Origin of the sequence: Chryseobacterium sp. D764 (assembly GCF_019317325.1) — a bacterium.
GTDB lineage: Bacteria > Bacteroidota > Bacteroidia > Flavobacteriales > Weeksellaceae > Chryseobacterium.
On sequence record NZ_CP079219.1, the window covers coordinates 1,556,519 to 1,787,204 of the forward strand.

Genomic DNA, 230,686 nt, shown 5'->3' on the forward strand with positions numbered 1-230,686 from the left:
AACAGTACTATTTATGTTGTGATGTACAGTTCAAAATTAATCACTTTTTTGTTCTTATAAAAGTTTTTTGCCCTATCTGTACTGTAGTTGCAGTAACTGTGTCTTTAGATCATTTCACAGGTGACATTTCTGTTTATTTCATCAGAAAACAGCTCATGAACAGCTCAACTGGTTTTCTTTTTATTTTAAAAAATAGTCTGCTTTATTTTTTCTGATCAGAACATTTTCTTTATGTCTTAATTATGCTCTTAACATCAATGATCTGATAGTTAAAAGTCAGTACCTAGTCCCTTTTTTATTCCTGTAACTCTTTTTCAGCCTGGTTATTATTTTCAACAACAGAATAATTACATTCGATCCTAACATTTCTGACTTTTTCTACCTGGCCACCCCACCAACTCTCTTGACTTTGCCCGGCATACAAATACCCTGTCGCTACAAGAGTGTTAGTATCTGCATCATACAAATCACACCGTATGTTCTGGCTGCTTGTTTGAAGGTCCGCATTATAAGAAATGTACAGAAAGTCCCATGCATCATAATGATCGGTAACAGTATCTTCAGATCTTTCTTCATTACCCCAATATTGCGAGTATGCTTTATATTGAATAGGCACTTCAGTTTTGTTAAGAAACTTAATACTTGTATTTACAATATTTATTCTTGCTTTATTATCCATTTTGGAAATTTCGATGGGTAGTCTGGTATTCTTCAATTTTCCAAAGTCAAAACCATCAGGAAGTGTATGCAGATTGTTTCCAAATAATCTACGAATATAATAGCTTTCACTTAACTGATAACCAAAACTATAATACTCAGTTTCCCCTAAATTACCTTCTGATATATTTTTTATTTTAATCGTATAAGGAGCACTTCCAAATAAGTATTGTCTCACTACACCTACTTTTGTAGAATCTTTTATTGTGATCACCTGATCTTCTTCATCCGGTGAGGCCACAACAATCTGGATTTCCAAATTTCCCACGTTATTTGCAAAATAGTAAATAAACGCACTATCAATAGATGCCAAACTGTTAGCAAAGAGTAACATTTCTTTTTTGTTTAGAACATCTTCCCTGTGTCTTAAAGAATCAATCAGATCCGAAAATTGGTTTTGTGTAGGATGTTTACCTGTTTCAAAATAGGTTTTTAACTGGTCTCTTGTAGTTGGTTTATTTTCTTCCATAATACTTTACAATTCTTAGCGGCTTATGCTTAGAGCATAATTACCTTTGGTTTTCAATGATTATTAATGTTATGTTTTTAAAGTTTGGGACTCATCCTTTTCTTTATTCCTGTAATTTTTTTTGGACTGTTCTGCTCTGTAGTGGCAGTAAACTTAGTTTTTAAAGTCGAATGATGGGTACATGATTTCAAAACTCACACCCTTATTCTTAGATCCTTTTTGGCGAATTTGATTATGCCAATATAAATATTTCGTAATATTGATTACTCCTCAGATATTCCTGTCTGATTATTTTTCATTGATAGAATAATTACATTCGATTCTTACATTTCTGATTCCACTTATGTCACCACCATACCAGGCGTCCTGATTTTGTCCGGCATATAAGTAGCCTGTAGCTAGAAGACTATTTGTATCTTCATCAACAATAGTGCATTGTATAGATTGATTCAATTCTGTAAGGTCTGCCTTATAATTAAAGCTTAAATTATCAGCTATATCATAATGATCAGTAACAGAGTCTTCAGCTCTGAATCTCGAACTCCAGTTACTTCCACTTACCCTGTATTGTATAGGTACTTCAGTTTTATTAACAAACTTAATATTTGTATTTATAACATTTACCTTTCTTCCATAATCTTGTTTATAAATTTGTATGGGTAACCTTTTGCCCTCCAGCAACCCTAAATCAAAACCTTCAGGAATTGTATTCAGGCCATTTCCAAACATTCTAAAAATTGTATAGCTTGGGCTTATTTCATATCTCAAAAGATAATATTCAGTTCCTTTTAATGTTTCTTCTGATATTTCCTTTACTTTAAAGGTATAAGGTGCGCTGCCTAATAAGAATTGCTTTTCCACAATGTTGTCAGTTTGTCTTACGGTTACCACCTGATCTTCTTCATCCTGCGAGCTAATAGCAATCCGGAATTTTAAATTTCCAACAATGTTTGTAGAATAGTAAATGAATGCATTATCAATAAGTGCCAGACTATTGGCAAGGATCGCCTTTTCTTTATTGGTCAGGGCATCTTCTCTGTGTCTTAAAGAATCTATCAGTTCCGAAAATTGGCCCTGCGTTGGATGTTTACCGGTTTCAAAATAGGTTTTTAATTCTTTCCTTGGAGTTAATTCATTTTTTTCCATAATTTCACTATTCTTTGCTATTTATATTATTTATATGATTGTTTTTGAGATACTAGTTCGTATCATTGATTTTAAGTCCAAAATTCATCTTTTTTTGATTCCTGTAAAAGTTTTGGGACCTTCCGATTCTGTAGTTGCAGTACCTGTTATTTTGTAAAACTGAATGGCTTGCTTCTTAAATTTCAAAGCTCAAAATTCATTCTTTTTTTATTCCTGTGAAAGTTTTTTGGCCTTCCGGTTCTGTAGTTGCAGTATCCTTTTTTCCGAATAATTAAATAACAGTTTCTGCATTTCTGTTTAGTAAACCTGTTCTGTATCTATAATAAAAAAGGCTCGGATCTTATGATCCGAGCTTTTTTTCAACTTATATGGTAACGCTAGTTTCTTTTTCGCAGAGCTGATAATTAATCCAGCCTAAAGAAGAAATACACTACAGCTGCCCACTCTTTTTTGACTCCTTTTGCATATCCTATAGTGCCGTGGCTGCTGTTTTCTACCGTTCCATCATCTTTGATGTAACCAATAGTGGAATGACTGCTGTTTTCTACAGTACCGTTACTTTTTACATAGCCAACGGTAGAATGACTTTTGTTTTCAATAGTTCCATCACTTTTGATATAACCAATTGTGCCGTGGCTTTTATTTTCAATCGTACCATCATTTTTAATATATCCCACAGTGGAATGACTGCTGTTTTCTATGGTTCCATCGCTTTTGATATATCCAGTGGTACTGTGGCTTCCGGATTCTATAGTCTGGGCACTTACAGCGAAAAGACTGAACAGAAGGGAGCAAAAGAATAGTATTTTTTTCATATTCAATATTTTAATGAGTTATTAACTTTGGTTTATTTGATGTATTCAAAAGTATTGATTATTCTTTTATGTTGGATGTTATCCCATTAAATCTGAACTTATTTTTTGAGAATATCCAGTTTTATTGAAAGAAAAAACGAAGCTTTTAAATTTTGTCTTTAAAAAGATTATAAAATTGTAATTAATCAATTAATCCTCAATAATTTATGTCCCTCTTGCTGCCACATACAATCACACGAAAAGACTCATGCAGCAGCAAGAGAAATATCTTATTTTCACTATAACAAGAAAGCCGTTTTATTAGATCATAAAACGGCTTTCTTTAAAATTTATGTCAAATTGTATAATATGTATATTAAATGCTTTTTTCTGCTTCTTCTATATTATATACAATTCTATTATCCTCGCTTATTAAAGGACTAAAAATATCTTTGTATTTATTAAAAGTATTTTTGTCATAATATACCATAACCGGAAACAGCTGACTTGCCTGATAATATCTTTTATTTTCTAATGCAGCATGTATTGCCTGTTCTATTTCTTTTAAAAGTGGTCTGCAATTCCTCTTTAAAAGAAAATCTTTTAGATTGGATTCAAAAAATTTATCCCCATAAATGCTCAAAAAATGTTTAATATATGGATAAAGCTCCTGCTCGGTCTTTCCATTTAATGCAGCAATATATAAGGCATTTGTAATTACATCATATACATTGTCTTCATTGTGGAGTCTATGAGGTTCAAAATTTTCCTTTTCATCCCATTTTTCGGAAATGAACTGATCAAGTTGTTTAAACCCTTCCGGTATTGCCCACGCAAGTAAAATAAGCATGGCTTGATAAGCAATATATTGATTGTCATTATGAAGAAGCAATTTTAATTGTTCAACTCTGTCCGGATCTATTTTTTCAAGGAGTTGTACTTCGTTTAAATCATATCCTTCGTTTCCTTCTTCGTTATAGTGATAAAGGAGTTCGTTTATTTGGTTATTCATTTTATTATTAATTATTTTTAAATACTAACGTGGGAACTGTTGACTCATTAATTATTTTTTTGATTGATGATAGTTTAATGTTATCTATAGTTATAGCAAAATTATTTATGTCGCTCACGAGAATAATTTTTAGCTTCCTGTTGATAAATTTCATATTCTTCTTCAGTAATAAAAAAGACAATACTTTTATCCGTAAATTCTGATTCTGAATCAGATTGAACTATTACATTTTTAACTTCTGGTTCTATTATTCTCACTGTTCCCGCCCATTCATTATAAGGCAACACAATATATGATTCTCCATAAAGTAATCCTATGCATATATCTTTTGCTGATTGCATTGAGCGATAATCAAAATGAGGAGGCCATGATTCATATATATTTTCAATTTTTGGTAAAAATAAAATTTCTGGAAAATGAAGGCCTAAAGTTAGCTTGAAAATACCTTGCATTTTTTCTTGCCCAAGATCTTCTGCATAGAAGTCTAAATCATCTTGTTCATTTGTACTATCTGAATAATATAAGATATAATTAAACTCTTTTTTATAATTTTTCATATTGCAAAAAATTTAGTTCACCATAAAAAACATTACCATTCATTATCAACTACTAAATATTCGGGGCATCATTCATCATTCATCATTCATTCCTCTAAGAAATTAATGTTAAAATTACACTTTGGCATTAAATGTATTAAAATCTAGCAAAGATAATGTCATCTTTTTCATCTCTTATTCTTTCTATAGAATGAAGATCATGCTTATCAAAATAAGGAATAATCTTCTCTTTTATGAATACAGGAATTTTCATACGTTTTTCTAGATCTTCAGTTCGAGTATGGCTTATAATTAAATACTCTTTTTCTTCTTCTAAAGTATTTAGTTCTTGTATTTCTTTTGCTTCTTGTTTATAAATTTCATATTCCTGTTCACTAATAAAAAAGATAAAACTTTTATATTTAAATATCATTTCTTCTTTAGACTGAATTAAAGAATTCTTAATATCAGGTTCTAAAATTTTCACCTGCCCCGCCCACTCATTAGAAGGTATAACAATGTAAGATTCTCCATACAGTATTGCTTTATATATATCTTCTGCTTGTTGATTAAGATCATGATTTGATATAGGGGGCAAAAAATTTTCTATATTTTCTATTTTCGGTAAAAAGACTATTTCTACTCCTCCCCACCCTAAGCTTATTCCAAAAGCATCTTTTATTTTCTCATAACCAAAATCTTTTGCATAATTGAATAGAATACCTGAATCTTCATATGTAGAATCAAAGTAGCACATAGAGTAATTAAATTCTCTTTTTATATTCATAATGTTATTATTTTAATTTATTTTCTAATTGTTTAATTTCATCGTAAATAGAACCTATATATTCTTTAATAGTTGACATTCCACTAGTGCTATAGTTACTCTTTTGCAATATTTTGTCAAATTCAGCTCTATATTCATTTACTCCATGTTGGGCTTGTTTTAAAGAAGTATCAGAAACTTTTATTCCTGCTCTTTTCATCTCTTTTAATCGTGATAAATCTTTTAATCGATTATGATATTCTAAGACTTTAATAGCATTACTGTTTCCCTTAAATGTTGTTGCAAAATTTCCATTTTCTCTCAAAAACCCTTTTGGTGTAGGTAAATTAAGTCCTTCTTTAATTATTTTTTCAATCTGAATTACATGTCCATGTTCATGTAGAATTGTATTATAATCCATTTCTTTTATCAATATAACTTCTTTTTCGTATCGAATAATTTCATCTCCTTGAGTGATGGTTCTAATCTTTACTTCAGGATCAATTTTTATATTGCCAAAGTCCTGTTCTATAATAGTTACTTTGTATCCCAACTCTTCCATTTCACCTACTAAATTCTTAAAGTTAGGATGTAACTCCATTTGGACCGTACCGGTAGCTATGGTTTGTTCTGTTGCAGCTAATCCTGGTTTTGGCCCATAATTAGTATCTCTCCAATGACCACTTTCATTTATCCATTGTGCTTCTTGATTAGCTAGTGGTCCTAAACTCTCATCAAATGTACGGTTTTGTGTTGAGCTAATTTTATTATTTTGTTCCTTACTTTTTAGTCCATATGTTTTTTTATTCCCTAATGTGTGAGGATCTTCTTTTGGCAAAATATTTTTAGAGATATTATTTTTAGTCGATTTCACATTAAAATACTCAGCAGGAATTTCACCTTTAATTAAAATCTCTTTGTCTCTGACACTATTGTTAAGATCTCTTACCGCATCATCTACTCTTTTTTGATTTTTAGGCGTTGGACTTTCTTCAAATCTTTTCACCGCCTGATCTATTTTAGCCTGTAGTTCCGCTTGTACCTTTTCAGGTCTCAATACCTCTACCTCACTTATTTTACCTGCGGCGATATCAGCTTCCAGCCTTTTGATATCAACTTCAATCACATTGTCTCCGTAGGTTTTGCCTATACCAGGACCTTCATCTGAGAAAGAAGTATAAGGACTCTTACTTTTCATAGGTTCGCTTCCTCTTACGTGATCAGAAACAGTAGCACTTCCGTTTTTGTCTGCAGGAGTTAAGTTTCCTTCTTCATTAATGTGAGATTTTATCCTTCCTTCTTTTGAACCTGCAGGAGAATAAGGTCTGTTATCTTGTCTGAATATGCTTTCTTCATATACATTTTCCTGCACTGGAGCAGGTTTTACATCTTCTTCCTTAATATTGGATTTTGCATTACTTCTTTCATTTCTTACAGGCTGTTCATGCATTCTGTCAGGAACAGTCTGTTCTTCAAAAGGAAGTTGATTCAGGTTACGGTTTGGCGTTGTCGTAGTCTTTTTCTTGAAAGGTTCAGTAACCCAATCTTTTGCTTTTTTATACGCTGCTTTAAAATTTTGGCCCGCTTTAATCCATGTATCTTTTTTGAAAACAGAGGTTATTCTTCTAGGTATAGAAACAATACTTGCTTTTATTCCATTTCTTGCGGTAATGAACATTCGTTTACCAAAAGTTTTCGGGTTTCTTTTTGCCAGATCTTTTATGGAAGCTCCTCCTTTTTTCGAGGCTTTCCCACCTATCATCGCCAAAATGGCCATACCAGAATTAGCAATGTCGCTTTTTAACTCGCCAGAGTTTTTAAATAAAACTTCAGCCGTTTTTGCCGTATGTACGTCATAAATATTTTTAATTCCGTTGAGTATATTCAACCCTAATGCTATGGCACCAATCCAGAATGTGATGGTTCCCATTGTTATTGTAGCTCCTCCCAACCAGGCAGCTAATGGTGCTAAACCGCCCAGAGTGAAAATTGATCCTACGGCAGCAGCAAGTGTTAATATACCCAATATCCCTGTAATTACACCGGCTATGACAAGTACTTTATTGGCTATTCCGGTTGCTTTTTGAAGAATCATTCCTACCGGGTCTTCTGAGAATCCTTTCCAACTTGTCAAATCGTCCCAGATACCTCTTATAGATCCTGAAATAGCCTCCACCCATGCTTTTGGACTAAAGATCGATTCAATAAATTTACCTACATCAGTCCAGGTAATGGAGGTGACGTCATTCCAAATATCTGAAAAGGCAATAGAGATAGACATCCATAATCTTTTTAAACCGGTAATTCTATTCAGATTTTTGGTTACTAAGTTTAATGGTTTCTGTAAAGCATCTTTACGTTTGTTATTAAAGACCTCTATTTGAGAATTTCTGATGCTTTCAACATTTTGGTCGATTAAGCTTTGATGCTCAGACTGATCACTGTCATAATTAGCATTTACTTCTTCAAATTTATCTCTTAGTAAATTTTGTTTATCCGGGCTTAGTTGTCTTAGGAAAGCTACTTGTTCATCTTGTGTTTTCAATTGTGTAAAATCAACTAATAAACGCTCTGCCTCATTAAGTTCTTTTGGTGTTTGTTGAATTTTATCTTTTTCTTTTTGTATCAAACTATTTCGTCCCTCAACTTTAGACATATTGGCATAATAAGCATTTTGAGTTTTAATCACTTCATGCTCAATAATGTAAGAATCCAATAACAATGCATTTGCTTCCTGATTTAATTTCTTACTTTGCGATTCTACCTGTTTTAGTCTTGGGTTAAGTTGTCCTAACTCTCTTTTTGCTTCTTTATTCTTTTTAGTATCTGCTGCAAGTTTAGCTTTTGACTTTAGTATCGACGCTCTGGAAGACATTATTTCGCTCTGTATCCTTGTATTCTTACCTTTGGCTTGCTGAGCTTCCTGAGATAATTTCTGAGTTGTATTTCCTGCCTGAGATACTGCTTGATTGATCGTACCAGCGTTAGTACTTAATTCATTTAATTTTCTGGTAAGGTTTCCGGAATCAGCATTTTTAGGATCTTGATGTTTTTGAGATCCACCGAGTAAACTTTTTGCTTCGTTATTGAAATCACTTGCTTTGGTCTTATTTTTATTATATTCCTGCTGATATATTCCTACCTCCTGTTCTACCTTTTGTTGTCTTTTTACTGAGGTCTCTAATCCTTTCTCTAATTTATGGATGAGAGCTTCTTTACTTTCTATGCTATCTTCTGATTTTTGTAAATCATCGTCTGATTTCTGAATTTCTTTTTCAACCTCTTTAATTTTATTTTTTAGTGTTTTAGCTGCTTCATTTTGAGATTTTACCTGATCCCTAGCTTCTACTCCCTGATCCCTAAACTCCTGTGCAGCCGCAACAAGCCCCACAATGTTGATTGTCGCCTGTGCATCTGGAGCTATTTCAGCTTGCTCACTATCAAAAGCTTTATCCATTCTTGGAGTAACAACGGATTGAATATCATCAGGAATGACGACTTTTGTTTCTTTTTCTCCTTTAGTTTTTGAATTTAATTTTTTATTATTAGATTTTTTGTCATCTATAGCCTTTTCTGGGCGAGGCACTTCACTTTTATCAGCACCCTTTTTTGAGCTATTGCTATTAACTTCGGATGAGGTTGGTTTAATTGGAGGTATTTTAATCTCAACCGATTTCTCTTTTGGTTTCTGATCTATAACAGGTTTTGAGGCTTCAGATTGGCTGCTAATGTTTTTTAATGCTTCTTTTTCTCCTTCTTTTGGCGTTTTTACAGAAGTTTCCGGATTTTTAACTATCTGACGAACTGCTGTCTGCTCCCCTGACGTCTTTGGTACATAATTTTCCGATTTAATATTATTATAATCTTGTACTTGATTGACATTCAAGGTTGCCATATATCCTTTCTTCATCTTTTGAGTATCAGGATGGTTGATATCGCCGGTTTTGATTAAACTCTCCTGAAATCTTTTATGCATTATTTCTGCACCTTGGTCGTAAACAGTTTGTGAGCCGGGAACGGCTGCAATAGTACCATCTAAACCGAGTCTGTTACTATCAGGATTTGCTGATCCAATTTTAGTGGATGAGTCTCCAGATTTTTGTGTCTGTATATTTGCCACTTGCACCTCAGACAGAGGTACAGCCACCCGATCTTTCTGCTTTTGCTTTTTGCTCTGGTTTTTATTGGCCTTATTGTCTTTTTCTACAGGTTTTGCTGCTTTCATTGACTTAGTTTTTTTAATTTCATATTGTTTTAAAAGACCTATAGGCACAACCAAAATATTGTGCCTTATAGGGTGCCTGCCGGGTTAGAAAAATCATACCGGATGAGGTAGATTCTTTAAGAATTTAAGTAAATAGAAATGGTATTTGACTTTGAGAAACAGGCAACACTGAACCATTTCCTGGTTTGTTCTCTTGTTTTTGAATTTTCAGGTTTTTTAAAATTTAAATACACTCTTTTTAGGATAACACCTTCTTTTGAGTGACTGATTCTATCATTACGGTAAAGACTGTTTCAGAATCTTTTTTTATTTCATATCATCTTTTTTTTCTTCTTCATCAGATGATCTGTCTGTATTCGCACCATATCGGTTTTCAATAAGAAGATTCACTGCTTTATCAATCCAGTTAGGCAGATTATTAGTGATCATTTTCAGGAATTTATCATAACCGTATCCCAGTACAAATAATACTCCTGTTGAATACCATTTGTCATGCAATTCAGCTCTGTTCATTAAATAACTCATTGTAAAACCCACAATCACCACGATTACCAATGTGATAAAGTGTTCCCATGGCTGTTTTTTCTCTTTATTTTGTATGGAGACCAGTACCCTTAATAATCCTCCAGAAAATGCTATTGCAGTTCCGATCAAAAGGGCTTTTATACTATCCAAATTCATTCGTTTCCTATTATATTATTTATTATTTTTTTTATTTTCCAACAACTTTCAGATGCTTATTCATTCCTGAGACAGGATATACATATCATCTAAAAATTTTCTGATTTTCCGGATATTATCACTCTCATCTGCATACGCTAGCTCGTCAATAAGATCACTGATATCTCTGCTTGGTTTCTTCAGTTTTTCATTGTCTTTTTCCTTATCTTTTTTCTTTTTTTTCTTTTCTTTTTTTTTCATGGCTTCCAGAATTTATTAAATGAATAATTTCTTTTTAGTTTTTTAAGTTGATTTCTCTTCCAATACACTAAGGTCAAACGGTTTCTTTTTAAAATTCATGTTTCATTTAAAACAATAGAACTAAAGGCAAAACCGTTTTTCACCCTAATATTTTACTTATAATTTAAATTTGAGAAAGATGTCAGGACAGCCCTTCAATCTGATGCACGGATCTATTGAGGGTACAGCAATAATTTTGAATCCTTTTTACCTTTTTAGAATGAATAATTTCAAGATATGAATCATGAGTACACACTATCCACAAACATTATCTTACTGATATCCAAATAATAACATTATATTAAATGCTAAGAACTGAGCTTTCTTTCACAAACCATAACTATGGCTGAAGAATGATATTATATATTGTTCTCTCGGACAAAAACAACATTTCCATCAGCTCGTTGACAATCACTTTCATCTGTTTATCCTGATTACGTTTTACATAATCAATGACAAAATCTTTTCTTTTTTCGACTAATTCTTTACTACGTTTCATATTCTATGGTTAAAAGTTTTTTTGGTTAAAAAGTTTTTTTCGAATCAGACAGGCTTTCCTTTTCTTACCTATTGACCGTTTCATTGAGTCATAAGAAACCCTAAAGACGAATATTCCGTCTTTTAAAAGATGTCTAATTCAATTATTTAATTTTGTTTTTTTAGAAGCCGGTACCAGGTATTTCCCAATAAAAATTTTACCCTGACTTCTTTATTTAAATTTCATTTGCCCTTTTGTATGTATTAGCAATTTTACTGACAACTATAATTAATCGATATTTTATATGTTGAACAGTAATGATATTCTACATTTTGGGCCTGCTTTTTATTTTCAGGAAAAACAAAGAGCAAAATGATTGCTTTATTCAGATATCAATCAAAAAATAAACGCATTTTTATCATCAATAAAACGACATACAAACGAACAAAAATCAAATTATCTAATATTCAAAACGCACTTTTTACATTTTATAGATTGTTTAAAATTTTCCCTGTTTCTATTAGCACCGGATAAAATAAAAAAGGAAAATATCTGTATTTTAAATACACTATACATAAAATTATTTTTTAACTTTTTTAATTACAGATAATTACAAACAAAAAACAACATTTTAAAATATTAAAAAAACATTAAATTTCAAATATAATTTTGTACATTTGTACCGTTCCATCTTAATGACGAAACAAATATACGAACATTGTTCGTTTTTCAAAATAAAAACGAACATTTTGTTCATTTTTTTTTGCAAATAACTATAAACATATCAAAATGAACTATTTAGAATTCAAAGAAATCAGAAAGAAACTAAACATGAAGCAGGCTGATATAGCAAAATCCATAGGAGTGGGCACAAGAGCCGTACAATATTGGGAAAAAGGCGAACGAAAGATACCGGAAACAACTGCTTATTTTGTAACCAATTTACTCTTAAAGCAACAGGAACTCAATGATGACAGCGCGTCTCCGGTTGTTTTTTCAGATTTAAAGATTATGCACGTTCCGCTGGCGAATCAATATGCACAAGCCGGTTATCTGAGTAATTTTGCTGATGAAGAATACATAGAAAGCTTACCCACTATTCCTTTTACGGACGATGTAGAGCACCGGGGTGAATACATGTGTTTTGAAGTGAAAGGAGACAGCATGGATAACGGATCATATGAAAGCTACCTGGAAGGTGACATTATCTTATGCCGAAATATCAGACAGGATTACTGGATGAGTAAACTGCATTATGATAAGTGGGATTTTGTAATCGTTCACAAAGAGAAAGGGATTTTAGTAAAGCGAATCGTCAACCACGATGTTGAGAAAGGTCTTATCACTCTTCATTCTCTGAATGAGTATTATGAGGATTTCGAAATCCATCTGAAGGATGTTGCGAAACTTTTCAATATTATAAGTACAAGACGTAAAAACAACAGAAGATAATTGCCTGAGTGAATAAAATCCTCAATTTCTTGAGGATTTTATTGGGGCATTTTGGATCATCATCGTGTGAGATATTCTAATAACACTTCACGTCGCCTTCAAGAACCTCTATTTCACCTGTTTCTGGCTTTACCCGATAAATTAAACTTGGGTTAAAATCTGAATTGGATCTTAGGAATCTTATCCATCTTATTCCACTTTTTTTGAGGTTTTCGGGTGCATTTTGCTCAAAATCTCTTATATTTTCCGGTATTGCAGGCTTACCATTAGTAAGACAAATCAAGCTCCCTACATCTGGCCGAAAAGGCTGTAAAGTTACTTTCATCTTCCAGGCAGGATCTGTTCCATAACAAAGAGCATCTTTGTTCCGATCATCTACACCAGACAAGCAGTAAGCTTCTACTCCCCATATTCCAGAGTCAAATTCAACGAAATCCGACCAATCCGAAACTCCATCTCTCCCGCAATATTTTCTTATTCTTATGTATAAACGAGTTTTATCAGGAATATTTCCATTTCTCATGTCAATATTTTCAAATTGGGTATAATTTACATCACTAAAGCCCACCTTTGAATAAATAATATCTTCATCTTTAAAGCCGGGATCTTTTGCGATCTGATATTCCAATGCTGCAAGATTGGTGGTAGTATCCACCCAGTAGTTCATTACAATCTGCCCATCATCCAACACTTTTATTTCATAGATCTTCGGTACATAACAAGAAGATGAGGTACATCTCCCAACGTTCAAAGAAAACCTCTTCGTAGTAACAACATCATCTACAGCCAGTTTCACTTCCAGGTCGTATGTGTCTGGAGCCTGAATATCATTCTGAATATCATTAAGCTTTATTGTATTATTAATTGTAAGCAATTGCTTTATATCATGTGTGGGGCCTGGCGGATTCAGATAAGTTACAGTCGCCTCCGTTATTGGTGAAGAAGATTCATATTCTATTTTGAATGAAGCATCACATTTTGCTGCTGCCATTGTATTATGTTTTTATTGTTATTATTTATTTTTCCTAGTACAAGGGGTGTTATCATTATTCTAAAGACAAAAAAACACCCCTTTATATTAGATTTAGCATCAAGAATGCGTTCTTTACTCCACTATTATCTCTGCTACATCTATTTCAAATGCATCACTATTAGCATCTTTAACCAAAAGCTGGAATTTATATTTTCCAACGACTAACTCTTTGATTGTCAAAGTTGCTTCGTTAACATTCTCAAGTATTACATCCGGACCTTCTAGTTTGCTCCAAAAATACAGAAGCTCATTCGCTCCGCTCCCCCATCCTTTTAATCCCAATTGCCTAATAGGTAAATTAGATAAACGAATGTTTTGATTTCCACCGGCACCAGCTGTAATCGTAGGTAACTCAACATTACAGCAATTTTTATCAGGAAAGCTAATGTTATCTATCACAACCGTTGGACGGTATTCATTTTTATAGGAAAGAATATTTGAAGTTACTGTATTGTTTTCCCCATCTACTACAACTGCTTTATATAAATTTGTACCCACCGCATTTATAGAGTCTGTAAATGTCGTCCCTGTAAAATTGCCAATAAATAAATTCCATACAGCCCCATTGTCAGTACTTTTATGAATATGAACGTTGGCAATATCACCATCAGGATCGCTAGCCAAAACGTTAACTGTATAATTACAAACAGGCTGTGTACATACCCTATCCTCAATTCCGAAGGTATCATTCCATCTGATTGATACCGCTGGTGGATGGTTTTCTTTTTTATAAGACAGAGTATTTGAAGTTGTTTTATTGTTTTTCTGATCAGTAACAATCGCTCTATACAACTGTGTACCAGCTCCATTTATAGCATCTGTAAATGTTGTCCCCGTAAGATTGCCAATAAACAAACTCCATGTTGTCCCATTATCCGTACTTTTAAAAATCTGAATAGTTGCAATATCTCCATCCGGATCAGTTGCATAAACATCAATTGTAAAATTACAAACCAACTGTCTACACAGCCTGTCCTCAATTCCTGAATTATCCTTCCATCTGATCAATGCTGTGGGTGGGTGATTATTCTGATCTTTTATAATTCCAATATCATCAAATCCCGGAAGATTCAGCGTATTTTCTGCTTCCCTACATGAACCCACTAAACCGAATCTAATAGAGTATTTGCCTAAAGGCAGTGTGATTGATCTTCGCGGACGGAATGATCCGGGTTCATAATGCCATCCATTTCCGAGGTCATTTGAATCATAAATATTCAAGCCTGTTATTCCGGAAAGATCTGAAGGCAAATCCCAATCAAATGTGAATGTCTGGGTATCATCACCATTATCAACAACTGTATATTTAACATTTGAAATCACCGGACACTCTTTATCCAGAGGTAAATTTACAGTCACCGTGTCAGTACAGCCATTGCCGATCACTTTTACTTTTACTACCGGAATCATTGATGGATCCAGATTGTAATACTTATAACTTAAATATCCATTTTCATCAGGATTCATAGGAAGCCAGACATCAGTACCCAGGAAATCCCAGTTGTACGTATAGTCGGCAAAGTTTGCTCCGGAAACTCTAAAGTTTACTACTGTTGCCTTTGAATCTCCTCCAGGATAAATGATAGGTTGAACGACTTCTACTTTTATATCCGGTTCTGAAATCACCTTAATGCTGCAATCAGTAGGTTTCCCATTTACAGTAAAGGTAATTACCTGGCCATGGAACTGATCTTCCACAGACTTCGGATCGAAGAAATATTGTCCTTTGATAAATTTCACACCGTCACCAACACTTGCTTTTACCACTCCACTCATAGGGGATACTGTAAAAGGTATAGGACTGGCCTCAGCACAGATAACAGAAGTTGGCAAGCTTAATTTAATGATCGATTTCGGAGTACAGCATATGTATGGAAGTGAAAAGTCTGCAATAACTTTCGGGTCTTTTATGGAACCATACACCATGATAAAAGTTCCTCCCGTTTTAACTCCCCGCTTATGTTCCAATCCGGAATTTTTTTCTACATATTCATTGAAATATGCTTTCGACAGATCTTTATTTCCTTTTAATTCTTCTAAAGACAAAAGCATAATATCAAATCCCAGCTGCTGCTTATCCTTGATTTCCTTTATCTGTTCAAAAGCGATTCGGTGATCCATCCCCTGATGGCCTTCTATATTATAAAACGAATTGTTATCTATATTGAGATTTAAAGGACTTACCTGTTCGGATTCCCCTATTAACACCCACTCGGTATCAAAGGTTAAATTACTGCCAGATGACCGGTTGCTTGTCTTGTCAAAATTCCATGTTTTTAAAAATTCTTCTGTAGCCCGGTAGTAAAAAGGAACCGCCTTATTGCCCAAAGGATTTAATATTTGTGATGGAGTAATTTTAACGCGTTCCTTACCTTTAATAATACTATCAGGATCAAAACGTCCCACTTGCTGATTAAATCGATTGATTAAGGTTTTAACTTTTTGGGTTGCTTTTTCACTGTCTAAGACAGGCGAATTATAAAACTGATGTCTTGAGGAATCCAATTGGGTATCCGAGATTAATTTTCCAAGCATGATGTGTTTGGGAAAAGAAACAAAATCCGGAAGACATTTGGTAAATGCTTTAGGAAGTAACTCTATAATTTCAGCATAGGTATCCATCAAATCCTTTACTACATCATAAGCATACTGAAAACCAAAATCCTGGTTAAAAATCTTTGTAAATGATGCTTTGAATACTTCATGGCTAGAACCTGAAACCTTTAATATTTTAGCGATCGCCTGGATTTTATCAAAGACGATTTTACCGTAATCATCCTTGTCCAGAGCCTTAATATACTGTCTTTTTAAATCGGAAGTACTTACAATTTCGTCTGCAACAAACTTCTCTAAAATAATCCGGTTTTGTTTTACAGGCTCCATAATCCCTTCTATAAACAAAGGATGAGGCTGAAGATTATCTTTTCTTTTGGGTTTAACCTCACCTGTTATGGGATCAGGCAGAGAAAAACCATCTTCTCCAAGAATATGAGTGATACCACTTGCTGTAGTAACTAATACTTTGAGGTTTCTAATCTGCTGTATACCATGATTATCACAGTCAACTCCTCTACAGGGTTTAACCTCTTTTTCATAATCCTCCAGATACAGCAGCAGGTATTTGTCTTCTAAATTCGATAGGGTATTAATGGGTTGAAAATCCGATCTTGCTTCCTGAGCTGTTGCCAGTTCCCAGAGTTCAATCTGCTCGGTTCCCTCATAAAATGCCGGATATTTTACTTTAAAATTATCGTATGCTTTACAATGCGTATAGTCTTTATATTCTAAGTTGATGGTTTTTAAATCACTCACATACAAATCCTTACTTACCTCACTTGTATTACTTAAGGTGAGCAAATCTCCGTCAGTTGTCACAGCCGCCCCCTGAGAGAGCTGTATCTTGTCTAAAAGTCTGTTTTTATAAATAAGTTTGGGTTTGAAACCACATACAACACCAACCCCCTGAAGCAGCACTCTGGACAAACGGTCCTGATCTTCGAAAGAGTCCAGAAACTCATTGAACTGATCGGGATCTTCCAGATACTGTCCTTTACTGAACTTTCGATATTGAACGGTTATATTACTTAATTGATTATTCATTATTGTTCATTTTTAATGATTTATTAAGGTCTTTTAATAAACTTCATAGACAATTCAGACTGTCTATGAAGTTATTATTTGACTATTATTTTGTCACTCCTGTACAAGGGTTTATTTTTAGGAAATTCCCATTTGGATACCCTTTATAAATAGGAATAGTAGCGTTTGCTAAGAAGATTTCTGTATAAGCAACATCCTGGTGACAACCTGTTGGTGGTCTGTTACTAGGAGGTAATGCACATTCAAGTGAAAACTCTACAAAGCCATCCAATGATTGTGATGCCATTTGTTTCGCTTCAGCCTGAGTGATCGTAATTTCATTATATCTGCTCAACGCAGGAGTACCAGGTTTATGATTACCTCTATCCTGATTACCTCCTGTATTACTTAAATGTATATTTCCAACAAAACCAGGGTATGGATTGATCCCTCCTATTACAATATCATTTCCTTTTAAGTTGAAAGTAGCATCATTACAAACGTGACCTTGGTCTACATCATCTCTGTACTGAATAACCACTCTCATACCACTTAAACATGCAATAGTGGATTGACCTTTTAATTTAAGCGGAGCTAATTTGTACACCGTACTACAACCATTAGTATTGGTTACTGTAAGTATTGGATTGAAAGTTTTTTCTTGTCCTGCAACCAGTTTGTACACGTGGATCTTTTTGTTAGCAGGCGCCTCATTATGCTGTATTGGAGTACCATCATCAAAATTCCAGGTAAATGTAAGACCTGTAAAGTCCCCGGCAACATTAAATTCAACTGTAGCATCCGGATTGTTGGCATTCTCGTCCATCGTAGGAGCATCATAGCTCACGGTACCTGTAGTAACAGATACATTCGGTTGTGCATATACGACCATCTGTGCTTCTACCGGATCATCATCCACAGTAAATGTAATGGTTTGTCCAAAGTAAATTGCATTCACCAACCCTGGATCGAAGAAGCTCTGACCTCCGGATTGTGTAACCGCAGGAACCTGAGTACCATTTACAAATGCTTTTACCTGTCCGTCTGTCGGAACAATTGTCATAGCAATCGGAGCATCTTTCTGACATAGCTTGCTGCTCGGTAATGACAGGAATGCAGGATCTTTTTTAGAACAACATAAGTAAGGTAACGAAAAGTCTGCAAGCACCTGATTATCAGCCTCAGAATAATAAACCAAAGCAATAGTTCCGCCCGGTTCTACTCCGCCCTTGTGCTCCAGTCCTGATTTTCGCTCCAGAAACTCACTTAAAAGCTCACTTACAACATCATCTTTTTTAGGATCTTGTTTTACAACGGTAATTCCTTCAGGTGATCCTTCTTTTGAGAATTCGGCCTGGTTCAGCAGTCTTAACTGTTCATCCAGTTTAGAGATATTCAGTAAAGTATTTTGTGAATTGAATGTTCTGTTGCTAACATCACTGGAAATGGACACCAGCTGCTTTCTGAGCTCGTCTATCGATACTGTTTTTTCTCTGACTGGCGGCTCGCCGCCAGGTTTTTCGCCTTTATCCAGAACCAATGCAATGACATCAAAAGCTAATCCGTATTGTGTTTTAAGGTCATTGATGTTTTGCAATGCTGTTTTATAAGGCATTCCTAGGTGACCTTCAATTCTATAGAAATCATTATTGTCAATGTTATAATTCAGCGGATTCTGAATAAAATCTTCTCCTGCCAGATTGGTTGTATGATAACTTAGATTGTAAGCGGCTCTATCGGTTTTTGCTTTTTCAAAGTTCCACTGAGCCAATAAAGGCTGATCCACATTATAGTAATATGGTATTGCCTTATTACCCAGCCTTACATTAAGATTGGAAGGTGTAATTTTAATGCGTCCGATATAGGTTTGAAATCCATTGATTTTCTGCACAAAACGGTTGGCAAGCATTACAACTCTTTCATAATTCTCATCATCATTTGTTGTTACAGGGGAATTGTAAAATCCATGACGTAAAGGGGTGTACTGCCCTAATTCTTGTTTTGCTCCCACAGGACCTAACATCAGGTGTTTTGGGAATGAAGTAATATCCGGGCAACACTCAGCGTTCAGATGCAGGATCAGATCTTTTATTTCATTGTAGGTATCAATCAAATCCTTCAGTAAATCATATCGGTATTGATAATCCTCCAAACCTGTTGTCGTCATAGACAATAAGGAATTCAATTTATCGATAAGCGTTTGCCCTCCCAGGTTGACACTCACGTTAAAAGTATCTGCAATAGAGTCAAAGCCCTGGCTTAAATCTGCAACAGCAGTGATTGATTCTTTGAATTTTGTTTTTAATTGTAAAGCTGTTTTAACTTCGATATCCAAAATAACTCTTTTAGCCTGTATGTTCGGTAAACTGTCAAAAAGCTTTTCATAAGTATTGTGTTGTTTATAGATAGCATCTTTTGCATCACCTTTCGAAATAAGCTCTGAAACAGATGCTGAATCTGCCAGAAGTACTTTAAGATTAGAAACCTGCTCAGCCCCGTTATTGTCACAATCTGCATCCTGACATGGATTTTCATCATTAGAATAACTTTCTAAATACAGAATTACAATTTTATCATTTAACGAACTACGAATATCTATTACCTGTTTAAAATCCCCGGCGTTAGCTCCTTCGTTCACTAACTTTGTATACTCTTGTGTTGTAAACAATTCTAAAAGAGGGATTTGCTGCCCTCCGATACGAAAATGCTCATATCCTACGACATCAATATAATTTCTATAGTATCTATAATTTTTAGCCTGGAAATCAATGGTAATCTCTGAGTTTTTGCTTCCTGCCTTACGCAGTGTTATTAAGTCTCCATCCGTAGTCACCCCAGCTCCTTGTGTAATAGCAATCGTATCAAAAGGAATCTCCTCAAGATCTCTATCTCCGGGTCTGGATGTTTTTTCTGCTAAAGAAGGTGAGATTTCAAGCTCTACATATTCCGATTGAAAACCACACACTATCCCCACGCCGCTCAGACGGGTTCTTGATAGTCTGTCCTGATCTTCAAAATAATCTATAAATTCGTTTAATTGCCCTTCAGTTAACGCCTGATTGTCGTTGAACTTTCTATATTGGGTTGTTACATTGTCTAATTTGGTATTCATTATTTTTCAATTTTTTTTGATAAGTTCGATTGTCCTAATATGATTTTTCCATCCAGAATGTCACTATCACTGGCGTCGCAGTCCAACAGTCTTCCCGGTCTATAGATATTATTCAAATGGCTAAGAGCAGTCAATAAATCTGTAATGCTGTTTCCGAGATTCGCAATATTGTTTCTTGACTTATCTGAAAGGTATTTTTTAAAGGCTACTTCAAATTCAGCCAAATCATTCTGAGCAGTTTGTTTTTCACTCAAACGATCTCCCACCCAGCAAATTTTTGCTAAAACATGAGCCGGAATTTCCTGTCTGATCACTGTTTCTGCATAACGTCTGAAATCAGGATCCTGAAAACGATAGGCAAAGCCAGGAAGAACAACACTCACCCTGTAAGAATAAGGGTCAAAAACGTCTGTTTCGCAGTCTTCTTCGCAAGAAGACATAAAGGCTTCCGAATATTCTATCGGATCTGTTGCAGGATTTTCTTCTTCCAGGTCATACATGATTCTGAAAGTACCTCCGACAGACATGCAGCCAATACCGCCCATGAGCTTATAATCTTTAGTGGTTGGCTTTAATAATAAATGCTCAACAAGGAAAATACCCTCTTCTGTAAATTCATATTTGAAATAATTAATCGTCTCTTCAATTCCTTTTTTCAGGTCTTTCAATTCTGAATAAGGATTGGTCTTTTTGTGAACAGCAATAACATTTTGTTGACCACTGTCATCCAGAATTTCAAAATAATAGTTCCCTCCCAATGAAACACGGATTTTTATATTTCCAATTAAACAGTAATCCTTTTCACAGTTTTTCAGTTTTTCTAATGTATCTGCAGGATTCTTCTCATCCAGTGTAGCTAATGCATTTTCAAGATCTTCCTGATCGATCTGAATGGTCTGATAAATGGCTTCATTCAGGTTTTTGATTGCAATATGCTCAGTCGTATAACTATTTACAGATGATAAGATAATATTGTTACCAGCATCTTTTATTTTCCATGTATACGTTTTTTTACCGGCATTATCTATTGTTTCAATAATGGAAACCGGCGACTGCGATAAGTTTCTATGGGTATAATCTTTAATTCCCAACAAACGGGCGATTCTTTTCTGAACACCGGAAATATTACTGGTATTCCAAAGATCTGAATCTCCGATTAAGGTGTAATTATAACCTAACCCTCTGTCTTTACTTAATGATGAATATTCTTTTAAGAAATTTTCTTTATTACCTAAGACAATTTCATCGGTAGATTTCCCATACAGGGATTTCATTAAGAAAGTATAGTCACTGAATGTTTCGGCAAAACGGGAGATCAAATGATCCAAAACTTCATTTTTACGTTCCACACTGTTATCCAACTCTTTATACAATGAATCTGTAAGCTGATCATCATTTTCGGTATCGTATTCAGAAACCAGTTCATCAAACCCTTTAATATTCTTAAGAGCCTGTGTAAAAAAGGTTCTTTTTAGCTTACCATTGATGCTTAGTACTTCTTTTACTTTTTCAAGATGTTTGAAATAGCCGGCAAGGATCTGATCAAAAAATAACAAATACCCTTTCATCTGTTTGGCCAAAGCTTCTCTCTCCGGGGATTGATTCCCTATAATTCCTGATTCTCCTACTCCATAGGTATCCGGAAATTCATTCAGAATAGTAGCATAGTTTGCAATATCATATGAAGTTCCTTGCGGCAAAGCCAATTCTTTATTTTGTCTTGCATCCTCTCTGAGCACTTCTTCTTCCCTTTTAAGAGTTTCTAAGTATTCCTGAACTTTTTTGTCGTTGATATTTAACGGAAGAGATCCTTTACTGTAGCTGAATGAGCTCAGTTCACACAGTTCCGGTTTTCTGCCTTTTTCAATACAGATCAGCCAGTCGTTATTTTGTTTGATCACACTGTCACAACCTGCAATAGAAACGTCATGAATTTCTTTAACCCCTTCAATCTTCATGATTTCACTGATGATATCGGAAAGACGAACTTCTGTTCTTAACTGGCTGTTTCTAAGCTCTTCAGTATCGATAAAACCGTTATCCAAAAGAGGTCCTTCAAAGATCTGATCTGTAGTCAGGCCTTTGTCCAGCATTTGCTTCAATGAATAAAAATGAACCTCAGGAGAAAGATAATTATTGATCGTTCTGATTACTTTAGCATGCACCAGTTCCTCATCTGCTTTGTTGACAAGTCCGATACGGGCACATACTGCAACTTTCTGGATTTCAACTTCTTTAATCTCCGCCAGATCTTCGCAAAGTCCTCTGTTGGCATGGTAACTGTCTAAAATTTTGATATTGACATTAGATTTTTCACATCCGATACCATCCGTATCAATCTCTTCAGCATAGTCTACATACAGGTCATACAGTCCTTTTACGTCAAAGCTTTGTGTTTTTTCTCCAATGGGTTTAAAGTCTAAATCTCCTGTTTTGCAATCAACGTATAATTTTTCATTTTTAGGGACTAACCAACAGTTACGGATCGGTCTTGTAAGACTTCCTGCCATGTTAATATCTATAAACAACTTTCTGTAGTCCAGTTCGTTTAAAGGTCTTGAAGGCAAAATCTCTGCAGCCTTTAAAAACTGGGTATGAATGTCTTTTTTTACATCATCAGATGCTAAGATATCTTCCATGTTCAGGTTCATCCTCATCCCAAGATCCGTTATGGCATAGCTTAAAACTTCCAACGTGGTGATACCGGGGTCATGAGAGTTATAATCGGTCCATAGTTTTCCTCCTAACTTCTCTATGTATTCAACCCCGGTTTTGCGTAGAAAATGAAAATCTGTCTGATCCCCGGTTTCTATATTTTTTGATATACTAATATGTTTATTTTCTGACATGATTATGTTTCTTCTTATTTATTATTAAATACATACCTGCTCTGTAATAGTGACATTGTGCTGTTTGGCAGATACCAGAATTGATTTTGGATCTACTTCGATTAAAGACTGCCTTTGCGGAACATTGTTCACCAATATTTTAATATCATCAATGTAGTCTACATAATACAGCTGCTCCAGATAGTTAACCAACTGATTAACATTCAACTCTACATTAAAATCAATATTTTCAGAGTCTGTAAAAGCCCAGGGCGATATGTATTTTTTAATATCTTCGTCCAGCTGTTTGGTGTAAAATGTTTCATCGTACTGCTCAAAGAACTTGACCTTTGTTTCTACTTTCGCTTCTTTGTAATTGGGATTGATCACCTGAGCTTTCACATGCATTGTATTTAATTCATTTACATAATTCTGAATCTTATTTAGCGAAGCTCGGCTTACTCTCGGCTGATAGACATCAAAAGCATTTTTATTTTTAATATTCGGAACCACCATCAGGGTTACATGGCCCGGAGCCATATAGGAAGTTTCGGAAGTATGATTTAAACATTTTACCTTAAAGACTTCCGGGAACTCCTGTAATACCAAATGTTCGTAATCCCATTGGGTAATAGCTCTGTGCTTATGTCTCAATCGTTCACTTACCCGTCTGTAAAACTCAGTATCGGTTTCTTTGTATTTACCGTCAAACGAGTTATAAGGCTGGCTAACCGATTTTACCTGAGGAACTCTTGTGATAAGTTTAGCAATAGTTTTTGCTTCCAGTCCGTTATTAAGGTGAGACAGGTCATTGTCCTGATTCTGGAATGTCGCTAAAACAGCCTGCGTATAGATTCCCTGAATTTTACATACTGCATCATAACTTCTTTGTGATTTGGCTCTGATCCAGACTAATCCGTCGGTAAATCTTGTGTGGCTTTTATCAACGTCCTTAGGCACTTTAAACTTGACAATCCCTGATTCCAGGAACTTTCTGGTCTCGTTCTGCAGCATATAATTCGACAGACTCATCCATGTATTGTTTAAAAGGATATGCCATTCTATATATTCTTTTTCCAGGAAGGTCTCTACCAAAGGATTTTCACTTCCTTCCAGCATTTGAATCAATAGAGAAACTGTCGTCTGAGGCATTGCTTCCAAGCCGATGTATAATTCGCCTCCATTTTGATGTACAGGTACAATGCTGTTGGTTTCGACTTCTTTTTCATACTGTCCGAATACATCCTCATGATACAGCTGTACTTCTTTATTTTTTGAAGCTTCTCCGGCAGATTTTCTTTCTAAGTACGAATATGCATTTTCTTTTGCGCTGTAATTCAACTCTATATCTTCAGCAAAAGGAATATACGGTTCGTTGGGAATAAGTTTTTTTAAACTCGGATTACTTGATAATGCCAATGTATACAGTTTAGGATATACATCCTGTAATGATGACTGATTAAGTGTCAACCTGATCGTCTCACTTGTCCCGGCCTCATTGCTTGTATTATTTACAGAAAATTGGACTTTATAAGCGTCTCTTACTTTACTGAATACATCAATATCATTGGCTTTTTCATACCAGATTTCCTTATCCAGCAAGGCGACATCTGCTTTAAAGTAACCATCAGAACCTACAATTGAGGAGTTTTTTAAAGATTCAAAATCGTTTAAACTGATGTTTTGATTAGGCTGAATGACGTATCCGCTGTATAAATCTTTTATAGAATCCGGAGCATTTTTCCAGTTGATCGTAATGTCCGCGTTCTGCCATTTTTTGGAAAACATTTCAGGACATTTGATATAAAAATTAGATCCTTTAACAGGTTGTGCGGTAAAAGGATAATAAGGCTTTTCTGAATTTAATGTTCCGTTGTCATTTTCTATCTGAATTGATTTTACTCCTTTTACATCAACTGCTATTTCAATATTTTTTATTAATTTTTCTGAAAGAGCTTCGTACATATCGTAATATTTTTCTCCTTCAATCATCAATCTTATAACAGGAAAGCTGGTTTGAAATGTTTCTGCCAGCACTTCTTTATTATATTTTACAACTGCCGGGAAATCTTTAGATAATGTAAAAGAAAGTTCTAATCTTGCTTCTTCGTTTTTAATACATTTTAAAACAACACCTGATAACCATTCTTTTTCCCCGCTGCAAAGCACTTTGATATTATTTTCAATATCTGTTTTTGAAAGATTTTGTAATTTCTGGGTTGAATTTTTATTAAAATCGATCTTAAGAGTGACCGTACGTTCCCCTTCTTTTAAATCTAATAATGAAGAGGCTATTGAAAAACCCAGTTTAGCTTTTGGAAGTTCTTTATAAATAGATTTATTTGAAACGGTTTCATCAGAATTATATCCAAACGGCCACCAGTAGTTGCTGTCTTCCGGTAATTTATCTCCCATACCATCAGCAGAGTTCGCTACCGGAGCCATTTTCAGTTCTCTTTTTTCAACATCATTTAAGAAACTTTTAATCTCTACTACTTTTGCCTGATTGGCAATAAGTTCATCACCTGTAGTGTAGATTCGTTTTTTTCCATCAGCGTCTTTACCTCCATCCAGCAATGTACCGGCTGGAATTTTTTCCTGAATCGCTTTTTTGGCGAGTTCAAAAATCACATAGACCTTGTCTGATTTGGCGTCGTTTTTCTCAATTTGAAGAATTTCGTTATAATAGAAATCCAGGTGCCTTTTAGTCAGATTATTGAAGGCATTTTTTGAGAAATCTAATAATTTTAAAAAGCAGACAAATAATGTCAGGTGAGGGGTCAGGCTGCTATCCTGTTCAAACTGGGACATAAGATCTGTAACCTGTTTTTTCATACTTTTATACTCAACGCTCTCTCTGCGTGGGATCGCATTGGCATCATCACCCAGGAAGAAGTTTCCCCAGTTTCCTTTTGGTGTTGTATTATTACCTTTGTCAAAATAGTTTACACGTTGAGCAAAATTGTTGGCGAATAATAGCCAGTCAAACAAATCGAAATCGTGTAACTCAAGATTCCCAGGATCTAATTCTGCTAAAAAGCGCTGCATTTGTGATTTTCCTTCACGATAATGTGAAAATGTATCTGTTTTTTTCATTTGTTTATATTTATCTTTCTATGGTCAGATGCAATACTTATTGTAGTGTTTGGTAGTATTCAAAATGGCTACAGACATCCCGTAATTCATTATATTTCGGTAGCTTCTCCTTTGTAAAAAGGGAAAACCATATTGCTTCTTGTATTAGTATTTCTTACTTCGTAGTCAACCTGTATCAAAACTTCTCCCTGAAGCTCTTCCTGAGCATCTATTTCAATACTTAGAATGTTTATTCTGGGTTCATGATATAAAATAGCACGCTCAACGATTCCTTTCATTTGGGTAATCAGCGTTAAGTCCAGCGGTTTAAAGAGCATTTCCTGCAAGTCACACCCGTAGTTTGGGAACATTACACGTTCACCTGGGCGTGTTGACAATAAAATCTTAAGGCTGTTATTGATGTCTTCTACATCTGTGGTCATGGCCAGTTTTCCTTCAGTTTCGTTAAACTCAGGCGGAAAACTCCAGCCTGTTCCTAAAAAATCTGTATTTATTTTCATACGTTATTTGTTATATTTAATGTTCACATCTTACATCTGTAGCATAGAGTTTTTTGGTTATTCTAACCGTTTTGTTATTGATGTTTTACATTTTTATTTTAGTTCAGATGTTATTTCTAAGAGAGCTTATGATTGTATTAAAAGCTGCCTTCCATATTATCCGCCTATTAAAACAGTAGCATCACCCGCGGTTATTACCCCTCCATGAGCGGTAGAATCTCCCATTCTTGCGGCAGGTTTCCCGCCTATTAAAACACTTGAAGATCCTGAAGCAATGGTGTCCGGTGGCCCGGTACATAATGCTTTGTCTCCTTGTCTTGCTGCGGGCATTCCGCCGATAAGTACTGTGGGTTCTCCTGCCGGAATTATAGGACCTCCTACATGGGGAACAGTTCCCGTTACCATAGGGCAGGTATGCATATCTGTAATTCTTGCTGCCGGTTTCATGATTATTAATTAATTTTAACTTGAGATCCTTTTACTACTGTTACTGCTCCTGATTTAAGCTCTGAACCGGAACTTCCTTCTGCTTTGAATTGAGCACTTGCTTTTACATTGATATTGGTTCCTTCCATATTAATGTCGCCTTTTGCTTTGATCTTAATGTCTTTTCCGCTTTCCATACTGATACCGTCTTTATTAAGGGTAAGAGTATTAGAATGCTCATCTTTTATTGTAATGACATCGGCATCTTCATCTACAATCACTTTTTTACCTTTTGGGGTTTCCAGTGTGTACGAAATTTTGTCGTCATTAAAGATCATTTTCATTTCGCTTCGGGTAACAAATCCTTTTTCATGGTTATCATCAGAGGCTACAATGGGAGCTGGTTTTGCACTGCTGTTTAGCATTCCGAGTACCACGGCATCATTGGGATCATCATTAATAAATCCGATGATGACTTCGTCTCCGATTTCCGGTCTGAAGAATGATCCTCTGTTTTCTCCGGCATCAAGAGTAGCAATACGTGCCCAAATTCCTTCTTCTTCGTTATTGATGATGGGGATCTGCACTAAAATTCTGTCTTCTCCGTCCGGATCTGATTCCAATTGAGACACTACTCCTACATGTAATCCGCTTATGGCAGGGATAATTCCTGAACCCGGCATTTCACTTACATCATAGGTTTCTGAAAACCATGTTGGAGAAAGTCCGAATTGAGCATCCACCAGCCAATTTCCTTCAGCAATTTCATGGCGGACACCGGTTACGTATATTTTCCCGTTGAAACGGTTCCCTACTCCCTGCAGTGTTAATGAAGCTCCTGGTATCACAGATGGGATTCCCTGGAGTTTTACTCTTCCTCTTGTTTTGGCTAATTGCTGGAAAGTTGCTTTGGCATCACCCCATTCCTGCAGTTCTCCCTGAGTAAGATTTCCACCATGCTTAAGCTGCAGGTCTTCAATTCCGAAAACATCTGCCAAATCACCTGATGAAAGATTTCCGTTGAGATTAATCGCCGGATCCTGAGCTTCAACTTCTGTAAGTTCCTGATCAGTATAGCTCCATGTTTTGGCTGTAATTTTACTGAATTGGTCTCTGGCATCAATTTCTCCATCAAATTCATGTATGGATGATCCGTAAACCACCGTTTCTACGGCTTCAGCACTAAAATCAGGCTTAGCAATTTTGATGGTTCCATCTTCAACGAAACAAAGTTTACCGTTTGCCTGCGCTCTGGTAAGCATGAAATCCCAATCGGAAGCCTGGTACTGAACCAATTCCTTATGTGAATTTGAAGTAGCTTCAACATCGGCAGTAAGCCCGTTATTACTAATGAGTTCTTCCATGACATCACTGTCTGTGCTTTCGTAGAAGTACTTGCTTTTTCTTCCTAAGGTCATTTTTACGGCCTTATCTCTGCATTCTACAATCAGGTAAGAAGAACCGTTTCTGATTTTTATGTTGTGTTTTACAACAACTCCTTTAAAAATGGTTTCTTCTTCAGAATGGTATCCAGCGGTAATCTCAATTTCTTTTCCGGGAATCAACAGCTCTTCATTACTGAGCTTGAAATCCTGCTCCGGTACACTTCCGTCTAAAATAACAATGCGGGCATAAGGAATTCTGTTGACTTCTTTTTCCACGACAATGCTTTTCACCCCGTACTTCCCCGGCAGTTCTGTGCCTCCAGACATGACCTTATGGGTGACTAAATCTGGATTTTTTGCTGTTTGTATGTATCCGCTATTATTCATATCATGAAACTTTTTCTAATGGCGGAAAGAATAATTCCTGCCCTGGTTTTAGCTGTCTGAAATTGACAAGATTGTTTACTTTAGCGACCTCCAGATAATATTTGGAATCTCCGTAAATTCTTTCAGTCATTAATGGCAGTGTATCGCCAGCTTGTACTGTTCTTTTGTGGGTAAGATCCGGAGATTGTTTATCTTCAATTTTACCGGCAAGTTTAGGACTTGTTGATTCACTGAATGTTGCCTTTCCTATAGCTCTCAGAGGCTGGCCTTCGTTATCAAATAATTTATATTCTATCGTTAATTCAGAAAGCACTCCTTTAAATTCAAAACTTCCCCAATTAAGGATAACATTATAAGGTTTATGGATAGAACCTTCCAGCTCGCTTGTTGCCTTATAAAAATCTTCAATCTGTTTTGTTACAGCTGTTTTTGCAAACGATTTCCCTTTAATTTTATTGATCAGTTTAAGCCCTGAATTCGCTTCTGTAACTCCTGTCCCATCAAATAGAAATTCTAATTGTAAATCAGGTGATGCTGATGAGGTGTATCCTAAATTAGGTTTAGAATTACCATCTGCCTGATCTTTATTATATTTCGTTTTATAGGTCATAGAAAAACCTGTCGGATTGATAAAAGCTTTAAAAGCACCGCTCTGAACTCTTTTTTCATAATCAGAGTTTTCGTATGTTCCGATTGTCAGTTTTTGAATTGCTCCTCTCATTATCTTTCTTTTTTACGGTTTTCTATCTTTGCTGCCTGTTCTACACTTTCGCTGATTGCGAGCATGAGCTGTGCTTCATCTACCGATGTGCCAGTCGTCGTTGCTTCTGCTTTTTCGTCCACATTTATTTTAATGTGAAGCTCTTTTATTTCTATTGGCATTTTGTTTGTTTTTTAATCGATCATTAATATTCAAAACACTAATAACCAATGATTTAACATGTTTATTTTTAAAAATCTAAGCACATGAAGGGTGTGTTCAGTCTCTGTTATAGACCAATCTGTTGTTTTTTATGAAAAAAGATTTGGGTAAATATTATCTTTAAACTAACACACGTTCGGGTGCTTAGATTTGATTTAGAAATTACAAGCCTAAGCTTGCTAACGATGAGGGTATTGTGAAATATCTATATTTCAGTTCTATTGTTTCAATAGCAAGTTTGCTTTCTTCTGCGTTGAATTCTGATACTTCCCATCTTACAGGATATGCTCCAACTACATTCCAAACCATTAGGGGTGCTGTAGACTGAATCCCGCCTGAAAGAGTAATGATCAGGTCTCTGGGTTCAAACTGGAAGTTTTCCATCGCATTTCTACACCAGCTTATCAATCCGGAACTTACGATTAACCCACGCTTAAGAACCAGATTAGGATATTTGGGTCTCAAAGGAAGCTGGTGCGTAAACCTGTTTTCGCCTCCTTCGGCATATTCTTCAGTTCCAATTTCTGTTGATAAACCAGATATAGATTGAAATCTGGAGTCAATACCCTCTGTTGTTGAAATCCCATTAACAATAAAAGAGAAACTGGTTGGAGGATATAAAACTGCCATGATTAGTTATTTTCAATAGTTAATCCTTCGTGTGCAATTTCCAGCGTTTCAATAGCAACCTCGTTACCTTCAGCTTTCAGATCTGTTGATTGTAACTTAAGTGGGAATGCATTTTTCACTTTCCATGTAACTGCAGGCGCTCCTGTCTCATCTAAAAGAGAAATCGTAATAGATCTGCGCTCTACGGTGCTTAGCTGAATACTTTGGAACCAGTCGAAATATTCGTTATCAGTTTTGAAAGTTCCTCTCTTTAAAGTGATATTACTGAAACTTTTCATTCCAGGCATTTTAATCTTACTGAAATCAGGACTTGCGCCATGTCTGTATTCAATTAAAGCTGCTTCAACATTTAAACCGCTGACTTCCTGAAAACCTACTTTTGTTCCGCCCCAATCTACTTCAAAGGCAAACTTTACTAATGGATATGTACTCATAATGTATTTATTTTTATTTGTTATTTAATTTAGCTTATGCTTCCTGTAATTTGTGTGAAAAACGTAACACAATAAATTCAGCCGGACGTACTGCTGCCATTCCGATTTCAATGATCATTCTTCCTTCTAAAATATCCTGCGCAGACATTGTTTTGTGTAAACCAACGCTTACGTAAAAAGCTTCTTCCGGCTTGCTTCCTGCCAATGCACCGTCTCTCCACTGCTGGTCAAGGAAATTTTCGATCATAGCCTGTACACGAACCCATGTATTGGCCGTATTCGGTTCAAAAACGAAACGTTCTGTAGCTTTCTTCACAGACTCTTCTACCATGTTGAAGAAACGACGTACAGGTACATACCTCCATTCGTTACTGTTACCGTCTAATGTTCTTGCTCCCCAAACCATCGTTCCTTTTCCTGTAAAAGTTCTGATCGCGTTGATTGATTTTCCTGCTACCGCATCTACGTTAAGACCGTCCTGCGTTTCATTAGAAATTTTTACAACAGGTGCCAGTACATTGCTGATTGCTAAGTTGGCTGGTGCTTTCCATACTCCGGAAGTACTGTCTACTTTAGCATAAATTCCGGCAATTGATGAAGATGGAGTCAATACCAATCTTTTAGATTCAATTTCTTTTTTAGCCTGGTTATACAATGCTGAACTTCTTGATTTCAACCATGCTAAGGTATTTCCATTTTGAGGCATTGTAACGTCCACAAGAACTCCAGCAGCATTTACTTCTTTATAGCTATCGATTTTAACGTCTTTATCATCAAAGCTATAGCTTAAAACAGTCTCCAATTTTGGATAATAGGCAGCTCCATATTTTAATCCTGCAGCATCTACTCCAGCTCTAAAAGCAGCAGCATCTTCAAAAACATCCATAATAACGAACCTGTCTTTCAAGTCTTCTGCCTGATCTAAAGCTTTATTGTATAATTTATAAGCATCTGCTCCTAAAACTTCAGCATCCGGGAAAACAATAAGCGTTGGCTCATCTTCTTTTTCCAGTGATTTCAATCCGAACCACAGACCTCCAGCAACTGTTTCCGTTCCTAATGCAGGAGTTTTTTCATAGTCAGCTACTGAAACAATATAACATGGTCCACCACCATTAGCAAAATACATTTGCATAGCATAATGCATTTTGTAAGGGCTTACCTTGGTATTATCTATATTTGCAGTAACAACTGTATCTTCAATCTTAATAGAGATTGCTGTTTTTTCATTTTTTGCTCCTCCAAAAATCGTTTCGTATTCCAACATAGAAGAAATTCTTGTCGGTTCATTTCTTGGTCCTTTATCCGTATGTCCGATAAAAGCCGGGATAGCTGTTTCTACTTGTGCTACAGATGGTGGGAATTTCGCAATTTCTTCTACGTAAACTCCAGGTGTTTTGTAATTCATTTGTTAAAAATTTAAAGTTAATATTAGTTGTTTTCAATAGTTAATCCTTCGTGTGCAATTTCCAGCGTTTCAATAGCAACCTCGTTACCTTCAGCTTTCAGATCTGTTGACTGTAACTTAAGCGGGAATGCATTTTTCACTTTCCATGTAACTGCAGGCGCTCCTGTCTCATCTAAAAGGGAGATCGTAATAGATCTGCGCTCTACGGTGCTTAGCTGAATACTTTGGAACCAGTCGAAATATTCATTATCGGTTTTGAAAGTTCCTCTCTTTAAAGTGATGTTACTGAAACTTTTCATTCCAGGCATTTTAATCTTACTGAAATCAGGACTTGCGCCATGTCTGTATTCAATTAAAGCTGCTTCAACATTTAAACCGCTGACTTCCTGAAAACCTACTTTTGTTCCACCCCAATCTACTTCAAAGGCAAACTTTACTAATGGATATGTACTCATAATTTATTTTTAATTTTGATTGTTATTTAATTGATTTTATGCTTCCTGTAATTTGTGTGAAAAACGTAACACAATAAATTCAGCCGGACGTACTGCTGCCATTCCGATTTCAATGTTCATTCTTCCTTCCAGAATATCCTGAGCAGACATTGTTTTGTGTAAACCAACGCTTACGTAAAAAGCTTCTTCCGGCTTGCTTCCTGCTAATGCACCGTCTCTCCACTGCTGGTCAAGGAAATTTTCGATCATAGCCTGTACACGAGCCCATGTATTGGCAGTATTCGGTTCAAAGACGAAACGTTCTGTAGCTTTCTTCACAGATTCTTCTACCATGTTGAAGAAACGACGCACAGAAATGTATCTCCATTCGTTGCTGTTTCCATCCAGCGTTCTTGCCCCCCAAACCAAGTTTCCTTTTCCTGTAAAAGTTCTGATCGCGTTAATTGATTTTCCTGATTCAGCATCTACATTAAGCAGATCTTGTTCTTTATTGGAGATTTTTACTGCTGGTGCTTCTACTAAACTAAGCCCTAAATTGGCAGGCGATTTCCATACTCCGGAAGTACTGTCTACTTTTGCATAAACTCCGGCCATTGCTGATGACGGTGCCAATACTACTGATGTAGACTCGATTGCTTTTTTAGCCTGGTTATACATTTCAGAATTAACAGTCTTCAAATCCGCTAAAGTTGTGATACCAGATGCACCGGTAACTAAGATATCAGCATCTTTGAAATCATAGCTTAGAACAGTCTTCAATTTTGGATAATAAGCTGCTCCGTATTTCAGACCTGTAGAAGATACTTTATCTCTAAAATCAGCAGCATCTTCAAGAACATCCATAATGACGAATCTGTCTTTTAACAATTCTGCCTGATCTAAAGCCTTGCTGTACAAAGCATAGATTTTGCCAATCGCAACAGAATTACCTGCTCTGGCAGTAACAATGCTGCTGGCAGCAAGAGCATCAGTCTCCATAGCCGAAGCCGTAGTAAAATCTGTCTCAAAATCAGCCGCAACCTCATCAGCTGCTGCCTTAACAGTAGCAACAGTAGCATTATCTACAGCAGCAGCAATCTTAACCGCCACTACAACAGCCTGACCAGCCTTAGCTCCCACAATCTGTAAATCGTTAGGATTAGGAACATTAAATTCCGCCGCCTTAGCAACTGCAGCATCAACAGCCGCTTCTACATTAGCACCTGCAACAGCACCTGCAACAACACCTGCAATACCTTTAGCTGCGGAAGCAACATTTTTAGCATTTAAAGCTGTAGTAACAACAGCCTGAGCAGCAGCAACATCAGCATCAGAAGGCACTAAACTTTGAAGATCCGGAAAAACAATCAGTGTAGGTTCATCTTCTTTTTTTAATAATTCAAGACCTGATAAAAAAGCTTCTGCAGGTGTAGGAGCATCTACAGCCTCCGGACTTTTATAATCTCCTACAGAAACAATATAGCAAGGGCCACCACCATTGGCAAAATACATCTGCATGGCATAATACATTTTAAAGTCGCTTACCTTGGTTGGCATTGCTGTTGCAACACCATCTTTGAAAGCTACAGCGAAGATTTCAGAGTTTGCTTTTCCAAAAAGTTCTTCATACTCCAACATCGAAACAATTCTCGTTGGTTTATTTTTCGGTCCATCCGCTGTATATCCAATAAAAGCAGGGATAGCCGTTTCAACTTGCGCTACGGAAGGGGGAAATTTTCCTTGCTCCTCCACGTAAACTCCAGGGGTTTTGTAATTCATTTTTAAAAATTTTACGTTAATATTAATTATTCCTCGAAGTAAAACTTCGAATATTTATTCGTGATTGATTTATTGTTTTTATTTTTTAGAACTGTTGTAATTTGTGCGAGAAACTGAGTACAATAAACTCTGCCGGACGTACTAATGCTATTTTAAGGTCAACATTCATAATAGTAGTGCCTTCTACTCCCTTAACTGTTACTTCGTAGGCTTCTTTCGGAGTGCTGCCTGCTAATGCACCCTCCATCCATTGCTGGTTAAGAAAATTTTCCAGCATTGTTTTTGCCCGTAACCATGTATGAGGGATATTAGGCTCATTAATAAACTTATTGAGTGCTTCGTTGATCGCTTGTCTGATCATATTATAATAACGGCGTACATGTACATATTTCCATTCGTTATCTTTCCCTTCATTATTTTTATCTTTCCCTTCAAGTGTTCTTGCTCCCCAGATTAATGTACCTTTTCCTGTAAAAGTTCTGATTGCATTGATTGATTTTCCGAAATCATCTATGTTTAAAGTAGATTGTTCCTGATCTGAAATTTTTTCTGTCGGAGTAATGACATGGCTAATATTGATATTTGCCGGAGCTTTCCACACTCCTCTTGTGCTGTCTATTCTGCCGTATGCTCCTGCAATTGCTGATGATGGTGGTAAAACAACTTTTAACGACAGTATTTCTTTTTTCACCTGATTGTAAAGTGCCGAATTGGATAATTCTAAATTTTTAAGCGTTATCCCGTTTGCATCTCCTTTTTCGTCTTTTACCTCAAGAATTGCAGTTTTTAAGGCATCAAACTCTCCACTGAACACAGGTGCATCTTCGTCAAAACCATCAGGGATCACAAAATCATCTATTATTCCGTCATATATGGCTTCTAAAACAACTTTTGCTTCATCAATTGCTTCTGTTAAAGCATTTTTTTTATCACCTGCATCCGCTGCTTCATTCACTTCTTCTGCTATCGCAATAGCCTGATCTAATAAATCAGCAAGCACGTAAGCATCGGCAGATCCCGTTGAGATTTCGGCACTTGCCAACCTTTTCAATTCATCTAAAGCAGAGATCTCACCCGCATAAAAAAGAGCACTTCCTTGCCCTGTTTTTTGTAAACCGGCATGGGTGATAGGGGTTTGAGTTTCATCAAAAGTATAATTCAAAATGGTTTTTAAGTGAGGGAAGTAAGCCGCCGCATGATTAGTTGGGTTTATATTACTTCTAAAAGATTCAATCGTGGTAAGATTGTTTGATTTGATGATAGAATTTCCGTAATAGGTATCCAGGATAACAAACCTGTTCTTACTCTCATCCTTAGCTTTATCAATTGCCTGATTATAGATACTATAAAACTCAGATTCATTGGCTAACGAAATAGCATCAGGGAAAATAATAAGAATCGGTTCTTTAATATTTTTATGATCTATCTTACCCAATCCTGTTTCCAATGAGGATAATTGTACTTCTGCTGATGTATAATCCCCTACAGAAATGATATAACACGGTCCGCCGCCATTAGCAAAATACATTTGCAGCGAATAGTACATTAAAAACTGTACCTGAGGGGCTACAATAGTTGCTCCCTGGCCTTCTACATCTTTTAGCTGGATATTTTCTTTTTTTGCTTTTCCAAAATATTGTTCATATTCTAAAAGAGAATTGATTCTGAAGGGTTCATTATACCCGGCAGGGAGTAGGTCGGTATACCCAATAAACGCTGGCATAGCTGTTTCTATATAGGCAACTGAGTATGGAAGTTTTGTAATTTCTTCAACAGAAACACCTGGTGTTGCTGAATTTAACATGTTTAAAAATTTAAAGGGTTATTAGTTTTAGTTTTTGCTTTTATGATTAATCAATTTTAATACTTTGGATATTAACGTCATTAATTAATTTAACAGGGATTACATCCTTAGCCGCAATTTTTATCACACTTATTTTATATAAGGCAGATGGCATTATTTTTCCGCCTAATAGTCCCCAGACGTAACTTAGCTGTTCAAAGGGAATTGAATGCAGTTCAATTCTGAAACTGAAGTTGTTTTCGGGCTCAAGATCCACATACTCCAGAACATTTTTTGCCTGAAATACCTCAATCACTTTTGAAATACTTAGTAATGATTTGCTATAGGTACTTCTGTTGGCAGCAATCATTACATATAGGTTTAAGTAAGCTGGTGTACTTTCTTTATCGTATCGAATTGGATTGTTCTCAACAACAACCTGCTGATACCTTGACCTGTTTTTCAATGTTGATTCTTCCTCAATGTTGAGCAGACTGATTACTACTTTGTTATTAAGTCCCTCAGTATTGTCATCATGTTTTGCAATGTCATCAACAACAGCGATTTCAATTTCGTTAGGAACGTTAGGATCCCATAAACCATCCGGAGCATTTAGCTGATTTTTTAAAACTGTTAATACTTTATTAATCATAATTTCTGTTCTTAATTATTATGGTGCAAACATACAATCACCCCCCCTCAAAAGACAAATATTTTGAGGCCTCAATACAGTCTTTGCAGTAAATAGGATTTTAACACTTTAAAAAAAAAACGAAAAAACACACAATTAAAACACTGAAAATAAACATATTAAAATCAATATTGAAAAATTAAATCTAAGACCAGAGATTTTATTTGACTAATTATACTAAATTTTCAGCCTGGTGATTGAGGCTCATTCTGCTTTTAAAAAGCATCATTTTTCAACATAAGATTATCCATTAACTAAATGGTCATTTTTAGTGGTCCCGCATTTCTGAATTTTGATTACAAGAAGTATTAATTCTACAAAAAAACACATGCATTCCTGATTAGGAGTACCACATTTTTTACCCAACAAGTTCTAAAAATTGTAAACCCGCATCACCACGAAATGATTTTTGTGTTTTACTGCAAAGACAGAATAGAGCGGTCTTATAATTCGCAAAATGGCTTTTCTTCTTTCTAATTTTGACCCAATAATTTTAAAAACTTTAATCATATGAATATTAAAAATCTTTTCAGCAAGCGCAATGAAATCATTGAAGGCCACTTTAACGAACTACGCTCAAAACTGGGGGCAGCAAATCAAAATGAAGAAGCTATTTTCTCTTTAAGGGAAGAAATTTGTAATGCATGTCCTTTAAAAAACGGCAACAATTGCAACGCAATGAAATGGCTCAATCCAGAGACACTGGAAGTGGTAGATGGTCCAAAAGATGGGTTTATCAGAGGCTGTGGATGCAGATTGAGTGCTAAACAGAGATCAAGATTCAGTCTTTGTCCTGCAGGTTTTTGGGGTGGAGAGTTCAACCAAAAGTAAAACCATTTGACTACTCCCGATATTTTATAATGTAAACCTATTAATGTGAAGCAAAATCATATCATTCAGAAAGTTTTTCTTGAAATTACCGTCAACAATAAAGAAAAAGCATTGCATATAAAAGATGATATTAACAGCTTTTTGTCTATTGATGTTTTTCCGGAAATAGAAAAGCATATCAAAGCTTTAGAATATAAATTAGCTGGTCAGACCCTGCAGATTCCCCGTTTAGAATTAAATGTGGATGTAAAAAGCAGCGCATTAAATACAGAGTTAAAAGATCAGATAGTTGAACTTTTTAAAGAAGAACTGTCAGAAATTACCAGTCCCATTGAAACTTCCCATCAGGAAACAGAAAGGGACACTAAGGCATACCTGATAGACAATCAGGAAAAGATGCTCAGGGCTTTTATCTATTTTTTAGAAAAAGGAGCTATGCCCTGGTGGAATTCGGAGAGCAATAATATGGCTATCTTGGAATCAACGGCTTTTGACCGTCTTATTTCGTCCGATAGCTTTCAAAAGAACATTCTATCTGTTTTGTCAAAAGAAAATGTTAAAAATCGGATTATTAATCAGCTTTCCAATGAACAAATTGCACAATTATGTTTGGCAATTCTGAAAAATAAGGAATTGAAGATCAACCTGGGAACCGATACAATACATTATATATCAAAACTGAATCATACGGATAGAATTGCAATATGGCGTTTGATCTTCAATGTAATATCGGAGTATTTGAATACATCCAATACCCATCCACGGGAGTATCTTTTACAGGAAATTTCAACAATAGAACAGATTGGCTTATCACAAACAAAAAGCAATCATCAGAACAGGAAAGCAGTAGTTAAGATATTCCCTTTTATTACAGAAAATGAAATTTCTGAAAGCATCAAAACGAATGCTGCAGAGCTACCTGAGAATGTAACAGTTTTAATAGAAACTATTCAGGAAAAAGATACAGAAACTCAGGCAGAGGTAAACCAGAACGAGGGACAATACATTCAAAATGCAGGGCTTATTTTGATCCACCCATTCATCAAAACCCTGTTTGAACATTGTGAGCTCATTGATCCAAAAACCCAGCAACTCACTGATCCGGAATTGTGTGCCCATCTATTGCATTATATCGCTGCCGGAAAAACAAATGCTCCGGAATACGACATGATTTTTGAAAAATTTCTGTGTAATATTCCGATGCACCAAACAATTAACAGGCATATTAAACTTTCACGTAAGCATAAAACACAGGCCAACAATGTAATAGAAAGTGTACAGCACAACTGGGCTCCTATGAAAAAATCATCTGCTGCACTATTACAAAACGAGTTTTTCCAGCGACCGGGGAAATTAACCATTACCGACTCTGATTACACCCTTATCGTAGAACGAAAAACACAGGATATTCTTCTTGAAAAGCTTTCCTGGGGAATTGGTCTCGTAAAACTCCCCTGGCAGAAAAAATTCATATTTGTAAACTGGTAACAGGTTACATTTTCTAAATACTCTGAAACTTTCCAAATACTCTAAAGTTGCTGATTTTACATCAGCAATACCTCACTGCAACACTATTAATTCAAAATAAGATTATGAAATCTCCTATTAACCATGAAGACCCGTCATTAATAAAAACAAAAATTAATGAAAAAACGGAAACAATCAATCCCCTATTCCAAGCTAATACTGTAAATCATAACTCTTTAAATGAAGAAATGAAATGGCTGCAATTCCTTATTGAAAAGCGATGCAAAGAGTTGTTTCTGGAAGATGAGACAGAATTGAATGTTGGTTATGAAATACCTGAACCTCCAAAATCAGACGATAAATCTCCTTATTCGGTTACGGTAAACACCCATCAGCTTACCGTTGTGGACAGAATAATCTTAGCGCTGGGCATTGCTTCAGCTCATTATCCGTCCGTTCTGAAAACATTTGTACAGATAGAAGAAAGCAGTAATGCATTTGCTATTGAAGCAGGTGGTGAGTATGATAAAATCAGCCGCAGCTTTAAGCCAACTTTTCAAACCGCACTTTTTTTGCTGGCAGGTAAGGATTTATCACTGTGGTCGCAGTATGGTGCACAACTCATCAATGGCAGTGTGTTGTTAAAAAATGATATTATTTACAATCGTTCTTCAGCAGAATTTATTCATGGAAAGATTGAACTGGATACCGCTTATCTCAATTATTTTTTATCAGGTCAGAAACCACAGCTGGACCATGGTTCTTACTTTCCCGGCAGGCTTTACAAATCTGATCTCACCATGGAAGATATTATTTTGGAAGATAATGTACAAGATCAGATAAAACCCATTGGCCACTATATAAAAGCATTGGAAAACGGCTTTTTCAAAACCAATGAGCATAGCTTTAAACCAGGCTTTATTACTTTATTCTACGGTGCACCGGGAACGGGAAAAACGATGCTGGCCGGTATTCTTGCTACTACATTTGGTATTGATATGTATCATGTAGATCTCTCACAGGTAGTGAGCAAATACATTGGTGAAACTGAGAAAAATCTTGAAGTATTATTCAACAGGCTGCAGGGTAAAAACTGTATGCTGTTTTTTGATGAAGCCGACGCTTTGTTTGGGAAACGTTCTGATGTAAAAGATGCTCATGACCGCTACGCCAACCAGGAAGTTTCGTATTTGTTGCAGCGAATAGAAAAATTTGACGGATTAACAATTCTGGCTTCCAATTTTGAAAACAATATGGATGATGCTTTCAAACGCCGTATCGATGTTTCTATCAATGTAATACGACCGACAGAAATTACCAGAAAAGCCCTTTGGGAGCATTATTTGCCTAAAAATATAACTTTTGAAAGTGAAGACCTTTTAAAACATTTAACCAAAGAGTATACTTATACAGGTGCTAATATCCGAAACATTATGAAAAATGTTGCTATGGCATTACATGACCGTAATGAAACCATTATTACTTATTCTCTAATCAGTACTTATTTAATGATAGAAAACGAAAAAGCTTTCGGAAAAAATCAATCCCGTCTCAGCCCATTTGTACAAAACCCTTAGCACAGCATAATAAACACTCATCTAATAACCAATACCATGAGCAGACACAAAAAAACATTTGCGCCCAGGGCCGGCAGGGCCGATAAGCAAAAAACCAATAATAAAGAGGATAAAGAAAAGTCTGAGCAGATCACCGATCAGGACAGCAAAATATCTCTCGCAAAAACAGAAGTTACCCAAATAACGTATGTCCCTTTCAGGAACAGGGCATTTAAAAAAATCGAAAAAGGTTCATCCAGCATACAGTTTTCCAACAGCGGATTACATGTATTGGCTCTGAATAACGCACTCAACGCATTAGGCCACAATGTACCCGAAAACGAAGTTTCTTTTGGAGATAAGACTAAAATTGCACTGATCAATTTCCAACAACAAAATGGGATTACAGGCTCTGGAATCTTTGATAAGGAAACTTTGTTGAAAATGAATGAGGTAACAAAAAATTTAGATGAAGGGGAAACTATCAGAAAAGCCACATTACCAAATAAAAAAGCAGAATCGGACAAAAGAAATAAAGGTACATCTGAACCTGCATCTCTTTTAGAATCTAAGCTTGAAAGTCATGAACTTTTTCAATCATCTTTCCAAACAGGCAAAGATCCTATAAAATTAAAAAAATGTAACCCTGAACATGCACTTGATTATTGTTTAATTGTTAGCTTCATTCCCACTACAAACATCCCAAAAGGAAATACAATTGAAGGATACGTTATTTATTATCAGGCAGTATATGGTGGCAGTAAAGAGAATGCGATAAAAGTAGCTGAACGCTGGGGCGAAGACGGTAGAATAAACTTTGCAGGAGAGATCAAAGCAGGCGCACCAACAAATGTAAATGTACCTCTTGAGAAATATCTGGATAATCTTTTCTTTGGAGCACCGAAAAACGAATCTGCCAGAGAAGCTTTAAAGCAAAAATTATTAGGAATTGTAGACAATGATAAAGATAAAAAAAATGAAAAGGAAATTAACAGAGAAGAACTTAACAAATTTTTAACCAACGAATACAGTAAAATTACAGAGGATAGTGAATATATAGCACTAAAAAACAAATTAAAATCATTAAAAGCACCCGAACTATCTCCAAAGGGTAAAAAAGCTGCTGCGCTTTTAGAGAAAACCCCTAAAAATAGCGAAGCACAAGACATATTAATTGAAGAGTTTGAAAAATTCGGAAAAGAAATGGCTCTTTATATGCTTCAAATTAACAGGAAATTAATTCTTACTGAGGCAGAGAGACATGGTATTTGGTTGCCATATGGAGAACATAAAAATAAATTACAGGAACTTAAAACCGGTATAGAAGCTTATAAAAAACAAATGACTGCCATACAAGCTAGTCTGCCTAGTTTTAAAGAGCAGCAAAAGCTATATCAAGAAGCATACGATGCTGTTGGCAGGGATCCTTATGCAACAGACATTCATGATCAAAAAATAAATAAAGCATCAGGAATTGAAAGAAAATACTCTGCCAGAAATGAAATCTACAGATCTATTCCTATTTTATCAATAGGTGATGATTTCAACAATAAAGGACTGAAAGCCGAAAAGCAAGAATGGGCCCCTGATTGGGAAAATTTTGATTTCAAAACCGACGAACAAATTATAACTGATTTAAAAAACAGTATTATAACACAGTTGGAAAAAATAAATGAAGCTGAAGAAAATATAATAGATGAGGATTTAGATTTCATTTGGGATTTAGGAGAACTTATTCCTATTTCTATACAACAAGCGGGTATTTCCAGCAATAAAAATGCTGTAAAAGTTATACAAGATAAAGTCCGGCAGGAAGCTAAATATGAACTTATAAAAAATATTATTCTTATAGCCGGAGGTATCATTCTTTCCATTGTATCTTTAGGACAGGCCACTCCATTTTTATTAGCTATTTTAGCCAGCGGAGGTACTTTAGCGATTAGTACATATTATGTAAAACAGGAGATTCATGACTATAACTTAAACCAAAGTCTATATGATGCCTCAATACAAGTCGGACAGGTACTGCAAGGTGACGATCCAAGTCTGGCTTGGCTGGTGCTCGCCATTGCGGGTGCTGCGTTAGATGCAGGATCATTAGCAAAAATACTAAGATCAGCTAAACCTATTTCTGTGGCAGCCAAAGCATTTAATGATGCCGACGATGCTACTAAAGCATTAGCCACATTAGAAAGTGATCTACTTAAAATCGAGGGTCTTGAAATAAAAGTAAGGGAAAATATTATTAAACAGGCTAAAATACAAGCCCAACAGCAAAAAATACTGGCTGGCTTTGTAAAAGCAAGGCAACTTACTTACGTAACAATACCAGGTTTAGCACAAACAGGCGAATTATTAGCCAGAGCAGTATTTGCTATTCGGAAAGGAATTGTTACATTTGATAGTTTTGTAGCCGAACTCAAACTAGCCAAACTCATAAGTGATACAGGATTAACCCCTGAACAATTGCTTTTGGTTAAAAATACCTTTGAAAAAGCAAAAACTTTAGCTAAAGATGACAAGCTGGCTATTGAACTTGAAAAAGCAATAGCAGATAATGACCTTGTAAAGGTGAAAAGTTTGCTAGAAGAAACTGAGAAAATTAAAGGTGAAAAACCGGTCAAAAATACTAATTTAGATGAATCAAAATCACCTAAAGAAAAGGAAACAAATTCCAGAGAGAGCAAGATTGAAGAAGAAGATATTTCTATTCCCTCTTCAATTAAAACAACAGAACAAATAATTACTGAAGCATCAGATAAATTATCTCAAATAATACCTGGTCTCTCAAAAGATCAAGCAACATTTATCTTAAAACAGGCATTTTCTAGAAACTCTTCTGTTATATTTGGTGGTAGTAGAATAAGAGGTAATTATACTCTAACAAGTGATTTAGATGTTGGATTTGGTCAATTGACAAGCTCTCAAGCAGGAAAAATAATAAAATCAAATAATGCTATTTTTGATGCCGGAAAAATTGAAGGATGGTTAAAAATGGAAACGACTAAAATAATTCCAGGTAATGAAACAAAAAGTATTGAAAGAATTACAACTCCTGAAGATTTTTTTCAGAGATCTGGTGTCAGATCAGCAGAAGATGCAAAAGCAGGTGAAGCATATGGTCCATCAGGATCTATTACAGTTGAACCAGACGGAAATATTTTTAAAATAGATATAAATGGAAACCAAACAAATATTAAATTAAATTAAAGATAAATAAGATGCAAGTATACATTAATAATCAAGAAACGAATTCTCAACATTTATTCTATGATGAACATTACTATGAAAAATATATTGAAAACAAAGAAATATATCAATTTGATATAAATATTGAGCTAGATATTTTCAATAAAATAATGCAACCCAAGTATGAAGAATTGTTGAATGAATTAATAGAAGATGATAAACAAACCGGTGAAAACTATGCCTTAGAATTATTTGAAAATCTTACTGAATATCCTTCTTATGAAGATATTTTGAATGACTCAAAAATTGGAATGAAAGAAAAAATGAGCTATCTTAATACTTTTTTTATATCACAAATTTTGAATGTGTATTTTAGTCAGAAAAGTAACTTTGATAATAAACGTTGGGTAATAAGGGAAGTTTTGTATCTAAATCAAAAAGAAAATAATGTTATAATCAAGGGTAATGCCCAAAAAATAGATTAATTATAGTAGTACAAACAAATTATTCTATTCTTAATATTATCAATAAATTGTATCAAGGTTAGCTCAAAAATGAGCTAACCAGCTCTCCGAAGTCTCCCGACTTCGGAGAGTTTTATTTCAAACAAATCGCTAAACAGGCTGCAGAATATAAAAAAATAAAAACACCAAAAAAATATAAATTTACTTGAAAATGAATAAAAAAGATACAATAGAAAAAATTTTATATTATCACTTTGAAATAGAAAAGATCAATAATAAGGAACACTATTCACTACTAAGAGCGGTAATGTATAAAGACACAGGATTGCAGGGAGAAGAATACTATAATGGAGAATGGCATAGCGAAAAAGCAGCATTAAGTTATTATCCGGATCCAACACCGGGAGAATTTGTAGATGAAATCAGAGCAAAAGAGATCATGAAAATAATAGATAAAGAAGTAAGATGAATTATAAAGACCAGCTGTATAATGCTAGAAAATTTGCAATAGAAAAACACAATCGTCAGCACTATGGAATATACCCCTATGAAATTCATTTAGGCAATGTAGTAAGTGTATTAATGAGATTTTCTATTCTCCCGACAAATCAAGAAAACACTGATATCCTGATAAGTGCATGGCTTCACGATATATTGGAAGATACTACAGTTTCAATTGAAGAATTAGAAAAAAGATTTGGAAAAAAAATTACTGAAATTGTGTATTCTTTAACTGATGGAGATGGTAAAAACAGAGAAGAAAGAAAAGACAATATGTATAATAAACTTATTCATAATCAAATTAGTATCATTGTAAAATTAGCTGACAGAATAGCTAATGTAGAGTTTTGTTTGATACAAAATAATAAGAAACTATATGATATGTATCAAAAAGAACAACCCAAACTTCAACAAATAGTATCGTCTAAAATGAATACAGAAATAGCAAATTCTCTATTAATCTACTTAAAAACATTACTGTAAAAAATCTCTATCCGAAATTGACTGCCTGATATATTTTTTTGTTACTGCTGCTAGTCAAAGCCACTATACTTTAGCTAAGAGGTATTATAAAGAGTTAAAAGCAAAGTATAAAATTATATTGGGTTAATGAATCAGAGCAGAAATCATCTGCTCTGATTGATATTTAGTTAGCAACTATTTAATTTTTTCAGAACTTATTATTATTTGCCTGAAAAAATCATGTCTTTTTCGGTCTCTGTCTTTCTATTCTGATCATAGGTATATACACATATACCGCCTACCCAGGTTTCCAATACCGGAATATCCCTCATTTTCATATATTGCAATGAAGGGGTATTTAACGAAAGCGGGTTCTGTTCCAATATAACAAAATCAGCAAAATACCCATTATCTAACGATCCCACCCATTTGTCTGCATAACATTGCCATGCAGCATCATAAGTAACCGCAATCAAAGCCTGTTCAGGAGTAAGACGTTCCGCACCATTTAAAACTTCAATATCCTTTGGATTCTTTTCCATGATTCTGGTAATTGATTGTTCCATCATTCTCAAAGGACCTAACGGACTCACCTCATTATCACTGTGAAGGGTAATTCTCATTCCGGCAGCAAGCGTTGAACCGCAAAGATCGAGCATTTGTGCCTTTGCACCGAATATTACTTCCTTAAAAGCATATCCCCAGTACCCTACGTGTCCGATTAGGAAACTTGGTGAAACTCCCATCTGGAGCATATTGGTAATCTGATCTGCAGTAAGAAGTGAACAATGTTCTATACGGTTACGAAGCTCCGGACCTTTATATTGAGCCAGAGTACGCTGATACGCATTGATGGCAAATGTTACTGCCTGATCACCATTGGCATGAACCATTAATGGCCAGCCTTTTACCGCTACCACAGAATTGATCAATGTATTATAGCTTGGCGGAATTGTATGGGCAGGAATACCAGTCTGCGGGAAATTAAATACCCCTGTATTATTGGCAGGATCACACAGGTATGGAGCACTCTGATATCCGGTTAATCCCTGGTTTGAGCCATCTGAAACCACTTTAATATGTCCATAATATACAGGTTTATAGTGTTCCGGCTCTTTATAAGGTTCCAGTTTATCTACATCCTCCTGATTGGAACAAAGATGTGCCCCACCCGTTCTTACCACCTCAGGATGCGTCTCAAAATATTTGGTTAAAAGTGTTACCGAGCCCTTATTAAGCCCGGCATCATACATAAAAGTAACTCCTCTTGAATTGGCCGTGTTAAAAAGCTCCGTAAGATAACGGTTGATCTCTATGCTCATTGCAATGATCTGCAGCTTTATGGTCTTCAATGCCGGAGTCATCTGTAAACCTTCCTGCAGCTGGCCTTTCGTTTCGCTGATATATTTGTCAACAGTTTTATACTCACTTTTTATATCAGGATTATGATCAAACACATACTCTAATGCCTTCGTATTCAGATAAAGGGTATGCATTGAGGCGCTTAACAGCATCATAGGAGTATCATGATTAATCGTATCAAGGATGACATTATCAATCGTTATTAACTCTTTTTTGCCTTCTTTTTCCGTAAATGGCATTAAAGAAGGATCCAATCCTCTTCCTAAAATAACCGCTCCAGGAATTTTTGGAATGTGCCCGTTGATAATGGCCCCAACAGAAGTCAAATCGTATATTGCTTTTAAATTCTGTCCGTCAAAAGGACTCAGATCCAGCCAGCCGGTCATCATTGCCGTAGGAATCATATGAACATGGGGTTCTATCAGTCCGGGAAGTAAAGTTTGAGTGCCTGTCAATTCTTTTCTTTGAAATCCTGAATGTTTGTCATTCATATAGGTTTCTACCTGATCTGCTGTACCGGTGACAACAACTTTTCCATCAGCAAATCCAATGGCTTCAATGGTATCCGTTGATCCACCGATCATAGGCAGAATAGTACCTCCACTTACCATCAGTGTTTGTGGTTTTTCGTGGGTTGCTTTTCCGGAACCGGGATTAATTTTCGTCAGATTTTCTGCACTGAAAAGTTCTTCTTTAAGAACATCTAAAACAGGATTGTGGCATGAGCAATGGGTGCAGCCATGCGTGTGATTGTGTTGTTTTTCCATAAGAATAATTTGGTTTTAAGTGTATGGTTTAAGCTTATTTTCTGCGTATCTATTTTTAATAAAACATTGTCTTTAGCACACAGAAAGACAACCTTGTATCGGACAAGATTTATTATATTATTAAAATTAAAAAGGATTATTTTTAAGATATTATATTTAAATAAATACTTATGTATGAATAATTTTCATCTATTTACATGTATTAGTTTATTTTATAAAAATAACAAAAATATTCTTTCAACACACTTTCTTCACTCAATATTGATTATTTTTTTCTGTCTAAATTTTTAATTTACAGTACATTTTTATTTAATTCACACTTACAGCATGTAATTTTCAACATATCACAATGCATTGCCACTCAAAACCGTCATGTTCTAACAACTTGTAAACACAATTAAACCAATAGTCAGGTTGTCTAAATAAAGTAAGCGCCAATTTGTGAAAATTGGCGCTTACTTTTTATCTCATTAATTCCGGTTACCATTTTTCCTGGTTTCCCGCTTTATTCCTTCAAAGATTTTTTTAACCGCTCCAGACCTTCCGTCAGGAGCTGCCTTGGACAACCGATATTGATTCTCAGGAAACCTTCTCCATTTTTCCCGTACATTGTTCCGGAATTAAGCCAGACTTTACCCTCCATCAGAAGAATTTTTGACAATTCATCAGAAGTTTTACCAAATGAGCGGCAATCCAGCCAAACCAGATAGGTTGCTTCCAAAGAAATTACTTTGATGGCAGGCAGATGTTCACCGCAAAAATCTCTAAGAAATATAAAATTCTGATATAGATAGTCTTTAAGCTCACCCATCCATTCATTTCCTTTTGTATAGGCTGAAATCAAGGCTTCTATTGCAATTGGGTTTGGATAGCTGTTTTCCTGAAGCTCTAAAGTCTTACGGGTCTGTTCCAATATATTTTTGTCCCGGGAAATCAGGTACGATATTGGTAAACCTGAAAAATTAAAAGTCTTACATGGTGAACCGCAAGTCACCGATTGCAGCTCATCATTCTGAGCTACCGAAACAAACGGAATATGCCGCAGATTATTAAAAATCAAATCAGAATGAATTTCATCAGAAACCACCATCACATTATTCCGTGAACAAATCTCCGCTATTTTTTCCAAATCTTCTCTTGTCCAGACTTTTCCCACCGGATTATGCGGATTGCAGAACAACAAAAGTTTAGTTTTCGGATCAGAAGCTTTTTTTTCCAGATCATCAAAATCAATGGTGTAATCTCCTCCTTCATATTTCAAATCATTGCAGACTATATGACATCCATAATTTTCTAAAATGGTGAAAAAGTGATTGTAAACAGGAGTCTGCAAAATAATATTTTCATCAGGCTTCACAAACGTACGAACGATGGCTGAAAGCGATGGAAGAATCCCCGTTGCAGGCAAAAGCCAGTCTTTTTCTATGGTAAAATGATGATTTGTTTCCCACCAATCAATCACTGACTGATGAAAGTCTTTAGGAATTGTACCATATCCGAAAATACCATGAGAAACCTTCTCAGCGATAGCCTCAATCACTTCCGGAGCGGTTTTAAAGTCCATATCAGCAACCCACATCGGTAAAATATCTTCTCTTGCCCAATCCCATTTTACAGAATCGGTTCCTCTTCTTTCTATAATTTCGTCGAAATTGTATTTCATGTTTAGGGTCATTATTTTGGATCCAGATAATTTTTCAGGTCTGAAATATTTTTAATTTTAAGTTCATCAGCCTGTTTTTTCCGCATCATCAAAGCATAAGAATTATTAAAACCAAGTGGCTGCAGCCATTCAATCCCGTACTGTTTCTGGAATTCCAGATTGACATAGTCGAACGTTTTTTCCGGGCTTTTAGAAACTTCTTCTATCGTTTTTGCCGAAGGTTTCAGCAAAACCAAAAGTCCGGTTCCTGTATATTCGGGATAAAAATCAATCGCATCATTCACCAGAGCATCAAAGCAGATTTTCGTTCCGCCAAGCCCTGTTTTCGTTTCCACTTTATAATCCGTGTAGCCTTCAATGAGCATTTTGTAAATTTCGGTAAGAATATATTGCTCACCAAAAATTTTTGAACCGATTTTTATGGTTTGAGAATTTCCTTTGCGTGGATTTTTATACAAATGTGTTTTTAATAAAAAATCTTTGGCGATTTTCTCAGGAGTCTGTTTGAGATAATCCGCTTTATAATTCAGATCTGTCATGATTGAATCATTGAATTTCCCAGCTAAAAGATTCAATGTTTTTTCCAGTTCAGGAAACTTTTTCAGAGTTTTTGTTTTGATTACCGGAGCAGCAAAATAAGGAGGGAAAATCTTCTTGTCATCCTCCAGAACATACAAATCAAAAGCTTTGATTCTGCCATCTGTGGAATATCCGCTGATGAGGTCCAGTTCTTTTTCGTAGGCTGCTTTGTACATAATGGCATCACTTACAACCAGCGGATGTGCATCAAGCCCATACACCGAACGAAGTCCCAGATCCCCATCCTGCCGTCCCATAAACTCAGGCGTAAAGCCTGCTTTAAGCTTATGATCCGACACGGAAGTCAAAAGATAAATAATGCCGATAATCACCAATACTACAGGAACAATATATTTTAATTTCTTTACGGACTGATAGCTTAATTTCTGCAAAACCGCAATGGTCTGATCTAAAAGAACAGCCAGTAACGCTGCAGGAATTGCTCCGGCCAGAATCATATTGGTATTATTGAGGGAAATTCCGCCAAAAATAAATTCACCCAAACCTCCCGCCGCCACAAATGAAGCTAAAGTTGCCACCCCAACATTGATGACTGCCGCAGTTCTGATGCCCGCAATAATGACAGGCATTGCCAAAGGAAGCTGAACTTTGAAAAGCAATTGTTTTCTATTCATCCCCATTGCTTTTGCGGCTTCAGTGACCGCCGGATCTACTTCCATGATTCCGGTATACGTATTTCTGATAATGGGTAAAAGCGCGTAGATCAGCAGAGCAACAATAGCCGGAGTTGCCCCGATCCCGAAAGCAGGAATCATAAATCCCAGCAAAGCAATGCTCGGAATAGTCTGTAAAATTCCTGCAATTCCCAAAACAGAACCTGATAATTTTCTTTTTCTAGCAATTAAGATTCCTAAAGGCACACCAATAATAATGGCCAGAAACAGAGACAAAAAAGTGAGTCCCAGGTGCTGTACAATCTGAGTAAGCAGTTTTTCATGCTGCTCTGTGACAAACTGCCAAAAACTTTGTTCACTCATACAGTCTGGAATTGTCGGTATTCATTAAAAGCTTTAATCAGATTTTCATAATCTCCGGAAAGCGAAGTATCTGCACTCAACTGCTGTAATGCATCCCATAAACCTATATTGTCTGAAAACTGAAGCTCTTCATAGAAACGATGACCATCAATCAGAGAAGTCATATCCTTCAATGTAGCCACTTTGTATTCCAGTAAAAGCCGGTTTTTGGCAAAGAAGTTTTTAACAAAATCATTTTGGGGCTGGTACAGCATTTCTTTTGGAGTTCCAGTCTGAATAATCTTTCCTTTATCCATCAGACAAATTTTATGACCTAAATCGAATGCCTCCTGAACATCGTGAGTAACCAGAATAATTGTTTTATTTTTAAGCTCTTCCAGTGATTTGAATTCTGTATGAATATCGCTTTTGGTAATATTATCCAATGCTCCGAACGGTTCATCCATCAACAAAACAGGCGAATCGGCAATCAAAACACGGGCAATTCCCACTCTTTGCTGCTGGCCGCCGCTTAATTCGTTAGGAAAACGTGTAAGGATCTCTTCTGAAAGATGAAGCTTATGCAATAATTCACGGATTTTACCATCCGTCTTTTTTTTGTCCCATTTCAGTAAATCGGGAATGACTGCTATATTCTGTTGTATAGTATAATGGGGAAATAACCCGGAATGCTGCATGACAAAGCCAATTCCCATCCGTATCTCTTCCACTTTTTGGGACTGAATATTTTTACCGTCAATCAGAATAGTTCCGGAATCCACTTCGATAAGACGATTTATCATTTTCAGCATGGTTGTTTTTCCGCAGCCGCTTGTTCCTAAAAGCACCAAAATTTCCTTATCATTGGCCTGAAAAGAAATAGCATCCACTGCTTTTTTTCCGTTAAAACTTTTTGAAACCGATTCAACTGTAATCATAGGTAAAATTATTGTGCAAGTCTGATTCCGGTAAACTGCCACTGTAAATGAGTCTGGAAAAAGTTCCGATAGGTATTTCTGCTGTGCCCGTGCGGAGTTGCTGCTGAAGCACCACGAAGCACCATTTGATTCACCATAAATTTCCCGTTATATTCTCCTACAGCTCCTGCTTCTTTTTTATATCTCGGATACGGAAGATAAGCAGAATTGGTCCACTCCCAGCGTTTTCCCCATTCCAAATGCGCTGATGCCACTTCCCATTCAGCTTCAGTTGGCAAGCGTTTTCCTTTCCATGAAGCGAAAGCAGAAGCTTCGAAAAAACTGATATGGCAGACGGCTTCCTTCAGGTCGATTTCCTGTAAGCCGTTTAACGTATAATTCATCCATTTTCCATCAATACAATGCCAGTATAAAGGGGATTTTGCATTATTCTGTTTTACCCAATCCCAGCCTTCGGCATGCCAGTGTCTGAAATCTTCGTAACCGCCAGCTTCAATAAATTCTAAATATTCTTTATTAGTCACTAATTGGCTGCAAATCTTAAAATCATTCAGATATACTTTGTGTCTTCCGAGCTCATTATCAAAACAAAAACCTTCACCCTTAAACCCAATTTCATAAATTCCTTCTGGAAAACTTATCATTTCAAAATTTCCAGCAGTTTCTTTTTTTGAAGTATTTTCCTTTTTGTAAGCAGGAAATAAAGGATTGTGACCTAAAATATATTTGATGTCTGTCAGTAACAGTTCCTGGTGCTGCTGTTCGTGGTTTAAGCCCAATTCCAGTAAAGATTCCAGTGATTCAGTAAGATATCCGTTCTGAAGAAATTCATCCATCTTCTGATCTACATATTCACGGTATTTAAAAACATCTGAAACAGAAGGACGGCTCAGATTTCCCCTGTCGGTACGGATTACACGGGCACCGATGGTTTCGTAATAACTGTTGAACACAAAATTATACTGAGGATCAAAAACCTCATATCCCGGAAAATTGGGCTGCAAAATAAAGGTTTCAAAAAACCAGGTTGTGTGGCCTAAATGCCATTTCGGAGGACTCACATCCACGATAGGCTGAACTACGTAATCTTCAATTTCCAGAGGACTGCAGATCTCAACGGAATGATTCCGGATTTCGGAATATTTTTTTATCCAGTTTTTATGAGGATTTGCCTGTACAAGTAATGCATCTTTTTTCATAAAAAATCATTTTAAATTATACCATCCAGATAGAATCTACAAACCAGTTTTTAGTATCTCTAATTTCAACAAGAATATGAAAACCTGACTCTACAGCCAGTTTTTTGATATCCTGTTCCGAAAATTTCTGAGAAACCTCCATATCAATCAGCTCATCTTTTTTAAAATGAAACAAATGATTTCCCACATGTACTTCCTGATCATAAAGGCTCACCAAAAAACTTCTGCAGGCTCCTGAAATGGGGTCATAGTTTTGATAGTGCTGAAAATTTTCCACCTTGAAATCAGCTTTCAGTTCCCGGTTGATTCTGGTAAGAAGATTAAGATTGAACGAAGCGGTAATTCCCGCAGGATCGTTATAAGCGGCAAGAATGGTGTTTGGATTTTTCTTGAGGTCAAAACCTACGAGAAACAAATCTCCGGCATTCAGTTTTCTTTTCACTTCATTGCAGAAATGTCCGGCTTCCTCACTTTCCATGTTTCCGATATTCCCGCCTAAGAAAAGGACCACTTTTTTCCTTTTCGAAATACCGGTGGCTTTATCAAGCATATCAAAATACTCTCCTTCCAATGGTAAGATTTCCAGTTCAGGAAGTTTTTTCTTCAGGTTTTCCTGCAAAACAGAAAGAATATTTCCCGAAATATCAATAGGCATATAGGTGAAATCTGTTCCTTTTTCTACTAAATTTTTGAGAAGGTAAGATGATTTCATCGCATCGCCTGCTCCCAATTCTATCAGATCAAAAGATTCATTGATATTGGAAATCGCTTTTGCTAGTTCTTCTGTTTTATTTTGAAATATGTCCAGCTCACAATTGGTAAGATAATATTCAGGCATGACCATAATCTGCTGGAAGAGGTGGTCTCCTGTTTTGTCATAAAAATATTTTGAAGATAATTTTTTCGGATGAGCAGACAGACCTTTTAAGACATCCGCGCCGAAGTTATCGGAATAATCATTCTTAAGACGATAATTCTGTTTTACCCGCATATTCATAGTTTATATTTTGGTTTGGTTCTTCATTGAATACAACTATCTTGCCGACACCGGAATTACTTCCCGTCCTCTATAAGCTTCTCCAATTCATGTAATTAAAGATAGGTTTTATTTGCGGTTTTTATCCTACCACATCTTATGTTATTGATAAAATACTGAACAGTTGTAAAAGGGTTGTTATCATCAAACCGCTTTATCAGTACCGTTTTTCCGAAAAAATTCTTCTACAGATTTTACTGTTAAAAACCTATCCATTAAAATCTGAAAGAAATACGCCTGAAATTGGGTCAATATCAATTTCCGAATCCTTTAAATGATTACTTTAGCATAGAATTAAAATGCGCTGAGATTTTTATGAAAAATATATTCTGTGTATTGCTTATCTCAATGGTAACGCCTGTACTGGCACAAACCAAATTAGAAAAAGCAATTACCAATCTTGAGAATAATTACGAGCAGGAGAAAGTATACTTACTTACCGACAAATCCCAATATGCCGCTGGTGACAAAATCTGGTTCAAAAGTTTCGTATTTGATGGCTATAACCGTTCTGCATTATCTACTACCCTGTTTGTAGAATTGTACAATTCTGATAAAAAATTAATAGACTGGAAAACGGTACTTCTTACTAATGGGGAAGGCAGCGGAGATTTTCAACTAAAAGAAGACCTTCCTGAACAGGTTTATTTTGTAAGAGCTTATACGCCTTACATGACTAATTTTAACGAAGATTTTCAGATTGTTAAAACACTTCCGGTTTACAACCCAAATTCCACAGAATCATTAGTGATTGCTAAAAATTCTGATTGGTCTGCAAAAATGTTTCCGGAAGGAGGAACTTTCATTAACGGGATGCCTACCAAATTTGCAGTAAGATTATCTGCCAGTTCTTTACCGGAAAACTGGACCGGAAAAATAATTGATGTACAAAATCCAAAAACTCCCGTCACTACATTTAAATCTTTTGATAAAAATGTGGCTTCCTTTACAATAACTCCGGCATCCGGAAAAAAATACCAGGCTGTTATCCAGGATAATGCAGGGAAAAGCCAGACCATAGATCTGCCACAAGCTGCAGACAGCGGCCTGAATGTAGAAGTTCACAGCTCTAAAGAAGGGATTAAATATACTTTAAAAGGCGTTAATCTGAAACAACAGCTGCAGGGTTATAAAATTGTAGGACTTATCAATAACCATCTTGCTTACAGAGCAAATATCAACCATTTAACCAACGAGGCATCAAGTCTTATTCCCACAAAAATCAGCAACGGAGCCAACGGTGTTTTGCAATTGGCCATTTTTGATGAGCAGGACAATCTTGTGGCCCAAAGACTTTGCTTTATAAAACCTGGTGATTTAAAGATTGAAAAAGCAGAAATCATAGCTCAGAGCTTAAAACAAACCCCAAGATCTTTCAACAGCATTGATCTTTCTCCGGAGTCTTATTTTAAAAATTATACGGTTGTAGTGAGTGAAGATGACGGCAGCACCTCCACTCCGGAAGAAGAAAATATCCTTAGCGGACTTTGGCTAACGGGAGATTTTACTTCAAAAATAGACAGCCCGGCACAATATTTTTCCAAAAATGCCAATAGTGAAGCTTTGGACGCACTGCTTATTTCCGAAAACTGGAAGAGATTCGACTGGAATTCCGTACTCAGCGGAACTGCCCCTGTCATGAAAACCCAATCTCAGCAATATCTTTCTTACAGAGTAAAGCCTATTAAAAACAATGCTCTACTCATCAACTCTGATGTAAATTTAGTATTGCAGTTAGGGAAAAATCAACCGGCCTTTAATCAATTTAAAACAGATCAAAACGGGTATGTTTATTTAAATAATCTTAACAATGATGAACCTGTGAATGTTTCATTATTCGTCAATTCAGAAAATAAAGAATCAGATACTGATAATTTATTCGTCACTGTAGAACCTCTGGTAAATCCTTCAGAATTTAAAGGTAATTTCCCGGGCACAAAATATACATTGATAAAAGCTGCTAAAAACAAAACCCTTCCTCCGGCAATTTCCAGAGCCATTAATACTCAAAAAAATTATAAAAAAACAGAGGGTAATGATATCCAGATTCAGGAAGTAGCATTGGTAGGAAAAAAGAAAGACCCAAAAGAAGAATTAGATAAGCAGCTCTCCACCGGAATGTTCAGTTCTGTAAATTCTACGGTCTTCGATTTCGTGAATGAAGACCAGCATGCTTCAGGATCTACCAATATATTAGACTGGCTGCAGGGAAGAGCTGCCGGATTAACGTTTCAAAGAAATAATTCAGGAGTAAACGTACCGTACATCCGGGGCCAGCAGGCTAAGCTGTATTTAGATGAGGTACTTACTGACCCTACCATGATTTCAAACATGCCTGTTAATAATATTGCGATGGTAAAAATTATTAAAGGCTCAGGGTTAATAGGTGATGCCGTAGCCATCTACACCATGAAAGGAAATATGAAGTCCAAAAGTAATGAAAAGGAAGCACCAAAGAACAACTCAGCCATCATCAAAGGATATGACAAACCTTCAGAGTTTCCTATTGAAATGATAAATGATGACGCTCCGGAAAAAATTGAAAATGACACCAGAGAAACCCTTTACTGGAATCCGAATTTATTTGACAGCGATTATGTTCCACCGAGAATTAAATTCTTTAATAATGATAGTGCAAAACAATATAAAGTACTGATCATAAGTTTTGATGAAGATGACCATCTTCTTTATGATCAACAGATTTTGAAATGAGAAAAAGAGGCTTTTTCAGCCTCTTTTTAATTTTGAAGCGGGAAGCTGAAGGAAGGAAGTTATGATAGTTATAGAAGTAGCTGTCTGTATTTTTTAAAGAATGATAACTTTCGTCTTTGTCATTACTACGTGAAGTGGATTCCGTTTTTGCTCCCTTAAAATATGATATTGAAATTATAAAATATTGCGTTACATTATTTCATTCTTTCTTATATTTTACAGATTCCTTTTTTTTATCTGTATGTGCTGTCTGTTGCTGGAAATCCTATATAAAGTAGTTTTCAATTCAAAATCTTCTTTCAATACTGCTTTTAAAAAGCATACAGCAAACACACTTATACAATATCGTAACCTACTACAAAACAACACCTTGTAATTACTCGTACTTGCATCTTACATTACCCGAACGCATTTTTTCAGGCCAATGAGGCCGAATACTTTTATTCGGTCGCGTAGAGGTAAGCACTTCCACATCTTTGTATCGAAATCATTTTTAACCATTAAAATAACGATACAATGAAAACTTCATTTACCTTTTTAGCAGTACTATTACTGATGAGTACTTTTACTTTTGGACAGAACATTTCCAAAAAAATAGATTCAATCATCAAAGACAATTATCAGAAGAATCCGGACGTGGCCATCAGTGTTGGATTTATCAGCAATGATGAAGAATATTATACGGCTTATGGAAAACTTAGCAAAGAAAGTCCTGTTGACGTTAATAAGAATTCCATATTTGAAATTGCGTCTATTACTAAAATTCTGACGTCCAATTTAATTGCCCAGGCCGTTATTGAGAACAAGCTAAAACCAGAGGATTATATTGACAATTATCTGCCTAAAGGTTATATTTTACAGAAAAACCTCAAAAACAAAATCAAAATTTCAGATCTGGCTTCTCATCAATCCGGCCTGCCAGATATAGATTTTGCTAAATTAATAGAATTAAATCCGCAGCAGCCTGTAAGCAATGTCACAGAAAAAACCCTGACTTCCATTGTCAACAACTGCAATGAACTTATTGATTATGGCAAATACCGCTATTCTACGATTGGTTATACACTGCTGGGACAGATACTGGAAAAGGTGTACGGTAAAAGCTATGATGAAGTAATTCGTGAAAAAATAATCATTCCTCTGCAGATGACCAACACCTTGACAAAAGATTTCAATGTTAGGAATATCACAGCGGGTTATAATCCCAATGGCGGTATTCAGGAATTTTTCAAGTGGAACATTACCGCATCGGCAGGATTGGTAAAATCAAATGCTTCGGATATGCTCACGTATCTGAAAGCGGTTCTCACCAACGGAAATCCAATATCTGAAGCCGCAATGCTCACCGAAAAGCTCTACTATAAGGATGAAAAAAGAGAAATGGGACTCGGCCTTACCATTAATACTGATGACCAGAATACCATTTACCTGAAGTCCGGCGATTCTATGGGCCAATCTTCCATCATCTGCTACAACAGAGCAAAAAAATGGGGCATAATTATCCTTTTAAATCAAAGAAATTCTAAAATGAGACAAAACCTGCTGAATGAGATCTACGAGAAAGTCCTGAAATAAACCTCCTAAGCCATCATACAAAAATCCAGAAAACACTTTTCTGGATTTTTTCATTGTACTATTCTGCTTCAGTTTGCTTTTATTCTTTTTGCCCAGCTCTGATAAACAGGATACCAAACCCGATCTCCGTTGGAACCATTACAGAGAATCACAATACTGCTCTTTGTGGGCAAATGCATAAACAAGCCAGCACTCCAGCCTTCATTCTCTCCGGTATGTCCTACTGTTTCAAGCTCCTCATAATACATAAAACGATATCCAAGGCCACTCTTTCCTTTATCGGAAAATGGCAAAACAGATTTTTCCATCAATTGTACGGTTGACGGTTTTAACACTTTGTGCAGTTGGTTGGGCTCATAGTTTAATGACAATTCTGCAAAATGTGCCAGGTCCAACACTGTTGTCTGCAGTCCTGCGGCAGCCTGTTCTGTAAATATTCTGTTCTTTATAGGCTTACCCGAAGCATCATAAGCTGTTGCAGAATTTTTCATCATTTCTTCCGTCCATTCATAGGTAGTATGATTCAATCCTAAAGGTTTGAATACGTTCTTCTTCATATAATCTGCAAATTTCTCCTTCGTTCTTTCTTCGAGCATCAGCTGTGCCAATGTATAGCCGCCACCCGAGTACTCCCATTTTGTTCCCGGCTCACTGATCAAACGCACGCTTTCCCCATTTCTTTTGGTCTTTCCGGAAAGGGATTCTTCCAGACTCAACAATTTTGTTCCTTGTTCAGAACCTCCATACCCATGTACCGAAAGTCCTGCCGTATGGCTGAGAATACGCCTTAAGGTCACTTTTGATATATCATATTGGGAAGCAGGCAGTTTCCAGCGGGTCAGATAGTCATTTACAGGATCATCCAGGTTTACAAGCCCTTTTTCTGTGAGCTGCATGAATCCCCATGCAGATACCATTTTGGAAACAGAACCCACATTAAAAATAGTTTCTGTGGTTACCGGCTTCTGATTTTCTTTATCAGCAAACCCAATACATTGTGTCCACACTATTTTTCCATTCTGAATCACAGCTATGGCTACCCCGGGAACATTGTTATTTCTGGCTGCTTCCAAACCAATCTGCTGAATTTCTGTATAGAGTGAATCCCTTTTTACCTTTTCAACCTCAACAACATTCTTTGTTCCCGAACAGGAAAGAAGAAATAAAGTAAAAGAAAACCCCAAGATGGATTGTATTATTTTGCCGTTCATTTTCTATTTGTTTACCATATTGACAACTTCAGGAATAATAACATTTGATTTTTACAAAGCCAGTTTTGATGTTTCCTTAACCTTTGTTGCGGTACTAAAAATACAAAGAATATCATCAGTATTATGCTCTGCTTCAGGAGTTTTCTCTTTTTCAGTTAAAAAACATCATTGTATGCTGGTGACCAATACCTGCAAACATAGCAGCTTCCCTCTTCCAGCCTCTACCTCCCTCTCATTTGAAGAATAAGGTGTGCAGCATCCAGCATTTTCAGCAAGTGGATATATGGGTTAACGAGATTCGTTTCCGGAAGCTTATCGTAGGCTCCCATTGAGAAATAAACAATCCCGGACATAAAATAATCAAACTCTTTGATGCTGTATTCTTTGAAAGCTTTTTTAAAAACCAGCAGAGGATTATGGTATTCTTTCTCCGAAAGCAGACCGAGAAATAGTGGAGAAGGATTTTCTACCGTGGTATCAACCACCCATTTCTTCCCCTCCAGATGGATGAGGTAGCACGCACGGACAAACGACCGCACTGCCTGATGAAACTGAAAGACTACCGACGGATCTTCATTGATCCAGCTATTTCGCTTTACGGCGTAATTCATAATGCTGTTTAACTTCTCTTTAGAGACAGCCAGCTCATTGAACCGGAAAAAGTTCTCCATCAGCTGTAGCCCGGAACGCTTCTTACCGCCTTTCCAAAGCTGAGGTTCAAAATGTGTGCTTGTATTTTTCATGCATTGTATTTCTTAAATGTTACAATATAAATCTGTATTCACGTGGAAGCTTGAAGCCGCAATGGATTGTACACTCCATTGTAATGGATCATGATACTTTACAAGATGAAGCAACTTAGAAAAAGATGATTGTAGAAAAGAAAAACAACATATAATAAAAACGGCATGGAACTCTACAATATCCGATCTGAGGTACTGGTATACCCTGCAACAGATAAGAGAGCCCACGCCTAGGTCGTGAGCTTCTAGCTTATCGTCTCGTTGCTTTAAAGTACCAGTTTTCAGATCGAGATTCTAAGCAATAGCTTCTATTTTTCGTTGAAGTATCGCAAAGCTACTTTATTGTAGCTTATTCGACAAATGTAAAAATATTTTTTAAATTATGTACTATAGTACATAATATTTTTTATTGTTTTTCATTCACTTTGAATTATGAATGAATCACTAGACGAAATTGAAAGATTTGTTATAAAGCGTATAAAAGAATTACGCGAAGTACAAGGAATTACTCAAGAAGAACTATCTCTTTCGATTGGAAAAAACATTGGATTTATTTCACAGATCGAAGCGCCTTCTAAAAAAGCTAAATATAATTTAATTCACTTGAATTTAATTGCTATAGCATTAGGCTGTTCTATTAAGGATTTCTTTCCTAATGAACCAATTAAAGAAAAAAAATACGACATTAGAGAAATTAAAGAAAAAAAATCCTGACAATGTCAAGATTTTTTTAAAAAAATATGCTTCATTATATATAAATACAAAATATTTATCAAAATAATTATAAAAGCAATCATTTTTTCCCAAACAATGCTTTATGCGCACCTGGACCTTTTCTTTTGAGCCCCATACCGATTAAATATAAATCTGGAATATGGTATCTTTTTTCCTTGTTTTTAGGAGTAAACTTATATTCATACAATACTCCTATATCTTCTAATCTTTTTTTTATTTCTGGAATTGGTAAAATTTTAAGTTCAGGTGTAGCATCAACGAGTTTACTTAAAGCATTTTCAAGAGTTGATTCTTCTATAGGAAATTGTTGATGATAATTACTCAAATTATCAAAAATACCTTTTAATATTGGATATTCTTCTTTTATATCTTGTACTCTATGCGTAGATACCTTAGACATAGCCATTTCCATACTTGCAGGTCTTAATGGATAATCACCCGTAAATTGTTTATTCTGAATTTGTACATTAGCGGTTTCACCAAATAAATTCAATAAACTTCTTGGTTGTATTTGTTTTTTAGTATCACTAACGTGATATAATATCCAATTATAAGGAAAAGCTTTATTATTTCCTCCCATATACTGACCTAATAACCGTTCTAACAATTTCCTATTATCTTGTTCAGCCAATTCTGGGATAATTCCTAAACTATTAATTGATTCCGACCTATCGCTAATCATATCCTTCATCCAAAGTGGCAATTTATTAGTTTGCCATACCCTTTTCCAGACAATATTTAATAATTGATCATAATCCCAACTAATTGTAGATATATGATTATTAAGCTTTACTTTATCAGTTAAATTCACTTCGCGCTCAAAAATGTCGTTTCTCATAAATATTTTTGTGCTAAGTCTACTTTGATATGTTTGTATACTCCTCCATACTTCTACTAAAGCACTTAAAATTCTTCCTCGAGAATCGCTTTCCTCACGTATTAATACATCAAGATAATCATAAATAACAGTTATATAGGTCTTTTCTATTTCTAAATCAGAACATATTTTTTTTATTTCATCATCAATATCTAATGGATCAAAAGTCCTGGCATTTTTAATAAATTCTTTCCAATCTTCTTGATAAACATTATTGTCCTTGCTTTTTTTAATGGATTTTAATAGTAAAAGTTTCCAAAAGTTTCTTAAAGTTTTATGGTCTTCACCCATAATACTTTCAAAAACAGATTCTGATGGATAGTCTGAAGTTCTATCTAACCCCTTTATCCAAGTTGAAGATTGCATTTCACCATCATTTATTTCACAATATGCAGCCAGGTCAATTGCAAATTCTTTATTTGAAAGAACAGCATACAAAGCTGTTTTACCAGCTCCTTTTTCACCTAGAATTAAATATTTATTTCTATCAAAAATAAATTTATAATCCTTTCGAGGGTAAAATTTATTTAATAAGTCTTCAGAAGTATGAAATTCATACTCAGCAGCTGACGAGCCTTCAGGAGAAATTGATGCAAGACCTTCTAGAAGCTCTTTTCCAATTTCAGCTGTTATTTCTTCTTGTGGCACTATCTCTTGTTTTTCCTCATATATAAGAGATGACATAGTCTTATACACATTATTTCCAGAATTTTCTTCAACCAAAGATTTTAATTTCTCTGAATTATTTAGAAGTACTGCTAAATTATTATATGGTACTTCTATTGGATAATGTGGAGCCGTTTCATCATTTATATATGGAGAGTCATCTTCATAGTATAAATCACTAAATAAATTATAAGAGTGTTGTAGAAAATAGTTTCTTTCATCTTCAGCGAGAGGAGATGCAGGTACTGGAGAATTTACTAAATAAAATTTCAGATTCTGTTGTTTAATTTTTGGAAGAATAGACTCTAAACCAAACATATTCTGGCGATTTCCATAAAAAAACAAAAAAGATTTGCTTGCATACCTTGTTAAAAATAAACCTCCTAAATCATTTAATCCTGTACGTGTATCAATAAGGATGAAATCTGGTTTTAGGTCTTTTTCAATACTTTCTAATAATATATCTATTGGAGAAGCTTGATTATTTTGAAAAGTTGCATTTACTTTGGAGAATTTACTCAAATATGAATTCTCATTTTCACTCATTAATGCAGCAGGAAATATCATAAGTTCCCCTCCTAAATTACCTACGATTTCTTGTCTATTAATATTATAGTAATAATTGCCAATTTCTAACTTATCTGACTCAAATTTAGTAGCCATTATATCAACAATAAAGTCTGTAACACCTTTAAATTGTTCTATATCAGGAAAATCGTTAGAAAATAAGGTTGCTAACCCAGGCGCTTCCAAGTCAAAGTCTAATAAAGCTACTTTTTTACCTTGTCTTGCTAGTTGAATAGCTGTTAAAACGAGACTAGTTGTCCTTCCCAATCCTCCCTTAAATGAATAAAAAGCAATAATAGGAATTTCACTAGAATATTTGTTCATTAAATCCCAATTCTGTAGACCAACGTGTCTATCTACGTACCAAACACAATCATTTAATTTAAAGGGTGGCAAGTAATTAGGATGATTGATATCATTATAAATAAAACCATCTTTGTCGATCTCAACAATTCTTTCAATAATTTCATTAAGCCTATCTTTCAAAATAATAGGGTAAGTTGGATCAGGATTTAGTAAGTATATTGAGAATCTTGCATGAATATCGCACACAATATATGCGCTACCTTGCTTTACAATTTCACAAGTTTCCAATTCAACTTTTTTCTTTATATCATCAAAACTATTCATTATTATTTAAATTACATTATCAATTGTCATTTTAGTAAGCATATCAAAACATTTTTCCTTTTCCTGATGAAAGTTAATAGACATCATTTCATCCCAAGCATTCGGATTATCTTCATATCTTTTTATAGGATTCCATGTATTAATAATATTGCTACATTCAGTATGTACATCAATAATATAACTACGATAGGCAGAAGCTGACGCTGCACTTGTAGCAGCATAGTAAAGATCTGCGCTTAATTGATTTATATTATGACCATAGAATCGAGGATTAGAACTAGGAATAGATAATGAAAAATTCATAAAAATTTTCAGATAGCATTCTACAACATAACCAGCCATATAGCAAGAGTTATGAAAGTCTTTATTAAGGTGTAAAATATTACTACTATCTCGCATTCTCTCTGCGCTATGTATAAAATTATCTGCCATTACTCCAAATTAATTATTCAACTTCCAATTTAAAAATTTTTATCTTATTATTTTAATTTTTTAAGAGAAAACTTTTTAAAATTCAAGGGAATTAGTAAATATCAAATACTTTTTAAAAGCCTCACCCACCTTGGAGATTCTATTTCAAACAAAAGCCTGTTCTATTTTTCATTATTAAAGAGAGTTGCCTATATTTGAAACTTAGCGAAAATTATGGAACTCCCTAACACTTACCATATGAAAACAAAACTCAGCTATCTGTTTATTCTGTTGTATGCTCTTGTAAGTGGTCAGGAAAAATCTATCATTAATGATCTGAAGTTTTCTAACTATTTCGGGTATCCCAAAACCATCACAGAGATCATCACTTATTCACCGGAGAACATTTATAAAAATATTTCCTATTATGACAAAGAGGGTTTTCTGACAAAAATAGAATATTACAATGCTATCGGAAGCGGATCTTCTCATGAAAGGTCTATCAATAAAATCATTACCTACCATTCAAAGGATAAAGCCAAACGCTATTTTGAAGCCTTTAATCCTGGAAATAAGAAGATAGAAACTACAGGCTATTTTGAAAAAGTTTCGGATTCTCTATACAAAAGAGTTTCAAAAGATTCTGTTCACAATATATCACTTAGCAAGTTGTTTTATTTCGACAAAAATAATCGTCTTATAAAAACAGAAGAAACCGGAAATTTCTTTGAAACCCCAGTTAACAGCACTATTTTCTACACGTACATCAATGAAATGAGAAGTGAAACCCTTCTTGAAGATGCCACTAAGCAAAAAAAATCTAAGCTCATTTATACGAATGTAAAGCTTGATCCGCAAGCCAACTCCATTTATGAAGAATTAGTAGATGATCAGGGAGCAATACAACAAAAAATAGAAAGAGTATTTGAATATTATTAACCAGATTGGTTCAGCGTTTTCATAAACCTCTTATACCCCCTTAAAAATTAATCGGCAACACTTACTCAAGTGTCTGGAACCACTTACAGAAATAGCTTCAGCTTCTTCCCTAGTCGTTCTGACACTTAAAGAACTGTCTACTGACACTTAGATAAGTGTATATTGACAATGATATAAGTATGTCCTGAAACCTACAAACTACCTCCAGACCGTTATCTAAGGGGCTCTACCCACTTATCATACCCTCTCCAGGGACTTCCGAACTGCCTCTACCCCCTTGAGTAAGGGGATCTACCCTGTTAAGTAAGGGGATCTACCCCCTTGGGTAAGGGGGTATAGGGGGTTGTATAAGGGGGTAAAGGGTGTTACATAAGGGGCTCGAGACCGTTATTAGAAGGGGTCTAGCCCTTATCATACTGCCTCGAGGGACTTCCTGAAGGGGGTAGAGGACATAAAGCTTATCTGCCCACAAATTCTTGATAGATTTTAAAATCCACATTTAATTTTAAATAACAATTAGTTTTTTTTATAAATTAAAACACCAAACACCTAGAATACAACTTATTAATTTTAGAACCGAGTGACCAAGCTATGATAACAAATATACCAGAATATGAAGATTTTGAAAAAGTGGCAAAAGAGTGCTTAATTCAAGCTCTGGAATCATTTTTTAAGATTTATTGTGAATACAAAAAATATGATAATGAAAATATAAATGAAGAGGTACCATTAAATGAAGTTTGGAATCATAACGAACCAACTTTTAGAACATCTATTATCTTATTACATCAAGGAGTTGAAGCTTACATGAAAAGTGTAATTGTAAAAAATTCTCCTTATTTACTTCTTGAACAAAAAAGATCGGATTGGCCTAGCCTACCAGAAAGTAAAGATGTAGAGTACTCTTCTATGTATACATATGCTGGTGAAAACCTTCTTCATACTTTTTGTACTGTTACTAATCTCGAGCTTAGTTCAGAAAAAATAAAATTCATTGAAGATATTAGACAGAATAGAAACAATGCAATTCATGGAGTCGGAAATATCTTAAATACTCCAAATATTATTATAATTGACATCTTAAAAGCTTATACTTATTTCTTTGGAAAAGATCAATGGTTTAATGACATAAAAAAATGGAATCAATCGAATCCTCTTTTTGGTTATTATGATTGGGATTTTGAGAGTATACAATCTTATAAATTTTTAGATTTTCTGGAGGTTACAATTGGTATAAAACAAATAAATAAATTTTTAAATTTTGAATTGAGTGGAAGAAAATACCTTTGTCCTACCTGTTTCTATGAAACAAATTCAAAAGGCCAACAATTAATGAGTAAGTGGGCATTTCTCACACCTAATAAACCTTTTTCGACAATGCTATATTGTATCAATTGCAATTTTGAAAATGAAGTAGAAAGAATAGATTGCAATATTAAAAACTGCATGGGTAACGTAATTGATATGGATGGTATTTGTCTTACATGTGGCGGAAAACAATAATTCTCTCCAGAGTTGAAATTATTATTGATCCCAATATTTAATTATATTTGAAAATCAACCAAAACACCATTCCAAATGAAAAACAATGCCAATGAAATACAACTCAGGCCGACTGTAGTGGCTGATCTGGATGTTCTTTTTGAATTTCAGCTTGATCATGAAGGAAGGCATCTGGCAGCCTTTACTTCAAAAGATTCCACCGATAAAGAAGCTTATCTGGCCAAATACACCAGATTGCTGGCTGATCCTACCATCAACAACCAGACGATTATCGTTGGTAATGAGATCGCCGGAAGCATTGCCAGGTTCATCATGGAAGGTGATGCAGAAATCACCTATTGGATTGACAAGCCTTTCTGGGGAAAAGGGGTTGCCACCACAGCACTGAAAGATTTTCTTACCCTTGAAACCACCAGACCTATTTTCGGACGTGTTGCCTTTGACAATCTGGGTTCACAGAAAGTACTGGAAAACTGTGGTTTTGTAAAAACCGGTACAGATAAAGGCTTTGCCAATGAGAGACAAACCGAGATTGAGGAGTTTATTTACAGACTTGACCGTTAATGCAGCCTATGTACCGCAAAGGTTAATTGAAAGACTTCCTGAATTCTAATGGAGAAAGTTTGGTTTTGGTTTTAAATAAACTACTGAATGACTGGGAATGCTCAAACCCCAGTGCATACGCCACTTCACTTACAGACAGATTGGTGGTGGAAAGCATTTCTTTGGCTTGGCTGATTAGTTTATCATGAATATGCTGCTGGGTACTCTGCCCCGTTAAGGAACGCAGCATATCACTTAAATAGCTGGGTGAAAGATGGAGGTTTTCTGCAAAATAACTCACCGTAGGTATTCCTTTATTAAGAGACATTTCATCTTTAAAATATCCATCCAGCAAATCTTCAAATTTTTGCAGAAGAGTGCTGCTGGTTGCTTTACGGGTGATAAACTGGCGCTTATAAAAACGGTTGGCATAGTTCAGAAGCAATTCTATCTGAGAGATCATCACATCATGGCTGAAGTCATCAATACGGCTGTTGAGTTCAGATTCAATAAAATTGAAAATAGAAAGTACCGTATTTTTTTCTTCTTCAGAAAGATGCAGGGTTTCTTTTGTGGAATAGGAGAAAAAACCATATTGCCTGATCTTCCTGGCGATGGGATATCCTAAAAAGAAATCAGGATGAATAAGCAGAGAATATTGTGAGCACACCGTATCACTGTTCCCGTTCCCTCCTATCACCTGGCCGGGTGCTGCAAAGAGTAGTCCGCCTTCATTAAAATCGTAGTAGCCCTGTCCGTATTCTATTCTGCCTTCCAGTTTGGGTTTATAGGAGATCTTATAGAAACTCAGAACATGTTTTTGAGACAATTTATCAGTAGCGACCAGATTATGTGCCCCATTCATTAAGCTAATGAGAGGATGCTTCGGTTTTGGCAGTCCGAAAAACTGGCTGGCATCTGATAACGATTCAAATTTGAATGGAGTTTGATCTGTCTTTTTCATAAATGGTATTTTAAAGGTACGAAAAACCGGCTATAATTTTATAACCGGTTGTTACAGTTTATTATGATCCCTGCGCGGCACTGGAAACTTCATCCCAGGCTTCCCAAAGATTGATTCTTTCTGCATATACAGACTTCACCAAAGGAAGGTTATGGCTTCCCAGATGAAAACGCAACGGTGGATTTTCAGCATCTATCACTTTGAAGAGCGCTTCCGGTGTTGCTCTAGGATCTCCTTTCTCATAAGACTGAATGGTCTTCATAAATTCTGTCTTAAAGTCATTGTACACCTCCATGTTCTGGGAAAACTTCAGGGAATCCTGACTTCCGAATTCTGTAGCATAGGCCCCAGGTTCTATAATAGTCACTTTGATCCCGAATTGTTTGATCTCTTCTGCAAGGCTCTCATGGATGGCTTCAAAAGCCCATTTGGAAGAACTGTAATACCCAATGACTGGCAATGTAACGTGTCCGAGATTACTGGATGTCCCTAGAATATGCCCGTATCCCTGCTCTCTCATGATCGGCAACGCTGCCTGAATGACACTTACAGGACCCAAAATATTGGTTTCATATAAAGCACGGATTTCATCTGCACCCGCCTCTTCTATGGTTCCTACCAGCGAATATCCGGCATTATTCAGTACAATATCCAGTTTTCCGAAATGCTGATGAGCTTTATGTACAGCTTCTTTTACCTGTTCAGGATGTGTAACATCCAGTGCTAAAGTAAGTACGTTATCCCCATATTTCTCCTTCAAATCGGCTATGCTCTCCAGTTTTCTTGCGGTGGCCACTACTTTATCACCACGTTCCAACGCTGCTTCAGTCCAGATACGTCCGAACCCTCTTGATGCTCCGGTTATAAACCAGATTCTATTTTGTTGTATCATAATTTTAAATGTTTTATTGACAAAGCAAAATTATAAAGCCTGTTTCCTGAAATTGTAGTCTAATCGCAGAGCTTTGTAGGCGAATTGAGGATCTTTAATTTTTAAACCAAAACATAAGAGCTTTAAACACTTAAGTAAGTTTTGGGGGACAGAAGCATCATACTATGTAATATTCTTACCCTTAAGGTTGTTTTATGAATGACTAACCCACAAAAACTCATCATGAATATTAAAATTACATTACTACTTCTTCTTATTTCCAATTATTTTTTTTCACAAACCATCAACCCGGAAAAATTAGATCATTATTTCAGTTATATTGAAAAGAATAATCTGGGAGTGGGCAGTTTATCTATTTTTAAAAATGGTAAAGAGGTTTATTCTAAAAATTTCGGACAAAAAAATATCCCGGAATTAACTTATAATAAGAATACTAAATATCAGGTAGGCTCTGTTACGAAAATGATTACAGCCGTTTTAGTTTTCAGGTTAATTGAAAAAAACAAACTGAATCTCAATACTCAACTTTCAGAGTTTTATCCGGAGATTCCCAATTCTGATAAAATGACCATTAAAAATTTATTGGAACATACCAGCGGGCTGGGAAGCTATGTGGTGAAAGATGGAGAAGTATGGGTTACCGGAAAAGTAAAGGACAAAGAGATAATGGATTTGATCATCAAACAGGGAAAGAGTTTTGAGCCCGGTGAAAAAGTGGCATATTCTAACTCTGCGTATTATCTTTTAACAAAAATTCTCGAAAGAAAATATGAAAAATCGTTTTACAAGATCGTTCAATCAGAAATTATAAAGCCTCTCCGATTAAAGAATTTAATACCTTTCAAAGCCAATCAAAAAAACATATTCCTGCCTTATCGTTATGAAAACAATTCCTGGAGTATGTTGAAAGAGGAAATAGACTTTCTCAATGTAACCGGCGTGGGTGATATCTCTTCAACCCCTTATGATCTGAATATTTTCATCAACAGTTTATTCCATAATGTCATTCTGAAAAAAGAAACACTGAAACTGATGGAACCTGTATTGGGAAAGGAAAATTGGGGAAGAGGAATGGCAATCTGGGACTTTAATGGCATTACATTTTACGGCCATGGCGGCGATACCTTAGGATCACACGCTATTCTCATCTATAATAAAGAGGCAGATCTCTCCATCGCTTATAATACCAATGGAGAACGGATTAAAAAGGAGGATTTCATAAAAAATGTAGTTAATCTGCTCTATAACAAAGAAATTACGCTTCCTGAAATCAAAAACAAATTGTAATAGATCATAATAATTGCGCATGCATATCAATAAAGCACTGCAAAGCTTTGGACTGCGGTCCGTCTTTTCTGAAAACAAGAATGGTGTTCATGGTTCCCAGCTGCTTATTGAGGCCATAGGTCTTAATGTTTCTTCCTGCGTAATATTTGGAGACAATTTCTTCCGGCAGTATGCTGATTCCCAAACCTGCTTCTACGAAATTAATCACACCCTCAATAGAATTCAGGGTGGTACTTTTATAATTCAGAATTCCTTTATGGCTAAGCCACGATTCTAATCTTTCTCTGAAAATACAGCCCTCATCAAATACGACGATCTTCAGGGGTTCGTTCGCAATCAGGGTTTGCAGGTTCGGGCCTTTTGATGAGGTAAGAATGACAAGCTGCTCTTCTTTAATACAGATCTTTTCCAGTCCTTTGGCATTTACGGGAGCGGAAACGAAAGCAGCATCAAGCCTGTAATCCAGAACTCCGGAAAGTACGGCATCTCTTGTATCAGATTTAAACTCCAGCTCGATACCGGGATATTTTTCGTCAAAAGTATTGAGGATCTCGGGTACTTTCAAAGCCATTGTTGTTTCTATACAGCCTATTTTCAGACATCCTCTTATATTTTCACCGCTCAGAATATTGTTCTTTGCTTCTTCCACCAAATGCTGAATCTGTTTAGAATACTGCATCAGGATCATCCCTTCAGAAGTAAGCTCTACTTTCCTGGATGTACGTGAAAAAAGCTTAGTATCAAACTCATCTTCAAGACTTTTTATTCTTGCCGTAACATTGGACTGAACCGTAAACATCGTGGAAGCGGCTTTGGTAAAACTTCCACTTTCTGCAACGGCTTCAAATATTTTCAAATCGTTTATATTCATTTCAACTAATCATTAAAAGTGATTGTATTGATTATAATTAATCGTTTCCAGTAATCAAATATCCGTATTAATTTTGAACTGTCAAAAAAATCAATGAAAACAATTTCAAGACAATTAATTGCAAGCCTGTCGCTTGGCTTAGTGATGAGCAATATGACCATGGCTCAATCCAAACAAAAATTAACTTTAAACAATCACATTATGGAAAACCATCCTATCCACTACAGAAACATTAAAGTAAATGATCTAAACCTATTTTACAGAGAATCAGGCCCAACTGATGCTCCTGCAATACTTTTACTGCACGGATACCCTACTTCATCCCATATGTTCAGAAACCTGATCCCGATTTTGAGTAAAAAATACCATGTCATCGCTCCAGATCTGCCTGGTTTTGGTTATTCTGATGCTCCGGATCACCAGCAGTTCTCATATACCTTTGACCATCTTGCAGAAACGGTACAGGCATTTATTGATAAACTGGGAATGAAACGTTTTGCGGTTTATATCTTTGATTATGGAGCTCCGGTAGGCTTACGCCTGGCTATGAACAATCCTGAAAAGATCACTGGTATCGTCTCCCAAAACGGAAACGCCTATGAAGAAGGATTAAGCAAGGAATGGAATCCTATACAGAAATACTGGAAAGATCCCTCACAGGAAAACCGCCTTGCATTGAAAGACTTTGTTTCTAAAGAAGCGACCCAATTTCAATATTATCATGGTGTTTCTGATCCTTCTCTCATTGCACCGGAATCGTATACCCTTGATCAGAAATTCCTTGACAGACCGGGTAATATAGAGATCCAGCTGGACTTAATGAAAGATTACAGAACCAATGTAGCTTTATATCCCAAATTCCATGAATATTTCAGAAAACACCAGCCAAAGATGTTATTGGTATGGGGAAACAAAGATCCATACTTTTTGCCTGCAGGAGCTGAAGCTTATAAAAAAGATCTTCCCAATGCAAAATTAAAATTTTATGATACCGGGCACTTTGCGCTGGAAACCAACGCTGAAGAAATAGGTGCCGAAATATTTGAATTTACGGGAACACTGCCTCAATAGTAAATGCAGGTCTTAAACTAATAAAAAGTAAGCGAAATATTTAATTATGAAAACAATTGTCATAAAAAACTACGGAGGACCGGAAGTTCTGGAGGTAACGGAAAGTCCCGCTCCTTTTATAACAAATTCTTCTCAGGTATTAGTAAAAGTAAGGGCAACTTCGGTAAATCCTCTGGATTATCAGGTAAGACGTGGAGACTACGCATCTCAATTTGAATTACCTATCACAACCGGCCATGATATTGCGGGTAATGTTGTTGCCGTGGGTGAAGCTGTAACAAAATGGCAACCTGGTGATAAGGTCTATTATTCGCCACGTTTTGGCGGACCGGGCAGTTATGCAGAATATCACATTACCGACGAATCCTCATTATCCGGAATGCCAGATAACATCAGCTATGAGGAAGCCGCTGCGATTCCGCTTATTGGAGGAACGGTATGGGAAATGCTCGTGGTAAGGGCTCAGATAAAAAAAGGAGACCGTATTCTCATTCTCGGAGGTGCAGGTGGTGTTGGCTCACTCGCTATACAGGTGGCTAAATCGCTAGGTGCTTATGTGTACACAACAGGGCAGAGCATTTTACACGAAAAGCTTCAGCATCTCGGAGCGGATGTGGTCATTGATCATCAAAAAGAAAACTGGGTTGAAGAAATACAGTCTTACACCCAGGGAAAAGGTGTTGATGTCATTATCGATACGGTTGGAGGAACTACGCTCTCAGACAGCCCTCTGGCTTTAGCTGATTATGGTACTGTAGTAACGCTGGTTGATATTGCACAGCCACAAAACCTTATCCATGCCTGGGAAAAAAATGCAACGTATCATTTTGTTTTTACCAGACAAAGCAGAGACGAGCTTCATCATATTACCCAATTGATAGAAACCGGACAGGTAAAACCCGTTATAGACAGTATCTACCCTATTGAAGAGGTTCAAAAAGCCCATCAGAGGATGGAGGATTCAAAACGCAACAGACCTTTATTGGGTAAAATAGTGCTTTCATTGTAAAACACAGGGGCAGCCGTTTTTAACAACCCATAGAACAGGTGGCAAAAACTTAAAAGTATCATTGAATTCAATGATACTTTTTTATTGCATGGAGCATTCAGTTAAAAATTATCAGTGTAAATTTTGTATCAGGAAAAATGATAAAGAAAAACCACATCTCCTGTATAAGCAGGTTTTATATGATCTTTAATGAGCAGTTTGGCTTCAACAACTGCTTTTACTGTTCCCTTGAGGTTGATTACTGATTTTACCGTTGCCTGCAGCTTTACCTCACTGTTTACCGGCACAGCGTCTCCGAATTTAAGATTCTCGATCCCGTAATTGATCTCCATTTTTACATTGCGAACATCGGCAATCTGTTTCCAGAGATAAGGAATCAATGATAAGGTCAGATAACCATGAGCAATGGTTGATTTAAAAGGGCCTTCTTTTTCTGCCCTTTCTTTATCTGTATGGATCCACTGATCGTCTAAAGTAGCATCTGCAAATCTGTTGATCTGCTCCTGATCTATCATATGCCAGGCAGAATCTCCAATCATCTGTCCTTCACAAGCCTTGTACTCATCAAAATTATTGATAACAATCATATTATTTCCTGGACCTTTTAAGGGATTAAAATATGTACAGCATTTATAATGAATGCGGTAACGATTGCATATCAAGTCTCATATTTTATTTTTCAGATATCAATCTTCTTGAATCCCCGAAAAACCTCTCACATAAAGTAAGAGGCTAATGAACATAATGAAAATAAAAAAAATCTACTTACATCAATGTCTTTTCAAACAATATATCCGGATACTAAAGTGTATGGATGTTGAATTGTAAAAAATATAAAAATATGAGACTTGACATGTCAAAAGATGTTAATTTAACATCTATGCAATTAAGATTTCAATTATGCTAACTTAACGTTAACAGCATTTAAACCTTTATCACTTTTTTGTACATCAAAAACGACTTTATCATTTTCCTGGATCGATCTTGTGTTTAATCCTGAAGAATGTACAAATATATCTTTACTTCCATCTGCTGGAGTAATAAAACCGAAGCCTTTTGCTTCATTGAAAAATTTTACGGTGCCTTCTTGCATTGTAATTATTATTAAAAATTATATATTATAGTCTGTAAACGTTACAGATTCTATTTGTAAAAATGAAATAGCTGTTCATTCTATTCCGGTTCTTGTTCTGATCCTGTAGACATAGATTCAGTGGTGTATACTGAAATTCTACGGCTGCTGGACCAATTTGCTGGTTACATGTTTGGTACGTGTAAGAAGCATTGTTCTTATGTTTTTTTTCTGCAGAGTATCAGTCTGCACATCATTTTTCTTTTCTTTTTCTGCAAAACCATCCGCCTGCTTAGCGGTCTGCGCTGCAGAAGAAACCGGACTGACAATAACCTCCACAGGATTGTTCAGAATTGTTCCGGCAAAATGCCTTACACTTCCCGGGATTGTTGTAGAAAAAAACAGATTTTGTCTTTTCTGGGGAAGCAGTTTTACTACTTTTTTTATATCATTAATGAGGCCTATTTCAAGCATTTTATCTGCTTTATCCAAAACAAATACCTCAATTTTCGAAAGATCAATATGTCTTTGATTTTCCAAATCGAGCAGCCTTCCCGGTGTTGCCACAAGAATGTCCACTCTTTTTCTCAGTGCTGCAAGCTGGCTTCCGACAGGAATACCTTCGTACACAGAAAGCTGAGACAATGGCAAATATTTACTGTAAATTCCAAGATTTTCTTCCAGCTGTCTGGCTAATTCTGGTGTGGGCGTAAGTATTAAAATCCGTATTTCTTTATGTTCCGTAGTATGCCTTTTCAACAGTTGCAGAATAGGCATAATAAATGCTGCTGTTTTTCCTGTACCTGACTGGGAACATCCTACAACATCCCTGCCCGTTAAAATAAGTGGAATTGCGTTACACTGTATTTCAGTAGGTCTGGAATATCCTGCTTCTGTCATGGCACGGATAATGGGATTGATTAGGTTTAAATTTTTAAAATTCATTATAAATTCCGGCTTCCCGGTATTTCGTAAGCAAGTCTGTTTATCAGAATTGAGTTGGTATATCATTAAGGATAAACAAATAAAGAAAACTCTTTTCTGCTCATCATTTTTCTTGTTTTAGCTACAATATTATCCTTACTACAGTATGGATTATCCAGCTATGACGCATCGCTTCTCTACAATAGAACTTTATACTCTTTGATTTCTGCCCAAGAAATGAAGACTATAAATTGGTAGCTGAAAAAGCAAAACTGAAAGAAAAAAATGTGATTTTAAACTATGACAGAATAGCAAAGGCAGTGACCTGTTTTATAAATGTTTTGCAAACCTACAATAAAAAAAGGCAAATACAATTTTATTTAAATGATTGATTATCAAAAAATTATTCTTATCTTCTACCAATCAATCAAATTGTTTGCTATCGCGGATGATTTTAAACTCCGAATCATGCAAATTTCCGATCCCATAGCCAAACCTCATCCCAAAACTCTGGAATCACCTACAGGCCCGCATGTAAGGATTGCCTATTTTATTATGGTACATCATAAACCTGAGGTATTTAAAGAGATGTTTCAGAAGATTTATACAAGGGATCAGTTTTATCTTATCCATATCGACAGGAAAGCTAAGCCCGAATTCATTGAAGAAATACAGCTGTACATCGTTCAATTTCCGAATGTCTATATTCTGGACAGCCTGAATATTGTGTCAGGAGGCTTCAATATGGTTCAGGCAGAGCTGAATGCTATGGAATTTCTATTAAATGTAAGTAAAGAATGGGATTATTTTATCAACCTAAGCGGGGAAGATCATCCTCTGAAATCACAAAATATCATCCGCCAGTTTCTTTCCACCAATAAAGACCGGAATTATCTTTTTTATTATGACCAGAAATTTTACAGACCGGATACTCTGCAGAGAATACAGAATCATTTTACGGAATTAGCCTATATGATCTCATCCTTCATCTATAAAAGAACATTTATGAAGGGAGTGGTCCCCTATATTGGCGGAAAATGGTTTATTTTCACCAGAGAAACCTGTACATTTTTAACCAGTAACAAAATAGTAATGGACTTTGAAGATTATTATCTTCATACTTTTCTGCCGGCAGAATCATTTTTTCAGACCGTTCTTATGAATACTTCATTTAGTGATATCATCATCAATGATGATAAAAGAGCGGTAGTTGAGAAATCAATTTTTCAAAACACACAGGACACATCCACTTATATTGAATCCTTACAATCCGGAAATCAGCTTTTTATCAGAAAAATAAATGGCAAAACTGATGAATATATAAGAAAATACATTGAAGAAAGTTTTCATCTCCCGTTGCCCTATGTAAATGAGATTGAAAGAGAATTAAAAAGGGATAACGACCATAACAACTGATGCTTCACCTGTATTCTGTCACCAGCCATCCCATGCGAGTATTTAAATGACATCTTACTCAAAGCTTTCGGTGGAATCATTATATTTGAAAAAATATCACAAACAAATCTGTTTTCTTCGGATATGGAAAAGAAGTTGACTTTGGAGCATTTAAAGCTTGCAACATTAAATAGTCAGGGATTAACCCAAAATACACCATTCGGAACCGGAAAAGATGCGGTTCTTCATGCATTGGAGCATCTCGGATATATACAGATTGATACTTTGTCTATGGTGGAGCGCGCCCATCATCATACGCTCTGGACCAGAATCCCGGACTTTAAAGCAGATGATCTGGAGGAACTGGTAGGAGAACGTAAAGTATTCGAATATTGGTTTCATGCCGCTTCTTATCTTCCAATGCAGGATTTTCGGTATGTTTTACCTCAAATGCTGACCATCAAACGAGGGGAGTCCCGTTACTACAATGCAGACCCAAAAGTAATGCAGTACGTTACAGATACCATCCGCCACGAAGGCCCTAAACGGGCAAGAGATTTCGAAAACGAAAGTCATAAAACAGGAACCTGGTGGAACTGGAAACCTGCCAAACTGGCTCTTGAAAGACTTTTTATGCAGGGAGACCTGATGATCAGCGGACGTTCCGGTATGCAGAAAACATATGACCTGGCCGAAAGAGTTCTACCCACTTCCATGAATACCACAGAACCTACTCCACTTGAGCTGGCGGAATATCTGGTAACAACCAATCTCCGTGCTTATGGATTTACTACGGTAAAGCAGATTACCCATCTTAGGAGTGGAAATGACCTGAAGAAGAATGTCAATATAGTGTTACAAACTATGCTGGAAGAAAACAGAATATCGAAAGTCAGGGTTGATGGAGGAAACTCCGTTTTTGTTCAAAATGATCTGCTGGAAAAAACATTTGCTCTGACAGAATCCAGTGTACGGCTGCTGTCACCGTTTGATAATTCTATTATTCACCGTGACCGGATCAAACAGATTTTTGATTTTGATTTCAGGCTGGAATGTTATACTCCAAAGGAAAAAAGACAATATGGTTATTTCTGTCTGCCGATACTGTTTGGAAATCAGTTTATAGGAAGAGTTGATTGTAAAGCCCACAGAAAAGAAAAAAAATTTGAGCTTATTCATTTACATATTGAAAACAATACAATAGCTCCTGAAGTATGGCTTACCCCTTTTGTAGAAACCGTAAAACGTTTTGCAGTCTTCAACGGTTGTGAATCGTTAGTATTGACAAAGGTAAGTCCATCAAAATTAGGTACTGCTGTAAAAAAGGAGTTATCCAGATCAAGGCTTACAAAATAATCTTCATCAATCTATAAAAGGCAAAAGACCATCTCAAAAGTGTCATTCTGAATGAAATGCAATGTAATGAAGAATCTCATATGTTTGATCGTTAATGAGATTCTTCCTTCGTCAGAATGACAAAAGTCAAATTGTTCGACGTTTGAGACAGGCTCTTTATTTTTTCCGGGAAACCCCTGATTAGTTTAATTTCTGATTTGTTTTCTGGACAAAATCATTCCATTGCTGGTTCAGATAGGTTAATGATTTCTTTTTCTCATTTTCATTCAAAGAAGAATAATTAATGGAATTGAAAACCAGTTTTTTCAATGCTTTTACATCCAGTTCCCAATACACCAGCGCTACCCAGAAATCATAACTAAGCCCTGCGTATCCATAAACTGAAGGATCATCACTGCTGATGGAACACTGTATTCCATTGCTTAACAATACTCTGGCAGGGTGATTTCTCATATCACTCACATATCCCAGAACCTGGTTACTGATGGGGCTTACTTCAACCAGTTTATTCTGTTTTCTGATCTGCTCCATGGTTTTGGGGAAGTAGATAAGATTCAGTCCGTGTCCAATTCTTTTGTTGTTTAATAAAGCTACATCCAGAACATTTTTATTCAAGGCGGAGTTACTTTCTCCGGCGTGAAGGAAAAGAGGTATTTCTACACCATACTTCTTGTTAAGTTCATTCAGTTTTGCCCAGTTCTTCTCGAAAAAACTGATGTTATGTCCCGCAGCTTCATCTGCTACAAGATCAAAACCTGAGATCATATCCGGAAATTCTTTCTTCATCTCAAACGCTGTTTCAAGCTGTTTTCCGATACTTTCATTATCCAGGAATTTAAAGCTTGAATAGATCAGTTTCAGGGTGAATTGCGGATCAGACTTATGTATTTCTTTAAGAATGTCCTGCAGATCTGTGATGGAAGTTTTTAGAGGATATTTCCCATGCTGGAAATCGTAAAGCTCATCAAAAATATATCTGATTTCTACGTGCTGTACTTTATCTTTGATCAAATCCTGGAATCCTTTCAAATAATATTCTTTAAAGAAAGGACGATAAGGAAGCAGCAGATTGATACGCTTAAAACGTTTTTCAAATTCAATCCAATAATCTGTGTAAGAGCATAAGCTATCACGTTTCAGAGTGAGAAGTTCCTGTAATTGTTTTTCAAAATCCGGGGTTGAGTTCAGTTTTTTATCAAGGCTGACAAATCCATTCGGAACTTTTCCTTTTTCAAAAAAAGCCAGCTGTCCAAAAATGAACTGATCATTATCTTTCTGATCGTAAACATAGCATTCCTGATATTTTCTGGCAGCCGAAATAATCCATTGCACCTCCGTTATTCCTCCGCTGTGGGTGTGCAGTAAACCTCCTTTCGGCATGGTCTGTAGGAGTTCATACAACTTACTGCTTTCTATTAATGGTCTTAATTCATAAAAAGAGTTGTTGTATAAAGATATTTTTTTGGATTCTGTATCGCTCAGAAATTGCTTACGTATTTGGAATATCTTTTTATCCAAAGCTGTTTCAGCATCAGACAGTTTTATATCAGCGTCAAATGCTATATCCTCATTTTCCTTCTCTAACGATTTCCAGTTTTGCTGGTAAGCAGATGTTTCAGTCCCTTTATTTTGTCCCCAAAAGAAAGGTGCTCCCAAAAGTGCTATATAAGTAAGGTATTTTTTCATCATAATATTGGCGTGGTTTTCTACAATTGTTATGCTTTATCGCTCCTGATAAAGAATTGTGCAGATAAAATAATTATCAAAAATATAATTAATTTTTCTGTAAAAGAACACCAATTCCATTAAGAATGATGAGAGATATCAATTTTTTAAATTTCAGAAACAGTTTTTCAAGGATGGCAGCAGGTACAATTCACTGAATTACAAAACAATCTTAAGAAAAAGGCTGTCTTCTCTGTGAAACAGCCTTATTTTTTTATTTTTTTATCAAAACTATAAGAGTTATCTATTTTTAGATATTCTGACAATCAGGATCGGATAATTATGGAGTACAGCATTAATTTATTTTATCAAATTCCGGATATGGAAAACCTTTTCCTGTTTCACAAAGAGATTTCAGACTTCTGAAAAATAAGGCCCAGTCAAAACTGCAGGATGCAAATTCTGAATTGTATGATTTCCAGCCATCATGATGGAATAATAAAACACATCCTTTTTTATGAGGTTCCAGCTCAAAAGTGAGTGTAGTACCAACCCAGTCCACAAATCCCTTGATACAACGCCACTTCACCAGACTATAAGGTTTCAGATCCACCACTTCCATCTTTTTAAAATAATCAGGTCCAAAACCAAATCTCAGCATACTGCCTATCTCAGCTTTTGCTTCCGTATCCGGAGTCCACCATCCGGCTAATCCTTCCTGGGTAGTGATGGCTTCATATACTTTTTCAACAGGTACAGTAATGAGCAATCTATGATAAATGCTTTTCGTATCTGTATTTTCCTCCGGATGATCAGAGACCGTAAAATCTTCTTTTGGAGTTGCTTTCCCCTGACCTGTCGTAATAAGGGATTTCAGACTGTCCTGAATATAATGAGTCCAGGCGTCATGGCAGACCTCGTAGCATTCACCTTCAGGAATCAGCCCCTGATGGGTAAATGTAAGTTCTGTTTTTCCTTCTTTTTCATGGATATCAAATACGATATGAGTGTCTACCCATTCTGTTTTATCTTCAATGAAATTAAAATCATTATCCAGAACATGCCACATCACTCTGGTATTGGGCTGCATTTCTGTAATTTTTATCCTGCACCGGTGGACATCACGATAATGATAGGCAAATTCGCTGTTCAGTACAGATGTAGATCCTTCAATGTTTTCAGACCACCAGCCCCGGACATTATTAATGGCATCAAATACCTGCTGTGGCGCAGCATCAACGGTAATACTTGTTGTAAAATCCTGTGATTTCATAATTTTATTTGTTATTAGTGTTAGTTTTTTCTTTTCTGCCATCCTTTCGGACTGTATTCTCTTATTTACTTATTCAAAGGTAAGAACATAGAAAGACCTGTAAGGGGTGTAAAATAGACATTATAAGAGGTTGATCCGGACATCTTATTTTTTTATATTTGTATGATACAGATGAGGTTACAATCGGCACAATTTATTCACCTTTACATTCTGCGATATGAAACATTTAACCATATTAGTTCCCGATGCACAGACAGCACCCAATACATTATCCTGTATTATAGGGACCTATCATATTTTTACGGAAGCAAACAGGTATTACAGCCACAACAATAAAGATATGGTATTCACCATCGAGCTGGCAGGAGTTTCTGAGCATTCTGATTTTGTAAATGGTTTGCTTACCGTGATTCCACAGAAAAATATTGCAGCAGTCCAGAAAACCGATCTGATTGTCATTCCTGCCATTGCCCCGAATTTCACAAAAATAGATGACCAAAATACGGCACTTGTCCATTGGATATCGGAACAGTATAAAAAGGGAGCGGATGTAGCCAGCATGTGCACTGGAGCTTATATATTGGCTTCTACAGGACTCCTGGATTCAAAAAGCTGTTCTATCCACTGGAATACGGTTGCCAATTTTAAAAAACTGTTTCCCAAAGTGAATGTAAGGGCAGAAAAAATCATTACGGATGAACACGGTATTTATACAAATGGCGGAGGGTATTCTTTCTTAAACCTTCTTCTTTATCTGGTTGAAAAATATTACGACAGACAAACGGCTATTTATTGTTCCAAAATATTTCAAATTGACATCGACAGGGAAACACAATCGGATTTCATCATCTTTAACGGGCAAAAATCGCATGGTGATGACATGATTATTCAGGCCCAGGAATACATTGAAAAGAATTTTTCTGAGAAAATATCCATGGAAGCACTTTCCCAGAAATTCACAGTTGGAAGACGAAGTTTTGACCGCAGGTTTATAAAAGCAACCGGCAATACTCCTCTTGAATACCAACAAAGAGTAAAGGTGGAATCTGCAAAAAAAGAACTGGAAATCTCCCGAAAAACCATCAATGAAGTGATGTATGAAGCAGGCTATTCTGATGTGAAAGCCTTTCGGGAAATATTCCGCAGAATTACGGGCTTATCTCCTATCGAATACCGGAATAAATACAATAAAACAGGGATTAAATCCAAACAGCACCATTCATAATAAAGCTGTTTGTATCTTATCTTTATCTTCTACTGAAAAGAGGTTCTGAACTCCAGCGGAGAAAGCCGGGTTTTATTTTTAAATAGTTTTGTAAAGGACTGTGGATGCTCAAAGCCCAGTTCATAAGCAATTTCACTTACTGAGAGATCTGTCGTAGAGAGTTTTTCTTTCGCTTTTTCAATCAACTTATCATGGATAAACTGCTGGGTACTTTGCCCGGTAAGGGTTGTTAATAGCCGGCTAAGATAATTGGGTGAAATTCCAAGTTCTTTTGCTGTAAACTGTACCGTAGGCAACCCTTTTGACACCAGATCATTATCATTGAAATAATCAACCAATAAAGTTTCTAAACGGGTAAGAATGTTATGATTGGTTATTTTTCTGGTAATAAACTGCCTTTCATAAAACCTTTCGGAATAATTGAGCAGTGTTTCCATATGGGAGATGATAATATTCTGGCTAAATTTATCAATTACCCCATGATATTCCTGTTCAATATGTTCTATAATTCCATTGATGGTAAGCTCTTCTTTTTTTGAAAGAAACAAAGCTTCATTCACTGAATAGTCAAAAAAATCATATTGTTTTATGGTCTTTGCCATTGAGGTGTTCCACAGAAAATCAGGATGAATTAACAGCATCCAGCCGGATTGTTTATCCTTCATACCGGAATCTGCTTCAATTCTGAAAACCTGATTCGGGGAAATAAAAAACAGAGTTCCTTCATCAAAATCATATTCCTGCTGGCCATACTTCAGCTTTCCATTCATTCCTGTTTTCAAAGAAATCTGGTAAAAATCCAGCATCCAGTTAACTTCTCCGATATCAGCAGGCCGCTTAACATTTTTGTAATCAATCACACTGATCAGCGGATGCTCAGGAGGCGGTAATCCTCTTGAGCGGTGAAATTCTGTAATGGTTTTTATTCTTTTTGTAACCCGTCTTTCCATATCTATAAAATTACAAATTGTTTTACCACAGAGAACATCGATTTTCACAGATGCTGTGGTTATTATTGTACACTTTTAAAAATCAAAGATTCTAAAAACTTATGTGTTCTTCTTTTGCGTAACAATATCCTCTAAAGTTTATTTAAGTGTTTAAAGCTTTTGTGACTTTTGTTGTTCAATATTTTACACTTCCTCATTTTGGTAAGCAGCGGCAAATTCTATTGCAAAATCTGCCAGTTTCACCTTTCCCAGGACAGGTGGATGCTGATAATAATCTTCGTACAGAATTCCACTTGCCTGACTTGCCTGAGTTTCTACAAAACCTTTAGCTACCTGTTCATTGAAACCGATGTCAAGCCAGCTTTTCAGTAATTCCTGATCTGAAATCACTTTCCATGACAGCTCTGCCTTCCCGATTGATTCTCCCAAAGCTTTTGCAATTTCATTGGGAGAAACCTCATCACTGGCTACATAACGTACTGTCTTCCCATCAAATGGTTTTTCAATTTCCTCAGCTACAACATCTGCAATATCTAACGGAGAAACCCACGGTTCTTTCTGATCACCTCCCCAATTGGAAACAATGGCTCCTTTGTTTTTTATCGTACTGATGAATGAAAACATATTGAAATAAATACCGACAGGACGAATGAATTTAATTGCAATATCATCCGGCAGCTGCTTCAGGATCTGCTCTACATGATAATGAAAGACAATAATGCCTGTCCCCTTATCTGTATGGGCACCAATGCTGCTGAGATGGATAATCTTCTTCACTCCTGAACGTTCTACAGCAGTTTTGTAATGACGACCGATTTCACCGATCTTTCCGATAAAATCAATGTTTTTATCAAACATATCTCCTGCGGCTTCCATTGTTTCCATTAAATAAACAATGTCTGCTCCTGTAAACGTTTCTGTAAGAAATTCTGCATCAAACATACTGCCTATGGCAGCTTTTGCTCCCAAAGCTTCTATAGCAGCTATTCTTTCTTCCTTACTGCTGATTACTGTAACTGAGTGTCCTTTTTGTACAAGTTCTTTTGTAAGTGGTTTTCCGATGTTCCCAATGGAACCTGTTAAAACAATATTCATTTATTTAATTTTTTGTTGGTGTAAAATTCCGAAATGCATCTAAAGAATATTTCACCAGATCTATCCTCTTCTTAGCCAAAACCAAACCTCTTACAAAAATTTCACTTGCTCAATTCCCAGTTCAGGCAGCAGCTTGTGTTATAAAATAAATAAAAAGTCTACAAAAACAATAGACTTATTATATTAACGTTAATTCACAGTTTCAAATCTTATTTTTTTATAATTTTTTTAACATTTCAGATGATTAATTAAATTAATGGCTATCAGACACATACAATAAAAAAATTCTATAATTTTCAATTAGTCTACTAATTCAGTAGGTTAATATGATTTATCTCATACGTTCTTTTTACTGGGGTTCATCAATTATTAAATAATTTTGACACAGTTAAAAAAAAATAAACTCTATTCTCATGAATAAGAACTACTTTGATTCTTACCTATGCACTATTATGGTGGCAGCTCCGGCACAGCAAAAGTGTTGTAGAATGTCTGCTTTTTCACAGCACACCTGTATTTCTCAAGACATGTGCTTTGATATGATGTGCAACATGATGATGTCATAACTTTTTAAGAGATACATTCATTACTGTAGGAATGAAAGCCATAAGTTCAAGGCTTCTTTAATCCGGGTACATCTCCTGTACATTTTATTATTCTATTTCTTATATCTCCCTGAAAAAGGAGGAGGAAAGTTATTATTGAGTACAGACAGATCAGCAGTAATACACAATTCAATTTAAACCTTGATTAATATAATGAAAAAGAAACAATGTAAACTTGGTGTATTAGCTTTGCTCCTATTCGCGGAATATGGCTATGCCCAAACTAAAGACAGCCTTTCCAAAGAAACTTCAATAAAGGAAGTGGTTGTGGTAGCCTTCGGGAAGCAGAAAAAAGAGGAGATCACAGGATCTGTACAGTCATTGAAGGCAAAAGACCTGTCTAATCTTCAGAATGGAAATATTCTTCAGGGAATTGGAGGAAAAGTAGCAGGTGTACAGGTGATCTCTTCCGGTCAGCCTGGTTCTCAGCCAACCATCAGAATGAGAGGAATAGGTTCTATCAATGCTTCAAGCGACCCACTGATTGTACTGGATGGTATTCCTTACAGCGGAAACCTGAACAGTATTGCCGCATCGGATATTGAAAGTATTTCTTTTCTTGAAGATGCTTCTTCTAATGCTCTATACGGATCCCGAGGGGCCAATGGAGTGATTATTGTGAATACGAAAAGGGGGAAGAGTAAAGGAGTAAGTATTGAAGCTGATGTAAGAACTGGTGTCAATTTCAGATCTATTGAGGATTACTCCGTTTATACTTCTCCACAGGATTATTATACTGCTTATTATAACAGAGCCAGAATTGGTGAAATTGCAAGACTGAAGCAGCCCGGTGCAGTTCCTTCCGGACCAAGCCCGCATGACGTGGGACTTGCAGCGCTTACCAAACTGGGGTATAATGCTTATAGCGTTCCTTTTAATCAATTGATTTCAAAGGATGGATCTTTCAATCCTGATGCGAAGCTATTGTATCAGGACAACTGGAAAAAACTGCTATTCAGACCTGCATTGAGAAGAGAAGCCACGGTAGGAATCAATGCCAATGGAGATCAGGTAAAGTCTTATACTTCTCTTAATTATCTGGATGACAAAGGGTATTTAATATCTTCCGGTTTTGAAAGATTCGGGATCAGATCGAATGTAGATTACTCCATCACATCAAAACTGAAGTTGACCAGTGCTTTGTCTTATACCTACAGTAAGCAGGATTTTGGGGAAACAGGAGGCTTTTCCAACCCTTTCCAGTTTGCCAGAAATATTGCACCATTTTATCCTGTTTTCCTCAGGGATAACAATTATCAGCAATTGTATGACAGCAACGGAAATGCTCTGTATGACTATGGAGACGGACAGGGACCCAATGGGGCAACAAGGTCTTACGCCGTTTTTGAAAACCCTGTGGGCAACCTCCAGAAAGATAAATCTCAGATCATAAGTAATATCACCAATCTTAACCTTGGTTTAAATTATGAAATCATCAAAGGACTGGATTTCACCTATAACTTTGGAGCTTATCTTGAAAATACAAGAAATCTTCAGTTCGGAAATACGGAAGGCGGAACTTCATCTTCTGTAGGAGGTACTATTTCGCAAAGTTCAAATTTTAAATATACTCTGAACCATCAGCAATTGCTTACTTATCAGAAAAAACTGGGAAATCACAGTTTCAATCTTCTTGTAGGTCATGAATTAAACAAAATAAAGGATGATGGTTTTTCAGGTTCAAAACAACAGCTTTTATTACCTGATTCTCAAGCCTTCGATAATGCCGTAAAAATTACCGGGCTATCAGGAAATGGCTATGAATATGCTGTAGAAGGGTATTTCACAAGGCTATTGTATAATTATGATGGAAAATATTTCTTTAATGCCAATATCCGTAGGGATGGTTCTTCTGTCTTTTCTCCGGAAAGCAGATGGGGAAACTTCTATGGATTGGGCCTGGCCTGGAATATTGCAAAAGAAGATTTTCTTAAGGACAACAGCGTAATTAATTCTTTAAAATTGAAAGCTTCTTATGGGCAGCAGGGAAATGACAACATTCTTTTAGGAGGTTCCAACAGAGATTATTATGCTTACCAGGATATCTACGGAATTAATAATTTCGGTGATGACAAACCCGTTCTTTCGCTTAAAAAACAAGGAAATAAGGATTTAAAATGGGAAACTTCCAAAAATCTGAATGCCGGTTTTGAGCTGTCACTGTTAAAAAACAGAATCACCCTGAATGCAGATTATTTTGAAAGAAAAGTATCGGATATGATCTACACGCTTCCTCTTCCTCCATCCAATGCAGGTTCTTATGTGAAATACGGAAATATAGGAGATATGACCAACAGAGGTGTTCAGGCTAATATAAGTGTGGATATTCTCCGTGGTGGTGAGTTCCAATGGAGCGCTTATGCCAATGCCACTCATTATAAAAATAAGATTACAAGATTACCGGCTGAGCAGAGAAATACAGGTCTGGTTTCCGGATTATTTATTCTGACAGAAGGTGGAGACCGCTATACGTATTTCCTTAAAGAATTTGCCGGAGTGAATCCTGAAAACGGAGATGCTTTATGGTACCGTACATCCATCAATCCTGCCACTCAGAAAGAAGAGAGAACTATCACCAACAATTATAAGGAAGCTACAGATTATAACACTGGTAAATCAGCAATTCCAAAGGTATATGGTGGATTCGGAACAGATTTCAGCTATAAAAGATTCAATCTGGCAGTGAATTTTGCCTATCAGTTCGGAGGATATGGATATGATGATATTTACAGAAGCTTATTCCATTCGGACAGCTACGGATCTAACTATTCAACGGATCTGGATAAAACATGGACTCCTGAAAATCCAACTGCTGAATTACCAAGAGTAGATCTTAATGCTACCAATCAGAATGGAAATTCAACGCTTTATCTGATTAAATCGGATTATATCAGTCTTCAGGATGTAACGCTCTCCTATCAGCTTCCTGATGGTTTCGCACAACAGGCAGGCTTATCAGGTCTGAAAGTCTATGTGACAGGTAACAACCTGTATTTGTGGTCTAAGAGAAAAGGATATGACCCAAGAGCTTCATTAACAGGAGTTTCTGACGCCTACCGATATTCTCTTTTATCAAGTGTCTCTTTAGGTTTTAAACTTAATTTTTAAAAGAACAGGAATGAAAAAAATAAAATACTTTTTAGCAGCGGTAACCATAGGTTTTATGATCACCAGCTGTGCCAATGATCTCAACACTTTACCGGAAGGTGATATTTCAGGTGAACAACTGAATAACGACTCTTCCAGTCCCGAAAAAATTCTTGGCGGAATCTATCTTGATCTTCGCAGTAATGGCTCCGGCGGTACTACCGTTCACTCCGATTTTGGAATCATGGGAATTAAAGCAGGTGCCGACCTGATGTCCAATGATATCATCCAGTCTACGAACCAGCATTTGGGAATGTTTTATAATTACGAAGCTACCAATGCCAGCAACATTGCTTCTGAAATTGTATGGACTACTTTTTATGCAAGAATATTTGTGATCAATAAGCTTCTTGATGGTTTAGATAAAAATGCGAGTGCAAAGAACAGAGCCATTGCAGGACAGTTATTAGCTTTAAGAGCCTACTCTTATTTTTATTTAGTCCGTTTTTATGCCAACGATTATGGCGGTCATCAGTCTGAACCGGGACTTCCATTGGTGCTTACCGCAAGCAATCCCAGCCAGGGACTTCCCAGATCAACTGTTGCTGAGGTGTATGGACAAATCAAAAATGATATTGAGGAATCTATTACACTCTTAGATACTTATGCACGTCCGTCCAGAGCCCAGATCGATAGAAGAACCGCCAAGGCCATTGCAGCTGAAGTATTTCTGGAAACGGGAGATTACATCAAAGCGGCTCAATATGCTGAGGAAAGCAAACAGGGCGTTGGCCTTATGACAGAAGATGATTATACCACCACCGGATTTTCCAATATCAATAATCCTGAGGTAATATGGGGTTTTCATAATACGATTTCTACCATGAGCATTGGAAATTATTATGCCTCATTCTTCTCAATGTTTGATAATACCAACGAAGGATATGCCGGTGCTGCTCAGATCCGTAAACTGATAGACAAACGGCTTTATGAAGCAATTCCGGAAACGGATTACCGTAAAAAAGTGTTCAATGGCAGTCAGGCTGCGGCTTATACCTTTAACGGAAAAACAAAAAACTACCCACCTTATGTAAGCTGGAAATTTAAAGATCCTACTCTTTTTGAAGGAGATTATATTTATATCCGGGCTTCCTCATTATATTATGTACAAGCTGAGGCCCTTGCCAGACAGGGAAGAGAAACGGAAGCAAGACAAGTATTATTCGAGATTACCTCGAAAAGAGATAAGGCGTATACACTCTCTACAAAATCTGGTAATGCCCTGATCAATGAGATTGTCCTTCAAAAAAGGATAGAACTTTGGGGTGAAGGCTACGCGTGGTTTGATATGAAACGATTAAACACCCCTTTAGAAAGAGTATACACAGGGACAAATCATACTTTTGGGAGGTTCAATCTTACTCCTGATAAATTCAGATTCCAGATTCCTAATAAAGAGATTAATAATAACCCACAAATCAAACAGAATGAATAGATAAGCTAAAACAATTTTACATTCAAATATATTCAGTGACGAGGCGCCATTTACAAGTAAATGGTGCCTTTTTTATTAATAATGACTCAGTTGTATGTTTTTCAAACGCAAAGTTTTTATTATTTAAATTATAATTAAAGCAAGCGACAAAGCCGCATGAAGCTTTATGACAGTACGTCCGCTTCAACAGAATCAATGTAGTTGATTCCACCTTTGCTTCCTCAAAAAAAGTAAGGATAAAAAAATAAACTTTGCGTCAAATATTTATCTATTTTACAATAATATCAGACTTATAATTGTCTTTTAAAAGCTCTCCATTTTTATACAAACGCTGGTTAATGACCTTCCCCTTTTCATTGAAATAAAGCCACAAAGCATTTTTCCTCCCTAAAGAATCCAATCGCCCCATTTCTTTCGGCATTTTGTTATTGTGAAGAATCTGGATCGGAAACAGGCCTTTCAAATCTTTTAGAGAATCCATTTTTTCAGGAATCAGTTCCGCTTCATTTCCTATTTTGAAAGTATACTTTTTTCCTTTATCACTTTTAAGAATAAGCTCATCACCTGATATCTCATATTTTCCCTCTGAAAATGGAGCTGTTGAAATCTGATCATAGCTTATATATTCTGTTTTTAAAAATTCAAAAGTTCCGTTTTTTATATACAATGAATATACTCCGCCTCCGGATTGCAGCTCAACATATTTCGGATATTCTTTGTCTTTTTTACAGGAAATAATCGTGAAAAGAATGATAAAAAGGCTAATAGTTTTTATTTTCATGGAACTAAATTATTAAAATATTTACAATAGAAGAAGGAGTGGAAATACATATATTTGGAAATCAAAAAAACTTTAAAACCAGATTCAAATGCAGAAAGGAATTATTTTCACGCTATTTGCGCTCTTATTCAATCTCCTTATTTTTTCACAGCACAAGAAATCTCCTGATCTTAAGAAAACCATTGAATCTATTATCTCCAATAAGAAGGCAGATGTGGGTGTTTCAATCATTGGACCTGATCAGAAAGAAACAATACAGATTAATGGTAATACATTGTATCCCATGCTCAGTACAGTAAAGTTTCCTATTGCTTTAACGGTGTTGAAAAAGGTAGAAAAGGGTGAACTTTCTTTACAGCAGAAACTATTCATTAAAAAAGAAGAACTTCTTGAAGATACCTGGAGTCCGTTCAAAAAAGAACATCCTGAGGGTAATATAGAAATCAGCCTGGAAGAAGCTCTGAAATGGATCGTTTCCTACAGTGACAATAATATCAGTGATATCCTGATGAGGTTGGTTGGCGGGTCGGAGCCTGTTCAGCAGCTGGTCAACAGTAAAGATTGTATCATTCAAAACAATGAAGAGGATATGCACAAAGACTGGGAATCTCAGTTTGTAAATAAAATAACACCCAACGAAGCTATCCGGCTCCTTACAGCATTCAGTAATGGAAAAATACTGAATAAAGAACATAGCCTGTGGCTCTATAACATTATGCTCAATAACACTGCCGGACCAAAAAGGCTTAAGGGCAATCTTCCGCCGCAGGTAAAAGTAGCCCACAGAACTGGAACATCTTTTACCAATAAAGAAGGAATGACAGGTGCCATCAATGATTTCGGAATTATTGAACTTTCAGACAACAAAAAGATATACATCGCTGTTTTTGTTCATGATACCAATGAAAAGTTCGAAAATGCAGAAGCAATTATTGCAGACATCTCGAAAGCAACTTATGACTATTACCATAAAAAATAAGGAATGACCCAAACACAATTATTCTTCACAGCTCTGTTTTCAGCAGTACTGTCTGTTACCGCAACAGCTCAGAAAAAAGACATTTATAAACACAAAATAGACAGCATTATAACGGCTTCCAGTCCAATTGCATTCAACGGCGTTGTCTTGGTTACTCAGAAAGGAAAAATCCAATACCTGAAATCCAATGGGTACAAAGATTTCGAAAAGAAAATCCCGGTGAAAACAGATGACCAGTTTGAAATCATGTCCAATTCAAAACAGGTTACCGCTGTTTTGATTTTACAGGCTGCAGAACAAAGAAAACTAAACCTCCACCCCCCTATTAAAAAATATCTTCCAGCTCTTACCCAGACCTGGGCAGATACGGTTACTGTACATCATCTTTTGAACCATACTCATGGTATTACAGATATAAATAAACCGACAACGTTCAAAGCCGGCTCCCAATTCAAATACGGTAACCTCTCCTATATGATGTTGGGGGAAATTCTTAAAAACACAACTGGAAAAAGCTTCACAGAACTTGCCACTTCTCTTTTCAAAAAGCTAAAAATGGATAAAACACTGGTATTCAACACCAGGAACAATCAGTCTCTTGTTCCCGGCTATATGAACGAAGACAATCAGTTTGAAAAAGTGAAACAATCATTCCTGAATGATAATATTTCTCCTGCAGCTGGTATTATTTCTACGGTGCAGGATCTTGCTAAATGGGATGCAGCATTATTTAAAGGAAAACTTCTCTCTCCTGAGTTTCAAAAGCAGATGCTGACTCCTTCCACAAGCTCCCAGCACAACGTTTTTGGAAAAGAAAGTATGGGGTTTGGTTACAATGTAAGATTTATCAAAGAAGCAGGTCTTGATTATTTTGCAGTGACAGGTCTCGGAGATGGTTTTACATGCCTTAATGTCTATTTTCCTTCTACAGATACTACTTTGGTCATTTTAGAAAATCAGATGCCTGAAAAAAGTGAATACTGGAGCTTTAAAGAGGCTTCGATAAAAAATGTGGTTCTAAAAGCGATGACTTCCAATCAATAATTTTTTATGCTAACTATTTACGAGTCAGTTTCTATTCCGAAACTGACTCTTTTATTTTTTATGCTCCCGCAGATTTAGAAGGCTATACAGATTTTTTTAAAACTTTGGATTTAAGGACAGAGAAAGGTTTTTCAATAACAAAACGGTAAAACAAGCCACCCAAAATACAAGCAAACAGACAAATCAAAAGAGTGATATTATCTGAGGTTTCAAATTTAAAATAGTCAAGAAGTCCCTGTATCATATGGATAATTCCTTTATGTGAAAGGTAAACAGTATATGACAGAGCAGCCAGCTGAGCCGTAATATACGACTTTGAACGATACAGGAAAGACGATTGTGAAATGGCAGCCATCAGAATAATTCCATAGCTTACCGCCACCAGTGTAAACCCAAATACAGAAGCCGTTTTGGAAGCCTGTTCATTACATATCCAAAATGAAATTCCCAGCAATACTATTCCAAGAAAGAAAAGCTTATTTCCATTGCCGGCAACTATTCTTTTGAATATTGAAGAATACTGCATGAGATAACCGATCATGACACCCATTCCCAGGCCATCTAACCGTGTGTGGGTAGGATAATATATTTTCATATACCATAATTTCCAGAAATCTGTGGAAGAAGTATCTGCCACCACAATAAACTCATTCCATGCCATCAGCCTTGCTATAATAGAAAATCCAATGACAGCCATCATCAGAACGGCTATATATCTGTACAGTTTTGTTGGCATAACAATCAAAAGAAACAAAGGAAGAATAAGGTAAAACTGTTCTTCAATACAGAGTGACCATGCGTGAGAAAATGTTCCCCGGCTGATGACATCCAGTCCATAATTTTGAGTAAAAGTGACAAACTTCCATAAAGGGGATAAAGCTTCCCTTTCTCTGAAAAAAGGAAATATAAAATAGAGAAAAAGAGTAAAAAAGTAAGCCGGAATAATTCTGAAAAAGCGTTTTATATAAAATGCTTTCAGACTGATATTTCCCTTATCTTCTATTTCTTTGAACAACTGGCCTGAGATCAGAAACCCGCTTAAAACAAAGAAAAGATCCACTCCTGTCCAGCCAAATCTTCCAATGCTGTCGATCCAGCCCGGATGCTTAAATGCCCGATAGTGATATAGTAACACGAGTAAAATAGCAGCAGCCCTCAGGTGATCCAACCCGTAAAGCCTTTCAGAACGTTCCGTCATTATTTTTTTATGCAAATATTGACCAATTTCCAACTCCTTTCTTTCATAGAATCCGAACAACGGCCTATTCAGTACCGACAACAAAACAGGAAGTTTGTACCATAAATGATGTTATCTGACATTATTTTAAAGTATTCTGCATGACATTTCTCTGGCGTAACTTAAGTTTTTATATTTTTGAAGATGATGAAAACTCCATCAGGAACTCAGATCAGACAAACTCTATACTTCCAGCTGTTCTTCTGGATTGCTTTATTTTTATTCGGAACGGCAAGAATGTATGGAGAATATGAAAGTGGAGCTTTTAAAGAAATAATGATTTATAACTTTTGTCACTGGATTTTCCAGATTGCAGGAGCCAATTTTATTTATTTTGTGCTGGTCCGCCATTTTTTTGACCGGAAAAAGTATATTACATTTTCACTGTATCTTATTCTCAGTCTTTATCTTATTTCTGTCATCAACAGGTTTTTCCTTGTTTATATTGCAGAGCCTCTTTTTACCCGGGAAGTGAAAGACAGTGTTTTCAGTATTTTCACAGATATTCCTTACCTCTTGCTCCATTATACATTTACTATTATCAGCGGGGCATTTATCTTTATTTCAATCATGTTTTTTATAAGGTATAAGGATGAAAAGGAACGAACAATCAAACTGCAAAAGGAAAAAACAGAACTGGAATTACAGTCTCTCAAATCCCAGCTCAATCCCCATTTCCTCTTTAATACCCTGAATAATATTTATTCGCTGTCGATCAGTAATTCTGACAAGACTTCACAATCAATCAGCCAGCTTTCTGATATACTGGACTATATTTTACACAAAGGACAGAAAAAATGGGTAACCGTTTCTGATGAACTGGCTATTATTGAACATTATATTGCGCTGGAAAGCCTGCGGTATCATAATGAAAGGTTAAAAATCCAGAAACACACCAGGTTAAACTCCCCAAATACCATTCCGCCCCTGCTCTATCTTACTTTGGTAGAAAATGCCTTTAAACATGGAGCCGGAAAAAGTTCCGAAACCACAGAAATAAAGATTGAAGTGGAAACAAATGATCTTCATTCTGTTTTTAAAATTGAAAACACTTTCTCAGACCACCAGACAGCCAATGAAAAAGGAATCGGGCTGCAAAACATACAAAGACAGCTGCTCCATCATTATCAGAAAAATTTTACCTTCAGTATCTCACAGGAAAACAATATTTTTAAAGTTGAAATAAGTACTCCTTCACATCATGATTAACTGTATTATTGTAGATGACGAACCTCTGGCTATGTCATTACTGGAAAACCATATTTCTAAAATCGACGATTTAAAGTTGGTGGGAAAAGCTCAAAATGCAATGCAGGCTTATAAAACACTGCAAAATCAGACTGTAGACCTTATGTTTCTGGATATTCAGATGCCTCACCTCAATGGAATTGATTTTCTGAAGTCACTGTCTCAGAAGCCCAATACTATTTTCACTACAGCTTACCGGGATTTTGCCATTGAAGGTTTTGAACTGGAAGCGGTAGATTATCTCCTGAAACCCATTACTTTTGAACGGTTTTTCAAATCTGTAGAACGTATCCTGAGAACTACAGCCGACCATACAAAAGATTATATCCTCGTCAAAACTGAAGGAATGCACCGGAAACTTATGCTTTCGGAGATCGTTTATTTTGAAAGCCAGGGAAATGACATCAAGGTAGTACTCGTTACCAATGAAAGGTTTATTTCGAAAAGTAAGATTACAGATTTGGAACAAACGCTATCTGGTAAAGGTTTTGTAAGAATTCACAGATCTTTTATCATTAATTCTACTGTTGTGACGGCATTCAGTAATAATGAAATTATTGTCAACAACCATAAGATTCCCGTAGGAAGAAGTTATAAACAGGAGTTTGATACCTTGATATCTTCTGTTTCAAGAAATAAATTGTTATAAAATTGTTTCCGAAAATTCCACGGTCATGTTTTCTGCTTCTCTTGTAGAATTTAATCTATAATGACATTTTTTTAACATTAATTTTAAATTAGTCATTAGCTCAGCCTTATTTGAGTGATTTCCAATCTGTTTTTCAATGCATTACATCCTATAAATAATGATCAGTCAGTCTTAAAGCAAATTGACTCTGCGCTCACAAAAAACAACCAAACAATTAATTAACAAACACTTACATAAACAATGAAATCCATAGCATCCGCGGATTATCTCATCATGATATTAAAAAAAAATATTACTTTTGCTTAAACAAATAAAATTGTTTTTTAGCTTTTTTATTAGTAAATTTATGTACACCAAGTTGTAAAACATTAAAATTCATTTTATGAGAAAAATAATTCTACTTATTACTTGTATGTTCGGTATTTCAGTTTTCTCACAGATTAAAGTGTTGAAGAATGAAAGTTTGGTGGAAATTGGTAAAGATAATTCTGTTGGTCTCTATAAAAAGGAAGATAAATTTACAGTCAACTACCAGGATCTGAACACCGCCAACCTGAATACAATCCGATCTTTTTCATTTCAGAATATTAATGGTGATGTTACCGGATTATTTAAACTTATTATGGATGGGTTTATCTCTGCTCCTGGTGAAAATATTATCCTGGAACTGCCTAATGATATCATTGAGCTTCATTATGAAAAAAACTATGGCCAGCCAACCGTACAGTTTATCCAGGTGATCAATAAGAACCGGAAATATATAGGAAAATCACAGTTTTTGACCCAAAAACAGGTGGAGAAAATTTTCGGCAGAACCAATGGAAAGTATGCCATGTATGACAGCCTCGGTTCTGTAACCAAAGGAGCTGGTAATAGTGCCTCTACTGCTGCTCCGGCAACAGGTGGAACCAAGAAAAAATCAAAAAAATAATTATATTTTATAAATATTGCGAAACTCATTCTATCGGATGAGTTTTTTTATTTTATTTTTGCAGAAAGACATTAAAACTTATGCCGCTTCAGATAATCAATTTAACCAAAAAATTTGGTGAGCAGACTGCCCTTGACAATATCAACATTTCTATTGATAAAAATGAGATCATCGGTCTTCTTGGCCCAAACGGTGCCGGAAAATCTACCCTGATGAAATCTATTGTCGGAGCACTGAAAATTGACCAGGGTGAAATCATTTTCAATGGGATGAATATCTCAAACCATGAGATTGAAAGCAAAAAGAAAATAGGCTTTCTTCCTGAAAACAATCCGCTTTATCTGGAAATGTACGTAAAAGAATATCTTCAGTTTGTAGCCAATATCCACAAAATATCAGAGTCCAGAGTAGATGAGGTGATAGAACTGGTAGGAATCACACCAGAAAAATCTAAAAAAATCGGACAGCTTTCTAAAGGTTACAAACAACGTGTAGGATTGGCTCAGGCTATTATTCATCAGCCGGATTTACTGATTCTTGATGAACCTACCAATGGTCTGGATCCCAATCAAATCATTGAAATCCGTAATGTGGTAAAACAAATCGGCCAGCAGAAAACCGTTTTACTTTCTACTCACATCATGCAGGAAGTGGAAGCACTTTGTTCAAGAGTTATTCTTATTCATAAAGGAAATATTCTTCAGGACTGCCCTATTGATGAGTTCAAAGGTAAATTTGAAAGCCTGGAAGAGGCGTTTGCAAGTTATACAGTATAAAGAAATACAAAATCGCCCGGAAAAATTTCCGGGCGATTTTTTTTTAATTATTCTTCAAGTTAAAATCAAGAATTGTTATCCGGTTTCTCCTCAATTACAGCAGCCCTTTCAGCATTTTTCTTTTGTACCTGTTCCAAAAGCTGAAGTCCTAAAAGTCCGCTAATTCCGCCATTCGCTGAATCTCCGTTTCCTCCGATTAATACTTCAGGCATTATTCTTACATTCTGGCTGGCAATATTTTCCATGATTTTCAATTGGGTAAAGTTATTTCCGCCCATTGCTTCTACAGATAACTTATAGGATTCTGCATTAGATTTACCAATGGCCAGAATTTTTTCTGCTTCTGCATTACCTGTTAATGAAATTTGTTCCGCATTTGCTTTTGCCAGCAACTCTATCTTTTCTGCTTCAGCTTTTGCGAGAAGTCTTGTTTTTTCTGCTTCACCTGTGGCCAACAGCTTCAATCTGTCTCCTTCTGCATTCGCCTGCAATCTTACGGAATTGGCATCTCCGGTTGCTTTTTTCACTGATGCATCAGCTATTCTTTCCGCAATCACAACACCCTGATCCGCTTTTACAATTTCTTTCTGCATATCAGCAACAGCCGTTTCTTTTTCCAGAGCCTGACGCGTTTCCTGAGCCAGCATTTCAGTTTCGTAAGTAATTTTCTGTTCTTCCGCCAATTTTCTATCCGTTAAGGTTTTCATTAAACTTTCCGGAGGAACAATCGCTCCTATCAAAGTATCTACTGCATTTACATTATATTGTTCCAAAACACTGCTGATGTGGTCTTTTGCCGACTGCTGTCTTTCTTTTCGCGTTCCCAGAAATGCAATCACATCACTATCCTGCGCTGAATTTCTAAAATAATTCCCAATAGTTGGCTCTAAAACCTGGCTTACAAGATTGATCATATTTCCAAAGCGTGCAATCACTTTTGGAGCTTCATACGTCGGAATATGGATGATTTGCGAAACATCAAGATTGAAAGGGAAACCGTCTTTACTTCGTACCGTAATCGTTGAGAGGTTTTTATCCAGCTGGTGAGATTCGCTTCTTTCATAAGCCCAGTTCAGTACCAAATTGGTGGTAGGAACAAATTCAACCTTCATAATATAAGGATTGATGGGATATTTTCCGGGACCAATGGGTTCTGCCCAAACTCCTTTACGGCTTTTCTCAACAATGTTTCCATGTTTAAAATCAATCCCGCTCAAATCTTGTCCTTCTTCTCCTACATAGCTGATAATAACTCCCACATGGCCAATTGGAATTTCCGTCATTTTCACCATTTCAACTTTTGTAAACCAGGGATTCAGGAAATAAGAACCCGCCAGAATTACCTGCTCCTGAAGACCTTTAAATCCTCCGCTATTTAAAAAAGTATCTACATCCTGAAATTTATTATGTCCATTGATAATTTTACCCGCAATCTGACCTTCTGCTAAAGGGTCTCCTTCCATGGTTGTGATAACCCCCACTGCATTATCAGGAATCTGAGTCATATCCGTTAATTCTATTTCAAATAATAACGTGTTGATTCTATAGGATCCTGGTGCAATAATCGCGGTCTGACGGCCTTTTCTTCCTCCGTTTTTCAAAAAAGCTTCAGCATCCTGAAAAGAATCACAATCAACTTTTCTACCTAAGATTCTTCCGGTTTCTAGTTCTACCCCATCTTTTGCCAGCAATAATCCTATTTTTCCGGTCGGAATCACTGTAAAAGATTGAAAATCGATAGTATATTGCCATATCCATTTTCTGAAATATACGCCCGGAGCTAATGTCTGAGCCTGAAAACCCGCTTCTCCACCGGTTGCAATAATTCTTCCTTCCGGAAGTTCCTGCTTGCCAACCAACACAAATTTCTTGGTTACCAAACCTATTTTGTCCTGAGGAACAATGATTAATCCAAAGAAAATTCTTAAAATGAATTTATAAAAAAGTACGCACAAAAGTGCAATTACGGCCGGAACCATCCAGCCATGAAAAGCTAATTCCATAGTTTTGTTTTTTATTTTTGATTATAATTGAAAACAGGGGTTGTGCTCTGATTCTTCAGAATATGAAAAAACAGAGTACGAATTATGTGATAATTCTTTCGAAAAAATTAAGAAATTACAGGAGGAGATGTATTAAAAATCGTGAAGATGATTTCTGATACTTTTAATAGAAAAAACTTAAAATTAATTAGTTTCATTTTGATAATAAAGGAACGAGATCCTTTGATGGTACAAATGTACAGAAGAAAAGTATTCAGTTGTTTCAAAAACTGACAATATTTCACAAACAAAAATACAACAAATTGATAATCAATACAATTATTTCTAAAAATAAATATTTAGCGGTCTCCGAAATCTCTTCCCGGCACTCTATATTCTTCTTTTTAATTAAAATATGGCGCTATATTTGATAGACTCTGAAATGTTAACCAATAGCCACTCAATATGATAAAGCACATTTTACTAGGAACTTTCTGCTTGGCTCAATTTTCTTTTGTTTATGCCAAAGAGGTTCCGAATCCGAAAACAGATATTTCTGTAGCTTCTTCTGCTCTTCAACAAGTACCCAAAACAGTTATTATTAAAACCAAAAAGTTCAAGATCAGAATCGACAAACAGCCAAACGGCAAATACCTTTATCAGTCATGGAATGCCAATGCAAAGATCACAGCAAAACCAAGCATGATCATCAGCGATGGTGAAATGATTCCTGACGGTACTGGAGGGAATTATTATATCACTTTCAGCAATGAGGGGCACAGCTACCAGATCTGGAGAAATTACCTTACAGATTCTCCTAAAAAAGCGCCTTACACACTGGTTGTCAACGATGCCAATGATAATGAAATTGTACGTCAGGACGGATATGTAGTCAAAAATTAGAATGAGATAAAAGCTGGAAGCTGGAGGAGAGAAACTGGAGGTTGTTACAGTCTGTCTATAACTTTACTTTAAGAACTCAAAATTCGCCTTCCTTTGTATAAACTGAAATCCTGCGTTGATGCGGGATTTTTTATGTTCCGGACTGTTTTAATTCTTCAAAATAACCACTGGTTTCATAGCTTTCTTTAGCTGCTTTATAACCAATATTAAAAATCTGTTCCAGCCTGTCTTTTCCACGTTCAAAAGTACCGTAAGCCGCTAGTTTTTGAGAGGAAATGAACCAGTCACAGTAATCAAATTTTATTTTTTCAATTCTATAGGAAAGTAAATCATAGGAACGGGAAACGATTGCTTTAATGGAGTTCAGGTCTTTGATTTTAGCTTCGTTGGGTGGAGAAACAAATACTCCGATGAGCTTATCACAGTCATCTCTGATGATATCTGCCGGAAAGTTGTTCAGTACACCTCCATCACAGTACATTTCCTCTCCAATAATGTAAGGGGTTGTTATTCCGGGAATGGAACACGAGGCAATGATAGCATCCACAATCTCAAAATCTTTGTCAAAAATCTTCTGGGTTCCGGAAACCAGCTCTGTGGCCACAATTTTTACTTCAATATCGAGATCACCCAATTTCATTTCATGAAAAATAGGCTTCAGATAGTTCCGGAAAATCACTGAAGAAACAAACCCCGGCTGATTGAATGTAAAATGTTTCCAGTTGAAAAAATATACAGAATTGAAAAATTCCAGAATTTCTTCCGGCGTTTTTCCGATAGCATGAAGACATCCTACAATAGATCCTGCACTACAGCAGGAAAGGATATCTACTTCAATTCCTTTTTCCTGTAAGAATTTTAATACTCCTGCATGAGCGATTCCTTTGGTACCGCCGCCTGATAAAACAAGTCCTACTCTGTCAAAATTCATAGAATAAATGTAAGGAAACAGCCTGAAATAATCGAGTTAATTTTTATAAATATGCTGATTTTAAAATTATTTTAATAAAATCAATGGTTTTATTAATGTATTTCAACGAAAAAGCCCGGATATCTCCGGGCTTTTATATATTGATTTCTGTATATTTCAGATTAAATGTGAATCACTTCACCGTAAGCAGCAGCAGCAGCTTCCATAATTGCTTCAGAAACTGTTGGGTGCGGGTGAATAGACTTGATGATCTCGTGACCTGTAGTTTCCAGTTTTCTAGCTACCACAGCTTCAGCCACCATATCCGTTACTCCTTCACCAATCATGTGGCATCCTAACCATTCACCATATTTAGCATCGAAGATTACTTTGATAAACCCGTCTGTGTTTCCGTTTGCAGTAGCTTTACCACTTGCAGAAAGAGGGAATTTACCAACTTTGATTTCGTATCCTTTTTCTTTAGCCTGCTTTTCAGTAAGACCTACAGAAGCTACTTCAGGGTGACAGTAAGTACATCCAGGAATATTGCCATAGTCGATTTTTTCAACGTGCATCCCTTTGATTTTCTCAACACAAGTGATTCCTTCTGCAGAAGCAACGTGAGCCAAAGCCTGAGTTGGGATAATATCTCCGATTGCATAGTAACCTGGTACTGAAGTTTCGTACCATTCGTTTACCAATACTCTTCCTTTATCTGTCTGGATACCTACTTCTTCTAATCCGATATTCTCGATATTAGCAGCAATACCTACAGCAGATAATAAGATATCAGCTTCCAGAGTAATGTTTCCGTTAGCTGTTTTAACAGTAGCTTTTACTCCTTCACCACTTGTATCAACACTTTCTACAGAAGCGTTTGTCATAATCTCGATTCCTGTCTTTTTCAGAGATTTCTCTAAGTGTTTAGAGATTTCTTCATCTTCTACAGGAACGATGTTTGGCATAAATTCAACAACAGTTACTTTAGTTCCCATTGTGTTATAGAAGTCAGCAAATTCTACCCCGATAGCTCCAGAACCTACAACAATCATAGATTTTGGCTGCTCAGGAAGAGATAACGCCTGTCTGTATCCGATTACTTTTTTACCATCCTGTGGTAAGTTTGGTAATTCTCTTGAACGAGCTCCTGTAGCGATGATAATGTGGTTAGCTGAATATTCAGTTACTTTACCCTCTTTATCTGTCACAGAAACTTTTTTACCTTTCTGTACTTTTGCAGTACCAAGAATTACGTCAATCTTATTCTTTTTCATCAAGAATTCGATTCCTTTGCTCATTTTGCTGGCAACACCACGGCTTCTTTGAATTACATTCGGGAATTCAAAGCTAGCCTCCACTTTATTCAAACCATAATCTTCAGCATGGTTGATATAATGAAAAACCTGAGCAGATTTCAATAAAGCTTTAGTTGGAATACATCCCCAGTTAAGGCAGATTCCTCCTAAATTTTCTTTCTCGATAATTGCGGTTTTGAAACCTAATTGCGCTGCTCTGATCGCAGTAACATATCCACCAGGACCACTTCCAATGACAATAATATCGTAATTCATTACTTTAAAAATTTTTATGCGAATTTAAGGAAAAATATTGGATGTTTGATGTTTCTGTAAACCGATCTTAAAATGCATCAATAAAGCTGTTTTCATTCAATTTTAAACAAATAAAGAGGATACAAACGCATCCTCTTTCAATAAATTTTATTTTATATTAAAAACTTCTCAAAATTTAAAATATAAAAAACGGCTTTTTTTATTTTAATAACCGCAAAAATTCTGTATTATTTAGCCTGTCTAAGTAATCGTTTTTCAGTCGCATATCTTTGATTTAAGGCTTTCATCTGATCCCTTTTCATCTGTTTGGTAGCAAGCGGATGATTAAGAATGAGCTTTTTCTCAGTGTTATATTTTTTGGTGAGCTCTTGCATTTTAATATTAACCAATTCCGTTTTTGATGGATGTGGAGGAGCTGGTGGACGTTTCTGGGCAGAAACATTCATTGATAAACCTAATACTAATAGTGTTGAAATTAAAAACTTTTTCATGATGTTCATATTTTTGAATGACTTCAATAAATTTTATAATTTTCATTAAATTCATTCCGGTTCGTTATAAATCTTGCATATATCATACCAATATTTTTTGGAAAGTAAAACCCACACTGCAAAATTATTGGCTCATTTGAAATAATGGCTGTTAATAACGGCCTATTTTTCATACATTTATCTTTTAATAAGCACCTATGAAAACGTCTGTAAAAAAGGGCAATCTAACCAAAGACAGTATCTGGATGAAAGAACCTGAAGTCCACGATTTTCCTGCAGCACAGGATTATCTGGAACTGCTTTTTGAACCGGATAAAGCCAGAAAGATGGTTGAAAAATTAAAGGCAGCCCCTACCATTACAAAAAAATCGAAAGATATTTTAAGAGCCAGCAAGCTTGCCCTTCTTCCTGAAACCAATATTCATGTAAAAGAAAACCTGAAAAAAGTAGAAAAAAATAAAAAACTTTCGCCCATACTTTTGGTAAGAGGTGAAAATGAACTGATTATTGCAGATGGTTACCACCGCCTTTGCTGCAGCTATTATCTTACCGAAGATCTGGAAGTCCCGTGTAGGCTGGTTTAATATTTCTCAACAGTTATTACATTCTTAAATAGTGATTTATTTAAAAATATATAATTTATTAAGTTTTATTTAATTTTTAGTTATTTTTTTTCTATATTTGATCGAAACCAAATTTCCAACACATGAAAAAATACATTTTGATCCTTTTATTTGGAACCCTTCCCTTAACTGCACAAGTAGGTATTAATACTACAACTCCTAACAGCACACTTGCTGTAAATGGTTCCTTGAGGGCTGGCTATAGTGAAGTCACCGCCACTGCTTATAATATTCTGACTACTGATCATTATATTACTTATAATGGAACAGCCGATGCCACATTTACCCTTCCTGTCATCGGAACCGGAACAACGAGTTTTACGGGGAGAATTTATAAGATCAAAAACATTTCGCCGAATAATATCACACTTCAGGCTTCCAGCGGTAATACCCTAAGAATTGACAACACTCCTGTTGCTTCTTTTGTGATTCCTATCGGTGCCTATGCTGAAGTTGTGAACAACAGCAATACAACTGGCGGAACATGGGATTTGTCTTTTACAGTTCTTCCTAAACCGAGCAATGTGGAAATCTATGGAACGCAAGTTCTCATTCCTCCTCATAGACTTGGAACAGCACCTGTTGCCGACTGGACTAACCATGGTAATCCTGGTTATGATACAGGAACAACCAATGACAGATGGTGGATCATTAGCAAAACATCAGTAGATAATGCTCACACGTCACTCTATTCCAATGCCAGCAGAATGACCTTGGTTTATGAATATCAGGGTACTCCGTTCAACGTTACCAATATGTATCCAATCCTTACAGCAGGAAATAATTCAAGTTTCCCGGATGTATTTACAGCATCTTTTGTAAGCCTTGCCAATAACGGTACTGCCGGAAGAACAAGACTTACTGTATCTGTAGCCCGTATAGATTTCATTGGAAATAACGGATCTAATAACAGTAACTGGACAGGAACATTCTTATTGAACGTTCTACTAGCCCGAAAATACTAGATATCTTCAAAAAATTAAAAAACAAAAAGAGCAGGAATTTCTGCTCTTTTTGTTTTTTAATTTAATCTACAAAACTTCAATATTTTGTTTTAATGGCAGGTTCTTGGATGAATTGCCAACCATAATTCTGTAAGTTCCTTTTTCTACAACCCATTCCATTTTTTCATTCAGGAACTGTAATTGCTTCATGGGAACTTCAATGGTGATAGATTTTGATTCTCCGGGCTTCAATTCTACTTTCTGAAATCCTTTAAGCTCAATCACCGGTCTGGAAACAGTTGCCAATAAGTCTTTTACATAGAGCTGAACAACTTCGCTTCCTGCTTTTGGTCCTGTATTTTTTACATTGACTTTAGCAATTATAGTTTCATTTTCTGAATATTTGGTTTTGTTCAGCTGTAAACCGGAGATTTCAAAGGTGGTATAACTTAAACCAAAGCCAAACGGATACAATGGTTCACCACTCAAGTCATAATAATCATTTCCTCTTCCTGTTGGATGATGATTATACGTCAGAGGCAGCTGACCTTCTTCAACCGGAAAAGTGATGGGCAGTTTCCCTGATGGATTTTCAGCACCAAAAAGGGTTTTTGCCACAGCATTTCCTCCTTCTTCTCCCGGATACCAAACATCTAAAATAGCACCTACTTTATCTTTCCAGGCAGTTGTTTTTATAGCAGATCCACCTACTAAAACTACTGTTAGCGGTTTTTTCAATTTTGAAACTTCATGAATAAATGATTCCTGATTTCCGGGTAAACTCAGTGAAGAACGGTCCTGAAATTCGCCTTCATGAATACCGGCAGTAACAATGATATAGTCTGCATTCTGAGCAAGATCTAAAGCTTCTTCATACTCTTTCCGGTACTTATGAAGTCCATAGTTCCAGATCAGCTCAAGGTTTGCTTCTCCCCGATTTTCATGAAACTCAATGGTAATGTCATATTTTTCACCTTTTACGAAATCTAGATCAACCATTTTGGTGGAATAGCTTAGTTTTTCCCATTGGTCAATGATTAATATTCCATCAAGGTATAATCTGAAGCCGTCATTTCCGCGCAATCCTAACTGATACTTTCCTGAATCCGGTGCTTCCAGTTTTCCTGTCCAGCGGATGCTGTAATGATCAGGTTGAAGTTTTTGAGGATCGGGTGAGTATAAAGTCCATTTAAAATTGAGCTGTTCATCCTGTTTTTCAAAAGCCGGATTTCCTTTTAAATTGGTATCAGAGAAATAGGTCCCTTTTAATCCTTTTTTGTTTTCGGAGGATAAATATTCATTGGAAATTGTAGTAAAATCCTTTACATTCCAATCAATCCCTTTTGAATAAACGACTTCAATATTTTTATCTCTGGTATAATTTTTAATTCCGTCAACAATATTAATCTTTTTGTTTCCAGGCCCTGAATAACCGCCTAATCTGGCATCAACAGCATCTGTTCCTACCACCAGAATTCTTTTTACATTTCCGGGAACAGGAAGGGTCTGATTATTATTCTGGAGCAAAACGAAAGACTCTGCAGCCGTTTTTTCTGCCAGCGGTTTATGATTCAGTTTTTTTAATTCTTCAATTTCTTTGACTGAAACATAAGGGTTTTCGAATAATCCAAGCTCAAATTTAGCTCTCAATACTCTTGCAACAGCATCATCAATTCTTTCTTTTGATATTCTTCCATCCAAAAACGGAGGAATAAAAAGCTCATAATGTTTATATTCTGTCTGAAAAATCACATCCAGCCCTGCATTGATGGCCTGTGCGGAAGCATCATCATAATCTTTTGCTGTAAAATGCAAGACATTTGCGCCTCCTACCGCACTTGCATCACTGATGACGAAGCCCTTGAAATTCCAGTCTTTTTTTAACTTTTCTGTTAACAGCCAATGATTAGCGGTTGAAGGTCTTCCATCAAGAAGATTATAAGAGGTCATTACTGAACGGCTTTTTCCTCTTGTAAAAGCATTGTGAAAAGGTATTAAATGTGTTTCCTCAAGGTATCTTTTGCTCCAATGAATCGGATATGAATCTCTTCCACCTTCTCCTACATTGGCAAGAAAATGCTTCGGAGTAGTAATGATTCCCATATTTTCAAATGAACTGACAAAACTAACTCCCATTACTGAGGTCAGAAAGGGATCTTCACCGTAAGTTTCCTCTGTTCTGCCCCATCTCACGTCACCTGCCAGATTTACTACAGGGGTCAGAATCTGACGGATTCCTCTCAATTTGGATTCTTTTGCAATCGCTGTTGAAACCTTGTTCATCAACTCCGGGTTGAAAGTGGCTGCCAAACCGATGGCCTGAGGAAAAGCGGTAGCTCCTTCTCTTACCAATCCGTGTAATGCTTCGTCAAAGGGAATAATCGGGATTCCTAATCTTGATTCTTCTACAAAATACTTCTGAATAGCATTGATTTTTTTCACCAATCTTTCGGCATCTTCATTGGCGTTATATTTCAACAACTGCCCTGCAGCGCCGCCTCCCTGGTTTCCAGCACTTACCTGCAATCCAAAAATCCCATGAGAATATTGCCCCTTTGGGACGTTATCCAAATCTCCGGGAATCATAAAACACTGCCAGAATTTTTCTTCAGGGGTCATTCTCTTCAGCAGATCCTGAACTCTGGTTTCAATGGATTGTTTTGGGTCTTTATATAAGGGTTTTTGAGCAGAGAGAAATACTGAACTCAACAAGAAAATTCCTATAATTTTAAATCGAAGTTTAAAACACATCTCAAGAATAATTTAGTTTAAAATTTGTTCTTTTACCTTGAAGCAAAAGAACCAAAAGTTCAAGACTTGGAACTCTCCGCTAAAAATAGAATCTGCTCTCTAAAAATTCTAAAACTCGTGTGAATTTAATGTTAGTTTTCCTGTTCAACAGTTGTCTCGCACTCAAACACTAGAATTTTCTTAACGTTCACAGACTATATTTTCTTAATGCTTCGATTTCCTATGTCACTTTAATATAAAAATAAGTCACCAATTCAACTATTGCGTTATTTGAATTACAGTTGAATATTTTAACTTATTTCTTTCTTTAGGTAAATTAATTTCAATTGAATTTCCTAATTTTTTCCATTGAATTTTGTTTGACAATCCTAAAACTTTCAAAGATTTTGGTTTAAAATTATCAGGAATTGTAAAACTTAATGTTGATGGAGCCTTATATTCTGATTTTTCATCAAGATGGAAAACATTTACCGTATGATGGTCTTTGCTTTGGGTATAATAATAATCTCCTTCGTGATAGGGAGCAATGCTTCTTGTAGAAAAAACAGCAGACTGATTTTTGTTCATCCAGCCGGAAATCTGCTGTAATCTTTCATACACTATGGGGTCATAATCACCATTAGGTCCGGGAGCGATATTCATCAGGTAATTTCCTCCTCTGGAAATGATTTTCACCAAGGTTTCAATAATCTTTTGAGAGGTTTTATAGTTGTCATTGGGAACATAGGAAAAGGAATCTCCCATGGTGATACAGCTTTCCCAAGGGATGGGAAGAGCATGTTCCGGAACCGCCTGCTCTGGTGTAACATAATTTTCCCATTTTCCGGGAACGGTACGGTCTACAATAATAATTCCCGGCTGATTTTTCCTGGCCATTGTTCCTATTTTATCCATATCAATATCCTGCTCTACTTTGATCGTGCGCTGCCATTCAACTTTCGGATCAATGGTATGAAAAGGACGTACCCAGCCTCCATCCAGCCAGAGTATATCAATTTTACCATAATCGGATGTGATTTCGTTCAGCTGATTGAAGGTGAATTTTTTAAAACTCTCCCATCTTTCCGGATATTTTTTAGGATCATAATTTACATTTCTGTCTTTCGGCGGAAAGTAAGGCCACCAGTAATCATCGGAATGCCAGTCAGGCTTTGAAAAGTAAGCTCCGATTTTAAATCCTTCTTTTCTGAAGGTATTGAAGATTTCTTTCGTCACATCAGATTTTGGATTTTTTGAAAAAGGAGTTTTAGGAGAAGTGATTTTATAATCTGACTGCTGGGTGTCAAACATCGCAAAACCATCATGATGCTTCGTGGTAAAAACCACATATTTCATTCCAGCTTTTTTTACTGCATCCGCCCATTTTTGAGGATTAAACTGAGTGGGATTAAAAGTTGTCTGAAGGTTTTCATAATTCTTTACATATTCGTCATAAGATTTCCCATGCTCAGGTTTTCTCTGCGTCCAAGATTCGTCTTCAGGGCATAAGCTCCAGCTTTCAACAATTCCCCACTGGCTGTAGGTTCCCCAATGCATAAACAGTCCGAATTTCATATCCTGCCACTGGTCCAGATTCTGAACAACAAGAGGGTCTGTGGGTTTCTGATATCCGTCAGACACATTATGAGCCTGTGAAAATACTACTGAACTTATTAAAAAAGATGAAAGGAAAAAAGGTTTTAATTTGGGTATAACCAACATATGGAATAGTTTTCCGCTAATTTAATTATCCTTTGGGAGATCCGCAAACATTAGGATTCCAAGAGATTAAGAATAGCTTCGTCAAATCCGGAAAATGAAAACTGAAATCCATTTTTTATCAATCTTTCTGGGTACACATTACGGCTTTTTAAGAGTAATTCGGTTTCTGTATTCAGGAATACAGATGCAATTTCCAGCTGCCAGACAGGAGCATTGAGTCCAAAAGGAACATTCAGTTTTTTTCTCAATTTTTTCATCATATTTTCATTGGAAACCGGTGCAGGGGCGGTTATATTGATCGTTCCTGACATATCCTCATGCTGAATAATCCAGTCTACCGCTTTACAAAAATCATCAATATGAATCCAGCTTACCATCTGATTTCCACGTCCCTGTTTTCCTCCCAAGCCCAATTTTGTAACCATTTTCAGTTTTGGGAAAGCTCCACCATTATTCCCCAAAACAATTGATGTGCGGAGGGCAGCTTTTCGTATTCCTTCATTTTTGACTGCAAAGAATTCTTTCTCCCAGCTTTTGCAGATATTCATTGAAAAATCATCTCCTATAATTCCGTTTTCTTCTGTATTGAGATGTTTTTCAGAATGAACGTAAATGGTAGCAGAACTAGCATTCAGCCACACTTTTGGTATTTCAGAACATTGATCTACTGCTCTTTGCAATATTCTTGTACTATCAATTCTTGAAGAATAGATTTCCTGTTTATTTTTCTCATGATAACGACAGTCTACAGATTTTCCTGTAAGATTGATCAGAACATCTGCTTTTTCCAAAGTGTTTTTCCATTCACCCAATGTTCTGGCATCCCAGTAAATTTCGTTTTTACGTTGAGGATTACGGGTCAGGATATAGATTTGGTTTCCTTTTTCCGTAAAGTATTTCTCAAGATTTTCACCAAGAAATCCGGTGCCTCCGGCTATGATTATTTTCATTGTTTTAAAATTTTGAAGATTTGAATGAATATCTTTGATTTAATTCTTCCATATTCTGAAGCCTTTCCAAATTAAAAAAATCAGCAATCCTGCTATAACCAGATTTTCAATTTGTAAAACAGTAATCAGATATCTTGACCTACTAGTATTGATACTTCTCTGAAATAAAAAAAACAGAATGACAAAAGAAAAATTTAAAATAGCACTGCATACAGTCTTAATTTGATAACGACGAAGGATTATATTCATGACAATCAATAACAGAATAGGCAATAGAGTCGATGCTAACAATGCAAGTAGTATTATATATCCTAAATCGGGAAACAGTCCAGTCATAGTTATTATCGTAAAGATTATTGTCTTATTAATTTTTTATCAGATTTTCATAGATACTTTAATCTCATTATTTTTTAGCTGATACATTTTTTGGTTTTGACTTGAATTTGTGAGCCTTCGGCCAACATTACGGAAAGAGGTTTCTGATGATTCAAACATTCAAAATTATTTCCGTAGATCTTTTGAAAGTCAATATCCACATGATGCTCTTTTACGGTGTAACAATCCCATTTTGGATGGCATACTTCATATTCGGTGGTTGTATTTTCCTTTTTTGTAAAGCCAAAATAATGTTCTGTGATAAATTCAAACTCTGAGTTTTCTTCCATAAGTTTTGCCGTACGATCAGCCATAATTTCAATAGAATGCCAGCTTTTATCTTTCCATGAATACCGGATCAGCAGTTCGTCCCCACTTTCATGAATCTGGTTTTTCATTGGCATTGTGTAATAATTTTCTTTGTACAAAGTATTGGCGACAAAGCTCAATGCAGGTTTGGGAACAATTTCTTTGATAAATACCACACCTCTTTTCCAGACTCCTTTTTCTTTTTTCTTTACATAAAATCTTAGGTTCACTTCCTCAAAGTTCCGGTGAAAAGGAATGGGTAATCCCAGCAGTTTTGTATTTAAAAACATGAATCCTACTAAGCTTACATAACATCTACCTTTATAAAAATCGAGTTCTGTACCTTTAGGTAAATAAGGCAATAAGATTTCAGGATCTATTTCGTAATTGATGATGGCCAGCTTCCGCCATTCTGCTTTTAAAAAATTCATAATACTGTGTTCTTTAGGTTAAAAAATGGCTATTCCGTCATGGGTGGAAGATTCTGCAATGGTTTTGATCATCTCATTTCTTTTGAGCAGAAAATCCTTGAGATATCCTGTAAGAAAAATGACATTAAACAATTTTCCTACAATCCCGAGTGGAGATTCAAATTCAAAAATATCGGTCATTAATGTTTTTCCGTTTACAGATTTAAAGGTATGTCTGTGTCGCATAGATTTGAAGGCTCCTTTCTGCATAACATCAATGAACTGAACCGGTTTCTCCATACTGACAATTTTTTTGGTAAGGTTCTGATAAATTCCCAGATGTTTTGCCCGCCAGGTTACGGTTTCGTTTTCTTCAATCAATCCTGAAGTACGTCCTGCAATTGCTTTTTCATGAGATACTGAGGTTGACTGCTGGTGCAGATCAATGTTTCTTGCCAGATCAAAAACATAGTGAATATCTGCATTGATTACGGTGTTTAAATAGATGGTTGACATTTTCAGAGGTGTTAAGTTTGTTAAATTTTAAATTCAATGGTTGTCAGAATGATAACGACCAACGCAGTGATTCTGAATACTATCCAGGAAATGGTAGGGAGAAAGTTTAGTTTTAGTATTCTGCATCTTCTTATATGTTCCAGAAGCATGATCAATACTACAATTCCAAAGTATATCAGATAAAAAACAGGGGTGAAATCGACCATCAGCGCAGGAATTAAAAGTAAGGTTCCAATTAAAGAAACAGTCATCATATTTCCGAGATAATCCCAGATTTTATCTTTGAGATAAGTTTTTAAAAAGAGGATCTGCCAAACGAGCTGACCAAGGCAAACTGTAAATTCTCTCAGGAAATTTCGTTCTAAATCAAAATTCAGCTTTACGGAAAATTCACTTAGGATATATGCTGAAAAAATAACAACAAAACTGATGTAGGCCATTCTGTATTTCAGGTTAAAATCCGGGATACATGATTGTTCTGTACCGTCATTTTGGGAAGGGATAATCTGTTTTCTATTGTAAGAAATAAAGGAATACAGCTTTTGAAAAAACCAATACAGAGGTTGTATTCGAGCAATTTTTTCCAACAATGGCAAAGAGTTTCCAATGATGAGAAGCAGACTGTCCAGCCCGTAAACGACTTCATTTTTGTCGTGATCTACCAGAGCAATTTCATTTTTCGCACGATTGAAATCGATTAGGTTTTTATTTCTAACAGAAAGTTCTGTAAATGCTTCTCTTCCATCTTCATCCAGCATTCCACATTTTGTGAAACCTTTGGAATAGAGATCACACATCGGACATTGATTGTCGTAGATTAATGTGTGGTTTTTGAGCGTTTTCATAATTGTGATTTATAAGGTTCATAAGTATTATAGCAATCATAAACATATGCCGCTGCCATCACGGGACTGTATAAAAGAGCGGCCATTAAAACATATCCAAAAAAATCATTGATATGTTTTTCTGTAAACAAAATCAGTACAATAATCCAAACCGGTAGTATTACAATCCTATACGCGATATACAATGCTGATTTTTTTGTTCTAAGAAATAGTTTGACCAGAAAGCTTATCAATTGAGGGATTCCTACTATAAAATAAAACAGAACAAATCCCGACAAACCACCAAATATAAAAGCCTGAGGCCCTATTATTATAAAAAACAGATGAATGTAATAATCATATTTTGCAAATGTTTTCATGGCAATGACTGTTTAAAGTGATCCTTTTCTTCTGAAATAAATAATCAGAAATAAGTGAACGATTAAATTTTTCATACTTATTGTTAATTTTATATTTTCAGTAATTTTTGAAATATAATTCCAAATAAAAAATTAATTTCTTTCAAGATCAGCATTTCTTTCACTTACTACTTTTTCTTTGTTCAATGCGTGCTTACGTCCTTTCAGGAATAACAATAGATTCAAAAGCATCATTATTCCTAAATAAATTGAAAATCCTCCTATTTTTTTGCTCAGCGCAACGACCAGCCTTTCTATGGTTTCAATTTGAAAAAATTCAATGATGCATAGAGCAAAACCTATATTTAAAAGGTAAAACCCAATTTTAAATAATGAATTTGTTGCCATTGCAATGTCTTTTTTCTGGTGAAAAATATCAATCATGAATGTTTTTGAATTTTTAAATAAAAATTGGGATACCAATACTGTAAGGGTAATTACAATAGGTAAATAGATCATGTACGCAGAAAAATTATACGTTGTGGTTAAAACTGTAGTTGTCATAATAGTATTATTTTAATGTTAATTTATTTCTCAGGAAGTAAAGGATAAAAATGTTCATATAATGCAGCATAGAAAGGATTAAAATGATACTTCCAACTCTCGTAGCAGTAATGGTTATCATTTCTTCGAGACTGCTTATTTTGTTCCATATTGTAAGGTTTATTGCGATAAAACCAAGATTCACGAGATAATAACAGCCAAGAAGTATCCTGTTAATTGTCAGGCAAAGACCTTCATCATGAAGTAAGTATTTCAAATAGGCTTTTCCTTCATGGTAACATCTTCTTCCTACATCAATTGTGACATAAGAACTGATACTTAAGAAAATTATATAAGAAACAATATTAAACATTTTATAAATTTTATATTTTCAGTAATTTTTGAAAATCAAATTGAAATAAAAAAGGATTTTAACCCTTTTTCAATTTTTCTATTTCAACAGATTGGTAATCTTTCCTACCAGCCAGTGATCATCGCTTTTTATCGCAAGATCCATAATATTATTTATTTTTCCGGTTACAGAACTGAAATCATTCATCAGTTTGATAAATTCCTGAGCTTCTTCTGAGTCTTTATCTTCAATATTTTTTAATTCTTCAAGAAAAGAAATTACAGGCTCAATTTCTCTTTTTCTGCGTTCTTTGGTAATCTGTTTGAAAAGGTACCACACATCTTTTTCTGCCACGAAATATTCTTTACGGTCTCCTTTCACAAATTCTTTTTTCACAATTCCCCAGTCTATCAGGGCGCGAAGATTCATATTGGCATTTCCTCTTGAAATTTCCAGCTGTTCCATTACCTCATCAGTAGAAAGGGGTCTGCCGCTAGCCAAAAGCAATGCATGTACCTGTGCCATCGTACGGTTGATTCCCCAATTGGTGGCAAAGGTTCCCCAGGTCTGAATGTATTTTTCTTTTGCTTCTGAAAGTTGCATTTTATTTTCCTTTTAGATTTCTGAAACAAATGTAATTATATTTTTTGAATTTTCAATAATTTTTGAAAATTAATTTATAAAAAATTAAGGTTAAGGCTCAATAATAGCCGTTATCCCCTGATTCCAATGCTTTGCTTCCGGCATATAATAGAGATACACATTGCTTGATTTACCAGTATAAATTCCTGCAAATTCCACTTTGAGATCCAGATTGATGGTTTTTGTTTCCTCTGCATTGAAATGTTCCCAGTAAAGTACCAGATAATTGTCAAAGATTTCATAGTAAGAAATCTGTTTTTTATCAATCAGATCTTTCAGCAAGGCATTTTGTAGGGTCAGGCCTGCAGGAATACCGATCTTCGCTATAGTCATTGGCAGCTGGCCGTTGATTTTATTTTTAACGGTAACCGTCATTCTGTTGGTCTCACCTACTTTGGATACCGCAGATTTTAGTTTTGTTTCCATTATAACAGGAATATCTTTACTTTCCGGGGCCTGAAGAGTATAATACTGATATTCTAATTGATAAGGCAGTCCATTTTTGGTTGGATAATGAATACTGATCTTATTTTCTCCGGCCTTATATGCTGATGAAAGACTGATATTAGGATAAGTACTTGCTTTATTGATGGTGATAACCGGTCTTTCAGCTCCATATAACTGTCCATTTTTAGAGAAAAACTCGGACAAAGCCTGTATGGCCAGCGTTGTTGCCTGAGTAGAACCGAACCCGAAATATCCATTGAAATTAATAAGCTGATCAGCAGCTTCTGCAATCTTCAACTGATTCAGTTTTTCATCTTTCTGAAGTGCCATGATATATAATGAAAGGGTTTCCGCATCGGCAGACAGTCCCCATGAACCTGTAAAAGTGATTTTAGATTTTATATTTTTCGTTTCATACTGCTGGTCCAGAAGCTTTATCAGATGATCATACTCCTGTTGTTTTCCCAGATGAGCGGCAGCATTGGCAAGCAAAGCAAGCTGATAAGAATCTTTTGTGACTAAAGCTCTTTTCATCATTATAGCAAAGGTGTCTTCTATTTCATTTTTAAAACCCAGTTTGGATAAAGCATATACCACATACATATTTCTTGACCAGGAATATTCGGAGAAATCTTTTCTTAATTCATAGGGTTTTCTTACTTCAAATAATCCGTTTGCATTCTTTTGGGATAAAATAAATGAGGAAAGTCCTTGAATAAGCATGGCATCCGGGTTTACATATTTTTTTAAATCCGTAAATTCCAGTAACGCAAATGCAGAAAGTGCCACATCTGATTCTCCGCTGCTGAAATATCCGAAACCTCCGTCTCTGTTTTTATAACTCAGCATTTTCTGAAACCCTTTTTTCAGGTTTTTAATCACCATATTCTCCGTTGCAGTATCTATTTTTTTCTCTGATTTTAAATAATCCAGAATAAAAATGTTTGGGTAGACTGTTGAGGAAAGCTGTTCAAAGCAGCCATGAGGCTCTCTCTTCAGTTGTTCAATATCTGCAAACATCTGTAAAGCAGCGTTTTCAAATACATAATATGAGGAATACAGACTTCCGTTGATATACTCCGGAATATTGATTCTGATATCTTCCGTTTTGTTATTGATGATGGAAAACTTATGTGGGAATCCTTTCTCTTCTACTTTAAACGGAAGAATCATCGTTTCCCTGAAGTCTCCGGATCTTAGGGTAAACTGAATATTGGAATCCACGATCTCATCGGTCTGTATTTTGACAAATAATCTTCCTGATTCCAATGGTTTCAGGGTAATTAAACTGTCAGAGCCGATTAGTTTTACATGATTGGGAACAATAACATCCATAGTTATTTTCCTTAGTTCCGAAGAATTATTTTTAATCACAACAGGAATCGTCATCTGATCTGTTCTTGTCAGATATTGTGGAATTTTAGCATCTATTGAGATAAGGCTCTGTGCAGCATACGTAGTTTCATCATTTCCTACAAGTCCTGATGCTGCAATACCTTCTGTCATAATTCTAAAAGTGGAGTTGGCATCCGAATTATAAAATTCCACTTTTGCTTTCCCATTTTTATCGGTTTCTACCACCGGATTCCAATAAAGCGCTTCTCTGTAATCGAAACGGTAGGATGTATTGGTGGTTTTATATTCCGGATAAGCAAATTCTCTTGATCCTGCGTATGATATAAGTCTTCCTTGTGGTAGCGTTTCAACAGCAATATAAGATTTCGGGGTAATATCAAAATTGATCTTTGAACTGCTGTTTTTGTATGAATTTACAATCACTACTCCATTCACTGCCCTGCTTCCATAAATAGCTGTAGCGGCTGCATCTTTGAGGACGGTGATACTATTGATATCATTCGGATTTATGGTAGTATTGAAGTTTTCAACAGGAGTACCGTCTACAATGAACAATGGGTTCTTATTGGTAATGGATGCTTCTCCCCGTATTCTTATCTGTGAACTGGCTCCGGACTGTCCCGCTGGTGTAATTATTAACCCGGCGACTTTTCCGCTTAGTAATGACGTTACATTAGGATTCTGAATTTCCATCGAAGACATTATTGTTGTAGAAGTAACCGCGGCTTTATCTCTTCTCAAACTGTATCCTAAAACCACAACTTCTTCAATCCTTTTATTCTGAATAGTATCAGTTTTTGACCGACCGGGTTTGCTCAATGTTTGGGTATTATTTTTGTTTTCTGTCTTTATTACTTCTTTTCTTTCAGCTTCTTTTACGATTTCTTCTACATCAATATTAGAAAGCTTCTGTTCCACTAAAGGGTTAATATCCAGATTATAAGACAATATTCTGATTTTCAACTGATGTTTAGGCTGAGAAGATCTGGCTATCATTTTATATGAATTGTCTGCGTTCAGGTCTGAAAAATAAAAACGTCCATTTTCTGCAGCGGCTTGTTTAAGAATTTTTTTATTATCCGTATTCAAAAGGAAAACATCTGCTTTCACCGGTTTTTTGTTTTCGTCTTCCACCACTCCATAAATTGTGTTTTTCTTTTCAGGAAGGTATTTGTATTTATTGGTTTTTAAAACTTCCGGGATGAGGTCGAAATATCTGTAACCGTTTGTGAGCATCACAAGATCTAAGCTTTTATCCGCTTTTTCTTCTTTTTTATCGAAATAAAACTGTGGCTTTTCAATTTTCCCTTTCAACTCAGAGTCCATCAGAAGCCAGGAAATGATATGATTCTGCTTGTCATCAGCGTATGTCCATAATTTATCATCCACTACGCTCAATCCAAGGTTGGCAGGAATAGGTCTGTTATTTTCATCAGTAGTTTCGATATCCAGCATTACTTTTTCCCGTGGCAGGTAATGTTGTTTTACAGGCTTAATTTTTATATTTAATCGATTCTCTTTATTGGTAAAAACAATACGTTCTGCAAGAGGGATATTATTCTCAAGAACGGTAAATCGGCAGATTCCTATCGGGAAGTCTTTTTCATCAATTTCAAATGAATTGCTGCCTTTTTTTAAAAGAATATCTTTAGTATACAATTCTTTTCCGCGGAAATTTCCCTTCAGGGTAATCTGTTTTTCCTGAGTTGAAATGATGGTGAAAATTATTTTTCTGTTTTCATTCTGAATATTTAAAACCAAACCTTCATCTTTTGCCGCCGGGAAATTGAAAGTTTGGTTTATATTTTCCGGCTTACTAACTTTTGCATAATAGGATTCTTCCTTTTTAGGAGTAAAACGAAAGCTTGCCATCCCGAAATTGTAGGCTGAAATTTCTTTTACCTTTTCATGATTCTGATTGTAAACAGCCAGGACAGCATCTACAGGTTTTTCAAATTCATCAAGAATTTTAAAGGCTATATTTTGTTCTATTCCATTGATAAAAGTCCCTCCTTCAGGTAAAAACTTTACATCAAGATTATTCAGAACAACCGGAATATTTCTGGAAATAGATTCTGTAAATCCATCAAAATTCACTTTAATATTCAACAGTGCATCAGATGATTTCAGAACTTCAGGGAGCTTGAAAATCAATTGATTTTTACCTTCTTTATTGGTGATGAGTTTCCCTTCTGAGACAGTTTCCCCGTTGGTCATTACCGTATAATCCGCTTCATAAAAGGGAATCGGAAGGTTGCTCAGACTTCTCATTGAAAAGTCGGCTGTTACCTCATCTCCCGGGCCATATCCTTTTTTAGGAAAATCCAGCTTCATTAATATTCTTGGGGAAACTATTTTCTGGAGGGTAATTTCTTTCTCGAAGGTATTTTTTCCTTCTTCATTCTGCATCCAGTTGGTAAAGGCTCTGATCTTATAAATTCCGCCTTTCATGTCTTCATCAAAATAGAAATACCCCTGGGCATATCCATTGGTAATTTCATATTTCATTTTTTTCAAAACGCTTCCTGCGGGATCAATAATTTCAAAATTAACAATTCTACTGTCTTCCACCGGAAGATTGTTTTTTCCTTTTACAACGTATATTTTAAAATACATTCCCTCACCAGGTTTATAAAAAACATGGTTGGTCTGAATGTACGTTTTTTCCTTTTCAAAGTCCTGAAATGAATGCTGTGCTTTCAAAGAAAAGGTTGAAAAGAATAAGCTCAGCAAGATGATATAGGGTGATATAAACTTGAAATTCATGGGTTAAAATTTGAGTGAAACAATACATCCAAATGTTTTAAAAGAGGGAAGGTTGAAAAAATCAAGTCCTCTTCCGTTATCCATATCATAAAAATTCTGATTGGGATCTGCTCCTTTACTGGCCTGCCAAAGCATTAGATTATTCACATAAAAAGTAAGTTTAAGATTCTGTTTTCCATAGTTGATTGGAAAACTGGAAGACAGTGAAATATTGCTGATTCTTATATAATCTGCCTTTTGAATATAGTTTTCTGCCACGCCAAGGTAACCATATCTGGACCACCGGTTTTCCTGTACATTCAGGTTGGGATCATAGAAATCTACAGGAATCTGGTTTCCTGTTCCATTGGCCTGCACGCCCTGAAAAACATAGTTTTTGATATTTCTGTCTTCTCCCGATTCAGAAGAACGGCCATAATAGTCAAGAACTGCCTGTGTTCCATTCCAGAGCTGTCCGCCTTTTTTCCATTCCCAATTGATATCTAAGGAAAAGTTTTTATAGGCAAAACTATGGGTAAATTTCATCACGAAATCTGGTGTAGGATCTGCGATAATTTTCATTCCTTCTGCTTTTTTGGGGAATCCAGACTCATCAATAATCAATTGCCTGTCAGCATTTCTTTCAAAATAGCTTCCCATGACAGCACCCAAAACCTGTCCTTCAGTAAGGGTTTTATAAATGTCTTTAAATCCTGAAACAGCCAGATTCTGATATCCGGGAGAGATACGGTCTACAATATCTTTATATTTGAAAAATGAGACTTTATGGGTTGTAAATATATCGTACCCAAGGCGAAGCCTGTCATAGGTAAAACTGAATTCATATCCACTGTATGTATGGTCAGCTATGTTCTTTAATTTCAGTTGATTATTTTCAAAAACAGGAAATATATCATTTATATTCTTTCTGTTGAAATATTCTCCTTCCAAACTTACATTATAACCAAAGTTAAACCTAGTTCCCACCTTCGATTCTCTGGTATTGATATTGGATAAACCTTTGAAGCTTTCCACTTCCTGTACCGGGAAATATTGATTGTAGTTTTTTGCATTCAATAAAGTGGTGGCATAAGAAGCGTATGATCTTGTAATTTCCGGCTCTGAGCTTAGCTGTGTGTAACTTCCCAGTATTTTAAAACTGTAATTATACCAATCGAAAATGTTATTGAATCTCACATAGAAATTAGCTTTGGGAAGCCAATAGTTATTTTTAAGCGATGTATTCGAAATGTAAAATGAATTTCCAAGATTTAAACCTGCTTCAAAATCATAATCCCGGATATCCATATTATAATTAAAAATATGATCCTGCGAAGTTCTCTGATAGAGGTATTTCTGATTGATAAAACTGTTATAAACATCCGATTTTTTATCATTTAAAATAAAATTCAGGCTGAAAATATTTTTAAAATTATAATCTCCCAATGTATAGGAACCCAGTATATTGGAATGGTATGAACTGCTGTTTTGAGTTCTTTCATTCAATACTCCATTGCTAAAACCATAAGCAGAAGGTTTGTACTGATCAAAATTCCAGATGTTGTTACTTTCATAGGACTGGCTGATATTCAGTTTAAGATGATCCCAGTCTTTTATTATATTAAGGCTAAACCATCTTTCGCGGTTTTGATAACTATATTTGCTTTCCTGCTCAAAAAGGAATGAGGGATTGTCAGCATATTTGCTGTAACTTCTCTGAAAACCATTGTTTAGGAAAGTATGTTGTTCATTTGAAAAAGAAACGGGTGTTAACAATGAATTCTGATAAGCTTTGTTGAACAGCCCTATCCTATTGGTATTGGTGGCTTTATCTTCTTCGTAATTAAAAGCAAGATTAATGGAATATCCACTTAGTTCCGTATTAAGCTTGGCTTTAAAGGAATTGGCGATATCAAACTGATCGATAAAATACATTTGGTTTTTCTGCTGGCCAAGGTTCAACGACAAACGGATTTTTTCATTGTACCCATCTTTTATAAAAGCATTTACGTTCAACTGATTGTTGTATCCTACTGTTGTTTTAAAAATATTGTTGTCATATTTCTGCGCGCGCTGAAGACCATCAACCCAGGGGATTAATTTTCCATTCTGATCATATTCATAAGGTAATCCATTAAATCCTAATGTAGAAATATCGGGTCCGAAACTGAACATCTCATTGGTTTCAGGTCCTTTCCAGACAAGACTTCCGTTTTCTGATCTTCCCTGTACATATTTGCTTTGAGTTCCCGGAATAGCATTCCTGTTTTTAATATCTAATGATGTGGTAAAACTTCCGTTAAAAAGTAATGTTTTCCGATTGAGTCTTTTTACAATATAAACACTATCATTCCTTTGCTTTAATCTTCTTATCTGATCAAAATAAGAGTGTGATCTTTTACTTAAACGGGTCTTTGTTTTTTCAATACTGAAATCATCTTTAATTTCCTTTGAAACCAAACTGTCATATGTTTTACTGTAAATATTTTCTACATTTTTATTGCCTGTCTGACTTTCCAGAATGACTTTTAATTCCCTGAGCTCATAGGTAGAAATAACATGAGTATTCTTGCCTTGATTCCAAACGAGTGTGTCATAAGGTTTGGCAGCAATGATTGCAAATCCTTCCTCATCGGTCAGTTCATAAATACCACTGTTTTTATTATGAATCTTTAAAAAATTCTGTGTTTTATCTTTAGGTGTTAAAAATTTTCCGGAATAGTATAATTGTGAATTTTGTGCCTGTAATACAGTAATGGTAAATGGCAGTAACAGCAGATAATTCTTTTTCATCAGTTATTAGTATGCTTAAAAATATAAAAAAAGAAATTTCCGGGGAAATTTCTTTTTTACAAATTATTTTTTAATTGTTTTATAACTTTCTATCAATCTTATAAACTCTGAACGATAGCCTTCTTCATCTTTATTTTTGCCTTGCTGGGCCAGATTTTCAATCTCTGAAAGATCTTTTTTGGTAATCAGTTCAGAATTTCTTAGTACCAATCCAAACCATGCTACTGAAGAAGCAAATTTAAAATCCGGACTGGCAGAAGATATTCTGTTATCAACGTTTTTAACAATCTGGCTGATTTCACGGCTGGTATTTCCATCAGGCTTTTTATAACGGAATTTTATTGTAGCCAGTTCATCTCCAAATTCTTTCGATGAGGTATTATGAGTATATTTCAGATCACTGTCTTTAGGAGTAAAGTCTGATTTTACATCTGTCGGAATCACTTCATACAAAGCCGTAACAGTATGTCCGCTTCCCAATTCTCCGGCATCTATTTTATCATTTACAAAGTCTTCATTTTTCAATTTTCTGTTTTCATAACCAATCAGGCGGTATGATTTTACGTATTCAGGATTAAATTCAATCTGGATCTTTACATCTTTGGCTATGGCGTACATACTTCCTGCAAATTCTTTTCCCAGAAACTTATTCGCCTCCTGCATATTATCAATATAGGCGTAATTCCCATTTCCTTTATCTGCAAGAGTTTCCAGAGTATTGTCTTTATAATTACCCATTCCAAAACCTAAACATGTTAAAAAGACTCCTGATTTTCTTTTATCTTCAATCAACGTTTTAAGATCTGAAGTTGAAGACATTCCTACGTTGAAATCCCCGTCTGTTGCAATAATAACACGATTGTTACCGTCCTTCACAAAGTTTTCCTGTGCCAGTTTATAGGCCAGTTCAATTCCTGCTCCTCCTGCGGTACTTCCTCCTGCCTGAAGATGATCCAAAGCTTCTATAATCTTATCTTTTTCCCCTGCTGACGTAGGGGGCAGAACCATTCCTGCACTTCCTGCATATACTACAATTCCCACTTTATCTTTGGGTCTGAGCTGATTCAGCAGAACTTTAAAGGAAGACTTCAACAGGGGCAATTTGTTATCCGCATCCATTGAACCTGAAACATCAATAAGAAAAACAAGGTTTGATGCTGGCAGATGATCCATGGGGATATTTTTTCCCTGAAGTCCTATTTTAAGTAATTTATGCTTTGGATTCCATGGCGAATCATTGTATTCGGTATTTATTGAGAAAGGCTCTCCATTTTTAGGCTGTGGATAGTCATATTTAAAATAATTAACCATTTCTTCTATTCTTACTGCATTTCCATCAACTCCCTGTCCGTTATTGATCATCCTTCTTACGTTCGAATAAGAGGCATTATCAACATCAATAGAAAACGTAGATAAAGGCTGACTGCGGGTGAGCTCAAAAGGATTTTCAACAAAGGCATCATAGCTCTCATTATTTTGAGTAACTGGTGAAATCTGTTGTTGTTTATTAATTTCTTCCTGAAGTTTCTTCAACTTTTTTCTTTCCCTTCTTGAAAGGTCTTTGGTTATTACCACAATTACTCCATTTACCCCCTTACTTCCATAAATTGCTGTAGCAGAACTGCCCTTCAGAATCTGCATGCTGTCAATTTTGTTAGGATCTAAATTTCTGAAGTCATCAGCTTTTGTCAATATTCCGTTAACTACGTATAAAGGGTTATTTTCTGGTGAAACAGAAGCTGCTCCTCTGATCAGGATCGGGTTATTGTTACTAAGAAATCCTTGATTAATGCTGTTAACTACATTTTTATTACCCGATGAAGTGCTTATCTGCAAGCCCTGAGCACTTCCCTGTAATGATGAATAAGTGGTGGACTGTGGTAGATTACTGACAGAACTACTTGTTATTGTACTGGATGTTGTTGCATAATTTCTTTTAACTGCCTTTGAATATCCCATTACTACAACCTCTTCAATACTTTTAGTCTGATTGGTATCTTTTCGCTGGCCGGTAGGAATATAATTTGTATTTCTATCAGCATATACATTTTGTTCTCTTTCCATACGGTACTCAGAGATTACCGGTTGATAGATATGATCTGAAGGTACTGGAAGTGGCAAAGGCGGAAGTGGCGGAACTTTCACAGAGTATTTAATAGGTTCCGGATTGACAGCCAGATTTTCTGCAGGTTTAATAATCTTTTTTTCTTTTTGAATATTATTCTTTATAGTACTATCTATTTTTGAAATATCTGTCTTTGTAACCGGACCTCTTAAAGTTGTATTCTCTGCGATTACAGGTTCTGCAGTCTCTTTATTATTCATAAAGTAAAAAGCTCCCAAACCAATTATCAAACTTGCGGCAATACCATATGGCAGCCAAATAGGAATTGTTCTCTTTTTTTCTTCTTTTTTATCTAATTTCTCTTCAATTTTCCCCCATACTTTTTCAAAACCAGGAAAAACAGTTGGCTCTTCTGAAAGCTTGGATGCTTCATTGAATTGTTGATCTATATGATTATTTTCCATTATTGTAAAAGTTTAAATGTTTTGATTCACTAAAAGTTCCTGCAGCTTTTTTCTTGCAAAATTGAGCTGTGATTTTGAAGTACCTTCACTGATGGAAAGCATTGCGGCTATTTCTTTATGAGGATATCCTTCAATAGCGAAAAGATTAAAGATCGCTCTGCAGCCTTCGGGAAGAAAATTCAGTAAACTCAGAATATCTTTTTCAAGGGAAAGGTTCTCTGTGGTTCCTTCAGAAGTATCCATGAAATTTTCTTCAAGAGAAATCAACAATCCCTTACTAGATCTTAATTTCTGCAGGCATTCGTTCACCGCAATTTTTCTGGCCCATGCTTCAAAGGTTTGAGCATTTTGAAGCTGGGTAATTTTCGTGAAGATTTTATAGAACGTATCTGCCAATACTTCTTCTATATCTTCATCGTTTTTCAAATAGCGTCTGCAGACTGCGTAAAGCCTGCCCGCCATTTTCTCGTAAACCTTCCGCTGTGCATTGCGGTCGTTACGCTGGCATTCCAATAATAATTCTTGTTCCATAGTCAGGAGTTATATTATTATAGATGCAGAAACTTTTGCTGGGGTTGGAAACATGGTCAACTTTTTTATTAAAATATCGAAAAAACAAATTTTAAAATAAGCCATTTAATATTTTTTTTTCATTTCAAATTTAACTTTTCCATCTGTAACAAATCTTTATTATCAACGACTCTTAATATAAATAATCTTTTTATAGTAATGAAAAATGCCAAAATTGCATCATTACTTTTTGTTTTGTCTGCAGGAAGTATGATGTTTGCCCAAGATGACTTAATCAACAAGTTAAAAAACAACCAATCACAAAATGCTAATTTTCAGTTCACAACGTTAAAAGACGTTGGTGCAACTTCTGTAAAGAACCAGGGTTCATCAGGAACTTGCTGGAGCTATTCAGGTAATTCTTTCCTTGAATCTGAAATGCAGAGAATGGGCAAAAAACCTGTAGATCTTGCTGAGATTTTTACAGCGAGAAACTCTTATCATGATAAAGCGAAATTATATGTTTTGAATAATGGCGCAATCAGCTGGGGTGACGGAGGAGAACTTCACGACGTAATCAATATGTACAAAAAGTATGGAGCAGTTCCTCAGGATGTGTACACAGGATTAAAAGCCGGACAAACTACGAATAACTTCAAGGAAATGCAGGGGAAACTGAAGCCTGTTCTTGACAGTCTTGTTCAAGCTTCTTCAAAAGGAAAACTTACAGATAACTGGATGGATTCTGTAGATGCTATTCTTGATGAATATTTAGGAAAAGTACCTGCTAACTTCACATATGAAGGGAAGAATTACACTCCGAAAACATTTGCAAAGGAAGTAGTGGGAATCAATGCTGAAGATTATGTAGAATTATCTTCTTATAAAGATTATGCATATTATGAGAAATTTGTAGTTCCGATTCCTGATAACTGGAGCCACGATTCTGATTGGAATGTTCCAATGAAAGATCTTACAGCGATCATCGACAATGCAGTAACGAAAGGATATTCTGTAGGCTGGGCAACTGACGTTTCTGAGCCTTATTTCTCTTACAAAAATGGTGTAGCTTATGTTCCGGATATGGAGCTTGATCAGATCACTGCAGAGAATAAGCAAACTTTATTTACAGAGCCTAAAAAAGATAAAACAATCACTGAAGATATGCGTCAGAAAGCACTTAATAACCTTTCTACAACGGATGATCATGGTATGCATATCGTAGGTTTGGCAAAAGATCAAACGGGTAAAGAATATTATATGGTGAAAAATTCATGGGGAGTAACCAATGATTTCGCCGGATATCTTTATGTAACAAGACCTTATGTTGAATACAAATCAACAGCGATCCTTGTTCACAAAAATGCAATCCCGAAAAGCATCTTAAAACAATTGAAACCAACTAAGAATATTGGTTTATAAGATAAAGAAATCATTTCTGCCGGTTTAAAGGCAGTTTTAGATATTTAAATCTGTTAAAACCCGCTTTCGGAAATTCCGGAAGCGGGTTTGTTTTAAAAAATAATCTTTGAAAAAATATATTTCCCATTTTAGTGTAAAATACTGTTTGATTTACAAAAAATATTATATTTGTATGAATCAACAAATTAATTAACATGAAAAATCTAAAGAAATTAACAAAATCGACATTAAAAAACATCATCGGAGGAAATGCACCACAGTGTGAAGGAGATACTGTTGCCTGCCGCCACAAAGCTGAAAATGGAGTTCCTGCCTACTGGTCATGCGAACCAGCTGCAACAGGATGCAGATTCTTATAAAATGACCTTCAAAGCCTTTAGAAGTTGTTTATAAAACAAATAAGAACCCGATTTCAGAAATTCTGAAATCGGGTTCTTTAATAAATAGGTGAAAATTAAATATAAAATAAAGTGAATTATGCTGATTTAATATCAGGTTGAATGGTCAAATTAACTTTGCAGGTCAATAAATTATGCTGTAAAAAATTGACAGCGAAGTAAATTCACTATTCGTTATTGATATTAAAATAAAACGCCCATACTTTCTGCTGAAAAATCCAAAAGAGCTTCAGTGTTTCCATCTTTGATCTTCTGTACCCATTGATGATCCTGCAAAATGGCTCTTCCTACCGCAACAAGATCGAATTCTTCATTATCAAGTCTTCTGATCAGCTCCGTAAGATCTGTCTTTTCTGTTCCCTGTCCTGCAAAAGCGTTAAGAAAATCTCCGTTCAAACCTACAGAACCTACTGTAATAGTTGGCTGTCCTGTAATTTTTTTAGCCCATCCCGCAAAGTTTAAATCAGAACCTTCAAATTCAGATTCCCAGAAACGACGCTGCGAACAGTGGAAAATATCTACACCAGCTTCTTTTAAAGGTAACAACCACTCTTCCATTTCATTTGGAGTGAATGCCAGTCTGGTTTTATAATCCTGCTGCTTCCATTGTGAAAGACGGATGATAATGGTAAAATCATCTCCTACTGCTGCTCTGATAGCCTTTACAACTTCCACAGCAAATCTACTTCTTTCCTTTAATGTTTTACCGCCATATTCATCTGTTCTTGTATTAGTCACCTCCCAGAAAAATTGGTCGATCAGATAACCGTGAGCTCCATGAATTTCAATACAGTCGAAACCAAGGTCTTTTGCTGATTTTGCAGATGCTGCAAACTGTGCAATGGTATCCTGAATATCTTCAATGGTCATTGTTGAAGCCTTTTCCATTGAAACTAAAGGATAATCCTCGGACATTCTTGTATCTCCTACATGCCAGATCTGAGGGCCCATTTTACCTCCATTCTGATGTACGGTATCTATTACGTTTTTCCAGCCGTTTAAAGCTTCTGTACCATAGAAATCAGGAATATGCTGCATGTTTTTTGATCCCGGTCTGTTGATCACAGTTCCTTCGGAAAGAATCAATCCTACTTCTGAAGCGGCCCTTCTCCCATAATAGTCTGCAATATTCTGAGTTGGAACTCCATTGTCAGACTGTGCTCTGGTCATAGGAGCCATTACGATTCTATTTTTAAGCTGTAAATTTTTGTATTGAAACGGTTTAAATAATGATGATGTGCTCATATTTAAATTTATATTTTATAATTGTTACACAAAGTAACTAATAATAGTTCGTTTTTGTATCTTTTATTAAAAAAATAGTGGTAACTTCGCAGTAACTTACATTAGTAACATCAAAGTAACGTATGAAATTTTGGTTCCATATGCTATTTAAATAATAATTTTTCTATGAAAAAGAATGAATTAATGCAATACAGCTGTCCTCTGGGTAAGGCAATGGCCGCTTTAGGAAGCAAATGGAAACCTATTATAGTTCTTGTTATTAAAGACAGGAAGTTACGTTTTGGAGAACTGGCAGTACGCATTAATGTCATTTCCAGAAAGGTATTAACGGATCAACTGAGGGAAATGGAAGCCGATGGACTGGTGATCCGTGAAGAGTTTAAGGAACTCCCTCCAAGAGTAGAATATTCTCTTACAGAAAAAGGACTGGCATTGTTACCGATCTTATATTTACTGGAGGAATGGGAAGCAAAATATCAGGTGAAAGGACAGCATGAAAATAAAGACTGTGCTTTTTTGAATGAAGAAGTAAAAAATAAAAAGGCTGTCAATGTTTGATAGCCTTTTGTATTAAATTGTACTTTCAAAAAGGTAAGTATATAACGAAAAGGTAAGCATATAGGTTCAAAGCCATTTCTGATGCAAATTTGCAGAAAATATTTCATTATGAATTACAAAGAAATTGCAAAAGAAACCATTGGAAATCTATACAAAGCCCACAATAGCATCCGAAAGTCCGGTATTGATGAAAAACTGATCGCTCTGGTAGAACTGCGTGTCTCTCAAATCAATGGATGTGCTTATTGCTGTAGTTATCATGCTAAAGAATTGTCCGATTTTGGCTTTGAACAGGATGCCATTAACAGACTTCCAGGTTGGAAACACACCAATGCCTTCAATGATCAGCAAAAGCTTGTTTTAGAATGGGCTGAAGCTCTCACTTACAGCAAAGATGATTGGCAAACGACCAAAGCAAAACTGACAGAGCAATTTACAGAACGGGAAATTGTAGAACTTACAGCAAGTATAACGTTGATGAATACTTTGAATAAGCTGAGGATTGCTTTGGCTGAGAAGGATTAAGAAAATTAAAAGGCTGTCAATATAAGATGGCTTTTATTTTTACCATTATTAATATCAAATATAAAAGTCTAATTTTCATCATTTATCATTAAACTATTCAAACAAATATAAAACAAAAAACCGCTCCCAAAAAGAAAGCGGTTTTTAAATTTATCTAAAATCCCAATTAGAATATCGCAGGATATTTCTGAGGATTTGTTTCATTAAACATTGCGTAGATTTTTTCTACCATATCGTCTGTAGACGGCTTACTGAAGTAGTCACCATCACTTGCATAGGCAGGTCTGTGATCATTTGCAGAGATCGTCAACGGATCTGAATCCAGATATCTGAATGCTTTTTGCTTTTCAAGAATCTGCTGTAAGATGAATCCTGTAGTTCCTCCTTCCACATCTTCGTCAATCACTACTAATCTGTTGGTTTTCTTAACACTTTCAGCTATTTCGTGAGATAAATCGAAAGGAATCAATGACTGAATATCAATTACTTCTGCCGAAATCCCTAATTTTTCCAATTCGTTAGCTGCTTCTGTTACAATTCTCCACGTAGAACCGTAAGTGACCAAAGTAACGTCTTTTCCTTCTTTTGTTACTTCAATTTTACCTACAGGAACGGTGAATTCTCCTAAGTTATCAGGTTGTTTCTCTTTCAATCTGTATCCGTTCAGACATTCTACGATGATCGCAGGTTCGTCAGCCTGAAGCATAGTGTTGTAGAATCCGGCAGCTTTAGTAAGGTTTCTAGGTACCAATACCAGAATTCCTTTTGAAAGGTTAAGAATACCTGCCATTGGAGAACCTGAATGCCAGATTCCTTCTAATCTGTGACCTCTTGTTCTGATGATCAATGGAGCTTTCTGCCCTCCTTTCGTTCTATAGTGTACGGTTGCCAGATCATCACTCATTCCCTGTAAACAGTAAAGAACATAGTCCAGGTACTGGATTTCAGCGATTGGTCTCAAACCTCTCATTGCCATACCAATTCCCTGTCCAAGAATGGTTGCTTCACGGATTCCTGTATCAGCGATACGTAAAGCACCGTATTTTTCCTGCATTCCTTCCAATCCCTGGTTTACGTCACCAATGTTTCCGGTATCTTCACCAAAAATTAAAGTTTCAGGATATTTTTCAAAAATTTTGTCAAAGTTATTTCTGATCACTACTCTTCCATCAACATCTTCAGAACTGTCGGAATATACCGGCTTAATCTCCTGAATGTTTTCAGACTTCCACTCCGACTGAGAGTATAAGTGAGATGAATAGTTGTCTTTTTCAACAGCAGCCACTTCATTGTATTTCTGCATCAATTGATTTCTTTCTGCAGAGTTCGTTCCTCTTGTTGCCAGTAAAGCTTTTCTTACTAAATGGAAAATATCCTTTTTAGCTTTTGAAACAAGCTTATTGAATTGAGAAATGTATGTTTCAACTTCAGCATTCTGCCCTTTAAGGCTTTCTACTAAAGGTAAAATAGACTGAATAAGTTCTGATACTGCTTTCTGATAGTTTTCCCAAGCCGTTTTCTGTCCTGCTTTTGCTATCTTTTTTGCTTCTTCATCAATGGCTTCAAGCTCCTCAGTAGTAGCAATCACCTCTTCATTTCCATCAATTTCAATAGAATAGTTCAGAATCCATTCTTTAAATTTTGCCAATCCGTCAAACTCAGCTTCCCAAGCCAGACGTTCTTCATTTTTATATCTTTCGTGAGATCCGGATGTAGAGTGCCCCTGAGGCTGAGTAACATCAATTACATGAACCACTACCGGTACACTTTCTGTTCTTGCAAAATGTTCTGCCTTAGCATATGCATCCAATAATGCAGGATAATCCCAAGCTTTCACCTGAATGATTTCACATCCCTGATTATCTCCTTCTTTTCTCTGGAAACCGCTTAGCATCTCACTGATGTCAGCTTTTGCTCTTTGATTTTTAGTAGGAACTGAAATTCCGTATCCATCATCCCAGATAGAAACAATCATAGGAACCTGAAGTGCACATGCCGCATTCAGAGTTTCCCAGAAATGACCTTCTGCTGTAGAAGCATCTCCAATTGTTCCAAAAGCTATTTCGTTCCCTTCTCTTGAGAATTTTTCTGAACCTTCAAATTTTACACTTTTATAAATTGTAGAAGCCTGAGCCAATCCCAATAATCTTGGCATTTGTCCTGCTGTAGGAGAAATATCCGAAGAGATATTTTTCTGAGCCGTCAAATCTTTCCAGCTTCCGTCTTCATTTAAACTTCTTGTTGCAAAATGCCCGTTCATTTGTCTTCCAGCTGAAGCAGGCTCTCTTTCCACGCTTGTATCTGCATACATCTGTGCAAAGAAACTTTCTACCGTTAAGGCATCTATTGCCAATGCAAAAGTCTGATCCCTGTAATATCCTGAACGGAAGTCTCCATTTCTGAAAACTTTCGCCATTGCAAGCTGAGGAAGTTCTTTTCCATCCCCAAAAATTCCGAATTTAGCTTTTCCAGTGAGTACTTCTCTCCTTCCGAGATAAGACATTTCACGAGAGATCCTTCCTAACCTGTAATCTTCAAGTATCTGATTTTTAAAATCTTGAAAGGATATTTGCTGTGTTTCAATATAGGTTGTTTGCATAGCTAAGTAAAAAAGTTTTTTAGTCTTCAAGTATTTTGCTAATATACAATTTTTAAATTAATTTTAATTTTTAATAATCTTTTTTAAAAATTTGATAATAAAAAAAATTGTGCTTTATTTTGAAAAAAATTGTAAAAGATGGAAAAAAAATCACCTCACATTTTGAATGCGTCAAGCAATCTTTTAGGATTTTCATTGATTATCATGACGTCTCTAAAAATCGCTAAAATCAGTCAGAATACATATTTGGATGAATTTGCAGGTCTTGCCAGTATTTTTTTTGCATGCAGCTGCTTCTTCTCATTTCTGGCTATCAGAACGAAAACTGAAAAACGGGAATACACCTTTGAGAGTATTGCGGATTATTTATTTTTAATCGCTTTATTTTGTATAGTTCTAGCAGTTATTATTGTAAGCCTAAAAATAATCTAATTCAAAAAACACCAAATCAATTGTCATTTTTGAACTATAAGCTATAGATATTTATCGAAAACCATTTATTTTCGTTTTTCTGGTATATTATTTGAAATTCACGTTAGTAATTATTTTTAAAACACGATAAGATGACAAAAAAATTACTGACCGTAGTTAAGGTCTTCGCCTTTTCTACACTTTACTTCGCACAGGTAGGAATAAACACCTCGAATCCTCAAACAACCTTTCATATTGACGGAGCTAAAGACAATTCGACATCAGGAGTTCCTACAGCAGTACAACAATCTAATGATTTTGCAGTGACCAATACAGCCCAAGTTGGTATAGGTACAATTACTCCAACAGAAAAGCTGGATGTAAGTTCAGGAAATGTACGTGTCCGAAATATTAATTCCAATATTGGAGTTGGAGGAACAGACAGAGTCGTTGTTGCTGATGCCACTGGTGTCTTGAAAACTATTGACTTTACAGCCTACTCATTATTTCATGCACGTTTGGCTGCAGATCAAAATATTGGCAGCGCAGCTTCAATCGTGACACTAATGTTTGCCAGCCCGGTTGCTACTTCCCCATTTTATTCTTACAACACCTCTTCGGGGGTTCTGACTTTTAGTCAGGCCGGTAATTATCTGGTGACTTTGCAGGCAAGTTTCACAAATATTTCTTCAGGAGCGCAATTACTTTTGGGTATCAGACCTGTTCCGGACAGTAACTACCTGGGAAGAGGAAGCCATTATGCAGGAGCCGCAACTCCCACCCTGACTGCTTCCACAAGAATTGGTGAACTAATGAATTATACAACTGTAATTGTAGTGCCTACAGCTGGTTATCAGATTCGTTTTACAGCAGCTCCCAATCAGGCATGCACTATTTTATCAACAGAGATGGGGCCTACAGGAAATGGAAATGTGACCAATGTAACGGTACAGAAAATATAATTAGGGAAACATAAAAAGGCTTCGGCGCACCTGTGGTGCGCCGAAGCCTTTTTATATATCAGTATTTTTAAAACTTTCTTTCAATTACATAATCTAACATACTATGTAACGATTTTCTTGCTTCAGAATCAGGAAACTCATTGAGGAGATCTTTTGCTTTCTGCTGAAAGTCTTTCATTACCTTAATGGCATATTCCAATCCTCCGGAGTTCTTAACGAATTCTATAAGCTCTTTTACACGTTTCGGGTTGTTATTATAACGTTTAATAGTATCGAAATAATACTTTCTATCCTTCTCATCAGCTATTTTCAGGGTATGAATTAAAGGCAGGGTCATTTTCTGTTCTTTAATGTCAATTCCTACAGGCTTACCAATCACGTTTGAACTTAAATAATCGAAAAGGTCATCTTTGATCTGAAATGCCATTCCTGTAAAGGTTCCAAAGTCCATCATCTTCTTAGCCAAAGCTTCGTCTGCATTATTGGAAAGAACTCCTATTTCACAGCAAGCAGCAATCAGAGTCGCTGTTTTCTGGCGGATAATTTCATAATAAACATCTTCAGTAATATCCAGTTTTCTCGCTTTTTCCAGCTGAAGAAGCTCTCCTTCTGACATTTCCCGGATTGTTCTGGAAATTACACCAAGCAAGTCATAATCTTTATGATCTGTAGATAATAGTACGGATTTTGACAAAAGATAATCACCTACCAAAACCGCAATTTTATTCTTCCACAAAGCATTGATTGAAAAGAAATTACGACGTTTAAAACTTTCATCCACTACATCATCATGTACAAGAGTAGCCGTATGAATCAGCTCGATCATAGACGCACCACGATACGTTTTTTCAGTCACTTCACCCACCAGTTTGGCACAGAGAAATACAAACATTGGACGCATCTGTTTTCCTTTGGTGGTAACAATAAAACGGGTTACTTTATCTAATAAAGCTACTTTACTCTGCATTGATTCATAAAACTTCTGTTCAAAAAGTTTCATTTCATCATTGATCGGTCGTTTAATCTCTTCTACTGTATTTGCCACAATCTGCGAATGCTGGGTGAATAATTATTAATTCTCACAAAGATAATTTTTTTCGCTCAATTTTAAGACAAATTAATCTTTGAGTTGATCTTTCGGGATAAAATAAAAAGAGGGTTTTGCAGTTCCCAATGGAGATTTAAATTTTTCTCCGGAAATATAGATTCCTGTTTCATCTACGCTTATTCCTTCAATCTGAGCTAATGAAAGAGCTGTTCCTAAATAATAATGCTTTGGTTTTTCTTTGAAAAATACTCCGGGCTCTGTTTCAGTAAAGATATCTAAAAAGACTTCCGTTTTCTTGGTATATCCCACTAAATAAAGCTTTTTATCAAAATAACAAGCATCTGTAACAACAAAACCTGTTTTATAGGTTTCTATTTTTTCTGCCTTTTGCCGTTCTGAAATCTCTGGATCTACAATATAATGAGAGGTTGCTTTTGCAGCCCATTCTTTAGTAAAGATATGCAGCTTTCCATTCAAATAGATCATGGCTTCCGCATCAAAATCATTTCTGGTATTTTTGGAAATAAATTCGGTTTGTTCAGGATAATAAAAAAGAATTCTAGATCCGTCTAAAGCTCTTTCTGAACCGGGAATTTTAATATTAATAGACGTATCAAGACGTTCGTAAGGAACTTTATAAATCATCAGATCTTTCCTTGTTCCCGTATTATTTCCAAAATCTCCGATATAAAAGTTTTCACCGTCGTTTGCCAAAGCTTCCCAGTCAGTATTAATTAAATTGGTTTTAAGTGTTCGGATAATTTCGCCATTATTTTTATCAATCTCAAAAAGCTCAGCTGGATTTCCGCTATCATTGAAGGTATATAATTTCCCGTTCAAAATATCCAGCCCTGAAGTTTCATCAATCTTCTCATTCAGATAATTAACTCTGTATTTTTTTATTTTCAGAAAATCGGTCTGCTGGGAAAATGCAGATTGAGTAATGATAAGGGCAACAATCAGAAAGAATTTTTTCATAGGACAAAAATAAGGTTTTATTGCAAGTTGAGGGGTTGGGATCTATACGAACATAGATTCTTACGGAATGGACAAACTAAGCGTTTTATTTCTCCACACACCTTGTCATTCCACAGGAATCTGAATATTTTATATAGTCCTTTGAAAAATTCTTGATTTTGTATTGGAGAGTTTAAGAGATTTATTATTTTGTTTATTCACCTTTCTCTCATCTCAAAATAGAAAAACGGGCTGAAATAGCCCGCTTTTCCCTTAGATTTCTATTGATTTTAAAAACAAGTTTAAGCAGTTTTCTGCTCTTCCTGAGTTTGCTGTTGTTCTTTCTTTTTTGCCTGTTTTGCAAAATATTCTTTCTGGTATTGTCTTACCGTTTTTCCGGTTCCGTCATGTCTCCACCCCGGTGAATTGAAAATATAATTGATTCTGTCTGTGAATTTTAATCCTGGCTGTTTGAGATCTTTCCAGATTTTTCTCCATTCATAAAAAAGGACTGTATCTGGTCTGTTATCCGGCATTTTGGGATAAATCCCATACTTTACAGGAATATTAGGATCTTCTTTTTGAAAGGTTCCAAATATTTTATCCCAGATGATCAGGCACATTCCCATGTTCTTATCCAGATATTTTACATTACATGCATGATGAACACGATGGTGGGAAGGAGTGACAAGAATATATTCTAAAAATCCCATACGCTTCACAGTCTGTGTATGAACCCACGTTCCATATACCTGACCAATGGCATAAGCCACCATAATATGCCACGGATTAAATCCTAAAAATGCAAGTGGTGAAAAATATAAATATCTGTAAAGCGGCTGTAGTACAGGGCTTCTGAATCCTGTTGTAAGGTTAAAATATTCTGAACTGTGGTGCGTGATATGAACTGCCCAGAATGCTCTGGAACGATGGTCAACATAATGCAGTACATAATAGGCAAAATCTGTGATTATAAAACAAGCCAGCAGATACCATACACTAAGGTCCCATGAAAAAAGTCTGTGATTGTAGAAGAAAAACATAACGCCCATGGCAAATGCTTTCATGATAAGGTCCAGACCAAAGTTCATCAATGCCAGATAAACATTGGTAGCAAGATCTTTCCCGCTATATAGCTTAGCTTCTGAAACATGGCTGTAAATCATTTCAGCTAAAATAACGGTTGCATGCAACGGGATAGCCCATGCATACACATTTTCCAGCCCATCCTCGCTCATAAGAAAATCCATCATCACAAAATAATTTGTGCAAAGGTAGGGCTTTAACCTTTTTTTAAGAAAGTTTTGATTTTTTTTAAGGAAATTTTAATCTGTTGCTTTGTTGGCCAATTGCCCGCAGGCAGCATCAATATCACCTCCACGGCTTCTTCTGACCATTACAGTAACCCCTGCATTTTCAAGCTGACGGATATAGTTTTCTTCCGCCTGTTTGTTACATTGATCATATTTTCCGTCACCAATCGGGTTGTATTGAATAAGATTTACTTTTGAAGGAACCTGTTTGCAGTATTTGATTAAAGCTTTAATATCTTCATCTCCGTCATTGATTCCTTTCCATACACAGTATTCAAAAGTAATGACAGAACCTGTCTTTTGATACCAGTACTGAAGAGATTCCATTATATCAGTCAACGGAAATTTATCTGAGAAAGGCATGATCTCGTTACGCTTAGATTCGATAGCTGAGTGAAGGGATAAAGCCAATTTCACACGCAGTTCATCATCTGCCAGCATTTTGATCATCTTTGGAATACCGGATGTAGAAACGGTAATTCTTCTTGGAGACATTCCCAATCCTTCCGGCTGGGTAATTTTCCTGATGGCTTCAACGACGTTTTTGTAATTCATCATCGGCTCTCCCATTCCCATAAATACGATATTGGAAAGTGGTCTTTCGAAGTACATTCTACTCTGGCTGTCAATCAGGGCTACCTGATCTACAATTTCAGCTACTTCAAGGTTTCTCATCCTTTTCAGTTTTGCTGTAGCACAGAATTCGCAGTTTAATGAGCATCCTACCTGGGAAGATACACAGGCTGTAGTTCTTGTTTCTGTAGGAATAAGAACAGATTCCACCATCAGCCCGTCATGAAGTTTCACTCCGTTTTTGATGGTTCCGTCAGTACTTTTTTGAAGAAGATCTACGGAAACAGGATTAATGGTGTATTCTTCGGAAATTTTTTCACGAAGTGATTTCGAAAGATTCGTCATTTCATCTATCGAATGGAGATTTTTACTCCATAGCCAGTCATAGACCTGTTTCGCACGAAACGGTTTTTCTCCTAAAGACTCAAAGTAATCTTTAAGCTGGTCCAGTGATAATATACGGATATCTTTCATAATATTAAAGAGCCAAGTTAAAAGTAAAAAGTTTTTAAAGTTTAGTATTGTTAACTATTGCAGCCAAAATGTTTTTCAATTCGTTACTCTCATTCAATAAAGCTTTAAATTCTTCAGAATCATAACCATCTAATTCTTCTAAAACCCGAAGCCAGAAATTACTTTCTCTTGCTTCTCTTAAAGCAATTTTCACTTTATTTTTAAAGTCAGCTTTAGAAGATCCAGCTTGGGATTCTTCATAATTAGCACCTATTGAAGTAGCTGATTTTCCAAGTTGAAATCTTATTAATTTACTTTCAGAATCATTTGGAAGTGTTCTTAAAAATTTAAGACAATTAACTCCAAATGTAAAAGTTCTTATAAGTAAATCATTTTGTCTCATTTACACTTGTATTACTTTTAACTTGGCTCTTTTTACTTTTTTATAGAATTAACATTGCGTCACCGTAAGAATAGAATTTATACTTTTCTCTTACAGCTTCTTCATAAGCCTGCATTACGAAATCTTTTCCAGCAAAGGCAGCAATCATCATAAGCAGTGTAGACTTCGGTGTGTGGAAGTTTGTGATCATTGAAGTAGCTACTCCGAAATCGTGAGGCGGATAAATGAATTTATTTGTCCATCCGTTGAAAGCAGAGATCTTTTTGTTTGAAGAAACAGAAGTTTCCAATGCTCTCATTGTTGTAGTACCTACCGCACAAACTCTTCTGTGAGATTCTACAGCTCTGTTGATAAGGTCAGCATTTTTTTCATCGATGATGATCTCTTCAGATTCCATTTTGTGCTTAGAAAGATCTTCTACCTCAATCGGGTTGAATGTTCCCAATCCTACGTGAAGTGTTACTTCAGCAAAATTGATTCCTTTGATCTCTAATCTCTTCATCAAATGCTTGGAGAAGTGAAGACCTGCTGTAGGTGCAGCAACAGCTCCTTCTATTTTAGCATAGATAGTCTGGTATCTTTCTGCATCTTCCGGCTCTACTGCTCTTTTGATATACTTTGGAAGTGGAGTTTCTCCCAATTCTTTTAATTTCGTTCTGAATTCGTCGTAAGAACCGTCGAATAAGAATCTTAATGTTCTTCCTCTTGAAGTGGTGTTATCAATAACTTCTGCTACCAAAGATTCATCTTCAGTGAAGAATAATTTGTTACCAATTCTGATTTTTCTTGCCGGATCTACCAAAACATCCCAAACTCTGGTTTCTTTATCAAGTTCTCTTAATAAGAAAACTTCAATTTTAGCACCTGTTTTTTCTTTATTTCCGTAAAGACGAGCAGGGAAAACCTTAGTATTATTGAAGATAAACAAATCATCCTCATCAAAATAATCCACTACATCCTTGAATAATTTGTGCTCGATAGTTTGTGTTTTTCTATCAAGTACCATTAATCTAGCTTCGTCTCTGTGCTCTGATGGGTGTTCTGCTAATAATTCCGCAGGAAGATCAAAATTAAAATCTGATGTTTTCATTTTTTAAATTACGGTTTAAAAATTATTGTAATTACAAGGTGTAATTTTCGGAGTGCAAATATACGACATTGAATACCCCTTTGTCAAGTATTATTTACAATGAAATATAAAACCGTGATTTTACGGGGATTTTTAAGCTTAAAAAGTTCTATTTTTGGGAAAATTAAAATTCAGTATGGAGTCAGTAAGCAAAATATACTTCCTTAATAATCCGTATCCTAACGGACATAAGATCGTCACATTCAACTGGAGTGGACGAATTGATGAGTATGGTTTTATCTGGTTTGATTTTCATTTAAAAACTGAAGACTATTATGCCAATGATGATCATGACAGCGAAGAAGAAGACGAAGATTTATCGGACTGGGACTCTAAAGGCGTATGGGGAAACTACCATACCTGTACTCTATCGTCAACGTATTGGGGGGAACAAAGAGGAATCAGAATAAACAATCCGGATGAAAAACTGGACTTTGATGCTGTTGTTAAAAAAGATCTTTTCAGTAACGATCTTCCGTCTGAACAACATTTTGACGATGAGGATCTGGCCTTCAATATTTATCTGCTTGGCCATGACAGCTGTGCAGGTCATGAAATCCGGTTTTCAGAAACAGACAACAATCAATATGATATTACATGGACCGGCAAGATAGCATTAACCTACGCGGGTGATGATGAGTTTTCCCATGAGTTCAAAGCAGAGATTTTCAATGCTGAATTTGAAGGATTCCATTATCCTAAAACCTGGTCGGTAGAAAAAGCTGCTGAGGTATTCAAAGCAAAACTTGCCAACTTTGAAGCCTATGAATTTGTGGATCTGAATCCTAAAAGTAATAAGAGAGAATATAAATTAAACAAAATCAAATCGATAACCGCATAAAATAACCAATCAAAAAATTATCATTATGAGTAAATATTCAATTGAAGCCTTTATCAACGAAACAAAAGAAAATCCGCAGCAAAGAGATTATTTTGAGCTGGAAACCAAACATCTTCTGGAAATCAACCTAAATAATCAGGCGGTATGGACTAAAAAAGGAAGCATGGTAAGCTATGTGGGAAATATCAATTTTGAAAGACAGGGAATGCTGGCCGGAGGAATTGGAAACCTTCTAAAAAAAGCAATCAGTGGTGAAGGAAGTAAGCTTATGAAAGCGGAAGGAACCGGAAAATTGTATGTAGCAGATTCCGGGAAAAAAGTACGTATCCTTTATCTGAATAATGAATCAGTATGTGTGAACGGAAATGATGTTCTTGCCCATGAGCAAAGTGTAAACAGTGATATTACTATGCTTAAGAGTATTGCAGGAATGATGTCCGGAGGACTTTTCCAGGTGAAACTTTCAGGAACGGGACATATTGCGATTACAACTCACGGAGATCCATTGACTTTACTGGTAACTCCTGATACGCCTGTATTTACAGATCCTAATGCCACTGTTGCATGGTCCGGAAATCTGAGCCCGGAACTGAAAACAAATGTTTCTTTCAAAAGCCTTATTGGCAGAGGAAGTGGTGAAGAGTTTCAGATGAAGTTCTCAGGCCACGGATGGGTATTGATCCAGCCTTACGAAGAAGTTTATTATATGGAAAAATAAAGTCAGCAAACCTTAGAGGTAATTTTGTATTTTCGTAGTACTTAAAGCAATAGCAATGAATAGTATTATAAAGCTATTTTTTCTGATCGTTATAATTCCTAATATCATTATAGCCCAAAAAACAAAGAATAATTACGAATACAATATAGACCTTCTTCATATGTCCAACGATGAAGTCCGGGTATCTTTTTCGCCCCCAAAGAATGATCTTAAACAGGGCAAGTTTATTATTCCCAAACTGGTACCCGGATTTTATCAGGCTATGAATTTCGGACAATATGTTTCTAATTTCACAGCCACCGATAAAAACGGAAAAAAAATTCTGACCGAACGTCTGGATAAAAACAGCTGGCTGGTACATGATCTGAATCGTGTAAAGAAAATATCCTATCAGGTAGCGGATGGATGGGACTCTTTGGAGAAGGAATCCAATGAGGCAAGATCTGCCGGAAGTATGTTTATAAAAGACAGTGTTTCAGTCATCAATTATAATTCTTTAGTGGGATATTTTGAAGAAATGAAAGATATTCCTTACCAAATTACCATTACAAAAAACAAGGATTTTTATGCTTCCTCTGCTTTAGATTATCAACAGAAAAATAAAAACACGGATGTAGTTTGGGCAAAAGATTACCGGGAACTGGTAGATTCTCCTGTTCTATATTCCGTTCCAGACACAACGTGGCTCAAGATAGGTCATACTAAAGTGCTTGTATCATTTTATAATAAAAAGGAAAGACATTATTCCAAAACAATAGCTCATGAAATAGAGAACATTCTGAAAAATCAGCAGGCTTATCTGGGAGGCACATTACCGGTAAAGAAATATGCATTTCTAATTTATTATGAATCTTCAAATGAGAATGGATTTTTGGGAGATGGTCTGGAACACTCCCACTCTACAGTTTGCCTGTACAGATCCGGAAGTATGAAATTTCTTCCGAATGCTTTAAACAGAGTGGCTTCTCATGAGTTTTTCCATGTTGTTACTCCTCTCAACATTCATTCAGGAGAAATTCAGCATTATGATTTCCTGAATCCTGTCATGTCTAAACATCTGTGGCTGTATGAAGGAATGACCGAATATGCTACGATTCATATGCCTATCAAACAAAAAATGATCAGCCTGGAAGATTTTGAAAAGAGTTTGGAAGAAAAGATACATGGTATGAAAGAGTTTGACAACACATTATCTTTTACGGAAATGAGTAAAAATTCTATGGAAAGACAAGATCAGTATATGAACTTTTATATGAAAGGAGCATTACTCGGACTGTGTTTAGATATAAGGCTAAGGGAACTTTCTGATGGAAAAAAGGGAACTCAGAACCTGATGCAGATGCTTATGAAAAAATATGGAGAAGGTAAATATTTCAATGATGATGATCTGTTTGATGAAATTACAAAAATGACTTATCCTGAAATACGCACATTTTTCAGCAACTTTATAGAAGGCACCCAACCTATTCCTTTGAAAGAATATCTGGAAAAAGCAGGTTTCAACTATGATGAAATTACCGGAAAGGTAACTTCTCTACCCAATCCCGATTCAAAACAAATAGCTTTAAGAAAAGCATGGATTAATCAATAAATCTCCGGGATATTCACCATATGCTTTAAACTCTTAAATTTTTCGACACTCAAACTAATGACCTCTTCAACTCCCTACTATCACAACGTCGGGATTTACAAAAGTTTTTAATATATTTAAGAAAAAAAATAGATGGACAATAGCAATTCGCGCAGGAACTTTCTTAAGACAGCAGCTTTGGCAAGCTTTGGGGCATTGGTTTTACCCAATTCATTATTTGCCTATTCCAATGATTTTAAAACAGATAAAAAAGTCCGTGTCGGTTTCATCGGTGTCGGTCTTCGTGGGCAGGAACATGTAAAATTACTGGCAAAGCGTAATGACGTAGAGATTGTTGCGTTTGCAGATCCAGAGAAAAGAATGCTTGCCGCGTCTCAAAAAATCTTAAAAGACAATAATAAGCCGGCTGCTCAGGAGTTTTCCAACGGTGAATATGACTATCGAAATCTTTTAAAATCAAAAGCAATAGACGCTGTTGTCATTGCTACTCCATGGGAATGGCATCTTACCCAAGGGGTAGAAGCTATGCGCGCTAAAAAAATTGTGGGTATGGAAGTTTCCGGAGCGATAAAGCTTCAGGACTGCTGGGAGTTTGTAAAGGTATATGAGGAAACCAAAGTTCCTATCTTTATGATGGAAAATGTATGCTACCGAAGAGATATTATGGCCATTCTGAATATGGTTCGTAAAGGAATGTTCGGAGAATTGGTACATGGAAGAGGCGGTTATCAGCACGATTTGAGAGGTGTACTTTTCAATGACGGCGTTACTCCTTACAATTCTGGTGCAGAATTCGGAGAGAAAGGATTCAGTGAAGCAAAATGGAGAACTGAACATTATGTAAAGCGTAACGGAGAACTTTATCCTACACATGGATTAGGCCCGGTAGCAATGATGATGGACATCAACAGAGGAAACCGATTAACGAGGCTGTCTTCATTCTCATCAAAATCTGTAGGGCTTCATAAATATATTGTTGAACATCCAAAAGGAGGAGAAAACCATCCTAGTGCCCAAGTGAAATTCAATCAGGGAGACGTGGTAACAACACAAATTGCCTGTGCTAATGGAGAAACCATTCTTCTGACTCATGATACAAGTTTACAGAGACCTTATGATCTGGGCTTCCGGGTTCAGGGAACTGAAGGATTGTGGCAGGATTTCGGATGGGGAGACTTCAACCAGGGTCATATTTATTTTGAAAAAACGATGAACCATACCCACCGTTGGGATAATACTGAAAAATGGATGCAAGAACACGATCATCCGATGTGGAAGAAGTTTGAAAACACTGCAGCAGGAGCCGGTCATGGCGGAATGGATTTCTTTGTGATGAATACTTTTATTGAATGTATTAAAAGAAATATAGAATTCCCGATGGATGTGTATGATCTTGCGTTGTGGTATTCGATTACGCCATTGAGTGAAGAGTCTATTGCCAAAGGCGGTCAGGTGATTGATATTCCTGATTTTACCAATGGAAAATGGAAAACCCGTAAACCTGTATTTGGAATGACCGATGAGTTCTAAGAAAACATTACTCATATTAGCAGGTGGATTAGGAAGCAGATATAAAGGATTAAAGCAGGTAGACGGAATACTCAATAACGGTTCGCCAATTCTGGAGTATTCTATCTTTGACGCTCTGGAAGCCGGTTTCCAAAAAGTAGTTATTATTGTCAATAAACTGATTCCTCAAAGTTATATTGAGAGACTCAATACCATTTCAAAGGCTAAAAACTTTGAACTTCACTGGGTATATCAGGAAATAGACAGTATTCCTATTTCGCTGGAAGGTTTTGATTATCCTGATCGTGAAAAACCATGGGGAACTGCTCATGCTGTACTTTGTGCAAAATATTCTATACAGGAACCGTTTGTGATGATCAACGCGGATGACTTTTACGGAAAAGAAGCGTATCAATTGGCTGCACATGAAATCAACCATCATCATATTTCAGATTCACAATTGGGTATGATTGCTTATCCTGTAGGCACAACATTGAGCGGTAATGGAGCTGTAGCCAGAGGAATATGTACACTGGATCCGGAAAATTATCTGATTAAGGTTGAAGAGCAGACTTCCATTCAAAAAATAAATAACTCCATCGTTTATATTAAAAATGGAGAAAATGTAAAATTAGATTCTGATACTTTGGTATCCATGAACTTTTTTATATTCCATCCTCATATTTTCTGTTATCTGGAAGCTTATTTTTATGATTTTATCGAATCTGATCCGCTGCCTACACAGGAATTTTATATTCCTACAGCCGTACAGAGAATGATAGATGAAAACAGAGTACAGGTAAAGGTAAAAGCATCTCCGTCTCAATGGATGGGTGTCACTTATGCCGATGATAAAAAGGAAATTATAGATTTTCTGACTTCAGAGATTAAAAACAACAGATACCCGGAAGATTTATGGAGTTAAATGATATTATTAATGAGTTTATCGGTACAGATAATTACGAACTCACTTCTATTACTGACGGATTGATCAATACAACCTATCTTTTGGAAGATAAAGATCAGAGGAAAAAGTTTATTCTGCAGAAAATCAACAATCATGTTTTCAGGCAGCCGGAAGTCATCGTTAATAATCATTTAATGGTTAATGAAATTCTTAGAGCACATGATTATCAGTTTCAAATTATTGAACCTATCCCCTCTCTAAACAACAGGCTTTTGGTAGAAGATGCCGATGGTCAGCCCTGGCGTATGCTAAGTTTCGTAGAAAATAGTATGACCTTTCTTTCCGCCCCATCTTTACAGGTGGCTTTTGAAGCGGCTAAAACCTTCAGTTATTTCCTTACCACCATCAATACCGAAAAACTGCCTGCCATAGAAGATTCTCTTCCGAATTTCCTTAACTTTGAGAAAAGGGTTGCAGATTATAAAAATTCATTAAAGAATGCAGCTCCTTATTTAAAAGAAAATGCAAAGGCTGAAATAGAAATCACCAATAAGTTATTGTCTTTGCCTGATCAATGGATCGAAATGGAGAAAAACAATCGGATTCCCAAAAGAATCATCCATGCAGATGTAAAAATCAGCAATATTCTTTTTGATCAGAATCATAGCCCGCTGGCTGTGATTGATCTGGATACTATGATGATTTCTACTATTTTATATGATTTTGGAACGATGATCCAGTCTTATACCAATACAACCCATGAAGATGATGGCAGTGCCAAAAACAATTTCAACCCTGAAATGTATAAGGCTGTAAAAGAAGGGTTTTTATTTTATCTAAAGGAAAAACTGACCCCGGAAGAGTCTGGCAATCTTGATTATGCTGCACAAGTCGCCATTTATATCCAGGAACTTCGTTTTTTAACGGATTACCTGAACGGAAGCACTTACTATTCTATCACACATCCTGAGCACAATCTGGATAGAACAAAAAACCAGCTGGAGCTTTTGAAAGGACTGAGAGAATATTTGGGAGTTTGAGTGTCGGAGAGTTTGAGAATAATAGAGTAAAACAGATTCCTACGAAATGATAAAGATACGGATAGATAAAGCGTTCTGTTTGTCATTCCGTAGGAATCCAAGCCAGCTCTCTAAATCTAATCCCAAAATTAATCTCAAAAACTCCAGAATTCTTTACCGAGAATTACATACAATACTTAGACTCCTACGGAGTGACAAAGTGTACGGATAGATAATACATCGTATTTGTCCATTCCGAAGGAATCTATACTCTTACAGCCCAGCTCTCTAACTCTCCGACACTCAAACCCTCAAACTCTCAAACTCCCAAAAACTCCAGTATACTCTTCCATTCTTCCAATTTCTTCTCAAAAGATTCCTACGAAATGATAAAGATACGGATAGATAAAGCGTTCTGTTTGTCATTCCGTAGGAATCCAAGCCAGTTCTCTAAATCTAATGCCAAAACTAATCTCAAAAACTCCAGAATTCTTTACCGAGAATTACATACAATACTTAGACTCCTACGGAGTGACAAAGTGTATGGATAGATAATACATCGTATTTGTCCATTCCGAAGGAATCTATACTCTTACAGCCCAGCTCTCTAACTCTCCACTCCCAAAAACTCCAGTATCCTCTTCCATTCTTCCAATTTCTTCTCAAAAGATTCCTACGAAATGATAAGGATACGGATAGATAAAGCGTTCTGTTTGTCATTCCGTAGGAATCCAAGCCAGCTCTCTAAATCTAATCCCAAAATTAATCTCAAAAACTCCAGAATTCTTTACCGAGAATTACATACAATACTTAGACTCCTACGGAGTGACAAAGTGTACGGATAGATAATACATCGTATTTGTCCATTCCGAAGGAATCTATACTCTTACAGCCCAGCTCTCTAACTCTCCGACACTCAAACCCTCAAACTCTCAAACTCCCAAAAACTCCAGTATACTCTTCCATTCTTCCAGCTTCTTCTCAAAGGAAACCGTATGAAGCGGACTTGTAGAAGGTAATAGGAAAATGGGCAGTTTATAACTTTTCCCCAACAGTTTTTGTAAATTTTTGTAAGATTTTCCACCATTGCAGAAAATGGCTTTCACGTTTGGATGTTTGTCCAGCAGTTCAGCAATCTGATTGGCTTCTTCATTTTTGATTTCAGAATCCAGGCTTCCTTTTCGCTCGCAGGAATCAATGACATCCCAAAGGGCAATATGATGTTTCTTTAATACTTCGATTCTCTGAGTATAATTTTCAGTAAATTCTTCATTCAGCAATTCAAAGATGATTTTCCAGAATTTGTTCTGAGGGTGGGCATAGTACTGTTGTTTTTCCAGTGATTTTACTCCGGGAATTGATCCTAAAATGATAATCCGAGAATGAACATCAATAAGAGGTGAAAATGAAGAAATCCGGTTTTGCATATTCAAATATAAAGATTTAATTTATTTAATCTGGCTGGAAGCTGGGAGCTTGTAGAAGGAAGTTATTGAGGTTATGAAAAACGGGTTGTCCGTATTTTCATCTTTTTTAAACAGTGCTATTATTAATTTATGGCAACCTCTATAAATGCTAAGATTAACAGCAACTTCCAACCTCTCCTCTTCCAGCTTCCAATAGCCTGAATTTTAATTTCCTTAACCCAACTCAGTTTATTTAAGTTTTGGCTAAAGCCATTGGATTTTTCATCATAAAAAAAAGCGGGCTAAAGCCCGCTCCTATTGATATTTTATTTTTATTGATCTTACAAAGTTTCCTTCAGCCAATCAAAGAATTCTCTCTGCCATACCAATCCGTTTTGCGGATGAAGTACCCAGTGGTTTTCGTTAGGGAAATAAACCAGTTTAGATTTTAATCCCCTTAATTTAGCAGCCTGGAAAGCTTCCTGCCCCTGCTCGTAAGGAACACGGAAATCAATTCCTCCCTGAACGATCATGATAGGCTTATTCCATTTATCTACAAAATTGCTTGGATTGAATTCTGTGTATGCTTTTGGTTGTGGTTTCTCCCATGGTGAACCAAGATCCCAGTTCGCAAACCAAAGTTCTTCAGTAGTCAGATACCATGATTTCATATCAAATAGCCCATCATGAGCGATGAACGTTTTGAATCTGTTTTCATGGATTCCTGCCAGCATAAATACGCTGTATCCTCCGTAGCTCGCTCCTACCGCTGCTACTCTGTCACCGTCTACGTATGGTAAAGTTTTTGCAAAGTCTGTGGCTGCCAGATAATCTCTCATTGGCTGTCCGCCCCAGTCTCTTGAAATTTCTTCATTCCACTTTGTTCCCCAGCCTGGCATACCTCTTCTGTTTGGAGCAACCACGATATAATCATTAGCTGTCATCAGAGCAAAGTTCCATCTTACACTGAAAAACTGAGTAAGAGCAGACTGTGGACCACCCTGGCAGTATACCAAAGTAGGATATTTTTTATTCGGGTCAAAGTTTGGTGGATAGTGGAACCAAACTCCCATTTCTTTACCATCAGAAGTTTTCACCATCTTAAGTTCAGATTTCCCCTGAGCTAACTTAGCATAAGTTTCTTTGTTCGCTTCAGTCACCTGCTTCATTTCTCCGTTTTTAACGTTTACTGAGAAAAGTTCTGTTGCATGGTTTACGTCTGTTCTTCCTACTAAAAGTGAAGATTTATTATCTGTAAAGATTTCGTTAACATCAAAATCTCCTTTTGTAATCTGCTGTACTTTTGCTGATTTTGAATCCAGGGCAAAAAGCTGTTTTGTACCTCTGAATGCTGCTGTAAAGTAGATTGTTTTTGAGTCCGCACCCCAAAGTACGTCTCCTGAAACACTTTCGTCCCAACCCGATGTAAGGTTAGTTGTCTTTCCAGACTTCCAGTCCATGATTTTCACATCATTTTTATCGGCTTCATATCCGTCTCTGGCCATACTCTGCCAGATCAGAGATTTTCCATCCGGACTGAATTTAGGATTTACATCATATCCTTTGTTGGATTCTGTAAGATTTTTGGTTGTACCTGATGCTAAATCGTAAGCAAAGATATCGGTATTGGTACTTGTAGAATAGTCTTTTCCACTTTTAGGTTTTGTAACATATAAAAGCTGTGCAGAATCTGAACTCCAGATAAAATCTTCAGCGCCCCCGAAAGGTCTCTGAGGAGAATCCCACATTTTTCCTTCCAGCAGGTCTTTAGCTGATTCTGCTTTATCAGAAGTATTTACTACAAATACATGGTTGTATTTTCCTTCATTGAAATAATCCCAGTGTCTGTGGTTCAGGTCTGTGTATACCTGAGCCGTCGTTTTAGGAGTATCACTGAATTTATCTTTCCCCATTACTTTCTCTACCAGCACCTGCTTACTGAAAGCAATTTTCTTCCCGTCCGGAGAAATGACAACATTATCAACTTCACCGATGGTATAAAATTCTGTCCAGGTTTTTCCTGCATCTTTAGAAAGATAGATTTTATCACCTTCCTGAGCATAGATACCGTTTTTATCCCATTGAATAAGGGCTTTTTTACCAAAATCAATTTTGGAAGACTGATTATTAAGAACATTCAGAAAATAGTTCTCGTTTTTTGTTTTCTCTGTTTTCAGATCAACCTGTCCTACTTTATAGATAAGGGAGCCCTGATCTGGTGAAACAGCCTGTACTCCAACTTTTTTCAAAGTCCAAAGAATTTCAGGCGTCATTACTTGTTGTGCATTCATTAAAAGCGGAGCTGCCAAGGCCAGCAGACTGTACTTAAGTTTCATATGTTGATATTCATTTTTTAACGGATATACAGAATCCTAATGATTTTATACATCCTTTTATTAAATTCAAAGATTGCCAAAGTTAATATTTAAAATAAAAACGGACGAAAGAATTAACATTTAAGTTTTACGATATTGAAAATAAATAGTTAATATGCAGATGAATTTTTATTAATTTTATAAAAACTAAACTAATATCCATTTTACATGAAAAAATTTCTCCTTTTTTCTGCACTCTTTGCGTCTTCTTTCTTTTTTTCACAGTTAACGATAAGCCCTTTCCCCAATCATTATTATAATGCTTATCAGGCAACTATTTCGGGAAACGGAACTATTTATTATACTACTGATGGAAGCACCCCTACATTGAGTTCCAGTTCAGCAGTCAATAATGTACAGATTCCCATTGATCAGAATAAAGAAATCAAAGCATTTCTTGTTGATGGTCAGGGAAATTCATCAGCTGTCATCAGTAAAAAATATTATACAGGAAGTATTCCTACGGCCAACATTTACTTTAAAATTCCTTCTACATGGACTACCGGAAGCTGTGTAATGATTGATATGGTAAGTCCCAATTCCATTGACGGATTTGCCATGGATACCTTCTGGCCAGGAGTTGTAATGCAGCCTGCAGGATGTGAATCCTGGTATAAGACTGCCAGAAATTTTGAAAGTGCCAATGTACGTTTTAACAATTGTACTCTCTTTGAAAATATTCCTGCAACCATCAGTACCAATTTGATTCCTATGGAAAGTACTTTGTATTATGATTTTACTGACGGAATTATAACAACTCCACCCTCATGTTTATTTTTAGCGACTCATGAAACGCAGCAAAAAAACAGCAATGTTTTAATTAAAGTTTACCCGAATCCTGTTTCAGATATTTTAAAAGTAAATACGGACAGGAATTTTCAGGAATATGAGATTATAGATGTGAATGCAAGGGTGATTGTAAAAGACCGGTTTGTAAAAGAAATTTCGATTCGTCAACTTATTTCAGGAAATTATTTTCTAAAACTGAAAGATTCAAAGGGAAATTTGGTATTGTTGAAGTTCATTAAAAAATAAAAAAAATCCGCTTGTTGAGCGGATTTATATTTGATCTGTAATGTTTTTAATTAATCTCCATCTGAGAACATTGAATTCGCCAGAGAAGTCACAATTGACAATAATATACTGAAGATAAATGCCCACCAGAAACCATCTACCACCATACTGTCTATGAAATAGTCCGCAATCAGAATAATTCCGGCATTGATTACCAAAGCAAAGAATCCTAAGGTAAGGATCGTTAACGGCAGACCAAACAGGCTTAAAATAGGCTTTACAAATATGTTCAGAACCCCAAGCACAATAGCAAAGATAATGGCTGAAGAAAATCCTTCAAAATGTACTCCCGGTAAAATTTTGGTCAAAAGATAAGCAACAATCGCTGTTATAAATAATCGGATAATTAAGTTCATTGAGTTATTTTTTAATGTTTATGGGGGATATGGAGCAAAAGCCATTCCATTTCAAAAAAAAGAATTCCGCGAAACCCTTTATTTAAGGAATACTTTATCTGTTATTCCCCTTAATCCGTTATTTTATTTTCATCATAGTGACCAAAGAGGTCGCCACGTGACTTTCTGAGTCGGAATTTTCACTCTGAACATAGATTTCCGTTCTCACCACAATGATTTTCCCTCCACCCTTGATGACATAGGATTTTGATACTAAAGCATCACCCATTGCAGGACGAAGGTAATTCACTTTCAATTCAACGGTTACCACATAACAGTCTTCTGCATAATGACTCACGGCAGCATATCCGGAAGAAACATCCACAAGAGAAGCAATCATAGCTCCATTGAACATTCCTGCTTTCCGGGTCATCATTTCCATTTTAGGAATCTTCATGGATATAAAATCGGTTTCTACTTCCAGCAGTTCTGCTTTATAGAATTGTAAAGTTTCCGAACGGTTGAAGCTGTCTGTGATGAGTTTTCTTTTTTCTGGAGTCATTATTTTTTGAATTTGCATGTAAAGGTAGAAATTGATTTAAAGATTAAAGAATTTAAAGATTAAAAATTTCCAGTGTCAGGAAGCTTTGAGGGAACTGAGATAAACTTATACTGCTGTTTGATCTCTACATGAATATTTAAACCTTATATATATTAGAAATTTGTACGGGTTTTGTGGTGTGTGGTTTTGTTCAGCAATAATCAAAATTTTTCAGTTCAAAAGGCTAGCTTTGCAGGAAAGCTTTATGATGGGTTTAAAAAGTTTTTTTCTACTTATAGGTTTACTGGCAGGCTTCTGTTTTCAGGCACAGACATTACATTTGTATGGCGGTGCAGATCAGGACCAATATCTGGGATGTTTAACCTGTGATCAATTTGATAAAAATTCGATATGGAATAAGTTCAGCGATTACGGAAATGTTTTCAATTCAAAATCTATCTGGAATGCATATGGAAATTATGGAAGTCCTCACAGCACCTACTCTCCATGGAATGAATATGGAGCTTATCCTCCGGCAATCGTTGATCAGGATGGAAATTTCTTTGGGTTTCTTACTACAAATCCTTATAAATCTGAAAGATCTGAACTGGAACTGGCTGTGATTTTATGCAAGCATCATGAAGAGATTAAAAATGATGTTAGCGGATGGTATGAGAAATTGTTTCGGTAATCCATGAATTCTCACCTCTCCTGTTGGAGTATTCGTATAAAAAAGACTGTGAAAACATAAGGCTGGATTCCTGCTGAATGACAAGTATACCGCTTAGTTTATCCACATAGTTTGCTATTCTGTAGGAATCTAAACTGTGTAAATTAAGCTTTTTAGAGAATGACTGTGTATATTTGTTGTTGACTCATTTTTTACAGATAAAATTAATTAACTTTCACTTGATTCACTTCAAAACGAAACTCGCCCATTATGCTGAATGATTACAAAAAATATGAATTATTTGGAAAGACTCTGATACAGAAAATTGATATGACAGGGCCATTCAGATATGATTTTCCGGTTTCGGAGCAAGCCTGTTTTCTGTACGTGATCAAAGGAGCGTTTCAATATAAAACAGATGAGCAGGAATTTGATGTTCCCACCAGCTATTCCCTGTTTCTGAACTGTATCAGCTCGGGAAAGCATATTCAAAATTCAAATTTAGAAAGTCACTGTCAGGTCGTGATTGTGACCTTCTACCCGGATATACTGAAGAAAATTTACGACAGAGAATTACCTTCCTTATTGCAGAGACCTGCAAACACAGTTTCAAATCAATCCAGTGAGAAAATAAATAATGATTTTCTGATTCAAAAATATGTAGAAGGCTTACTTTTTTACTTTGAAAATCCATCACTCATTAATGAAGATATATTAATTCTTAAGCTAAAAGAGATCATGTTATTGCTGGCTCAATCACAGAATGCCAGTGCCATTCAATTGATTTTGTCACAACTTTTCTCTCCAACAGCTTACTCTTTTAAGCAAATTATTGAAGCGAATTTATTTACGCAGCTCACCATTGAACAGCTTGCAGAACAGAGCAATCTAAGTATATCATCCTTCAAGAGAGAATTTGCAAAACTCTATGACGATACTCCCGCCAACTATATAAGAAACAAAAAACTGGAGAAAGCCGCCGAATTGCTCTTAATATCCGATGAACGCATTACTGATATCGCATTTGACTGCGGATTTAATGATCTGGCGACTTTTACAAAAAACTTCAGCGATAAATATCATATTTCCCCGTCAGGTTATCGTCAGGAGCAGAAAGAAAAATAACTGAAAAACTATTTTATACAAATTATACAGGCATTTCTTATTTCAATAAGGAGTGTTTTTTTTGAACTAAAATCTCAAATTCTTGAACGAAATCACAAAATCATTTCTGTGATTCTACCGCAAATTTGTACCATCAGTTTCAGGGAATGGAAATAGGCTCACAACTAAAAACTGAATGAGTATACATTTTAAATAATATCAATATGCATCTATCAATTTTAGGAATTTTTCATACCATCATTGGCATCACAGCACTTGTTGGCGCCATTATAGGATTTATCAAATATGGTAAAATCAATCTGGCTCAGCTATCCGGAAAGGTCTATTTTTACGGTACGCTCATCACCTCACTTTCAGCATTAGGAATCTCAAAAGCCGGAGGTTTCAATGCAGGGCATCTATTCTCGTTATTTATCATTGTTTTGATCTCTGCTGCGTATTTCCTGTTCTCAGGTAAAAAGGAAAGCAGGAAGGCAAGGTATTTTGAGAATTTTTTGCTGTCATTCAGTTTTTTCCTGTCTCTTGTTCCCACAATTAATGAGACTTTTACAAGAGTTCCCATTGGACATCCTTTGGCTAAAGATATCAAAGACCCGATCATTGGTCAGACTCTTCTTGTCGTTTTCCTGCTTTTTGTAATGGGATCTATCTTGCAGTTTATGAAGCAGAAAAAAGAGAATGTTGAAATTTCACGTCTTCAATAGGATATTTGTATTGAAAATTGGAAAATATAGAAAATAAAGCTGGATTCCTCCGGAATGACAAATACAACGCTTAGTTTATCTGTACCGTTTGTCATTCCGGAGGAATCTCTGTATAAATGAAAAGCCGGAAGATTGTTGGAAAACGCAAAGGCGCAAGGAGTTTTTCCAAGTTGCATATTTTTAAGGCGCAAAGATTTTATCTCCGATAAAATGCGATAATGTCAAAAACTGGATTATTTATCTGTATGAAGTTCTTTTTTTATCTCTGAAATATTAGCTAAGTTGTGTCTGAAAGTCGTCGCTCAAAGTCAAAACACCTTCTGCAATAGCATCCGGATGGGTGACAAAGCCTTTCAACTTTGAAGTTTTTCCTTTTAAAACAAGGTCTAAAAGCTGTTTATCAGATAATTTTTTACCGAAAATTTCAAAGGTAATTTTAAATCCACAGTTTTTGAAATCGGAACATCCTACTGCTGTTTTTCCTTTGATCAGGTTGTGTTCTTTACATTTCGGACATTTCGTTTCTTCCCAGGACTGAAGTTCTTTTTTCTGTGCAGGTTCTCTTTTTTTCTTTTCCTTTACTTCTTCTTTTTCTTCTTCCTGAAGGGTAATCACTTTTCCTTTTCCATATACTACTTTTTCAGTAAGTTCAGTAACCATCTGAATCAGTTCTTCTTTGAAAAGATTGGCTTCATACTCTCCTTTCTCAATCCTACGAAGTTTTGATTCCCATTCACCCGTCAGTTCCGGACTCTTTAAAAGCTCGTCTTCAATGGTGTCAATCAACTGAATTCCGGTTTGGGTAGCGATGAGGTTTTTCCTTTTTTTCTCGATGTATTTTCTTTTGAAAAGGGTTTCAATGATGTTCGCTCGCGTGGATGGTCTTCCGATCCCGTTGTTCTTCAACATTTCACGCAGCTCTTCATCTTCAACCTGTTTTCCGGCAGTTTCCATTGCTCTCAGCAATGTTGCTTCGGTATAAGGCTTTGGCGGCGTTGTTTTCCCCTGGTGAATCATCGGATCATGTGGTCCGGTTTCTCCTACAATAAATTCAGGGATCGTTTGTTCTTCTTCTTTTTCTTTTTCCTTATCGGTGGTTTCTTCTTTAGGTTCTTTGGCATAAACGGCTCTCCATCCTGCTTCAAGAACCTGCCTTCCGCTGGTTTTGAAAGGAATGGTTCCTACTTTTCCTTCCACCAGGGTATTGGAAATTTTACACTCCGGATAGAATACGGCTATAAAGCGCTTTGCAATCAGATCATAGATCAGTTTTTCTTCCCTGCTCAGATTCTGGGAAGGTGGAATTTCCGTAGGAATGATCGCATGGTGATCGGTTACTTTGGTATCATCGAAAACAGCTTTCGATTTTGGAATCGGAGCTTCCAGTAACGGAGCAATCAGATCCTGATAAGGATACATTTTCTGAAGAATTCCTGTTATTTTCGGATATAAACTCTCGGATAGATAAGTTGTATCAACACGTGGATAGGTTACGTGCTTCTTTTCATACAGACTCTGGATATAATTCAACGTGTTTTCTGCTGAATATCCATATTTTTTATTGGCTTCTACCTGAAGTCCGGTCAGGTCGAAAAGTCGTGGATTTTTTTCTTTTCCTTCTTTAATTTCGAAAGAAACAATTTCAAATGGGTTGACTTTAAGGTATTCCAATCCTTTTTCTGCACGTTCCAACGTTTTTAAACGATCGATTGCTGCACTGAAAAGAACATCACGGTATTTGGTCTTCAGTTCCCAATATTCTTCTGTGGTAAAGGCATCAATTTCTTTCTGGCGCTGCACCAGCATGGCCAATGTGGGAGTCTGTACCCTTCCAATGGAAAGAACGGCTTTATTTCCGCCAAACTTCTTCGTAAAAAGCCTGGTCGCATTGATTCCCAACAACCAGTCTCCTATGGCTCTGGCATTTCCGGCCAGATAGAGGTTTTTATAATCTTCTGCAGGTTTTAAACTTGCAAATCCTTCTTTAATCGCATCTTCCGTCAATGAAGAAATCCATAAACGCTGGATGGGTTTGTTGCATTTTGCTTTCTGCAATACCCAGCGCTGAATGAGTTCTCCCTCCTGCCCGGCATCCCCACAGTTGATAACCTCATCACATTCTTCAACCAATCTTTCAATCACTTTAAACTGATTTTCAACGCCTTTATTCGGGATCAGCTTGATACCAAAACTGCTGGGAATAATCGGCAGTGAAAAAAGATTCCAGGATTTGAACTGAGGGCCGTAGTCGTGAGGTTCTTTCAGGGTACAAAGATGTCCGAACGTCCATGTTACGCAATAGCCGTTTCCTTCCATATAACCTTGTTTAGGCGTGGTAGCGCCCAATACTTTGGCGATATCTCTGGCAACACTGGGTTTCTCGGCAATACATAATTTCATGAACTCGGGTTTATGGAAAGAGTGCAAAAATCGGGATTTTTTTTGGATTTTGCTAATTTAGTTGGGAGCTGATCTTTAATAAGTTGTAGGCACCAGTATCCCAAACCTCCCAGCAATATTAATGATTATGAGCTGACAAACATTACTTTTTCTGCACCATTTAGTATATTCAGCTCCAGCCTTTCAATAAGAAAATTGATATCCTCAACAAACTTCTCCTTCAGATAACCATCTTCAATATCATGACCATATACTATCTTTTTATAGAAATCAGGTTGATTTTTTAATGCATTCTTCAATTGTACCAGGTTAGATTTTAAAACCTCCAGATCAATATATTCTTCATAAAAATGCCAGAAATCCAATATTTTCAGGTCTATATGTAAGACTCTTTCTATTTGACACAATAATCGGTCATCATCTTCCGGACTCTCATCTGTCATCACCAGATTTAAACCGTCTCTTCCGTCAAAATAGTATTGATCTCTCAAGTCCAGATATTGCCATAAAGGCTCCTCTTTATCAAATACAAAACTTATTTCAAGTCCGAATCCCATATCATTTTCTTAAAAAGTAAATATAACAAAAAGCCCCCTTATAAAAAGAGGGCCGGATCAACAATGTAATGAAACTAGGTTCATTATTTTTTTTGAGCTTCTGAAATGGCATCAGCAATTCCTCCGCCTGCGGTTTCAAAGAAAGCAGGGCCAGCCAGAAGATATACTTTTTCTAATTTTTTTGTAGTGGATAATTTGTGTTCTTTCAGGTAATTTTCAGAACGGTTGGCGTGTACAATTCCTCTTACTACATTTCCGGCTACCAAAGCAGTTGGAGAGTCTATTCCGGCATCTTTCAGATCGCTGGCAAAGGCAAAGTTGGTAACACCTAACCTCATCGCTTCGCGGGCAGCCACTTCTCCTACAGAAGTCATTAAATCTGGAGTGAACTTGTTGCGGTCACCTAAGCCAATCAATAATAATTTCTTTGCAGACATAGATCCGGCAGGAGGTGTAATTAAAAGGGTTTCCAAAGAATGTCCCTGGAACTGTCCTGCCTTTCTGATATTGGTTAATTCTCCTTTTAAAGCTTCATCCAGGTGAACCAATCCGTTCAATTTAGCAGGTAAAGCCTGAGCACTGAAGATGTCTCCTTCTGTATATTCGAACACACAGGCTACCTGAAGCTGAGCATCGGCAGAGGAAGGCCCCTGTACTAATCCTACCATGGAGATTCCGTCTACAGTTCCCCATGTTTTAGAGGTTCCGATAGCGGTTGTTTTTGCAGGTGTTGTAGTAGTTGTTTGTGCAAAATTTAACGTTGAAAATGCTAAAGCTGCGATTACCAGTGATTGTTTTAGTGTATTTTTCATGAGATTTATTTTTGTTGTCAGTTGTTTTTTGTTGCTTGTTGAGTGTTTTTGTTGGATAACGCAAGGACGCTAAGTTTTTCCTGATGCTTTTTTTAAGGCGCAAGTCGCTTTGCTCCGGCTATTTTTATTTTTTCAAAGGTAGTTTCAGTGATCAAGAGGTACATTGATGTGGGATAATTTTGGTGCAGATTTTAGGATATTCTTGTATTTTTTATAACATCATATTTCTTTTAAAATTTAAATACAATTCTGGAGTTGATAAAGAGTCCGTCTTTGTGGTTATCGATCACCTCGTTGATGAATTCGCCTGTATTGAAATATTGTATTCCTGTATTAAAGGTTAAGAATTTATTGATTTTATAATTAAAGCTTCCTAAGAAAGCAGTTCCGATGTATCTTTTCTTTGAATTTGAGGACGGCAGGTTCAATGTTCCGCTCGGTCTGTAAATTCCGTCCTGGGTAGAATATCTCCAGTTGAAAACGACATCTGCCTGAACGGTTATTTTTTCACTCAAATCTACGGTTGCATAAGGATGGATATCAATCAGATTGACAGGACCAATCTGAGGATTAAATCCAAAATATCCGCCTTTCGGATACAGAGGATTGAATGTTCCCAGTTTTCCGTCTCCTTTATTGCTGTCTCCTGAAATATAATCATTTCTGAGATTGATGGTCGGTTTTCCTTTTACATTTTCAAACATATATCCGATGTCTGCAGAAGCCGTCCATGCACTGATATTTCCTTTATTGAAGTTTCCGAATTGATAAGCTGCTTCAAAATTGTAGATAAAACCACCACCATATCTCCAGAATCTCCCTCCGAAAGTATGTCTGGTCTCATCTGAAATTCCGTCTTCAAAGCGTACATCTTTTCTGTGAATTCCCAAATAATACAGCTCCAGATTTCCACTTCTGGGAATAATCAAGGTATTGTAACTTCCCCAAAGATTGATAGATTTTGAAGAGGTATTATCAAATGCTCCGGGACTGATTTCACTGGCAGCCATCATAAAGGCATCAGATCTGAAATTCCCTCTTTTGTACATGAATTTTACGCCATCGAAATACAATCTTAAATTCGGTCCTTCTCTTACTGAGATCAGTCTTCCGCTTCCATAATCCAGTTCTTGCCTTCCCGCACGCACCGTCAGCTTTTCTTTGTCATTTTTCAGGATATCTACATCAATGAAGAGATTCTGGATATTCAAATGGTCTTCATCAATTGGCCTTGGTCCGTTCTTTCTTCCGTTTTCCCAGGCACTTCTCACCTGTCCGAAAATTCTTACCCGCGAGCCCAGATGCAAATCAGCGTGTATATTATATCTCTGAATCAGAAAGGGATTGCTTCCAATTCCTGATCTTCCCCAATCTTCATTATTAAAATCCACAAATTCCAGTCTTGCTTCTCCTCCCAATGACAGATAGTTGTTGTTTTCTGTAACCGGGATATATTTTATGGAGTTATAAAAAGTTTTTGCAGAGTCTTTATATGCAGCATAATCTTCATCAAACCTCATCAGCTTAAACTGAGCAGAAAGCTGAGTGGGAATAAAAATCTGCAGAAAGAGTACAATAGCAACCAGTTTTTTCATGATTATTTCTTTGTTAAAAAATTATCAACTGAGTATTTTCCAGATCCCATAAACAGTAAAAACAGACAACATAAGCTGTACATAAAGGGGGTATCTTTCACTAATAATGCGTCATTCCAATGAAGGATAAAGTAACCTGTAAGGGTCACCGCCAAGATGGGCAATACTGCAATTCTTGTGAGAAACCCAAAGATGACAAACACCGGAAACACCAGATTGGCGGCATCAGCAAAAAGACTGTTGAATGCTTCCGGAAGGTGTAGTGGATTTGGAACCTGCTCTGCTTCTGAAACGCCTACCCCTAATTTTTTTAATCCGTGGGCTACGATTAATTCTACAGAAAGTAAGATCCTGAAAACCAACAGTGCAGTATCTGTTAATTTTCCTGCCGGATTGGTATTGGTGATAATATGGATTAACTTTTTCATGATTTAAATAGAATTTTTAAGAATGAAATTGAGGGGATTTTGTTTAACCGCAGATGACACAGATGATTGTGCTTACTTTGATGTTGTGGCAGGTTTTGCGTGTAAGACCACCCCGTCAAAAATTCAAAGAATTTTTGCCACCCTCCAGAGAAGGGGAATTTTTACCCTCTTCAGTTGAAATACTTGTAGCTTTTGTGGTTTAAAACTATTTTGTTTGATAACCTCCGTAATATTTTACAGGTGACCAGTCCGGAATGACCGGAAGAGATACCGGAGCGGCAGTTTTATAAGTTTCGTCTCCGTAAACTACTTTTCCGTCTACAATCGTCAGTTTGGAAGTAATATTTTTAATGTCTTCATCATTGACCGTGAAATAATCTTTGTCTAAAATGGTAAGGTCTGCAAAATATCCCTTTTGTATTTTTCCTTTCTGATAGTCTTTTATTAATTCATATCCGCCATAAGTAGAAAGGGATAAGGCTGTCTTTCTATCCAGGGTATTTTCTTTACCCATTACCTGGTTTCCCCCGATTGTTTTTCCTGTAGTAATCCAGTATAAAGCAACCCATGGATTGTAGCTTGCTACTCTGGTTCCATCCGTTCCCAATCCTACAGGAATGCCCATTTCAAGCATTTTTTTCACCGGAGGAGAAGCTAAAGCAGGCTTTTTTCCGTATCTGTGGATGAAGCTTTCTCCCTGATAAGCCATTCTGTGCTGTATGGCAATTCCGCCACCCATTGCTTTAATTCTTTTCATATTGTCTTCAGTCACGGTTTCAGCATGATCAATAAACCAGACCAATCCGTTCAAAGGAGTTTCTTTGTTGACTTCTTCAATGACATTCAAAAATCTTGTAATACTTTCATTATAGGTCGCATGAATTCTGAAAGGCCATTTATTTTTTACCAGAAGGCTTACGACTTCTTTCATATTTTTTTCCATGGTTGCAGGAAGCTCCGGTCTTGGGAAAAGGAAGTTTTCAAAATCAGCTCCATCTGATACCAGGTTTTCCCCGCCTCCATTTACATGATAATCTATTTCGTTGAAATCATTGTGGCCATGGTCGTCAATCTCTACCATCCCTATCCATTTGGTATAATCTGCGAGTTCGGATCCTTTTTTCTGAGCAAATAAATAGTAAGGTAAACGAACAGTAATTTTCCCTTCTTTGTTCAATTGGTCTGTCGTTCCGTAATCATCGGGAAAATTCTGAAATCCTCCTCCTGCATCCATTACCGCAGTAACACCTAATCTGTTCAGCTCAGTCATGTACTGAAGGGTAGAATTTACTTTTTCTTCTTCTTTCAGCTCCGGCAATTTGGCTAATGTTGAATAAAGAATAAATGCATTGGGCTCTGCCACCAGTAAACCTGTAGGATCTCCGTTGTTTTCTTTCTCAATTAAACCTTGTGCAGGATTAGGAGTTTCTCCATTGATATTGAGTTCCTGTAACCCCGCTTTGTTCAGCCATGCTTTCCCATAAAGGTACATGATGAAAGTGGGTACATTTCCTGTTGCTTCATTAATTTCAGCCAGTGTAGGAAGTCGTTTTTCTTCAAACTGATATTCATTCCAGCCTCCAATCACTCTTACCCATTGTCCTTTTGGGGTTCTCTGCGCCTGTTCTTTCAGCATTTCCAGCGCTCTTTTTAAAGATTTCACGCCATCCCAGCGAAGTTCAGTATTGTAAAATCTTCCTCCACGAATCACATGCAAATGGCTGTCAAACAATCCAGGGATTACTCTGTTTCCTCTGGCATCAATGACTTTTGTATTGCTGCTTTTTAATTTTAAAATCTGGGCATTCGTTCCGGTTTGTAAGATTTTATGGTCTTTTATAGCTACAGCCTGTACTTCAGGATTTTTATCATCCATTGTGGTGATCTTCCCATTGGTAATAATCATATCTGCTTTCTGAGCGTGCAGGATTCCTGTCCCTAAAACGGCAGAAAATATAAGTGTATTCAGTAATTTCATTATTTCAATATTTAAGTTTGAAGGTTTCGGCAGGCTTTCAGCCTGCCGAAACAGACCATTAATGTTTTAACATTTCCTGAGCATACTGAATTCCAATACCGTAAGCTCCACCATATTTTTTCATCAAATCATTGACTGGTTTGTAGGTTTCTTTTCTTGCCCAGTCTCTCTGAAGTTCCAATACATACTGAACAGAAGTAATAGGATGTGCTCCGGCCTGAACCATACGGGTGATTGACTGATCATGAGCTTCTTTAGAAATATCCCCTGAAGCATCTGTTACCACATATACATCATATCCCTCGTCAATAGCTGATAATACTGGTCCTACGATACATACACTTGTCCATAATCCTGCGAAAACCAGTTTCTTTTTATTTTTGCCTGTAATTGCTTTGTGAGCATTAAGATCTTCCCATGTATTCATTGTAGTTCTGTCTACATATCCGCTTGTTGCTTCAGGATATACTTCTGAAATTTCAGGGAAAACAGGTCCGCTGAATGATTTTTCTGCCACCGTTGTTACCACTGTTGGAACATTAAAAATCTTTGATCCTCCCGCTACAAGTGCCACATTGTTTCTTAATTCTTCCATGCTGATACTTTTTGTTGCAAAAGCCATCTGCCCTTCATGGTCTATCAATACCACAGCATGATTAGTAGGATTTAATAATGATTTTCCAGGGTTTTGAGCGGATGCTGTTAATGATAATAAACCAGCTGCAAATGATAGGATTAATTTTTTCATAATGATTTAATTTAAGGGTTGCTATTTCTGTTGAATTTTTATTTATAGTGTCATTGGCACGTCAATCACAAGGATTTCTGTACCTTCTTTTAGTGCTTTAATATTGACATCCTGAATATCCCAGACTCCGAATCCATCACGTTCTTCCAAAGTCTCTCCGCCTATTTCTGCGCTTCCTTTAAGAATGAAAACATACATTCCGTTTCCTTTTTTTCTGATCTGATAAAGTGTTTCTGTATTCTGATCAAAAGTTCCCAGATGAAACCAGGCGTCCTGATGAATCCATACTCCTTCGTCATCCGCATTGGGGGAAAGGATCTGTTGAAATTTATTGTGTCCTTTCGTTTTGTCTAAAGTGATCTGGTCATATCTTGGAGTGATATTTCTTTTTTTCGGGTAGATCCAGATCTGAAGAAATTTTACAAGCTTATCACTGTTTTTGTTGAACTCACTGTGCATGATTCCGGTTCCTGCACTCATCACCTGGATGTCTCCGCTTCTGATTACTGCTGTGTTCCCCATGCTGTCTTTATGTTCAAGATCACCTTCCAAAGGAATACTGATGATCTCCATATTGTCGTGAGGATGTGTTCCGAAACCTCTTCCTGCTTCCACTTTATCGTCATTCAGGACTCTCAGGACTCCGAAGTGCATTCTTTCAGGATTGTAATAATTGGCAAAACTGAAAGTGTGCTGGCTTAATAACCATCCGTGGTCTGCTTTTCCTCTTGAGTCTGCTCTGTGGATGACAGAGTTATCTTTTATTTTTGATTCTGTATTAGGAAGATGATTGTATCCGATGGGTTCTAATGGTTCGATCTCATCAATCTCGTTTTTCATAGCATTTGCCAGAGAAGCTGATGCTACAAACATTCCTGTTCCGAGTAATCCTTTTTTTAAAAAATCTTTTCTGTCCATATCTACGTTGTTATTTGTTCGTTTTTGATATGACAAATGTAGAGCGCTGAAAAACCCTGCACATTTAACTAGTTTAATAAATGACTTTGCAGCAAAAAAAAATGCCGGATACTTGTGTAACCGGCAGTATGATGATATTTAAACTTTTGAGGTATGTAAGAGTATTTAAGAATAACTATGTTTAGATTCCTACGGAATGACAAATAATACGCTTTTTCTCTCCATACAGTTTGTCATTCCGTAGAATCTCACCGTTGTATTCATCAGTATTTATTCTTGAATTGATAAAATAAAAGAGAGGGTTCTTAAAACCTAAAGGTTATTTCTCCTTTGAGGCAAGACGTTTTCTGATGGTACTTACAAATTCTTTTGAAACCCCAAGGTAGGAAGCAATATAATATTGTGCTACTCTTTGTGGGATTGAAGGATATACTTTAATAAATTCAAGGTATCTGTCTGAGGCAGTTTTGGAAATGGTATTGACCAATCGGCTTTGCAGTGTTGCCAGATTCCTCTGAACCAGCATTCTGAAAACTCTTTCAAATTTAGGGACTTCCTGCAGTAGTTTTTCTTTTGTTGCAGGATTCAGCATATAGATTTCCGAATCTTCCAGCGTTTCAATATACACTTTAGAAGGTTTCTGTTCCTGAAATGAGGCAATATCACTGATCCACCAGTCTTCAATGGCAAACAGCAAAGTGACTTCAGATCCATTATCATCCAAACAATACATTCTAAGACATCCTTTGTGAATATAGCCTTCAAACTGACAGATCTCTCCTTCTCTCAGCAAAACGGTTTTCTTTGGAAACGACTGGCAAGAGAGCAGATCTGTAAATATTTTTTCTTCTTCGGGGGTGATTGAGATAAATCGGGTAATATTTTTGATGATATTTTCAAACATAATGTCAGGTTTACCCCTGCAAATTAGGAAAAAGACTGTAAACTTCATTCTTTAAAAGTCCACTTCCTCCTCCGTAATGCTCAATCACTTTAACATCTTTATGTAAATCAGCGCAAAATATTTTAATATCTTTTTCAAAATCTTCATCAAGTCCTGAACTTAGAAGAACAATATCTACCGCATTATCTCTTATATATTCATAACAGAAATTTTCCTCACTTTGTATTTCGGCAGTCCAACCTTCATTATTTTCTATAATTCTTTTTAAAGTCTCGAGAATTTCCTGATTCTTTCCAATGACTAAAAAATGTAATGTTTTCATGTTTTAAGATTTAAAATTCAAGGTTCAGAGTTTAAAGTTTATAGCTGTTGATCTCACTTTTACAAGTGCTTATTCCCTGTAATCTTCAGTTCGTTCAGATCCAATTGAGATTCTGCTTTTCTTATTTCGTCTTCGCTGAAGCGTTTTTCACGTTTCATTTGAAACAGTTCTTTTCTCTGCAGGGCAAATATATCCAGCATCACATTGTGATATTCTGCCATATCGTTTCGTCTGTTGGTACACATTTCCAAAGAGTTTAAATGATTCTGATGAAGTTTAATATCGGTTTCCAGAGCTTTTTTAAAATTCTCAAGCAGACTATTGCTGTTCACCAATTCATTATATTCTTTATCAAGCTTTTGGACAGCAAGCTTATCCAGTCTCATTTGAATCCCGGCCTGCTGTTCATGGGAAGGAAGAATAGGATCAATTTCCTGAATTTTTGTCAATTTGATCACCAAAGGCAGTGTCAATCCCTGAAACACCAATGTCACAAAAATGACCACAAATGTGATAAAAATGATCAGGTTTCTCATCGGAAATTCGGCCTGACTGTTCATCATTACTGGTATTGACAAAGCTGTAGCCAAAGATACAACTCCTCTCATTCCTGCCCATCCTATAATTAAAGGATTTTTCCATCCCGGACTTGGATCACGGCGGGCTTTTTCACTCAGCCATCTTGGGATATGAGCCACAGGATAAATCCATAACAGACGTACTATAATAACGATCAAACTTATAATTAAACCATATTTGATTCCTTCCATTAATGAAATTTCGCCCAATCCATTGATGATATCCGGAAGTTCAAGACCTATTAATACAAAGACTAAAGCATTCATTACGAAAATCAGAGTATTCCAGACTCCTGTCATATTGATTCTTGTAGTTCCTGTTTTAAAAATTTCATGAGCACGGAAAGACATAAATAAACCTCCACTCACTACAGCCATTACTCCCGAAAAATGAAAATGTTCTGCAGAAAGAAACAGAATATAAGGCGTAATTACGGTAATGGCAGCATCAATAGCGGGTGTAGTAGGTAAAAACCGGTGAATTGCATAAAAAATATGAGCTCCGGCAATTCCTATTACAATTCCCATTCCTGCTACCAGAAAAAACTGCCCTGTTGCTTCATGCATTGAAAAAGCTCCTGTCATTACTGCGGCCAGCGCAAATCTGAAAACAATCAGTGAAGACGCATCATTAATCAGGCTTTCTCCTTCCAGTATAGCAAGAGTGCGTTTTGGAACTTTTAATCCTTTTAAGACTGTGGTGGCAGCAACAGCATCCGGTGGTGAGACAATTCCTCCCAATAAAAACCCTAATGCCAGTGTAAATCCGGGAATCAGCATCTGTGAAGTATAGGCAACTACCAGAGAGGTCAGAAATACAAGACCAAAAGCCAGCAGGCTGATGGGACGTTTCCATTTCCAGAAATCATTCCATGAAGTATACCAGGCTGCTTCATACAAAAGAGGAGGTAAAAAAATTAAAAATATAATTTCGGGATCCAGCTTTAAAACAGGAACTCCTGGAATAAAACTAATTCCTAATCCGGCGAGCACCAGAAAGATAGGATAAGCAATTTTAATCCGTTGTGCCAGCATGACCAGCATCATGACGAGTAATAAAAGTCCCAGTATTAAAAGTAGTTGTTCGTGCATTTTCTTTAGGTTATAAGTTTTGGCTAAAGCCAATGGAATATTTATTTTCTTAAGGCAGGCTAAAGTCCACCTCTATTGAATAATTAATGATGCTTGATAGATTCCTCCGGAATGACAAATATTACGCCTTATCTATCCATTCACTTTGTCATTCCGGAGGAATCGTAACTTTACTTAAACACATTAAAGGTCTTTAAAAATTACGAATAATTTTAAAGTTAAAATACTTATTTAAATAGTATCAAGTTAGCCAATTCAATTTCTTCCTCATTAATAGAATGTCCAAAATTGGCATATACTTTTTCTGTCACCTCAGCATTCATTTCTCGTAAAATATTGGCTGTAGCATATACTCTTTCTACAGGAACATGAAAATCAGGGTTGCTGGTTCCCAGAAAAACAGGGGTTCCGGCGAAATCTCCTTTATAGTTTTCACGATTGATCTTATCTCCTATCACTCCACCAATAATGGCTGCTGCTCCACCGAACTTCTGAGCATTGCGGGCCAGAAATTCAAGGGTAAGGCAGGCTCCCTGAGAAAATCCGAAAAAGTATATATTTTCCGGTTTAATTCCTGCTTTTACGGCAGCTTTTACTGTTTCTTCAACCATTTCAAGGGCTGATGATAACCATGGTTCGTTTTGTTCTACCGGTGCTATAAATGAAAAAGGATACCAGGTATGATTCAAAGCCTGTGGGGCTAATAAAGCATAGTCTTTTACATTCAAATGTTGAGATAAACTCAGAATATCCTGAGCGCTTCCTCCACGTCCATGAACCATAATCAAAGCTTTTTCTGCCTGGTTTAATGGAATTCCTGCTGTTTTTATATTTAAAATATGACTCATTATTTCTATCTGAATTTTTCTGTTGGATAATTAATTGCGGGAAGAACTTCTTTCAGACGTTCTCGTCTTTTTTCAAACTGCTGCGGCAACTGCAGATCTTCTCCTAAAAATGCGGCCTCTTCATCTACATCGAAACCAGGGCCGGAAGTTGCAATTTCAAATAAAACACCTCCTGGTTCTTTAAAATATACGGAAGTAAAATATTTTCTGTCTTTCACTTCGGTATGTTCCAGTCCGTAGGCATTTAATCTTTTTACCATTTCAAGCTGAGAGGCCGCATCCGGAGTAGCGAAAGCTACATGATGAACAGTTCCTCTTCCAGCTAATCCTTTCAATGCATTAGGAGTAGACAATAGATCTACATATTTTCCAGGCATATTTTCTGTTCCCAATCTCAGTCTGTCAGGAGTTTCCTTAATCACTTTATGATCCATCTGAGTGGTCAGAAGAGCGGCCGTTCTTTCATAGGCATCCTGCCAGATTTCTACGTGATGAATTCCTTTGACGGCATAATCTTTAGGAATATAACCATTGTAATATCCTTTTCTTTCATCCTTATCATTGAAAACCAACTCCAAACCCAATCCGTCAAAATCTTCAAGATAAATAAAAACTTCTTCTGAGAATCTTTGCTGTGGCTGTTCGAAAGGAATATTAAACTGTTCCAGACGGTTCATCCAATAATCCAGAGCTTCTATAGAAACTGAAAATGCAGTCGTATTGAGCATTCCTTTCCCGTGTCTGCCATTGATCAGATCTTTGCCATACGGAAAAGTAGTCATGCTCGTTCCCGGTGTTCCGTATTCGTCCCCGAAATAAAAATGATAAACATCTGAGTAATCAAAATTGACCGTTTTTTTGACTAAACGAAGGCCCAAAACGCCAGTGTAAAAGTCTATATTTTCCTGTGCATTGCCGGTAATTGCCGTAACGTGATGCAGTCCTGTGATAAGTTTCATTGTGTTGAAATTGTTAATTAATTATTGTGATGGATAAAAAGGCAAAATTACGAAAGGGTAAAATAGCAAATAAACGAAGAAGGCGGAATGGTAAAAGGAAGAAAAATCTCTAGGATTGTTTCCAGAGGCAACATACAATGTTTAGATTCCTACGGGATGACAAGGTGGACGGATAAATAAAGCGCATAGTTTGTCCATTCCGAAGGAATCTATGCTCTTACCATCTCAAATTCTCTTACTCTCAAACCTTAAAACTCGTATTCAAAACCCCGAAACTCAAAAACCCACATCCCGAAACTCGCCTCTCAAACTCACTACAGTTCTTCTTTCATCCACACATCATTATATTCTTCCGGATGACGTTTGAACTGTGCGTGAACATACGGACATAACGGCAGAATTTTTAAATCGTTTTCTCTTGCGTAGGAAACCAATCTTTCTAATAAAATTTTAGCAAAACCTTTTCCTTCATATTCCGGATGTACCTCAGTATGATAAACCGTCAGTTTTTTTCCAATGACTGAAATATCCATTTTACCTGCTTTATGATCGTCTGAGAAAAGCTGGATTTCTCCTTTTCTTCCTTCTAAAACTATTTCTGTTCTTTCCATTTTATTGTTTTTAATTCTTAATTCAAAATTAGCATCTTTATCAGAGCCGGCCGATGATCTATGATAACTTCGGAAGTACTCCTTCTATTTTCTCACGCATTCCTTCGTACTGTGCAGGAAGCTTCAGGTTTGTTCCCAACTCATTCAATGGCTCATCCACAGTGAACCCCGGATTGTCAGTTGCAATTTCAAACAAAACACCTCCCGGCTCACGGAAATACAATGAATAGAAATAATCTCTGTTGATTTTCGGAGTAATGCTTAGTCCAGCAGATAATACTTTTTCACGATATTCCATCAGAACGTTGTCATCTTTCACTCTGAATGCAATATGATGATTGGTTCCGGCAGCATTTCTTCCCGCAGGAATTGTACTGTTTTCAATAATATCTACAAGATTTGCCGTATCAATTGCATCGGTAGCCAATCTGTATCTTTCTCCTTCCTGTTTCTGCAAATCGTAACCTAAAACATCAGTCAGAACTTTTATTGTAGGATCTGCTTTTTTTAAGGTTAAAGTTACATTATGGAATCCTTTCAATGCATATTCATCTTTGATGTCATCAGTTGTCCATACTTTTCTGCTGTCTTCACCTGCAGGTTCTATCAACTGTAACTGTAGACCGTCAGGATCTTTAAAAGAAATCATCTTTTCTCCAAATACTTCTTCTTCTTCCACATTTACATTAAAGCTTTGCAATCTGTTTTTCCAGAACTCAAGACTTCCTTTGGGTACTGAATATCCAATATGGGTAGCCATTCCGCTTCCGTTATTTCCTTTACCAATTCCTTCCCATGGAAAGAAGGTAAGAATGGTTCCCGGTGTTCCGTTTTCATTCCCAAAATAGAAATGATAAGTTCCCGGATCGTCAAAATTCACTGTTTTTTTCACCAGTCTTACTCCTAAAACCTGAGTATAAAAATCTAAATTTCTTTTGGCATTGTCTGCTATTGCAGTAATATGATGCAGACCTAATATTCTATTGTCCATTGTCTTTAATTTTTATGCTAAATTACAGTGAACAGAAATGCTGCGCATTTAACTAGTTTAATAAATAAAAAGATCCAATGATCTTGTCGCGTTAATCTGATAATAATAAGTTGATTTAAAATTCACAGATTTAATAGGAGTTCCGGCAATAAATAAATTAAGGTTTATAAATAATCTACAAAATAAAAATGCATCAGAATAAATTTCTACCTGTTTTCTTTTTAACAATATAAAAATTATTTAATTCTCATAAATTTCAATTTATTTTACATTTTTGATAATGAAAAACAAGCAATATTTTCTATGTTTTTTGAAATAAAAAAGAACTAAAACTGTTTTTTAATTAAAAAAAACAGTAAACAAATAACTAATAAAACACTAACAAACAACACATTAAACTATTAATAATAAATTAATATTTAAAATGTCTACTTTTTTAGTGGACTAATAAAAATTAAATTATATATTTGCAAACGTATTCAGGAAATAGAATAAAATGAAGACAGAATTAAAAAATAATTTAATTAAGAAACATACCATCAAAAACATGATGAAGGATATCTGTATGCCTGTGCATCGAGAATACTGTGGTTGACCTTACTTTTATTTAGACATATTTTAAAGGCTTTACCACATGGTAGAGCCTTTTTTTATTGAACACAACAACATTAAAAAAATAAAAATGAATAATTCTAAAAACAAATGGTTGATTCCATTGGCTTTTACAAACATCTATGTGATATGGGGAATTACGTTTTTAGCTATTTCATTTGGCTTAAAAGGTTTTCCGCCATTCATTCTTTCGGGGTTAAGATTTCTGGTTGCCGGAATTCTGATGATAGGATATCTTCTTTCTAAAGGAGAAAAAGCAAATTCTCTGATCAACTGGAAGAAAAATGCAATTACCGGTATTCTTATTCTTACCGGAGGAACAGGACTCGTAGCCTGGGGAGAACAATATGTAACGGCTTCAGAAGCGGCCATTTCTATTGCAACCGGCCCGTTCTGGTTTATTGCAATCGACAGAAAAAACTGGAAATATTATTTCTCAGATAAATTTATTCCGATAGGATTGGCCATTGGATTTGCAGGATTAATTATGTTTTTAAAAGGCAGTGTAAACTCAAATGCTGCTCATGCTATTGCTAATGAAAATCTACGTATTACCGCCTTTATTGTGTTGGGCTTAAGTTCCATCGCATGGGTACTGGGATCTTTATATTCAAAGAAAAATCCAGCTTCTCAATCTACCTTTATGAATATTGCTCAACAGCTTATAGTAGCGGGATTAGCTTCATTTTTAATTGCTTTTATGAGAAAAGAATGGACTGGTTTTTCAGTTTCTGCAGTTCCATTATCGGCATGGTTTGGGGTTCTATTTTTGATCTTCTTTGGATCGATAGTCGCTTATTTGTCGTACATTTGGCTTCTGTCCGTAAAACCCGCTGCCTTGGTAAGCACTCACACCTATATCAATCCTATTGTAACAGTGATTGCAGGCTGGATTGTTGCCAACCAAAGCATCAATGGAGGTCAGCTGTATGGTTTATTCATCATATTGCTGGGAGTACTTCTAACGAATGTCACCAAGTATTTCAGACTTTCAAAACGGTCAAAGGTAAAAATCAGAAGAGTAAGAAGATTTTTTAACAGAGCAGGCAGGCCATATCAGCCTATTTAAACAGAATACAAAATCAGAATGATAGAAATCAGAAACATATCGAAAACATTTCACCAGAAAAAACAGTCCTTTAAGGCATTGGATAAGGTGAGTTTAAATATAGAGAAAGGAGATATTGTAGGAATTATCGGTTTTTCGGGTGCAGGAAAAAGTACCCTTATCCGTACAGTAAATTTACTGGAAAGACCGGATGAAGGGCAGATTATTATTAATGGAAAAGATTTTACCCAGCTCAATTCTAAGCAATTGGCTGAGGAACGTAAAAAAATTGGGATGATCTTCCAGCATTTCAATCTTCTTTCTTCAAGAACTGTTTTTGATAACGTAGCTCTACCTTTGGAACTGGATCATAGCAGTAAGGATGAAATCAACAGAAAAGTCAACGAACTACTGAGGATCGTAGGGCTTGAAGATAAAGCCAATGATTATCCCAGAAGTCTTTCAGGAGGACAGAAACAGAGGGTAGCTATTGCAAGGGCTCTAGCTAATGATCCTCACCTTCTGCTTTGTGATGAAGCAACCAGTGCGCTGGATCCGGCTACAACGCAATCTATTCTGCAGCTTTTAAGAGATATCAATCAGAGACTGGGAATTACCATCCTTTTAATTACCCACGAAATGGAAGTTATCAAAGCGGTCTGCAACCACGTTGCAGTGATCGACAAAGGAAAATTATTAACAAAAGGAACTTTAAGCGAGATTATTTCGGACAAAGAGAACCCGATAATCCGGCAATTTATAAATTCAGACATCATGACCCTGCCACAGGAATTCATTAGCAGACTGCAGAAAGAACCCAAAGACGGTTTATTTCCGCTTGTCGAAATAGAACTTAACGAAAACATCAGTGTTGAACAAATTCTTTCAGCGCTATACAATCAATATAAAATCCCTTATAAACTTTTAAAGGCTGACGTAGAATATTTCGGAAATTCAAATTTTGGAAAAATTTTGCTGCAGCTTCAGGGTGAGGCTGAAGAAAACCAACAGGCGATCTATTATTTCAACCAAAATAAAATTCAAAATACAGTAAAAGGATATGCTTAGTGATACGGTAATTGCCCTTTTGGCAAAAGGAACCTGGGAAACGGTTTATATGACATTTTTATCCGGATTTTTTGGATTTGTACTTGGACTTCCGGTGGGAATCATGTTATTTTTAACCAGAAAAGGACAACTGCTGGAAAATGCAGTCTATCATAGAGGACTATCTATTCTGGTTAATATTTTCCGTGCCATCCCTTTTATTATTCTGATCGTATGGATGATTCCTTTTACGAGAATTCTGGCAGGAACTTCTATTGGAGTAAATGCAGCTTTGGTTCCGCTAAGTGTGGGGGCAGCTCCGTTTATTGCGAGACTTGTTGAGAACAGCCTTATTGAGGTTCCTCATGGTCTTATAGAAACGGCAAGAGCCTTGGGAGCTTCTCCTTTACAGATTATCAGAAAAGTATTGCTTCCTGAAGCACTTCCTTCTTTAATCAACAATGCCACAATCACTTTGATTACGCTTGTAGGATATTCTGCAATGGGTGGTGCTGTAGGTGCAGGCGGACTTGGACAGGTTGGCTATCAGTATGGTTATATCGGATATGATATTGTCATTATGAATACGGTATTAATTTTACTGGTTCTGCTGGTCTTCATCATTCAATTTGCGGGAGACCGGTTATCAAAAAGATTTGATCACAGGTAGTTGAGTTTGGGATGCGAACTGGAAAGTATATTATTTTACTCATTTGTTCTGTCCTAATCCATTTAAATAAAAAATAGAATGAAAAAAATAAAGATTTTTGGTGTAATAGCTGCCGGAATACTGCTGTTCAGTGCTTGTTCGGGAAGAAAAGATGATCCGAACTTTATCCGGGTAGGAATCACCTATGGTCCGGAACAGGAAATTGCTGAGGTTGCCAAAAAAGTAGCTAAGGATAAATATAATCTGGATGTGGAACTTATTCCTTTTAATGATTATGTAGTTCCCAATGAAGCCCTGACAAACGGAGATATTGATGCCAATGCTTTTCAGCATCTTCCTTATCTGGCAGAGCAGTCCAAGCAGAGAGGATACCATCTTGTACCTGTAGGAAATACATTTGTATACCCTATTATAGCCTATTCAAAAAAGATTAAAAATATCAGTCAGCTGCAGGAAGGCAACACTGTTGTTATTCCCAATGACCCAACCAATGGAGGACGTTCCCTGCTTCTGCTTCAGAAAGGAGGTCTGCTAAAATTAAGACAAGGTGTAGGACTTCTGCCAAAAGTAACAGATATTACAGAAAACCCGAAACAGCTGAAAATCATGGAGATTGAGGGAGCCCAGATTCCAAGAGTCTTAGATGACAGGGATGTTGTGGTAGGAATTATCAATAACAATTTTGCAGCTCAGGCAGGATTAGATTCGGAAAAACAGGGGATCTTAATTGAAGATAAAGACTCTCCGTATGTGAATCTGGTGGTTGCCAGACAGGATAATAAAAACAGTCAGAAAGTAAAAAACTTTGTAAAAGCCTACCAGTCTCCGGAAGTGGAAAAGAAAGCCAAAGAGATTTTCAAAGGCGGAGCTGTGAAAGGATGGGATTAATGAGTCTGAGGATTTGAGAGTGAATTCGAGATGCGGGGGTACGGGTTTTCGGGTGAGAATTTAAGAATAGGAGGTTTGGTGTAGATTCCTACAGAATGGACAAACTACACGCTTTACCTATACGTCCACCTTGTCCATTCCGTAGGAATCCAGGCACTGTGTTAGGAGGGTTGTAGGGTTAAAGGTATTGAGTGAAAATATAGGAGTAGCTTCATTTGTCTTTTATCATTTTGCAATTTCGATTTTTTTCTTAATAATTAAAAATATTTAATAATAAGCTGTCTGCAAATACGTGGACAGTTTTTTTATTCATTAAAATTTATTTTCTCAATTTGAGATAATAAAAATTTTCTCTATTTTTGCTTTTAATCAAATAGAAAGGCATTATGTTAAAGAAAACCGTCATTATAAGTTTATTCACCTTTATTTCTGCTTCTTATATGGCCCAGACTAATAATATCCTTCCCGTTTATTTAGATGAATCCAAACCTGTAGAACAGCGTATTCAGGATGCATTATCAAGAATGACACTGGAAGAGAAAGTGGCAATGCTTCATGCACAGTCAAAATTCAGTTCACCGGGTGTTCCAAGACTTGGAATTCCGGAATTCTGGACCACTGACGGTCCTCACGGGGTGCGTCCTGAAGTGATGTGGGACGAATGGGATCAGGCAGGATGGACTAACGACTCCATTATCGCCTACCCTGCCCTGACTGCTTTATCCGCTACATGGAATAAAAAAATGTCATGGAATTATGGTAAAGCTTTGGGTGAAGAAGCCCGCTACAGAAAAAAAGATATTCTTCTGGGACCTGGAGTCAATATCTACAGAACTCCTCTGAATGGACGAAATTTTGAATATATGGGTGAAGATCCTTATCTGACCTCAAAAATGGTAGTTCCTTATATTAAGGGAGTACAATCTAATGGGGTGGCAACTTCTGTGAAACATTTTGCACTGAACAATCAGGAAATGTTCCGTCATACGAGCAATGTGAATGTAGATGACAGGGCTCTTTATGAAATTTATCTTCCACCTTTCAAAGCAGCGGTAACAGAGGGTGATTCGTGGACAATCATGGGTGCTTATGATATGTACAAAGGCCAGTATGCCAGCCAGAATCAATATCTATTAAATGATATTCTAAAAAAGGAATGGAACTATAAAGGGGTCGTAGTCTCCGACTGGGGTGCTGTAAACAATACGGAACAGGCGATTCATAACGGACTTGATCTGGAATTCGGATCGTGGACCAACGGACTTTCTGCCGGAACTAAAAATGCCTATGACAACTACTATCTGGCAAAACCTTATCTTGATCTGATTAAAGCAGGAAAAGTAGGAACCACAGAGCTTGATGATAAAGTAACAAGATTACTTCGCCTTGCTTATAAAACAACAATGAACCGCAATAAACCTTTCGGGAATATTGCTTCTGAAGAGCATAAAGCTGTTGCCAAAGAAATTGGTGAAGAAGGAATCGTCTTATTAAAGAACCAGGGTAATGTACTTCCTATTGACCTTAATAAAGCTAAAAAAATAGCGGTTATTGGAGAGAATGCCATTAAAATAATGACAGTTGGTGGAGGTTCTTCATCTTTAAAAGTGAAATACGAAGCTCTTCCTTTAGACGGAATCAAGTCAAGGTTTGGAAAGCAGGCAGATGTACAGTATGCGAGAGGTTATGTAGGAGATATCGGAGGTGAATATAATGGGGTAAAATCCGGACAGGATTTAAAAGATACCCGTTCTGAAGCTGAATTATTGAATGAAGCTGTAGAATTGGCCAAAAAATCAGATTATGTAATTTTTGTAGGAGGATTGAACAAAGCTGATTTCCAGGACAGTGAAGGAAATGACAGAAAGAGCTATGGACTTCCTTATAACCAGGATCATGTGATTTCTGCTCTTGCAAAAGCGAATAAAAATCTTGCTGTTGTTTTGGTTTCCGGAAATGCCGTAGCTATGCCTTGGATCAAAGAAGTTCCTACCGTTTTACAGTCGTGGTATCTGGGTTCTGAAGCTGGAAATTCTATTGCCTCTATTCTGGCAGGTGATGCAAATCCATCAGGAAAACTTCCGTTTACATTTCCTGTAAAACTGGAGGACAATTCAGCACATCAACTAGGAGAATATCCCGGGCAGAAAGATGAGTTGGCTGCAGGAAAAGGCAAAGATCAGAAAAACCCTATCAATATTACTTACAACGAAGGCGTTTTTGTAGGCTACCGCTGGCATGATACTAAAAATATAAAACCTCTGTTCAGTTTCGGACATGGATTGAGCTATACGACTTTTGAATTCGGAAAGGCAAAAGTAGACCAGACAAGCATTTCACAGGATGGTAAAATTACGTTTACTGTAACAGTTAAAAATACAGGTAAAAAGGCAGGTGCTGAAGTTGCCCAGCTTTACATCAGTGATTTAAAATCATCTGTTCCAAGGCCTGCAAAAGAACTGAAAGGTTTTGAAAAAGTATATCTGAATCCTGGCGAACAGAAAGAAGTTACTTTCACCATTGATAAAACGGCTTTAAGTTTCTTTGATGCTCAAAAACATGACTGGGTAGCTGAACCCGGAGATTTTGAAGCACTGATTGGAAATTCTTCCGATGCCATTAAAACAAAAGTGAAGTTTACCCTTAAATAAAAACTGAGAGTTAAGAGTATAAACTCTATTTAATAATTATTTGATAGAATGCAAACAGATTCCAAATTGGGATCTGTTTTTTTATAATTTATTTAAACGCAAAGATTCTTAGATTCTGTCGTATGATACAAGGAAGCAAAGTGAAGCGACAACGTCGCGGATGAAGCTAATAGGTAATGTGAACGTTTAGAAAGAATCAATTACTATTGATTCCATCTCTTTGCTCACTTAAATTCAAAAATATCTCAGATTAAAACTTTACGTTAAAAATAAAAATCTAAATTTTAGATGTGCTCAAATATTCAATCTTCAAAACTTTTTTTAAACCATTAAGGAGTTCTTAAGTGATGAAGAAAAATTAAGATTCAAATAAATTTGAATGAAGCACAGTGTTTTATGAATATCTTCAGATATGCTCTTAATACTCTTAACAGCTTAATATTTTCTTAATGGTTCAAAAACTTCAGTGTAGATTTTTTGCTATACTAAGATCATTAAGCATAAATATTTCAGGAAAATAAAAAGCAGATTCCAATTGGAAACCTGCTTTCATCGATCTAACAAATATTATGATTATTTTCCGCCGCCACCATTTTTCTCTACATCGGTTTTAGTATTTTCTTTTACCTTCTGGTTTCCGAAACGCTTTACAAACGTAAGAGAAACTCCGTACCAATCCCATTTTGAATACTCTCTGAAAGTCCCATCCTGGCTGTAAGTAGTGTTATCACCATAAGGTCTTTTAAAAATATTCATCAGCTGCATGCTCAGTTCCATCTGAGTTTTCGGGAATATTTTGGTGACTGAAATATTGTGGAATACGTTGGTATTATTCGCATATGAATTTCCATTGTTCTGATTGGCAAGTTCCACCCATGCACTCAGATTAATGTTTTTATTGAAAAGGTTGGTATAAGAAACATTCGCGGAGGCTCCCCAATAACTGATATAATCTTTGGCACCCAGCTTATTTTTCTCGTTAAAATCTTTATTATTAATGTAATACCATCCAAATCCGGCATTTACATTCAGTTTATTTTTCAGGAAGTTCTGATTGGTATTGGCAAAAAGGTAATATTTTTCAACTTTTCCATCAAAGTTCCCTGGTAGAGAAACTGTTCTTCCGTTTTCCGTTACATAAGTAGTCCAGTAATCCTGATTGGTGTGCATATATCTTGCGGAAAGAAAATACTTTTTCAAAATTCCGAATTTCAGATAAAGCCTGTCGTTGGGGTTTGGATTCAGATAAAGGTTTCCTCTGGAATACGTTCCATTAATTTCAGGCGTCACAAAAGGGTTAAATTCAGAATACCAAGGTCTCCAGATACTTCGGTTATAGGTAAGACTCAAATCAAATTTCTCTGAAAAATTATATTTCAGCAATAGATTGGGAAGAAAAGTTCCGTAAGAATCTCTCCTCTCTGTACCTGCCACATCCTGTCTCACTTTATAATCAATATATTCATATCGGATTCCGACTCTTGTTTCCAGTTTTTCGAAAAATGTTTTGCTATAATTGGCATATAAAGAGCTCAGATGATCTTCATAATGGAATCTGTCGTTTTTGGAAAGATTAGCATATTCCGGTGTACCATTATCAATACTGATTCCATAGAGACTGTTAGGAATAACATGATTGTTCAATTCCGTTTTCCCTCCTACTTCCATCGTACCTCCTGTTTTACCAAAAGGTTGTGTATAATCTATTTTCAGATAATAATTACGCATCTGATTGGAACTGATAGACCCCAGCTGCTGATTGGTTATGGCACCCTGCTTATTAATCTGCTTGTCAATCAAATTATCATTGTCATTACTGGAATAATTGGTTCCTAAATTAATATCTAAAATTCTATTTTTTTCTTTATCATAGTATTTATAGAAAGCATTAGTACCCAGATTACGGCTGAATCCCCAGTTATTTTGAATTTGGTGAAAAGATTCACCCGGATCTCCATCTTTTGTAGTCATCCCATCAGATTCTGCTGAAAGCAAATTCCTGTTCTGGGAATACTCCAGTACAAGTCCGAAATTATTTTTATCATTGATTTCAAACTCTGAAGTGGAAGAAAGAGATGGACTTTCATTTCTCATTACATTTTCCAGATTAAACTGAGTAAGTTTATTTTCAGCATAACGGTTATCCCATGTCTGATTCTTCTGCACATAAGTTCCGTCATTATAACTTCCAATAAGGGTTTGGGTAAATTTTTTCTTATGATAGTTGAGATTAAAATTTGTGTATTGTGAGTTTTTGGTACTTTGTCTGTTGTTGAAAGATATACTTCCTTTTAAACCTTCATCATCCCTTTTCTTTAAAACAATATTGATGACGGAACCTGACGTTTCATAACGTGAAGAAGGACTGGTAATCACTTCAATTTTCATCAGGTTATCGGCAGGAATTGTCTTAAGATATTCCTTTAATTCCTTCCCTGTAAAAACCGATTTTCTATCATTGATGTATACTGTAACCATCTGTCCTTCGGCTTTTACATCATCATTATTATCTATGCTTACCAAAGGAGTCATTCTAAGAACGTCCCATGTTGTATTTCCTGCCAGAATTGCACTGTTGGCTACATTAAATACAGTTCTGTCTACTTTAGATTCTACGGTCGGCTTTCTGGCAACCAGGGTAACCGCTTCTATTTCTTTTGTATTTCCTTTTACAGTATCCTTTGCTGCCGGGGCCTGCTGAGCCATTGCAAATGAACCTGCTAGTATCGCTATTGGAAATAAGATTACTTTCATGTGAAATTATAGTTTTTTCTATAAGACCATTATCTTCACAAGTTTGTTACATCAAAAAGTAAAAAAAATAAAATAAATCCTTAATTTCCAGCAAGATATCAACTGAAAATAGAAGCATGAACTGGAAAACAGTGAAAATTTTTCAATAAACAAACACAATATAAATCACTTCCATAATAAATATTCTTAAAAACATATTTTATCTGTAATTTAATTTTTATTAAAAAACTTTACAATTTGTCATTGATATGAGAGTCTTCATTATGAAAATAAGTTGTTCATTCATTCAATTTCTAAAAGTCTTACCAACAAAAAAGCCCGGATCTCACCCGGGCCGCTAGCAATAGCAAATTTACAAGGAATAATATTAAAAAATATATGCTAGTTTAAATTTTCAAAATAATGGATAACGCCTACTTCAGGCAGACGACGCGGATCCTTATTAAAATCCGACTCCTTATTTTTGCTGTTTTCCAGAAAAGAATTGCTGAAAAGAGCATAAGAAGGCTGTTCTGCCAGTCCGTTTTTCAAAAGCTGATGGGCTTCCACAATTGTTTTCCCATATAGTTTTCTGAAGTTTCCAATATTGTATTGTGAAAAAGATCCATAATGAACAATAAACTTGAGAGCCAGATCAATAGTAGTGCTTAAACTCTTACTCAGCTCCTCTATCTTTCTGTTGAAAGCACTTCTCATCTTCCACAGCATTTTTGAAATGCTCTGGTAAGACGGATTTTCATCATAACGGTAAAATAAAATGGCATCTCCCTCAATCTCGGAAATTTCAAAATACTGATCGTTCACATCAATCAGTGTAGACAATAGCTGTCTTACAATATACTCGCCTGTATACAATTTTGTATTGAACACAAATTCGGTAAATCCGCTGAAATCCGGAATTAAAATGATTCCCTCCTGTATATTTGTCTTCATAATGATAATGGATTAAAAACCTGCTTCATCATTACAGACGAAGCAGATTCAATTTTACTTTATTGCCACCCGCCTCCTACTGAGCGGTAAAGTGCTGTTATAGCATTCAGTCTCTGGGTTTTCAGAGAAGCCAGTTCCAGTTCTGCCTGAAGTTTATTCGATTGGGCAATGATCACCTCTACATAAGTTGCTGAATTATATTTAAATAACAGATCAGCTTTTTTCACTGCTTCACCGGATTTCACGGCCAGCCCTTCTGCAATTTTCTGCTGCTCTTCAAGTTTTTGAATTTGTACCAATGCATCAGAAACTTCGGCTACCGCTTTTAAAACAGACTGTTTAAAGTTGATTTCCGCCTGATCAGCAACTACTTTAGACTGTTCATACTGCGTTTTCAACTGTTTTCCATTCAAAATAGGCTGTGCTACTGCTCCTGCCACCATTCCGAAAAGAGATCCCGGAACGCTGAACCATTTACTGATCTGGAAAGCATTTACACCACCCTGTGCTGTAATATTCAGTGACGGATACATACTCATTTTGGCAACGTGAATCGCTGCAGCGCTCTTTCTTACGTCAAGCTCAGCCGTTTTAATATCCGGTCTGTAGCTTAATAATTCTGACGGAACTCCCGCCGCAATATGATCCGGAGACTGTACATTGTTCAGGCTTGCACTTCTTTCAATTTTCCCGGGCATTGAACCCGTCAGCAGACTCAAAGCATTTTCCTGGGTTGTCACAGAACTTTCAATCACCGGAATTGATTTCAGAATCTGATCTTTTACAATTTCCTGCTGCTGTACTGCCAAAGCTGTTGTTAATCCCAGTTCCTGCTGTTTGATCAGAAACTTCAACGTATTATCAGCATATGCCAGATTGGATTTTGTAATTTCCAGCTGAGTATCCAGCATCAGCAGATTATAATATCCCTGCACTACAGCAGACACCACTTGTGTTTTTACCGCCTTTGCAGCTTCCTGTGTTTTAAGATATTCTGCTAGAGCCTGCTCTTTTCTGCCTTTGATCTTGCCCCAGATATCTGCTTCCCATGAAAAACTAAGAGAAGTTGTATAATCTTCCATATATCTTTTCCCCATGAACTGTCCGGCCATCATTCCATTCATACTGTTGTCTGAAGGACGGTTGATATTCGCATTGGCAGAAGCACCGATCGTCGGGATATTTCCCCATTTACTCTGAGTATACGCCAGGGAGGCAAATTCTATCTGCTTTAAAGCCACCTGAAGATCATTATTCTGTACCATCGCTTTATCAATCAATCTTACCAGAACCGGATCTTTGAAAAAATCTTTGTAGCTGATCTTAGCAATATTTTCATTTTGCCCTGAAACAATACTATCATTTCTGAAAGCTTCGGGCATTTTAACCTCAGGCTGCTCATATTTCTGAACTTTACAGGAAATTGCCGTCCCTGAAATGAATGCGATATATGCTATATTTTTAATTTTCATTTTTAAATCATTTGAATTAATATTCCCAATCCGCATCTGTTACTACCTTTCCATTGATTCTCTCATGCAAAGCCTGGAATACCACAAAAAGAACAGGAACCACAAAAATTCCTAAGATCGTTCCGAAAAGCATCCCTGAAATGGCCGCAAATCCAATGGAGTGATTACCCATTGCTGAAGGTCCTACCACAAAGATCAATGGCAGCAATCCGGTAATAAATGCCAGAGAGGTCATCAAAATAGGACGTAAACGTGCTTTTGCTCCTTCCACTGCAGATGCAATAAGACTTTTCCCTGCTCTACGTCTCTGAATAGCAAATTCCACAATCAGGATACCATTCTTCGCTAAAAGTCCAATCAACATAACGAGAGCAATCTGTACATAAATATTGTTAGACAGCTCCGCGAATGTAATTCCGACAAATACTCCTGAAAGTCCTACCGGAATAGCGATCAATACAGCTAATGGAAGGATATAACTTTCATATTGTGCGGATAAAAGGAAGAATACAAAAACGATACATAATCCGAAAATCATGACAGATTGCGAGCTTGAACCTGCTTCTTCACGGCTCATTCCTTTATAATCATAAGTATATCCCGGAGGAAGTACCTGCTTGCTCACTTCTTCAATGGCGGCCATCGCCTGCCCTGTACTGTATCCCGGAGCAGCCATTACCGTTAAGTTGGATGAGTTGAATAGATTGAAACGGTCTACCACTTCAGCTCCCGTTACCTGTTTAAGGCTTACCAATGTATTGATAGGAACCATCTGGCCTAAATTATTTTTAACGAAAATTCCGTTCAGAGATTCTTTATCCTGTCTTGTTTCCGGAGTAGACTGTACCAAAACTCTGTAATACTTTCCAAATCTGTTGAAATCTGAAGCCTGAATACTTCCGTAATATCCCTGCATTACTCCCAGTACTTCAGAAACATTCACTCCCAGCTGGGCAGACTTCACTTCATCTACAAGTACTTCAAACTGAGGATACGTAACATCGAAGGTGGTAAATGCTACCGCCACTTCCGGTCTCTGCATCAGGGCTCCCATCATTCCATAGGAGATATTTCCCAAATTCTGAAGTTCTCCGTTTGTACGGTCCTGAAGCACAAGCTCCATACCACTTGTATTTCCGAAACCGTCTACCGTTGGCGTATTGATCACAAGGAAATTGGCTCTTTTATCCTGAGAAAGCATACCCTGCGTCTGGCCTATAATGTCATTGATGTTATTCACAGCTCCTCTCTCGCCTCCTTTTTTTAATTTAACAAAAATAGAAGCTGCAGAAGATGACATGGAACCACTGAACAGGTTTAATCCGTCTACTGAAATTACTTTGTCCACAGCAGGATTTTTCATCAATAGGTCTTCTGTGTCGGAAACTACTTTTGAAGTTCTGTCCTTTGATGCTCCCGGAGCAAGGTTTGCTGTTACAATAATAAAACTCTGGTCTTCATCCGGAATAAATCCTTTAGGTGTTGTCATAGACATCCATGCAAACAATCCTCCGAAGGCCACAATGATGATCAGGGCCACCCATTTTCTTTTTAAAAGGAAGAGTACAGCTTTACCATATCGGAAAGTCAGCTTATTGAAGCTCGCATTGAATCCTGCAAAGAAACGGTCTTTGAAATTCATTTTTTCATGCGTTCCCGGATGGTGTTGTTTTAAGAATAAAGCACACAGCGCCGGGCTCAGTGTCAATGCATTGATTGCTGAAATCACAATTGCAATTGCTAGCGTCAAGGCAAACTGCTGGTAAAACAATCCTGTGGAGCCACTCATAAAGGCTACCGGAACGAATACGGCAGACATAATCAACGTAATAGAAACAATAGCTCCTGTAATCTCACTCATTGCCGACATCGTGGCAGCTCTCGGATTCAGTTTTTTATGCTCCATCTTGGCGTGAACCGCTTCCACCACTACAATAGCGTCATCCACTACAATACCAATCGCCAATACCAGGGCAAACAGCGTAAGAATATTAATAGAGAATCCGAAAACCTTCATAAAGAAGAAAGTTCCTATAATAGATACCGGAACTGCAATGGCCGGAATCAGGGTGGAACGGAAATCCTGAAGGAAGATATACACCACAATGAATACCAGGATAAATGCTTCTATCAATGTATGAATCACCTGCTCTATGGATTGATCCAACGCTTCTTTTGTTGCGTATGGAATTTCATAATCCATTCCTTCCGGAAAAGATTTTTCCAGTTCTTTCATTCTCTCCTGAAGGGCTATCTGCACTTCATTCGCATTAGATCCTGCCATCTGGAAGATCGCCATCGTTACGGAAGCTTTTTTATTATAATTGGAAGAAACCGTATAGCTGTATGCTCCGAATTCCACTTTGGCAATATCTTTTAGTTTTAAAACAGAACCGTCGTTCAATGCTTTGATGGTGATATTTTCATATTGCTCAGGCTCTGTAAACTTACCTTTGTACCGAAGAACATATTCCATTACTTCTTTACTTCTCTCTCCTAATCTTCCGGGTGCTGCTTCCAGGTTTTGAGTCTGAATGGCACGGGAAACATCGGATGGGGTAAGATTGTATGAAGTCAGCTTATTCGGGTCAAGCCAGATACGCATAGAGTAATCTTTATTTCCATACACCATTGCATCTCCTACTCCTTTTACCCTTTTCAGCTCCGGAACGATGTTGATTTTCGCATAGTTTTCAAGGAAAAGGTCGTTCATTTTTCCATCTTTACTGGTCAGCGAAACCATCGCAATCATACTGTTCTGTCTTTTCACTGTTGTGATTCCCGCCTGAATTACCTCCGCAGGAAGCTGGTTGGTCACCTGTGCTACTCTGTTCTGCACATTAATCGCTGCCTGATCGGGATCTGTTCCCAGTTTGAAAATAACAGTAATGCTTAATGTTCCGTCATTACTTGCGGTAGAAGTAATATAGTCCATATTTTCCACTCCGTTGATAGCATTTTCCAAAGGTGGCGCTACCGACCTGGCAATCGTTTCAGCATTGGCTCCCGGATAAGCAGCGGTTACCATAACAGTAGGCGGTGCAATGTCCGGAAATTTGGTAATCGGAAGGCTTACCATCCCGACAATCCCCAGTATAACAAGCAATACGGAAATAACCGTTGCCAGTACGGGTCTTTTTATAATTTTCTTTAACATGATTTCTTCTTACGATTTTTTCTGTTGAGCATTTTTCTTTTGTGCCACGACAGGGGTTCCCGGCTGTAATCGGTCAAAGCCACTGGTAATATATTCATCTCCTGCCTTAAGTCCTTTGGCTACAATGAAGTTATCGCCGGCTTTTCCATTCACTTCAATGGGAACCATTGCTGCTTTTCCACCCTTAATTGTGAACACAAACACTTTATCCTGAATAGTTCTGGTAGAAACAATAGGAAGTAAAACAACATTGCTGTAGAACTGATCCAATACAATTTTACAGGTATTTCCGCTTCTTAAAAGATTATTGGGATTGTTGAATTTTGCTCTTAATGTAATTGATCCGGTTGTCTTATTAAACTGTCCTTCTACGGCATCAATCTTTCCTTTTTCAGCATATTGCTCACCACCGGAAAGAAGTAATGATACTGCCGGAGTATTTTTGATCACTTCATCAATGTTGTTTCCTACATACTGTTTTTGGAAATTATTAAAATCATTTTCGCTCAAACTGAAATATGTATATACCTGATGAATATCTGACAATAAGGTAATCGGTTCCTGATTCCCCGGCGTCATCAAACTTCCCAAACGATAGTTGAATCTCCCGATAAATCCACTTACCGGAGCTTTGATGGTAGAGAAATTCATATTGATTTTAGCTGATTCAATAGTGGATGTAGATTGGCTTACGGCTCCTCTTGCTCCATTGTAAGCAGCTTCAGCTTCTTTTACCTGAATTTCTGAAACCATTTTATTTCTGAACAGTTCTTTTTTCCTGTCAAGATCAATTTTAGAAGTTGAAAGGGTGGCCTGAGCGGTGATCAAAGCTGCCTGAGCACTTTTTAGCTGCTCGCGAAAAACCTGATCTTCAATTTTGAATAACGGCTGCCCTGCTCTCACAAAGTCTCCTTCATCTACATAAATTTTGCTTAAATATCCTGTTACCTGAGGTCTAATTTCCACATTGGAAACACCCTCTACAGATGCTGCATATTCTCTGGAAAGAGAGGCGTCTCCCTGGGTCACTTTTGCCACAGGTAATTCCGGTGCCTGCTGCTGATAGCCTTGGTTCTGATTATCTTTCCTACACCCCGTCAAAACGATCAGTGAGAGGAAAAGTAGGGTTGATTTTTGAATAAAAAATCTTTGCATAACAATAGTCCTTTTAAATTTTCCGGACAAAAATCGAACGAAAAAAATTCAATAGGATTATTCAAAAAACCTCTTGTTTTGTCAAAAAGACTCCTTATTTCAAAAAACATGAGAAATATCATCCATAGACAATATAAATGGTACTATTTGTTATTTTTAATCGAAATTATAGTTTAAATTTGGTAAAAAGACGTCTTAAAATCATAAATCACTCATTATCAATACAAATCATCCTTTCTGTATTCCAAAGGGGATCTTCCCACATGTTTTTTGAAAAACTTACTGAAAGACGCCTGATCTGAAAACTTTAATTGAGAGGCGACTTCTGCAATATTCAGGTTAGGATTTCTTAGCAGCAATCTAGCTTCTACCGCTAAAACCTGATGGATAATATCTCTTGGGGATTTGAACACCGTTTTATTAATGACTTTCGTAAGGTATTTACGGCTGATAAAAAGCTTATCGGCATAGAACTGCACGTTATGCTCTTCTTTGAAATGACGCTGAACCAGCGTGAAAAAGCTGGTCGTCAACTCATCTTCTCGATTGGTTACCTGATGAGGTTTTTCTGTTTTCTTGAAGTAATTATCAATTTCATAGATGACCAGCGAAAAATGATGCCAGATCATTTCATTAAAATAATAATTATCTTTTTCCTTATCATTCAACACTTTAAGTTCATCGAGATGGAAATTCAGTTTCCTGTACACATCAGATTCATTCCTGATGATATGAGTAGGATCTGATGAAAGGCTCTTCAGAACATTATTTGACTTATAATTAAAACCTGCGTCAGAAATAAAATTCAATGAAAAGAATATATACTTAGCATCATAGTCTTCAGTAATTTCATCCAGCCAAAAAGTTTCTAACATTGGGCAAAAAACAATATCACCTTTGGAGACTTCATAGCTTTTGTCATCCAACCTGAATGTGACCCCGCCCTTCTGTATCATGAAAATGCAGAAATAATCTGAGCGGTAAGGAATATTTGGCTGTATAATATAATTAGCCTTATCAATTTCCATCACCACAAATTCCTTGATTCTAAGATCAAATTCCACCTGCTGCAACACTTCATCAAAAGCTAGCTGCGAAACAAAATCAGATTTTGGCTGGGATTTTTTAGACATTGGAAAGAAAATTAAGCACGAAGATAATTGAAAAAGGAAAAAGAGCCAAGAAGTAAAAAGAGCTAAGAAGGCAAATAATCGAATTTTACTTTTTATTGTTTCCTAAACAACAATCAGCAATTCTTTATCATATCCGTTGTATTTTTCATCAATATAGCCGTGAGGATTACAGATAATTTCTGTTTCTCCGATTTTATATCTGCACGGAGTATGAATATGCCCATGAATCCAGTATAGTGGCTGATAGTGCGTAATTAAATCTTCCAGATCAGAAGCATAGGCTGCTGTTAACGGATCCTCTTTGTAATATTTCGGAACAGATTGTATACTGGGTGCGTGATGGGTAATGACTATATTTTTAAGTCCTTTTGAATCTTCAAGACTTTCCTTCAGCCATTGTTTTGAAAACTGATGGATTTTAAAGGTATCCAATGTCCTCATTTTGGAATAGGAAGGATCTCTTCTGATCATTTTATAGTCATTCATTTTAGACTGACAAAGCATTCCGTACTGAACCGGATTCCCAAAAATGGAAAAATCCGTCCATAAGGTTGCACCGTGAAAACGAATACCGTCAATATCTGCAAATGAATTTTCCAGTACGTGAATATTAGAACTGAAGGCAGCTTCTTTGATCTTATTGAGTGTTTTTGGGTAGGACCCTTTATAATATTCATGATTACCCAAAACATATATTACAGGTTTATTGGGAATTGCATTTTTAATCCATTCAATTCCTTTGGTTCCCAAATTGACATCACCTGCCAAAACAACAATATCAGAATGATCAAAACATAATTCCGTACTCCCAAACTCCCGGTGAAGATCACTGATGATCTGTATTTTCATGATGTGTAGTAAAAAACAAAGGTAATGAAGTGATGTGGAAAGACAAAAAAAGAACCGATACCTAAGCACCGATTCTTCGTCATATAGTTTGTGTATTTTTAGACTGCCTGTTATGAAACAGCAACTTCTGCCTGCTTCACTTTTAAGCTTTTCAATATAAAATAAAACAACATTCCGAGCGCTATAAGAGCATAACTGATTAAAACAATCAGATTCAGACTTCCTACTGAAAACTCTGAAGGAAAGATCTGGCTCATTAACGTCATGAATGATAATCCAATCCCAGCTCCCAAAAAGTAACTTGTAGAGCTCAAACTTGATGCCAATCCGTAGTTTGAAGGTTCAACATCCTGGATTCCCATTACAGAAAGTGCGGTAAAACAAAATGTCATTCCTACCCCCGAAATACATGCTGCGCCTAATAAAACTACAGCTAGCGGATGTCCGGTATAAACAGAGATCAACAGTGACAATCCGCCCATCAGCATAAACAACCATCCTAAAACTCCCATCTGGGATGAACTCAGACGTTTTGATATATGAGGCAGAATAAATTTAGCCGTCAGAGCAGATATGATACTGAACGGAACAAGCATTAATCCTGCAGAAGCAGCGCTATAACCCATATCTTTCTGAAGCATCAGTGAAATCAGGAATAAAAACCCGATAAAAAATGCTCCCAACGTAAAGAATACAGCATTGGAAACCACTAAAGATTGATGTCTGAATAATTTTAAATCAACTAAAGGTTCTGCAACAAATTTCAGTCGGTAATATACCATAACCAAAAGCAGTATTGCCAGAATCAAGGAGCCTACAACCATGAACGGCTGTTCTTTAATATGCACCAATTCATGGGTACCGTAAGTAAGACTTAAAAGCCCAAGCACCATTAATATTCCGGAAATCATATCTGTTTTCTGTGCGGTTTCATTTTTCTCATCTGCAGGGAGATAGAAGTAAGAGAGCACAAGTGTTACAAGAAGAATAGGTACATTAATCAGGAAAACCCAGTGCCAACTTAGGTAAGTACTGATAATTCCCCCTACCGAAAGGCCGCTTCCTGAACCGATTGCAGCAAATGAACTGAAAATTCCGATAGCATGGTTTCTTTCCTGTTCTCCTCTGAATGTATTGGTCACAATGGATAATGCAGAAGGCATTACCAATGCAGCTCCTAATCCCTGTAAAGCACGGAATATTGCCAGCACTTCAAAGTTTTGAGATAATCCTGCGCCCAATGAAGTGAGCATAAAAATCAATGCTCCGAGTAAAAACATTTTCTTTCTTCCAATCTGATCTGAAAGCTTTCCACCAATAATCAGAAATCCTCCAAAGAACAATACATAAAGTGTCTGCAGCCATTGAACCGTTTCTGCTCCGATCTGAAACTGCTGTTGAATAGAAGGAATTGTTAAATTAATAATGGCAATATCCAAAGCCTCCACAAATGTTCCCACCGATGCTAAAATTAATATTACATTCTTCCTTGTATCCATATATTCAAATTTGCTGCAAAATTAAAATTTACAGAACGTATTTGAAAATTTAACCTTAAATTTGGAACAATATTAAAGATATAAAACACATTAAAGAACAAAACTACTGATAAATCAAACAACAATCCATAAAAACAGAACAAAATGGCAACTGAAAATTATATCCCTGACGAAAAAGACTTGTCTATCCTGCGTCTTCTTCAGAAAGACGCCAAGATGAGTGTCCGTGACATTTCAGCAAGAATCAATTTAAGTCCCACACCTACGCATGAACGTATCAAGCGCATGGAAAAACAGGGAATTATTAAAGAATACACTACTGTTGTAGACCGTAAAAAGGTCAATAAAGGAATGATGGTGATCTGTATGATCGCACTGAGTGTTCACAATAAGAAAACAGCGGGAAAATTCATTGAGGAAGTGGGCAAACTGAAGGAAGTTGTAGAGTTTTACAATATCAGCGGAGATTTTGATTTTATGCTGAAGATTCTTGCTCCCAATATGGATGAGTTCCATGAGTTTTTTGTGAACAAATTATCAGAAATTGAAGGAATTGGCCAGACCAAGAGTATTTTTGTGATGAACAGCATCAAGGAAAGTGCTCAGATTGTTTAAACTCAGAAATAAAAAAAGAGGTTGTCCCAAAACTGCCACTCTGAATACAGACAGCCTGCAAATGCAGTTCAGAAATGAGATTCTTCCTACGTCAGCATGACAAAAGCCAATAAATTAGCTTTTGAGACGACCTCTTTCTATTATTTTAATTATTTCCAGTAATTCCAGACTGATCCGTCAAATATTGCCAGTGTTTTGCTGGTTGTATCATAACAGATCATACCGGGATAAGGATTTTTTACGCTAAGATGCGGTGCTGCTACTTTTGGAAGAATCATTGCTTTATCCTGAGATTCAAGAACCAATACTCCATCAGCAGTACTTGCTGCCTCTCCCATAATCACTCCTTTACCTGATTCCGCAGAGTTATTGACGATAACCGCACTTGAATTACCAGCATCAGACAAAGACTTCCATGTGTCATTTTCGTAGACTTTCACTTTATTATCCGTAACATCAAAGATCAGTGTTCCATTTACCAAAGTCCCTGTAGGAAGTCCGGATGTTGCAGGAAGAATCAAGCCCTTTGTATTTCCGGACACGTTATCAAAGTCCAACACAGTACTGTTTCCATCTACCGTCTGTTTACCAATAGCTATCTGAGCAAAAAATGAGTTAAAAACGATCAGGGCAACGGCTATACTTATATTTCTTATATTTTTCATACTCTTAGTGGTTAGATTAATCATTACAGCTTTTTTGCACACATTTCCATTCTGTCCCGTTATAAAGCTTTACGCATTTGTCCTGGATATCATATAAAAGCATTCCTTCTTTCGGATCGGCAATGGCATCATCAGATTGCGGTGTCTGGCTTACATGCTGAACTCTCGTCATGACAAACCCTTTATTTTTTGATTCCATGGCCAGGAATCCATTAGGTATATTTTCCGGCCAGGCATTATTTTTCTGCTGTACTGTAATCCCGAATTTCGTAAATCCATCAGGTGTTCCTGAAACCGCTGGTTTTGTACAGAACCCATCCAACTCATCGATGATAACCGGAGCATTCCCACAACTTGTTTTATCTTCGGATAATCCTTCAGGCCAAAGACCCGGACACATGGCTTTTGTTGCATTAGGACCGCAGAAGCTTGAATTCCCCATCCCTAATCCTGTAACAGATCCCATGGCAATTGTTACAATCTGACTATCATCACTAATAATAGAAGCTCCCCCACCCCCACTTACGTCTGCTTTTGCAATACAGTAAGCTTTTCCGGTAGGAATTCCAATATATTCAACAGAAGGATACGTTGTAGACTGCTGGGTAAATGTTCCGCAAATCTCTACAACACTGTTTGTTCCCATTTCAATAACTGAGGTTGTTCCAGGGTAAAATCCTCCAAAAGTTGGATCTTCCTGAACTACCGATCCTACAAGAGATAAGAAGGATTTGGTTCCTAATTTAATTTTTGAGTTTTTCTGAGATCCGAAAGTTCCTACTTTCACTGTTCCTGTAGATTTAACACTGGCTCCATCACCGATTTCCAGAACCCCATCAACCTGAATACTATTAGATTGAAGCTGCCCGGATTGAATGACAAGTGTTGCCCCATTCGGAATACTTATATTCGTACTTACACTAAGGCTGCCATTAAGACAATAGGTATTTCCACTGGTCATGGCCTGTCCTGTGTAAGGAATACACTGAGCATATGCTACAGCGCTGAAAAAGAGCAATAACAAAAAAATGACTTTTTTATTAATTTTAAAAAAAATAATTTATTCATGCACATTTACAATATTTTAACAGATTATTATTGTTTAATTGGAAAATATTTAAATTTTCAACATCACCGACGGACTAAGAATCAATTAACATACCAAACAGGTGTTTAATTTTTTATAATCTTAAAATGCTCATCAAAATCCATATTTAACAATCCTATCAAAACATTCACAAAACACTATATTAAAACACATTAAACCTTTAAAAAAGATTACAATTAAGATTTTTTTTTATTATTTAAAAGTTTAAATATTCTTTTTCATCCCTAATTAGGTGATGGAATAAAGAATCCTGTTTTTACATACAGCATCCTTATTCACAATACAAAATGATCAAAACCATGATGAATTGTATCCGGATTCACTCTTCTCTGTTTTTCATCCGAATACAACAATAGATAATCTGAATAACAGACGTCAGCGAAAATTCATATTAAAAACCGTAAATTTGCAGCATGAATAACGATACGATATGTGCACTGGCTACTGCCAATGGAATAGGTGCTTTAGGCATCATCCGGGTTTCAGGAAATGAAGCTTTATCTGTAGTTCAGAAAAGTTTTCCGGCAAAAAATCTGGAAAAACAGAAATCCCATACCATTCATTACGGTTATTTTATGGATGAGGAGGAAGCTATTGATGAAGTAATGCTTTCCATCTTTCTGGCACCAAAAAGTTTCACCACTGAAAACTCTGTGGAGATTGCATTTCACGGCTCGCCGCATATCGGAAAACGTATTCTTGAAACACTGATCAAAAACGGAGCGAGAATGGCCAAAGCAGGTGAATTTACACTTCGTGCTTTTATTAATGGAAGAATTGACCTTTCCCAGGCAGAAGCCATTGCTGATGTGATTGCCTCTGATAACGAAGCTTCCAGAAAGGTAGCCATCAATCAACTGAAAGGAGGAATTACCAATGAAATCTCTGTATTAAGAACGGATCTTCTGAATTTCGTTTCCTTAATTGAACTGGAGCTTGATTTTGCTGAAGAAGATGTGGAATTTGCCGACAGAAGTGCCTTAAGTGGATTATTGGATAAAATTGAAGTCAAATTAAATTCGTTGATTGAAAGTTTCCAATACGGAAATGCCATTAAGAACGGAACAGCCGTTGCCATCATTGGAAAACCGAATGCCGGAAAGTCTACGCTGCTGAACTCCCTTTTGAAGGAAGAAAGAGCAATTGTAAGTAATATTGCCGGAACGACCAGAGATACCATTGAGGAAATTCTTCATATAAAAGGCCACGCCTTCAGATTGATTGATACGGCAGGACTTCGTGAAACAGTGGACGAAATTGAAGCTATCGGGGTAAAAAAAGCAAAAGAAAAAGTAGAGAACGCCAATATTCTTGTTTATCTGACTGATGCTGCTACTGAAGATTTTTCGGAGGATATTGAAATGATTCAGTCGCTGTTGAGAGAAGATCTGAAGCTGATCATCTGTGCAACAAAAATTGACGAAGTTGTTCCTACAAAATATGAAACAGTAGAGAATATTTTCAGAAATGCCATTTCTCACGAATTCGATTTCATTACAATATCAGCTGTTGAAAATCAAAATATTCAGGATCTGAAAAACGAACTTTCATCGTATGTTGAGCATTTAAAATCTGAAGAAAATAACGTTGTGATCACCAACCAGCGTCACTTTGAAGCCCTTAGAAAGTCTCTGGAAGCAGTTCATAAGGTAAAAGAAGCTATTTCCTCCCAGATTTCTACAGAATTACTGGCTTATGAGCTTAGAAACGCCCTGGAACATCTTGGAGAAATTTCCGGAGAGGTTACGAATGATGAGGTGTTGGGGAATATTTTTTCTAAGTTTTGTATCGGAAAGTAACCTCCACAAAATAAATCATCAAAAAACTTTTATTATTATATGTTAAAGCCTTATTTATAAGGCTTTTTTCTTTTTTGTAAATATAAGATTATTTTGTGTTGTTTTGCGATAATCGGTACAAATTTGTACCTTCGTTGTACCTGAGACGAATTTTATATTAAAATCGTTTTTTTTGAAAATTTTGGTTGTCAACTTTAACCAACATTAAAAACTTTAATACAATTTGGTACAAAATAAAGAGAAATGAGTAGCAGAATAGAAATACAACGTATTTGTGGGTATTGTGGTAAAGAATTTATTGCAAAAACTACTGTCACGAAATGTTGTTCGGATGATTGTGCTAAACGTGCCTATAAAGCCCGTAAACGTGCAGAGAAAATAAATGTTTCTATTGCTGAAACGAAACAAATTAAAGAAAAGCAAAATGAAGATTTAAGAACGAGAGAATTTTTAACCGTTATGCAGGTTTCAAAATTGATTGGTTGCTCAAAACAAAACATTTATAAACTCATCAATACAGGAAAGTTAAAAGCAACTAATATTTTAATAAAAAAGACAATTATCAAGCGTTCGGAAATTGACAAATTATTTAATACACCAAAACAAAAGCAAGAAATTATAAAACCGCTGAAAGTTTCAGAATGTTATACAATTTCGGAAGTACAGGATAAATTTAAAGTTTCTCAATCTGCATTGCAGAATATTATAAAAAGAAATAATATTCAAAAAATGAAAGAAGGAAAGTTTGTATATGTTCCTAAGGTAATTATTAATGATATTTTTTAAGTAAATCAAAAGGTAAAAAAATGATAACCAAAGTTACACTAAGAGATAAGCTTATTTCTAAGGGGCGCAAAAGTCTTTATTTAGATTTTTATCCAGCAATACCACATCCAAAAACTGGGAAGCCAACTCGTAGAGAATTTTTAGGGCTTTATGTAATTGATAAAGCTAGAGCGGTAATAGATAAGCAGCATAATTCTGAAACGATAAAGATTGCTGAAAGCATAAGACAAAAACGAGAAAACCTTTTAAATAAACCTGAGATATACAGCGAGTATGAAAAGCAACAACTGAAAATTAAAGAACAAGGAGAAATAAATTTTGTTGAATATTTCCAAAAGTTGGCAAATAAGCGCAAAGCAAGTAATTATGACAACTGGATTTCTGCGCTTTATTACCTCGAAACGTTTACTAATGGGAGTTTAAAATTTGTTGACCTTAACGAATCTGTTTTAGAAGATTTCAAAGATTTTCTACTAACCACCAAAAGCAAAAAAAGTGATAAAGCAACCCTTTCTCAAAATTCAGCAGTTTCATATTTTAATAAAATAAAAGCAACGCTAAAACAGGCTTTTAAAGACGGGATTCTACAAACCGACCTCAACGCTAAAGTTAGTCCCATAAAACCCGAAGAAACTCGAAGAGAATATCTTACTATTGAAGAACTTAACGAATTGGTAAAAACGCCTTTTAAAAATGATTTATATAAACGGGCTGTATTATTTTCTGCATTGACAGGATTACGATTTTCAGATGTAAAAAAAATGGTTTGGAAGGAGATGGAGTATATAAATGGACAAGGCTACTTTATTAACTTCTATCATAAAAAAACTAAAGGGGTTGAAGTCTACCCAATTTCAGAACAAGCATACAATCTAACGAAAGGTAGTGAAAACCCCAAAGAGATGGAGCAAAACAAAAACGTTTTTGAGAATCTAACTTATTCAGCTTATCACAACAAACAATTAGCAAAATGGATTTTAGAAGCTGGAATAACAAAAAAAATATCGTTTCATAATTTCCGCCATACATTTGCAACTTTACAACTTTATAACGGAACGGATATTTACACAGTTTCCAAAATGTTAGGACATAAAAATTTGAAAACAACGCAGATTTATGCTAAAATAGTTGATGAAAAGAAGCGAAATGCCGCAGATAAAATAAAATTAGATTTGTAAAATTTAAAATCATTAAGACACAATGCTTACAGAAAACGTTAAAAATTTATTCAAATTTATTGACTTCCTGCATTCGAAAATTGACTATTTATTGAGCAAACAAAATTTGATTAATAAAACAAACGAATTGCTTGAAAAACGAAGTTCTATAAGACCAAGCGAAAATTATAAGTCTAAAATTGAGTATGATAAGCTACAAATACAAATAGCAGAGCAGTTTGATATTGTTGATGCAGAAATAATACTTCCTTTAAAAGAAAAAATAAAGGAATTGAATATTGCGGATATTACTACACCGATAATAAATTTGACAGCACAATCTGATTTATTTGAACTTCAAAGAAATTTTAATGAAGATGATTTACACTCAATATTTGAAGCGAAACAGAAATATCTAAACTTTAGAAATGAAACGAATTTTGATTTTTATTTGCAATTCTTTTTCTTTGAATTAGACAGAACTTTAAATGAATTTTATGAGTTTTTTAAAGATGGAGATTTTAATGAATTTAGTAAACTTCAAACAAATATTGTAACTGTTGAAAGTTTAGATGAGCAAGGAATAGCAAAAGCAGTAACAAAATTAACAGGCAATTCAAATAACTTATACTTTGAAACTTTCCCTGAATTTTTGAATTACTTCAAAACAAAATTTAATGATGTGGAAATAGATGAAAGGCATAGCGAAGCAAAAAGATTATTAGAACAACGAAAATTAAAATTAGAAAACAGCACTTTTCAAAGTGAAATTGATGAGGTAAAAGAATTATCTGAAAGTGCAGTAAAAGATTTTAAGCATAAGCTAATGTTATCATTTACTAATGAAAATTATAAAACCAAATATAATGGAGGATTAAACCCTGTAATTGCAATTAGCAAATTATATTTTGAATATGAAAACCTTTACAATAGTGCAAAAAACAAAAGTGATATATTTAGGCGTTCAAATGATTTAAACAAAGAGGAAAAGACTTTGTTTTCAGACGTAAAATCTTTGTCATTTCAGCAAATTAAGGAAACGATAGGTTATTTTTCAATACCTGAGAATTTTGATGTTAATGATGATTGGGCGACACAAAAAAGAAAATGTGAAATACATAACCAATCTATTTACCGTAATTATGAAGAAAATTTAGCAAATGATAAAAAACGAATATCTGATTTAGTTTCAAAAATGCTTTTAGCAACAAATGAATCCAAAGAAATTTCATATTATGATTTATTAGAGCGACAGTTTAATCAAATCAAAAACATTTTTTCAGTTGCCTTAGATTCTGAAATAGATAAAGGCTGTGAAATTGAAGGTATAGTTAATTTGTCTATTGAAAATAAATTCAAAGAAATGAGAGAATTCCATAAAAAATCTTTAATTGACATTGATGTATATTTAAAAACTTTAGAAGGATTAAGAAAACGAGATATTGCAAATGAAAATCTCACTAACTTAAAATTAGAACAGTCGAAACAAAATAAAAAGACAGAAAATAATTTATATGTAATAAAAACTGATCGAAAATATATTGCAAAAGAAAATGCTTTAGCATACATTTTTGATTTGTATGCAAAAGGCGAAGTGATACCAATAAATGTAATAGATGGAGGTTATAATGCTATGGAACTAAAACGAATAGGTTCACTTAGAGGTTTTTCGCGTCCTGATACATTTTATAGAGCAGTAATAAGTGTTTTGAAGTTTGATTTAAAAAAAATAAAAGATTTACAAGCTATATCACAAGATTGGCTTAATGCAGTTGAAAAATTATCTAATAATTGGATAAAAACACAACAGTATTTGAAAAAGCAAAATTTAATCGAGGAATAACAGGGAAAAATCCCTAAGAATCCTCACCAAAATCCCTACTCAATTTTACTGCATAATTTAAAAATTAAAGATTATGCACAATGTTACATTAAGTCCTATTGAACTAAAAATACTTATTGATAGTATTGAGAAAAAAGTTACTGCAAACATTTTAAATACAAACAAAAATGAGCAACAACCTGAAAAGCTTTTAACTATTGAAAGCCAATTGAAAACCATATTTCAATATTTGCAACATCATATTGCAACGGCTTCAATGATTGCAGAAGCAACAGGAGTTCCTCAAAAAAATATTTGTAGATATAAGAGAGATTTGGAAAAAGCTGGAAGACTCTGGGAAATTGAAAAAAGGAAATGCAAAGTAACAGGCTTTGAAGCTTGGTATCTTTCAACAAACCCTGATTATTCGCCAAAGTCAAATCAATTAAGTTTATTCTAATGATGAGAACTCAACAAACAAATGTGATTACTTTTATTTATTAAAAAAATAATATACAATGATTTCCCATAATAATTCAGATGAAAAAGATGAAAACTTTATAAATGGAAATACAATTTTCTTAAGGCTTTTAGAAATCGATAAAAAACGTTTAGCAGGAGTTAGTATGTCGATTGCAGATATACCTTCTAATTATACAGCGACAACTTATTTTGATTTAATGATTGAGGAATTAACTAAATCATTTAAAGAAATTATAGATGATGGAGGAGAGAAAGAAAAAATTTTGTACATAATTGATAGCTTAATTTTAAGTGTTGAGGTTGATTTAGCAGATCCAGTTTTAATTAATATAAAGAGTACGAATGATTACTTTTTAAAAAAGCTAATGAAGCTGAAGCATTTATTTTCTTTTAATGCTCCATCAGCTCCGAAAATTGAAAAGCAATTACCTAAAATATTAGAAAAATCAATACGATTTTCAAATAACGAAATAATAGAAGTTCTACATTCCTTATTGAAAGGCTATTTCGAAAATTCCGAAAATGAATTACTAAAAGTTTTGAAAGGACAACCAATTGAAAGGTTATTATTATTTCCAAGTAATCAGAATAAGTTTGTTGAAGTTTTCAAAAGAGCTAAGTATAACGGTTTTATTTTAAGTTCATCAACCGAAATAAAAAGCTGGATATGTTCTAACTTTATTTATACAAAAACGAAAGGAGCGTCGAAAACTCTTGAAAAATTCAATCCGAATTCTGTTTGGGATATTCTCACAAAGGATAAAGGTCAACCAAAACCATCAGAAAGAATTTGCGTTTGTGATATTTTACCTTTTAAAAGTTATTCTCAAAGAAACAGAGAAACATAAAGTCAAAAAAACATAAAATACAATACCCCCAATATACCCCATATACTAAAAGGATATTGATAGGGGTATTCTTTGCTTTATTCCTTTGCGACAGCTTAACAAAAAATATGTAGCAATGGAAAAGTTAACATTTGAACAGTTGCCCGAAGCAGTAACAAAGCTAACCAAAGAAGTTAGCGAACTAAAACAACTTTTAATCAATAAAAGTGAGCAACAGTCTATCCAACAACCCGAAAAACTTTTAAATATTCAAGAAGCAGGAGAGCTTTTGAATCTTACTGTACCAACTATGTATAGTAAAGTTTCAAAAGGTGAACTTCCTGTAATGAAGAGAAGCAAACGTCTGTATTTTTCCAGAACCGAACTTATACAATATCTCAAAGCTGGTAAAAGAAAATCTTCTGTAGAAATTGATGCAGATGCAGAAATGTATTTATCAAATTCTAAAAAAGACCGAAGACAATAGGTAATCTATTGAACTCAAAAAGATGATTAGAATGATGGATCACATCAAACTTTCTACCGAAAGCCAAACTATAATAAGCCGACTTTTAGATGTGCAGAGTTTTGAACATTACCAACACCGAAATAATAATTATATGGGACTTTGTAAATATGGTAAATTGATGAGATTAGATTTTAGAAAGGTGTTTGAAAATGGCAAACTAATAGGTTTTCATCATTTGGAAATTTCGATAAGCCCTCACTATCATTTTAATAATTACAAGCACAATGGAAACGATTTCACACCTGAAAACTGTATTAAAACCATATTCGATATTCTAACCTATTTAGGGATAGAACCCTATGAGTATGACTTATTGAAAATAGTAAATATCGAATTTGGTATAAATATTATTCCCGAAATAGATATTAAAAACCTCATCAATTATATTTTATATAGTAAGAAAACCTCATTTATAGTTCCCAATTCTGAAATCCCCTATTTTAAAATTACTGATGCAACGAAATATAAACAAATAAAGGCATACGCCAAAGGTCTGCATTGCCATGGAGTTTTAAATGCTCCCGAAATTGATGCTAATACTTTCCGTTTCGAGGTGAAAAGTAAAAAGAGTGCAAATATTAAAAAATACGGAATAAATACCGCAATAGATTTATTTAAACCCGAAACCTACCAAAAATTAGGGCAGGGAATTATAATAGAATGGGAACATATATTATTAATCAATAAGGAATCTGATTTAAGCAGCTTAACAACCGCTGAGGTGGAATTTATCCAAAAGGCGAATAAAAAGGATTTTTGGTATCAATTAATAACGGAAAAGCACCGCAATACATTTGGAGAAAACAAAGAAAAATACTACAAAATTTTGAAGGGGAAAAGCAATCTACATACTAAAATAAAAGGGCAAATAATTGATAAACTAATTGATTTGTTAGAATGTGCATATTTCCCACAGGGAAATCCTATTAATAAAGGAAATCTCAGTTTTGAAAATACTATCTTAAAAGAGATAAACGGATAATCTGCACATTTAATAATACCCTTCTTAGTAAAAAACATTTGTTTTCAAAAGAAAGGCCCTAAATACGTCCTAAAAATCTCACTAATGAAAGCAAGATTAGCTCAAAAAACAACAATTAGTGTAAAGGCGTTTTTTGACTAAAAAAACACTTGTAAGCATCATGATTATAGTGGCTTAGGTGATTTGTTTCAATTTTGATGCCTTTTAAAAAATTACTAGCTTTAATAACTATACATAAATCTTGTATTCTTTTCGTAAAATACATTTTTTTGATTAGCCAATTATAAAAATAAAAAAGAGGAGAAAGCCAAATGTTTTTTACAAATCATTTCGGGCGATAAAAAACAATTGTAAGCCTTATAAATAAAGACTTTATTCGAATTTACCTTCACTTTATCAGCCGAAAAAAGTCACTAAGTCGTATGCCCGAAATAAAAACTAATATTTTTATGCTTTTTTGTTTAAAAATTATTCATCAATAAAACTATTATTACAATAATTTGGACTTTAAATGCAATTTGAGCCATAACACGAAATCGAACATGGTTCAAACTGCATTTTGAGCCATGATTGAAAATCGAATATGGTATTTATACAACTCTTATAGTATGGTTAAACATTATCGAAAATAGTAAATATTTGAGAAGGGAATTATATTACTATTTTTTATTTGTTTATAACATCATACAATTTTAAAAAAAACGCTAAATTTGAAGGATTAATTTTAACGATTACACAAGCGTAAGCTATCGTTTTGGCTACTGAAAACTGCGAATCTTCAAAAAGACAAAACTCGATAGACTTACGCCCGTGCCTACTTACTGGGTACGGGCTAAGTCTTTCTTGTCTTTTGGGTTCTTCGCAGTACCTCAGTAGCAGACTGGCTTTAGTTCCGTACCCTTTGCTTTGTGATAACCTCTACTTTTCGGAACTGGTAGAATAACTTTTTAGAACGATGAAAGTATTTTACATTATTCCTTTGTCAATTATGGTTTTCCGTAGGGATGTTTTGTGCAAAATACCTTATTTGCTTTTTACAAAATAATTCAAACTTAACAATATAAAGACAAAAATTATGAAACGAAAAAACTATGCTTTTTATACGCTGTTATTTTTAGCATTTTCCAACAATGTATTTTCGCAGGAAGCAAATCCAAAAGAAACACCCCCACCAACGGAATTTATAGTTAATAGCGAACAACAATTGACTGATTTTATTGTTATTCCCTGTGAAGGAAAAGCAAGAGAAGAACTTTATAAAAAAATAGTTGAATGGATTAATAAGACCTATAACAAACCGAACGAAGTAATAAAAGCACAAGTGGAAAATGATTATATCCGTTTTCAGGGTTTAGAATCAAAAGGATATTGCAGGAAACCAATGGTTTTGATTTGTGAAGACATCCGATATGAAATTGAAATTTCTGTAAAGGATGGAAAATATAAGTTTGATGTTGTGAAATTGGAAAGTGCAGAGACAAATAAATATGGAAATATTATAGGTTGGAGTGAAATTACATTTAAAAAAGGTTGGATGAATTTTAAAAGTAATGGAGAAGTTCGTGACCAGTACAAAGATACGATGCCAAAAATCGCAAGATATATTAATTCTTTAAATCAAAGTTTACACGATTATATTTATAATCAGAATCAGACTGCAAAGCAAAATGATTGGTAGTAATAAACTATAAAAGTCGGTTTTTAAGCCGATTTTTTTGTACGAAATAATTAACTTTGATTAAAAACTAAACCAAGCCTATGGCGAAAATTAACATTGCAGGTCAAGTTGTCTTTACTTACGAATATAATCCCTACAAAGAAATTTATTGGAATGAATTAAGTCAAATAATGATTTCAAAACATGGGATAGCTACTATTACAGATTTTGATAAAGTAGATGAATGTCTAAACGAATGCTTTTTATATTTCATTAAAAGATTCGAAGAAATTGTTTTAAATATTGACAACTTCAAATTCTATTGTTATGTTTTTAGATTGCACGAAGATTCCTTAAAATTAATGCTAAAGGAAAGAAGTGGTGAATTAAACCTTTTTGAATCAATTGAAGAGTCTCATTTTGCCATATATAGAAGGATTTTAAAAATAATACTTGAACAAGGCTGTAACGTAGATATGCGATGGGGAACTCTTGATGCTGCTTCAACAGATACGTTTAGTGAAAATGTTCAAAGATTATTTTATATTGGAGTACAACTTTATATGTTTGCCGACAAAATAGCCTTTCATAGAATGCTTAAAGGTGCATATTTTATTAGCATCGAAGAAAATAACATTGTTATTAATTGGCAAAATAATTATGGTACTGTTGAACATCATTTGATGTCTTATTTTTCAAAAGGATATGAAACGAGCGTTGTCGATGAAACGGGTGTTTCCGAATTGAGACAAAAAATTGAAGAATGCTATGGAATAGATTATGATAAAACATTTGGAATTCCCTTTTTCATAAAAAAGCATTTTTCTGAAAATCCTTGTCAAACTATTGAACCCTATGTGCTACCAATAAATTTGAAGTCAGAATTTAGTGATTTAACTACTGAGGATGCAGAAAATATTTATAAAGGATTGTCTATATCAAAAGACAATTGTTTGTCTTTAATAGATACAATCTTAAAACCTTATTCCACGGAACGCTTTCTTTACAGACCTTTTTTAATTTATAATATAAACAATGAGCGACGACTATTAACGTCAGAAGATAAATTTTCGGAATCAATTTATGTTTTAGCGACAAATGCAGTTCAATGGAATACATTAAATGCTGAATGGAGACAAAAAAAATGCTTTCAAAAGTATATCAATAAAAAAGGGAATGAACACGATAAATTATTAGAAGACCGAATAGAACAATATTTTAAGACTAATAGAATTTTATTTGCTCGCAATATAAAGAGTTTTAAAACAGCAACAAATAATAATATTAATGTTGATAATTCTAATTGTGGAGAAATAGATTTTATCTTCATTGATGATATTCGAAAAGAAATTGTTGTTGCAGATTCTAAATATAATAAAGCGAGGTACGAAGCCGTAGGCTATAGACAGGATTTTACAAATTTTGAAAAAAAATATGAACCTCAACTACAAAAAAAGATAGATTGGGTTGCTAATAACATTTCAATTGTTAATCAACATTTCATTAAGATTTATAATGACAAGGATATTGATTTTACTTCTTACAAAGTGATAGGTATATTCCTAATAAATACACCAACTTTCTATATGTTTTGTAGTAATTATTTAGCCGTTGATATTGAAAATTTTGGACATTATATTAAAGGCAGAGATGTATATCCTGATATAACTTTGCAGTTGGAGGATGGTAATCAAAAAGTGTATACATACCCATATTTCAAATAAATTTTTATTAATTATAATGATTGAAAATTCTTTAGACAACAAAAACAGTGAGCTTTATTATAGTTTAAAGCACGCTGGAGTGCAACTTGATTCTATTATAGACACTAATTTTAATAGTTGGGCAGTTCAGCCAGTCTACAAGTTTAAAATAGTTGCGAATAACGCTGAACCTTCGCCGTCATCATTAGCACATGAATTACTACATATATATTGTAATGTTAACGGCTTTGTGGATACATTCACAATTATTGATATATTTAAATCAAATAATACAAGATTTAAAACTGAATGTATATCTGATATTCAGAATTTACTGGCTCATTTAAAGATGTTTCCATTTTTTCTTAATTTAGGCTATAATATCAATGAATTTTACCTTAACAACGGGGATAAGTTGATTAGAGAAACATTGATACCAAATTTTATCACACTTGGGGTGATGTTTAAGATTAACAAGGAACTTAATAGTAAACCATCTATTGATGTTATAACTACTTTTTTTCAATTAGTATTAATTTTAAAACAAATTGAAATGGAAGAATATTATCAACAAATTAAAAATCAGTCATTGGAATATTCTGAATTACTTATAGGATATGATGAAGAGCTTTTTAATACTTTTAATGAAGAACTAAATGCTTGGCTTGATTCGGAGACTTTCAGTAATTATGATTTTTATATAAACATTAATGAAAAACTTCAAAATTTAGGATACCCAATTGAAAATGAATGGGAAGCGTGGATGAATAATAACAAAACATAGAATTTAATTAAATGTCAATAAAAATAAAACAATCTTTAATAAAAAGTTTGAATAAAATAAAAGAACAAAGCTTTGATGAAGAGACTATTAGAACGCTATTAATAACTGCAAGAGAATTCCTTAAATATGAGGGTCTTATTAAAGAGCTAGCCCATTTTGTTGCTCATACGAAGAGAAGTCAAGGTATTTTCCACAGGAAAGTAAATAACAGATACACAAAAATGAAGCTCATTGAAGAACGCATTAAAAATAATGAGTTTCAACAAATTCAATCTAAAATAAAAACAGAAGATGAATTGAGTGATTTTATGCTAGATGGTGTAGGAATTGATAAAGTTGAAACTAAGCTTTTTGATATTTTATATCGTGACGGATTGGAAGATATACATGAAGACCATCTGATAAAATATACGGGTTTTAATAAAAGACAAGCAAAAAAATATTTAGATGATAATTATTCTAAAACTAATGGTTACTATTATTTGAAAGCTTTACAGACGGAAAGAGCTATTATTAATCTTATGCTTTTACCTAATAAGAAAAATATAGATAAAAGGGAGTTTGAAAACTCAATAAAGCAAGGATTAGAATTAACTGAAAAAATAAAAAACACTGTTGATAGATTACAAAGAGTAATTCGAGGTGTTATTTTTTACGATTCTGTTTTTGAAGCAAAGTCTTTGAATAATGAATTTAATACGGTATTTGAAAATGTGCTAAAATTGTTTGATATTGATTTGTCCTATATTGAAGATATAAGTGATAATTCAAATGATATACTTCTGTGTATAATGGCTTTATTACATGATTCAACTTTTGAGTTTTATGATAAAAATTCAGCAAAAGTTTATTTATGTGCCTATCTTGAAGGAAATATTAAAAAGCCTATTGCTGAAACCGCAAATAATATCTTCGAAAGAGGAGTTTTAGCATTGTACATAAATTATAATTTTGAAAATAGTTCAAATTCTTATCCTCTCTATGTATCGGACTTAAAGCTTCAAACCTACGTAAGTTTAGAAGACTTTACAAAATCCCCTATCAATAATTCAATAGATGAAATTCCGTGGATTTCTGCTGAAAGAGTAAATGGTAAATTAATATTAAAATCATGATGATTTTATTTAAAGCTAATGAAAGAAATTCGTTCGCAAATTTTAGTATTTTAGCATAGTAGTAAACTTATAAACCTTGAAATTCAAAAAAATTTGATATGAATCCATTTATACTATCTTTCAGAGAAAGTCCCAAAGAAAAAGATGTTGATTTTTCAAAAATTAAATATTGTGATAAATTAAACCTCTCCGTGGATATTCAAACAGGGCGCCCTGCAATATCATTTTTAAATTCATCAACCAGCACACTTACAAAAGTTTACAACGAAACTTCTGATTCTGATAATGATTTTATTGGTTTAATGATGGCAACAATGACAAGAACTCAATATCAACAGGAAGGTATGGACGATGATGCTAACTATAATATTATAAAAGTAATGATGGAAACAAAGACTATTACTTTGGTTTCTCAAGAAGTTTCAGATGATGATGTAAGATGATATTAATTATTACTCACAAAGAAGATTATACGGTAGATTATATTGTTAATATTTTGAATGAAAGAAAAATAGACTATTACAGGTTAAACTGTGAAGATGTTTTTAAAAGTAAGTTCCTTGTTAGCAATGATTTGTTACCTAAAATACATGGGAAGTCAAATTTTAAATCGGTTTGGTTTAGGCGAACAAAGCTTCCCGATTTATCAGCAACTCCCTTTCACGAAAGAAATTATTTGCTTACTGAATTTGATAGTCTTTTAAAAAATTTATTCACTTTAATTGATGCAAAATGGATTAGTGAACCATACCAAATTTATAAGGCAGAAAATAAGTTATATCAATTAAAATTAGCAAAGGAAATAGGGCTTAATGTACCAAATACTATTGTAACTAATTCACATAAGGAAATAAAAGATTTTTATAATCAAAATTCATGTCAAATAATCGTAAAGCCTTTATCGCAATCTATAATTCATAACGAAAATAATTCTTTAGAACATATTTTTACTAATTTAATTGATAAAACCCATATTGAGAACCTTAGTAATTTTGATTTAACGCCTTGTATTTTTCAACAGTATATCGAAAAGGATTTTGAATTAAGAATAACAGTTGTAGGTGAAAAAATATTTGTAGCGGGCGTTAACTCTCAAACAGATGAGGTAGCTAAAATTGATTGGAGGAAAGGCAAGCTAAAATTTTATGAAACGGAAATTCCAGCAAATATTATGAGGATGTGTATTAAATTAGTTAAAAAACTTGATTTAAAATTTGGAGCTATAGATATTATAAAAGATAAAAAAGGAAATTTTGTTTTTTTAGAAATTAATCCAAACGGACAATGGGTTTGGATTGAAAACGAAACAGGTTTGAAAATTTCCGAAGCCTTAATTGATGAACTATTATGAATGAAAAATTAAAAGAGTTTCTTGAAAGTCTTGGTTTAATTACTATAGGAGAACATCCACAACCTTTTGATTATAATTGCGAAGATTATGATTTAATGGGTAGTAATCAAAAGGAAAAAATACAAGCACATAAAGAGTTTTTGATTTCAGCCCTACAAGAAGAAAATAACAGATTAAATTATGTTGAAAATAAAACGACTCAAATAATTTCGCAAACAAGTATTGTTTTTTCATTAGTCGGGCTAATAATTCCTATTGTAATTGACCGATTTGATGATATGTATTTTCCTATTAGAGTAATATTGATATTGTTATTAATTGGTGGTTTTTTTATGTACTTATTGTCAATTAGTAATGCATTAAAAAACTTTAATATTAAAAATTTTAAATACCCTTATGCAAATCCTTCCAACGTTATTGATTTAAAAGATAAGTCGATTGAAGAATTTAATTCGGAATTAGTTAGAGACTATTTGTATTCAATAAATAAAACTGTTCACATAAATAATGTAAAAGGCTCAAATTTATTACACGCGTACAAAGCTTTCAAAATAGCTAACTATATAACAGGAATTATTATTGTAGTAATCTGCTTTTTAATACTATTCACAAAACAGAAAGAAAATATCAATAGAGTAAAAATTGAAAATCCTATTGAAATTAAACAAACTAAAAAGTAAAATTGTTCCTGTTAAATAAAAAATACTTAAATAAAATTAACACACAGCTTAAAAGAAGGAAAATGTAGATTTGTTGTTGTGAAATTGAAAAGTGTCGATCCAAGTAAATACGGAAATAGTAGTAACAGACTTATATTTCCAAAAGGATAAATGTAAAATTATAATTTAAAAAATGGATATTGTTTTAGATTCAAATATTTATAGAGGGGATTGGTATTTAAAGTCAAATGATTTTACAATTCTTAGGGATTACCTTAGTAAAACAGATTCAAGTTTTGTTTTACCACAAATCATTTTAGAAGAAATAACGGGATTATATAAAAGAAATTTGGCAGAAGAAATAAATTCACTTTCCAAGACATCTGAGAACTTAAATTACTTGTTAAATAGAACCCTTTCTGAGGAATTGAAGATAAATATTGAGCAAGAGTCTGACAGATATATAAAGATTTTAATAAGAAAACTAGGTCTTACAAATAGTAAAATAGTTAAATATGATAACGATTTTTTGCCGAAAATAATCGAAAGAGCAATACAAAAAAGAAAGCCATTTAAAGATGAAGATAGAGGATTTAGAGATTGCATAATATGGCTTACATTACTTAAATATACTGAGAAATCACATGAAAAGCAGATAGTATTTATTAGTAATAATCCAACTGATTTCGGAGACAATAAACAGAACCCTATTTTACATCCAGATTTGCAGAAAGATTGTGATGAACTTAATATAAAAGTAAATTATTTCAAAAGCATTAAAGAATTTACTGAAAAACACTCTAAGAAAATAGATGAATTTGATATTGATTGGTTGTCTGAAAATATTGATATAAGTTTACTTTCAGATATAGCAAGAGAAAAAATAGACCAAAGTAGTCCTCATTATGTAAAAAACTGGTTCGAATGGAGAACAGAATTAGATAGTGCAGATTCTTTTAAAACAATTAGTGTAAACTTTAATGATTTTGAAGATATTTTTGTTTATGAAATGGTAAATGGAGATTTTATAATAAATTTTACTGGGTGGGCAGATACTAAAATTAATTTTGAATATTACGATTATGGTTACTTTGAGAACACAGTTAAAAACAAAACAGAAATCGCTAAAACTGTTTTCTATATAAGTGCTGTTTACAAAAATAATGTAATTGAAGAGATAGAAATAAATGATTTTCTTATTAATAGAGAAGGGAAATTCGGATATTAAATATGATTAGTGAATTTGGATTTTCTTATTTAATTATTAAAGTCGATAACCTAAAATTGAATATTACTTATATTATAAAGTTAACGATTTAATTAAACAAAATATTTTGGCTAGGGAGGTGATGTTTTCAAAATAATCCCAAAAAAAGCTGATAAAAATATTAAACTAAAATAATAATCTACAATATGCCAAACTTAGAGGGATTAGGGTTACAGAATTTTAGAACTTTCCAAAAAAAAGAAAATCTTGAATTTGCGCCTATTACATTAATCACTGGTGCAAATAATGCAGGAAAAAGTTCTGTTTTCAAAGCAATACAATTCTTGGTTAATAATTTTAAAGATGGAATTACTTTACAGACCTTAGATTTTAAGGCTATGGAACATGAACTTGGGAATCTTGAACGTATCTATAACCGAGTTACAATGGAAGATTTTAAAAACTCAGAAATTTCAAATAGTCAACATATGTATTCTAGACTTGCGGATTTTCATAAAAAGAGTAAGGACTATCCAACTGAACTTCCGATTTTTAGTAAAAATGAAGACTTAGTATTTTTTTTTCCAATAAAATTTGGAAACAGCAGAGAAATAACTGCTACTTTGGAGGTAAGATACGAATTGACACGATCTATACCCAAGAATGGTACTAAAGAAGAATTAACAATTTTTCATAACATTAAAAATATTGCAATTGTAAAAGATGGAGAATATCTATATTGGTCAAACATTCTTGGATTTAGAGAAAATTACGATGAACCTGGTGAATGGTATATGGAAACAAGCATTGATTTGAAAAAAATTATTCAATTTATCATAGATACACCTTTTGTAGAAATAAAAGACGGAATTGAACCAAATCAAAAAACTGAAGACTATTTTACACGTGATTTATTTAGCAGGATTAAAGAGTATAAGGGTATCTTTTTTGACTTTCCTTTTTCCAAAAATAAAAAAGATAGTTACAAAGGTTTTACAGAAAAGCTTATCAAAGGAAAAAGTTTATTCTCTGATTATTCTGAACTAGCAGAAGATGAAAAGTCAAAACTATTAGGGATAGAACAAAAAATTATAACTGAGCTTCTTCAAGGACGAGATAATAACCAATACAAAATTTTAGAGTGTTTCAAAACAGATAATATTACAGGTCTTATAGGTGGGATGGAAAGAGATATTGTAAATGCTGAACTAAAAGAAAAGGAATCTGAAAAAAAACAGGAAGTCGAACGGAATTTGCGAAGTATTTATAAAAGCCAAATTCAAAGAACACCTAATAGCCAACTTTTTATAAGTCTATTGAAAGCAATAGAGGAAGATTTTTCAGATATTGTTAAGGGAAAATTTGATGATTTAAAGAAGGTTTATTTTTTACCAACAACAAGAGGAAGAAATAGAGAATGGTTTATTGATGAGCAAAACAGTGAAGATATTCAGATTGTAAGAGATTTTTCTGCTATAAATTTAAAAAGCCACCCACAGATAGAAAAATTTGTAAATTTTTGGATTGGCAATGGAGAGATTAATGAATTGGATAAAAATGGACAACAAAAGCAAAAAGGTTTCAAAATAGGAAAAGAACTTTCCGTCTTTAGAGATGAAGCAATAGGTTTGACTAAGATTTTTTTAGTCAATTTTGATGGAACGAAAACTCCTTTAGTTGATTTGGGGTATGGAATATCACAATTACTCCCGATTATTATGAAGATAGCTATTATCGCTCATAAACATCAATTGCCTTATGAATATGATTTTGATTATCAAGATGGTTCTCATAGACAAACAATCTATTTTAATTCTTCAACATTATTAATTGAAGAACCCGAAGCTAATCTACATCCTTCTTTACAATCAAAAATTGCTGAATTATTTATAGATGCTGCTTCTAGATTCAATATTCAGTTTTTAATAGAAACTCATAGCGAGTATCTAATTTATAAATTCCAAGAATATGTAGGTCAAAAAATAGTTTCTCCAAACAATGTTAAAATGTATTACTTCAATCATCCTAATGATGTTAGACAAGGATTGAAAGATAAGTACATTAGCCATGTAAAAATTGATGCAGACGGTAGTATTGATTATGAAAAGTATTTTGGAAAAGGTTTTTTTGACGAACAGACTAACTTAAAATTAAGTTTGTTAAATATTCAGCGAAATCGTTTTATTGAAGATTATGAAATAATAAAAGAAGAACTGAAAACATCGAATGAAACACTTAGCTTCTATGATACTGAAATTAAGAAACTCAACAGAGAACTATCAACTGTAACTACTGGGAACGATAAACTAGAAGAACGACTTGATAGACTTAAAAAAGAGAAAAAAGATAAAGAATTAGAATTTCAAGAACTCATAAAAAGGCAAGAAGAGAAAATTGATGAATATACGGCTAAAACCGACTATTCAAAATATTTAACAGAAATTGAGACGATTGTAGATAGAAATAAAATTGACAATTCAAAAACACTAAAATATTTGTCAACAGGTAAATTTCTACTAAGAACTTTAGATGATGCCGCTGATTTTGCACCTGTCATTATACAATATGGCCGAGCAGTTGAATGTGAGATGATAAAATGGGTGAATGATTTTCGGAGTACTATCGATACTGAGGATATTAATAGTTGGTGTGATACTGCAAACTATGCAGATAAAATCAGGCAAGTTTTTGCAGATTTAGAGCTACCTCTTGTTAATGACAATTATGAGATAAATCCGGATAATAAGGTTAACTTATTTAATTTGAAAAAATATATCAATAATGCTCCAACTAGATTGGTGTTTGGTGAATTAACTCAAATTTTTGAATTACTTCATTACATCTCTCCAACAATAAATCCTACTAACAATTATCACTCTGTTCCTTTAATGTTAGCATTTTCAAATTATCTGAAAAGTTTTTGGAGTGATTATGATACAGCAGAAGGACTATTTAATACATATCGAAACATATTAGATTTGAGAAATTGTGCTGGACACACTTATAGTAATAGTATTTGTCCCAGTGATATTATTAACAAGAGTACAGCAGTTAATTATGTTGCCAAAGTTGAGGCTATTTTTAGGTGTTTATAGTTCTAAAAAGAAAACGCGTAATAGTTTTATATGAGCAAAATGAATGAAGATAGAAGTATTTTAAAAATAGATTGATTATTTTACAGGTACTTAATTTTCAAGATCGAAATGTTTGAGAATATTTACTTTAGATATTCCCGAAAACCTCATCTTTACTTTGTTATTTTTTTGACTTTTTGAGTAGTTTTGTACCTTATTTGTATCTATTAATTACAACTAACTGATTTATAGCATTAATTATTTTTTGTATCGGAAAATAGAATACATAAAACACTGACAAACAACAAATTGCAAGTTTTGATATTATTCATATAACATATTGATTTAATGCAACTTATATAATTTTTAATTATATCATACTACAAATAATTGATGTAGATAAAAGAATGGAATATACTCCTTTGAACTGAGAATAAATGAATGTTCTTTTAAATTAATATTTGATTAAGTGCGCTTTTATAACACCCTAAAATAAATTCAGTATAATATAACTGCGAATCTAATGCTTGAGTCTTATCATGAAGTTCTATGCGTTTGGAAAGTACAATCTCATCTTTATAGCTGAATGAGCAAAATGAATACACTTTAAATCCTGAATTTCTTACAGATGAAGCATATCCTGTAGAAGCAATTCCCCAATCTGTTCCAAATGATTCAGCGACCTTTATAGCCATTGTATTTGCCATTTTTTGGGTCTCAAAGCCATTTTCCTCAACTTCAATCCTATTGATATCTAAAAAGTTAATTTTTTCAGGTATCGTAAAAGTCATTATTCCTCCTTTGTAAAACAGTTTTGCATTAGGCATCTGGGAAAAAGCCAGCTGTATTAATCCCGAGGTTACACTTTCTGCTATAGAAACCGTTTCATTCATTGTAATGAGTGAAGTACTGATATAATCAAGTAAACTTTGCTGAAAATTCATGGCATCTAATGTTTAATGTTAATCTAAAAAGCTTTTTACACTACGTTCAGATAACGTCATAATCATTCATTGTTGTTACAAAATAATGCTCAATCATTTCCTTTGCATTTCCGCACATTGACAAAAGATCTCCTTTGGTCATATCTTCAAAAATAAAATCATCATGAACCTCAATAATGAACTCGGTCACTTTTTCGGTGTTCATTAGGTCATAGACCATTAAATCATTTAAATTATCTAATCTACATTCTTCCTTAAAAAAAGGAAGCTTTCGGGAAATGGAATTCTTAAACTGAAAAAGATGTATTGTTTTCATTATTTCTGGCATTAGGGTAATAATAAGAAAAGTCTGTTTATATATAAAAACGCTGTTTACTCATTAATATTCAAACAGATTTCTTTTTGTGGATTCAGTTGATGAAATTTATTGTACATCAATATGGTTAAAAAGGACAGAAACCATAGGTTCCTATCCTTAATTAATTAAAACCTTCTGAAAACAGATCTACTGTTTTATCGGGATTTTAATATGCTCATTATTAAAATTGAGAATCCTTAAGCCTATTAATTTTATCATGGTGTATAATTCGCTTTTCCTAGTCTTTATTTACTACTGCGATGTTATAAAATATCGGAGAACAGCATTTTGCATAATGAATATTTCCAACTGCGCACTATATTTTCCTGTCAAAAATTGTACTATTTATGATGATATAAACTTTAATGGATCTGATAAATTCCTGATTATTATGATACAAAGATGACTGTTTAAGAATATATTATACTGTATATATCCGGGATAATCTTACATATATCACACCTTTTATAAGTCTTCCAGGTTTCCAAGACGTCTTTGTTTCAACTGTTTATAAAATGAAGGGGAAAGACCTGTAATCTTTTTAAACTGGTTAGAGAGATGGGCCACACTACTGTAATTGAGTTTATAGGAGATTTCTGTAAGATTGAGTTCATCATACAACAATAATTCTTTCACCTTTTCTACTTTGTTAATAATGATAAAATGTTGCAGGGTCATTCCTTTCACTTCAGAAAAGGTGTTCGCAAGGTAGGTATAATCATATCCTAATTTTTCACTTATATAATCTGAGAAGTTTTCTTTTGGGAGTGCATCTGAATAATGAATCATTTCTATGACTACATTTTTTATTTTCTCTATCAGGATGCTTTTTTTGTCATCTAATATCTCAAGCCCTGTTTTAAGTAAGTTTTCTTTTAGAATTTGTCTTAGTTCAACGCTGATATCATCCAATAATTCTACAGTTCCCAAATCTACAATAGCATTTTTAATGCCCAGCCTTTCCAATTCCTGATGAACAACCATTTTGCAGCGCAAACTTACCATATATTTTATATACAACTTCATCCCCCCTTACTATTTATACTGCCAATCATTTCATTAACAGATATTTACTCAAAGTTACTCTATTAAATCGGAAATATCTATGATTTATACAACAAATTGAAAGACAATTGCAAAGCTTTCCTTTTTTAATGATTGAAATTTACAGGTAACAAAAAATATTTCACAATGTCAAAAGAAAAAGACGGAAAAAAGAAGTCAGATAAAACTCCACCCGCAAAATCCGCAAAAGAGAAACGGGAGGAAAAAATGAATAAACGAAGAGACAGGGAAAACGAAGCCCAAAATACCGGCAACTAAATGGTATCCCTGAAAAAAGACGGAATTATACTCAGAAAAACGACTTTAGACTTTGAGAGTGAAGGTGTTTTAAACCCCGCAGTTGTTAAGGATAACGGAAAAATACATTTATTTTACAGGGCTCTTGCAAAGAATAATTTCTCCAGTATCGGATACTGTATACTATCAGATTATAAGACAATAGAAACCCGGTTGAGCAAGCCGGTTATCATCCCCGAGTTTGAATACGAAAAACATGGTGTTGAAGATCCAAGAATCGTAAAAATCGATCATTTGTTTTATCTTACCTATACCAGTTATGACGGGATTAATGCACTGGGAACACTTGCTGTATCGGAGGATCTTACGTCATGGCAAAAAAAGGGCATAATTGTTCCCAAAATTCCATACAACAAGTTTAGATTTTTATCAGAATCCCAAGGTGAAATAGCAGAAAAGTACAGACGTTTCAACAAACTCCCCCCTACTCTTACAAAGGATAAAGATGTCTTCCTGTGGGATAAAAATGTGATATTTTTCCCAAGAAGGATTAACGGTAAGCTTTATTTTCTTCATCGCATAAGACCCGATATTCAAATTGTAGGTATAAAAAACATTGAAGATCTGAATCCTGATTTCTGGAAAGATTATTTCCTTCACTTTAAAGATCATATTATATTATCTCCCCTGTATGAGCATGAAGTAAGCTACATTGGCGGAGGATGTCCCCCTATAGAAACCGAGCATGGGTGGCTTTTGATATACCATGGCGTACATGATACTATTGAAGGATATGTTTACAGTGCATGTGCTGCTTTACTGGATCTTAATACTCCCGAAAAAGAAATTTCAAGGCTTCCTTACCCTCTTTTCAAACCCGAAGAAGAATGGGAACAGAAGGGAGAAGTGAACAATGTCTGTTTTCCTACCGGAGCCATTGCAGAAGGAGATACACTCCATATTTACTACGGAGCTGCAGATAAAAGAATTGCTGTTGCTTCTTTAAATATCCCGGAATTACTGAAGGAATTACTACAGTATACATCATAACTGACTATTCTATAGAGAATATCATACTTTAAAATAGATATCAACATGAATAAAAATATAAAATCAGACGTGGAGGAAAAGACAAAAAGACGATCTGTCCAAAATAGAAAAAACACAATTAATCATAAACCAGAAATTATCTTTATAAGTACTTTTCCTCCAAAGGTGTGTGGTATTGCAACTTATTGTCAGGATTTAGTAAAATCTCTTCAGATCAAGTTCAATGAATCATTTAACATAATCATCTGTCCAATGGAAACTGAAGAGGAGCATCATCTATATGAAGAAAATCCTGAATATCGCTTAAATACATCCGATGCTATTTCTTATTTGGAGCTGGCTGATAAAATCAACAAAAATGAAAGGATTCAACTGGTTATGCTTCAGCATGAGTTTGGATTTTTCACTGAGGCCAAAAACGGATTGCTGCTTTTTCTTCAAAACTTAGAGAAAGACGTCATCATTACTTTTCACACCGTTTTGCCAAAACCGGACTGGGAGTTAAAAGAAAAAGTAAAAGAAATCAGCAGTTTCTGCAAATCTATTATTGTGATGACAGGTATTTCTGCGGACATCCTTTCTACTGATTATGATATTCCATCTGATAAAATTAAAGTAATCCCCCATGGTACTCACCTGTTACCATTTATCGATAAAATTTCACTGAAAACGAAATACGGATTTAAAGATAAAAAGGTACTTTCAACATTTGGCTTATTAGGTTCTGGTAAAAATATTGAAACCACTTTAGAAGCTCTACCTGAAATCATTGCTCAAAATCCGGATGTAATATTTTTGATTATTGGAAAAACGCACCCTGGTGTCATTAAGTATGAAGGTGAAAAATACCGTGATTTTTTGCAGGACACAATTAAAAGACTCCATTTGGAAAAGCATACTTACTTTATCAATCAATATCTGCCTTTAGATGAGTTGTTAGAATATCTTCAGCTTACCAATATCTATCTTTTCACTTCAAAAGACAGACACCAGGCGGTGAGTGGCACCTTTTCCTATGCTATTAGTTGTGGATGTCCTATTGTTTCTACTCCTATTCCACATGCCCTAGAAGTATTAAATGAAGATCTGGGAATTATTATTGATTTTGAAACTCCGAAACAACTCGCTACTGCTGTGAATACATTACTGAAAAATGAAAACACACAGGAAAAATTACGTTCAAATAGTTTGGAAAAAATGGCTCCCACAGCCTGGGAGAATTCATCTATTTCACACGCCCTATTATTTCAACAATACAGCAAAGACAACATGATATTACATTATACATTCCCCATCATCAATCTTAGCCATATCAAAAATATGACAACAGATTTTGGAATGATCCAGTTTTCTAAAATCAACAAACCTGATATCAATTCCGGGTATACTTTGGACGATAATGCCCGTGCTATGATTGTAGCCTGCAGACATTATGAACTGAGCAGAGATGAATCTGACCTTGATTTAATCTTAACTTATCTAAGGCTTATTAAGTTTTGCCAGCAGCCGGATGGAAGCTTCCTCAATTATATAAACCAACATAAGGAATTTATACAGCAGAATTATGAGACCAATCTTGAAGATTCCAATGGAAGAGCTATCTGGGCACTAGGGTATCTTCTTTCAATAAAAACAATCTTACCGCAACAGTTTTCAGATGAAGCAGAGTCTATCATTGAAAAAAGTCTTTCACCTATTGAGAACATCCATTCTACCCGAGCAATGGCTTTTATCATAAAAGGATTGCATTATCAAAACTCTGAAAACAATATTCCATTATTGAAAAAACTGGCCAATCGACTGGTAAAAATGTATCAGCATGAAAAACACAGAGACTGGCATTGGTTTGAAAGCTATCTTACCTATGGAAACAGTGTTCTCCCTGAGGCTTTATTGTATGCATGGATTACGACCAAAGACGAAATGTATAAGCAAGTTGCTAATGAATCATTCAAATTTTTGCTTTCGAAAATATTTATTAAAGGAGGCATCAAAGTAATATCCAACAAAGGATGGCTTCAGAAAGAAACGGTTAAAAGCCATGAATCAATTGGTGGTGAACAGCCTATTGATGTTGCTTATACCATACTGGCCTTATCTACATTCTATAAGGTTTTTAAGGATGAAAAATACCTGCAGATGATGAGGAATGCTTTTAGTTGGTTTTTAGGAAAAAATCACTTACATCAGATTATTTATAACCCTGCAACAGGTGGATGTTATGACGGCCTTGAAGAGAAAAACGTTAATCTCAATCAGGGAGCGGAATCAACAGTAAGCTATCTAATGGCAAGACTCTGTTTTCCAAAATAACAACCCTTAATTACTCGGTGCTTTATGGAACTATAGTAATAAAAAGGTAAATTAAAAAGATCGCAATCAGTACAATTCCCTGCATAATATTGGTTCTACCCGTTGCCAGTGAAACAGTAATAATAAAAAGCGACAGCCCTAAAAGTATTGTTGATTTGATATCTATTCCCAATGTCATTCGTATACCAGTCATTACAGATATAATGGCAATGGCAGGAATACTCAGCCCTATACTTGCTAAAGCAGAACCAAAAGCCAGATTTAATGAAGTTTGAATTTCATCACTTTTTGCAGCCCTAAACGCAGCCAGACCTTCAGGAAGGAGAACAATACCAGCAATAATGATACCTACAAGAGATCTTGGAGCACCCACTGAAACAACTATATGCTCAACATCCTTTGAAAGAAGCTTTGCCAGAAAAACGACTATTCCCAGGGATAAAATTAATAATATACAACTGATATACAATTGTTTTCGGGAAATCATTTCATGACTACTTTGTACAGGCTCATTTTTGGATAGTTTATTTTGCGGAGAAATAAAAAAGCTTCGGTGTCTAAACGTCTGGATCATAGTAAATCCGAGATAAAGCCCTAAAGAAATCAAGGCAATAAAAAGCAATTGAAAGGATGTATATTCGCCTCCGAGATGACTTATCGTATAATTAGGCAGAATAAGCACAAAAATAATCACGGAGGTAAGCGTAATGAGTGCCGTACTTACCCCCTGCAATGTAAAGCTCTGTTCTCTGTATCTTAATGAACCTATGACAATACAGCTCCCAATAATTCCGGTAAGGATTATCATCACTGCTGCAAAAACCGTATCTCTGGCAAGGGTAATGGTTTCTAAACCTTTTGCTCCCATCATGATAGAAATAATAAGTCCTACTTCTATGACCGTGATGGCAAATGCCAGAAGTAAAGTTCCGAATGGCTCCCCCAAACGATGGGCAATAACTTCGGAATGATACACTGCAGCCAAAACACTTCCTATCAGAAATAAAGTAAGAATCACAGAATAATACCCTGAAGAAAAAACAGAATTTCCAACATACGAAAGCCACGCCAAGATAGGAACTAAAAAAGTCCACATCCATAAATATTTTTTAATATTCATAAAAACACTAATATTTTTTACAGTTGAATGGTCTTTTGGAAAAATTCAATAGATTTATATTTTCCTTTTCAAAACAGTTTTATTAATGATTTGAAGCAGACTAGAGATGACGATATACCGGAAATATTAAATGATGAAAAGAAGAGAATATGCCGGAACTAAGAGTCTAGATCATCAGTTCAATGTAGTTATTCAGCAAGGTACGAATAATCAATCACTTATTTGAAATTATATAGTAATATTTTAAGTTTGTAATCATTTCCTAAGGCTCAATAATGTTCGTCACTTCATCAGAGTCACCAACTTTTTACAGCTTATAAACGACCGGATTTCAGATGCTCAAAACAATCCGAAATTTCGTAAAAGTGTGATATCTGCAACATAAAAGAAACAATCTGTAATACAATAGATTATTAAATACCCAACTTTGTACTGTAGCAATGAAGTTACACTAAAATCCACCTTATGGACACAAACCACAACAAAGGCGACAAATTTTTCAAAACTCCTGGAGACTGGATTGAACAGTCAAAACAATTGAAAGAAAAATTCTCAACATTAACGGATCACGATCTGAAATTTGAAGAAGGTAAAGAAAAGGAAATGCTGGAAAGAATCGGAAACAGATTAAGAAAAAACCGTGAAGAAGTTCTCAATATTATCAAAGAAATCAATCTTTCATAAATTGTTTTCAAGGACAGCTAAAGCCAATGAAAAGATATATTTATCAAAAGTTTTACTGGAAAAGGGATGGAATATTAGACAGTTCTGTCCCTTTTATTTACAATACCATCTACTCTTTTTATGTTTAAACCCAATGTGATGAATCATAGAGAACTTGAAAAATCGAAAGTATATATTACCAGCCAGATTGTAGATTACATTCCAAATTCTGTAGTCAGCAAAAAAATAATGGAAAAACTGACCGGCAATATCAGTGTTTTATCTTTTGATGACAAAGAAGGGTTATCTGAAAAGATTTCTCCTTTTGACACTGTTGCACAAATTATTGAAGGTAAAGCAGAAATTATTATAGACGGAGCTACTTATTTTATGGAAGAAGGTGAATGCATAATTATTCCTGGCCATATATCTCATTCGATAAAAGGAAATAAACGCTTTAAGATGATCGTAACAATAATAAAAAGCGGCTATGAATAATGTAGATACTATATCAGTTTTAACAAAAAAGATATTAAAAAAAACAGTTGAGATTCAAAAAGAATTTCCTGAACTGTATGACCTTTTAGACGAAACTCCATTATTTTTTTCTTTTGCAGAGAAAAATATTACGATCAGAGATTTAAGACAATATCTTATTTCCCTTATAAGACAGCAAAAATCCTTTGAAAAAGGGACATCAAAAAAAATAATATACAATAACTCCCAATGAAAAAGCTGACTAATCATCCAAAGAACAAATTGGGACTCAGAAATAAAAAAAATATTTCAAGAAGGGCCTATTACTCACAATTTGTTTCTTTATTTTACATCAGAAATACCAACATCACCTTAGAAAGAGACACGAAGGAAGTTCTTCGCATGTTAAAGGAATTACAGATTCTCAATAACAAATCAAGATTGGTATTTAGTACTCATTGCAGTTTAAGCCAGCATAATCTGTGGCAGTCTGTTTTAGAAGATCTAAGCGACAGTATAAAATACATTAGAATACAGTTTGAATATTTATTGGAGAATATTATTAAAAGAAATAAAATCAATTCACTCATATTCTGGAAGCAAAACAAAACCTATACAGATGAGCTGGAAGCAAGCCATAAAAAACTCATCCATTTGGCTATCCAAATTTTACCGGAAGAAGAAAGGTTATCATGGAAAACAGGTATTTGTAACTTTTATGATGAAATTTTTTCTTTATTCATTCCACTTATTGGTATGTGCAGGCTTGAATCTGACTTTATAGAAAAATATTCGCCTAAAATCTTTAACCAAACCACTATGGATATTATTAAAGATATTCCGAAAAATTACACATTACAGGAAGCAAAGAAATATGAACACGAATACTTAAAAGTATTAACTAACTACAGTCATGAATTCTATAGAAAAAATAATTTTTGGAACAGCTTACTATATATACTTTCAGGAGGCATGTACGCATTGCCGTCAGAGCATACTCTATCCAAAAAATGGATCAATAGAAAAATGAAAGATAAACTTATTAAATAGATCTCAAAAATTTTCATCATATTAAATATTCTTGTAGTGAAAACAATACATCTTTTTAAGTTTAACAATTCTATTTTTCACAAAATACCTTTCTTCAAAGAAGAACAAAGGCTGAAAAGCGATATAACAGAAATCAATATAATGAATATTGAAATCGTAACTGAATATATTGTTAAAACTGAGGATGATTTTAATTTCGAGAAGACATCCAGAAATGATCTTTTAACAATGTGCAGAAAAGCTCAAAAAACAATCGAACATTATTTTGTGATAAAACTAGATGCAATTTGAAATAATAAAGAAAAATAAAATCTCCTACATAGGCGGTTTTTCGTGGTCTAACTATTTTTGTTTGCCCCACTACCTTTAACATTCCTCCGAGAGGTGTTATGGATTTTACTATGGTTTCTACTTCTAAATCATTTCTACAATAACAGTTTGTCTCCGAGAAACACAAAAAATGGCAAACTCAGATAACAAGCTATTCTTACTTCATAATTATCCAAAGCATTCGCCATTTGGTCAAGGTAAGCATTTAGCTTAAGATGGTGCTGGTCGCCATATAGATTATTTTCACATCTTTGTTCAGATTTTTACAAAAAAATTTATTGCCCCAATCGAACCAATTATTTTATATATAATTTTTAAAATAAGATAAAAAACAGAGAAGATTATCGTAAAATAAACATCAAAAAAAACTCCTGCAAAGCGCAGGAGTTGAAAACTAAATAGTAATTAGTAACTACTCATTCTTTATTAATTTTAAAGTTCCATTTTTACCGATGCTGGATTTCCACTGAATAACATAGGTACCTCCCAAAGAATTTTTGAGATCAATAGGTAATTTGTTTAATCCGACTTCTATATCTGTAGTGTATGATCTAACTACTTTACCATTGATATCAACAACATTGATTGAAATTGTTTCTTTATCCGCTGCCGTATAGTAAAGCTCAGAGAATCCCATGCTTGGATTGGGTACCAATACTGTATTATCACTTTGGAGATTTCCATTTTTAGAAACCGTAGGACGAGTACATGTATAGCATAAAAACTTGGTAACCCTGATGGTATACTGGTTTGGCGCATTGCAATAAATATCTACTCCATATCCATACCCTGAATAGGTTGGCTGATATGCAATCAGATTAGGATCTGAAATGGTTGTATGACTTCCCACTACAGTTGAAAGCGGATAGTATCCACTAGCCAATTCTGGACTTACCGGATCATTAAACTTTGCTTTAACATATGTAACCTGAGATGAAGTAGTAAATGAAGGAAAAGCATAGTCTTTAGAAGTTATACTATTAGGAATAAATGAATTAAATTGCGGAGCAGAAACCCCGGTTTTTATTTCAAGTGTAAGAGTAGTATTGGCGTACGCAATATTTCCCGGAATATAATCATCATGTCTGGTAAAGGTGACTTTATAAGTCTCTACGGGGCCAATAATTATTTGTGCCATTAATTGATTATGACAGACCAGCAAAAAAGTTAGCAATAAGATAATTTTTTTCATTTTATTTAGATTTTAAGTTGTTATTTTTATGATATATCTATTCTGATTTTTTTTAATAATGTAAAATTGAAAGTTCTGAGCCGGATCGTAAATGGACAATTAGTAAATGTGAAACACTTCCTGATATCTGCCTATATTTATTTAATAACTGTAGATTTAATATGCCATGCCTTTTTAAATCTATAGGTATTTTTAGAATTAAATGTCTCAATTTTGAGACATTTACCTTATATTTGAGGCATTGAAAAAATAATGAATACACAACAAAAAATTATTGACACAGCAATATCTGTGTTCAATGAGAATTTTTCGGCAACATTTGAAGAGATCGCAGTAAACTGTAATCTTAACCGCAGGACATTGCACCGATACTTTAAAAACCGAAACGAATTATTGGAAGCCTGCAATGCAAATATGATGAAAGCCTGGGAAGAGACGGCCATTAAAGCCTGCAACAGTTCTACCAATCCCCTGATACAACTGGAAAATTTATTATATGCTGGTATTGACAGCGGAACGAAGTATGCCTTTTTAATTAAGCTGAACGAAGTGGAGCCTGCTTATACAACTGAAATAAGTAAGGATTATTTAAAAGCAAGAAGCAATATATTCAGTGCAATAGTAACGTTGCAGAAAGAACAATTGATAGACAGTACACTGCCATTAACGTGGATAAGAATTCTGTTCACCAGTGTTATCACAGCAACTATCACCGCATACAGATCGGGAGATATTGCTCCTAATGAAGTAAAAAAATTAGCCTGGAATTCATTCAGCAGAAGCATAGGCTTAGTATTAAATAAACAAAATGATACATTCTTTTTTAATGATAGGCCAGTCCAATATGGCCGGACGTGGCTACGCGAAAGAAGTTCCGCCTATTTTTGATGAACATATTAAAATGTTGAGAAACGGCTTATGGCAGATTATGTCAGAACCAATTAATTTTGACCGCCCGAGCTCAGGTGTAGGGCTCGCTTCATCATTTGCAGCTTCCTGGAGAAAAGATCATCAACAAGATGAAATTGGATTAATTCCATGTGCTGATGGAGGAACCAGCCTTGATGACTGGGCTGTAGGGAGTGCTCTGTTTGAGAATGCCCTATCACAGGCCAGACTTGCCCAGCGAACAAGTGAGATTAAAGGAATCTTATGGCATCAGGGTGAAAGTGACTGCTCTTCTGAAAAGGCAGAACAATATCAGGAAAAATTCTCTAAGATTATTAATGCTTTACGCCAGGAACTCAATATTCCCGAAGCCCCGCTTATCATTGGCGGATTAGGAGATTATTTACCCAACGGATTATTTGGTCAGTATTTCATGCACTATTCTTTCGTCAACCGGGAACTTGAGGACTTTGCGCAATCTAATGAAAACTGTTATTTTGTTTCCGCAAAAGGGCTTACGGCTAATCCTGATGGTGTTCATTTCAATGCGCATTCACAAAGATTATTAGGAATCAGATATTATTGTGCTTACCGTGATCTAAAACATCTTCTGAACCCCAACGTTAATGAAAATGATATTTTGAACAAAATCTATGATCGTCCTTATACCAAGACTGAAAGACTTAAGCTGCTGGAACACGAATTTGCAGTCGGGAATATTGAAGGTAAAGATTATTTAATGCAACTAAAAGCTATAGGGCAAGAGTAAAAGAACATCTTACTTATTATTTCAGCATCTAATATATCAGCAAATCAACAGCAACCGATATTCACCATCGTTTTCTACAGGAGCTCTATGAACACATGGCAGCGCCTGCTGTTCCGGATGATCTACAGCGATTCTCCAAAGATGACCTTTCCCTAAATTTACTGGTTCTGCATTGGGTTTAGGCTGATAATGAAGATCAAAGAAATATTCTCTGAGGAAGTCTTCAAATTCTTCTTCGGGGCCATCGTGTAGTTTTTTGAGCTGTTCCCGGATTTCAGGAATCAAAATTTTCTGTTCCACATGATCATTGGGAATGATATCACTTGCAGTTCCATGGTAGGTACATAAAAAAGTATCTGTTCCGATAGGTGAACGATCTACATGATATGAATATACATCTGTTGAAATGAAACCGAGTTCTTCATCCCGTTCATAACATTTAAGCAAATTAAGAACCGGAGAAGCGCCAAAATCATTTAATAACTGTAAATCATTTAAGATCATTTTTCTTGCCATATCTCCTTCTTCTGATAATTGTAATGCTAAAAGATCCTGAGCGGAAATTACTGTTACATCTTCATTTAACTGAAGTTGAGAAACGATTTCTTTAAAATTTCCAACTAAATTCCGATGCCAGTAAATTGCATTCATCATTCCTTGAAAACTGGTATTTACAAGTTCAGAGAAAGAAGATACCACCTCTATTTGCTGATTGTCAGAAAATATATTACCCATTTTTTGAAATAAGCGGTTTAATTGCTTACTGGCTACAAAAATACGGAATAGGTTATTTAAATCGTCATTACAAAAATCAGATGTACTTTTAATATGGAAGTTTTTATTTGACATTCTTCTTTTCTATTCATATTATATTTATTCCTAACTTCGAAGAAACTATCTGTCAATGAATTAACACCCATTACCAGCTATGCAAATTTTACCTTCCGCCAGCTTAGCACCTTACATAAAGAGTTATACCGTTGTTACCATTGATAATGATCTCAGGGATGAAGTTTTTTATCCCAGCGGATATATAGATCTGATCATTAATATTTCCGGTGGTGCTGCAGCTACTATTATTAATGGAAAAAGAAAGGATACTCCGGATATAGAGCTTCTGGGACACCTCACACTTCCTACCAGGCTTACTGTTGCACAGGGAACTTCGGTGCTGATAGCAAGGATCTATCCGTATGCCGGTACTTTATTCTTTTCTGATCCTTTGTCGGAATTCACGAACTACGCTACTGATATGTATGATGTAGCAAAAAGAGGAAGCACAGATTTATATGACCGCATCATGTTTGCTGATAGTCTTTATAAAAAAATCAATATTTTGGAAGCATACTTTCTTCAACAGTTGAAAAAAAATGAAAACCGGGTAAAGAAAGCTATCATGGTTCAGGCACTCAGCCAACAGTTTTTAATGAATCATCATACATTGGACCTGCCGGCTTTGGCACAGGCTTCAGGGTTATCGGAAAGATATATTCAAAAGCTTTATCTTACGAATGTTGGAATAAGCCCCTCAGCTTTTGCTGCTGTCATCAGATTTAACAAAAGCCTGCAAATGGTTCTCAACACCCCGGAATCACTTACCACTATAGCTTATGACTGCGGGTATTATGACCAGGCCCATTTTATCAAAGAGTTTAAAAAGTTTACAGGCATCACTCCTTCTGTCTCCAGACAGTCACTGATTAAAAATGATATGGATCTTCAGCAGGCTGTCAATATTGGTTTTTAATTCTATTTTGCAGGATGATTACTGCTGAACATGTCGCGGTGCATTTTCCAACCCTCTTTTGTATTCTTCCAGATCACTATTACTTTTCCGTCATCCAGTTTTTTACCTTCTACATCTGTCATTTCGTAATAACTTTCTTCAGTGACTGAGGTTTTACCATCTCCATACAGGTTTTGAATCGTAAACTTGACCTGAACCTTAGGTCCATTTTTAAAGAAATTGAGTAACTTTTCTCTTCCGCAAACCGGTGTTGTATTGGAAGGAAACAGACAGGCATCATCTGTATATCTGGTCAGAATAGATCCGTCATTTTTGTTAGCCAGATCGGCATAGATTGCATTACTGGCTTCAATAGTCTTTCTTACCGTTTTCATAAGATCTTTAGTCTGGGCATTACACCAGGAAGTAAGTATTAATAACAAGCTTAGAATAAGTAACTTTTTCATTTTATTTTTTTATACAAAGCAAATTATTCTGACAGACAAAAAATTGTAAAATAACGAACAAGTTTATTTTTTCAATTAAGAGTATCCAATAAAAAACAGCGCCCCCTTTTGGAGAACACTGTTTTATATATAAGGTTATTAATTTTCAGTTTTATTTTTTTTACTTCTTCAATATCTTTTCTGTTACTGTAGAAGATTTGGTTTTAAGTTTAATATAATATACTCCTGTCTGAAGAGAAGATAATACTACCTGTTCCTGCATCAAATTCAAAGTTCCCTGTTTTACCAGTTGTCCTGTTGCACCAAAGATTTCATAAGAAACCAAAGGTTCTTTACTTCTGATTGTAAGTACATCCTGAACAGGATTCGGATATAATTGTATTCCTGCCTGAACAGCTGTTTCTTCTACTGACATCTGGCTGCATGCTGATTTAGCAAATTTTGTAAAAAAAGACTGAGATTTCCCTCCTGATACATTGACAGCCATTGTATTGACATTATCATTGGTATCTGTAAACAATTGGTCATGAAAAAAGCCTCCCACCACATAATTGCCATCTTTATCTGCAGCCACTGCTGTAAATTCATCTATCACATAAAAGTTACTGTGAATCTCTCCCGTTCCCAAAACATCTCCGGTATCTTTGTTAAGTCTTACCAATAAAGGATCCGATCTATCTCCATCAGGGCGCACCATTGCATAGCTTCCCCAGACATCAGACCAGCTTCCTTTGGCAAAAGCAATTTCGTTTCCATTAATGGCAATTGTTCCTTTGGTAAAACGATAACCAAACTGAAGACCAGACATACTATCCGGAGTTCTTGCCCATTGTACTGTACCTGACGCATTCATCTTCATGACAAACGGAACGGCTTCCACATAACTTCTCAGAGGAAAAGTATAACTTCCGAAGGTTGCAGGCACTGTTATTCCATTAAAATAACGTCCTGAAATATAAACATCTGAAGTAACCGGGTCTTTTACAATAGAATGAATTTCATCATCAGTACTTGTTGTACCATTATTAAGTTCTTTTCTCCATACCTCAGTTCCGGTTGTACCATCAAAAGCCAGCACATACGCTGCTTTCGTAAACGGAACATTATTGTAGGAAAGATCAACCAGATTACTGAATCCGGGATCCATCCTTTTACCGGCAAGATAATAGCGGTTCAAACTTTCATCGTATACTACATTAACCTTTCCCTCTCTTCCCACTGCATTTATCGCATCTCCTGTAATAGGCAAAAGCAAGGGAACTGCCGGTGTCATATTACCATTATCATAATTGAACTTCACGGCATAATACTGATAGGTTGATGTAAAGGATGAAGGTACTGTAATCAAACCATTTAAATGGGTTCCCGCTCTGAATCCCATCACAGCATGGATGTTTTTGGAAGAATCCATGTACATCATCTGAACGTCACACATACGGGATGAATAATTAACGTCTCCCTGCAAAGGCTTGCTCCATGCCAGTGTACCGTCAGAAGTATTATATTTCAACAGAAAGGCTGCTTTGTGGGCAGGATCTATTGTTTGGTCATAATGGGTATACAACGGTAATGTATGGGTATCATCGAAATGTACAGGAACAGCATTTGGATCTCCTACATAAGAATTATTATAAATGGTAGCCATCACATATAATCCCCCGTTATTATCTACTTTAATATGCCAGGCATTTTCTCCGTCTCCCGATCCCCCTATTGGTCTGGACCATCTTATATTTCCTTCACAATCAGCAGAGAACAGAAAAAGATCACTCAGACCGTAATTGGTTACAGAAGTACCATTTAGATTTTGTCCCTGTTCGCGCATTGTTGCAAGATAGTAAGTGTTATTGTTGTTATCTACTACAATATCCCTTATTGATTCATCAAATACATAATGAAACCCCGGATCAGCAGAACCTGTTAATCCTCCTGCCTGTTTTCCCCATTGCCATTGGTAAGTCTGGCTAAAAGATAATCCTGGTAATATCAGAAGCAGTCCCCAAAGTTTGTTTTTTAGTTGTATCATAAAAGTTCATTTAATTATCACATACTATAAAAAAACAGTGCTCTCCGAAGAGAACACTGCTTGATAAGCTACTAATTTTTAATTAGTTTTCCTTGTAATGATGTGTCGCCCGTTTGTACAATAACAATGTAAACACCCTGCAACCAGCTGGTAACTTCCACGTCAACCTCTCCGGAAGCCGCTTTCAGTTCCTTACGGAATTTGACATTGCCCATGGCATCAAAAACCGTAACCTGTTTTGCCAGTAATTTTTCATTACCTGTATTATACGAGATTTTCACTTTTTCCTTAGCAGGATTTGGTATCATTTTCAGAGAAGAAACCGAAGCAGCAATCACACTTCTTCCTGCACTTCTCATACCCATCCAGTTAGGATCTACCGCTTTGGTAGTAAACTTACAGGTTTCATTTGAGAATAAGATCTCATCAGTACCCTGGAAGCTTGAGTTTGGATAGAATGCCAATGGATTAGCGTTCATATCATATACCCCGCCTGCAGGAATAGTAATAATGGATGGAATATAAACTCCAAAACCATTAAGACTTGAAACCGTAAGACTTATAGGCTGGCTTCCGCCATTGTAGATTACACCATAAACATTATAGTGATCTCCAACCCATTTCATGTCTTTAATACTCGCTTCCAGCTTACATTCTGTTTCGAATCCACATTCTTTACCTGGATAGTAATTCATGGTTCCGGAAGTAAACTGACATCCTAAATGATCGATCTGAAGCTGATAAGTTCCAGGAGTACTAATATATAACGGATAGATGAAATCATTGTTTCCGCTCTGGATATTATTTCCAAACAACTGCCACTCATGATGATCGAAGATTCCTTTAGGTCCTATAATATAATTCTTTCTAAGACATTGATCATAGCATCCTGTTGGGAACACCCACATCAGACTCTCAAGACTTAATGGAACCTGCGTGTTGCCTACTACTTTACAACCGCTTGGTGCAGTGTAAATAACCTGATAAGCACCACCTTCATTTACAGTAATAGACTGACCTGTCATTCCGTTGCTCCAGTTATAAACTCCTGCAGACGGTCCAGATGCAGTCAGCACAACCTCATAAGGCTGACAATTTGCCATATTGTATGTTACCGAAATTGGTGCCGGTGGGCTATTTACGGTAACTGTAAAGCTTTTACTGCTTGTACATCCTGATGCACCTGGTGTTCTTACTTCCAGCGTATAAATGTAGGTACCTGCAGCTAATGGTCCTGTGCTCAAAGCAATCGGATAAGGAGATGAAGTCCATGGTACGACTACCGAATTTCCTTTTTTCCATTGATATTCCAATGTATTATCCGTTACAATACCGGTAAGTACTGTTGAAGATCCTTCGCAGATATTAGCCGTTCCGGATATGTTAACATATGGAGGGTTTTTAAGTGTTACAGGTATTGCTTTTGTGCTCATAACACTTGTTCTACATCCATCTGATGATACAAGCACCGGCCAGTAGTTACCAGATTGTGTTGGAGTGAACACAGGAGAACTTGGTGCTCCTGACACAGGTTGAGAACCATTCATCCAGATATACTGACTTGGAGATCCAAGCGTACTGGTAAATACGATATTAGGAGCACTTCCCATACACGCAACAAGAACAGGAGGCGCTATATCACCGTCAAGAGTAGCCTCTTTCACATTTACACCAATGACAGCAGAAGTATATTCACATCCCATAGGTGTTTTAATTTTCAGCTGAATTGTTTTTGTTCCTGCCGTATTATATGTTATTGTAGCATCCGGCCCTGTTGTAACATAAGATGTACCATCAAAGATCCAGGTATATGTATTTCCTGAAACATATGTTATTGGACTGAACGTAATAGGCGAACGTGCACATAACCAGGCCGGAACCAGGAAGTCCGTATTAGGAATCGGAGCTAATGTAATAGTCTTCGTAGTGGTACACGTTGGTTTCCCTGGTGCAGACACTGTCATGGTAAATGTATACGTACCTGGTGCCAGGTTATAAGTAGCCGACTGCCCTGTTTGAGTAGGCTGTCCCGGTGAAGTAAATGTATACGTAATAGACCCCGGATTGATTTCAAATATAGTAGAAGTGTTGAACAACGTTACATTATATCCGTTTCCGCTGCACACTGTACTGATATTGAATTTAGGTTCATAGTTCTTTCTTACCTCTACTCCTTTACTGTACCAGCATGAACCGTATCTCAGACGTACAAAAACGATGTGTGCTCCTGCAAGATTAGTCTGATATACCGGTGAAGCTGTTCCCTGACCGGAAACTAAAGTAAGTACAGTATCTGACAACCATTGGATTTCATCCGGAACTCCATTATAAGTTAAACCTGAAACTGTAATGTTATTACAAGCTGACCATGCCGGAACGAAGTTAATCTGAGGGTCTGTTGTACAGCTTCCACTGCTCGGACAAGACTGAGTCACATTAATATTCTGAGAAGAAACCACACAGCCGTTAATATCTACAGCCTGTATTCTATAAGTTCCAAAAGCACCGGCACCTGATATCGTGTATGAATTGGTGGTTGCCCCTATTATCTGCGCATTATTTTTATACCACTGCCATGAAATAATATTCGTAAGTCCGGTAGAACTATTAGCCGTAAGCGTATACGGTGTCATTGTTGTAGGATCACAAACCGCAATATTATACACCGGAGAAACTGTAATAATGGTTTCAGGATATACAATAAAGTTAGCACTTGCCGTCGGCTTATAATTACATCCGTTCGTACCTGTATAAGTTACAGTAACC

Annotated in this window: 193 protein-coding genes (1 of these 193 only partly in view); 80 read left to right on the top strand and 113 right to left on the bottom strand. The window is 35.6% G+C overall.

Annotation, left to right across the window (positions count from 1 at the left end; translation table 11 throughout):
* Positions 1-295: 295 nt before the first annotated feature.
* The 10 genes from KYG33_RS07040 to KYG33_RS07085 form a co-directional block, all read right to left on the bottom strand.
* A complete protein-coding gene (locus tag KYG33_RS07040; RefSeq protein WP_077418692.1) occupies positions 296-1,186 on the bottom strand; it encodes a hypothetical protein in 891 nt (296 codons plus the stop codon).
* A 288-nt stretch (positions 1,187-1,474) separates the two neighbouring features.
* Complete coding sequence (locus KYG33_RS07045; protein WP_077418691.1) at positions 1,475-2,332, bottom strand: hypothetical protein; 858 nt, start codon at positions 2,330-2,332, stop codon at positions 1,475-1,477.
* A gap of 404 nt (positions 2,333-2,736) precedes the next feature.
* Entirely contained in the window at positions 2,737-3,147 is a 411-nt protein-coding gene (locus KYG33_RS07050) for a 5-fold beta-flower protein (RefSeq protein WP_219072927.1), read from the bottom strand.
* A 355-nt stretch (positions 3,148-3,502) separates the two neighbouring features.
* The gene (locus KYG33_RS07055) at positions 3,503-4,138 is read right to left on the bottom strand and encodes a hypothetical protein (protein ID WP_219072928.1); all 636 of its coding nucleotides are present in this window, start codon (positions 4,136-4,138) and stop codon (positions 3,503-3,505) included.
* Between the two features lie 101 nt (positions 4,139-4,239).
* Positions 4,240-4,695 carry a hypothetical protein gene (locus tag KYG33_RS07060; protein WP_219072929.1) on the bottom strand — a complete coding sequence of 152 codons (456 nt, stop codon included), beginning with the start codon at positions 4,693-4,695 and terminating at the stop codon, positions 4,240-4,242.
* A gap of 136 nt (positions 4,696-4,831) precedes the next feature.
* A complete protein-coding gene (locus KYG33_RS07065; protein WP_077418687.1) occupies positions 4,832-5,461 on the bottom strand; it encodes a hypothetical protein in 630 nt (209 codons plus the stop codon).
* Between the two features lie 7 nt (positions 5,462-5,468).
* Positions 5,469-9,665, bottom strand: coding sequence for a hypothetical protein (locus tag KYG33_RS07070; protein WP_219072930.1), 4,197 nt, complete (start codon positions 9,663-9,665; stop codon positions 5,469-5,471).
* Between the two features lie 306 nt (positions 9,666-9,971).
* Positions 9,972-10,346: a hypothetical protein gene (locus KYG33_RS07075; RefSeq protein WP_139348578.1), complete on the bottom strand. Its 375-nt coding sequence runs from the start codon at positions 10,344-10,346 to the stop codon at positions 9,972-9,974.
* Between the two features lie 60 nt (positions 10,347-10,406).
* Positions 10,407-10,586, bottom strand: coding sequence for a hypothetical protein (locus KYG33_RS07080; RefSeq protein ID WP_077418684.1), 180 nt, complete (start codon positions 10,584-10,586; stop codon positions 10,407-10,409).
* Between the two features lie 379 nt (positions 10,587-10,965).
* Entirely contained in the window at positions 10,966-11,124 is a 159-nt protein-coding gene (locus tag KYG33_RS07085; RefSeq protein WP_156106583.1) for a hypothetical protein, read from the bottom strand.
* 768 nt (positions 11,125-11,892) lie between these two features.
* Between KYG33_RS07085 and KYG33_RS07090 the strand changes: the two genes are divergently transcribed.
* Positions 11,893-12,555 carry a S24 family peptidase gene (locus tag KYG33_RS07090; protein WP_047421519.1) on the top strand — a complete coding sequence of 221 codons (663 nt, stop codon included), beginning with the start codon at positions 11,893-11,895 and terminating at the stop codon, positions 12,553-12,555.
* Positions 12,556-12,631: 76 nt separating this feature from the next.
* Here KYG33_RS07090 and KYG33_RS07095 read toward each other — a convergent pair whose 3' ends face one another.
* The 17 genes from KYG33_RS07095 to KYG33_RS07175 all read right to left on the bottom strand — a co-directional run bounded on the left by KYG33_RS07095 (position 12,632) and on the right by KYG33_RS07175 (position 36,943).
* On the bottom strand, positions 12,632-13,546 hold the full coding sequence (locus tag KYG33_RS07095) for a hypothetical protein (RefSeq protein WP_077418683.1): 915 nt from the start codon (positions 13,544-13,546) through the stop codon (positions 12,632-12,634).
* A 114-nt stretch (positions 13,547-13,660) separates the two neighbouring features.
* Positions 13,661-17,188 carry a PKD domain-containing protein gene (locus KYG33_RS07100; protein WP_219072931.1) on the bottom strand — a complete coding sequence of 1,176 codons (3,528 nt, stop codon included), beginning with the start codon at positions 17,186-17,188 and terminating at the stop codon, positions 13,661-13,663.
* Positions 17,189-17,273: 85 nt separating this feature from the next.
* Positions 17,274-20,279 (bottom strand): PKD domain-containing protein, encoded by a 3,006-nt coding sequence (locus KYG33_RS07105; RefSeq protein WP_219072932.1) that lies wholly within the window; start codon positions 20,277-20,279, stop codon positions 17,274-17,276.
* Positions 20,279-23,128, bottom strand: coding sequence for a hypothetical protein (locus KYG33_RS07110; RefSeq protein ID WP_219072933.1), 2,850 nt, complete (start codon positions 23,126-23,128; stop codon positions 20,279-20,281). The genes KYG33_RS07105 and KYG33_RS07110 overlap by 1 nt, the downstream gene beginning before the upstream one ends.
* Before the next feature lie 24 nt (positions 23,129-23,152).
* Positions 23,153-26,203 (bottom strand): baseplate J/gp47 family protein, encoded by a 3,051-nt coding sequence (locus KYG33_RS07115; RefSeq protein ID WP_219072934.1) that lies wholly within the window; start codon positions 26,201-26,203, stop codon positions 23,153-23,155.
* A gap of 89 nt (positions 26,204-26,292) precedes the next feature.
* A complete protein-coding gene (locus KYG33_RS07120; protein ID WP_077418678.1) occupies positions 26,293-26,703 on the bottom strand; it encodes a GPW/gp25 family protein in 411 nt (136 codons plus the stop codon).
* Positions 26,704-26,859: 156 nt separating this feature from the next.
* Positions 26,860-27,150 carry a PAAR domain-containing protein gene (locus KYG33_RS07125; RefSeq protein WP_077418677.1) on the bottom strand — a complete coding sequence of 97 codons (291 nt, stop codon included), beginning with the start codon at positions 27,148-27,150 and terminating at the stop codon, positions 26,860-26,862.
* 5 nt (positions 27,151-27,155) lie between these two features.
* The gene (gene vgrG / locus KYG33_RS07130) at positions 27,156-28,901 is read right to left on the bottom strand and encodes a type VI secretion system tip protein VgrG (RefSeq protein ID WP_180564105.1); all 1,746 of its coding nucleotides are present in this window, start codon (positions 28,899-28,901) and stop codon (positions 27,156-27,158) included.
* Position 28,902: 1 nt separating this feature from the next.
* Entirely contained in the window at positions 28,903-29,622 is a 720-nt protein-coding gene (locus tag KYG33_RS07135; RefSeq protein WP_077418675.1) for a CIS tube protein, read from the bottom strand.
* Positions 29,622-29,783: a DUF5908 family protein gene (locus tag KYG33_RS07140; protein WP_219072935.1), complete on the bottom strand. Its 162-nt coding sequence runs from the start codon at positions 29,781-29,783 to the stop codon at positions 29,622-29,624. The genes KYG33_RS07135 and KYG33_RS07140 overlap by 1 nt, the downstream gene beginning before the upstream one ends.
* 202 nt (positions 29,784-29,985) lie before the next feature.
* On the bottom strand, positions 29,986-30,453 hold the full coding sequence (locus tag KYG33_RS07145) for a phage tail protein (protein ID WP_047388278.1): 468 nt from the start codon (positions 30,451-30,453) through the stop codon (positions 29,986-29,988).
* 2 nt (positions 30,454-30,455) lie between these two features.
* The gene (locus KYG33_RS07150) at positions 30,456-30,887 is read right to left on the bottom strand and encodes a phage tail protein (protein WP_047378138.1); all 432 of its coding nucleotides are present in this window, start codon (positions 30,885-30,887) and stop codon (positions 30,456-30,458) included.
* 34 nt (positions 30,888-30,921) lie between these two features.
* Positions 30,922-32,295 (bottom strand): phage tail sheath family protein, encoded by a 1,374-nt coding sequence (locus KYG33_RS07155; RefSeq protein ID WP_077418674.1) that lies wholly within the window; start codon positions 32,293-32,295, stop codon positions 30,922-30,924.
* A 23-nt stretch (positions 32,296-32,318) separates the two neighbouring features.
* Positions 32,319-32,750, bottom strand: coding sequence for a phage tail protein (locus KYG33_RS07160; RefSeq protein ID WP_047378138.1), 432 nt, complete (start codon positions 32,748-32,750; stop codon positions 32,319-32,321).
* A gap of 36 nt (positions 32,751-32,786) precedes the next feature.
* The gene (locus KYG33_RS07165; protein ID WP_077418672.1) at positions 32,787-34,508 is read right to left on the bottom strand and encodes a phage tail sheath family protein; all 1,722 of its coding nucleotides are present in this window, start codon (positions 34,506-34,508) and stop codon (positions 32,787-32,789) included.
* An 85-nt stretch (positions 34,509-34,593) separates the two neighbouring features.
* Complete coding sequence (locus KYG33_RS07170) at positions 34,594-36,312, bottom strand: phage tail sheath family protein (protein WP_219072936.1); 1,719 nt, start codon at positions 36,310-36,312, stop codon at positions 34,594-34,596.
* Positions 36,313-36,358: 46 nt separating this feature from the next.
* Positions 36,359-36,943, bottom strand: a complete 585-nt coding sequence (locus tag KYG33_RS07175; RefSeq protein WP_077418670.1) for a DUF4255 domain-containing protein — start codon at positions 36,941-36,943, stop codon at positions 36,359-36,361.
* Positions 36,944-37,492: 549 nt separating this feature from the next.
* Here KYG33_RS07175 and KYG33_RS07180 point away from each other — a divergent pair.
* The 7 genes from KYG33_RS07180 to KYG33_RS07210 all read left to right on the top strand — a co-directional run bounded on the left by KYG33_RS07180 (position 37,493) and on the right by KYG33_RS07210 (position 45,473).
* Entirely contained in the window at positions 37,493-37,813 is a 321-nt protein-coding gene (locus KYG33_RS07180; RefSeq protein WP_077418669.1) for a hypothetical protein, read from the top strand.
* Between the two features lie 45 nt (positions 37,814-37,858).
* Positions 37,859-39,301 carry a contractile injection system tape measure protein gene (locus KYG33_RS07185; RefSeq protein WP_219072937.1) on the top strand — a complete coding sequence of 481 codons (1,443 nt, stop codon included), beginning with the start codon at positions 37,859-37,861 and terminating at the stop codon, positions 39,299-39,301.
* A 104-nt stretch (positions 39,302-39,405) separates the two neighbouring features.
* The gene (locus tag KYG33_RS07190) at positions 39,406-40,857 is read left to right on the top strand and encodes an ATP-binding protein (RefSeq protein WP_077418667.1); all 1,452 of its coding nucleotides are present in this window, start codon (positions 39,406-39,408) and stop codon (positions 40,855-40,857) included.
* A gap of 36 nt (positions 40,858-40,893) precedes the next feature.
* A complete protein-coding gene (locus KYG33_RS07195; RefSeq protein WP_219072938.1) occupies positions 40,894-44,046 on the top strand; it encodes a peptidoglycan-binding domain-containing protein in 3,153 nt (1,050 codons plus the stop codon).
* Between the two features lie 11 nt (positions 44,047-44,057).
* The gene (locus KYG33_RS07200) at positions 44,058-44,510 is read left to right on the top strand and encodes a hypothetical protein (RefSeq protein ID WP_077418665.1); all 453 of its coding nucleotides are present in this window, start codon (positions 44,058-44,060) and stop codon (positions 44,508-44,510) included.
* 190 nt (positions 44,511-44,700) lie between these two features.
* Positions 44,701-44,958 (top strand): hypothetical protein, encoded by a 258-nt coding sequence (locus KYG33_RS07205; RefSeq protein WP_219072939.1) that lies wholly within the window; start codon positions 44,701-44,703, stop codon positions 44,956-44,958.
* On the top strand, positions 44,955-45,473 hold the full coding sequence (locus KYG33_RS07210) for an HD domain-containing protein (RefSeq protein ID WP_180564111.1): 519 nt from the start codon (positions 44,955-44,957) through the stop codon (positions 45,471-45,473). Before KYG33_RS07205 ends, KYG33_RS07210 begins: the two co-directional genes overlap by 4 nt.
* Positions 45,474-45,673: 200 nt before the next feature.
* Here the strand turns inward: KYG33_RS07210 and KYG33_RS07215 are convergent, their stop codons facing one another.
* The 6 genes from KYG33_RS07215 to egtD all read right to left on the bottom strand — a co-directional run bounded on the left by KYG33_RS07215 (position 45,674) and on the right by egtD (position 53,934).
* The gene (locus tag KYG33_RS07215; RefSeq protein ID WP_219072940.1) at positions 45,674-47,581 is read right to left on the bottom strand and encodes an amidohydrolase; all 1,908 of its coding nucleotides are present in this window, start codon (positions 47,579-47,581) and stop codon (positions 45,674-45,676) included.
* A 505-nt stretch (positions 47,582-48,086) separates the two neighbouring features.
* Positions 48,087-49,244 carry a MalY/PatB family protein gene (locus tag KYG33_RS07220; protein WP_219072941.1) on the bottom strand — a complete coding sequence of 386 codons (1,158 nt, stop codon included), beginning with the start codon at positions 49,242-49,244 and terminating at the stop codon, positions 48,087-48,089.
* An 11-nt stretch (positions 49,245-49,255) separates the two neighbouring features.
* Positions 49,256-50,821, bottom strand: coding sequence for an ABC transporter permease/substrate-binding protein (locus tag KYG33_RS07225; RefSeq protein ID WP_219072942.1), 1,566 nt, complete (start codon positions 50,819-50,821; stop codon positions 49,256-49,258).
* Positions 50,818-51,738, bottom strand: a complete 921-nt coding sequence (locus KYG33_RS07230) for an ABC transporter ATP-binding protein (protein WP_219072943.1) — start codon at positions 51,736-51,738, stop codon at positions 50,818-50,820. The genes KYG33_RS07225 and KYG33_RS07230 overlap by 4 nt, the downstream gene beginning before the upstream one ends.
* A gap of 8 nt (positions 51,739-51,746) precedes the next feature.
* The gene (gene egtB / locus KYG33_RS07235; RefSeq protein ID WP_219072944.1) at positions 51,747-52,937 is read right to left on the bottom strand and encodes an ergothioneine biosynthesis protein EgtB; all 1,191 of its coding nucleotides are present in this window, start codon (positions 52,935-52,937) and stop codon (positions 51,747-51,749) included.
* 16 nt (positions 52,938-52,953) lie between these two features.
* Positions 52,954-53,934 carry an L-histidine N(alpha)-methyltransferase gene (egtD, locus tag KYG33_RS07240; RefSeq protein ID WP_219072945.1) on the bottom strand — a complete coding sequence of 327 codons (981 nt, stop codon included), beginning with the start codon at positions 53,932-53,934 and terminating at the stop codon, positions 52,954-52,956.
* A gap of 354 nt (positions 53,935-54,288) precedes the next feature.
* Between egtD and KYG33_RS07245 the strand changes: the two genes are divergently transcribed.
* Together KYG33_RS07245 and KYG33_RS07250 are read left to right on the top strand one after the other, a co-directional pair.
* Complete coding sequence (locus tag KYG33_RS07245; RefSeq protein WP_219072946.1) at positions 54,289-56,685, top strand: hypothetical protein; 2,397 nt, start codon at positions 54,289-54,291, stop codon at positions 56,683-56,685.
* Positions 56,686-57,201: 516 nt separating this feature from the next.
* Positions 57,202-58,260 carry a serine hydrolase domain-containing protein gene (locus KYG33_RS07250; RefSeq protein ID WP_219072947.1) on the top strand — a complete coding sequence of 353 codons (1,059 nt, stop codon included), beginning with the start codon at positions 57,202-57,204 and terminating at the stop codon, positions 58,258-58,260.
* A 68-nt stretch (positions 58,261-58,328) separates the two neighbouring features.
* Here the strand turns inward: KYG33_RS07250 and KYG33_RS07255 are convergent, their stop codons facing one another.
* Both KYG33_RS07255 and KYG33_RS07260 read right to left on the bottom strand, forming a co-directional pair.
* A complete protein-coding gene (locus KYG33_RS07255; RefSeq protein ID WP_219072948.1) occupies positions 58,329-59,471 on the bottom strand; it encodes a serine hydrolase domain-containing protein in 1,143 nt (380 codons plus the stop codon).
* 221 nt (positions 59,472-59,692) lie between these two features.
* A complete protein-coding gene (locus KYG33_RS07260) occupies positions 59,693-60,214 on the bottom strand; it encodes a hypothetical protein (protein WP_219072949.1) in 522 nt (173 codons plus the stop codon).
* A gap of 432 nt (positions 60,215-60,646) precedes the next feature.
* On the opposite strand from KYG33_RS07260, the gene KYG33_RS07265 reads away from it, so the two are divergent.
* Positions 60,647-60,928: a helix-turn-helix domain-containing protein gene (locus KYG33_RS07265; RefSeq protein ID WP_219072950.1), complete on the top strand. Its 282-nt coding sequence runs from the start codon at positions 60,647-60,649 to the stop codon at positions 60,926-60,928.
* A 79-nt stretch (positions 60,929-61,007) separates the two neighbouring features.
* Here KYG33_RS07265 and KYG33_RS07270 read toward each other — a convergent pair whose 3' ends face one another.
* Positions 61,008-63,689, bottom strand: a complete 2,682-nt coding sequence (locus KYG33_RS07270; protein WP_219072951.1) for a P-loop ATPase, Sll1717 family — start codon at positions 63,687-63,689, stop codon at positions 61,008-61,010.
* A gap of 6 nt (positions 63,690-63,695) precedes the next feature.
* Positions 63,696-64,121 carry a hypothetical protein gene (locus KYG33_RS07275; protein WP_219072952.1) on the bottom strand — a complete coding sequence of 142 codons (426 nt, stop codon included), beginning with the start codon at positions 64,119-64,121 and terminating at the stop codon, positions 63,696-63,698.
* Between the two features lie 237 nt (positions 64,122-64,358).
* Here KYG33_RS07275 and KYG33_RS07280 point away from each other — a divergent pair, with 237 nt between their 5' ends.
* The 3 genes from KYG33_RS07280 (at position 64,359) to KYG33_RS07290 (ending at position 67,106) form a co-directional block, all read left to right on the top strand.
* Complete coding sequence (locus KYG33_RS07280) at positions 64,359-65,039, top strand: hypothetical protein (protein ID WP_219072953.1); 681 nt, start codon at positions 64,359-64,361, stop codon at positions 65,037-65,039.
* Between the two features lie 591 nt (positions 65,040-65,630).
* On the top strand, positions 65,631-66,542 hold the full coding sequence (locus KYG33_RS07285; RefSeq protein WP_219072954.1) for a hypothetical protein: 912 nt from the start codon (positions 65,631-65,633) through the stop codon (positions 66,540-66,542).
* A gap of 75 nt (positions 66,543-66,617) precedes the next feature.
* Positions 66,618-67,106 (top strand): GNAT family N-acetyltransferase, encoded by a 489-nt coding sequence (locus KYG33_RS07290; protein ID WP_219072955.1) that lies wholly within the window; start codon positions 66,618-66,620, stop codon positions 67,104-67,106.
* A gap of 22 nt (positions 67,107-67,128) precedes the next feature.
* Here the strand turns inward: KYG33_RS07290 and KYG33_RS07295 are convergent, their stop codons facing one another.
* Positions 67,129-68,049, bottom strand: coding sequence for a helix-turn-helix domain-containing protein (locus KYG33_RS07295; protein WP_047388223.1), 921 nt, complete (start codon positions 68,047-68,049; stop codon positions 67,129-67,131).
* Between the two features lie 61 nt (positions 68,050-68,110).
* Positions 68,111-68,941, bottom strand: a complete 831-nt coding sequence (locus tag KYG33_RS07300) for an SDR family NAD(P)-dependent oxidoreductase (RefSeq protein WP_219072956.1) — start codon at positions 68,939-68,941, stop codon at positions 68,111-68,113.
* Positions 68,942-69,163: 222 nt separating this feature from the next.
* Here KYG33_RS07300 and KYG33_RS07305 point away from each other — a divergent pair, with 222 nt between their 5' ends.
* The gene (locus tag KYG33_RS07305) at positions 69,164-70,228 is read left to right on the top strand and encodes a serine hydrolase domain-containing protein (RefSeq protein WP_219072957.1); all 1,065 of its coding nucleotides are present in this window, start codon (positions 69,164-69,166) and stop codon (positions 70,226-70,228) included.
* 4 nt (positions 70,229-70,232) lie between these two features.
* On the opposite strand, the gene KYG33_RS07310 is transcribed toward KYG33_RS07305, so the two are convergent.
* Entirely contained in the window at positions 70,233-71,099 is an 867-nt protein-coding gene (locus KYG33_RS07310; RefSeq protein WP_077418644.1) for a LysR family transcriptional regulator, read from the bottom strand.
* A 93-nt stretch (positions 71,100-71,192) separates the two neighbouring features.
* Here KYG33_RS07310 and KYG33_RS07315 point away from each other — a divergent pair, with 93 nt between their 5' ends.
* Together KYG33_RS07315 and KYG33_RS07320 are read left to right on the top strand one after the other, a co-directional pair.
* Positions 71,193-72,170, top strand: coding sequence for an alpha/beta fold hydrolase (locus tag KYG33_RS07315; protein ID WP_219072958.1), 978 nt, complete (start codon positions 71,193-71,195; stop codon positions 72,168-72,170).
* 46 nt (positions 72,171-72,216) lie between these two features.
* Positions 72,217-73,179 (top strand): zinc-binding dehydrogenase, encoded by a 963-nt coding sequence (locus KYG33_RS07320; protein ID WP_219072959.1) that lies wholly within the window; start codon positions 72,217-72,219, stop codon positions 73,177-73,179.
* Positions 73,180-73,307: 128 nt separating this feature from the next.
* Here KYG33_RS07320 and KYG33_RS07325 read toward each other — a convergent pair whose 3' ends face one another.
* The 3 genes from KYG33_RS07325 to KYG33_RS07335 form a co-directional block, all read right to left on the bottom strand.
* Complete coding sequence (locus tag KYG33_RS07325; RefSeq protein WP_219072960.1) at positions 73,308-73,766, bottom strand: MaoC family dehydratase; 459 nt, start codon at positions 73,764-73,766, stop codon at positions 73,308-73,310.
* A 311-nt stretch (positions 73,767-74,077) separates the two neighbouring features.
* Positions 74,078-74,272, bottom strand: a complete 195-nt coding sequence (locus KYG33_RS07330; RefSeq protein WP_077418640.1) for a cold-shock protein — start codon at positions 74,270-74,272, stop codon at positions 74,078-74,080.
* 138 nt (positions 74,273-74,410) lie between these two features.
* Complete coding sequence (locus KYG33_RS07335; RefSeq protein ID WP_257468951.1) at positions 74,411-75,196, bottom strand: DEAD/DEAH box helicase; 786 nt, start codon at positions 75,194-75,196, stop codon at positions 74,411-74,413.
* A 447-nt stretch (positions 75,197-75,643) separates the two neighbouring features.
* Between KYG33_RS07335 and KYG33_RS07340 the strand changes: the two genes are divergently transcribed.
* Complete coding sequence (locus KYG33_RS07340; RefSeq protein ID WP_077418746.1) at positions 75,644-76,591, top strand: beta-1,6-N-acetylglucosaminyltransferase; 948 nt, start codon at positions 75,644-75,646, stop codon at positions 76,589-76,591.
* A gap of 123 nt (positions 76,592-76,714) precedes the next feature.
* Positions 76,715-77,926: a winged helix-turn-helix domain-containing protein gene (locus KYG33_RS07345; RefSeq protein WP_180564123.1), complete on the top strand. Its 1,212-nt coding sequence runs from the start codon at positions 76,715-76,717 to the stop codon at positions 77,924-77,926.
* 180 nt (positions 77,927-78,106) lie between these two features.
* On the opposite strand, the gene KYG33_RS07350 is transcribed toward KYG33_RS07345, so the two are convergent.
* Both KYG33_RS07350 and KYG33_RS07355 read right to left on the bottom strand, forming a co-directional pair.
* Positions 78,107-79,615 (bottom strand): adenosine kinase, encoded by a 1,509-nt coding sequence (locus KYG33_RS07350; protein WP_219072962.1) that lies wholly within the window; start codon positions 79,613-79,615, stop codon positions 78,107-78,109.
* A 331-nt stretch (positions 79,616-79,946) separates the two neighbouring features.
* Positions 79,947-80,864 (bottom strand): SRPBCC family protein, encoded by a 918-nt coding sequence (locus KYG33_RS07355; protein ID WP_219072963.1) that lies wholly within the window; start codon positions 80,862-80,864, stop codon positions 79,947-79,949.
* Between the two features lie 217 nt (positions 80,865-81,081).
* Here KYG33_RS07355 and KYG33_RS07360 point away from each other — a divergent pair, with 217 nt between their 5' ends.
* A complete protein-coding gene (locus KYG33_RS07360; RefSeq protein WP_219072964.1) occupies positions 81,082-82,089 on the top strand; it encodes a GlxA family transcriptional regulator in 1,008 nt (335 codons plus the stop codon).
* Between the two features lie 29 nt (positions 82,090-82,118).
* Here the strand turns inward: KYG33_RS07360 and KYG33_RS07365 are convergent, their stop codons facing one another.
* Positions 82,119-83,039 (bottom strand): AraC family transcriptional regulator, encoded by a 921-nt coding sequence (locus KYG33_RS07365; protein WP_219072965.1) that lies wholly within the window; start codon positions 83,037-83,039, stop codon positions 82,119-82,121.
* A 183-nt stretch (positions 83,040-83,222) separates the two neighbouring features.
* Positions 83,223-84,134: an SDR family oxidoreductase gene (locus KYG33_RS07370; RefSeq protein WP_219072966.1), complete on the bottom strand. Its 912-nt coding sequence runs from the start codon at positions 84,132-84,134 to the stop codon at positions 83,223-83,225.
* Between the two features lie 758 nt (positions 84,135-84,892).
* Between KYG33_RS07370 and KYG33_RS07375 the strand changes: the two genes are divergently transcribed.
* Together KYG33_RS07375 and KYG33_RS07380 are read left to right on the top strand one after the other, a co-directional pair.
* Positions 84,893-87,847, top strand: a complete 2,955-nt coding sequence (locus KYG33_RS07375) for a SusC/RagA family TonB-linked outer membrane protein (RefSeq protein WP_219072967.1) — start codon at positions 84,893-84,895, stop codon at positions 87,845-87,847.
* 10 nt (positions 87,848-87,857) lie between these two features.
* Positions 87,858-89,321 carry a RagB/SusD family nutrient uptake outer membrane protein gene (locus KYG33_RS07380; protein WP_219072968.1) on the top strand — a complete coding sequence of 488 codons (1,464 nt, stop codon included), beginning with the start codon at positions 87,858-87,860 and terminating at the stop codon, positions 89,319-89,321.
* A 268-nt stretch (positions 89,322-89,589) separates the two neighbouring features.
* On the opposite strand, the gene KYG33_RS07385 is transcribed toward KYG33_RS07380, so the two are convergent.
* Positions 89,590-90,102, bottom strand: coding sequence for a hypothetical protein (locus KYG33_RS07385; protein ID WP_180564131.1), 513 nt, complete (start codon positions 90,100-90,102; stop codon positions 89,590-89,592).
* 88 nt (positions 90,103-90,190) lie between these two features.
* Here KYG33_RS07385 and bla point away from each other — a divergent pair, with 88 nt between their 5' ends.
* Positions 90,191-91,081 carry a class A beta-lactamase gene (gene bla, locus KYG33_RS07390; protein WP_219072969.1) on the top strand — a complete coding sequence of 297 codons (891 nt, stop codon included), beginning with the start codon at positions 90,191-90,193 and terminating at the stop codon, positions 91,079-91,081.
* 3 nt (positions 91,082-91,084) lie between these two features.
* The gene (locus KYG33_RS07395; RefSeq protein WP_219072970.1) at positions 91,085-92,125 is read left to right on the top strand and encodes a serine hydrolase domain-containing protein; all 1,041 of its coding nucleotides are present in this window, start codon (positions 91,085-91,087) and stop codon (positions 92,123-92,125) included.
* A gap of 82 nt (positions 92,126-92,207) precedes the next feature.
* On the opposite strand, the gene KYG33_RS07400 is transcribed toward KYG33_RS07395, so the two are convergent.
* On the bottom strand, positions 92,208-93,323 hold the full coding sequence (locus KYG33_RS07400) for an acyltransferase family protein (RefSeq protein ID WP_219072971.1): 1,116 nt from the start codon (positions 93,321-93,323) through the stop codon (positions 92,208-92,210).
* Positions 93,324-93,506: 183 nt separating this feature from the next.
* Between KYG33_RS07400 and KYG33_RS07405 the strand changes: the two genes are divergently transcribed.
* The 4 genes from KYG33_RS07405 (at position 93,507) to KYG33_RS07420 (ending at position 96,966) form a co-directional block, all read left to right on the top strand.
* A complete protein-coding gene (locus KYG33_RS07405; protein WP_077418628.1) occupies positions 93,507-94,571 on the top strand; it encodes a sensor histidine kinase in 1,065 nt (354 codons plus the stop codon).
* Positions 94,564-95,259, top strand: coding sequence for a LytR/AlgR family response regulator transcription factor (locus KYG33_RS07410; protein WP_077418627.1), 696 nt, complete (start codon positions 94,564-94,566; stop codon positions 95,257-95,259). The genes KYG33_RS07405 and KYG33_RS07410 overlap by 8 nt, the downstream gene beginning before the upstream one ends.
* 382 nt (positions 95,260-95,641) lie before the next feature.
* A complete protein-coding gene (locus tag KYG33_RS07415) occupies positions 95,642-96,190 on the top strand; it encodes a hypothetical protein (protein WP_219072972.1) in 549 nt (182 codons plus the stop codon).
* Between the two features lie 80 nt (positions 96,191-96,270).
* Complete coding sequence (locus KYG33_RS07420; protein ID WP_180564136.1) at positions 96,271-96,966, top strand: ABC transporter ATP-binding protein; 696 nt, start codon at positions 96,271-96,273, stop codon at positions 96,964-96,966.
* A gap of 65 nt (positions 96,967-97,031) precedes the next feature.
* Here the strand turns inward: KYG33_RS07420 and KYG33_RS07425 are convergent, their stop codons facing one another.
* Positions 97,032-98,969, bottom strand: coding sequence for an SPFH domain-containing protein (locus KYG33_RS07425; protein ID WP_219072973.1), 1,938 nt, complete (start codon positions 98,967-98,969; stop codon positions 97,032-97,034).
* 444 nt (positions 98,970-99,413) lie between these two features.
* Between KYG33_RS07425 and KYG33_RS07430 the strand changes: the two genes are divergently transcribed.
* Entirely contained in the window at positions 99,414-99,851 is a 438-nt protein-coding gene (locus KYG33_RS07430; protein ID WP_077418623.1) for a hypothetical protein, read from the top strand.
* Positions 99,852-99,981: 130 nt separating this feature from the next.
* On the opposite strand, the gene KYG33_RS07435 is transcribed toward KYG33_RS07430, so the two are convergent.
* From KYG33_RS07435 to KYG33_RS07445, 3 genes are all read right to left on the bottom strand, one after another.
* The gene (locus tag KYG33_RS07435) at positions 99,982-100,782 is read right to left on the bottom strand and encodes a patatin-like phospholipase family protein (RefSeq protein ID WP_077418622.1); all 801 of its coding nucleotides are present in this window, start codon (positions 100,780-100,782) and stop codon (positions 99,982-99,984) included.
* A 161-nt stretch (positions 100,783-100,943) separates the two neighbouring features.
* Positions 100,944-102,332 carry a dihydrolipoyl dehydrogenase gene (gene lpdA / locus KYG33_RS07440; RefSeq protein WP_219072974.1) on the bottom strand — a complete coding sequence of 463 codons (1,389 nt, stop codon included), beginning with the start codon at positions 102,330-102,332 and terminating at the stop codon, positions 100,944-100,946.
* Between the two features lie 227 nt (positions 102,333-102,559).
* Positions 102,560-102,823, bottom strand: coding sequence for a hypothetical protein (locus tag KYG33_RS07445; protein ID WP_228408889.1), 264 nt, complete (start codon positions 102,821-102,823; stop codon positions 102,560-102,562).
* Between the two features lie 197 nt (positions 102,824-103,020).
* Between KYG33_RS07445 and KYG33_RS07450 the strand changes: the two genes are divergently transcribed.
* A complete protein-coding gene (locus tag KYG33_RS07450) occupies positions 103,021-103,407 on the top strand; it encodes a hypothetical protein (protein WP_077418619.1) in 387 nt (128 codons plus the stop codon).
* 122 nt (positions 103,408-103,529) lie between these two features.
* A complete protein-coding gene (locus KYG33_RS07455; RefSeq protein WP_077418618.1) occupies positions 103,530-104,411 on the top strand; it encodes a hypothetical protein in 882 nt (293 codons plus the stop codon).
* Positions 104,412-104,477: 66 nt separating this feature from the next.
* On the opposite strand, the gene KYG33_RS07460 is transcribed toward KYG33_RS07455, so the two are convergent.
* The 13 genes from KYG33_RS07460 to KYG33_RS07520 form a co-directional block, all read right to left on the bottom strand.
* Positions 104,478-107,102: a beta-glucosidase gene (locus tag KYG33_RS07460; RefSeq protein WP_257468952.1), complete on the bottom strand. Its 2,625-nt coding sequence runs from the start codon at positions 107,100-107,102 to the stop codon at positions 104,478-104,480.
* Positions 107,103-107,399: 297 nt separating this feature from the next.
* Complete coding sequence (locus KYG33_RS07465; protein WP_077418616.1) at positions 107,400-108,842, bottom strand: alpha-L-fucosidase; 1,443 nt, start codon at positions 108,840-108,842, stop codon at positions 107,400-107,402.
* 50 nt (positions 108,843-108,892) lie between these two features.
* Positions 108,893-109,792 carry a TIGR01777 family oxidoreductase gene (locus KYG33_RS07470; RefSeq protein WP_077418615.1) on the bottom strand — a complete coding sequence of 300 codons (900 nt, stop codon included), beginning with the start codon at positions 109,790-109,792 and terminating at the stop codon, positions 108,893-108,895.
* Between the two features lie 410 nt (positions 109,793-110,202).
* Positions 110,203-110,907 carry a YqjF family protein gene (locus KYG33_RS07475; protein ID WP_219072976.1) on the bottom strand — a complete coding sequence of 235 codons (705 nt, stop codon included), beginning with the start codon at positions 110,905-110,907 and terminating at the stop codon, positions 110,203-110,205.
* Between the two features lie 18 nt (positions 110,908-110,925).
* Positions 110,926-111,402: an SRPBCC family protein gene (locus KYG33_RS07480; RefSeq protein WP_219072977.1), complete on the bottom strand. Its 477-nt coding sequence runs from the start codon at positions 111,400-111,402 to the stop codon at positions 110,926-110,928.
* Between the two features lie 20 nt (positions 111,403-111,422).
* Entirely contained in the window at positions 111,423-112,247 is an 825-nt protein-coding gene (locus tag KYG33_RS07485; RefSeq protein WP_219072978.1) for a DUF393 domain-containing protein, read from the bottom strand.
* 491 nt (positions 112,248-112,738) lie between these two features.
* Positions 112,739-113,149: a hypothetical protein gene (locus KYG33_RS07490; protein WP_077418610.1), complete on the bottom strand. Its 411-nt coding sequence runs from the start codon at positions 113,147-113,149 to the stop codon at positions 112,739-112,741.
* Positions 113,150-113,156: 7 nt separating this feature from the next.
* Positions 113,157-113,501, bottom strand: a complete 345-nt coding sequence (locus KYG33_RS07495) for a hypothetical protein (protein ID WP_077418609.1) — start codon at positions 113,499-113,501, stop codon at positions 113,157-113,159.
* 78 nt (positions 113,502-113,579) lie between these two features.
* Positions 113,580-114,083, bottom strand: coding sequence for a GbsR/MarR family transcriptional regulator (locus KYG33_RS07500; RefSeq protein ID WP_047388136.1), 504 nt, complete (start codon positions 114,081-114,083; stop codon positions 113,580-113,582).
* Between the two features lie 90 nt (positions 114,084-114,173).
* Positions 114,174-118,691 carry a TonB-dependent receptor plug domain-containing protein gene (locus KYG33_RS07505; protein WP_219072979.1) on the bottom strand — a complete coding sequence of 1,506 codons (4,518 nt, stop codon included), beginning with the start codon at positions 118,689-118,691 and terminating at the stop codon, positions 114,174-114,176.
* A gap of 3 nt (positions 118,692-118,694) precedes the next feature.
* On the bottom strand, positions 118,695-121,463 hold the full coding sequence (locus KYG33_RS07510) for a hypothetical protein (RefSeq protein WP_219072980.1): 2,769 nt from the start codon (positions 121,461-121,463) through the stop codon (positions 118,695-118,697).
* A gap of 63 nt (positions 121,464-121,526) precedes the next feature.
* Entirely contained in the window at positions 121,527-123,992 is a 2,466-nt protein-coding gene (locus tag KYG33_RS07515; protein WP_219072981.1) for a vWA domain-containing protein, read from the bottom strand.
* A 12-nt stretch (positions 123,993-124,004) separates the two neighbouring features.
* Positions 124,005-124,523, bottom strand: coding sequence for an RNA polymerase sigma factor (locus KYG33_RS07520; protein ID WP_219072982.1), 519 nt, complete (start codon positions 124,521-124,523; stop codon positions 124,005-124,007).
* A gap of 198 nt (positions 124,524-124,721) precedes the next feature.
* On the opposite strand from KYG33_RS07520, the gene KYG33_RS07525 reads away from it, so the two are divergent.
* Both KYG33_RS07525 and KYG33_RS07530 read left to right on the top strand, forming a co-directional pair.
* Entirely contained in the window at positions 124,722-125,924 is a 1,203-nt protein-coding gene (locus KYG33_RS07525; RefSeq protein WP_077418604.1) for an aminopeptidase C, read from the top strand.
* A 194-nt stretch (positions 125,925-126,118) separates the two neighbouring features.
* Positions 126,119-126,283, top strand: coding sequence for a bacteriocin-like protein (locus tag KYG33_RS07530; RefSeq protein WP_157885757.1), 165 nt, complete (start codon positions 126,119-126,121; stop codon positions 126,281-126,283).
* Between the two features lie 222 nt (positions 126,284-126,505).
* Here the strand turns inward: KYG33_RS07530 and KYG33_RS07535 are convergent, their stop codons facing one another.
* Positions 126,506-127,567, bottom strand: a complete 1,062-nt coding sequence (locus tag KYG33_RS07535; RefSeq protein WP_219072983.1) for an NADH:flavin oxidoreductase — start codon at positions 127,565-127,567, stop codon at positions 126,506-126,508.
* 165 nt (positions 127,568-127,732) lie between these two features.
* Here KYG33_RS07535 and KYG33_RS07540 point away from each other — a divergent pair, with 165 nt between their 5' ends.
* Together KYG33_RS07540 and KYG33_RS07545 are read left to right on the top strand one after the other, a co-directional pair.
* Positions 127,733-128,125 (top strand): winged helix-turn-helix transcriptional regulator, encoded by a 393-nt coding sequence (locus KYG33_RS07540; RefSeq protein WP_180564149.1) that lies wholly within the window; start codon positions 127,733-127,735, stop codon positions 128,123-128,125.
* 108 nt (positions 128,126-128,233) lie between these two features.
* The gene (locus KYG33_RS07545) at positions 128,234-128,650 is read left to right on the top strand and encodes a carboxymuconolactone decarboxylase family protein (RefSeq protein ID WP_077418601.1); all 417 of its coding nucleotides are present in this window, start codon (positions 128,234-128,236) and stop codon (positions 128,648-128,650) included.
* A gap of 166 nt (positions 128,651-128,816) precedes the next feature.
* On the opposite strand, the gene KYG33_RS07550 is transcribed toward KYG33_RS07545, so the two are convergent.
* Entirely contained in the window at positions 128,817-131,249 is a 2,433-nt protein-coding gene (locus KYG33_RS07550) for a thiamine pyrophosphate-dependent enzyme (protein WP_219072984.1), read from the bottom strand.
* Positions 131,250-131,387: 138 nt separating this feature from the next.
* Here KYG33_RS07550 and KYG33_RS07555 point away from each other — a divergent pair, with 138 nt between their 5' ends.
* Together KYG33_RS07555 and KYG33_RS07560 are read left to right on the top strand one after the other, a co-directional pair.
* Positions 131,388-131,681 (top strand): hypothetical protein, encoded by a 294-nt coding sequence (locus tag KYG33_RS07555; protein WP_047388112.1) that lies wholly within the window; start codon positions 131,388-131,390, stop codon positions 131,679-131,681.
* A gap of 131 nt (positions 131,682-131,812) precedes the next feature.
* Positions 131,813-132,622 (top strand): hypothetical protein, encoded by an 810-nt coding sequence (locus KYG33_RS07560; RefSeq protein ID WP_219072985.1) that lies wholly within the window; start codon positions 131,813-131,815, stop codon positions 132,620-132,622.
* A gap of 67 nt (positions 132,623-132,689) precedes the next feature.
* Here the strand turns inward: KYG33_RS07560 and KYG33_RS07565 are convergent, their stop codons facing one another.
* The 6 genes from KYG33_RS07565 to queA all read right to left on the bottom strand — a co-directional run bounded on the left by KYG33_RS07565 (position 132,690) and on the right by queA (position 138,459).
* Positions 132,690-133,667, bottom strand: a complete 978-nt coding sequence (locus tag KYG33_RS07565; RefSeq protein ID WP_077418598.1) for a polyprenyl synthetase family protein — start codon at positions 133,665-133,667, stop codon at positions 132,690-132,692.
* A 72-nt stretch (positions 133,668-133,739) separates the two neighbouring features.
* On the bottom strand, positions 133,740-134,648 hold the full coding sequence (locus KYG33_RS07570) for a hypothetical protein (RefSeq protein ID WP_077418597.1): 909 nt from the start codon (positions 134,646-134,648) through the stop codon (positions 133,740-133,742).
* 281 nt (positions 134,649-134,929) lie between these two features.
* Positions 134,930-135,880, bottom strand: a complete 951-nt coding sequence (locus KYG33_RS07575; protein ID WP_077418596.1) for a sterol desaturase family protein — start codon at positions 135,878-135,880, stop codon at positions 134,930-134,932.
* Between the two features lie 72 nt (positions 135,881-135,952).
* Positions 135,953-136,987, bottom strand: a complete 1,035-nt coding sequence (gene rlmN, locus KYG33_RS07580) for a 23S rRNA (adenine(2503)-C(2))-methyltransferase RlmN (RefSeq protein WP_047388102.1) — start codon at positions 136,985-136,987, stop codon at positions 135,953-135,955.
* A gap of 34 nt (positions 136,988-137,021) precedes the next feature.
* Positions 137,022-137,369 carry a four helix bundle protein gene (locus KYG33_RS07585; protein ID WP_219072986.1) on the bottom strand — a complete coding sequence of 116 codons (348 nt, stop codon included), beginning with the start codon at positions 137,367-137,369 and terminating at the stop codon, positions 137,022-137,024.
* 40 nt (positions 137,370-137,409) lie between these two features.
* Positions 137,410-138,459, bottom strand: coding sequence for a tRNA preQ1(34) S-adenosylmethionine ribosyltransferase-isomerase QueA (gene queA, locus KYG33_RS07590; RefSeq protein ID WP_047388096.1), 1,050 nt, complete (start codon positions 138,457-138,459; stop codon positions 137,410-137,412).
* A 154-nt stretch (positions 138,460-138,613) separates the two neighbouring features.
* On the opposite strand from queA, the gene KYG33_RS07595 reads away from it, so the two are divergent.
* The 6 genes from KYG33_RS07595 (at position 138,614) to KYG33_RS07620 (ending at position 145,104) form a co-directional block, all read left to right on the top strand.
* The gene (locus KYG33_RS07595; RefSeq protein WP_219072987.1) at positions 138,614-139,339 is read left to right on the top strand and encodes a hypothetical protein; all 726 of its coding nucleotides are present in this window, start codon (positions 138,614-138,616) and stop codon (positions 139,337-139,339) included.
* Between the two features lie 25 nt (positions 139,340-139,364).
* Positions 139,365-140,057 (top strand): AIM24 family protein, encoded by a 693-nt coding sequence (locus KYG33_RS07600; RefSeq protein WP_045499102.1) that lies wholly within the window; start codon positions 139,365-139,367, stop codon positions 140,055-140,057.
* A gap of 55 nt (positions 140,058-140,112) precedes the next feature.
* The gene (locus KYG33_RS07605) at positions 140,113-141,648 is read left to right on the top strand and encodes a hypothetical protein (RefSeq protein WP_219072988.1); all 1,536 of its coding nucleotides are present in this window, start codon (positions 140,113-140,115) and stop codon (positions 141,646-141,648) included.
* Between the two features lie 132 nt (positions 141,649-141,780).
* Positions 141,781-143,178, top strand: a complete 1,398-nt coding sequence (locus KYG33_RS07610) for a Gfo/Idh/MocA family protein (protein ID WP_077418592.1) — start codon at positions 141,781-141,783, stop codon at positions 143,176-143,178.
* A complete protein-coding gene (locus KYG33_RS07615) occupies positions 143,168-144,082 on the top strand; it encodes a sugar phosphate nucleotidyltransferase (protein WP_077418591.1) in 915 nt (304 codons plus the stop codon). Before KYG33_RS07610 ends, KYG33_RS07615 begins: the two co-directional genes overlap by 11 nt.
* Positions 144,073-145,104 (top strand): phosphotransferase enzyme family protein, encoded by a 1,032-nt coding sequence (locus tag KYG33_RS07620; RefSeq protein WP_077418590.1) that lies wholly within the window; start codon positions 144,073-144,075, stop codon positions 145,102-145,104. The genes KYG33_RS07615 and KYG33_RS07620 overlap by 10 nt, the downstream gene beginning before the upstream one ends.
* A 495-nt stretch (positions 145,105-145,599) precedes the next feature.
* Here KYG33_RS07620 and KYG33_RS07625 read toward each other — a convergent pair whose 3' ends face one another.
* The 3 genes from KYG33_RS07625 to KYG33_RS07635 form a co-directional block, all read right to left on the bottom strand.
* Positions 145,600-145,803: a hypothetical protein gene (locus KYG33_RS07625; protein WP_219072989.1), complete on the bottom strand. Its 204-nt coding sequence runs from the start codon at positions 145,801-145,803 to the stop codon at positions 145,600-145,602.
* 212 nt (positions 145,804-146,015) lie between these two features.
* Positions 146,016-146,510, bottom strand: a complete 495-nt coding sequence (locus tag KYG33_RS07630) for a DNA-deoxyinosine glycosylase (RefSeq protein WP_077418589.1) — start codon at positions 146,508-146,510, stop codon at positions 146,016-146,018.
* Positions 146,511-146,830: 320 nt separating this feature from the next.
* A complete protein-coding gene (locus KYG33_RS07635; RefSeq protein WP_077418588.1) occupies positions 146,831-148,825 on the bottom strand; it encodes a S9 family peptidase in 1,995 nt (664 codons plus the stop codon).
* A gap of 207 nt (positions 148,826-149,032) precedes the next feature.
* On the opposite strand from KYG33_RS07635, the gene KYG33_RS07640 reads away from it, so the two are divergent.
* Entirely contained in the window at positions 149,033-149,899 is an 867-nt protein-coding gene (locus KYG33_RS07640) for a chitobiase/beta-hexosaminidase C-terminal domain-containing protein (RefSeq protein WP_219072990.1), read from the top strand.
* 50 nt (positions 149,900-149,949) lie between these two features.
* Here KYG33_RS07640 and KYG33_RS07645 read toward each other — a convergent pair whose 3' ends face one another.
* Positions 149,950-150,294, bottom strand: coding sequence for a phage holin family protein (locus tag KYG33_RS07645; protein WP_047388083.1), 345 nt, complete (start codon positions 150,292-150,294; stop codon positions 149,950-149,952).
* Positions 150,295-150,412: 118 nt separating this feature from the next.
* Complete coding sequence (locus tag KYG33_RS07650) at positions 150,413-150,835, bottom strand: PaaI family thioesterase (protein ID WP_047388081.1); 423 nt, start codon at positions 150,833-150,835, stop codon at positions 150,413-150,415.
* A 244-nt stretch (positions 150,836-151,079) separates the two neighbouring features.
* Here KYG33_RS07650 and KYG33_RS07655 point away from each other — a divergent pair, with 244 nt between their 5' ends.
* The 3 genes from KYG33_RS07655 to KYG33_RS07665 all read left to right on the top strand — a co-directional run bounded on the left by KYG33_RS07655 (position 151,080) and on the right by KYG33_RS07665 (position 153,313).
* Positions 151,080-151,505 (top strand): hypothetical protein, encoded by a 426-nt coding sequence (locus KYG33_RS07655; RefSeq protein WP_198424131.1) that lies wholly within the window; start codon positions 151,080-151,082, stop codon positions 151,503-151,505.
* A 249-nt stretch (positions 151,506-151,754) separates the two neighbouring features.
* Positions 151,755-152,609 (top strand): helix-turn-helix domain-containing protein, encoded by an 855-nt coding sequence (locus tag KYG33_RS07660; RefSeq protein ID WP_219072991.1) that lies wholly within the window; start codon positions 151,755-151,757, stop codon positions 152,607-152,609.
* 203 nt (positions 152,610-152,812) lie between these two features.
* A complete protein-coding gene (locus KYG33_RS07665) occupies positions 152,813-153,313 on the top strand; it encodes a hypothetical protein (RefSeq protein ID WP_077418584.1) in 501 nt (166 codons plus the stop codon).
* A gap of 273 nt (positions 153,314-153,586) precedes the next feature.
* Here the strand turns inward: KYG33_RS07665 and KYG33_RS07670 are convergent, their stop codons facing one another.
* From KYG33_RS07670 to KYG33_RS07740, 15 genes are all read right to left on the bottom strand, one after another.
* On the bottom strand, positions 153,587-155,713 hold the full coding sequence (locus tag KYG33_RS07670; protein ID WP_077418582.1) for a type IA DNA topoisomerase: 2,127 nt from the start codon (positions 155,711-155,713) through the stop codon (positions 153,587-153,589).
* Positions 155,714-155,838: 125 nt separating this feature from the next.
* Positions 155,839-156,270, bottom strand: coding sequence for a hypothetical protein (locus tag KYG33_RS07675; protein WP_180564158.1), 432 nt, complete (start codon positions 156,268-156,270; stop codon positions 155,839-155,841).
* Between the two features lie 83 nt (positions 156,271-156,353).
* Positions 156,354-157,082 carry a M17 family peptidase N-terminal domain-containing protein gene (locus KYG33_RS07680; protein WP_219072992.1) on the bottom strand — a complete coding sequence of 243 codons (729 nt, stop codon included), beginning with the start codon at positions 157,080-157,082 and terminating at the stop codon, positions 156,354-156,356.
* Positions 157,083-157,312: 230 nt separating this feature from the next.
* Positions 157,313-158,677, bottom strand: a complete 1,365-nt coding sequence (locus KYG33_RS07685) for an alginate export family protein (protein ID WP_180564159.1) — start codon at positions 158,675-158,677, stop codon at positions 157,313-157,315.
* Positions 158,678-158,679: 2 nt separating this feature from the next.
* Positions 158,680-159,105 (bottom strand): DoxX family protein, encoded by a 426-nt coding sequence (locus KYG33_RS07690; RefSeq protein ID WP_219072993.1) that lies wholly within the window; start codon positions 159,103-159,105, stop codon positions 158,680-158,682.
* Positions 159,106-159,310: 205 nt separating this feature from the next.
* Positions 159,311-161,083, bottom strand: a complete 1,773-nt coding sequence (locus KYG33_RS07695) for an amidohydrolase (RefSeq protein WP_219072994.1) — start codon at positions 161,081-161,083, stop codon at positions 159,311-159,313.
* 58 nt (positions 161,084-161,141) lie between these two features.
* Complete coding sequence (locus tag KYG33_RS07700) at positions 161,142-161,831, bottom strand: hydrolase (protein WP_077418576.1); 690 nt, start codon at positions 161,829-161,831, stop codon at positions 161,142-161,144.
* A gap of 42 nt (positions 161,832-161,873) precedes the next feature.
* Entirely contained in the window at positions 161,874-162,749 is an 876-nt protein-coding gene (locus tag KYG33_RS07705; protein ID WP_257468953.1) for a pirin family protein, read from the bottom strand.
* A gap of 319 nt (positions 162,750-163,068) precedes the next feature.
* Complete coding sequence (locus KYG33_RS07710; RefSeq protein ID WP_180564163.1) at positions 163,069-163,653, bottom strand: Crp/Fnr family transcriptional regulator; 585 nt, start codon at positions 163,651-163,653, stop codon at positions 163,069-163,071.
* 10 nt (positions 163,654-163,663) lie between these two features.
* Positions 163,664-163,975, bottom strand: coding sequence for a hypothetical protein (locus KYG33_RS07715; protein WP_219072995.1), 312 nt, complete (start codon positions 163,973-163,975; stop codon positions 163,664-163,666).
* A 59-nt stretch (positions 163,976-164,034) separates the two neighbouring features.
* On the bottom strand, positions 164,035-165,645 hold the full coding sequence (locus KYG33_RS07720; protein ID WP_077418572.1) for a Na+/H+ antiporter: 1,611 nt from the start codon (positions 165,643-165,645) through the stop codon (positions 164,035-164,037).
* 227 nt (positions 165,646-165,872) lie between these two features.
* Positions 165,873-166,493: an alpha/beta hydrolase gene (locus KYG33_RS07725; protein WP_077418571.1), complete on the bottom strand. Its 621-nt coding sequence runs from the start codon at positions 166,491-166,493 to the stop codon at positions 165,873-165,875.
* Between the two features lie 5 nt (positions 166,494-166,498).
* Entirely contained in the window at positions 166,499-167,452 is a 954-nt protein-coding gene (locus KYG33_RS07730; protein WP_219072996.1) for a ring-cleaving dioxygenase, read from the bottom strand.
* Positions 167,453-167,766: 314 nt separating this feature from the next.
* Positions 167,767-168,063 carry a GNAT family N-acetyltransferase gene (locus KYG33_RS07735; protein WP_149386463.1) on the bottom strand — a complete coding sequence of 99 codons (297 nt, stop codon included), beginning with the start codon at positions 168,061-168,063 and terminating at the stop codon, positions 167,767-167,769.
* A gap of 58 nt (positions 168,064-168,121) precedes the next feature.
* Complete coding sequence (locus KYG33_RS07740) at positions 168,122-169,054, bottom strand: ring-cleaving dioxygenase (RefSeq protein WP_219072997.1); 933 nt, start codon at positions 169,052-169,054, stop codon at positions 168,122-168,124.
* Positions 169,055-169,736: 682 nt separating this feature from the next.
* On the opposite strand from KYG33_RS07740, the gene KYG33_RS07745 reads away from it, so the two are divergent.
* The 5 genes from KYG33_RS07745 to KYG33_RS07765 all read left to right on the top strand — a co-directional run bounded on the left by KYG33_RS07745 (position 169,737) and on the right by KYG33_RS07765 (position 175,970).
* Positions 169,737-170,735, top strand: a complete 999-nt coding sequence (locus tag KYG33_RS07745; protein WP_175627274.1) for an EamA family transporter — start codon at positions 169,737-169,739, stop codon at positions 170,733-170,735.
* Positions 170,736-170,753: 18 nt separating this feature from the next.
* On the top strand, positions 170,754-171,782 hold the full coding sequence (locus KYG33_RS07750; RefSeq protein ID WP_219072998.1) for a methionine ABC transporter ATP-binding protein: 1,029 nt from the start codon (positions 170,754-170,756) through the stop codon (positions 171,780-171,782).
* Complete coding sequence (metI, locus tag KYG33_RS07755; protein ID WP_047378236.1) at positions 171,775-172,431, top strand: methionine ABC transporter permease MetI; 657 nt, start codon at positions 171,775-171,777, stop codon at positions 172,429-172,431. The genes KYG33_RS07750 and metI overlap by 8 nt, the downstream gene beginning before the upstream one ends.
* 78 nt (positions 172,432-172,509) lie before the next feature.
* Positions 172,510-173,319, top strand: a complete 810-nt coding sequence (metQ, locus tag KYG33_RS07760; RefSeq protein WP_077418565.1) for a methionine ABC transporter substrate-binding lipoprotein MetQ — start codon at positions 172,510-172,512, stop codon at positions 173,317-173,319.
* A 440-nt stretch (positions 173,320-173,759) separates the two neighbouring features.
* The gene (locus tag KYG33_RS07765) at positions 173,760-175,970 is read left to right on the top strand and encodes a glycoside hydrolase family 3 C-terminal domain-containing protein (RefSeq protein ID WP_411267049.1); all 2,211 of its coding nucleotides are present in this window, start codon (positions 173,760-173,762) and stop codon (positions 175,968-175,970) included.
* 573 nt (positions 175,971-176,543) lie between these two features.
* On the opposite strand, the gene KYG33_RS07770 is transcribed toward KYG33_RS07765, so the two are convergent.
* The 8 genes from KYG33_RS07770 to KYG33_RS07805 form a co-directional block, all read right to left on the bottom strand.
* A complete protein-coding gene (locus KYG33_RS07770; RefSeq protein ID WP_077418563.1) occupies positions 176,544-178,724 on the bottom strand; it encodes a TonB-dependent receptor domain-containing protein in 2,181 nt (726 codons plus the stop codon).
* A 381-nt stretch (positions 178,725-179,105) separates the two neighbouring features.
* A complete protein-coding gene (locus KYG33_RS07775) occupies positions 179,106-179,657 on the bottom strand; it encodes a DUF2652 domain-containing protein (protein WP_047388034.1) in 552 nt (183 codons plus the stop codon).
* A gap of 59 nt (positions 179,658-179,716) precedes the next feature.
* A complete protein-coding gene (locus KYG33_RS07780; RefSeq protein ID WP_219073000.1) occupies positions 179,717-181,129 on the bottom strand; it encodes an efflux transporter outer membrane subunit in 1,413 nt (470 codons plus the stop codon).
* Between the two features lie 16 nt (positions 181,130-181,145).
* Positions 181,146-184,286, bottom strand: a complete 3,141-nt coding sequence (locus KYG33_RS07785) for an efflux RND transporter permease subunit (RefSeq protein WP_219073001.1) — start codon at positions 184,284-184,286, stop codon at positions 181,146-181,148.
* 9 nt (positions 184,287-184,295) lie between these two features.
* Positions 184,296-185,441, bottom strand: coding sequence for an efflux RND transporter periplasmic adaptor subunit (locus tag KYG33_RS07790; protein ID WP_219073002.1), 1,146 nt, complete (start codon positions 185,439-185,441; stop codon positions 184,296-184,298).
* A gap of 218 nt (positions 185,442-185,659) precedes the next feature.
* Entirely contained in the window at positions 185,660-186,574 is a 915-nt protein-coding gene (locus tag KYG33_RS07795) for a helix-turn-helix domain-containing protein (RefSeq protein ID WP_077418560.1), read from the bottom strand.
* A 102-nt stretch (positions 186,575-186,676) separates the two neighbouring features.
* Positions 186,677-187,423 carry a metallophosphoesterase gene (locus KYG33_RS07800; protein ID WP_219073003.1) on the bottom strand — a complete coding sequence of 249 codons (747 nt, stop codon included), beginning with the start codon at positions 187,421-187,423 and terminating at the stop codon, positions 186,677-186,679.
* A gap of 110 nt (positions 187,424-187,533) precedes the next feature.
* Positions 187,534-188,922 (bottom strand): MFS transporter, encoded by a 1,389-nt coding sequence (locus KYG33_RS07805; RefSeq protein ID WP_219073004.1) that lies wholly within the window; start codon positions 188,920-188,922, stop codon positions 187,534-187,536.
* 144 nt (positions 188,923-189,066) lie between these two features.
* On the opposite strand from KYG33_RS07805, the gene KYG33_RS07810 reads away from it, so the two are divergent.
* A complete protein-coding gene (locus tag KYG33_RS07810) occupies positions 189,067-189,537 on the top strand; it encodes an Lrp/AsnC family transcriptional regulator (RefSeq protein ID WP_077418557.1) in 471 nt (156 codons plus the stop codon).
* A gap of 149 nt (positions 189,538-189,686) precedes the next feature.
* Here the strand turns inward: KYG33_RS07810 and KYG33_RS07815 are convergent, their stop codons facing one another.
* Together KYG33_RS07815 and KYG33_RS07820 are read right to left on the bottom strand one after the other, a co-directional pair.
* The gene (locus tag KYG33_RS07815; protein ID WP_232538976.1) at positions 189,687-190,202 is read right to left on the bottom strand and encodes a hypothetical protein; all 516 of its coding nucleotides are present in this window, start codon (positions 190,200-190,202) and stop codon (positions 189,687-189,689) included.
* A 16-nt stretch (positions 190,203-190,218) separates the two neighbouring features.
* A complete protein-coding gene (locus KYG33_RS07820) occupies positions 190,219-191,226 on the bottom strand; it encodes a hypothetical protein (protein ID WP_219073005.1) in 1,008 nt (335 codons plus the stop codon).
* 497 nt (positions 191,227-191,723) lie between these two features.
* Between KYG33_RS07820 and mnmE the strand changes: the two genes are divergently transcribed.
* The 17 genes from mnmE to KYG33_RS07905 all read left to right on the top strand — a co-directional run bounded on the left by mnmE (position 191,724) and on the right by KYG33_RS07905 (position 211,266).
* On the top strand, positions 191,724-193,109 hold the full coding sequence (gene mnmE / locus KYG33_RS07825; RefSeq protein WP_219073006.1) for a tRNA uridine-5-carboxymethylaminomethyl(34) synthesis GTPase MnmE: 1,386 nt from the start codon (positions 191,724-191,726) through the stop codon (positions 193,107-193,109).
* Between the two features lie 243 nt (positions 193,110-193,352).
* Positions 193,353-193,895 (top strand): helix-turn-helix domain-containing protein, encoded by a 543-nt coding sequence (locus tag KYG33_RS07830; protein WP_219073007.1) that lies wholly within the window; start codon positions 193,353-193,355, stop codon positions 193,893-193,895.
* A gap of 20 nt (positions 193,896-193,915) precedes the next feature.
* Positions 193,916-195,073: a tyrosine-type recombinase/integrase gene (locus KYG33_RS07835; RefSeq protein ID WP_219073008.1), complete on the top strand. Its 1,158-nt coding sequence runs from the start codon at positions 193,916-193,918 to the stop codon at positions 195,071-195,073.
* 22 nt (positions 195,074-195,095) lie between these two features.
* Entirely contained in the window at positions 195,096-196,895 is a 1,800-nt protein-coding gene (locus KYG33_RS07840) for a hypothetical protein (RefSeq protein WP_219073009.1), read from the top strand.
* Positions 196,896-196,968: 73 nt separating this feature from the next.
* Complete coding sequence (locus KYG33_RS07845) at positions 196,969-197,334, top strand: hypothetical protein (protein ID WP_219073010.1); 366 nt, start codon at positions 196,969-196,971, stop codon at positions 197,332-197,334.
* 58 nt (positions 197,335-197,392) lie between these two features.
* Positions 197,393-198,205, top strand: coding sequence for a hypothetical protein (locus tag KYG33_RS07850; protein ID WP_219073011.1), 813 nt, complete (start codon positions 197,393-197,395; stop codon positions 198,203-198,205).
* 115 nt (positions 198,206-198,320) lie between these two features.
* Positions 198,321-198,671 (top strand): helix-turn-helix domain-containing protein, encoded by a 351-nt coding sequence (locus KYG33_RS07855; protein ID WP_219073012.1) that lies wholly within the window; start codon positions 198,321-198,323, stop codon positions 198,669-198,671.
* Between the two features lie 31 nt (positions 198,672-198,702).
* Positions 198,703-199,695: a hypothetical protein gene (locus KYG33_RS07860; RefSeq protein WP_219073013.1), complete on the top strand. Its 993-nt coding sequence runs from the start codon at positions 198,703-198,705 to the stop codon at positions 199,693-199,695.
* Between the two features lie 1,075 nt (positions 199,696-200,770).
* Complete coding sequence (locus KYG33_RS07865; protein WP_219073014.1) at positions 200,771-201,373, top strand: DUF4468 domain-containing protein; 603 nt, start codon at positions 200,771-200,773, stop codon at positions 201,371-201,373.
* Between the two features lie 80 nt (positions 201,374-201,453).
* Positions 201,454-203,076 (top strand): hypothetical protein, encoded by a 1,623-nt coding sequence (locus tag KYG33_RS07870; protein WP_219073015.1) that lies wholly within the window; start codon positions 201,454-201,456, stop codon positions 203,074-203,076.
* Positions 203,077-203,092: 16 nt separating this feature from the next.
* Positions 203,093-203,839, top strand: a complete 747-nt coding sequence (locus KYG33_RS07875; protein WP_219073016.1) for a hypothetical protein — start codon at positions 203,093-203,095, stop codon at positions 203,837-203,839.
* 11 nt (positions 203,840-203,850) lie between these two features.
* Complete coding sequence (locus KYG33_RS07880; RefSeq protein WP_219073017.1) at positions 203,851-204,954, top strand: hypothetical protein; 1,104 nt, start codon at positions 203,851-203,853, stop codon at positions 204,952-204,954.
* Between the two features lie 98 nt (positions 204,955-205,052).
* Positions 205,053-205,397: a hypothetical protein gene (locus KYG33_RS07885; RefSeq protein ID WP_219073018.1), complete on the top strand. Its 345-nt coding sequence runs from the start codon at positions 205,053-205,055 to the stop codon at positions 205,395-205,397.
* The gene (locus tag KYG33_RS07890; protein ID WP_219073019.1) at positions 205,394-206,305 is read left to right on the top strand and encodes a hypothetical protein; all 912 of its coding nucleotides are present in this window, start codon (positions 205,394-205,396) and stop codon (positions 206,303-206,305) included. The genes KYG33_RS07885 and KYG33_RS07890 overlap by 4 nt, the downstream gene beginning before the upstream one ends.
* On the top strand, positions 206,302-206,985 hold the full coding sequence (locus tag KYG33_RS07895) for a hypothetical protein (RefSeq protein WP_219073020.1): 684 nt from the start codon (positions 206,302-206,304) through the stop codon (positions 206,983-206,985). The genes KYG33_RS07890 and KYG33_RS07895 overlap by 4 nt, the downstream gene beginning before the upstream one ends.
* A gap of 172 nt (positions 206,986-207,157) precedes the next feature.
* A complete protein-coding gene (locus tag KYG33_RS07900; protein ID WP_219073021.1) occupies positions 207,158-208,192 on the top strand; it encodes a PIN domain-containing protein in 1,035 nt (344 codons plus the stop codon).
* Between the two features lie 185 nt (positions 208,193-208,377).
* Positions 208,378-211,266 carry a DUF3696 domain-containing protein gene (locus KYG33_RS07905; protein WP_219073022.1) on the top strand — a complete coding sequence of 963 codons (2,889 nt, stop codon included), beginning with the start codon at positions 208,378-208,380 and terminating at the stop codon, positions 211,264-211,266.
* 428 nt (positions 211,267-211,694) lie between these two features.
* On the opposite strand, the gene KYG33_RS07910 is transcribed toward KYG33_RS07905, so the two are convergent.
* The 3 genes from KYG33_RS07910 to KYG33_RS07920 all read right to left on the bottom strand — a co-directional run bounded on the left by KYG33_RS07910 (position 211,695) and on the right by KYG33_RS07920 (position 213,573).
* Complete coding sequence (locus KYG33_RS07910) at positions 211,695-212,189, bottom strand: CinA family protein (RefSeq protein WP_219073023.1); 495 nt, start codon at positions 212,187-212,189, stop codon at positions 211,695-211,697.
* A 46-nt stretch (positions 212,190-212,235) separates the two neighbouring features.
* Positions 212,236-212,505: a heme oxygenase gene (locus KYG33_RS07915; RefSeq protein ID WP_180565349.1), complete on the bottom strand. Its 270-nt coding sequence runs from the start codon at positions 212,503-212,505 to the stop codon at positions 212,236-212,238.
* Positions 212,506-213,012: 507 nt separating this feature from the next.
* Positions 213,013-213,573 carry a helix-turn-helix domain-containing protein gene (locus tag KYG33_RS07920; protein WP_198424141.1) on the bottom strand — a complete coding sequence of 187 codons (561 nt, stop codon included), beginning with the start codon at positions 213,571-213,573 and terminating at the stop codon, positions 213,013-213,015.
* A 165-nt stretch (positions 213,574-213,738) separates the two neighbouring features.
* Between KYG33_RS07920 and KYG33_RS22475 the strand changes: the two genes are divergently transcribed.
* Genes KYG33_RS22475 through KYG33_RS07930 form a run of 3 tightly spaced genes read left to right on the top strand, consistent with a single transcriptional unit; the run spans position 213,739 to position 217,212 of the window.
* Positions 213,739-213,870, top strand: a complete 132-nt coding sequence (locus KYG33_RS22475) for a hypothetical protein (protein ID WP_257468955.1) — start codon at positions 213,739-213,741, stop codon at positions 213,868-213,870.
* Positions 213,871-214,899: a pesticidal protein Cry7Aa gene (locus KYG33_RS07925; RefSeq protein WP_077415526.1), complete on the top strand. Its 1,029-nt coding sequence runs from the start codon at positions 213,871-213,873 to the stop codon at positions 214,897-214,899.
* Between the two features lie 45 nt (positions 214,900-214,944).
* The gene (locus KYG33_RS07930; RefSeq protein ID WP_410493596.1) at positions 214,945-217,212 is read left to right on the top strand and encodes a glycosyltransferase; all 2,268 of its coding nucleotides are present in this window, start codon (positions 214,945-214,947) and stop codon (positions 217,210-217,212) included.
* A gap of 22 nt (positions 217,213-217,234) precedes the next feature.
* Here the strand turns inward: KYG33_RS07930 and KYG33_RS07935 are convergent, their stop codons facing one another.
* Positions 217,235-218,332, bottom strand: coding sequence for a calcium:proton antiporter (locus tag KYG33_RS07935; protein WP_077415529.1), 1,098 nt, complete (start codon positions 218,330-218,332; stop codon positions 217,235-217,237).
* Between the two features lie 465 nt (positions 218,333-218,797).
* Between KYG33_RS07935 and KYG33_RS07940 the strand changes: the two genes are divergently transcribed.
* The 4 genes from KYG33_RS07940 (at position 218,798) to KYG33_RS07955 (ending at position 220,522) form a co-directional block, all read left to right on the top strand.
* Positions 218,798-219,016, top strand: a complete 219-nt coding sequence (locus KYG33_RS07940) for a hypothetical protein (RefSeq protein ID WP_077415531.1) — start codon at positions 218,798-218,800, stop codon at positions 219,014-219,016.
* 138 nt (positions 219,017-219,154) lie between these two features.
* Positions 219,155-219,493: a cupin domain-containing protein gene (locus KYG33_RS07945; protein WP_180565348.1), complete on the top strand. Its 339-nt coding sequence runs from the start codon at positions 219,155-219,157 to the stop codon at positions 219,491-219,493.
* On the top strand, positions 219,486-219,725 hold the full coding sequence (locus tag KYG33_RS07950; protein ID WP_180565347.1) for a hypothetical protein: 240 nt from the start codon (positions 219,486-219,488) through the stop codon (positions 219,723-219,725). The genes KYG33_RS07945 and KYG33_RS07950 overlap by 8 nt, the downstream gene beginning before the upstream one ends.
* Positions 219,722-220,522 carry a hypothetical protein gene (locus KYG33_RS07955; protein WP_219073024.1) on the top strand — a complete coding sequence of 267 codons (801 nt, stop codon included), beginning with the start codon at positions 219,722-219,724 and terminating at the stop codon, positions 220,520-220,522. Before KYG33_RS07950 ends, KYG33_RS07955 begins: the two co-directional genes overlap by 4 nt.
* Before the next feature lie 742 nt (positions 220,523-221,264).
* Here the strand turns inward: KYG33_RS07955 and KYG33_RS07960 are convergent.
* Positions 221,265-222,044 (bottom strand): T9SS type A sorting domain-containing protein, encoded by a 780-nt coding sequence (locus tag KYG33_RS07960; RefSeq protein ID WP_219073025.1) that lies wholly within the window; start codon positions 222,042-222,044, stop codon positions 221,265-221,267.
* A 252-nt stretch (positions 222,045-222,296) separates the two neighbouring features.
* Between KYG33_RS07960 and KYG33_RS07965 the strand changes: the two genes are divergently transcribed.
* A complete protein-coding gene (locus tag KYG33_RS07965) occupies positions 222,297-222,932 on the top strand; it encodes a TetR/AcrR family transcriptional regulator (RefSeq protein WP_219073026.1) in 636 nt (211 codons plus the stop codon).
* Positions 222,853-223,701, top strand: coding sequence for a sialate O-acetylesterase (locus KYG33_RS07970; protein WP_219073027.1), 849 nt, complete (start codon positions 222,853-222,855; stop codon positions 223,699-223,701). The genes KYG33_RS07965 and KYG33_RS07970 overlap by 80 nt, the downstream gene beginning before the upstream one ends.
* Before the next feature lie 36 nt (positions 223,702-223,737).
* Here the strand turns inward: KYG33_RS07970 and KYG33_RS07975 are convergent, their stop codons facing one another.
* Positions 223,738-224,436 carry a DUF1826 domain-containing protein gene (locus tag KYG33_RS07975; RefSeq protein ID WP_219073028.1) on the bottom strand — a complete coding sequence of 233 codons (699 nt, stop codon included), beginning with the start codon at positions 224,434-224,436 and terminating at the stop codon, positions 223,738-223,740.
* Positions 224,437-224,629: 193 nt separating this feature from the next.
* On the opposite strand from KYG33_RS07975, the gene KYG33_RS07980 reads away from it, so the two are divergent.
* Positions 224,630-225,448: a helix-turn-helix transcriptional regulator gene (locus KYG33_RS07980; protein ID WP_219073029.1), complete on the top strand. Its 819-nt coding sequence runs from the start codon at positions 224,630-224,632 to the stop codon at positions 225,446-225,448.
* A gap of 2 nt (positions 225,449-225,450) precedes the next feature.
* On the opposite strand, the gene KYG33_RS07985 is transcribed toward KYG33_RS07980, so the two are convergent.
* From KYG33_RS07985 to KYG33_RS07995, 3 genes are all read right to left on the bottom strand, one after another.
* Positions 225,451-225,894 carry a YybH family protein gene (locus KYG33_RS07985; RefSeq protein ID WP_077418547.1) on the bottom strand — a complete coding sequence of 148 codons (444 nt, stop codon included), beginning with the start codon at positions 225,892-225,894 and terminating at the stop codon, positions 225,451-225,453.
* A 160-nt stretch (positions 225,895-226,054) separates the two neighbouring features.
* Complete coding sequence (locus KYG33_RS07990; protein WP_219073030.1) at positions 226,055-227,920, bottom strand: T9SS type A sorting domain-containing protein; 1,866 nt, start codon at positions 227,918-227,920, stop codon at positions 226,055-226,057.
* A 71-nt stretch (positions 227,921-227,991) separates the two neighbouring features.
* Positions 227,992-230,686, bottom strand: partial view of a PKD domain-containing protein gene (locus KYG33_RS07995; RefSeq protein WP_219073031.1) — the 3' portion only. Its footprint extends 2,174 nt past the window's final position; 2,695 of the gene's 4,869 nt are visible here — the last part of the coding sequence; its start codon lies off the right edge, out of view; it ends in the stop codon at positions 227,992-227,994.

Bases quoted from the DNA above. Each gene is read 5' to 3' on its own strand.
- KYG33_RS07040 (WP_077418692.1), bottom strand. From the start codon at position 1,186: ATGGAAGAAAATAAACCAACTACAAGAGACCAGTTAAAAACCTATTTT.
- KYG33_RS07045 (WP_077418691.1), bottom strand. From the start codon at position 2,332: ATGGAAAAAAATGAATTAACTCCAAGGAAAGAATTAAAAACCTATTTT.
- KYG33_RS07050 (WP_219072927.1), bottom strand. From the start codon at position 3,147: ATGAAAAAAATACTATTCTTTTGCTCCCTTCTGTTCAGTCTTTTCGCT.
- KYG33_RS07055 (WP_219072928.1), bottom strand. From the start codon at position 4,138: ATGAATAACCAAATAAACGAACTCCTTTATCACTATAACGAAGAAGGA.
- KYG33_RS07060 (WP_219072929.1), bottom strand. From the start codon at position 4,695: ATGAAAAATTATAAAAAAGAGTTTAATTATATCTTATATTATTCAGAT.
- KYG33_RS07065 (WP_077418687.1), bottom strand. From the start codon at position 5,461: ATGAATATAAAAAGAGAATTTAATTACTCTATGTGCTACTTTGATTCT.
- KYG33_RS07070 (WP_219072930.1), bottom strand. From the start codon at position 9,665: ATGAAAGCAGCAAAACCTGTAGAAAAAGACAATAAGGCCAATAAAAAC.
- KYG33_RS07075 (WP_139348578.1), bottom strand. From the start codon at position 10,346: ATGAATTTGGATAGTATAAAAGCCCTTTTGATCGGAACTGCAATAGCA.
- KYG33_RS07080 (WP_077418684.1), bottom strand. From the start codon at position 10,586: ATGAAAAAAAAAGAAAAGAAAAAAAAGAAAAAAGATAAGGAAAAAGAC.
- KYG33_RS07085 (WP_156106583.1), bottom strand. From the start codon at position 11,124: ATGAAACGTAGTAAAGAATTAGTCGAAAAAAGAAAAGATTTTGTCATT.
- KYG33_RS07090 (WP_047421519.1), top strand. From the start codon at position 11,893: ATGAACTATTTAGAATTCAAAGAAATCAGAAAGAAACTAAACATGAAG.
- KYG33_RS07095 (WP_077418683.1), bottom strand. From the start codon at position 13,546: ATGGCAGCAGCAAAATGTGATGCTTCATTCAAAATAGAATATGAATCT.
- KYG33_RS07100 (WP_219072931.1), bottom strand. From the start codon at position 17,188: ATGAATAATCAATTAAGTAATATAACCGTTCAATATCGAAAGTTCAGT.
- KYG33_RS07105 (WP_219072932.1), bottom strand. From the start codon at position 20,279: ATGAATACCAAATTAGACAATGTAACAACCCAATATAGAAAGTTCAAC.
- KYG33_RS07110 (WP_219072933.1), bottom strand. From the start codon at position 23,128: ATGTCAGAAAATAAACATATTAGTATATCAAAAAATATAGAAACCGGG.
- KYG33_RS07115 (WP_219072934.1), bottom strand. From the start codon at position 26,203: ATGAAAAAAACAGATACATTTTCACATTATCGTGAAGGAAAATCACAA.
- KYG33_RS07120 (WP_077418678.1), bottom strand. From the start codon at position 26,703: ATGAAAATAAATACAGATTTTTTAGGAACAGGCTGGAGTTTTCCGCCT.
- KYG33_RS07125 (WP_077418677.1), bottom strand. From the start codon at position 27,150: ATGAAACCGGCAGCAAGAATTACAGATATGCATACCTGCCCTATGGTA.
- vgrG (WP_180564105.1), bottom strand. From the start codon at position 28,901: ATGAATAATAGCGGATACATACAAACAGCAAAAAATCCAGATTTAGTC.
- KYG33_RS07135 (WP_077418675.1), bottom strand. From the start codon at position 29,622: ATGAGAGGAGCAATTCAAAAACTGACAATCGGAACATACGAAAACTCT.
- KYG33_RS07140 (WP_219072935.1), bottom strand. From the start codon at position 29,783: ATGCCAATAGAAATAAAAGAGCTTCACATTAAAATAAATGTGGACGAA.
- KYG33_RS07145 (WP_047388278.1), bottom strand. From the start codon at position 30,453: ATGGCAGTTTTATATCCTCCAACCAGTTTCTCTTTTATTGTTAATGGG.
- KYG33_RS07150 (WP_047378138.1), bottom strand. From the start codon at position 30,887: ATGAGTACATATCCATTAGTAAAGTTTGCCTTTGAAGTAGATTGGGGC.
- KYG33_RS07155 (WP_077418674.1), bottom strand. From the start codon at position 32,295: ATGAATTACAAAACACCTGGAGTTTACGTAGAAGAAATTGCGAAATTC.
- KYG33_RS07160 (WP_047378138.1), bottom strand. From the start codon at position 32,750: ATGAGTACATATCCATTAGTAAAGTTTGCCTTTGAAGTAGATTGGGGT.
- KYG33_RS07165 (WP_077418672.1), bottom strand. From the start codon at position 34,508: ATGAATTACAAAACCCCTGGAGTTTACGTGGAGGAGCAAGGAAAATTT.
- KYG33_RS07170 (WP_219072936.1), bottom strand. From the start codon at position 36,312: ATGTTAAATTCAGCAACACCAGGTGTTTCTGTTGAAGAAATTACAAAA.
- KYG33_RS07175 (WP_077418670.1), bottom strand. From the start codon at position 36,943: ATGATTAATAAAGTATTAACAGTTTTAAAAAATCAGCTAAATGCTCCG.
- KYG33_RS07180 (WP_077418669.1), top strand. From the start codon at position 37,493: ATGAATATTAAAAATCTTTTCAGCAAGCGCAATGAAATCATTGAAGGC.
- KYG33_RS07190 (WP_077418667.1), top strand. From the start codon at position 39,406: ATGAAATCTCCTATTAACCATGAAGACCCGTCATTAATAAAAACAAAA.
- KYG33_RS07195 (WP_219072938.1), top strand. From the start codon at position 40,894: ATGAGCAGACACAAAAAAACATTTGCGCCCAGGGCCGGCAGGGCCGAT.
- KYG33_RS07200 (WP_077418665.1), top strand. From the start codon at position 44,058: ATGCAAGTATACATTAATAATCAAGAAACGAATTCTCAACATTTATTC.
- KYG33_RS07205 (WP_219072939.1), top strand. From the start codon at position 44,701: ATGAATAAAAAAGATACAATAGAAAAAATTTTATATTATCACTTTGAA.
- KYG33_RS07210 (WP_180564111.1), top strand. From the start codon at position 44,955: ATGAATTATAAAGACCAGCTGTATAATGCTAGAAAATTTGCAATAGAA.
- KYG33_RS07215 (WP_219072940.1), bottom strand. From the start codon at position 47,581: ATGGAAAAACAACACAATCACACGCATGGCTGCACCCATTGCTCATGC.
- KYG33_RS07220 (WP_219072941.1), bottom strand. From the start codon at position 49,244: ATGAAATACAATTTCGACGAAATTATAGAAAGAAGAGGAACCGATTCT.
- KYG33_RS07225 (WP_219072942.1), bottom strand. From the start codon at position 50,821: ATGAGTGAACAAAGTTTTTGGCAGTTTGTCACAGAGCAGCATGAAAAA.
- KYG33_RS07230 (WP_219072943.1), bottom strand. From the start codon at position 51,738: ATGATTACAGTTGAATCGGTTTCAAAAAGTTTTAACGGAAAAAAAGCA.
- egtB (WP_219072944.1), bottom strand. From the start codon at position 52,937: ATGAAAAAAGATGCATTACTTGTACAGGCAAATCCTCATAAAAACTGG.
- egtD (WP_219072945.1), bottom strand. From the start codon at position 53,934: ATGAATATGCGGGTAAAACAGAATTATCGTCTTAAGAATGATTATTCC.
- KYG33_RS07245 (WP_219072946.1), top strand. From the start codon at position 54,289: ATGAAAAATATATTCTGTGTATTGCTTATCTCAATGGTAACGCCTGTA.
- KYG33_RS07250 (WP_219072947.1), top strand. From the start codon at position 57,202: ATGAAAACTTCATTTACCTTTTTAGCAGTACTATTACTGATGAGTACT.
- KYG33_RS07255 (WP_219072948.1), bottom strand. From the start codon at position 59,471: ATGAACGGCAAAATAATACAATCCATCTTGGGGTTTTCTTTTACTTTA.
- KYG33_RS07260 (WP_219072949.1), bottom strand. From the start codon at position 60,214: ATGAAAAATACAAGCACACATTTTGAACCTCAGCTTTGGAAAGGCGGT.
- KYG33_RS07265 (WP_219072950.1), top strand. From the start codon at position 60,647: ATGAATGAATCACTAGACGAAATTGAAAGATTTGTTATAAAGCGTATA.
- KYG33_RS07270 (WP_219072951.1), bottom strand. From the start codon at position 63,689: ATGAATAGTTTTGATGATATAAAGAAAAAAGTTGAATTGGAAACTTGT.
- KYG33_RS07275 (WP_219072952.1), bottom strand. From the start codon at position 64,121: ATGGCAGATAATTTTATACATAGCGCAGAGAGAATGCGAGATAGTAGT.
- KYG33_RS07280 (WP_219072953.1), top strand. From the start codon at position 64,359: ATGAAAACAAAACTCAGCTATCTGTTTATTCTGTTGTATGCTCTTGTA.
- KYG33_RS07285 (WP_219072954.1), top strand. From the start codon at position 65,631: ATGATAACAAATATACCAGAATATGAAGATTTTGAAAAAGTGGCAAAA.
- KYG33_RS07290 (WP_219072955.1), top strand. From the start codon at position 66,618: ATGAAAAACAATGCCAATGAAATACAACTCAGGCCGACTGTAGTGGCT.
- KYG33_RS07295 (WP_047388223.1), bottom strand. From the start codon at position 68,049: ATGAAAAAGACAGATCAAACTCCATTCAAATTTGAATCGTTATCAGAT.
- KYG33_RS07300 (WP_219072956.1), bottom strand. From the start codon at position 68,941: ATGATACAACAAAATAGAATCTGGTTTATAACCGGAGCATCAAGAGGG.
- KYG33_RS07305 (WP_219072957.1), top strand. From the start codon at position 69,164: ATGAATATTAAAATTACATTACTACTTCTTCTTATTTCCAATTATTTT.
- KYG33_RS07310 (WP_077418644.1), bottom strand. From the start codon at position 71,099: ATGAATATAAACGATTTGAAAATATTTGAAGCCGTTGCAGAAAGTGGA.
- KYG33_RS07315 (WP_219072958.1), top strand. From the start codon at position 71,193: ATGAAAACAATTTCAAGACAATTAATTGCAAGCCTGTCGCTTGGCTTA.
- KYG33_RS07320 (WP_219072959.1), top strand. From the start codon at position 72,217: ATGAAAACAATTGTCATAAAAAACTACGGAGGACCGGAAGTTCTGGAG.
- KYG33_RS07325 (WP_219072960.1), bottom strand. From the start codon at position 73,766: ATGATTGTTATCAATAATTTTGATGAGTACAAGGCTTGTGAAGGACAG.
- KYG33_RS07330 (WP_077418640.1), bottom strand. From the start codon at position 74,272: ATGCAAGAAGGCACCGTAAAATTTTTCAATGAAGCAAAAGGCTTCGGT.
- KYG33_RS07335 (WP_257468951.1), bottom strand. From the start codon at position 75,196: ATGAATTTTAAAAATTTAAACCTAATCAATCCCATTATCCGTGCCATG.
- KYG33_RS07340 (WP_077418746.1), top strand. From the start codon at position 75,644: ATGCAAATTTCCGATCCCATAGCCAAACCTCATCCCAAAACTCTGGAA.
- KYG33_RS07345 (WP_180564123.1), top strand. From the start codon at position 76,715: ATGGAAAAGAAGTTGACTTTGGAGCATTTAAAGCTTGCAACATTAAAT.
- KYG33_RS07350 (WP_219072962.1), bottom strand. From the start codon at position 79,615: ATGATGAAAAAATACCTTACTTATATAGCACTTTTGGGAGCACCTTTC.
- KYG33_RS07355 (WP_219072963.1), bottom strand. From the start codon at position 80,864: ATGAAATCACAGGATTTTACAACAAGTATTACCGTTGATGCTGCGCCA.
- KYG33_RS07360 (WP_219072964.1), top strand. From the start codon at position 81,082: ATGAAACATTTAACCATATTAGTTCCCGATGCACAGACAGCACCCAAT.
- KYG33_RS07365 (WP_219072965.1), bottom strand. From the start codon at position 83,039: ATGGAAAGACGGGTTACAAAAAGAATAAAAACCATTACAGAATTTCAC.
- KYG33_RS07370 (WP_219072966.1), bottom strand. From the start codon at position 84,134: ATGAATATTGTTTTAACAGGTTCCATTGGGAACATCGGAAAACCACTT.
- KYG33_RS07375 (WP_219072967.1), top strand. From the start codon at position 84,893: ATGAAAAAGAAACAATGTAAACTTGGTGTATTAGCTTTGCTCCTATTC.
- KYG33_RS07380 (WP_219072968.1), top strand. From the start codon at position 87,858: ATGAAAAAAATAAAATACTTTTTAGCAGCGGTAACCATAGGTTTTATG.
- KYG33_RS07385 (WP_180564131.1), bottom strand. From the start codon at position 90,102: ATGAAAATAAAAACTATTAGCCTTTTTATCATTCTTTTCACGATTATT.
- bla (WP_219072969.1), top strand. From the start codon at position 90,191: ATGCAGAAAGGAATTATTTTCACGCTATTTGCGCTCTTATTCAATCTC.
- KYG33_RS07395 (WP_219072970.1), top strand. From the start codon at position 91,085: ATGACCCAAACACAATTATTCTTCACAGCTCTGTTTTCAGCAGTACTG.
- KYG33_RS07400 (WP_219072971.1), bottom strand. From the start codon at position 93,323: ATGACGGAACGTTCTGAAAGGCTTTACGGGTTGGATCACCTGAGGGCT.
- KYG33_RS07405 (WP_077418628.1), top strand. From the start codon at position 93,507: ATGATGAAAACTCCATCAGGAACTCAGATCAGACAAACTCTATACTTC.
- KYG33_RS07410 (WP_077418627.1), top strand. From the start codon at position 94,564: ATGATTAACTGTATTATTGTAGATGACGAACCTCTGGCTATGTCATTA.
- KYG33_RS07415 (WP_219072972.1), top strand. From the start codon at position 95,642: ATGAGAAAAATAATTCTACTTATTACTTGTATGTTCGGTATTTCAGTT.
- KYG33_RS07420 (WP_180564136.1), top strand. From the start codon at position 96,271: ATGCCGCTTCAGATAATCAATTTAACCAAAAAATTTGGTGAGCAGACT.
- KYG33_RS07425 (WP_219072973.1), bottom strand. From the start codon at position 98,969: ATGGAATTAGCTTTTCATGGCTGGATGGTTCCGGCCGTAATTGCACTT.
- KYG33_RS07430 (WP_077418623.1), top strand. From the start codon at position 99,414: ATGATAAAGCACATTTTACTAGGAACTTTCTGCTTGGCTCAATTTTCT.
- KYG33_RS07435 (WP_077418622.1), bottom strand. From the start codon at position 100,782: ATGAATTTTGACAGAGTAGGACTTGTTTTATCAGGCGGCGGTACCAAA.
- lpdA (WP_219072974.1), bottom strand. From the start codon at position 102,332: ATGAATTACGATATTATTGTCATTGGAAGTGGTCCTGGTGGATATGTT.
- KYG33_RS07445 (WP_228408889.1), bottom strand. From the start codon at position 102,823: ATGAAAAAGTTTTTAATTTCAACACTATTAGTATTAGGTTTATCAATG.
- KYG33_RS07450 (WP_077418619.1), top strand. From the start codon at position 103,021: ATGAAAACGTCTGTAAAAAAGGGCAATCTAACCAAAGACAGTATCTGG.
- KYG33_RS07455 (WP_077418618.1), top strand. From the start codon at position 103,530: ATGAAAAAATACATTTTGATCCTTTTATTTGGAACCCTTCCCTTAACT.
- KYG33_RS07465 (WP_077418616.1), bottom strand. From the start codon at position 108,842: ATGTTGGTTATACCCAAATTAAAACCTTTTTTCCTTTCATCTTTTTTA.
- KYG33_RS07470 (WP_077418615.1), bottom strand. From the start codon at position 109,792: ATGAAAATAATCATAGCCGGAGGCACCGGATTTCTTGGTGAAAATCTT.
- KYG33_RS07475 (WP_219072976.1), bottom strand. From the start codon at position 110,907: ATGAATTTTTTAAAAGCAGAATGGCGGAAGCTGGCCATCATCAATTAC.
- KYG33_RS07480 (WP_219072977.1), bottom strand. From the start codon at position 111,402: ATGTCAACCATCTATTTAAACACCGTAATCAATGCAGATATTCACTAT.
- KYG33_RS07485 (WP_219072978.1), bottom strand. From the start codon at position 112,247: ATGAAAACGCTCAAAAACCACACATTAATCTACGACAATCAATGTCCG.
- KYG33_RS07490 (WP_077418610.1), bottom strand. From the start codon at position 113,149: ATGACAACTACAGTTTTAACCACAACGTATAATTTTTCTGCGTACATG.
- KYG33_RS07495 (WP_077418609.1), bottom strand. From the start codon at position 113,501: ATGTTTAATATTGTTTCTTATATAATTTTCTTAAGTATCAGTTCTTAT.
- KYG33_RS07500 (WP_047388136.1), bottom strand. From the start codon at position 114,083: ATGCAACTTTCAGAAGCAAAAGAAAAATACATTCAGACCTGGGGAACC.
- KYG33_RS07505 (WP_219072979.1), bottom strand. From the start codon at position 118,691: ATGAATTTCAAGTTTATATCACCCTATATCATCTTGCTGAGCTTATTC.
- KYG33_RS07510 (WP_219072980.1), bottom strand. From the start codon at position 121,463: ATGAAAAAGAATTATCTGCTGTTACTGCCATTTACCATTACTGTATTA.
- KYG33_RS07515 (WP_219072981.1), bottom strand. From the start codon at position 123,992: ATGGAAAATAATCATATAGATCAACAATTCAATGAAGCATCCAAGCTT.
- KYG33_RS07520 (WP_219072982.1), bottom strand. From the start codon at position 124,523: ATGGAACAAGAATTATTATTGGAATGCCAGCGTAACGACCGCAATGCA.
- KYG33_RS07525 (WP_077418604.1), top strand. From the start codon at position 124,722: ATGAAAAATGCCAAAATTGCATCATTACTTTTTGTTTTGTCTGCAGGA.
- KYG33_RS07530 (WP_157885757.1), top strand. From the start codon at position 126,119: ATGAAAAATCTAAAGAAATTAACAAAATCGACATTAAAAAACATCATC.
- KYG33_RS07535 (WP_219072983.1), bottom strand. From the start codon at position 127,567: ATGAGCACATCATCATTATTTAAACCGTTTCAATACAAAAATTTACAG.
- KYG33_RS07540 (WP_180564149.1), top strand. From the start codon at position 127,733: ATGAAAAAGAATGAATTAATGCAATACAGCTGTCCTCTGGGTAAGGCA.
- KYG33_RS07545 (WP_077418601.1), top strand. From the start codon at position 128,234: ATGAATTACAAAGAAATTGCAAAAGAAACCATTGGAAATCTATACAAA.
- KYG33_RS07550 (WP_219072984.1), bottom strand. From the start codon at position 131,249: ATGCAAACAACCTATATTGAAACACAGCAAATATCCTTTCAAGATTTT.
- KYG33_RS07555 (WP_047388112.1), top strand. From the start codon at position 131,388: ATGGAAAAAAAATCACCTCACATTTTGAATGCGTCAAGCAATCTTTTA.
- KYG33_RS07560 (WP_219072985.1), top strand. From the start codon at position 131,813: ATGACAAAAAAATTACTGACCGTAGTTAAGGTCTTCGCCTTTTCTACA.
- KYG33_RS07570 (WP_077418597.1), bottom strand. From the start codon at position 134,648: ATGAAAAAATTCTTTCTGATTGTTGCCCTTATCATTACTCAATCTGCA.
- KYG33_RS07575 (WP_077418596.1), bottom strand. From the start codon at position 135,880: ATGATGGATTTTCTTATGAGCGAGGATGGGCTGGAAAATGTGTATGCA.
- rlmN (WP_047388102.1), bottom strand. From the start codon at position 136,987: ATGAAAGATATCCGTATATTATCACTGGACCAGCTTAAAGATTACTTT.
- KYG33_RS07585 (WP_219072986.1), bottom strand. From the start codon at position 137,369: ATGAGACAAAATGATTTACTTATAAGAACTTTTACATTTGGAGTTAAT.
- queA (WP_047388096.1), bottom strand. From the start codon at position 138,459: ATGAAAACATCAGATTTTAATTTTGATCTTCCTGCGGAATTATTAGCA.
- KYG33_RS07600 (WP_045499102.1), top strand. From the start codon at position 139,365: ATGAGTAAATATTCAATTGAAGCCTTTATCAACGAAACAAAAGAAAAT.
- KYG33_RS07605 (WP_219072988.1), top strand. From the start codon at position 140,113: ATGAATAGTATTATAAAGCTATTTTTTCTGATCGTTATAATTCCTAAT.
- KYG33_RS07610 (WP_077418592.1), top strand. From the start codon at position 141,781: ATGGACAATAGCAATTCGCGCAGGAACTTTCTTAAGACAGCAGCTTTG.
- KYG33_RS07615 (WP_077418591.1), top strand. From the start codon at position 143,168: ATGAGTTCTAAGAAAACATTACTCATATTAGCAGGTGGATTAGGAAGC.
- KYG33_RS07620 (WP_077418590.1), top strand. From the start codon at position 144,073: ATGGAGTTAAATGATATTATTAATGAGTTTATCGGTACAGATAATTAC.
- KYG33_RS07625 (WP_219072989.1), bottom strand. From the start codon at position 145,803: ATGACAAACAGAACGCTTTATCTATCCGTATCCTTATCATTTCGTAGG.
- KYG33_RS07630 (WP_077418589.1), bottom strand. From the start codon at position 146,510: ATGCAAAACCGGATTTCTTCATTTTCACCTCTTATTGATGTTCATTCT.
- KYG33_RS07635 (WP_077418588.1), bottom strand. From the start codon at position 148,825: ATGAAACTTAAGTACAGTCTGCTGGCCTTGGCAGCTCCGCTTTTAATG.
- KYG33_RS07640 (WP_219072990.1), top strand. From the start codon at position 149,033: ATGAAAAAATTTCTCCTTTTTTCTGCACTCTTTGCGTCTTCTTTCTTT.
- KYG33_RS07645 (WP_047388083.1), bottom strand. From the start codon at position 150,294: ATGAACTTAATTATCCGATTATTTATAACAGCGATTGTTGCTTATCTT.
- KYG33_RS07650 (WP_047388081.1), bottom strand. From the start codon at position 150,835: ATGACTCCAGAAAAAAGAAAACTCATCACAGACAGCTTCAACCGTTCG.
- KYG33_RS07655 (WP_198424131.1), top strand. From the start codon at position 151,080: ATGATGGGTTTAAAAAGTTTTTTTCTACTTATAGGTTTACTGGCAGGC.
- KYG33_RS07660 (WP_219072991.1), top strand. From the start codon at position 151,755: ATGCTGAATGATTACAAAAAATATGAATTATTTGGAAAGACTCTGATA.
- KYG33_RS07665 (WP_077418584.1), top strand. From the start codon at position 152,813: ATGCATCTATCAATTTTAGGAATTTTTCATACCATCATTGGCATCACA.
- KYG33_RS07670 (WP_077418582.1), bottom strand. From the start codon at position 155,713: ATGAAATTATGTATTGCCGAGAAACCCAGTGTTGCCAGAGATATCGCC.
- KYG33_RS07675 (WP_180564158.1), bottom strand. From the start codon at position 156,270: ATGGGATTCGGACTTGAAATAAGTTTTGTATTTGATAAAGAGGAGCCT.
- KYG33_RS07680 (WP_219072992.1), bottom strand. From the start codon at position 157,082: ATGAAAAATACACTAAAACAATCACTGGTAATCGCAGCTTTAGCATTT.
- KYG33_RS07685 (WP_180564159.1), bottom strand. From the start codon at position 158,677: ATGAAAAAACTGGTTGCTATTGTACTCTTTCTGCAGATTTTTATTCCC.
- KYG33_RS07690 (WP_219072993.1), bottom strand. From the start codon at position 159,105: ATGAAAAAGTTAATCCATATTATCACCAATACCAATCCGGCAGGAAAA.
- KYG33_RS07695 (WP_219072994.1), bottom strand. From the start codon at position 161,083: ATGAAATTACTGAATACACTTATATTTTCTGCCGTTTTAGGGACAGGA.
- KYG33_RS07700 (WP_077418576.1), bottom strand. From the start codon at position 161,831: ATGAAAAAATTAATCCTATCATTTGCAGCTGGTTTATTATCATTAACA.
- KYG33_RS07705 (WP_257468953.1), bottom strand. From the start codon at position 162,749: ATGGACAGAAAAGATTTTTTAAAAAAAGGATTACTCGGAACAGGAATG.
- KYG33_RS07710 (WP_180564163.1), bottom strand. From the start codon at position 163,653: ATGTTTGAAAATATCATCAAAAATATTACCCGATTTATCTCAATCACC.
- KYG33_RS07715 (WP_219072995.1), bottom strand. From the start codon at position 163,975: ATGAAAACATTACATTTTTTAGTCATTGGAAAGAATCAGGAAATTCTC.
- KYG33_RS07720 (WP_077418572.1), bottom strand. From the start codon at position 165,645: ATGCACGAACAACTACTTTTAATACTGGGACTTTTATTACTCGTCATG.
- KYG33_RS07725 (WP_077418571.1), bottom strand. From the start codon at position 166,493: ATGAGTCATATTTTAAATATAAAAACAGCAGGAATTCCATTAAACCAG.
- KYG33_RS07730 (WP_219072996.1), bottom strand. From the start codon at position 167,452: ATGAAACTTATCACAGGACTGCATCACGTTACGGCAATTACCGGCAAT.
- KYG33_RS07735 (WP_149386463.1), bottom strand. From the start codon at position 168,063: ATGGAAAGAACAGAAATAGTTTTAGAAGGAAGAAAAGGAGAAATCCAG.
- KYG33_RS07740 (WP_219072997.1), bottom strand. From the start codon at position 169,054: ATGGACAATAGAATATTAGGTCTGCATCATATTACTGCAATAGCAGAC.
- KYG33_RS07745 (WP_175627274.1), top strand. From the start codon at position 169,737: ATGAATAATTCTAAAAACAAATGGTTGATTCCATTGGCTTTTACAAAC.
- KYG33_RS07750 (WP_219072998.1), top strand. From the start codon at position 170,754: ATGATAGAAATCAGAAACATATCGAAAACATTTCACCAGAAAAAACAG.
- metI (WP_047378236.1), top strand. From the start codon at position 171,775: ATGCTTAGTGATACGGTAATTGCCCTTTTGGCAAAAGGAACCTGGGAA.
- metQ (WP_077418565.1), top strand. From the start codon at position 172,510: ATGAAAAAAATAAAGATTTTTGGTGTAATAGCTGCCGGAATACTGCTG.
- KYG33_RS07765 (WP_411267049.1), top strand. From the start codon at position 173,760: ATGGCCCAGACTAATAATATCCTTCCCGTTTATTTAGATGAATCCAAA.
- KYG33_RS07770 (WP_077418563.1), bottom strand. From the start codon at position 178,724: ATGAAAGTAATCTTATTTCCAATAGCGATACTAGCAGGTTCATTTGCA.
- KYG33_RS07775 (WP_047388034.1), bottom strand. From the start codon at position 179,657: ATGAAGACAAATATACAGGAGGGAATCATTTTAATTCCGGATTTCAGC.
- KYG33_RS07780 (WP_219073000.1), bottom strand. From the start codon at position 181,129: ATGAAAATTAAAAATATAGCATATATCGCATTCATTTCAGGGACGGCA.
- KYG33_RS07785 (WP_219073001.1), bottom strand. From the start codon at position 184,286: ATGTTAAAGAAAATTATAAAAAGACCCGTACTGGCAACGGTTATTTCC.
- KYG33_RS07790 (WP_219073002.1), bottom strand. From the start codon at position 185,441: ATGCAAAGATTTTTTATTCAAAAATCAACCCTACTTTTCCTCTCACTG.
- KYG33_RS07795 (WP_077418560.1), bottom strand. From the start codon at position 186,574: ATGTCTAAAAAATCCCAGCCAAAATCTGATTTTGTTTCGCAGCTAGCT.
- KYG33_RS07800 (WP_219073003.1), bottom strand. From the start codon at position 187,423: ATGAAAATACAGATCATCAGTGATCTTCACCGGGAGTTTGGGAGTACG.
- KYG33_RS07805 (WP_219073004.1), bottom strand. From the start codon at position 188,922: ATGGATACAAGGAAGAATGTAATATTAATTTTAGCATCGGTGGGAACA.
- KYG33_RS07810 (WP_077418557.1), top strand. From the start codon at position 189,067: ATGGCAACTGAAAATTATATCCCTGACGAAAAAGACTTGTCTATCCTG.
- KYG33_RS07815 (WP_232538976.1), bottom strand. From the start codon at position 190,202: ATGAAAAATATAAGAAATATAAGTATAGCCGTTGCCCTGATCGTTTTT.
- mnmE (WP_219073006.1), top strand. From the start codon at position 191,724: ATGAATAACGATACGATATGTGCACTGGCTACTGCCAATGGAATAGGT.
- KYG33_RS07830 (WP_219073007.1), top strand. From the start codon at position 193,353: ATGAGTAGCAGAATAGAAATACAACGTATTTGTGGGTATTGTGGTAAA.
- KYG33_RS07835 (WP_219073008.1), top strand. From the start codon at position 193,916: ATGATAACCAAAGTTACACTAAGAGATAAGCTTATTTCTAAGGGGCGC.
- KYG33_RS07840 (WP_219073009.1), top strand. From the start codon at position 195,096: ATGCTTACAGAAAACGTTAAAAATTTATTCAAATTTATTGACTTCCTG.
- KYG33_RS07845 (WP_219073010.1), top strand. From the start codon at position 196,969: ATGCACAATGTTACATTAAGTCCTATTGAACTAAAAATACTTATTGAT.
- KYG33_RS07850 (WP_219073011.1), top strand. From the start codon at position 197,393: ATGATTTCCCATAATAATTCAGATGAAAAAGATGAAAACTTTATAAAT.
- KYG33_RS07855 (WP_219073012.1), top strand. From the start codon at position 198,321: ATGGAAAAGTTAACATTTGAACAGTTGCCCGAAGCAGTAACAAAGCTA.
- KYG33_RS07860 (WP_219073013.1), top strand. From the start codon at position 198,703: ATGATGGATCACATCAAACTTTCTACCGAAAGCCAAACTATAATAAGC.
- KYG33_RS07865 (WP_219073014.1), top strand. From the start codon at position 200,771: ATGAAACGAAAAAACTATGCTTTTTATACGCTGTTATTTTTAGCATTT.
- KYG33_RS07870 (WP_219073015.1), top strand. From the start codon at position 201,454: ATGGCGAAAATTAACATTGCAGGTCAAGTTGTCTTTACTTACGAATAT.
- KYG33_RS07875 (WP_219073016.1), top strand. From the start codon at position 203,093: ATGATTGAAAATTCTTTAGACAACAAAAACAGTGAGCTTTATTATAGT.
- KYG33_RS07880 (WP_219073017.1), top strand. From the start codon at position 203,851: ATGTCAATAAAAATAAAACAATCTTTAATAAAAAGTTTGAATAAAATA.
- KYG33_RS07885 (WP_219073018.1), top strand. From the start codon at position 205,053: ATGAATCCATTTATACTATCTTTCAGAGAAAGTCCCAAAGAAAAAGAT.
- KYG33_RS07890 (WP_219073019.1), top strand. From the start codon at position 205,394: ATGATATTAATTATTACTCACAAAGAAGATTATACGGTAGATTATATT.
- KYG33_RS07895 (WP_219073020.1), top strand. From the start codon at position 206,302: ATGAATGAAAAATTAAAAGAGTTTCTTGAAAGTCTTGGTTTAATTACT.
- KYG33_RS07900 (WP_219073021.1), top strand. From the start codon at position 207,158: ATGGATATTGTTTTAGATTCAAATATTTATAGAGGGGATTGGTATTTA.
- KYG33_RS07905 (WP_219073022.1), top strand. From the start codon at position 208,378: ATGCCAAACTTAGAGGGATTAGGGTTACAGAATTTTAGAACTTTCCAA.
- KYG33_RS07910 (WP_219073023.1), bottom strand. From the start codon at position 212,189: ATGAATTTTCAGCAAAGTTTACTTGATTATATCAGTACTTCACTCATT.
- KYG33_RS07915 (WP_180565349.1), bottom strand. From the start codon at position 212,505: ATGAAAACAATACATCTTTTTCAGTTTAAGAATTCCATTTCCCGAAAG.
- KYG33_RS07920 (WP_198424141.1), bottom strand. From the start codon at position 213,573: ATGAAGTTGTATATAAAATATATGGTAAGTTTGCGCTGCAAAATGGTT.
- KYG33_RS22475 (WP_257468955.1), top strand. From the start codon at position 213,739: ATGTCAAAAGAAAAAGACGGAAAAAAGAAGTCAGATAAAACTCCACCC.
- KYG33_RS07925 (WP_077415526.1), top strand. From the start codon at position 213,871: ATGGTATCCCTGAAAAAAGACGGAATTATACTCAGAAAAACGACTTTA.
- KYG33_RS07930 (WP_410493596.1), top strand. From the start codon at position 214,945: ATGAATAAAAATATAAAATCAGACGTGGAGGAAAAGACAAAAAGACGA.
- KYG33_RS07935 (WP_077415529.1), bottom strand. From the start codon at position 218,332: ATGAATATTAAAAAATATTTATGGATGTGGACTTTTTTAGTTCCTATC.
- KYG33_RS07940 (WP_077415531.1), top strand. From the start codon at position 218,798: ATGGACACAAACCACAACAAAGGCGACAAATTTTTCAAAACTCCTGGA.
- KYG33_RS07945 (WP_180565348.1), top strand. From the start codon at position 219,155: ATGAATCATAGAGAACTTGAAAAATCGAAAGTATATATTACCAGCCAG.
- KYG33_RS07950 (WP_180565347.1), top strand. From the start codon at position 219,486: ATGAATAATGTAGATACTATATCAGTTTTAACAAAAAAGATATTAAAA.
- KYG33_RS07955 (WP_219073024.1), top strand. From the start codon at position 219,722: ATGAAAAAGCTGACTAATCATCCAAAGAACAAATTGGGACTCAGAAAT.
- KYG33_RS07960 (WP_219073025.1), bottom strand. From the start codon at position 222,044: ATGAAAAAAATTATCTTATTGCTAACTTTTTTGCTGGTCTGTCATAAT.
- KYG33_RS07965 (WP_219073026.1), top strand. From the start codon at position 222,297: ATGAATACACAACAAAAAATTATTGACACAGCAATATCTGTGTTCAAT.
- KYG33_RS07970 (WP_219073027.1), top strand. From the start codon at position 222,853: ATGATACATTCTTTTTTAATGATAGGCCAGTCCAATATGGCCGGACGT.
- KYG33_RS07975 (WP_219073028.1), bottom strand. From the start codon at position 224,436: ATGGGTAATATATTTTCTGACAATCAGCAAATAGAGGTGGTATCTTCT.
- KYG33_RS07980 (WP_219073029.1), top strand. From the start codon at position 224,630: ATGCAAATTTTACCTTCCGCCAGCTTAGCACCTTACATAAAGAGTTAT.
- KYG33_RS07985 (WP_077418547.1), bottom strand. From the start codon at position 225,894: ATGAAAAAGTTACTTATTCTAAGCTTGTTATTAATACTTACTTCCTGG.
- KYG33_RS07990 (WP_219073030.1), bottom strand. From the start codon at position 227,920: ATGATACAACTAAAAAACAAACTTTGGGGACTGCTTCTGATATTACCA.